The sequence below is a fragment of the Bradyrhizobium sp. USDA 326 genome (assembly GCF_049739485.1).
Taxonomy (GTDB): Bacteria; Pseudomonadota; Alphaproteobacteria; order Rhizobiales; family Xanthobacteraceae; genus Bradyrhizobium.
Genome location: NZ_JBMGQA010000001.1, coordinates 1,990,223 through 2,216,140 on the forward strand (window position 1 = coordinate 1,990,223; position 225,918 = coordinate 2,216,140).

Genomic DNA, 225,918 nt, shown 5'->3' on the forward strand with positions numbered 1-225,918 from the left:
ATGGCGTTTCAAACGAGGCCTGTCCTGCACTTGATCGTCGTTGCCGGCCGAAGCTGTTCCGGCGGAACGATACTGAAGGAATTTTCTGGTCGTCGATAAGCGCGCGCCTTGCACAAGGGAGGCTGCTATGGGCGTAATTTTTCATCAGGAAGTTGATTGCCGCGTACGACATGATCGTTCGACGAGCGGGCACCGTAGCCTCCGTCTTGCTTACGCGATGCTCTGCGCGGTGTGCATATTCCAGCTCGCGAGTGAAGCTCGGGCGCAATGCGCCGCACGAGATGTCCTGCAGAACCATTTGACACTCAAGAAAGCTCCTTCGGCCGGCGTGCCGCAGGTGCCGGTCAGATCCGCTGCCGACGTCCCAACCTGGAAAACGATTGCGCTGGGAACTTTTGTAGATTCGTTCGCTCTCCGTAACGCGCTGGACAAGAAAGGCTGTGGTGTCGGAGGGCTGGCTGCTGAAATTCTCGCTCGACCGGCCTTTGTCGTCGGTTCTACGAAAACAGACGTCGAGCTCGTCGCTGTATCCGCGGTCGAGATCGGCTTCAGCGCCGAAGTTGTCAATCTGGCTGCGATCTATGCGCGTGCCCAGCTATTCGGTTTTGAACTTGCGGCTGCAGAGGTCGGTCCACAACTGAGGCTTCAGTATCTAGACCAGCCCATGGGTGAATTTCTCATCATCGGAATGGAGCCGATCAAGACGTGGAGCGGCGAGCCAGTCATTCTGAATGTAGCCAATGGCGGGGCCGGACTTATCCTCATTGGTCAGGATGGCCGACCTGACGCAGAAATTGCGGCAATCTCCCGCATCGTATTCGTACGACCCAACAGATCCGTGCCCGCTGACGAGCTTGCGAAGGCGGCAGCACTCCCGCCGCCCTGAACACGATAGGCCGGCAGCGAGAACGGCGGCCCCGGCGTCGTCGTGGGGACGGTCGTGCAGCGCGCGCACGACTTCGGCGTCTCCAAGACGCTCAAGCCGATGACCGATCCGAAGGAGTTCAATAACCGCAGCAGGCTTTGCCTTGCCCGCACCGCGCTCAAAAATGCCTTCCTATCCCGGTTCACTGTGTTGATAGACGTCGGGTTTCCAAGGCAGTGCGGAAGTCGGCCGCAAGCCGCGAAGCTCAATCGTTCATCTCCGCTTCTGCATATCGGCGAAGGGCATCGACGTCATTCACAACAATCGAGCGATAGGTGTGCGTGAGCCAGCCAGCGTCCTTGAACTGCTTCAATGCGGCATTCACCTGCTTGCGTGATGCATTGGCCATGATGCCCAGCTCGCTTTGAGTCAAGGGAAGAGGGGCTTCACCAATTCTAATCGTCCGCTGCAAGACGGAGGCGATGCGACGATCCGCCTGGGGCTTCTGCAAGTCATGCACGACCTCCAGCAAAGTTTCGACGCTCATCATCAAGATTTGCGCGATGTGGTGCGAGACCGTGGGGTCTTTCGCCGCCATTCGGTCCAGTGCATCGAGCGGCACGTGCAACAGCGTCGTATCAAGGGCAGCTCTCACCTCTCCTCGTCGTGGCTTCCTTGTTAGAAAACAAGCCTCTCCCGTCCAGTGGCCAGGTATACCGAGCAGCATCAAGCGCGGCGCGTGATCGAGGGGCGCCAGACTAACGCTAATGGTGCCAGCCACGAGCCCGTAAATTCCACCGGGCGGATCGCCGACGTGAAACAGCGCCTCTCCCTTTTTCAATTGAATCAATACCGAATGATCCAGCACGTCTGCCCTGAACTTGCTTGGGACCCGGGCGAGCCAGCCCGACGAGCTTGCGATTTTTTCGGACTCAACCTTAGATATTTTTTGCATAAGCGCTCACCCTTTGTCCGATTTCGGACAATCTTGCATTTTGGGATCGTTAAACTCAAGCGCGCCTGCAGCTCGGAAGAGAAGGGTTCGAGTGATGACAACTGATTTGACTCGTCGCGACTTTGTACTCGGGACGGCGGCCATATCCGTCGGCGCTAACACGAATGCCGCCGCGGCCACTTCGCTTGCACCGAGCGACGCGCGAGTTATTGCCAAGGAAGCGACGATCTACGGCGTACCGATGCTGGAAAACTATCGCATCATGAGGTCGTACTTCGTCGATCGCGACGATCCCGAGTTCAAGGCGCCGTGGAATGCAATCAACAACGTAGCGCGCGTCTTTACCCCGGACGACAAGGCGATCCAGACACCCAATTCCGACACCCCGTACTCTCAGCTCGGCGCAGACCTGCGTGCCGAACCGCTGGTGCTGACAGTGCCCGCCGTTGAGAAGAGGCGCTATTATTCATTGCAGTTCATCGATCTTTACACGTTCAACTTCGCCTATGTAGGAAGCCGCGCCACGGGCAACGATCCCGGAAGTTTCCTGCTGGCCGGCCCACGATGGCATGGCGAGAGGCCGAAAGGCATCAAGGCGATCATCCGTTCCGAGACCGAGCTCAATCTGGTGCTTTACCGGACACAGCTGTTCGACCCAGCCGACCTCGATGGCGTCAAACGAGTTCAGGCTGGCTACAAGGTCCAGACGCTATCCAGCTTTCTCGGGCAAGCGGCTCCGCCCCCGATGTCCGCAACCCATTTTCCAGCACCACTCGTGCAAGACGAGCAAAAGAGCTCGCCCGAGTTCTTCGTCCTGTTGAACTTCCTCCTGCAGTTCTGTCCGACGCACCCGTCCGAGAAATCTCTAATGTCTCGCTTCGCGAGGCTGAACATCGGGGCCGGAAAGAACTTCGATCCAGGCAGCCTGTCGCCCGAAATGCGCAAAGCCGTGACGGACGGAATGGCGGACGCCTGGAAGGCGTTTGCCGAGTTCAAGGCGAAGGAGGTTGAGACCGGCAAGCGCACCGCGGCGGACGGATTCGGGACGCGGGCCATGCTGAAGAACGACTACATGGCCCGGATGGCATCCGCCGTGCTGGGCATCTACGGCAATACCAGGGACGAGGCGATGTACCCGGCTTATTTCCGGGATGCAGACGGCGGCGTGCTCAATGGTGCAAACCGCTACGTGCTTCGCTTCGAGTCAGGACAATTGCCGCCAGCCAATGCCTTCTGGTCCCTCACGATGTACGAGCTGCCGTCGAGCCTGCTCTACGCCAACAAGATCAACCGCTATCTGATCAACTCGACGATGCTCGACAGCCTCAAGCGCGATCCCGATGGCGGTTACACACTCCACATTCAGAATGAAGCGCCCCGACCGGACCGCGAGTCGAATTGGCTGCCCTGCCCGAAGGGACCGTTCTGGACGACGCTTCGCATCTATTGGCCCAAGGCAGAGGCCTTGGACGGCCAATGGAAGCAGCCCCCGTTGCAGCGCGTCGTCTGAGCGCAAGGAGATTGGCATGAGGATCGGCCGTGTTTCTGTTCTTGCAGTAATGATCACCTCAGCGTCGTTCGGTATGGCGCAAAGCGGATTCCCCGCAGAACATAAGCCCGCTCTGGTAACACCCGAGAACTTTGCCCGTGCGGAATCGGATCTGTATTTCGGGGGCGTCGTGAAGAACGGTGGTTTTGGAAAATTCGACCATACCCGTTCGCCTGCGCCGCTGGACAAGCAGACTGTCATCCGTCTCAACCGAGACACGCTCTATTCGGCCGCCGTGTTCGACCTCGATGCCGGGCCCGTCACGATAACGCTGCCGAACGCTGGCACGCGATTCATGTCGCTACAGGTCATCGACGAAGACCAGTACACCTTTGGTGTGTTCTACAAGCCAGGCAGGATCACGCTTGCGCGAAAGGATGTAGGCACACGCTACGCTTTGGCCGCCGTTCGAACGCTCGTCGATCCGGCCGATCCTCAGGACCTCAAGGAGGTGCACGCGCTGCAGGACGCGATCAAGGTGTCCCAAAAGCAGGCCGGGAAGTTCGAGATTCCCGACTGGGACCAAGCAAGCCAGAAGAAGGTGCGTGATGCATTGCTGGCGCTGGGAACCACACTTCCCGATACGAGCCGGATGTATGGACGCAAGGCGGAGGTCGATCCCCTCCGCTTCGTGATCGGCGCTGCCCTTGGCTGGGGGGCAAATCCTCCAAAGGAGGCGCTCTACCTCAATGTCGTCCCGGCCCGTAACGATGGCACGACCGTCTACAGGCTGAACGTGAAGGACGTGCCGGTGGACGGGTTCTGGTCGATAAGCCTGTACAACACGGAAGGCTATTTCGAGCCCAACCAGTACAACGCCTATTCGCTCAACAACATCACGGCACGAAAGAACGAAGACAATTCGGTATCCGTGCAATTCGGCGGTTGCGACGGAAAGAATCCCAATTGCCTGCCCATCATGAAGGGCTGGAACTATATGGTCCGGCTTTACCGACCGCGGTTGAACGGAAAATGGAAATTTCCGGAAGCCCAGCCCAACAAGTAGAGTCGGCAACGACAACCGTTTCTTGATGGAAGAGGGCATGAAGCGCAATCGACGGCTCGCGCGCATATTCTTGTCGATATTTGGCCTGGGTGCGGCTTTGCTGGCGCGACCGGAGCCCTCATTCGCAGACGAGAGCGGCGTCAGCTTCTGGATTCCCGGCTTTTTCGGCAGTCTCGCCGCGACACCGAGTGTGCCCGGATGGTCTTGGGCGACAATCTACTACCATACGAACGTCAGTTCGGGGGCAGGCGCCGCGTTTCCCCGCGGCGGTCGAGTCGATGTGGGCATCGCCGGGACAGGTGATCTCGGACTGTTTGGCCCGACCTATGTCTTTGCAACTCCGGTCCTCGGCGGCCAGCTGTCCGCAACTCTGCTCGGCGTTGCCGGGCGAAGTGAGGCTTCCGCTGCGCTTTCTTTGACGGGCCCGTCCGGCAACACGCTCGCTCTGAGCCGGACCCAGGAGCTCACATCCTACGCTGATCTGATCCCGCAGATCGCGCTCAAATGGAATATGGGCGTGCACAATCTCATGGTTTACGGAACAGGAGCCATCCCCGTCGGCGACTACGATCCGAACCGGCTTGCCAACCTCGGCCTCGGCCATGGCGCGATCGATTTCGGGGCGGGGTACACCTACTTCAATCCGCAAAACGGGAATGAATTCTCAGCGCTCGCAGGAGCGACCTACAACTTCAAGAACACGTCCACCCAGTATCAGAATGGAATCGACTACCATTTCGACTGGGGCGCGTCTCACTTCTTCACCAAGCAATTGCAGGTTGGCGTCGCCGGCTATTATCTGCAGCAGCTTACCGACGATTTCGGCGCGCCGCTTTCATTGGGCGGCTTCCGATCTCGTGTGGCAGGTATCGGCCCGCAGATCGGCTTCCTGTTTCCGGTCGGCAACATGCAAGGCTACATCAATCTGAAGGGTTACAAGGAGTTTGCGGCGCAGAACCGACCCGAGGGCTGGAATACCTGGCTCTCGCTTCTGATTTCAGCTGCAGCGCCCGAGCCTGCGTCGGCAAGGCCCATTGCGCGGAAGTAGTGAACGAGCTGCCAGGATCCTGAAGCTCAATCAGTGGTCTGGCCGCATCGTCCTCTCATGGAGACCCGATGGCATCTTCGAAGAACGGCAACATTCAGGTCGGATTCAAGGCCTCCATCATTTCGCTGTTCGTGGTTGTCGTTCTCGCCATCGGTCTGACGCTTGTATATCTGAGCTTTGCGCGGATCACCGCCGCCACGGACTCTGCCGCCAGCAAATTCATCGGCAAAGTTTCCGAATTGTCCGCGGATCGCATTGGTTCGCAGTTGAGGCTAGTACGCGAGAATCTTGCCACGCTGAGGGCTTTGCCGTCGGTCGCTTCAGCCGATTTTGAGGACAACCCTCAGCTCAACGCGTTGCTCGCAGCCATGCTCAAGAGCAACAGCCAGCTCTTCAATCTCTATATCGGTTACAACGACGGGTCCTTCATAGAGATGGACGCGATCAACACCCTCGGGGTAGAGGCACGCGCGCGGCTGGAAGCACCCGCCGCGGCCGCCTTTCGACTTGTTGTGATCTCCAGGTCGGATCCAGCCAGCACTAGATCGCGGCGGCGATTTCTGACCGAGGGGCTCGCGACCGTGCGGGAAATGCCGGGGCCTCCTGACTACGACCCGCGCGAGCGGCCTTGGTACAAGGACGCAGAGCGTCGCGACGGTAGTATGCTAACCGGGCCTTATGTTTTCTATGCAACCGGGAAACAGGGCTACACCGTTCGGCTGCCACTGGAGCAGGGAAGAGGCGGGGTGATCGCGGGCGATCTGCTGCTCGACGTCGCGCAAGAGCTGTTGAAGCGCGAACAATTGACGCCGTCGGCTGCCGCCTTCCTGTTCGATGACGAGGATCGTATCCTGGCCCATCCGCAAATGTCGGAACTGCTGAGACGCGAGGCTTCTGAGACCATTCCTCGCCTCCGCGAAACGGATATGGCCGGCGTGCTCCGGGCGATCAGGGCTTGGCGCGCCGATTCCAATTCGCAGCAGTTCTTTAGCGATCCCGCGGGCCGGCGCTATGCAGCAGCATTCCAGCCAATTCCGAATGCAGGCCCGGCAAGTCTTCATGTTGCCGTGCTGGCGCCGGTCGACGAGTTCTTTGCGAGCATCCTATCCGAACGCAGGCGGCTGTTCATGACTGCGGGCGCGTTCGTGGCGGTGATGGTTCCCATCGTGTTCTTCATAGGCTCGATGCTTTCCAAGTCGCTGCGGGACCTGGCCGCCGAAACCGATCGGATCCAGAAATTCGAGCCGTCTATTGCGCCGCGGGTGCGCTCGATGATCCGCGAGATCGACGAACTCGGCCGTTCTGTTTCGACGATGCGTACCATGACTGAGGCATTCTCACGCTTCGTGCCGCGGCGGCTGGTTGAACGGCTGATCGAGACGGGGACGCCACTCCAACTCGGTGGCACGCGAAGGGAAGTCACCCTGCTGTTTTCCGACGTCGTGAGCTTTACCGAAATTGCGGAAAGGGCCGATCCGACTCAGGTCATGCAGTATACGTCGCGCTATTTCGCCGCCGTGTCACACGAGATCATGAGCCACGTCGGCACCGTCGACAAGTTCATCGGCGACGCCATAATGGCCATGTGGAACGCACCGGGCGATGATCCCAACCACGCTGTGAATGCATGCGCCGCCGCGCTCGCCTTTCAGCGCGCAAACGCGCGGCTGAATGCGGAGTTTGAGCGGGAGGGATGGCCCGTCTATCGAACTCGAATCGGATTGCATACAGGTGATGCCGTCGTGGGGAATGTAGGCTCCCAGGATCGCATGAACTACACGGGACTTGGATCGACCGTTAATTTGGCATCGCGCCTCGAGAGGCTTAACAGGAGCTACGGAACTTCGATCCTGGTCAGCTCGACGGTGAAGCGGCGCGCAGAATCCCAGTTTTGCTTCCGCAGCGTCGATCGGATCAAACCGAAGGGCTTTGCCGAGGAAGTTATAATCTACGAATTGAGATGCGAACGGAGTGTAGCTGACGCGGGGGGGCTGGAATTTTGCCGCAGGTGGGAACTGGTCTATACAGACCTATCGCACGGCGCGGCATGCGCGGAAGTTGAATTGTGCGCTTTCCTTGCGAAATATCCGGGGGATGGAGTCGCTCGCTATCATTACGGAAAGTAGTGGCGAGGGGTCGGCCATTGCCGGCTGCGCGCCTTGGATGCGGCGCCGATTCGGGAGTCCGCGCCCGGCAGATCTGAGCCCTATCATGGTTTCCTCGAACATGGGTTCGGGGTGGCTGCTCGGGCACAAATTCACCGCATAATTTCGGACTGAGGCACCATGGCACGATCGACATTCAGGGCCGCTTGACCTTCGCTCAAATATGTAACATACAAAGTTACATGAAACGCGACTCCCGACTGTCCGGCGTGCTCCACGTCCTGCTGCACATGGCGCAGCAGCCTGGGCCGTTCACCTCCGAGACCCTGGCGAAGGCGATGGACACCAACCCGGTGGTGATCCGGCGCATCATGGCGGGGCTGCGCGAGCTCGGTTACGTCCGCTCCGAGAAGGGGCATGGCGGCGGCTGGACGCTTGCTTGCGACCTCTCGAAGGTGACGCTGCGCGATGTCTACGCCGCGCTCGGAAGCCCATCGCTTCTGGCCATGGGCAACCGGACCGAGGCGCCGGGCTGCCTCGTCGAGCAGGCGGTCAACGCCGCGCTCGATCAGGCCTTTCACGATGCGGAGGCGCTGCTGCTGTCGCGCCTCGGCGAGGTGACACTGGCGATGCTCGGCGCGGACCTGCGCAAGCGGCTAGGGTCGCGAAAGATCCACGACATGAGCGCGCATCGCGCGTGAATGGCTCCATTCGCAGGACAACATTCATGACCGACATTCAAGCCGCATTCTCCGATCCGCAGTTCGTGGCGAGATACACGGAGGGACCGCGGCGCTTCGTCCCGGGCTATGATGCCATGCAGACCATGGCGGCGATCCTGCTGGCCGAACGCGCCCCCGGCGATGCGCGGGTGCTCGTCCTCGGCGCCGGCGGCGGCCTGGAGCTGAAGGCCTTTGCGCAAGCGCACCCCGCCTGGAGCTTCGACGGCGTCGATCCCTCGGAGGCGATGCTCGCGCTCGCCAGCCAGACGCTGGGGTCGCTCGCCTCGCGCGCACACCTTCATCAGGGCTATATCGACGATGCCCCGGCAGGACCGTTCGATGGCGCCACCTGCCTGTTGACCCTGCACTTCGTCGACGTCGCGGAACGGCGTCGCATCGCCGCCGAAGTCCGCCGCCGCCTCAAGCCGCGCGCGCCCTTCGTAGTCGCCCATCTGAGCGCTCCTGACGGCGAGGAGGAACGCCCGCGCTGGCTGTCGCGGTACTCCGCCTTCCTGGCGGCATCCGGCGTCGAGCCGGAGCAGGCGGTGGCCGCACGGGATGCCGTCACCAACCATCTCCAGATTCTCGCGCCCGCGCAGGACGAAGCGGTTTTGCGCGAGGCCGGATTCTCGGATCCAACCCTGTTCTACACCGGCTTCGCCTTCCGCGGCTGGGTGGCCTACGCCTGAAGTGCCACGGCCTGTTCCACACCGCCACCTGTGCGAGTCGGCACGGGGCACACGCGCACCAAAGCGCGATCCGATAAGGATGAATCGTCAGCGTGCGTCAGGTCATGTTTGAGCACGATCTTCGGAAAACCGCGGCACAGTTTTCCGGATCATGTAAGCCCCGGGGAGGCCAATCGCGAACTCACGGTGCCACCATCTAGCGCTGGACGACCGCAGCCAGTTTCTTCACCGGTGGCGGCTTCCACGTGCCGTTGACGATCGAGGGGCTCTTCTCATTCGGCCAGTACAAGCGCATCATCAGCTGGAATTTGCCGGATGGAGCCGGGAGCCAGTTGGATTCCTTGTCTGCGCCCGGCGAGTCCTTCTGGATATAGATGTCGATGGAGCCGTCCGGGTTCGATTTCAGATTCTGCCGGGCGCTGATCGAATAGCGGTTGATCGGGTTGGCCACGAAGAAGTAGCTGCTGTCATACATCGTGAGCGACCAGAAGCCGCGCGCAGGCGGCAATTGCCCATTTGCAAAACGCAGGACGTATTTGGCGGCGCCGTCATAGGCTTTGCCTTCGCCATCTTTCTGCGAGCTGGGATAGACGGCATCCTGCGGCCGGTTCGCGCCGAGACCGACGGCCGTCACGAAGGCCCGCATGAAATAGTCGGTCCCGTAGATCCCGGTTTTGGTCGTGTAACCCCACCCGTTGATATCCTTTATCTCCTTGTTGACCTTGAACTGAAGCATGATGCGATCGAAGGCGATTTGCGGAACACGTTTGGCAAAGTCCGCATTGCGCAATCTGCTCGGATCGAACTCCTGTCCGGCGACGAGGCCAATCCGTGCAAACCTGGCGAGCGCAGGGGCATCCGCCGCGGCCGGCGGGTTCGCCTTCATGAGCCGCGCCAGGAGTGTGAAGTAGGCGATGGTATCCAGGCCATTCACTTGATCGCGCACGGCGGTCTTCATGTCGATGGATCGATCGACCTCGCCGGCCGGCGGCGTATAGGGCTTGCCGTAGCTGCTTAATGGGACCAGCTTGCACTGATCCTGCACAGCGTGGACCGCAGCATAGTCTTCCGGCGTTCCCGTGCAGTAGATTCGTCCGAGTATCCACACGAGGCTGGTCGGCGACTTGTACTCCTTGACGCCCGAGGGGAGCGCACCCTTCCAGCCCGGCCCGGTGATCGCGTAGGTTTGCGCACCGGTCCCCGTGGTTCGCTTTCCGGGCGCCTGAAATACGTCGGTCCAGCCGTCCAGCATGGGAAACAGGAAATAGCGGTCCTTCATGTCGGGGATGCTGAGGACCCACGGCTCCTTCTCGACGTCGATGAATGCCGTCGTGTAGAGCGTGTCCGCATTGGGCGCAGTCACGTCGCGGAACGAAGCGTCGGGATATCGGCGTAACTTGATGAATTGGCCCATCGGCGCGTGATTGCCCACCGGAGTCGTGACATTCGTAATGATTCTTCGCGTATATTCCATGGTCACCAACGGATAGCCGTAGATGTAGGCATCCTGGGCGACGGCAAAATCTTCCACTCCGTCACCGAAATCGCGCAAGATGTCGCCGAACTCTGCGCGGGCCAATGTGCCGAATGATGCCCCTGCAAAGAGACTGAGACCGCCAATGGTCGCCTGTCGACGGGATATCCGCATGGCCTTCCCTCCTCTGCGCACAACCTTCACGCTAGGGACCACAAAGCGCGCGTTGCTTGATCTAGATCAAGCCCCCGGCGATGCCGCTCGCAGGACGGAGAACGCCTCAGATGGTGAGGAGAAGACGCCTGAGGCGTCGCGGCTCCGTCACCGATCAACCGGTACGCCGGGGCCGAGATGATACCGACTGGAGAAGAACACCAACGGCGTGGTGTCGCGATAGTCGCAGCTCGAGACTTCGGCGATGATCAACGTGTGGTCGCTGACATCGACGGTCCGCGTCACCTCGCAGGCGAACCAGGCTATGCAGCCGGATAGGCGCGGCAGGCCGTCGACGATCTCGCAATGCGGCGCCGCGCCGGTGTTCGGCTGGCTCGCAAAATGCCGCGACAGATCCCGGCCATGATCCGGCAGGATATTGACGCAGTAACGTTCCGTCGCCGAGATCGCCCGAAGCATACGGCCGGGCATGACGGAGACCAGCACGGTCGGCGGCGACAGGCTGACGGTCACGAAGCTGTTCGCGGTCATGCCGCAGACGCGGCCGTGCTCGTCCAATGCGGTCAGCACCGCGACCCCGGTTGCAAAGCGCGACGCGGCTTCGCGAAACGACGCCGGGTTGGCGCGCGGCATCTCAGTCTCCGCTCGCATCGATCCTCACGCAATCGCCCTGACCGGCTCGGCCGGCACGGACATGCGCTCGATCCAGGCGTGGATGCGCTGCGGCGTGGAAATGCGGTCCCACTGCCGGTCCGGATAGTTGAAATTCTCGGTGAACTCGTTCGCCAGCGCCGGATTCTGGCTCATCGCGCCGATCAGCATGCCCAGCGCTTCGCTCGGCGGCTGCAGCATCACATTGGTCCAGCGCGAGGCCGCCAGCACGCGGTCCTGCCGCTTCAGATCGATCTTCTCGCACAGGCGCGCATCGAGCGCGTCGGCGTTGACGATCTCCTCGCCGAGGACGAAGGCTGCATAGGAGGCGACATTGGCACCCTGGCCCATCATGGGATCGACGATGGCATGCACGTCGCCGACCGCGATCGCGCATTTGCCGTCGTCGAATTCGACCACCGTGTTGCGCACCGTGGGGACCACGCCGCCCTGCAACAGATCCTGCGGCTGCGCGAGATCGAAGCGGGCGGTATCGATGCGATCGTAGGTCGTCGGGTGATGCTTCTCCAGCTTGCCCAACAGCACCTTCAGGAAGTGCCTCGGGTTGTCGTCATAGCTGAGCGTGGCCAGTTCCTCCATGTCGCCACCGGGGACGTTCTCCATCAGCAGCGCATTGGCGATGCCGCCGAAGGTGACGGTGGGGATCACGATCATCTCGCCATGGCCGGGCGACACCGAGAGCGTGACGTTCATGGGGTCGGGCTGCCGCACGCCGGTGTAGAGCCCGACGCACAATCGCCGCTGCGGCTGCGAATAGGGCGTGTGCTCCGGACGGTAGGTGAAGAGCTGGCCCAGCGGCCCCTTGCCGGTCGAGACCACCAGCAGGTCGAAGCGCGCGACCAGCGGACGGATGTCGCGCTCCTCGATGCGGCGGTACTCGATGCTGCCGCCGCGCTTCGTGAATTCCTGCATCAGGGCAGGAAGATAGATCCGGTAATCGACGGCGCGGCTCGCTTTCGAGAAATCGCCGCGAAAGCGCAGCGGCTTCGGAAAATTGAAGACGTGGTCGTGGTAGTAATAATGGTCCTTGGGATCGGTCCAGTGATTGACGCCGAGATAGTCCTCGCGCGCGATCGTCACATGGTGATGCGCGACGGTGTTGACGAGCCGGCTCTCGCGATAGTCTTCCGGCGTCCGGTCGGTGATGACAGTGGCGTCCACGCCGTGCTTTTGCAGGTAGAGCGCGAGATGCAGGCCGGCGATTCCGGCGCCGACAATTCCGACATGGCGTGCCACGTGACTCCCTCCCTGGTTGCTTGTTGAAGCCTAGCGGCCCGAGCTGTTGCGCACTACGGAATATATGGGATATGATTTATTCCAGATCGGAATGAATTATGGACCGGATCGATTGCCTTCGCGCTTTCGTTCGCACCCTCGAAGGCGGCAGCTTCTCGGCGGCGGCCAAGGAGCTCGGCATCGGCCAGCCCGCGATCAGCAAGCGCATCGCGATGCTGGAGAGCGAGTTCGGCACGCAGCTGTTCTCTCGCACGACGCGCACGCTGAAACCGACGGCCGAGGCGCACCGCATCTACGATCTCGCGCGCCAGATCCTCGACAATTTCGAGATGGCGCGGTCGAGCGTCGAGCAGGCGGCGCCCCGCCCGACAGGCACGCTGCGGATCGGCGTGCCCTCGTCGTTCGGACGGCGCTACATGATGCCCGTCATCGCCGAGTATGTGCGTCATTATCCTGACGTTCGGGTCGACATCCGCTTCAGCGAGCGGTTCGTCAATCTCGTCGAAGAAGGCATTGAGCTCGCCCTGCGCATCGGAAACCTGGAGCCGAGCACGCTGGTCGCCCGCCGGCTCGGCACCGTGCAGCGCTATCTGGTTGCGACGCCGACCTATCTGCACGGCCGCCCGATGCCGCGGACGCCCGACGATCTCGGCTCGCACCAGTGCATCGTCTATTCCAGGATGTCGCCGGCACATCAATGGGCCTTCGAATCCGAGCATGGCCGTCACGTCGTGTCCATCAACGGACCCATTCACGTCGACGATGCCGATGCGATGCAGGAGGCGACGATGCAGCATCTCGGCATCGCCATCCTGCCCGACTGGAATGCGGCAGAGGGCCTTCGCAGCGGTGAGCTCGAACATGTGCTGCCGGACTACACCATCGCCGCGCTGCCCCTGCATGCGGTCTATCCGGAGACGCAGTGGATGTCGCTGCGCGCGCGCAGCTTCCTGGACCTTCTGGTCGCGCGCGCCGATCATTTTTCAAGTGTCTCGGCGCATAACCCTAAGCCGGTGCGAGCAGTTGACGCCGCTCCTGCCTATGTGCGGGAGCATCACCCACGTTAACCCTGTCGGCAAATGATTCGTCTTGGGGTCGGCAGCCGTCGACAAGCTGCCTCATTGGCGCGGAGAATTTTCAGCGGCACGAACCTCTGTCAGAGGCGCATTATGCTGAGAATGGCGTTGTTGGGCCTCCTCATCCTGTTGAGTGCAGGGGTGCTGTCGGCAATGGAGCTGACAGCGCCACCGCGTCGCGCAGCCGCGATCGTGCAGCCGCCTGCCGAGCAAGACGCGGGCATTTCTGCTGCACACTATGCCTTGGCGAAGGCTGATCGCCTCGACCTTGCCGCGGTGAGCAGCGCGATGCCGGCACAGACTGCTCCGGTCGAAAGCCGCGCTGCTCCGCCGGAAGTGCCCCATGTCGGCTCGCCCCACCCGGAGCGGGTCGTCCGTCATCGCCACACTCCGAAGAAGATCGTGACCGCGGAACGTCCCAAGCCCAAGCCGAAGCCGAAGCCAATTGCAGTCAAGCGAACTGCCGACGCCCAGCGCTCGGGGCCGGTAAACGATTCCGCGTTCTGTCGCCTCAAAGCGTTTGGCGGCTTGCGCAAGGCGTTGAACTTGACCGGCTGCGACATCTGAGGACGTTTCTCCGCAGGGCAGAGCGACATCGAACGATCCGAGGTCGTGGTCCGCCGTACGACGGAAACACCAGCAGGCCCGAACGGTGCGCTACGCACGCCTCGCTGCCACCTTTCCGCCCGTCGACGTCTCGCAAACCCATTCGATCATTCATATGTTACCTTCATGAAAAAGATCGGATTCCTCTCCTTCGGGCACTGGACACCCTCGCCGCAATCGCAGACCCGCTCTGCGGCCGACACCTTGCTGCAGTCGATCGAGCTTGCGGTCGCGGCCGAGCAGCTGGGGGCCGACGGCGCCTATTTCCGCGTCCACCACTTCGCGCGGCAGCTCGCCTCGCCCTTCCCGCTGCTTGCGGCCGTCGGCGCCAGGACCAGCGGGATCGAGATCGGCACGGCCGTGATCGACATGCGCTATGAGAACCCGCTCTACATGGTGGAGGACGCAGGCAGCGCCGATCTCATCGCCGGCGGCCGGCTGCAGCTCGGCATAAGCCGCGGCTCGCCGGAGCAGGTGATCGACGGCTGGCGCTATTTCGGCTATCAGCCGGCCGAGGGCCAGAGCGATGCCGACATGGGCCGGCGCCATGCGGAGGTCTTTCTCGACCTGCTCCGCGGCGAAGGTTTTGCCGAGCCCAATCCGCAGCCGATGTTTCCCAATCCGCCGGGGCTGCTGCGCCTGGAGCCGCATGCGCAAGGCCTGCGCGAACGCATCTGGTGGGGCGCCGGCTCGAACGCCACCGCCGTGTGGGCGGCGAAGCTCGGCATGAACCTGCAGAGCTCGACGCTGAAGAACGACGAGACCGGCGAAGCCTTCCATGTGCAGCAGGCCGCTCAGATCCGAAGCTTTCGCGCGGCATGGAAGGAGGCCCGCCACGCCCGCGAGCCGCGCGTGTCCGTCAGCCGCAGTATCTTCGCACTGATGAACGATCGCGACCGCGCCTATTTCGGCGGAGAGCGCGGCGGCGAAGACCAGATCGGCTTCATCGACCCGCACACCCGCGCGATCTTCGGCCGGAGTTATGCGGCGGAGCCGGATGTGCTGATCGAGCAGCTGCGGCAGGACGAGGCGATCGCGGAGGCGGATACGCTGCTGCTGACGATTCCGAACCAGCTCGGGGTCGATTACTGCGCACATGCGATCGAGGCGATCTTGAAGCACGTCGCGCCGGCGCTCGGCTGGCGGTGACATGAGCTGGTGCGGCACGACCAGAAGTCGCGATTGACTTCGTGCACCACCCCCGCCAATGATCCCTTGGGGACTGTTGGACTGAATCAGGGGGTTGGGATGGGCTTGCGTCCGGGGATCTTCGTTGCGGCTTTCTTGCTTGCGGGGTGTGCATCAGGGCCGATGGGCAGCGCGGCTCTGACAGATAACGTCAATGCAAATACCGCACGGCTGGTGGTCTATCGCTCATCCGCCCTGGGTTTCGCAGTCCAGCCAAGCTATGCGGTCGATGGACGCGTCATTGGCGGCAGCCAGGCTGCGGGGTTCGTCGCCTGCGAGCTGCCTCCGGGCCGCCACGAGGTTGCAGTCAACAATCTTCCGCTGAGCAGCAACCTGTTCGGGCAAGGAAGCGAGAAGGTGAGCCTCGATCTGCGTGCCGGCAGCACCACCTACCTCTCCGCCCAACCGCAGATGGGAATCGTCACGCCCGGCGCAATCACGTTGATCCAGGTCACGGAAAGCCAGGGCCGTGCCGACGTGGCCAGCTTGCATCAGAGCAACAGCTCATGTGGCAAGGCTTGATCTGAGGCGCGCTTTGCGGTTTCCCGAGGAGCCCGCCCAAGCGGGCGTCTCGAATGGCCGCACGAGACTGCTCTCAAATTTGGTTTGCTATCCGCGCCAGCCTTCACCCCGTCTTCGTGCCGGTGATGATGGCCAGCGCCTCGACGAGGCAGTCGAGATCGGCCTCATCGGTAAAGAGCGACGGAGTCACGCGGATGCACTGGCCTTTGGCGACGCCGGCCCGGCGCACCGTCAGGATCTTGTAGCCGTCCCTGAGCTTCACCACCGTCGCGTCGTTGTCGGGCTTGCTGGTCTTGCCGGCAAGACGGAAGGACGTGATCGCGCCATATGAGCCGGCTTCATCGGGCGTCAGAATCTCGATGTCCTTGAATCCGCGGACGCGGCTGACCCAGTAGTCGCGCAAATGACGCAGGCGGGCCTGCTTTGCCGCCGCGCCGATCTGCTGATGCAGCGCCACGGCCGTGGGCACCGTCAGCACCGTGGCGAAATTGACCGTGCCGGTATGCACCCGCGAGCGGATGTCGCTTTCCGGAAAATCCTCGTCGCCCATGTCGCGATCGATGGCTGCGAGGCGGTCCTTCCTGATGTAGAGGAAGCCGACGCCGAGCGGCGCGCCGATCCATTTGTGCAGATTGAATCCGACGAAATCGGCCTCGAGCTCGCCCACCCGGAAGTCGATCTGTCCCCAGGAATGGGCGGCGTCGACGATGGTGTCGATGCCCTTGGCCTTCGCCATTCGGGCGATCTCGGCGACCGGCATGACGAAGCCGGTGCGGTGGCTGACATGGGTCAGGAGGAGAAGTCTCGTCTTCGGGTTCGCCTCGATGGCTCGGACATAGGCGTCGAGCACCGCCTGGCGGGTGGCCGGCTCCGGCACGTCGAACTTGACCACGTCGACGCCGCGGCGCGCCTTCAGCGCGTTCATCGCATACTGCATCGAATCATAGTCCAGGTCGGCATAGAGCACGCCATCGCCGGGCTTCAGCCTGTTGTAGCCGCCGATGAGAAGCTGAAGCGCCTCGGTCGCGCCGCGGGTCAGCGCGATCTCCTCAGGCAGCGCGCCGACCGCTTCCGCCACCCTGGCGCGTACGGCCTCGAAATCGGTCCCCGCGCGCAGCCGCGCGTAACAGGTGTTCTGATAGTTGACCATGTCGGACTGGCGGATGAACTCGCGCCTCACGGGCTCGGCCATGATGCCCCAATAGCCGTTCTCGAAATTGACGACGTCGGGCGTGACGGCATAGAGCCCCTTCACGGCCGCCCAATAGGGCTTGTCCGTGGCGATCGCGGCCACCGAACCGGTCGGCTGCGCCGGAACGCTCTCGGCCGCCATCGCCGGGACCGCAAGCGGCGCCACGGCTGCCGCCGCGAGGCCTTTGAGCATCGAACGGCGGTCAGCCGAAATCGTCTTGATCAGTTGCATGTCAGCTCTCCCCAGAGCGTCTTCGAGCGAAGTGGCGTCCGGCTCCGCGTCAGGAAAACGCGTCAAGCAATCATCCGGAGCTCCGTTCCGATGTCGTCGGAACGGAAGAGGCTCCTGAGCGCCGGGAAAAGAGCAACGGACCATGCAGCTGAGATGACCGGAGCATGACAATGCGATGATCGAGCAAGGACACGCAATTGTCGGCGAAGAGATCGACAGCAGCATCGCCGCGGCCAGTAGGCCACGGCGCAACGCCGTCATCGTCAGACCGCAAGACCCAATGCGCCGCCCTCGGGGTGCGGCGCCTGCGAGCCCGCAGGCGCATGATTGACGATGAGCCCCGTCGGCACGGCCTCGTACCTCGACAGCGCCGCAGTCACCCGGCGCATCGCGGCCGAACCGAGCTCGCCGGCGCGCGCCACCAGGACGATCATATCCGCATGCGCGGCCAGGGCGATGGCGTCGGGCTGCAAGGCGAGATTGCCGGCGTGGACGACGATCAGGTCGAACTCCGAACGAATATCGTCCTCCGGCCTCGCATCGGGTTTTCGGCCGGCACTCAGGAGCTCCTCGATCGACTGAAGGCCCGCCGTGGTCGAACCGTCGTGCCATTCGGTCACCGGCGGCTGGTGACTTGCGAATTCCGGCTGGAGCCGGATCAGCACGCTCATCATGCCCCGATTCACAGCGGCGCGATTGAGTGAGCGCGCAACCGTGTTGCCGCCTGCGCTCTTGCCGACCGACAACACCAGCGCGACCTTGCAGCCGCGCACCGGCACACGATCGATGCGTTCGAGCAGCGGCCGCAGATGGGCGGCGAGATCGAGCTCGGCCGAATTGGCAACCGGTTTTTGCCAGACGGTGCTGGTCCCGGCTCCGAACGCCAGCTCGGGGATGCGGGCCCAGACGGCAAGGCTGGGCATCGGCTCGGGCCCGGCGGCGGGCGGCGGCTGGGCTGGCCGGCCGGGCGTCTCCTTCGCGTCCACGGATGCAGGCGCCTGAACGGACATCGGCTTGTCGGCGGACGCGCTCGTCGTCACCGCAACGGCGCCGGTCGACGTCAACAGCGAGCCGATCGCCAGCGCCGCGAGCAGCAAGGCGAGCGGCGGACGCGTCGAGCGCAGCGGCGGAATGGCGATCGAGGCGACCTTGGTCTGGGACGCCTGCAACTGACGCTGCTCGTTGGTGGTCTTGAACCGCGACAGGAACTGCTCGTAGATGTTCCTGTTGGCATCGGCGTCGCGCTGCAGCTCCTGCAGCTTCACCAGTGCCTGGCCATCGACCAGTATCTTCGTCTCGACCGCCTTGAGCTGCTTTTCCAGCGCGTTCTGCTGCTCGCGCTGGGCCTCATATTCCGATTTCGCCGTGTCGATGTTCTTCTTCCGCTCGATCTCGATCTGCCGGTTGATATCGGCGAGCTGGCTGTAGGAGATCGCGAGGTCGGGATGCCGATCGCCATACACCGCCTTCTTCTGCGCGATCTGGTCGTTCAAGGCCGAGCGCTGCGCGCGCAGCATGCTCAGCAGGTCCTGCTTCACCGGCCCTTCGACATTGGCCTTGAGGTCGCGTTGCACCTGCTCGTAGCGCGCCTTGGCCTCCTCGGTGCGCGCGCGGGCGGCGGAGACCTGCTGGGACAAATCGGTCACCCGCAATTGCTGCGTGGTGGATTCCTTGCCGGCATTGACGATGTTGTGTTCGAGCCGAAAGGCGGCGACGGCATCTTCCGACGCGCGCAGGCGCTCGTTCAGCGTCTTCAGCCGGTCCTTGAGCCAGTCGGCGGCCTCGTCGGTTGCCTCGGTGCGAACGCGGCCTTGGCTGGCAACGAATGCCTCGGCGATCGCATTGGCGTAGTAAGCGGCCCGTTCGGGCCGGTTCGAGGTGAAGGAGATCGCAATGACGTAGGTGAGCCCGCGCCGGGTGATCTCGAGGCGCTTGCGGAATCTTTCGAGCAGGCGCGTCATGTCGGTATAGCCGCCCGCGATGTCCTCGTCGTCCGCGATCTTGAGCTGCTCGATCAGGGGACGGAGAAAACCATCGGATTTTGCAATCTCGATCTGGCTCTGAAGCGCCGCGGCATCCTGGCCGATGCCCGGCAGCACCTCCTGATCCGAGGTCACGCGCAGCTCGCGGGGATCGAGCACGACCAGGGCGGTCGCGGCGTAGCGGACCGGAAGAATCATCAGGACGACGATGCCGAGGGCGAACAGCGCCAGGGCCAGCGTGAGAATGCGCCGGCCGTTCTCGCGCAGAAAGGAGAGTGTACCGGAGACGGTCAGCGATCCCTTGATCAGGGCGGGCCCGATGCCGTCAGGCTTCACCTTCGCAGCCCGCGGCGCTTCCCACGAAGCCGCTTGCTCCGTCGGGGCGATGCTTCGCGGAGATGCGCGGCTACCGAACGCCATGGGGTGGGACTCGAAATCAACTGACAGTCATAGCTCAGAGGCTTGCTACACCGTAAATATCCATGGTTAACCGACGGTTACGGCGCGGGGAACGCGCCACGGCCGGCGATATGGCCATGCCGGCCAACAGTGCCGCCCTCCCGTGTCAGGCGGTTGGATCGCGTGAGAACCGCGCAACCGGTGGAGCCGGAACCCATCACCCGGATTGCATTTTGCGATGCGATCGGACCTCTCCCTACGGAGAGGTGACGACACTCAGCTGATGTTCAGAAGGATCCGTCCCGATGTGCCGCTGCGCATCAAATCCAGCGCGTCGTTGATGTCATCGAGCGCGAACTCGTGGGTCACGATGCCGCGGTAGCTCACCTTGCCGGCATCGCTGAGGCGAACCAGCCGCGGGATATCGCGCGCGGGCTGGCATTGCCCGCCTTCCGAGCCCTTCAGCACCTTCTCGAAGTGCAAGGGCAGCGTATAGATCTCGGCCTTCTCGCGGGGCACGCCGACGAGGATGCAGCGACCTTTCTTGGCCGTGATCTCGTAGGCGAGCTCGATCAGGTTCTTGACGCCGGTGGTCTCGACCACCTTGTCCGGTCCGTCGGCCCCCGTGATGGACCGAACCGCGGCGGCCACATCCTTCACCGCCTCGGAGTTGATGGTGTGGGTGGCGCCGAAATCCATCGCCATCGCCAGCTTGTTGTCGAGGCGGTCGATGGCAATGACCGGCCAGGCGCCGACCATCGCGGCAAATTGCACGATGTTCAATCCGACTCCGCCGACGCCGAACACGACGACGGCTTCGCCGATGGCGATCTGCGCATCGTTGTTGACGACGCCGAGCGCGGTCGTGACCGCGCAGCCGAGCAGCGGCGCGCTGGTGCGATCGATCGAGGCGGGAACGGGCGTGACGCGGTTCTCCGACACCACGGCATATTCGTTGAAGGTGGTGACCCACCCCGCATTTAGGCGCTTGCCGCGCCAGGAATAGACCGGAGTGCTGGACTGGATGCCCTTGCCCGGCCGCCAGTGCATGACGACCGTGTCGCCCTGCTTGCAGGAGACGACGCCGGGTCCGGTTTCGACGATGGTTGCGAGCGCCTCGTGCCCCAGAAGGTGCGGCAGGAACTTGTCGATGCCTTTGACGGCGTCGATCTCGTTGATCTGCGCGCCGCAGATGCTCGAAGTGTGCACATGCGCAAGCACTTGGCCGTGCTCAAGCGTATCCGGCAGGGTGAATTCGTCGACAACCAGCGGCTTGCCGGATTCGACGAGGATTGCCGCCTTGGCAGTCTTGATCTCCATCAGCAGCGCCCGGTCACTCGAAATAGATGAATTCGTAATCGCCGGTGTAGCCGAGCTTGCCGTACAGCCAGATCCATTCCGACGTGTGCAGGATGGACTCCGCCGTCAGCGCCCAGCATTCGAGGTTGTGCATTTCGGCGACGTTCCGGTAGCCCTCGACCATGATGTACTTGTTCTTGCCGACCCGCTCGATCTCCTTGACCGCCGCCTCAAGCTCATACAGCCTGAGATTGTGCAGGGTGCCGAGCGAGATGACGAGATCGAAACTGTCGTCGCCATAGGGATAGACGTCCTGGGCGCGATAGTTGAAGAGGTAGGGTTTCACCTGCTCGTGCGCATGTGCGAGACCGTGCCTGGAGATATCGAAGCCGACGACCTTCAAGCCGGGCAGGATCTTCTGCATCTCGTAGAGCAGAAAGCCCTTGCCGCAGCCGACGTCGAGCACGCTCGACCCATCCTTCAGACCATAGGTCTCGATCAGCGCCTTGGCCACCGGCGCCCAGCGCCCCTCGATGAAGCGGTAGCCGCCATAGCCGAAGCGGCGGTCGCCATCCCAGTAATCGGCCTCGTATTCCCGCGCTTTCAGCGAGCAGGCGATCTTGTCGTCGTTCATCCGGGCCATGTAGTCGCGCCTGGTTGCCGTATGCAGCGGCGTCACAATATTCAGTAATCGTCCCATCGAGCCCTCGGATTCCATCACGCGCGGAGATTGTCTTGTACTGGCCTGGGGAGCCTTGCGCCGTGAACTGCGACTCGCCCTAGCATTTGGCCCGAGCGCCATCATTGTTTCAGATCAATGAACAGCGAATCGTGCCGCGGCGTCACCGATCCGCCCGCCGAACACCGGAGACGCTGCGACACATCGGGGCGACCGGCACCAGGTTTCCGGTGCGGCCGTCGGAGAACATGACATAGATGCGCATGCAACCAGAATACGAAAATCGCGTTCATGCTGAAGAGAAGGATTGCCGATCTCGTACGCAAGATCGTTTGTCATTGCCGCAAGGGAATCCACCATGCCGACCAAACCGACCATCGCCCGCATCTGGCGCGGCCGTACCCGCCGCGACCTCGCTGATGCCTACCAGGCCTATCTGCAAGCCGAGGGGATTCCGCCGCTGCTGAAAACCGCGCTGGGTGTGCAGCAGTTGCGCGAGGACCGTGATGAGGAGACCTGGTTCACCACCATCTCCTATTGGCCGGACATCGAGGCCATGACGGCTTTCACCAAGGCCGAGCCGACCAAGGTCCATCATCTCGCGCGCGATGCGGAATTCCTGATCGAGCTGCCGGAGCGCATCGAAATCCACCGCATTCTGATCGATGAACAGGGCCTGCGGTGAAAGGCTCAACGCCATATTGTTCCGCCTGCACTCTCGAGAGAGTTCATTTGCTGCGGCCCTCTGACGCTCGCCCTGCGCCGGGGGAACGGAATGAGCAACCCGCCGTTGCTCCAGCACCCCTCGACAACATGGAGCCGGACATGACATTGCGCAAAGTTTTCGCCGTCCTCTCGGCCGTTGGAGCGATGCTCTCGACGGCTGCTTCGCCGGTGCTCGCGGCACCTCTGCCGATCGCGAACCCCGGTCCTGACGCAGGCGTGCAGCAGGTCCAGTACCGGCATTGGCACGGACATCGGCATGGTTATTACGGGCACCATCGCGGGCATTACGGTAACGGCGCAGCCGTACTTGGCGGCCTCGCGGCGGGCGCGATCATCGGCGGCGCAATCGCCAGCAGCCAGGCTCAAGCCAACGCCGCATCCTATTGCGCGCAGCGCTATCGATCCTACGATCCCGGCTCAGGGACCTATCTGGGCCGCGATGGTCTGCGCCATCCTTGCCCGTGACGCGCACGTGAAGCTGCGGCAGCCTCATCGCCCGGCGAGAGGCTGCCCGAGCTCGAGGCAATTTTCGACCGGCGGCCAGCGCATCTTGATTCCGTGCTCCGCCGGGCTATACGTTCCCGCCATGATGTTCACGTCCACATTCTTCCCGCTGATCTGAACGGCTGAAAGTCGTTCCGGCGCATCTGCGCCGATCAGATCAAAACGGCTGCGCTTGATGCGGTAGCCGAGCGGAGAATGTGCAATGCCCAAGACCGAACAGGTTGGCCTGACGCCCCATCAGGTCCAGAACTTCATCAGCGACGGTTTCGTCAAGATCGAGAATGCCTTCAGCACCCAGCTTGCAAAGCAATGCAGGGACGAGCTGTGGGCGGATATTGGCCTGTCGCCGGACCACCCCGAAAACTGGACTCAGCCCGTTGTCCGGGTGGGGTCCAAGGCTTCGTTCCCATTCATCCAAGCCGCGAATGCGCCGCCCCTGCACAGAGCCTACGATCAACTCGTCGGCGAAGGGCGCTGGCTTGCGCCCAGGGGCCTCGGGACCTTTCCGATCCGCTTCCCCTCAGCGGAATCCCCTGGTGATGATGGCTGGCACGTGGACATGAGCTTCGGCGCCGCCGATCCGGATTTCATGGAGTGGCGTGCCAATGTGAAGAGCAGCGGACGCGCTTTGCTGATGCTCTTCCTGTTCTCGGACGTCGGCCCGGACGATGCACCCACGAGGATCCGGAAAGGCTCGCATGCTGCCATCGCGCGGGAGCTGCTGCCCCATGGCGAGGCAGGCGCGACGCTCCGGCAGCTGTCCGCCGCGAACTATGCCTCGACGGCGGATTGCGAAGTAGAACTGGCGACCGGCGCGGCAGGCAGCGTCTATCTGTGCCATCCGTTCCTGGTTCATGCCGCGCAACCGCATCGCGGGAAACGGCCGCGCTTCATGGCACAGCCTCCGCTGCTGCCGAAGGGCGAGTTCGATCCTGCGTTGCCACCTTCGCCGGTTCAGATCGCGATCCGGCAGGCTTGCGGGCTGGCGTTGTAGTCGCAGCACGCCGCCGGCCGGCACACAGGTGACGCCCGCAGGCGCGACTTCGACCACTTCCGGCGGCTTGTGGCACGATGGCGGCTGGGCCGGGTCAGCGTACGACTGTCGTCACCGCCCCTGATATTCGGCCCAGCAGTCTGCCGTCTCATAGACTCGGATCGCCGATAGCTGCCGAAGGCTCGGCTTCAGCCGGTCCCAGATCCAGACCGCGATGTTCTCGGCGGTTGGATTCTCGAGTCCTTCGACCTCGTTCAGGCATTGGTGGTCCAGCGCGCCCATGATGTCGGCGAAGCTTTTTTCGATATCGAAGAAGTCGGCGACGAAGCCGGTGTGCGGGTCCACCGGACCATCCAGTTGGACCTCGACCCGATAGGAATGGCCATGCAGCCGGCTGCACCGGTGAGTCTCGGGCACGTTTGGCAGCCGATGCGCCGCCTCGAACTTGAACGCCTGCGATATCCTCATCCAGCTCCTCACACGGCGTGGCCATCCGGTCTCGGCCGGTCTGGCGACCAGATGCTGCTTGGTCCTGACCTTTCGGCGAAGAATGGCGCGCCCGGAACGATTCGAACGTCCGACCCTCAGATTCGTAGTCTGATGCTCTATCCAGCTGAGCTACGGGCGCATTTTCGCAAACAGCGATAGCGGGCATGACCCGCGACGCAGCTCCCGGAGGACCGGGAGGGGTGCGAAAGAGCGCTCTGACTAACCGCTCTTGTCGGCGTTGGCAAGGTCCGGGATAGGGAGATTTTTGCAAGGCGATGATGATCTCTAGCCGGTCATTCCGGGGCTCGCGGAGCGAGAACCCGGAATCTCGCGCCCAAAACCTCGGGATTCCGGGTTCGGCGCTTTGCGCCGCCCCGGAATGACATGCGGCTCGGCCTCTGGCCGACTATGCCCTCTGCCGCTCGTTGCGGATGGAGAGCAGTTCCACGGGGCGATCCGGAATGACGATCCGGAAGGTGGCGCCGATGGTGCCTTCGACCAGGTGGATGTCGCCGCCATGGGCACGGACCAGCTCGGCAGCGATGGCGAGGCCAAGGCCGCTGCCGCCGGGGCGGCCGGAGGTCTGGAAGGCCTCGAACAGGTGCTCCCGGGTCTTCTGGGGAACGCCGGGGCCGGTGTCGGAGACCTCGATGATGGCGACGGAGCCTTCGCGCTTCCCGGTGATCCGGATCTGCTGCACGCGGCCCTCACCCGACGCGTGGCTTTCAAGCGCCTGGGCGGCGTTGCGGACGAGGTTGAGCAAGACGCGGAACAACTGGTCGGGATCCGCATCGACCGCAAGCCCGCGCTCGATCGCGGCGACCCAGGCGATCGAGGCTTCGTTGGCGAGCCCTGCGGTCTCGCGCACCTCCAGCACGACCGGCTCGATCAGGATCATGCGGCGATCGGGCGCGGCCTCCTGGGCGCGGCCGTAGGACAATGTCGACTGGCAGAAGGCGATGGCTCGCTCGAGCGAACGCACGAGCTTGGGCGCAAAGCGCTGCACCCGCGGATCCGGCACGCTGGCGAGCTGGTCCGACAAGAGCTGGGCCGAGGCAAGCAGATTGCGCAGATCGTGATTGATTTTGGAGACAGCGAGGCCGAGGGCGGCGAGCCGGCTCTTCTGATGCAGCATCGACATCAGGTCGCGCTGCATGTCCGACAATTCGCGCTCGGCCACTCCGATCTCATCGCTGCGCTGGCTCGGCACGATGATCCCGGCCGAACTCTCGGGATTCTCATGGAAGCCGACCAGGCTCGCGGTCAGCCGCCGCATTGGCCGCACGAAGAGATAATGGAGGGCGAGATAGACGAGGCCCGCGGTCAGCACCGCGATGATCAGCGCGACCACCACGAGGTTGCGGGAGAAGCGGTACATCTGCTGCCGCAGCGGCAGCTCGTCGGTGACGATCTCGATGAACTGGGCATTGCCGACCCCGGGACCGACGATGCGGATGGGCTGGTTGCCGGTCTCCAGCATCATCCGGAACGAGCCGGTGATCGCCTCCCATGCCGTCATGTCGCGCAGGTCGATGTCATGCTCGATGGCGGACGGGATGTTGTCGCTGGCGAGCAGCCGGCGCTGCTGGCCCATCTTGATGGCGACGGCCCGGGCATTGATGCTTTTCAGGATCTGGCGCGACAGCGAATCGGGGACCATGCCGAGCGGCGCCGCATCCAGCACCAGCGCCGCCGTGTTGGCCGCCGCCACGCGGTCGTTCAGCCGGTTGACCCAGAAGTTGGCGATGGCGGGCACGTAGAGCAGCACGGCTGCGATCATCACCAGGGGAATGGTCAGCAGCAGCAGCTTGCCGGACAGCCCGAGCCCGCGCGTCCCGCGGGGGCGCATCGCCGGCTGGTCCGGCTGATCCAGATCCTGGATCGGCTGGCGATCTGTGGCTGCCACGAAATTCGCCCCTTTTGGCCTTGGCTGATGGAGGATGCGGCCCGCCCGGAGTCCGGTCAAATTACGGATCGCTAATCTGCCAAAGTGGGATGTATGCGCTGATATCGCGAGTCGCCACCTCGAGGGTTAAAAACCCCGCACAAACAGCGATATTCACCGGAATCGCGCGCTTGTGCGGCGTTGACGAAAAGAAGGCGCTCGCTTATAAGCCGCGCGAATTGTCCGCGATGACCCGGTGCGACGCCGGGAGCGGCTCTCTTGGGGCCGGAAAAGGGCCCGTTTTGGGCCGCATCTTCCGGACTTTACCATCAATTCTACAGGCAAATTGCCCGGTCAGCGGAGAAAAACCCGTGAAGCGGACTTATCAACCCAGCAAACTGGTGCGCAAGCGCCGTCACGGCTTCCGCGCCCGCCTCGCCACTGCCGGCGGCCGCAAGGTCCTCGCCGCCCGCCGTGCCCGCGGCCGCAAGCGTCTGAGCGCCTGAGCCGGACCCCCTTTTTGGGATTTCATCATGGATCGGCTGAGGCAGCGGGCGGATTTCCTCGCCGTTGCCAATGGCGCGCGGGTGAATAGTCCCGCGTTCGTCCTGCAAAGCCGTCGCCGCGATGATTTCGGCCCGATCCGGATCGGCTTCACCGTCACCAAAAAGAACGGCAACGCCCCCGAGCGCAATCGCATCCGGCGCCGGCTTCGCGAATTGGTGAAGCGGCTCGATCCGGTGTCGATGCAGCCTCATCATGATTATGTGCTGGTCGGACGAAGGGACGCGCTCTCGCGCGACTTCGCCACCATGCTCGACGATCTGCGCATAGCGTTCACGAAGCCCGCGCGGCATACGGCCAAAGCGCGTGGCCAGAGGCCCGGCCCCGCTCCCGCTGCCAGCCGCAAACCGGATTGATGACGAGACATTCGAGATGACCGACAATCGCAATACCATCCTCGCCGTCATTCTGTCCGGCCTGGTGCTGATCGCCTGGCAGTATTTCTACAACATGCCGCAGATGGAGAAGCAGCGCGCCCAGCAGCAGGCGCAGACCGAGCTCCAGAAGACCACGCCGCAGCCGGCCGCCTCCGCGACACCCGGTGCTGCGCCGCAGCCGGGCAGCGCGACCCAGCCGGCAACGCCGGGCGCGAGCCAGCAGGGCCAGCCGGTCGTCGCCCGCGATGCCGCGCTCGCAGCCAGCCCGCGCGTGAAGATCGAGACGCCGCGGATTGCCGGCAGCATCTCGCTGAAGGGCGGCCGCGTCGATGACATCGCGCTGGTGCAATTCCGCGAAACGGTCGATCCGAAGTCGCCGCCGATCATCCTCTATTCGCCCTCGGGCACAGCGGAGCCCTACTACGCCGAATTCGGCTGGGTGGCGGCGACGGGCGTGACGGCGAAGATGCCCGATGCCCAGACCGTCTGGCAGCAGGACGGCAGCGGCAGCCTGACCCCGTCGACGCCGGTGGTGCTGAAATGGGACAATGGCGAGGGCCTCGCCTTCCGCCGCACCATTGCTGTCGACGATCATTATCTCTTCACCATCAAGGACGAGGTGAGCAATGTCGGCAATGCGCCGGTCACGCTCTATCCGTTCGCGCTGATCTCGCGCCACGGCGCGCCGCAGGTCTCGGGCTACTACATCCTGCACGAAGGCCTGATCGGCTATCTCGGCGACCAGGGTTTGCAGGAATACGCCTACAAGAAGATCGACGAAGCCAAGGCGGTGAACTTCAAGGTCACCAATGGCTGGCTCGGCATCACCGACAAGTACTGGGCCTCGGCGCTGCTGCCGGACACCAATGCCCAGCTCCAGGCGCGCTTCTCGTCGAACCCGGTCGGCAACGTCCACACCTACCAGACCGACTACCTGCTCGATCCCGTCACCGTCCCCATCGGCGGCACCGGGACGGCGAATGCGCGGCTGTTCGCCGGCGCCAAGGAAGCCGGCGTCGTCGGCGTGTTCCCGTTCGCCGGGCTCGGCGGCTACAACAAGGAGCTCGGCCTCAATCATTTCGATCTGCTGATCGACTGGGGCTGGTTCTACTTCATCACCAAGCCGATGTTCCTCGGGCTGGACTTCTTCTTCCGTTTCTTCGGCAATTTCGGCATCTCGATCCTGCTCGTGACCGTGATCGTGAAGCTCTTGTTCTTCCCGCTGGCGAACAAGTCCTACGCCTCGATGGCGAAGATGAAGTCAATCCAGCCGCAGCTTCTGGCGCTGAAGGAGCGCTATCCCGACGACAAGGTGAAGCAGCAGCAGGAGATGATGGAGATCTACCGCAAGGAGAAGATCAATCCGGTCGCCGGCTGTCTTCCCGTGCTGATCCAGATCCCGGTGTTCTTCTCGCTCTACAAGGTGCTGTTCGTCACCATCGAGATGCGGCACGCGCCGTTCTACGGCTGGATCAAGGACCTCTCGGCGCCGGATCCGACCAATTTGTTCAACCTGTTCGGGCTGCTCCCGTTCGATCCGACCACGATCCCGGTGTTCGGCCACTACCTCGCGCTGGGCATCTGGCCGATCATCATGGGCATCACGATGTGGTTCCAGATGAAGCTGAACCCGACGCCGCCGGATCCGACCCAGCAGCTCATCTTCAACTGGATGCCGCTGATCTTCACCTTCATGCTGGCGGGCTTCCCGGCGGGCCTCGTGATCTACTGGGCCTGGAACAATCTGCTCTCGGTGATCCAGCAGAGCTACATCATGCGCCGCAACGGCGTGAAGGTGGAGCTGTTCGACAATCTCAAGGCGACGTTCGCGAGGAAGGCGACGTAATCGTCATTGCGAGGAGCGAAGCGACGAAGCAATCCAGACTGTTTCCGCTGGAGAAAGTCTGGATTCCTTCGCTTCGCTTGCAATGACGCGGGGAAGCAGCGAGGCTTCGCATGACCGACGACAAAGATGCGAAGCTGATCGAGGCCGGGCGAAAGCTGTTTGCCCGCGACTGGCAGTTCATCTGGGCCTCGCCCTCGATCGCCACGCTGCCGCCGATGGCAGGGCTGGAGATCGCCTTTGCCGGCCGCTCCAATGTCGGCAAGTCCAGCCTGATCAACGCGCTGACGGGGCGCAACGGCCTGGCGCGCACCTCGCATACGCCGGGCCGCACTCAGGAGCTGATCTTCTTCGAGGTGCCCGGGAAAAGCGACCTGCGCCTCGTCGACATGCCCGGCTACGGCTATGCCAAGGCGCCGAAGAGCCAGGTCGCGTCCTGGACCGAGCTGATCCACAAATTCCTGCTCGGCCGCGCCTCGCTGGCACGCGTCTACGTACTGATCGACGCGCGGCACGGCCTCAAGGACGTCGACCTCGAAGTGCTCAAGACGCTCGACCGTTCCGCCGTCAGCTACCAGATCGTGCTGACCAAGGCTGACCAGGTGAAGGCCGCCGAGCTGCAAGCGCGCATCGCCGAGACCGAGGCCGCGCTGGCCAAGCACCCGGCCGCATTCCCGACCGTGCTCGCGACCTCGTCACGCAGCTCGACCGGCATGGAGAGCTTGCGCGCCGCGATGGCGAAGCTCTTGGAAGAGCGGAGCAAGTAGTGCTGGCCCATCGCCTCTTGATTGGGCTTGCCGGATTGATGGGCGCCGCCGGCGTCGCGCTGGCCGCCGCCTCGGCCCATGGCGCGGATGCGAGCCGGCTTGCCACGGCGAGCGCCATGCTGTTGTTTCACGCAAGCGCCATACTCGCGACCACAGCCCTGCTTGCGCGCGGCCTTCTGCACGGCGGAATTGGCCTCATCGCCGCGTTCGGCTTCGTGACCGGCGCCGCGCTGTTCGCGGGCGACCTCACTTTGCGCCAATATGCCGGGCACGCGCTGTTTCCGATGGCGGCGCCGACCGGCGGAACGGTGATGATCGCGGGCTGGCTGGCGGTGACGCTGGCGGCGGTGATGGCGAAACGCTGACCTCGTAGCCCAGATGGAGCGAAGCGCAATCCGGGGCCGGTGCCTGCGGTAAGAATCCCGGATTTCGCTTCGCTCCATCCGGGCTACATATCAGCCACACTTTGCGCCACGCCCGCCAATCGGATAGAACGCGCACCGACCGACCCGCCAGCGAGACCGTGACATGACCGACATCTCTCCGCTCGACCAGGCCCGCATCCTGTCCGAGGCGCTGCCGCACATGCAGCAGTATGACGAGGAAACCATTGTCATCAAATATGGCGGCCATGCCATGGGCGACGAGGAGACCGCGAAGAACTTTGCCCGTGACATCGTGCTGCTGGAGCAGACCGCGATCAATCCCGTCGTGGTGCATGGCGGCGGACCGCAGATCGCGACCATGCTCAAGCGGCTCGGCATTCAATCGGAGTTCGCGGCCGGCCTGCGCATTACCGATGCTGCGACGATCGAGATCGTCGAGATGGTGCTTGCCGGCTCCGTCAACAAGCAGATCGTCGGCTACATCAACGAGGCCGGCGGCAAGGCCGTCGGGCTGTCGGGCAAGGACGGCAACATGGTGAAGGCGTCGAAGACGACGCGCACCATTATCGATCCCGGCTCGAACATCGAGAAGGCGATCGATCTCGGCTTCGTCGGCGACCCCGAGAAGGTCGACCTCACGCTGCTCAACCAGCTGATCGGCTACGAGCTGATCCCGGTGCTTGCGCCGCTGGCGACCTCCAAGGAAGGCCAGACGCTGAACGTCAACGCCGACACCTTTGCCGGTGCCGTCGCGGGCGCGCTGAAGGCCAAGCGCCTTCTGCTGCTCACCGACGTGCCCGGCGTGCTGGACAAGTCGAAGAAGCTGATCCCGCAGCTCTCGGTCAAGGATGCGCGAAAACTGATCGCCGACGGCACCATTTCGGGCGGCATGATCCCGAAGGTCGAGACCTGCATCTACGCGTTGGAGCAGGGCGTGCAGGGCGTCGTCATCATCGACGGCAAGATGCCACACGCGGTGCTGCTCGAGCTCTTCACCAACCAGGGCACGGGTACGCTGATCCACAAGTGAGAGACGAGCGGCGCAGAAAAGAGGGCGTCATGCCCGGGCAAAAGCGCGAAGCGCGTCTTCGCTCAGAAGTCCCGGGCATCCACGTTCTTTCTTTGCGGAAACAAGACGTGGATGGCCGGGTCAAGCCCGGCCATGACGAATGGAGAGAGCGACGAGCCAGCCGCTCGCCTCTCGCGCGCTTCCTCATGACGCTGCCGGCAGCAATCGTCTCGTTCCTGCTCTCCTCCGCACCGGCCTTTGCCGACCTCAAGATCTGCAACCGCATGTCCTATGTCGTGGAGGCCGCGATCGGCATCGACGACAAGGCGGCGACCGCGACGCGCGGCTGGTTCAGGATCGATCCCGCCACCTGCCGCGTGGTGGTGCAGGGCACGCTGACGGCCGACCGCATCCTGCTCAATGCCCGCGCGCTCGGCGTCTACGGCGCTTCCCCGCTCCCGCAAAGCGGCAATGACATGCTGTGCGTGGCGCAGGACAATTTCGTCATCGCCGCAGCGCGGCAATGCCGCAGCGGCCAGACGCAAGTCCCCTTCACGCAAGTGACTCCGACGCAAGGGGCGGACGGCAACCTCGTTGCCTATCTTGCCGAGGACTCCGAATATGACGACGAGCAGGCGCGCCTTGCCGGCATCCAGCGGCTGCTGGTGATCGCAGGCTACGACGCAGCGCCGATCGATGGCGTCGACGGGCCGAAGACACAAGCCGCGCTGGCCGCGTTCCTGAAGAGCCGCGGATTGCCGTCGGACATCGTGGCCTCGCCGAACCTGTTCAAGGCCATGATCGACGCCGTGCAGACACCCTCTTCGACCGGCCTGACCTGGTGCAACGACACGCCGCACAAGGTGATGGCCGCGATCGCGACCGACGATGGCAAGTCCGTGACGAGCCGCGGCTGGTATCGCATTGATCCCAAGACCTGCCTGCACCCCGATGTGACCGGCCAGCCGAAGCAGATCTTCAGCTTCGCGGAAGCGGTCGATGCCGACAATCGAATCGTCAAGCTGAAGGACCGGCCGCTGAACTGGGGCGGCGACAGGCAGCTCTGCACGCGCGAGACCAAGTTCGAGACGAGCGAGCAGACCGATTGCGGCGCGCGCGGATTTGCGCCGACGGGCTTTGGCGCCGTGGACATGTCGAGCGGCGGCAAGACGCTGCGCTTTGCGGTGCCGTGAGTGAGAGAGTTTTGATGAACCCACCCCGCGCCTTCGCCCATGTCGAAACCTGGGTGTTCGATCTCGACAACACGCTCTATCCGCATCACGTCAATCTGTGGCAGCAGGTCGATGCGCGGATCGGGGAGTTCGTCTGCAACTGGCTGAACGTCGGCCCGGAGGAAGCGCGGGCGATCCAGAAGGACTATTACCGGCGCTTCGGCACTACGATGCGCGGCATGATGACCCTGCACGGCGTCTCCGCCGACGACTATCTCGCCTATGTCCATGAGATCGACCACTCGCCGCTGGAACCGAACCCGGAGCTCGGCGCAGCCATCGCTAAGCTGCCGGGCCGGAAGCTGATCCTCACCAACGGCTCGGTCGATCATGTCGATGCCGTGCTGGCGCGGCTCGGCTTCGCCTCGCATTTCGACGGCGTGTTCGACATCATCGCCGCCGAATTCGAGCCCAAGCCGGCGCCGCAGACCTACCAGAAATTCCTTAGCCAGCATGCCGTCGATCCAACGCGCGCCGCCATGTTCGAGGACCTCGCCCGCAACCTCACCGTCCCGCATCAGCTCGGCATGACCACGGTACTGGTGGTGCCGGATGGGACCAAACAGGTGGTGCGCGAGGATTGGGAACTGGAGGGCCGCGATGCGGCCCATGTCGACCATGTCACGGATGACCTGGCCGGGTTCTTGGCCGGACTGTCACCACAATAGAGGTTGTCGTCCTGGGAGCGCGAAGCGAGCCCGGGACGAGGGTGGAGTATGCCTTGACTCCGCCCCTTCAAATCTCGAAAAAGCGCTCCAATTCTCGCGAAACCACGCGCTCCCTAGAGGAAATCCCGATGTCGCTTGCAGCCCTCGAATCCACCATCAACAGCGCCTTCGAGGCGCGCGACGGCATCTCGACCACGACCAGGGGCGAGGTGCGCGAGGCCGTGGACCAGTCGCTGGAGATCCTCGACAAGGGCGAGGCGCGCGTTGCCGAGCGCGGGAGCGACGGCAAGTGGAAGGTCAATCAATGGCTGAAGAAGGCTGTGCTGCTGTCCTTCCGCCTCAACGACATGGGCGTCATTCCCGGCGGCCCCGGCAAGGCGACCTGGTGGGACAAGGTGCCCTCGAAGTTCGAGGGCTGGGGCGAGAACCGTTTTCGCGATGCCGGTTTTCGCGCGGTGCCGGGCGCCATCGTCCGCCGTTCGGCCTTCATTGCCAAGAACGTCGTCTTGATGCCGTCCTTCGTCAATCTCGGCGCTTACGTCGATGAGAGCACCATGGTCGATACTTGGGCCACCGTCGGCTCCTGCGCGCAGATCGGCAAGCGCGTGCACATCTCGGGCGGCGCCGGCATCGGCGGCGTGCTCGAGCCGCTACAGGCCGAGCCCGTCGTCATCGAGGACGATTGCTTCATCGGCGCGCGTTCGGAGGTCGCCGAAGGCGTGATCGTGCGCAAGGGCGCGGTGCTGGCGATGGGCGTGTTCCTGGGCGCCTCGACCAAGATCGTCGACCGCGAGACCGGCGAGGTCTTCATGGGCGAAGTGCCGGAATATTCAGTGGTGGTGCCCGGCGCGCTGCCCGGCAAGCCGATGAAGAACGGCCAGATCGGCCCGAGCACCGCTTGCGCCGTGATCGTCAAGCGCGTCGACGAGCGCACGCGCTCCAAGACCAGCATCAACGAGCTGCTGCGGGATTGATCCGACGCGCATGACCGATGCTCTATCCATTGCCCGCGATCTCATCCGCTGTCCCTCGGTAACCCCGGCCGATGCCGGCGCACTGGGGGTGCTCGAAAAGACCCTCAACGCAGCCGGTTTCACCTGCCACCGCGTCACCTTCAGCGAGCCCGGCACCGCCGACGTCGACAATCTCTATGCGCGGATCGGCACCGAGGGGCCGCACATCACCTTTGCCGGCCACACCGACGTGGTGCCGCCGGGCGACGAGAGCGCCTGGAGCGTCGGCGCGTTCTCCGGAGAGGTGAAGGACGGTGTCCTGCATGGCCGCGGCGCGGTCGACATGAAAGGCGGCATCGCCTGCTCGGTCGCCGCGGTGCTGGAGCATCTCGCCGCCAATGGCGGCAAGCCACGCAGCGACGGCAAGGGGTCGATCTCGTTCCTGATCACGGGCGACGAGGAGGACGTCTCCATCAACGGCACGATCAAGCTCTTGAAATGGGTCGCCGAGCGTGGCGAAAAATTCGATCATTGCGTGCTGGGCGAGCCTTCCAATGTCGAGACGCTCGGCGACACCATCAAGGTCGGCCGGCGTGGCTCGCAATCGGGCACGCTCGTCGTCGACGGCGTGCAGGGCCATGTCGCCTATCCGCACCGCGCGTCCAATCCGGTGCCTGATATCTCCAGGCTGATCGTGGCCATCTCCGACGAGCCGCTCGACCATGGCAGCGCGCAGTTCCAGGCCTCCAATCTCGAATTCGTCTCGGTCGATGTCGGCAACAAGGCCTTCAACGTTATCCCCGGCGAGGCCCGCGCCAAGTTCAACATCCGCTACAACGACAACCACACGCAAGGCTCCCTACGCGAGCTGGTCGAGACGCGCCTCGCCAAGGTCTGCGGCAACCGCATCAAGGCCCGCATCGTCTGGGAGCCCTCGAACTCCAACGTGTTCGTGACCAAGCCCGGCCCGTTCACCGACCTCGCGGTCGCCGCGATCGAAGAGGTGACGGGCCGCAAGCCGGAGCTGTCGACGTCAGGCGGCACATCGGACGCGCGCTTCATCTCCAGCTACTGCCCCGTGATCGAGTTCGGCCTCGTGGGCCAGACCATGCACCAGATCGACGAACGCGTGCCGGTGGCCGATCTGGAGAAGCTGACGAAAGTGTATCGCGGGATTTTGGCAAGGTATTTTGGGTAGGGTCTAGCTCTCGCCAAACGCTCCGCCGTCATCGGACCCTAGAACGTTAGCCGATCAGGTTGCAAATAGCCGGCGGCGGCGAAGTAGTTTTTGGATTCAGTGGGCGTGTAGGTGTCGACGATGCGCCCGATCGCGTCCCAAAGGCCGCCGACGGTACGTTCGGCGGCCTTTCGCAAGTGCGCCTTGAGCTTGGCGAAGGCGTTCTCGATGGGATTGAGGTCGGGGCTGTACGGCGGGAGATAGAGGAGCGTGGCGCCGGCCGCCTCGATCATCTCGCGTATGCGTGGCCCTTTGTGGCTGGACAGATTGTCCATGATGACGATGGCGTGCTCGGGCAGCTCGGGGACGAGCACTTTTTCGACATAGGTCTCAAAGGCGTCGCGGTTGATGGGACCGTCGAGCACCCAGGGAGCGATGATGCCGTGCGTGGTGAGAGCAGCTACGCAGGTTGTCGTTTTCCAATGGCCGTGCGGAATGGCGGCGCGCAGGCGTTCGCCGCGCCGGCAGCGGCCATGTGTCCGCGCCATGTTGGTCGATGCCCAGGTCTCGTCAATGAAGACGAGGCGATCCCGGTCGAGCTTGTCCTGACGCTCGCGCCAAGCCTCGCGCCCCTTCAAGACATCCGGACGGTCCTGCTCTGCGGCATGGGCAGTCTTTTTTTGCGCGTGATCTTGTGACGCGCGAAGAAGCGGCGGATCGTGCCATAGCCGAAGGATAGGCCTTGTTTGCTCAAGCTATGCCGCAATTCCTCGATGGTAATATCGGGCGAAGCCTCGAGCAGAGCCATGATCGTCGCCTGATGGGCATCAATGCGGTGAGACTTGCGATCGCCCCCTTGAGCCCTCGGCAGGGCATCGCCTTGCTTGCGCTCACGCGTTCGCCAGCGGCTTACGCTCGCCGGACTGACGCCAAATCGCTCGGCAGCCTGCCGGCCTGAAACGCCCCCTTCAATACAGCCGAGAACGCGTTCACGAAGATCCATCGACAACGGTTTCGCCATGCCCGCCGGCCTCCAGTCCCCGGCAGACAGTTTGAATCATTAAACCGCTGATTTGGGAATCCCAAACGATTCAGTCAGGTAGGCTACCGCTCTAGTAATCCACCTTCATCAGGTACAGTCCCTCCGGCGGGGCGACGACGCCGCAGGCGGCCCGGTTGCGGGCTGCGAGGGCCGCGGAGAGATCGTCGGCAGTCCAGCGCCCCTCGCCGACCCAGACCAGCGAACCCACCATCGAGCGCACCTGGCTATGCAGGAAGGAGCGCGCCGAGGTGATGACCGTGATCTCGCGGCCGTCGCGCAGCACGTCGAGCTGATCGAGCGTCTTCTCGGGCGATTTGGCCTGGCACTCGGTATCGCGAAAAGTGGTGAAATCGTGCTTGCCGAGCAGGCGTTGCGCCGCCGCGTGCATCGCATCGGCATCGAGTCGGCGCGGTACGCGCCAGGCGTGGCCGATGTCGAGCGCGAGGTTGGCGCGGGTGTTGACGATGCGATATCGGTAGTGGCGCTTGACCGCCGAGAACCGCGCCTCGAAGCTGTCGGGCACGATCTCGGCTTCCAGCACCGCGATCGGATGCGGACGCAGATGCGCGTTGAGCCCGTCGCGAAAACGTCCCGGCGGAAACTGCTTCTCGACGTCGACATGCGCGACCTGTCCGCGCGCATGCACGCCGGCATCGGTGCGGCCGGCGCCGTGCACGCGCAAATCCGCCCCCGTCATCGCCTTCACCGCAGCCTGCAGCGCGCCCTGGACCGACGGCAGCGTCTCCTGCACCTGCCAGCCAAAGAACGGCGCGCCGTCATATTCGATGGTGAGCTTGTAGCGGGGCATCGATCCGATTTGATCCGGTGTCATTGCCGGGCCTGACCCGGCAATCCATCGCCTGGAAAGAGTCTTGTTGGAAGATGGATACTCGGGTCAAGCCCGCGCATGACGGTTGGTTAGCTGAATTTCGCTCCGGCCTTCAGCGGCACGCCGCGCAGAAAGTCCGCGGCCTGCATCCGTGCCTTGCCCTCGCGCTGGAGTTCGATGATGCGGATGGCGCCCTCGCCGCAAGCGATGGTGAGCTGGTCGTCGAGCACTTCGCCAGCCGCGCCGGAGCCCTTCGCCAGTTCGCAGCGCAGGATCTTGACGCGTGCATTCTCGAACTCGGCCCAGGCGCCGGGAAACGGCGACAGGCCGTGGATGTGGCGCAGCACGGCTCGCGCGGGCATGGTCCAGTCGATCCGCGCCTCGGCCTTCTCGATCTTGGCGGCATAGGTGGCGCCGTCCTCGCTCTGCTTCTTGAGCTGGAGCCCGCCGCGCTCGAGCGCGGCCATCGCGCGCACCATCAGATCGGCACCCAACCGGGAGAGGCGATCGTGCAGATCGAGCGCGGTCATGCTGTCGGAGATCGCGATGCGCTCGGCCATTGCGACGTCGCCGGTATCTAAGCCGACGTCCATCTTCATCACCATCACGCCACTCTCGGCATCGCCGGCCATGATGGCGCGGTTGATCGGTGCCGCACCGCGCCAGCGCGGCAGCAGCGAAGCGTGCAGATTGTAGCAGCCGAGCTTTGGCGCATCGAGGATCGCCTGCGGCAGAATCATGCCGTAGGCGACGACGACTGCGGCGTCGGCATCGAAGGCGCGGAACTCCGCCAATGTCTCCTCGGTCTTCAGCGTCTTCGGCGTCAGCACGGGAATGCCGAGTTTTCGCGCGGCTTCCTCGACCGGCGTCGGCTGCAATTGCAGGCCGCGCCGCCCGCCGGGCTTCGGGGCGCGGGTGTAGACCGCCACGATCTCGTGGCCGTGCGCGACGAGCTCGAGCAGCGTCGGCACGGAGAAATCGGGCGTGCCCATGACGATGAGGCGAAGGGGCATCAACAGACTCGTTGTGTTCCCTCCCCCTTGCGGGGGAGGGCTAGGGAGAGGGGTGCCACACGACGCGCTCGTTCGGGATGAGCGCGGGTGCTTTGCTTGCGCTCCGCAAATCAGGAGCACCTTTTGCTGGGCTACCCCTCTCCCCCACCCTCCCCCGCAAGGGGGGAGGGAGCGCATAGGAGCGCGTGGTAGCACCAATCGCTTGCAACTCACTCCGCCGCGCGCCTGGCGGCTTTCTCGAACTTCTTCATCACGCGATCGCGCTTGAGCTTCGACAAATAGTCGACGAACAAGACGCCGTTGAGATGGTCGATCTCGTGCTGGATGCACGTGGCGAAGAGGCCTTCGGCGTTCTCCTCGTGCACCTTGCCGTCGAGATCGGTGAAGCGCACGCGCACCTTCGCCGGGCGCTCGACCTCCTCGTAATATTCGGGGATCGAGAGGCAGCCTTCCTCGTAGACCGAGAGTTCCTCGGAGGAAGCGAGGATTTCAGGATTGATGAAGACGCGCGGCTCGCGCTTGGTCTCGCCGTTCTCGTCGCGCTTGGCGAGGTCCATGGTGATCAGCCGCAAGGGCTGCGCGACCTGGATCGCCGCGAGGCCAATGCCGGGCGCGTCGTACATGGTCTCGAACATGTCGTCGGCAAGCTTGCGGATCTCCGACGTGACCTTCTCGATCGGCTTGGAGACCAGGCGCAGCTGCTTGTCCGGCAGGATGATGATTTCTCGTAGGGCCATGGGCGCGATTTAAGCCGCGCGCCGGATGCGGTCAATGCGGCCAGGAACCCCGTTAACCCTCCGCTAACCATAAAACTTCAGGATTCGTTAACCATAATATCAGGGAGCAACTGACGATAAACGTTCCCTCTTCGTTCGCCACTCCCTGCGAATCGGGCTACAAGGGCGGTATGAACGAGATGATTTTCATGCTGGGCGACTGGCCGGTACGCACCATTGACGCGCTGATCGGCTTCGGCACCCTCGTCCTTATCCTGCTGGTTGTAATTGCGGTGGTGATCGCGCGCTCCGGGCGGCGCGGCGCGGAACTCGCGATGGCGCACGCGATCCGGGCCGACGAGCTCGAGGAGCGGCTCAGCGAGGTGTTGCGGGCGCAGAGCGAGTCGTCGGGCCGGGTCGATGCCATGACCCAGGCTCTGGCCGGCCGTCAGGCCGAGATGGCGCGAGCGGTGAACGAGCGGCTGGATTCGGTCACCCACCGCGTCGGCCAGTCCATGGAACACTCCACCCGCAACACCATGGAGAGCCTGCGCGCCCTGCACGAGCGGCTCGGCATCATCGACAGCGCGCACAAGAACCTCACCGATCTCACCACCCAGGTGACCACCTTGCGCGACGTGCTCGCGAACAAGCAGTCGCGCGGCGCCTTCGGCCAGGCGCGGATGGAGGCGATCGTCCAGGACGGGCTGCCGAAGGGTGCCTACGAGTTCCAGTTCACCCTCTCCACCGGCAAGCGGCCCGACTGTGTCGTGTTCCTGCCCGACCAGCGGCCGCTTTGCATCGACGCGAAGTTTCCGCTGGAAGCGATGACGGCGCTGCACGACGCCCGCACCGACGAGGAGCGGCGAATCGCCACGCAACGACTGCGCGGCGACGTGATGAAGCATGTCAGCGACATCGCCGAAAAATATCTCGTCGCCGGCGAGACGCAGGAGATGGCGCTGATGTTCGTGCCGTCGGAATCCGTCTACGCCGAGATCCATGACGGTTTCGACGACGTGATCCAGAAGGCCTATCGCGCACGCGTCGTGCTGGTGTCGCCCTCGCTGCTGATGCTCGCGATCCAGGTGATGCAGCAGATCATGAAGGACGCGCGCATGCGCGACGCCGCCGATCAGATCCGCACCGAAGTGATCAAGCTCGGCGACGACCTCGGCCGCCTGCGCGACCGCGTGCTGAAGCTGCAGAAGCATTTTGCCGACGTGAGCGAGGACGTCCGCCAGGTGCTGATCTCCGCCGACAAGATCGAAAAGCGCGCGGGACGAATCGAGGAGCTCGATTTCAGCAAGAGCGACACGTCGGAGGCTCCGCGGCTGGTTGCGACAGCCGCACCGGAGCTGTTCCCGCGGAAGCTCCAGGCGGGGGAGTGATTCCAGGTCGTCATGGCCGGGCTCGTCCCGGCCATCCACGGCTTTTCGGCGGCATTAAGAACGTGGATGCCCGGGACAAGCCCGGACATGACGGACTTTGTGGCAGAGGCAGCGCCGCCAGAATCTGCTAACACCCCGCCATGACCGCACCCGACGCGACCTCCTCCGCCGATGCCCCCGCGCCTGCGCCCTCCTGGCGCGAGAGCCTTGCCGTGTATCTGCAGCCGCGTGTGCTGATCGTGCTCTTCCTCGGCTTCTCCTCGGGGCTCCCGCTCGCACTGTCGGGATCGACGCTGCTGGTGTGGATGGCGGAGGCGGGGGTCGATCTCGGAACCATCGGGTTGTTTGCGCTGGTGGGAACGCCGTACACGCTCAAATTCCTGTGGGCGCCGCTGGTCGACGCGCTGCACGTGCCGTTCTTCACCCGCGCCTTCGGCCGCCGGCGTGGGTGGCTGGTGTTTTCGCAGCTGCTGCTGATCGGCGCGATCCTGCTGTTGGCGCTGACCGATCCAGCGCGCTCGCCGCTGTTCGTCGCGCTTGGTGCGCTCCTGGTCGCGACGATGTCCTCGACGCAGGACATCGTCGTCGATGCATTCCGCGTCGAGAGCCTGCCCGAAAGCGAGCAGGCCGCCGGCATGGCCGCCTATGTCGCGGCCTATCGCATCGGCATGCTGATATCGACCGCGGGCGCCTTGTTCATCGTCACCGGCTTCGAGGCGATCGTCCCTCGTGGCGCCGCCTGGATGTGGGGCTATGTGGTGATGGCCGCTCTGGTGCTGATTGGCACAGTGACGGCGCTGGCCGCCACCGAGCCCGCTCAATCCAAGCGCGCCGAGGCTGCCACGCAGAACGAGGACGCGCTCATGCGGGTGTTCCATGCCGCGATGGGCGCGTTCTCGGAATTCCTGAGCCGCAAGGAAGCGTGGGCGGCGCTTGCCTTCGTCGTGCTGTTCAAGTTCACCGACGCGTTCTCCGGCAATATGACCGTGCCGTTCGTGATCGACATCGGCTTCACGCGGAACGACTACGCGGTGATCGTGAAGGGCGTCGGCATCGCAGCGACCTTGGCCGGCGGGTTTGCCGGCGGATTCGTGGCACGGCGCTATTCGCTCGCAACGAGCCTGTGGATCGGCGGCATCGTACAAGCGGTCTCCAACCTGTCGTTCTCGTGGCTGGCACTGGTCGGCGTCAATGAATGGGCGCTGACCCTCGCGATCACCTCCGACAATTTCTGCAACGCCATCGGCACCGTGATCTTCGTCGCCTATCTCTCCGCGCTGTGCCAGAACCCGTTGCACACCGCGACCCAATATGCGCTGCTGACGGCGCTCGCCGCCGTGGGACGCACCTATTTGTCGTCGGGCGCGGGCTATCTGGCGAAAGCGACGGGCTGGCCGATGTTCTTCGCGATCTCCGTCCTTGTCGCCATCCCCAGCCTGATGCTGCTGGCGTATTTGCAGAGGCGCGGGCATTTCGAGACGCTGGAGCCGGCGCGGGTGTGAGCTGACGCTCTCGCGGGCGAAGCGAAGCAATCCAGACTGTCACCGCAGGGGCTGTCTGGATTGCTTCGTCGCGAGGGCTCCTCGCAATGACGGCGGAGAGAGCCGCGCAGACGCCCTTACTGCTTCTTGATCAGGCTCCACTTCGTGATCACGGCCTCGCTCATCTGGCCGGCATCGCTGGCACAGGCGATCTCGTCGACCTTGACCGAGATCTCCTTGCCGACGAACGATTTCAGCTGCGTGGCCTGCGCGTCGGTGGAGGTGACGAGCTGGAAGGTTTCGGGACCGGTCTCGAGATTGCACAGCCCGTTCGGCGGAGGCAGCCGGCGCGGCTCGGAGGTGATCTGGTAGGTTGCGACGCGCTTGCCGTTCTTGACGTCGCGAACCTTCATCGCGTTCAGTTCGCCCGAGAGCACGTCACCGGTGTTGATCGGCTTGCCGGGCTTGGACGGCGGCGGCGTCTCGTCGCCCTGCTGCGCGGAGATGGCCGGGCTCACCAGCAGCATCATCATCGCGACCAAAGCCCATCGCGTGGCGAAAAGTTTCGTCATGTCGTCCGTTCCGTAAAGTCTGGATGGCTAGAACAGCGTACGCTGCCGCATCGCAGCCGATAGCGTACCTTCATCGAGATAATCAAGCTCGCCGCCGACGGGAACTCCGTGGGCGAGCCGCGTCACCTTCACATTGGCGTCCTGAAGCAGGTCGGTGATGTAATGCGCGGTGGTCTGGCCGTCGACCGTCGCGTTCAGCGCCAGGATGATCTCGTGCACCTGCGAATCATGTGCGCGCGCCACCAGCGAATCGATGGTGAGATCCTGCGGACCGACGCCGTCGAGCGGCGACAACGTCGCGCCCAGCACGTGATAGCGCCCCTGGGTGGCATTGGCCCGCTCCAGCGCCCAGAGGTCGGCGACGTCGGCGACGACGACGATGATGGAGGGATCGCGCTTCGGATCGGTGCAGACAGTGCAGGGATTTTGCGTGTCGATGTTGCCGCAGGTCTTGCAGACCTGGACCTTGTCCAGCGCGACCTGAAGGGCCGAAGACAGCGGCATCATCAGCGCTTCGCGCTTCTTGATCAGATGCAGCGCAGCGCGCCGCGCCGAGCGCGGACCGAGGCCCGGCAGCCGCGCGAGAAGCTGGACCAGCCGCTCGATCTCGGGACCCGCAACAGCGCCCATATTACTGGCCGAACAACCCCGGCGGCAGGCCGAGCCCGCCGGTGAGGGCCTGCATCTTCTCCTGCATGGCGGTCTCTGCCTTGCGACGGGCATCACTGAGCGCGGTGACGAGCAGGTCTTCCAGCACCTCGCGCTCTTCCGCCTTCATCAACGAGGGATCGATCTTGATGCCCTTGACGTCCATCTTCGCGGTCATGCGCACGGCGACGAGGCCGCCGCCGGAGATGCCTTCGACCTCGACGTTGGCGAGCTGCTCCTGCATCTCCTGCATCTTGGATTGCAGCTGCGCCGCCTGCTTCATCATGCCGAGAAAATCAGCCATGGGTTCGTGTCCTTGAAAGAGGCTCAGAAATCGTCGTCGCCGTCGGAACCGTCGGGCGGATCGTCACTGCCATAGTCGGCGTTAATATTGGTTTCCGGCGTCTCGGGGGCAAGCCTGCGGACCTCGACGACCTTGGCACCGGGAAAACGCGACAGCACCTCCTGCACGCGCGGATCGGCTTCCGCGGTACGGGCATGCTCCTGCTTGGCCGCCTGGTTCACCGAGCGCAGCGTCGGCTGGCCCTGCTCGTTGGACACGATCACGGTCCAGCGCCGGCCGGTCCACAGCTCGAATTTCTTCGCAAGCTCCGAGATCATGGTCTTGGAGGCGTTGGGCTCGAGCGCGACTTCCAGCCGGCCCTCTTCGAAACGGACGAGGCGCATGTCGCCTTCGAGCGCGCTCTTGGTCATGATGTCGCGCTTCTGCCCGGCCAGCGCGACGAGCTGGGTGAAGCTGGTGATGCGCAGCTGCGGTGCCGCGGCTTGCGGATCCGGTGCGGGGGCCGCCATCTGCGGCCGGGCCGCACCGCCGCCGAACGAAGAGGGCGAGGAGGTCGGCAAGCGAAGAGGCGCCGCGGACGCAATTGGTGCGGAAGGCGCGCTGCGCGCCGCACTGCCGCCGCTTACGACCGGAGAGCCGCCGCCGTTCTGCTCCAGCATCCTGATCGCTTCATCGGGCGTCGGCAGATCGGCGACATAGGCAATGCGTACCAGGACCATTTCCGCCGCGGCGGCGGGGCGCGTTGCGGCCTGCACCTCGGTGATGCCCTTGAGCAGCATCTGCCACATCCGCGACAGCACGCGCATCGAGATTTTCGACGCGAAGTCCCGCGCGCGAACCCGCTCGGTCTCCCCATAGGCGACGTTGTCGGCGGTCGCCGGCACGATCTTCACGCGGGTGACGAAATTGACGAACTCGGCGAGGTCCGAGAGCACGACGATGGGATCGGCGCCGACGTCGTACTGCTCGCGGAACTCCCTGAAGGCGGCAGCGATGTCGCCGCGCGCCAGCGAATCGAAGAGATCGATGACGCGGGTGCGGTCGGCGAGGCCCAGCATCTGCCGGACGGCATCGGCTTTCACCTCCCCCGCTGCGTGCGCGATGGCCTGGTCGAGCAGCGACAGCGAATCGCGCACCGAGCCCTCCGCTGCGCGCGCGATGATGCCGAGCGCCTCGGGCTCGAGCTCGACGTTCTCCTTGGCCGCGATATTGGCGAGGTGCTTCATCAGCACATCCGCCTCGACCCGGCGCAGGTCGAAGCGCTGGCAGCGCGACAGCACGGTGACCGGAACCTTGCGGATCTCGGTCGTCGCGAACACGAACTTGGCGTGCTCCGGCGGCTCCTCCAGCGTCTTCAGGAAGGCGTTGAAGGCTGCCGTCGACAGCATGTGGACTTCGTCGATGATGTAGACCTTGTAGCGGGCGCTGGCGGGGGCATAACGCACGCTGTCATTGATCTGTCGGACGTCGTCGACGCCGGTATGCGACGCCGCGTCCATCTCCAGCACATCCATGTGCCGGCTTTCCATGATCGCCTGGCAGTGCACGCCCAAAGTCGGCATGTGGATGGTCGGGCCCTTTACCGAACCATCAGGCATCTCGTAGTTGAGCGCGCGGGCAAGGATGCGCGCAGTGGTGGTCTTGCCGACACCGCGGACGCCGGTGAGAATCCAGGCCTGCGGAATGCGCCCGGTCTCGAACGCATTGGAGACGGTGCGGACCACCGCCTCCTGGCCGATCAGGTCGTCAAAAGAGGAAGGGCGGTATTTGCGCGCCAGCACCCGGTAAGGCGCGTTGCCGGCGCTGTCGGGATTGGGAGAGGCGCCAGCGTCGGTCATCGGTCGATCCGCAATGGAATGTCTCTTGGCCGGCTCTTGCGGAAAGGAGCGCGCTGGCGGGACGACCGCCGGCGCAATTCGCTCGAAAAAACAGGTAGGAGACTGACGAGCGACCCGATCCGGACCTCGTTAGGGCTGCTTCCTTCCGGACCTGACCCGGTTGGCGAGTGGCTCGTCCACCGCCAATCTCCCGGTCCCTATTTGGGGCCAAAGAGGGCGGAAAGCAAGCGGGTATCGGTTCGAACGGCTCGAGTTTGCCCAGCATCAGGGCAATTCCCGGCCTGCCCAGCCGATAGGCTGTGCTTTCGCCGCACGGACCACCTTGCTAAGAACGCCTGCCGGAACTCCATCCAACCAGAAAAGCGATTGATCCCAATGGTTACACGTCGTGATGTTGCATCGATTGTCGGATTGGGCGCGGTGACAGCGGCCGCGCTGGCTTCGCCGACCGTGGCCCAGACAGCCGATCCGAACGAATCGACCTTCGCCCGCATCCGCCGGACCAAAAAGATGCGGATTGGCGCGGTCGGCGGCGGCGCGCCCTATTACATGAAGGACCTCGCCTCCGGCCAGTGGAAGGGTTTCTACATCGACATCGCGAAGGGCCTCGCCGACGACATGGAGGCCGAGCTCGAGATCACCGAGACCACTTGGGGCAATTCGGTGCTGGATCTCCAGGCCAACAAGATCGACGTCTTCTTCGGCCTCAACCCGACCCCAAAGCGCGCGCTGGTGGTCGATTTCTCCGTGCCGGTCTTCAACAATGCCTTCGCCATCCTCTGCAAGAAGGATTTCAAGCCGAAGAGCTGGGCCGAGCTGAACTCGCCCGACATCAAGATCGCGGTCGACCAGGGCTCCTCGCATGACCAGGTCGTCAGCCGCCTGACGCCGAAGGCGCAGATCACGCGGCTCAAGACCGCGGACGATGCCACCGCCGCGCTGCAGACCGGCCGCGTCGATGCGCAATGCCTGATCACCATGCTGTCGCTGACCGTGCTGAAGAAGAACCCGTCGCTCGGCCAGCTGGTGCTGCCGACGCCGATCTTCGCCACCACGTCGAATGCCGGCTTCCGCCGCGAGACCGACAAGACCTGGCGCGACTACGTCAACACCTGGATCGACTTCAACAAGGGCCTCGGCTTCATCCGCAATGCGATCATCACCAACATGGAGCTGGTGGGCGTGACGGAAGCGGACATTCCGCCGGGCGTGTCGCTGTAGGTTTCCGCCGTCGTTCCGGGGCGCCCGAAGGGCGAACCCGGAATCTCGAGGTTCCGGGTTCGATGCTTCGCATCACCCCGGAGCGACGGTGCAAAATGGCACCCACGACGAGTAATCGCACGCATGTATCAGTGGGACTTCGGCATCCTCTGGAGCTATCGCTGGCTCTTTCTCAACGGGCTCGGCGTCACCGTCGGCTTCACGATCGTCATCGTGGTGTGCGGGTTGCTGTTCGGGCTGCTGGGCGCCTTCGGCAGCCTGTCGCGCTTCAAGGCGTTGCGCCTTCTCGTCCTCACTTTCATCGAGGCGTTCCGTTGCACGCCGATCCTGGTGCAGCTGATCTGGTTCTATTACGCGCTTCCGATCCTCGCCGGCGTCGAGATGACGCCGATTACCGCCTCGGCGCTGGCGCTGTCGCTCTATGGCGGCTCGTTCTATTCGGAGATCATCCGCGGCGGCATCGTCTCGATCGACAGCGGCCAGTCCGAGGCCGGTGCCGCGCTCGGCATGACGCCGATCCAAACCATGCGGCGCATCGTGCTGCCGCAGGCGATCAAGCGCATGATTCCGGCGCTGATGAACCAGTCGATCATCCAGTTCAAGAACACCTCGCTGGTCTCGGTGCTGGCGGTCCCCGATCTCGTCTATCAGAGCCAGGTCGCGGCCCATGACAGCTACCGGCCGCTGGAAACCTACACCGCGGTTGCGGTCGCCTATGCGGCGATCCTGATTCCGCTCACCATCCTCGTCCGCCGCGGCGAGAAGCGACTGGCGGTCGGCGAATGAGCGAGACGCCGAAAATCGAGATCCGGTCCTTACGCAAGAGCTTCGGCAGCAACGAGGTCCTCAAGAACATCAATCTCGACGTCGCCAAGGGCGGTGTGGTCGCACTGATCGGCCCGTCGGGCTCCGGCAAGTCGACGCTGCTCCGCTGCATCAATCTGCTGGTGGTGCCCGACGGCGGCAGCGTCCGCGTCGGCGACACCCGCTTTGCGTTCGGCGACGGCGCCAAGCTGCCGGACGTGAAGACACTCGCAAGATTCCGCACCACCACCGGCATGGTGTTCCAGCATTTCAACCTGTTCCCACATATGACGACGCTGCAGAACGTGATGGAAGGCCCAGTCACGGTGCGGCGCATGGCCAAGGCCGACGCCGAGACGCTCGCGCGGGCACAGCTCGCCAAGGTGGGCCTTGCGGAGAAAGCCAACCAATATCCGGCGACGCTCTCAGGCGGGCAGAAGCAGCGCGTCGCAATCGCTCGGGCGCTCGCGATGGAGCCTGATGTCATGCTGTTCGACGAGGCCACCTCCGCGCTCGATCCCGAGCTCGTCGGCGAAGTCCTGAATGTGATGCAGCGGTTGGCCTCGGAAGGCATGACCATGGTGATCGTGACTCACGAGATCGCCTTCGCCCGCGAGGTCGCCGACCGCCTCATCTTCATGCGCGACGGTGTCGTCGTCGAGGAAGGTCCGGCGCGGCAGGTGATCGACAATCCCAGGGAAGCGGCAACGCGCGCCTTCCTCGGCCATTTCCACCGCACCGGCGCTTTGCCGCCGGCCACAACGGCACCGTGATGTCTGAAATCAATCGCGTCTATCTAGTCACCGGTGCCGCCAGCGGCATTGGCCGCGCCACCGTAAAGCTGCTCGCGGCGCCCGGCATCGGGCTCGTGCTGCATACGCGCTCCAATTCAGAAGGCCTCGAGGCAACCGCAGCGGAAGCCGCGGCGCAAGGCGCTCTCGTCGCAAAATGCCTCGGCGACCTCGCCGAGGAGACCGCGGCCGCCGACGCCATCGCTGCTGCGCAGACCGCCTTCGGGCAGCTCGACGGATTGGTTCTGGTCGGCGGTCACGCCCGCCGCGGCAGCGCCATCGGCACGCCGCCGGACCAGTTCCGTCAGGCGATGGACGAATCGGCGCTCGCGTTCACGCGGATGGTCGACGCCGCGCTGCCGCTGCTGCGCGCGGGGCGCGATGCGCGCATCGTCGCGGTGTCGTCCTTTGTCGCACACGCGATCCGCCCCGAATTCGCGCCCTTCGCGGCGACGGCCGCAAGCCGCTCCGCGCTGGAAGCCCTGGTGCGGCTGACCGCGGTCGAACTCGCCAGCGACGGCATCACCGTCAACGCAGTTTCGCCCGGCCTCATCGTCAAGGACAAGCCGAGCGAGAGCCGCCTTTCACCCGAGCAGATCGCAGCAACCGAGGCGCTGATCCCGATGCGCCGGCGCGGGCGGCCGGAGGAAGTCGCCGAAATCATCGCGTTCCTCGCATCCCCCAAAGCATCCTACGTCACCGGCCAGATCTGGCACGTCAATGGAGGCCTGACATGACCGAAGCGACCATCGAACGCCTCAGGCTGTTCCTGATCGAAAGTCCAATCAAGATGACGCGCCTGCAGGGCGTCGGCAACGTCAAGGGCACCGTGAAGCGCGTGCTGATCGAGCTCACGTCGAGTGACGGCGTGATCGGCTGGGGCGAGGCCGCGCCGTGGGAGGTCTTTACGGGCACGCCGGAAGCAGCGTTTTCGGCGCTCGATATTTACTTGAGGCCGATCGTGCTCGGCAAGCCGGTGCGCCGCATCCGCGCGGTAATGGCCGAGCTCGACCGCGCGCTGGTCGGACATGCCGAGGCCAAGGTCGCAATCGAGATGGCGTTGCTCGACATCGTCGGCAAATCGTCGGGACTTTCGGTCTCCGACCTCCTCGGCGGCCGCGTGCGCGACACCATTCCCCTCTCTTTCTCGATCGCCGATCCGGATTTCGCCGCCGATCTCGAGCGCATGCGGAAGATGGTTCCCGACGGCAATATCATCTACAAGGTCAAGACCGGCGTGAAGCCGCATCGCGAGGACCTCGATCATCTCGCGGCGATCCGGAAGGAATTCGGCGACAAGGTCGATTTGCGCGTCGATTACAATCAGGCGCTCGCGCCGTTCGGCGCTATCAAGATCCTGCGCGATGTCGAGGAATTCGCGCCGACCTTCATCGAGCAGCCCGTGCCGCGCAAATTTATCGACGCGATGGCGCAGCTCACCGCGGCGCTGGAAACGCCTGTGCTCGCGGATGAGAGCTGCTTCGATCGCCGCGACATGATGGAGGTGGCGCGGCGCGAGGCGGCGGACGCCGTATCGATCAAGCTGATGAAGGCCGGCGGCCTGTTCGAGGCGCAGGCGATCATGGCGATCGCCGACATCGCCGGCCTGCCCGGCTATGGCGGCACGCTGTGGGAGGGCGGCATCGGGCTTGCCGCGGGCACGCAGCTGATCGCGGCGACATCAGGCATATCGCTCGGCTGCGAGTTCTACATGCCACACCACGTGCTGACCGAGGACGTGCTGGAAGAGCGCATCGCCAACCGCGCCGGTCACGTCGTCGTGCCTGACGGCCCGGGCCTCGGCATCCGCGTCAGCGAAGCCTCGGTCCGCGCCAATGCAAGGGTGCTGGCGGAGGCGTAAAGGCAGCGTCAACACCGCCACAAACTCGGCCGTCGTCACGGGCAAGCCTCAGCGCAGACCCGGGACGACGAGCGTGTATGCAGTTGCCGTCCTTCCCCTATCGGAATCGCTGTCGTATGGTCGCTCCAAACAAGCCCGAACTCATCGGGCCGTCCGGAAACGCATATGCCCGAACCCGCCTGGTCGCTGCACTCCCGCCTGAAAGAGGACACCATCGACATCGGCGATCTGCCGCTGTCGAAGGTGCTCGTCATCAAGGATGCGCACTATCCCTGGCTGCTGCTGGTGCCCCGGCGGCCTGACGCGGTCGAGATCATCGATCTCGACGAGGTGCAGCAGGCGCAGCTGATGACGGAGATCTCCCGCGTCTCGCGTGCGCTGAAGGAGATCACCAGATGCGACAAGCTCAATATCGCCGCGCTGGGCAACCTCGTACCGCAGCTGCACGTCCACATCATCGCACGCCGGACCAGTGACGCGGCCTGGCCACGTCCGGTGTGGGGCGTGATGCAGCCGCTGGCGCACGACGCCACCGAAGTGCAGAATTTCATCAGCGCGCTCCGCCGCAAGATCTGGTTGGGTTGAAAGAACAAGAAATGTCAGCATTCGACGCGTTTCCGCTGGGGCAGCCGGCCTTCGTCACCAACATTCTCGACCGCGCCGCGCATCTGCGCCGCGACGACGAAAAGCTGTTCGCGATGGAGCAGAAGCCGTCATCGCGCGCCTATGTGGTCTATCGCGATTCGCTGCTGGTGAAGCGCGAGGGCGAGAAGGTGCGCGCGCTGCTCGGGGTCGAGGAGGCGCTGAAGTGCGGCGCCAATCCCGGTACGATCTTTCTGGGCCTGCGCGATGGTGCGGCCGTGTTCGGGATGGGCCTATCGCAGGCCGCTGCCGAGAAGCTGGTCGGCCGCGAGGACTACACCATCACCGAGCTGCGCGGCATGGCGATGCAGGGTGCGCTTCCGCCACAGGAGTTGTCGGCGATCGCGATGGCGAAGTCGATGGTGAGCTGGCATCAGCGCCACGGTTACTGCGCCAATTGCGGCACGCGTACCGCGATGAAGGAAGGCGGCTGGAAGCGCGATTGCCCGGCCTGCAAGGCCGAGCACTTTCCGCGCACCGACCCGGTCGTGATCATGCTGGTCGCCTCGGGCGACAAATGCCTGCTCGGCCGCCAGAAGCAGTTTCCGCCCGGCATGTATTCCTGCCTCGCCGGCTTCGTCGAGGCGGCCGAGACCATCGAGGACGCGGTGCGCCGGGAGATCCTCGAGGAGTCCGGCATTCGCTGCACCGACGTGCAGTATTATATGACCCAGCCCTGGCCCTATCCGTCATCGCTGATGATCGGCTGCAGCGCACGGGCGCTGAACGAGGACATCGTCGTTGATCGCATGGAGTTGGAAGACGCGCGCTGGTTCACGCGCGAGGAGGCAGCCCTGATGCTGACGCGGACGCATCCCGACGGGCTCGCCGGCCCGCATCCCTTCGCGATCGCTCATCATCTGCTCGGCCGCTGGGTGCACGACAAGAGCAGCACCTGAGCTGAGACCATCGATGGCCGGGATCGCGCCGCGCATCCTCTTCCATGGCGCCGTCACGCTCCGGCTTGCCGAGGCGAGGGAGCACGCGAGGCGCTGCGGCCGCCGCAGCATCGAAATGCGCCCGCCATCGCAGCGGCCTTCCGTCCCCCAACGCATTGAAGTTGAAGAACTTCTGCTCAACCGGCCCTAGAGCAGTTCCATTGCGCCGCGAAGATTATAGGCTTGCTGTGGAAAGATTTTCTCTATATCAGGGAAATCAGCCCCTTAAATGAAACAAAGTTCTTCAAATGACTGATGTTGCTGCCCAGGTTCCCGAGACCAGCCGCCGGCTCGATGCCATCGACCGCAAGATCCTGATGGTCCTTCAGGAGGATGCCTCACTCTCCGTCGCCGAGATCGGCGACCGCGTCGGCTTGTCCTCGACCCCCTGCTGGAAGCGCATCCAGCGCCTGGAGGCCGATGGTGTCATCATCAAGCGCGTGGCGCTTGTCGACCAGAACAAGATCGGACTTGGCATTTCCGTGTTCGTGTCGGTCGAGAGCGCCGATCACTCGGACGCCTGGCTGAAGCGGTTCGCCGAAGCCGTCAGCGCCATGCCCGAGGTGATGGAGTTCTATCGCATGGCCGGCGACGTCGATTACATGCTGCGCGTCGTGGTCGCGGATATGCAGGCCTATGACGTGTTCTACAAGAAGCTGATCAGCGCGGTGCCGCTGAAGAACGTCACCTCGCGCTTTGCGATGGAGAAGATCAAGTCGGTCACCGCGCTGCCGATTCCCGCGGTGGTGGCGGCCTGACGCCGAATTCTCATTTTGACGCGTTTTCTTCACGCGAGCCGGTATCCACTTCGCTCGAAAACGCTTCAAGCCGGCTGAAACACCGGCAGGGTGACGCTGACGCGCGTGCCTCCGCCCGGCGCCGCGCCGATCTCGATCGTCCCGCCATGGGCCTCAACCAGGCTGCGGACGACGGCGAGACCAAGGCCGGCACCGCCGGTCGCGCGATTGCGCGACTTCTCCAGCCGGTGGAACGGCTCCAGCACGGTCTGACGCTGATCGGGCGGAATCCCCGAGCCCTCGTCGCCGATCGACACGACGACGGCACCGTCCTTCAGGGCCGTGCGCACATGCGCTGCATGGCCATAGGCGAGCGCGTTGTCGATGATGTTGGCGAAGACCCGCCGCAGGGCGAGGCGGTCGCCGAGGACAACAACGTTGCGCACACGCTCGTCCGTGACCAGATCGACCGCTGCGCCCTGAACGTGCCGGTCGTGCACCTCGACGGCGACAAGCGCGGCGAGCTCGACCATCTCCTGCGACAGTCCGCCGACACCCGCCCGCGTCGACAGCAGCGCGTCGTCGAGCAGCCGGATCATGTCGTCGATATCGGCTACCGCCCGCTGCCGCTCGGCGTCGTCGGGAATGTGCTCGACGCGCAGCCGCAGCCGCGTCGCGAAGGTCCTGACGTCATGAGCGATGCCGCCAACCAGCGTCATGCGCGCACGCAGCATCTCGGCAAGCCGGCCCTGCAGGCGGTTGAACGCGGCGACGACGGCGCGAATCTCCGGCGCGCTGCGCTTTGCATCCGGCAGCGGCGGCGGATCGGCCGACAGGTCGACACGATCGACGGCGGCGGCGAGCTGCGCCAACGGCCGCGTCTCGCGTTGCATCACCAGAAGCGCCAGCAGCGCCACGATCGAGCCGAACAGGCCAGCACCGAAGCCGACCGGCAGGCCGAAGGGGGTCACCGGCAGGCGGGTATAGGCGTCGATGACCAGCAGATCGCCGCTGCGCAGGCCAATGCGGAACTCGATCGCATTGGCCATCAGCCGCGCGAGGCGGGGAAAGAATCGACTGCCGCGATGATTGGGCGGCGACACGATCTCGACCGGGCGGCCCGCAAGGCCGGCCGCATAGGTCTCGCGCAATTGTCGCTGCTGCTCCGGCGTCTCGCCGTCGACCGGCGCCCCCGATGGCACGATCCGCGCCATGAATTGCGGCGACGACACTGCGTCGAGGACGGCCTGCCGTGCGTCGCCGATCGTGCCCTCGAGCAACGTTGCAAGCGCATCGAGGCGCGCAGGCGATGGCCGCGTGAGCTCGTTCTCCTGCAGCGTCGTGCGGTAGAAGATCCCCACGAGTACGGTAACCACCACGATGAAGCCGACCAGTCCGATCAGCGCCAGCCGCGCGGCGAGCGTCACGCGCAGCATCACGACACCTGCTTGACGGTCGCGGTGAACAGATAGCCGCCGTTGCGCACCGTCGTGATCAGGTTCGAGCCGGGACTTGCACTGTCGAGCTTGCGGCGCAGCCGCGAGATCAGCATGTCGACGGTGCGGTCGAACGGCTCGGCCGAACGTCCGCGGGTCCAGTCGAGGATCTGGTCGCGCGTGAGCACCCTTCGCGGCCGCTGCACGAAGCAACCGAGCAGGTCGAACTCGGCGCTGGTCAATTGCAGCGCCGGCGCCTCGGCCTCGGTCGTCTCGACACTGCGCGCATCGAGATCGATCACGAAGCGGTCGAACGCGAAGCGTCGAACCAGCGGCTTGGCCGGCGCCCCGCTGGCACGACGCAGGATGGCGCGAACGCGCGCCAGCAGCTCGCGCGGCCCGAACGGCTTGGTGAGATAATCGTCCGCGCCCATCTCGAGACCGACCACGCGATCGATCTCGTCGCTCTTGGCGGTCAGCATCAGGATGGGCAGGGAGTCGTCGGCCCGCAAGCGACGACAGATCGAGAGCCCGTCCTCGCCCGGCAGCATCAAGTCGAGGATGACGAGGTCGGGCCGCAGGCGCTGGAGCATCGAATCCATCGCCTTGCCGTCGGCGACACAAGCGACCTGGAACCCCTCGCGCCGCATGAAGTCGGCAACGAGGCGGCTGATCTCGGGATCGTCCTCCACCATGAGGATCGTGGCCGAATGTGCGTTCATCGCCCGCATTTTGGACGACCGCGCGTTCCGCGCAAGGGCAGCGGCGCCGTTGTTACACAGTGTTACATGGCGCCGACAAAGGCCTAACAATCGTTTCGTCCCGGCAATGCGGCGCAGACGCCGCAGCTCCAGTCTCCTCCGCATGGCTCCCGCTGACGGCAGCCCCCAGAAGGAGACGACGAACCATGACCAAGCTTTTCCTCACCTCCCTCTTCATCGGCACCCTGTCGGTCGCCGCGGCGGCCGACGCCAATGCCTGGACGCGATCGGCGACGGCGACCGGGCCGCGCGGCACCTCCCACGTCACCGCGACGGGAAGCTGCGCCAACGGAAGCTGCACGCGCAGCGTGACCCGCACCGGTCCTGCCGGCAACACCTACACCCGCACCGGCACGATCTCGCGCTGACGCCGCGCTGCCGTCGCCGCGTCAGCCCCGCGCGGCGACGGCCAACCTCGTCGAATCAGAAAGGATCAGCACAGTGCCATCGATTTTCCGTTTCCTGCCGCAAGCTGCAGCCATCGTCGCCCTCGGCGCTTCGACGTCCGCATTCGCCCAGAGCCAGCTGCAAACGCAGATCACGCCGAAGATGCGCAGCGAAGCACGAGCGACCATGCAGGCCTGCCGCGCCGACTATCGCCGCCTTTGCAGCGACGTCGCGCCGGGTGGCGGACGCATTCTCGCCTGCCTGCAATCCCACGCCGGCCAGCTCACCTCGACCTGCGCACAAACGCTGCCTCGCACGCAAGCAGCGGGGGACAGCGCCGCCACCGGCGCCGCACCGAAATAGGAGGATGCCGTGGGCTACGCCTCACTTCTGCTCGATCCGACGCTCAGGCGCGTGATCCTGGCGACGGCGATCTGCCTGATGCTGCTCGAATATGGCATCGCGCGGCTTGCCCATCGCGACACCCACGACTGGCGCGAGAGCGTTGCCTCGTTCGGCGTGGCCCTCGGACAGAACCTGCTGCGCGCGCTCGAGGCAGGCATTCTGGCGGTGCCGTTCGCATTCCTGTACGAGCACCGCCTGTTCGACTTCGCGCAGACCGGTCCGCTTGCACTCGCAGGATTATTCCTGGGCAGCGAGTTCCTGTACTACTGGCAGCATCGCGCCTCGCATCGCATTCGCTGGATGTGGGCGACGCATGCAGTGCATCACTCGACGACGCGACTGAATCTGACTGCGGCGATCCGGCTCGGCTGGACCGGCAACATATCAGGCAATTTCCTGTTCTTCCTGCCGCTCGCGCTGGTCGGCTTCCATCCCCTTGCGATCGTCGCGATGCTCGGGATCAATCTGCTTTACCAGTTCTTCATCCACAGCGACTTCGCGCCGAATCTCGGCGCGCTCGAATGGGTGCTCAACACGCCGAGCCATCATCGCTTGCATCATGCCTGCAACGAGCCGTGCCTCGACAAGAACTACGGCGGCATCCTGATCGTGTTCGACCGCGTGTTCGGGACCTTTGCCGAACGGCCCTCGGACCAGCCGCTTCGCTTCGGCCTCGTTGGCGGCACACGGTCCTTCAACCCGATCCGGATTGCGCTCGGCGAATGGATCGCGATGCTGGGCGACGCCTGGAAGGCACGGGGCGCGGGCGCGAAACTCCGCGCCCTGTTCGGCCCGCCCGGAGGCTGAGCGCGCGCCGGCGCTCAAATCTTCTGATTGTACTCGCCGACTTCAGGATGCGTGCGCAACACGCTGTTCACCATCTCGAACATGTCGTGCATGCGCTGTTCGGAGATCGGGCTCTCGACCACGACGACGAGTTCGGGCTTGTTGGAAGAGGCGCGCACCAGGCCCCAGCTGCCGTCCTCGACCGTGACGCGGACGCCGTTGACGGTAACGAGATCGCGGATCGCCTGCCCCCCGATCCTGGCGCCCTTCGCCTGCAAGCCTTCGAAGTGCTTTACCACTTTGTCGATGACGCCGTATTTGACCTCGTCGGCGCAGTGCGGCGACATGGTCGGCGACGACCAGGTCTTCGGCAGCGCGTTCTTCAGGTCGGCCATCGACTTGCCGGGCGCGCGGTCGAGCATGTCGCAGATCGCGATTGCCGAGACCAGGCCATCGTCATAGCCGCGGCCATAGGGCTTGTTGAAGAAGAAGTGGCCGGACTTCTCGAAGCCGGCGAGCGCGCCGGTCTCGTTGGTGCGGCGCTTCATGTAGGAATGGCCGGTCTTCCAATAGGCGGTCTTCGCGCCCTGCTTCTGCAGCACCGGATCGGTGACGAACAGGCCGGTCGACTTCACGTCGACGACGAACTGCGCGTCCTTGTGGATTGCCGACATGTCGCGCGCCAGCATCACGCCGACTTTGTCGGCAAAGATCTCCTCGCCGGTGTTGTCGACGACACCGCAGCGGTCGCCGTCGCCGTCGAAGCCGAGGCCGACATCGGCCTTGTGATGCAGCACTGCGTCGCGGATCGCGTGCAGCATCTCCATGTCCTCGGGGTTCGGGTTGTATTTCGGGAAGGTGTGGTCGAGTTCGGTGTCGAGCGGGATCACCTCGCAGCCGATCGCCTCCAGCACCTGCGGGGCGAACGCGCCGGCGGTGCCATTGCCGCAGGCAGCGACCACCTTCAGCTTGCGCGTCAGCTTCGGACGGGAGGTGAGATCGGCGATGTAGCGCGCCGGATAATTCTCGTGGAATTGATAGGAGCCGCCCGCCTTGTTCTTGAACTCGGCATTGAGAACGATTTCCTTCAACCGCGTCATCTCGTCGGGACCGAAGGTGAGCGGACGGTTGGCGCCCATCTTCACGCCGGTCCAGCCATTGTCGTTGTGCGAGGCGGTCACCATGGCGACGCAGGGCACGTCGAGATCGAACTGTGCGAAATAGGCCATCGGCGTCACCGCGAGGCCGATATCGTGCACCTTGCAGCCCGCCGCCATCAGGCCGGAGATCAGCGCGTATTTGATCGAGGCCGAATAGCCGCGGAAATCGTGGCCGGTGACGATCTCCTGCCTGACGCCGAGCTCGGCGATCAGCGCACCCAGCCCCATGCCTAGCGCCTGCACACCCATCAGGTTGATTTCCTTCTGGAACAACCAGCGCGCGTCGTATTCGCGAAAGCCCGTCGGCTTCACCATCGGCTCGGATTCAAAGGCGTAGGTGTTTGACAACAGTACGGATTTCGGCTTCGGGAACATTGAGACGGTCTCGTGAAAAAGGGGGCGGGATTTGCTGCAGCCTTAGCGAATGCCCGGCCGCAGCGGAAGGCGGGATTGAAGGCTTATGGCCGATAATTGCGGCAGATTGGTAACGAAGAGACGTTACCGCGAGGGCGGCCAGAGCAAAGATATCGTTGCCTTGAAATGGACGGGCGCGCGATCGCGCGGGCTGGCCTTACTGCTCCAGCACCATGCGGCCGTTGGCGTATTCGAATCGCTTCAGGCGGGACAGGAAGGAGAGGCCGAGAAGGTTCTCGGAGAGCGCCGCGTCCGGCAGCACCATGGCATCGACGTCGCGCACGACGAGGCCGCCGACGTCGAGCATGGCGATACGGGTGCGCGCGGCCTTGATGGTGCCGTTGGCCGTGGAGACGGTGGCAGTGTACTCGCCGCGCGAGGGACGCAAGCCGAAGCGAGCGGCCGAGGTCTCGTTCAGCGCAACGACAGAGGCGCCGGTGTCGATCATGAAGCCGATGCGCTGGCCGTCGATCCGGCCCTCGGTCTGGAAATGACCGCGGCCGTCGCGCGAAATGCTGAGGCTGCGGCCGCCGGCCGGGGCGGTGGAGGCAACGGCCACCGTCGTGCGGGGGATCGAGGTGGCGGAGGCGGAGCTCATCTGGTCCGCCATCTGGGCCATGAAGGTGCCGAGGCCGATCATCACGGCCGCGAAGATCATAATGTTACGCATCACACCACTTCCGAGCCGGAAAGCTCGATTTCATCACGCAGCGTGCCCGGCGGCGAGCGAAGCCGCGGTCAGAGCGCTGCTATTTTGACGAAAAGCATGAGCGGACGGTTAATGCGCGATCGAACTTTCACGTCCCGCGCGGCTTCGCCCGCCGCGTCGGCACTGCGTTCGCCGGATCGTCCGGCCAAGGGTGGCGCGGGTATCGGCCCCTCAGGTCGGAGCGTACGGCGGCGTAGCTGCCGCGCCAAAAGCCGGGGAGATCGCGCGTCACCTGCACCGGGCGCTGCGCTGGTGACAGCAATTCAAGCACCAGCGGCACCTTGCCGGCGGCGATCGATGGATGGGTGTTGAGGCCGAACAATTCCTGGAGCCGCACCGCGATGGTCGGCCCCTGCTCGGCCTCGTAATCGATCGCGAGCGCGCTTCCGGTCGGCGCTTCGAAATGGGTCGGCGCCTCGCGATCGAGCCGCGCGCGCATGTCCCAGGGCAGCAGCGCCATCAGCGCGTCCGAGAGGTCCCCCGCTGAGATGTCCCTGAGCGCGATCTTGTCGTAGAGCGCCGGCACCAGCCAGTCCTCGCGGCGCGCGATCAACCCATCGTCGGAGAGGTCGGGCCAGCTCTCGCCCTCGGCCTTGCGCAGGAACATCACGCGGTCGCGCCATTGCTTCGCGGCCTTCGACCAGGGCAGCCGGTCGAGACCTGCGGCGATCAGCCCATCGGCAAGGATCCGCGCTGTCTCCTCCGAAGGCGACACGGCGAGCGTCGCCTCGGACAGCGTGATCGCATGCAGTGCGCGCTTCCGTCGCGCGCGCAGCGCCATCGCGCCGCGATCAAAGGAGATCTCGTCGGAGGTCTCGATATGCTCGGCGAAATGCCGCTCGATCTCATCCTCGGTGATTTGCGCCGCGAGCAGGATGCGTCCGCTCGCCGCCGTACCCGTCATCTCGCCGATCGCGATGTAGGGCGCGCGCGCGAGCGAGGAGGTCTGCTCGACGGACGCGCCACGGCCGTTGGCCAGCACGAAGCTGCCATTGCCGCGGTTGCGCGCGACACGGTCCGGAAAGGCATAGGCGAGCATCAGGCCGGTCGAGAGCTCCTCGTGCTGCCCGGTCTTCTCCGATGCCGCAACCTGCGAGGCCCAGCGGCGCGCCAGATCGCGCGCGCTCGCGGCACGCAGCGAGCGGTCGCGACGAAACTGGTCGCGCCGGTGATCGAGATCGACGCTGTCGCCCCCTAACCCGCGCTCGGTGATAATCGCAGCGATCTCGGCGGCAGCCTCGCCGCTTCCCGCGCGATGCGAATCCACGATCATGCGTGCCAGCCGCGGCGGCAGCGCCAGCGCGCGCAGGCTCTTGCCCTCGGCTGTGATACGGCCGTCGCCGTCGAGCGCGTTGAGCTCGGTGAGAAGGCTTTTGGCTTCCTTCCAGGCCGGCTGCGGCGGCGGGTCGAGGAACGACAATGCGCCGGGATCAGTGACGCCCCATTGCGCGAGGTCGAGCACCAGCGAGGACAGATCGGCGCTGAGGATTTCCGGCTGGGTGTAGGGCGCAAGCGAGGCCGTCTGCGGCTCGTCCCAGAGCCGGTAGCAGACACCGGGCTCGGTGCGGCCGGCGCGGCCGCGGCGCTGGTCCACCGCCGCACGCGAGGCGCGCACGGTCTCGAGCCGCGTCAGGCCGATGTCGGGCTCGTAGCGTGGCACGCGGGCGAGCCCGGAATCGACGACGATGCGCACGCCCTCGATCGTGAGCGAGGTCTCGGCGATCGAAGTCGCCAGCACCACCTTACGCGAGCCCCTGGGCGCCGGTGCGATGGCGCGGTCCTGCACGGCCGCATCGAGCGCCCCGAACAGCGGCACGATCTCGATGGAGGCGTCGTGCACGCGCTCGCCGAGAAAGTTCTGGGTGCGGCGGATCTCGGCGGCGCCCGGCAGGAACGCCAGCACCGAGCCGCTGTCGGCGCGCAGCGCAGACGCAATCGCATCCGCCATCTGCCGCTCGATCTGCGCATCGGCCTTGCGGCCGAGATAGCGCGTCTCGACCGGAAAGGCGCGGCCCTCGCTTTCGACGACGGGCGCCTCGCCGAGCAATTTGGCAACGCGCGCGCCGTCGAGCGTGGCCGACATCACGAGGATGCGGAGATCCTCGCGCAGGCCGGTTTGCGCATCGCGCGCCAGTGCGAGGCCGAGATCGGCGTCGAGCGAGCGTTCGTGGAATTCGTCGAACAGGATCGCGGCAACGCCCGACAGTTCGGGATCGTCGAGGATCTGGCGAGTGAAGATGCCCTCGGTCACCACCTCGATGCGCGTCGCGCGCGATATTTTCGAGCCGAAGCGGACACGATAACCGACGGTCTCCCCCGCGCGCTCGCCGAGCGATTTGGCCATGCGATCGGCACTGGCGCGCGCGGCGATGCGGCGCGGCTCCAACACGATGATCTTCTTATCCTTCGCCCAGGGCGCATCCAGCAGCGCCAGCGGCACCCGCGTGGTCTTGCCGGCGCCGGGCGGCGCCACCAGCACGGCGGCATTGTTGGCCTCCAGCGTGCGCGACAAATCGTCGAGCACGGCATCGATCGGGAGGGGCGTGTCGAAGCTGCGGGCCAAGGTGTATCCACTCGTCATGCCCGGCCTTTGTGCCGGACATCCACGTTCTTTCAGGCGAGAGTGAACAAGACGTGGATGGCCGGGACCCGACTCCGCGAAGGCTTCGCCGGGCTTACAGGTATTGGGCCGGCGAAGCTTAGGCGAAGACGGCAAGCCCCGCCATGACGGCTTCTTTCAACAAGAAAGCAGCTGTCAGCCCTGCACAGGGGGCCGGCCGACGCTCTCGTAGGTGAAGCCGGCGGCTTCCATGTCTTCGGGGCGATAAATGTTGCGGAGATCGATGAGAACGGGCTGCGCCATGGTCGCCTTCAACCGATCGAAATCGAGCGCGCGAAACTGCACCCATTCGGTGACGATGACGAGCGCGTCCGCGCCTTCCGCGCAGGAATAGGCGTCCTCGCAATAGGTGATGTTGGGCAGCTCACTCTTTGCCTGCTCCATGCCGACGGGATCGAACGCCTTGACGTTCGCACCCAAGTCGATCAGGCCCGTGACCAGCGGGATCGACGGTGCGTCGCGCATGTCGTCGGTGTCGGGCTTGAAGGTGAGGCCGAGCACCGCGATGGTCTTTCCCCGCAGCGAGCCGCCGAGCGCCTGGCTCACTTTCCGCGCCATCGCGCGCTTGCGGTTCTCGTTGACCGCCAGCACGGATTCGACGATGCGCAGGGATACGTCGTAGTCCTGCGCGATCTTGATCAGGGCCTTGGTATCCTTCGGGAAGCACGAGCCGCCGAAGCCGGGACCTGCATGCAGGAATTTTGTGCCGATGCGGTTGTCCAGGCCAATGCCGCGCGCGACCTCCTGGACGTTGGCGCCGGCCTTTTCCGAGAGATCGGCGATCTCGTTGATGAAGGTGATCTTGGTCGCCAGGAACGCGTTGGCGGCGTATTTGATCATCTCGGCGGTGCGGCGCGCGGTGAACATCAGCGGCGCCTGGTTCAGCGACAGCGGGCGGTAGATATCGCCCATCACCTTGCGGCCGCGCTCGTCCGAGGTGCCGACCACGATGCGGTCGGGGAACTTGAAGTCGCGGATCGCCGCGCCCTCGCGCAGGAACTCGGGGTTCGAGGCGACCACGACGTCGGCCGCAGGGTTCGTCTCGCGGATGATGCGCTCGACCTCGTCGCCGGTGCCGACCGGCACGGTCGACTTGGTCACCACGACGGTGAAGCCGGTGAGCGCTCGCGCGATCTCCCGGGCGGCGGCGTAGACGTAGGACAGGTCGGCGTGGCCATCGCCGCGGCGCGAGGGCGTGCCGACCGCGATGAACACGGCATCAGCATCCGCGACCGGCTTGGTGAGATCGGTGGTGAAGTCCAGCCGCTTGGCCTTGACGTTGGTCGCGACCAGTTCGTCGAGGCCGGGCTCGTAGATCGGAATCTCGCCGCGATGAAGCGCCGCGATCTTCTTCTCGTCCTTGTCGACGCAGGTGACGTCATGGCCGAAATCCGCAAAACAGGCCCCGGACACCAGTCCCACATAGCCCGTGCCGATCATCGCGATGCGCATGAAAAATCCTGTCCCAGCTTGGTTAACGGAAGCCCAATTCGCGGCGGTTTAGCATTTTCCCGAGGTCATGGAACAGTCCGGATGCAAAAACCGGCCCGCGATTTGAACCGGTAAAGAAGTCGGAAACCACTGGGCCCCAAACTGCCCCGCACCCATACATGGACGGGCGGAACCCGCCTCGAAAAGGGACATCATGGCACGATCAGGCACAATCGCGGCGGCCGGGCTTTCCAGGGCCCCTTCTGCAGCGCGTGTCGACTGGGTCGACTACGCCAAGGGTATCTGCATCGTCATGGTGGTGATGATGCATTCGGTGCTGGGGGTCGAGCTCGCCGCCGGGCAGACCGGTTTCATGCATGTTGTCGTGGCCTTCGCAAAGCCGTTTCGGATGCCGGACTTCTTCCTGATTTCGGGCCTGTTCCTGTCTCTGGTAATCGATCGGGACTGGCGAACCTATCTCGACCGCAAGGTGGTGCATTTCGCTTATTTCTATGTCGTCTGGGTGACAATCCAGTTCGGCTTCAAGGCGCCCGCCTTCGCGGCGGAGACCAGCTGGCGCGACGTCGGCCTCTTGTACCTCGAATCCTTCATCGAGCCGTTCGGCACGCTGTGGTTCATCTATCTGCTGCCGATCTTCTTCGTCGTCACAAAACTGACACGCAAACTCCCGCCGCTCGCGATCTGGTTTCTCGCGGCGGCGCTGGAGACTGCACGGATCACGACGGGCTGGACCGTCATCGACGAGTTCTGCGCACGCTTCGTCTATTTCTATTCGGGCTACCTGTTCGCGCCTTACGTGTTCGCCCTTTCGGATCGCGCGCGGAAGCATCCCGCGCTTGCGCTCGCAGCGCTCGCGGCCTGGGCACTGATCAATGCCGGCTTGGTCGCGCACGGCGCCAGCGAATGGAAGATCGTCTCGCTCGTGCTCGGCTTCGTCGGCGCCTGCGCCATCATCACGACGGGCACGCTGCTCGCGCGCGCGCGGTGGCTCAATTTCCTCCGCTTCTGCGGCGAGCATTCGATCGTGATCTACCTCGCCTTCTTCCTGCCGATGGCGGCGACGCGGACGCTGCTGCTGCGCACGGGCGTCATTCCCGACATCGGCACTGTGTCGCTGATCGTCACCATCGCCGGCGTGCTCGGCGCGCTGGCGATCTGGCAGGTGGCGCTGCGGCTCAATGCGCGCTTCCTGTTCGAGCGGCCCGATGCGTTCTGGATCGCGCCGAGGAAGTCGGGACCGGTGTTGCAGGCGGCGGAGTAGCGACACTCTCGGTGTCGTCGCCCGGCTCGACCGGGCGACCCAGTACGCCGAGATCATTGATTGAGCCGAGAAGCCGCGGCGTACTGGATTCCCCGCTTTCGCGGGGAATGACAGCGGGGGATAGTCGCGCTACCAAGCCAAAAATCCGCCTCCCAAGGCTGTCAAAGTCCGCAAAAATTCATACATTGCGGCCCATGCCCAAAACCTCTTCGAAGACCACCGCCAAAGCTGACACCAAGGCCGCGCCGAAGGCGGCCGCTGACATTAAGCCTGTTGCCAAAGCCGCGACAGCTGCTGCCAAACCGGTGGCGGCGAAGGCCGCCGGCAAGGGCGACCATGTGTTCCTGGTCGACGGTTCCTCTTACATCTTCCGCGCCTATCACGCGCTGCCGCCATTGAACCGCAAATCCGACGGGCTTCAGGTCAATGCCGTGCTCGGCTTTTGCAACATGCTGTGGAAGCTGTTGCGCGAGATGCCCGAGGACAACCGGCCGACGCATCTGGCCATCATCTTCGACAAGTCGGAGATCACCTTCCGCAACAAGATCTATCCGGACTACAAGGCGCACCGGCCGCCGGCTCCCGATGATCTGATCCCGCAATTCGCGCTGATCCGCGAGGCCGTACGTGCCTTCGACCTGCCGTGCCTGGAACAGACCGGCTTCGAGGCCGACGATCTCATCGCGACCTATGTGCGACAGGCCTGCGAGCGCGGCGCCAGCGCCACCATCGTGTCCTCCGACAAGGATCTGATGCAGCTCGTGACCGATTGCGTCACCATGTACGACACCATGAAGGATCGCCGCATCGGCATATCAGAGGTGATCGAGAAATTCGGCGTGCCCCCGAACAAGGTGGTCGAGGTGCAGGCTTTGGCCGGCGATTCCACCGACAACGTTCCCGGCGTGCCCGGCATCGGCATCAAGACCGCTGCGCAACTGATCACCGAATATGGCGATCTCGACCAATTGTTGTTCCGCGCCGGCGAGATCAAGCAGCCCAAGCGACGCGAGGCGCTGCTGGAGAATGCCGAGAAGGCGCGCATCTCGCGGCAGCTCGTGCTGCTTGACGACAAGGTCGATCTGGAGGTGCCGCTGGACGACCTCGCCGTCCACGAGCCGGACGCGCGCAAGCTGATCGCCTTCCTGAAGGCGATGGAGTTCACCACGCTGACGCGGCGTGTCGCCGAATATGCGCAGATCGATCCCGCCAATGTCGATGCCGACCCGGGCTATGCCAGCGGCGCCAGTGTGTTCACGACGCTGCCGCCCTCGGACGTCGTGCCCACGCCGGGAACCGGCACGCCGGCGCAAGCCGCGCTGGGCAAACCCAACAAGTCGGCAGGCAAGGAAGACAAGGCTGCGAGCCCGAAGGGTGCGCCGATCTCGCTCGCCGCCGCGCGCGAAGAGGCACTGCGCAAGCTTCCGGTCGATCGCAGCAAATACCAGACCATCAAGACCCTCAAGGAGCTCAACGCGTTCATCGCGCGCATCCATGATGCGGGCCATGTCGCGATCGAGACGAGAGCGAACTCGATCGATCCGATGCAGGCCGATCTCTGCGGCATCGCGCTGGCGCTGGCGCCGAACGAAGCCTGCTACGTGCCCCTGGCGCACAAACAGTCCGGCGGCGGCGCCGGCCTGTTCGATGCCGGGCTCGCGCCGGACCAGGTCAAGCATGAGGACGCGCTGCAAGCGCTGCGGCCGGTGCTGGAATCATCAGGCATCCTCAAGATCGGCTTCGACGTCAAGTTCACCACCGTGATGCTGGCGCAGCACGGCATCACCCTGCGCAACATCGACGATGCGCTCCTGATCTCCTACGTGCTCGACGCCGGCCGCGGCTCGCAGGCGCTGGAATCGCTGTCCGAGCGCTGGTTCGGTCATGCCATGCTGAAGGAAAGCGAGCTGCTCGGCAGCGGCAAGGGCAAGATCACATTCGACCAGGTGCCGGTCGACAAGGCCGCGCCGCTGGCGGCCGAAGGCGCCGACGTCGCCTTGCGCGTCTGGCGCGTGCTGAAGCCGCGCCTCGTCGCCGAGCACATGAGCGCCGTCTACGAGACCCTGGAGCGACCGCTGGTCTCGGTGCTCGCACGCATGGAGCGGCGCGGCATCTCGATCGACCGTCAGGTGCTGTCACGGCTCTCCGGCGACTTTGCCCAGACCGCGGCGCGCGTCGAGGCCGAGATCCAGGAGATCGCCGGCGAGCCGGTCAATGTCGGCAGCCCCAAGCAGATCGGTGACATCCTGTTCGGCAAGATGGGATTGCCCGGCGGCACCAAGACGAAGACCGGAGCGTGGTCGACCACGGCGCAGGTGCTGGACGACCTCGCCGAGCAGGGCCACGACTTCCCGAAGAAGATTCTGGAGTGGCGCCAGGTCTCCAAGCTGAAATCGACCTATACCGACGCGCTGCCAACCTATGTCAATCCGCAGACCCATCGCGTGCACACGACCTACGCGCTGGCCGCAACGACGACGGGGCGGCTGTCGTCCAACGAGCCGAACCTTCAGAACATTCCGGTGCGCACCGAGGATGGCCGCAAGATCCGCCGCGCCTTCATCGCCGCGCCCGGACACAAGCTGGTTTCCGCGGACTATTCGCAGATCGAGCTGCGGCTGCTCGCCGAGATCGCCGACATTCCCGTGCTGAAGCAGGCGTTCCGCGATGGGCTCGACATTCACGCCATGACGGCGTCGGAGATGTTCGGCGTCCCGATCAAGGGCATGCCGAGCGAGATCCGCCGCCGCGCCAAGGCGATCAATTTCGGCATCATCTACGGCATCTCGGCGTTCGGCCTCGCCAACCAGCTCGGCATCGCCCGCGAGGAAGCCTCGGCCTATATCAAGAAGTATTTCGAGCGCTTCCCCGGCATCCGCGCCTATATGGACGAGACGCGCGACTTCTGCCGGAGCCACGGCTACGTCACCACGCTGTTCGGCCGCAAGTGCCACTACCCCGACATCAGGGCCTCCAACGCCTCGGTGCGCGCCTTCAACGAGCGCGCGGCGATCAACGCGCGGCTCCAGGGCACCGCCGCCGACATCATCCGCCGCGCCATGACGCGCGTGGAGGATGCGCTGGCCGCAAAGAAGCTTTCGGCGCAGATGCTGCTCCAGGTGCATGACGAGTTGATCTTCGAGGTGCCGGACGCCGAGGTCGAGGCGACGCTTCCCGTCGTGCAGCACGTGATGCAGGACGCGCCGTTTCCGGCCGTGCTGCTCTCGGTGCCGCTCCATGTCGATGCGCGCGCGGCGAACAATTGGGACGAGGCGCATTAGCGTTCTCTTCACCTCTCGCGCCTGCGCTCGCTGATGCCACACTCTCGGTGTCATCCCCGCGTTCGCGGGGACGACGTTGGGGTGATATGCGGGCGCCTAATTGTCCTCCGAGCAATTGCGCGATGGCTCCACGATCTCGCGCATATTAGAACCTGTGCATCTCCCGCACCGGTTCATCCATGCCCCATACCTCCGCCCTGCTCGGCTTTGCCCTAGTCAGCCTTGGTCTCGTGCTCACGCCGGGGCCGAACATGATCTATCTGATCTCGCGTTCGATCACGCAGGGGCCCGCGGCCGGCATCGTCTCGCTCGGCGGCGTGGCGCTCGGCTTCGTGTTCTACATGCTGTGCGCGGCGTTCGGCATCACGGCGCTGCTGCTCGCCATTCCTTTCGCCTATGACGCTCTGCGCTTTGCCGGCGCCGGCTATTTGCTGTGGCTCGCCTGGCAGGCGGTGAAGCCGGGCGGGCGTTCGCCATTCCAGGTGAGGAAGCTCGCCATCGACAGCCCGCGCAAATTGTTCGCGATGGGCTTCGTCACCAACCTGCTCAACCCGAAGATCGCGATGCTGTATCTGGCGCTGCTGCCGCAGTTCATCGATCCTGCCGCGGGCAGCGTGCTGGCGCAGTCGTTGGTGCTGGGCGCGATCCAGATCGCGATCAGCGTCAGCGTCAACGCGATGATCGCGCTCGCGGCCGGCTCGATCGCGCTGGTCCTGGCGAACCGGCCGAGCTGGATGCTGGTTCAGCGCTGGCTGATGGGCACCGTGCTGGCGGGACTCGCGGTGCGAATGGCGGTGGAAGCGAAGAGGGTGTAGCGGAGGCCGCGACCGCACCCGGTGTCCCGGACGTGCTGCAGCGCTCTTGCGCTGCTGCGCAGAGCCGGGATCCAGAAGGCCAAGAATGAGATCGCAGAGGCATGGGCCCCGGCTCCGCGACGCACCGCTACGCGCTGCGTCGCGTCCGGGGCACGAGGCGCGAGAGCTCTTTGCCGGGTCAATCCAGCTTCGCTTCCATCCCGCGCTTCACCGCTGGGCGCGCCATCAGCGCCTCGTACCAGCGCTTGACGTTGGGGAAGTCGGCCAGATCAACCTTGTGGCGAGGGTGGCGCCAGGCCCAGCCCAGGATGGCAAAATCGGCAATCGAGAGCTCGCCGGCGACAAAGTCGCGTCCCTCGAGCCGCCGGTCCAGCACGCCGTAGAGCCGGCGCGTCTCCGCCATGAAGCGCTTCAGGCCGTAAGCGCGATCCTGCTCATTCTCCAGCGCGATGAAATGATGCACCTGACCCGGCATCGGCCCGAATCCGCCCATCTGCCACATCAGCCATTCATAGACCGGGACCCGCTCGCTCAGCGATCTCGGCAGGAATTTGCCGGTCTTTTCGCCGAGATAGAGCAGGATCGCACCGGATTCGAAGATGCTGACGGGTTTGCCGTCGGGGCCCTCGGGATCGACGATCGCGGGGATCTTGTTGTTCGGAGAGAGCTTGAGGAACTCGGGCGCCATCTGCTCGCCCTTGGTGATGTTCACCGGGATCACCTTGTAGGGCAGCCCCATCTCCTCCAGCGCGACCGAGATCTTGCGGCCGTTCGGCGTGTTCCAGGTGTACAACTCGATGGTCATTCCGTTTCCTTCCCAAAAGGCTTGCCCCCTCAACTACTCCAGATGGTTGCACCCTCACAACCGGCGGCCCGGGATGGCCGATCCCTGTTGACGGGAGACGCCCCCTCTGGAATGTCGCGGCCGTGCCGGATAAATTCCGCCTCCACCCAAAACGCTGTTCGAGGGTCCGTCGTGTCGAAATCTGCCTCCCGCGCCCGCCTGTTCGAAATCATCCGGCGGCGCTCATTCGGCCGCGGCGAGGTGACGCTCGCGTCGGGCCGCAAGAGCGATTTCTACTTCAACCTCAAGCCGACCATGCTCGACCCTGAAGGCGCGACGCTGCTCGCCGAGCTGACCTATGAGGCGCTCAAGGACGATCAGCTCGATTTCATCGGCGGGCTTGAGATGGGTGCCGTCCCGCTCGCCGGCGCGCTGGCGCAGATCTCCTGGATCAAAGGCCATCCGATCGCGGCCTTCTTCGTGCGCAAGAAGCCGAAAGAGCACGGCGCCAAGCTCGCGATCGAAGGCCTGCCCAAGGGCGAGACGCTGGCGGGCAAGCGCGTCGTCATCGTCGAGGACGTCACCACCACGGGCGGCTCTGCGATGAAGGCGGTGGAATCGGTGCGCGAGACCGGCGCCAATGTGGTGCTGGTGCTAACCATGGTCGACCGCGAGGAAGGCGCCACCGACACCTTTGGTGCGGCCGGCCTGCCGTTCCGCTCGCTGTACAAGGCGTCGGAGTTCTTGAAGGCGTAAGAGGACGAGACCTTCTCCGTCGACATGCCTGGGCGTGCCCCGGGAGCAACGCCGTCCGTGAAAGCTGCGCCCGGCCATAAAGAGATCACCGCCTCGTCTTGAAACCGCCGCCACGCAACCGCTCATTTACCATCGCGCATTAGGGTGAACCGTGCGCTGGAGACCTCAAACGGTCCCGGCCGGTTCCGTAGCGTCGGGTGGAGTGAGCCGTGCGTACAGATTTGTTCCATACGCAGCGTCGCGCAATGTTCGCAGCCGTCACGGTTGCGGTTCCCATGCTCGCGGCCCCGACCCCGGTTTCGGCCGAAGGCCTGTTCGATTTCCTGTTCGGCGGAATGCAGCGGCCGCAGCCACAGCAGCCGAACGCCTCCTCCGATCCCTTCACAGGCCAGCAGAATCCGCAATATGTACCGCCGACACGCGCGGCCGGCGGCTCGGGCCCGGCTTTCTGCGTGCGCAGCTGCGATGGCAAATATTTTCCGCTGATGCGAGGCGCCGTCTCACCAGCGCATATGTGTCAGGCCTTCTGCCCCGCCACCGCCACAAAGGTCTATTTTGGGTCCAGCATCGACGGCGCCTATTCGCAGAGCGGCGAGCGCTACGCCGACAGCGAAAACGCGTTCGCCTATCGCAAGGCACTGCGCGCCGACTGCACCTGCAACGGCCGTGAACCGGTCGGGCTCGCCCCGGTCGATCTCGCGCTGGACTCCTCGCTGAAGGCCGGCGACGTGATTGCCACCACCGACGGCCTCGTCGCCTATACCGGCATCCGCGTCGGCAACGATCAGGCTGCGGACTTCACACCGGTTGCCTCCTATCCCGGCCTCACCGCCCAGGTCCGCGCGCGCCTCGGCGAGATGAAGGTGGCGCCGGTGCGGGCAGAGGCGGTGTCGGCAGATGCGCCGGCCCCGGCCGAGATCGTGCGCGAGACGCTGCCTGATGTGACGGTGCCGAAAACGGCCGCGAAGCCGGCGAAGCGCGCGGGGTTGGATTAGCTACTTCCGTCATTCCGGGGCATCGCGCAGCGATGAACTCCGGTGCGCGAGTGCGCACCTGAGAATCTCGAGATTCCGGGTTCGATGCTAACGCTTCGCCCCGGAATGACGGCGAACGAGCCGTCACCTCCCGATGATCACCCCGATCACGTTCGGGGCCGCGAGATATTTCTCCTCGATCGCCGCGCGCGCGGCGGCACGGTTCTCCGGCGTCAGGAGACCGCGCTTCTCGGCCAGGATCATCCAGCAGAAACCCCACCAATCCGTCAGCATGCCCGTTTCGTCGACAAGGTCGTAACCCTGCTCGGCCGCGAAGATGCGCGCATGGGCCTCGTCCAGCGTGTCGAGAAACAGATGGTCCTCGGTCGAGAACAGATCGTCGCTGACGTCGTCGATGGTGTAGCCCCAGATCGACTGGCACACGGCGTTGAACTCGCGGTCGAACTGATCGTCATCGACGGCGTAGCGCCGGGCCGCCTGATGCAGCCGCGATAGCGAGCGCGCGAAATCGGCGATCCGGGTAAGGGCAAATTGGTCGAAGGCAACGGTGGACATGTAGTCCTCGCAAAGTCGGACAGACACTAGATATTGTATCGGCAGGGCCGCCGAATCACAATGATATATCAAAGACTTGCTAAATTGTTCTTAATTTGTTCCGAGATGCAGCCGGCGCCTTAGTAACAGCGCGAGGCCGCGATGGCGTGGACCCGGCGGTCGCCGAGGAGATGGGCGACGAAGCCGTTCTTCGGAAAGATCTTGGCGAAGGCAGCGTCGCGGATGCTGAGGCCGCCGGCATAGGCGCCGAAGGCGGGCATCACCGCACGCATCCCGTCACTAGCGAAGCAGCGGCGCTCCATCGAGCGACCGCGCGCGGAGACGCGCGCCTTCGGATGCAGATGGCCGGCGACCTCGCCGCTTGCACCGGTCGGCTCGTGGCGGAAGGTGATCGGGCCGATCATGACTTCGTCCGCGACGGTGCCGCCGAGATCGCGCGGCAGCATGGGATCGTGATTGCCTGAGATCCAGATCCAGTCGCGGCCGCTCTGGAGTTCCGCGACGGCATTCCGATCGTCCGGCAACAAGCGCTCATGCGCGGTGCGGTCGTGAAAGCTGTCGCCAAGCGCGATGACGGTTCGCGGATTATGGCGGGAGATGACAGCAGCGAGCCGGCCGAGCGTCGCGATGGTATCGTAAGGCGGCAGCAGCACGCCGCGCGTTGCGAAACTCGAGCCTTTCTCCAGATGGAGGTCGGAGACCACGAGCAGGCGCTCCTCGTCCCAGAACAGCGCGCCGGAGAGATCGGTGAGGAACGAGATGCCCGCGACATCCAGCCCGCCCGTTGACGTAATCGATAGTGCAACATGCTCCGTCATGGCCGGGCTTGTCCCGGCCATCCACGTTCTTGCTGCGGCGACGAAGACGTGGATGCCCGGGACAAGCCCGGCCATGACGGTGTGGATGGATTAGCGCGCCCCACTGGCAAAATTCTCTACGACATCGCCTCTTTGACGAGCTCGTCGGCGGCCTCCGCCAAAAGCTCGTCTGCAGCTTCGCCATAGACTGACTCGCGGCCGATTTCCAGCATCACGGGGACGGCCAGCGGGGAGACGTGGTCGAGTTCCCGGTGCGTGATGCGGCCGTGGATTCGGGCGAGCATGTCGCTGAGGCGGCGCAGGTCGAGCAGGCCGGTGGCGGCATCGGCACGCGCAGCGCGCAAGAGCACGTGGTCGGCCTGGTGCTTGCGCAGGACGTCGTAGACGAGGTCGGTCGAGAACAGCACCTGACGGCGGCTCTTCTCTTCGCCAGTGTGGCGGCGTGCGATCAGGCCGGAGATGATCGCGCAGTTGCGGAAGGTGCGCTTCATCAGCGCGGATTCGGCGAGCCAGGCTTCGAGATCATCGCCGAGCATGTCAGGATCGAACAGGACGTTGAGGTCGATCCTGCCGTCGCGGATCATGAAGGAGAGATCGCCGAGCGCCCAGATCGCCACCGCATATTCGTTGGCGACGAAACCGAGCGGCCGCGCGCGGGCGCGCTCGAGGCGCCGCGTCAGCAGCATGCCGAGGGTCTGATGCGCGAGGCGGCCCTCGAAAGGGTAGCAGACGAGATAATGCTTGTTGGCACGCGGAAAGCTTTCCACCAGCAGCTCCCGCACCGCCGGCACGCGCGAGACGTCCTTCTGCAGCGACAGCCAGTCGCGCACCTGCTCCGGCAAGCCGCCCCATGCGCGGCCATCATCGAGCAGGCGGCGCACGCGCTCGGCGAGATAGGTCGAGAGCGGGAATTTGCCGCCCATATAGGACGGCACCTTCGGGTCCTTGTCATGCGCGCGCGAGACATAGACCTGGTCCTCGACCAGGGCCTCGTAGCGCACCACCTCGCCTGAGAACACGAAGGTGTCGCGGGGCGAGAGGCCCTCGATGAAGGCCTCCTCGATCTCGCCAAGCAGCCTGCCGCCGCGCGCAATCACCCCGGTCGAGCCGCCTGCTTTCCCTTGACCGCCGCCGCGCGAGCGCACCAGCCGCACCTTCAGCATGTCGTCCTCGACGATGGTGCCGACATTCATCCGATAGCTCTGCCGCACTTTTGGATTGGCGACGCGCCAGCGGCCCTCCTTGTCCTGCTTGATGCGGGCGAAGCGCTCATAGGTCTTCAGTGCGTAGCCCCCGGAGGCGACGAAATCGACGACGTCGTCGAAATCCTGCCGCGACAGGTCGGCGTAGGGCGCGGCGGTGCGGACCTCGCGGTAGAGATCATCGGAGAGGAACGGCTCGCCGCAGGCACAGCCGAGCACATGCTGGGCGAGGACGTCGAGCGCCCCTTGGCGCAGCGGCGGCGTGTCCTGCGCGTTCTCCGCAATGGCATCGATGGCGACGCGGCACTCCAGCACTTCGAAGCGGTTGGCCGGCACCAGCACCGCGCGCGAGGCTTCGTCGAGGCGGTGATTGGCACGACCGATGCGCTGCATCAGGCGCGAGGAGCCCTTGGGCGCGCCGATATTGACGACGAGATCGACATCGCCCCAGTCGACGCCGAGGTCGAGCGAGGAGGTGCAGACCACGCCACGCAGCCTGCCGGCCGACATGGCATCCTCGACCTTGCGGCGCTGGGCGACGTCGAGCGAGCCGTGATGCAGCGCGATGGCAAGGCCGTCGTCGTTCATGCTCCAGAGATTCTGGAACAGCATCTCGGCCTGGCTGCGGGTGTTGACGAAGACCAGCGTGGTCTTGTTCGCCTTGATCAGCTCGTAGATCTCGGGGAGCGCGTGGCGCGCGCTGTGGCCGGCCCAGGGCAGCCGCTCGCGCGTATCGAGCATCTCGACCACGGGCGGCGCGGCACCGCCGGCGACGACGATATCGGCAGCGGCCTCCTTGCCGTCGGGCTGCGGCACCAGGAAGCGCGCGAGCTGATCCGGCTCGGCCACAGTCGCCGATAGGCCGATGGCGCGCATCTGCGGCGCGAGGCGCCAGAGCCGCGCGAGCCCGAGCGAGAGCAGATCGCCGCGCTTGGACGTCACCAGCGCATGCAGCTCGTCGAGCACGATGCGCTTCAAGGAGGAAAACAGGAACGGTGCGTCGTCGGAGGAGAGCAGCAGTGCGAGCTGCTCGGGCGTCGTCAGCAACACGTCCGGCGGATAGCGCCGCTGCCGCTGCCGCCGCGACACCGGCGTGTCGCCGGTGCGGGTCTCGACCTTGATCGGCAGCGCCATCTCCGCGACCGGCCGCTCCAGATTGCGCGCGATGTCGACGGCAAGCGCCTTGAGCGGCGAGATGTAGAGGGTGTGCAGGCCGCCGGCGCGCTGCACGCTGCGGCCGGTGGAGACGAGGTTCTTCGCGCCCGCGCCACGTTCGACCGACTGCGCCGACAGCTCCACCAGCGTCGGCAGAAACCCGGCGAGCGTCTTGCCGGCGCCGGTCGGCGCAATCAGGAGCGCCGAGCGGTCCTCGCGCGCCTTCTCCAGCAGCGCCAACTGATGCGCGCGCGGCGACCAGCCGCGGGCTGCGAACCACGCCTGGAAGAGATCCGGCAGCAGCGCGGCCGGCTCGACCGATATTTGGAGGATCCGAGGCGGCACAGCATGACAGGTAAGCCGCAGGAGCGGATTCGTCGAGGGGTGGCCCTCCCCGCCTGCGGCGAGAAGGGCAAGAGATCTCACACGCCGGTCGGCACCTGGTCCAGAAATCCGGTCACGCGGCTGATGCGCCCGTCCTTCAGCACGGCAAAATCGGTGCCCTTGATCGGGCTGTCGGCGCCGTCAGGACCAAGTCCCCACGAAAAGCGGACGTGATCGCCGTAGCCGTCGGGCTCGCCGATCAGCCTGAACTTGAAATCGGGAAAGCGCTGCTGCACGCCCGCGATCAGCGCCTCGATGCCGTCCCGGCCGTCGCCCTTCATCAAGGGATCGACATAGCTCGCATCGCTCGTCCAGCTTTCGCTGAGTAGCTCGTGACGTCGTCCGGCCGCGCGCTCGTTCCAGAGCTCGATGTAGCGGTGGGCGATGGTGGTGGGGTCGATCATGGTGCTCTCCTTCGATGGTGCCGTGTTGTCCGGCTGACCGCGACTATCGAAGGTTCACGCGCGTTGATCGATTACCCCGGAGGTCATCAACGCGCGTGGGGTTTTCGCAAAAATTACTTCGCCGCCGTCACCATGATCTCGACAGTGTATTGCGGGGCGGCCAGCTTGGCTTCGACGGTGGCGCGCGCCCGGGGTGTTGCCGGGCGACACCCAGGCGTCCCACACCGCGTTCATCTCGCCGAAAGTCTTCATGTCGGTGATGTAGATCGTTGCCGACAGCAGCTTCGACTTGTCGGTGCCGGCCTTGGCGAGGTGGCCGTCGATGGTCGCCAGGATGTCCTGGGTCTGCTTCGTCACGCTTTCGCCGGCCGCCTTGTTCGCGACGACGCCGGCGAGATAGACGGTGTTGCCGTGCACGACGACCTGGCTCATGCGCGGACCGGTTTCAAAACGCTGAATGCTCATTGGGGATCTCCTGGTGGAATGGCGGCCCTGTCTAGCCCAGCACCTCGCGCTCTGCCACCCCGGGCACGCATGCGTTGCCGGGCACGCATGCGTTGCCTGCGGCGGATGCGTCACCGCCGATGCATGCGTCGCTTTACGGAAACTGGCTGAAGAATGTCCAGATCGTCTCGGCACCATCGATGTCGGCGTTCTGCGGCCCCAGCAGGCCGACGGCGACCTTCGGGAAGCGGGCATCCGGAGCAAATCCGGGCACGCGATGGCCGCCCTGGTTGACGCGATACAGCACCACGTCGTGTCCCCGGGGGCAGCGTGAGGAGATCCGCGTGACCGTGGAATGGTCTGCGGGCGCCCTGTCCGGCAAATCAGTCGTCTCGGCGTCATCGGTCTCGCAGCCATTGAGCCTGCGCCAGAAGGCCAGTGTCTCGTCGGTGGACCAGAACCCGTCCGCGGCAAAGTAGCTCGATCCGCGTCCGCCGGCGTAGGGGACCAGCAGGTCCGCGGTGCCGTTCATGAGCAGCATCGGGAGCGGCCGTGACGGATGGCATGTGACGGCAGCCTCGTCGGTGAGATTCATGATCACACTCGCAGCTGCCGCGAACAAATCGGCGCGCGCGCAGACCATCGTCATCGCCATGGCGCCGCCATTGGAGATGCCCGCGATGAAGACGCGCTTTGCATCGGCCGTGCCGTCGGCCACCAGCTTCTCGACGAGCTTTGCGATGAAGGCGACGTCATCGGTACCTGCCGGTGGTCCACGCAGTGCGGGCCCGGCCTTCGTTCGCGCGTCCGCCCATGCATTGTTGAGCCCGTCCGGAAAGACCACGGCCAGGCCCTCGCGCTTTGCAACCTGCGGCCAGGCCGTCCGCGTGATCATGTCGGCACCGCGCTGGGTCTTGCCATGCAGCACGATCACGAGCGGTGCAGGTCTCTTGGCCGGCAGTTGCGCGGTGTAGGACCGCTTCACGCCGTCGACGTCGATCGTAACGGCGGATGCAGCTGAAGCTGCCGCCAATGACGCGGCCAGCGCCGCGATGCGCATCCATCGCAGCATGATCTAGCCCACCGCTTTGGCGGCGGCACGGCCCGCATTGCGGCCCGAGAACAGGCAGCCGCCAAGAAAAGTGCCCTCCAGCGAGCGGTAGCCGTGCATGCCACCGCCGCCGAAGCCGGCGGCTTCGCCGACTGCGTAGAGGCCGGGAATGACGCGGCCCTCCTCCCCGAACACGCGGGAGTCGAGATCGGTCTCGAAGCCGCCCAGCGTCTTGCGGGTGAGAATGTTGAGCTTCACCGCGATCAGCGGCCCATGCGCGGGATCCAGGATGCGGTGCGGGGAGGCGGTGCGGATCAACTTGTCGCCGATATAGCGGCGCGCATTGTGGATGTTCATGACCTGCGCGTCCTTGACGTAGGGATTGGCGATCTCGCGGTCGCGCGCCTCGATCTGCATCCTGATGTGCTCGACCTTGAGGAGATCGCTGCCGGCGAGCTCGTTCATGGCCGTAACGAGCTCATCGAGCTTGTCGCGGACGATGAAGTCGACACCATGGCTCTTGAACGCCTCCACCGGCGCCGGCGCGCCCTTGTTGGTGGCACGGCGCAAGGTCATGCGCCAGCTCTTGCCGGTCAAATCGGGGTTCTGCTCCGAGCCCGACAGCGCAAACTCCTTTTTGATGATGCTCTGGGTCAGGATGAACCAAGAATAATCATAGCCCGTGGACATGATGTATTTGAGCTGGCCAAGCGTGTCGGACCCCGGGAACAGCGGCGCCGGCAGCCGTGTGCCCGTGGCGTCGAACCACATTGAGGAGGGGCCGGGCAGGATGCGGATACCGTGGCGCGGCCAGATCGGTGACCAGTTCTGGATGCCCTCGACGTAGTGCCACATCCGGTCGCGATTGATCAGCCGCGCACCGGTCGTTTCCGTGATGCCGATCATGCGGCCGTCGACATGCTCGGGAACGCCGGAGATCATGAATTTCGGCGGCTCGCCAAGCCGCTTTGGCCAGTTCTGCCGCACCAGCTCGTGATTTCCGCCGATGCCGCCGGAGGCGACGATCACGGCCTGCGCCTTCAACGCAAACTCGCCGACGATGTTGCGGGAGGAGCTCTTGCCGCGCTCGATCGTGTCGGGCGCGAGGATGGCGCCGCTGACGCCGTCCACGGTGCCATTGGTGATCGAGAGGGCATCGACGCGATGGCGGAACCTGAAGCTCAGCCGACCGCTTTCGGCGGCCTCGCGCGCGCGGCGCTCGAAGGGCTCGACGAGGCCGGGGCCGGTGCCCCAGGTGACATGGAAGCGCGGCACCGAATTGCCGTGGCCCATCGCGTCGTAGCCGCCGCGTTCGGCCCAGCCGACCACGGGGAAGATGCGATGGCCCATGGCGCGCAGCCAGTCGCGCTTCTCGCCGGCCGCGAACGCCACATAGGCCTCGGCCCATTGGCGCGGCCAGAAATCCTCGTCGCGGTCGAAGCCGGCGGTGCCGAGCCAGTCCTGCATGGCCAGGTCGAAGGAGTCCTTGATGCCGAGCCGGCGCTGCTCCGGCGAACCGACCAGGAACAGTCCGCCGAACGACCAGAATGCTTGTCCGCCGAGCGATTGCTCGCCTTCCTGGTCCACGACGATCACGCGCTTGCCCGCGTCGGCGATCTCGGTGGCGGCAACGAGGCCCGACAGTCCCGCGCCGACGACGATGACGTCTGTTTCCTCCGCCATGCCTTCCCCCCTCCATGAATTCCCCTGTAATTGCCCGGATTGAAGCCAGCGGTTGTAACTGAGATCAAGGGTGTGACGCGTAAGACCTCATTAACTTGTTCCACTTTGGGTGAGAGACCGGTGCGAGTGCAGCGCGGACGCAACACTGGATTTGAATTTGTTTTGATCGAGCCGGCCTGCCTAGACAAAACCTTGGTTACGACAGACGCTAGCTGTGCATCACCACCTGACACGCAGATTCGAATTCGCTGGGGCGGGGGACAATGAAGTTTCTGACGGGATTGCTTGCGGTGGTTCTCCTGATTGCGGGCATGGGGGCTTCTCACGCGGTGGTTCGGATCGCGGATGACCGCGGTGGCCGGATTGGAACCTACGTCGACAGGTACCAGGACCTCAGACAATCGGGCGAGACCGTCATCATCGACGGCCTCTGCGCCTCCGCCTGTACCATCGTGCTCGGCGCAATCCCGCACGACCGGATCTGCGTGACCTCGCATGCGACACTCGGCTTCCACGCCGCCTGGGATTTCGGCTCCAACGGCCGCGCCATCACCAATCCTGAAGCGACCCAGATGCTCTATGCGATGTATCCCTCGCAGGTGAAGCGCTGGATCGGCCAGCGGGGCGGGCTTACCCCACGCATGCTCTTCCTGAAGGGCAAGCAGCTCGAAGCCATGTACAAGCCCTGCTATCTGGACGCTCAGGCCTCGACGGCCAAGCCGTCGCGCCGATCGCTCCCAAAAGCGGATCAACTCGAATCCGCTCGGGGCCAGCTGCTTCACTGATATTCGCAGCCTGAGGGATCCTTTTGCGCCGCCCGGCTGCGTCTTGCCCGCAGACGGCACAAAGCCTATCTGAAAGCCAGGGAACCGGGACCTTCGTCCCGATCGTTGTCATGGCTCAACCACTGCATCCAGCACATCGGCTATCGGACAATTCGCCCACTGCCGGCCGGATGCCGTCCGTGCTGCTGTGGGTTGGCGCGGCAATCGGCGGCCCCGTCGTGATCGGCGCACTGGCGCTGTGGTTCCACTATGGCAGCCAGGTGTTCTTCGAAATGATCAGGACCGGCTTTGCCGCCTGCTTCTGACCTGCGACAGGAAGTTTTCCGCCTATGAGCTCCGCCATCCGCCCGCTGGTGATTGCGACCGCCTTCGCCGCAAGCCTTATTATCGGGCTCCTGATCATGTTCTGGGCCATGGGCGGGCTCAGCAAGGTGGCGCAGCCGGCCGCGATCGGCGGACCGTTCCAGCTGACCAACCAGAACGGCAAGGCCGTCACCGACAAGAGCCTCAAGGGCAAGCCGACCCTGATCTTCTTCGGCTACACCCATTGCCCCGACGTCTGCCCGACCTCGCTGTTCGAGATCTCGGAGGTGCTGCGCGCAATGGGCAAGGATGCCGACAAGGTCAATGCCGTATTCATCTCGGTCGACCCCGAGCGCGATACGCCGGCGACGATGAAGGATTATCTGTCGAGCTTCGATCCGCACCTGGAGGGCCTGTCCGGCGATCCCGCCGAAACCGCCAAGGTCATCACCTCCTACCGGGTCTACGCCAAGAAAGTCCCGACCAAGGACGGCGACTACACCATGGACCACACCGCGCTGATCTACCTGATGGACCGCGACGGCCGCTTCGTCTCGCCGTTCAACCTGAAGCGCGCGCCGGCAGAGGCGGCAGCGGATTTGAAGAAGTATCTCTAATTTGGCGGGCCGATCGCGCCTCAGTCTCGGTTTGACCTTCTTGCGGGAGAGGTCGGCGCGGAGCGCCGGGTGAGGGCTCTCTCCTCTGGGGGAGTCTTCGTCGTTGAGACACCCTCTCCCCAGCCCTCCCCCGCAAGCGGGGGAGGGAGCACACCCGCAATCGGCGCTCGCGTTCCCGGCGGGATGGTCTATAACGCCCTCCGATCCCAATGAAATTCGTTCATTTCCGGCCGATGGCTCCATCGCAACAGGCGAAATCGTCCAAATCTGCCCGCGGCTTGCTGACTGGGTTGGCCGTCGGTGCTTGCCTGCTCGCGGGGCTGACCGGCGCCGGGGCCCAAGCTCCCGCCACACGGCCCCCGGCATCACCCCAGGCCACACCGCAGGTCACCCCCCAGGCCGCTCCGCAGGCCGTGCCCGGCTTCTGGGACCCGCGCCGGCGACCGGAGCGGCCGGACCTGTCGCGCCTGACCGTGATCCGCTTCCTGACCGAGACCGACTATCCGCCGTTCAACTTCACCGGCGCGGACGGCAATCCGGCCGGTTTCAACGTCGATCTTGCCCGCGCCCTGTGCGAGGAGATCAAGGTCACCTGCACTGTGCAAATGCGCCGCTTCGAGACGCTGGTCGACGCGCTCACCTCCAACCGGGGCGATGCCATCATCGCTTCGATGGCGGTGAGCCCGCAGCTTCGCGCCCGCGTCGACTTCACCGATCCCTATTACCGGGTGCCGGCGCGCTTCGTCTCGCGCAAGGACGCGGTGATGCCGGAGATCCGGCCCGAATACCTTGAGGGCAAGAAGGTCGGCGTCATCGCCGGCTCCGCACATGAAGCGTATCTCAAGGCGCTGTTCACCGACGCCGAGCTGCACGCCTACCCCAGTGACGATGCGATGCGCGCCGCTTTACGCAGGGGCGAGGTCGATTTCATCTTCGGCGACGCCATCTCGCTGGCGTTCTGGATCAACGGCACGGATTCCGGCGATTGCTGCGCCTTTTCCGGCGGCCCCTTCGTCGAGAGCCGCTTCTTCGGGGAAGGCATCGGCATTGCCGTGCGCAAGGGCAACGACGTGCTGCGCCAGGCCCTGAACTGGGCGATGTTCCGCGTCTGGGAAAAAGGCCGCTACACCGATCTGTGGCTGCGGTATTTCTCTGTGAGCCCGTTTTAGTTTCGTCGCTGCTCCCTCCGCCATCATTGCGAGGAGCCCTTGCGACGAAGCAATCCAGACTGTTTCCGCGGAAACATTCTGGATTGCTTCGCGGAGCCTGTCATCGGGCCGCGCTTTGCGCGGACCCGGTGGCTCGCAATGACGGCGCGAGAGGCAACACCGCCCACAAAATTGCATTTGGCCCGGAAATCGCTATTTTCCGCGGCCCGGAGGCCCCTGATGTCCGTTATCGATCTTGCCGCGAACCCGAGCGACCTGCGTGCGCTCGCCGAACAATCCAACGCCTGGCCGTTCGAACAGGCGAAGGCCATTGTCGCGCGGCTGAAGAAAAGCCCGAAGGACGAGGTGCTGTTCGAGACCGGCTACGGCCCGTCAGGCCTGCCGCATATCGGCACGTTCGGCGAGGTCGCGCGCACCTCGATGGTGCGCCATGCCTTCCGCGTGCTGACCGAGGACAAGATCAAGACGCGCCTGCTGGCCTTCTCCGACGACATGGACGGCCTGCGCAAGGTGCCCGACAACGTGCAGAACAGAGCGCCGCTGGAAGCCAATCTCGGCAAGCCGCTGACACGCGTGCCCGATCCCTTTGGTACGCATGACAGCTTCGGCGCGCACAACAATGCGCGGCTGCGCGCCTTCCTCGACCATTTCGGCTTCGACTACGAGTTCGCGAGCTCGACCGACTACTACACGTCGGGCCGCTTCGACGCGACGCTACTGAGGATGCTCGCCGCCTACGACAAGGTGATGGAGATCATCCTGCCGACGCTGGGTCCCGATCGTCGCGCCACCTATTCGCCGTTCCTCCCCATCAGCAAGACCACGGGCGTCGTGCTGCAGGTGCCGATGATCCGCCGCGACGTCGCCGCGGGCACGGTCACCTATGTCGATCCCGATACCAATCAAGAAGTCGAAACGACCGTCACCGGCGGCAACGTCAAGTGCCAGTGGAAGGCCGACTGGGCGATGCGCTGGGTCGCGCTCGGCGTCGACTACGAAATGGCCGGCAAGGATCTGATCGATTCGGTCAAGCTCTCCGGCGCGATCGCAAGGGCGCTCGGCGGCACGCCGCCCGAAGGCTTCAACTACGAGCTCTTCCTCGACGAAAAGGGCCAGAAGATCTCGAAGTCGAAGGGTAACGGCCTCACCATCGACGAATGGCTGCGCTACGCCTCGCCGGAATCGCTGTCGCTGTTCATGTATCGCGAGCCGAAGGCCGCCAAGCGACTCTATTTCGACGTCATCCCGCGCAATGTCGACGACTACCAGCAGTTCCTCGACGGCTTTGCCAGGCAGGACGGCAAGCAGCAGCTCGGCAATCCGGTCTGGCACATCCACAACGGCAAGCCGCCGAAGGGCGACATGCCTGTCACCTTCCAGCTGCTCTTGACGCTGGTGTCGTCCTCGAACGCGGAGAATGCCGAGACGCTGTGGGGCTTCATCGGCCGCTATCGCCCCGGCGTGACGGCGCAGACGCATCCGAAGCTGGACGCGATGGTTGGCTACGCCATCAACTATTATCGCGATTTCGTCGCGCCGACGAAGCAGTTCCGGGTGCCGACAGACGGCGAGCGCGCCGCGCTCCAGGATCTGCGCGATGCGCTGTCGCAGTTGGCGCCGGACGCTTCGGCCGAGGACATCCAGAACGTCGTCTACGAAGTCGGCCGCCGCGAGCCGTTCCTTGACCAGGTCAAGAAGGGCAAGGACGGCCGCCCCGGCGTGACGCTGGACTGGTTCAACATGCTCTACCAGGTCCTGCTCGGCCAGGAGAAAGGCCCGCGCTTCGGCTCCTTCGTCGCGGTCTATGGCGTGCAGAACGCGGTCAACATGATCGACGGCGCGCTGGCGAGAAGCGCGTAGTTTCGGGCCGCTTCTACAGCGGATCGCCCGCCTTGTCGTGAACTTGTAGACACCGTCCGGCCCGAGCACGGCGTGCATGTCGACGTCGGGCTGGCGATCGGCGCAGCCGTCCGCCGCGCGCATCAAGGTCAGCAGCAGCGTAGTCGGGATGGAGCGTAGCGCAATCCGGGGTCTTCACAAGCTACGCCACCGGTCCCCGGATTGCGCTGCGCTCCATCCTACGGGTCTCAGCACATAGACGCAAACAATCTCCCGGATCATCAGCACAGCATCAGTGGTCCTGACGTGCAACAGGTGCGCAACCTAGGCGAGAGGGCTTGTGAGTCGCAATGGCGCTCGCTGCGAGAATGGTGTCATGGTCCGCTCGCGCGATCACTGGCTTGCCCACACGATCCGCATGATCCAGCCGACGTCACCAATCGCCATCGTTCGCTCGGCGAGCGACGCATCGAGCAGTTGAAGCTCCAGCGCCTTTGCAGTGCGGCGCTTCAGCGTCGCGACCGTCACCTCACCCGCTTTGCTCCTCACCACCACGCGATCGCCTTTGCGGATCGGCGCGCCGGGCGAGACCAGAACGATGTCGCCGTCGCGATAGACGGGTGCATGCGCATCGCCGGAAATCGCCAGCGCAAAGGTGTGGCCGTCCTCGGTTGCGGGAAGCGCGATCTCGGTCCAGCCCCTGCCGGATGGAAGGCCGGCCTCGTCGAAGGCGCCGCTCATCCCGGCCTGTGCAAAGCCGAGCAGCGGCACCGAGCGCCCGTCGCCCGTACCGTCATGGTCAATCAACTTCGCAAAGCTGTCGATCGAGGCGCCGGCCGCGGCCAGCGCCTTTGCGATCGATTCGGTCGACGGCCAGCGCTCGCGGCCGTCGGCGGTGACGCGCTTGGACCTGTTGAAGGTCGTGGGGTCGAGCCCGGCACGCTTGGCAAGCCCCGACGGCGACAGTCCGGCACGCGCCGCCAGCCGATCCAGCGCGGCCCAGATCTGGTCGTGGGTCAGCATCCTCTGCGCTTTGGCTTGTCTGACCATGGAAGGTCCAGCCCGTCGCAACTCAGGAAAACTATCCTCAAATCAACCGGTTTTCCGTTTTTCGCGCAAGAGGCGGCAATGGCGCGTTTTAAGCGAAGTGGTACCGGTCGCGAAATCGCGTCAAAACAGGATCTGGAGCCCCGTTCCAATTTCATCGGAACGGGGAAGACTCTAAGTCTTGAGTTCGGAAGGGACGGCCTTTACGGTCGCGCCCGGGGTTTTGCGGACCCGCGAGAGACGAAAAAACCCAAAAGACTCAAAGAACAAACAAGGCTGCGGAAGCGGTGGTCAAGATCTACAAAATCTGTCCGGCCTCGGCCTGGCGCGAGGCGGAACGACAGGGTGCCTACCGGGGCAGCGCGGATGACGCGCGCGACGGCTTCATCCATTTCTCGACCGCGGCCCAGGTTCCCGAGACCTTACGCAAGCACTATTTCGGACAGCGTGCGCTGTTCCTGGTCGAGGTCGACGGCGACGTGCTTGGCAGCGAGCTGCGCTGGGAGCGCTCGCGCAACGACGAGCTGTTTCCGCATCTCTATGGCGACCTCGATCTCGGCGCGGTGATCGCGGTGATCAACCTCAACATGCGTTCCGACGGCGGTCACGATGTTCCGGAGCTGTTGCCGTGATCCGCGCGTTCGACGCCTTTTCGCTGCCGGTGCTGCGCTGGCTCGACCCCGAAGATGCGCATCGCCTCGCGATCCAGGGCCTGCGCTTCCTGCCACCGGCCAAGCCGCGTGCCGATGATCCAAAGCTCGCGGTGCGCGCCTTCGGGCTGAACTTTCCCAATCCGATCGGCATGGCCGCGGGCTTCGACAAGAGCGCCGAGGTTCCGGACGCGCTGCTGCGACTCGGTTTCGGCTTCGTCGAGATCGGCTCGGTAACGCCGAAGCCGCAAGACGGCAATCCGCGACCGCGGCTGTTCCGGCTCGAGCGAGACGAGGCGATCATCAACCGCATGGGCTTCAACAATGACGGTGCGGAGGTTGCATTGCGCCGGCTTGCAGCGCGCGCGCAGCACGGCGGCATCGTCGGCGTCAACGTCGGCGCCAACAAGGATTCGCCGGACCGCGTCGCCGACTACGTCAAGCTGATCGAAACCTTTGCGCCGGTGGCGAGCTATTTCACCGTCAACGTCTCCTCGCCGAACACGCCGGGCCTGCGCAATCTGCAGGAAGGCGCGCTGCTCGACGATCTCCTCGCACACGTGATCGACGCCCGCGAGCGGGTGCGCCGGAAAGCGGGCGACACACCGGTGCTGCTCAAGATCGCGCCGGATTTGAGTCTTGCCCAGCTCGACGATATCGTGCAGGTCGCGCGTTCGCGCCGGGTCGACGGCATGATCGTGTCGAACACCACGATCGCGCGGCCGAGCACGTTGCGCGAGCAGGTGCGGGCGAGGGAGCAAGGCGGCCTGTCCGGCCGGCCGCTGTTCCGTCTGTCGACGCGCATGGTCGCGGAAACCTATGTGCGCGTCGAGGGTGCATTCCCGCTGATCGGCGTCGGCGGCGTGGACTCGGGCGGCGCCGCGCTGACGAAAATCCGCGCCGGCGCCAGCCTGATCCAGCTCTATTCGTCGCTGGTTTACAAGGGTCTCGGCCTCGTCGACGAGATCAAGCGCGATCTGACCTCGACGCTGCTCCGCACGGGGCGGGATTCGCTGTCCGATATCGTCGGTGCGGATGCGGCGACGCTCACGGCGGAAGACTGGCCCGGGATGTAGCACCGTCTCGTGCCCCGGGCGTAGCGCAGCGCGCGGCGTCTTCGCGGCGTGATGCGCTGCTGAACCGGGCCCTATGCCGCCGCATTATGGGTCCCTGTGTCTGGGAAGTCTGGCATGATGATGGTGGGCGGGAAGCCGTTGGGTCCTTGGCGCTTGACGCCGTGAGCCGGCTCGGTCTCCCGCCCGTTCCATCTATCAACCTGAACAGTTGCACGAGGCTGCGTCAACAGACCTCGCATCACAGGGACAGGCACCGTGATCATATCCTCTCGTTGCGTCGGGATCGACATCTCCAAACATCACCTTGATATTTTCGATGAGGCCATCGGCGTAGCGGAACGCATCGCCAACGCGCCACAGGCCATCACACAGCTGGTGGCGCGTTGGCGATGTGATGCGCTGATCGTCTTCGAGGCTACGGGGGTCTATGACCTCGAGCTTCGGGAGGCCCTGCATCGGGCCGGCATCCGCTTTGCCCGGATCAATCCGGCCCGTGCCCGCGACTTTGCCCGCGCCAGCGGCCAGCTCGCCAAGACCGATCCGATCGATGCGCGGATGCTGGCGGCCTTTGCCCGCGCCATGAAGCCCGCCACCGAGCAGGCCGCGACGCCTGCTCGCAACACTTTGGCAAGGCTTGCAAAACGGCGGGACCAACTGGTTGCCATGAGGGCCCAGGAAAAGAACCGCCGCAGCGAAGCCGAGGACCGCGCCATGGTGGAACGCATCGCTCGCCTCATCGAGGTCCTCAATGATGAGATCGCCGAAATCGACACTGAGATTCATGCGCTCGTCAAAGCCGAACCGGAGCTTGCCAATGATGCACAGTTGATGCGCTCGGTGCCCGGCGTGGGACCCGTCGCTTGCATGCAACTCCTCACCCAGATGCCCGAACTTGGGCGTCTCGGGCCAAAGGAGGTGGCCGCTCTTGCCGGCCTGGCTCCCTTCAATGTCGATAGCGGGGCTTATCGTGGCAAGCGCAAGATCGGCGGCGGACGAAAGCGCGTCCGCGACGCCCTCTACATGGCTGCTCTCAACGCCGTTCGTCGCGCCGATCACTTCAAAATCTTCTATGACCGGCTCCGTCTGGCCGGCAAACCAGCAAAGCTCGCCCTCATTGCTGTCGCAAGGAAGCTGCTGACCATCCTCAACGCAATGCTGCGCGACCGAAAACCCTATAAAATCGCACCATCAACATAACAGTTGCCGGCTCGCGCTTCGCGCGTCCGGGACACGAGAGCTACGACTTCACGAACGTCGCCCGATACAGCGCCGGATAGCGCGCACCCTGCAAGCCGCCGCGGGCGACGTAGAACGCGATCAGCGCGCTCCACAGTCCGGCATTGCCGAACGATTGCAGCGCCAGCCAGGCACCGAAAAAGATCGCGAGCGAAGCCAGCATCAGATTGCGCATCTCGCGCGCCCAGGTCGCGCCGACATAGATGCCGTCGAAGCCGAAGGCGAACACGCCGGGAATCGGCGCAAGCACGATGAACGGCAGGAAGTCGCGCGCGGCGCGGCGAACGTCCTCACTGGCCGTCATGACATTGATCAGGTTGGGGCCGAACAGCGCGAACAGCACCGCGACGACCAGCGCGAAGCCGAGGCCCCAGAACAGCACCAGCTTGGTCGAATCCGCGAATCCCTTGGCGTCGCGCGCGCCAAAGCTGCGGCCGCAGAGCTGCTGGGCCGCGTTGGCGAGGCCGTCGAGGAAGAAGGCGCTGACCAGGAGGAAATTGTTGAGCACGGAGTTCGCCGCCAGCGTGACATCGCCGGCGCGCGCCCCCTTGGCGGTGAAGAACAGGAATACTGCGATCAGCGCCGCGGTGCGGATCATGATGTCGGAGTTCACCGCCAGCAGACGCATCAGTTTTGCGCGATTGAACAGCGTTGCGCGGGGCACCCTGAAGCCACCGTCCGCATAGCGGCGGCAGACGATCACGCCCAGGGCGAAACCGATCGTCTCCGAGAGCAGCGCGGCGATAGCCGCGCCGGCAATACCGGTGTCGTAGACGAGCACCAACAGGATCGTCGCCGCCATGTTGATGACGTTGATCACGACCTGGAGCGCAAGGGCGGGATTGGCGCGGGCCTGGCCGACCAGCCAGCCGAGCACGACGTAATTGGCGAAGGCGAATGGCGATGACCAGATCCGGATCATGAAATAGGTTTTCGCCGCGCGCGTCACGCCTTCGCTGCCGCCCATCAGGTCGAACAGCACCGAGGTCAGCGGCAGTTGCAGCGCGATCAGGCCGGTGCCGATCAGACCGGCAACGATGAAGCCGCGCACCAGGATCGCGGTCTGCTCGCGCGTCTCGCCGGCGCCCAGCGCCTGCGCGGTGAATGCGAGCGTGCTCATGCGCAGGAAGCCGAACAGCCAGAACAGGCAGTCGAAGATGACGGAGGCCATCGCGACGCCGCCGAGCAGCGCGGCATCGTCGAGCCGTCCGATCGCGGTGGTCGAGACGACGCCGATCAGCGGCGTGGTCAGGTTCGCGATCATCGCCGGTCCCGCGATGGAGAACACCTGGCGGGAGCTGACCCTGGGATGAACCGGCGCGTGCATGTCAGAACACGAGCACCATGCCGTCCTCGGCAGTGAGATGCGGCACTTCGCCCAGACGCGACAGCATGTCGTCGCTCATATGGGTGAGGACGAGCCGCTTGGCGCCGATCGCGGGCAGGTGCTGTTCCAAGGTCTTCAAGCTGAGATGGTTCTTGACCATCCTCTCGTACATGTAGGCTTCGGCGATGAAAAGGTCCGCGCCATGCGCCAGCGGAATGAGCGTCTCCGTCCATTCGGTATCGGCGCTGTAGGCGAGCGTGCGGCCCTCGGCCTCGACGCGGTAAGCCAGGAAAGGCCCGCCGGATTCGCCGTGCACGACCGGATAGGGCGTCACCGTCACCGCGCCGAAGCTTTGGCCTTGCTCGGGGGCGAGTTCGATCACGTTCAGCTCGAACCGCTGTTGGGTGCTTGAGGAATGCTCGAACAGCGCTTCCATCACCTGGGCAAGCCGCGCGGCGATGCCTTGCGGACCCGCGATCGTCAACGGCCGCTTCCGCCGCGAGAATTGCGCGTCGAGCAGGACAAACGGTAGCCCGCCAAAATGGTCGCCGTGGAAATGCGTGATCAGGATCAGATCGATCTCGTTGCAATCGATCTCGAGCCGCTTCAGCGCCGGCAGTGCCGACGCGCCGCAATCGATCAGGAAGTTGGCCTCGCGTCCGCAGACGTGGAAGCAGGTGTTGAGCCTGCCACCGGAGCCGAAAGCATCGCCGCAGCCGACAAAGCGCAATTGCATGGGCAGCGAGCCTTCAAGATCTTACCGGCCGCGCGGCGCGCCGAAGACGCGCGAGAGCAGCCAGATCGGGATCACGATGACGGCGCCGAGCAGGAAGTAGCGCCACAGCCAGTTCACGGCATCGAAGCCGAGATCCCAAAGACGCTGGAACAAGAGACGAATGCTGGCGATGATGTTCCAGGGGTCGAAGCCGATCGCCGCCAGCACGACTCCGACCAGGATCGAGAGCAGAACCAGTCGGAACGCGACCGCCAGCGGGGAGCCGCCGAGAAAGCGGTGCAGGCCGTCGCTGCGGCCGGCCGGCAAATCTCTGACGTCTTGGACCATCGCAAACTCCTCGGGGGATTCGACCCCATTATAGGGCACGGCGGGGCACATGGGGAACCCTGACCAGACCAACAATCAGCTTACCGCATTTTAATCCGTAGCCCGCGCGCGCCGAAGACTGGCCGCAACCTCTCCCGCTTGCTTGCGGGAGAGATCGGCGCGCAGCGCCGGGTGAGGGCTTTCTCCTCTGGGGGATTGTCCCATCGCGGAGACACCCTCTCCCCGACAGCGGGAGAGGGAGCGCACTGACGCCAAGACGAGATCGATGCCTCACACCTCAATCTCTGCCGCTTCCTCCTTCAACATCCTTTCCAGCGTTTCCAACCGATCGGCCTCGCGCGGCGGCTTGTCCCAGCGCAAGCGGCTGATGCGGGGAAAGCGCATGGCAACGCCGGACTTGTGTCGCGGCGAACGTTGCAGACCCTCGAACGCGACCTCCAGCACGAGTCCCTTGTCGCGCTCGTGCACGACATGCCGCACGGGGCCGAACTTTTCCGTGGTATTGCGGCGGACGAAGCGGTCGATCTGGAGCAGTTCCTCGTCCGTGAAGCCGAAATAGGCCTTGCCGACCGGCACCAGTTCGTCGCCGCCCTCGCCCCCGGTCCAGACGCCGAACGTATAATCGGAATAATAGGACGAGCGCTTGCCGTGGCCGCGCTGCGCATACATCAGCACGGCGTCGATGATGTGCGGATCGCGCTTCCACTTCCACCATTGGCCCTTCGGCCGCCCGGGGAAATAAGGCGCATCGCGCCGCTTCAGCATCACGCCCTCCACGGCGTCCGCATCCTCACCGGCACCTGCGCTCGCCGGATCGGCGCGCGCGGCGGTCAGCGCGTCCCAGCTTGTGAAGGGGACGGTGGACGACAGGTCGATGCGGGGATCGTCAAGCTTCTTGACGAATCTCTCCAGCCGTTCACGTCGCTCGGCAAAAGGCAGCTCGCGCAGATCATTCTCGTCGTCGCCAAGCAGATCGTAGGCGCGAAGGTGGATCGGAAACTCCTTGATCAGCTTCGGCGAGACGACCTTGCGGTTGAGGCGCTGCTGCAGAACATTAAAACTCTGCACGCGACCCTCGCGCAGTATCAGCAGTTCGCCGTCGATCGCGCCGGGCAGGCGTAGCGACGGCACGAGATCCGGAAAGCTGCCGGTGATGTCCTCGCCGGTGCGCGAATAGAGCCGCGCCGTGATGTGGCCGCGATCGTCGCGCCCGGCCACCGCCTGAACGCGGATGCCGTCCCATTTCCACTCGGCGATGTAGTCGGCGGGGTCGAGCGCGGCGAAATCCGCATCCTCGATCGCATGCGCCAGCATCACGGGCCGGAACGGCGCGGGATCGCGATTGACCGGCTTTTCGGCGTGTCCCTCCAGCCATGCGAACAGCTCGAGATAGGGCGGCGAGAGGCCCGGCCAGATCAGCTCGACTTCATGCGGGTCCTTGTCGCCGAGCGCTGCGGCCGCGGTCTTGGCGAGGCGCGCGGAAATGCCGATCCGAAGCGCGCCGGTGACGAGCTTGAGCAGCGCCCAGCGGCCGGTCTCATCCAGCTCGTCAAGCCAGCGCTCGAGCTGCTTCGGCAACTCGGTCTTACCGAGCGTGCGCAGCGTGGTGACGACTTCGGTGAGGGATGGCGGTGGCGGGTTATTATGGGCGGCCAGCGCGGCCTTCGGCCACATCAGCGCCACCGTCTCCGAGAGATCGCCGATATAATCATAGGAGAGCCCGAACAGCACCGGGTCGGTGCGCGCCGCGATGAGCTCGCGGACCAGCGCGGGCTTGGCATGCTTGAAGCTGAGCGCGCCGGTCAGCGCGGCCAGCGCATAGCCGCGGTCGGGATCGCCGACCTCGCGGAAATAGCCGGTGATCAGCCGAAGCTTGTTGTTGCGGCCGGGCTCGTAAGCCAGGCGGTCGAGCAGTTCGGCGAAGCGGTTCATGCTTCGGCCTCGTCCGGAATCGGCGTCTCGCTCTCCTCCTCGTCGCCATAGCCGACGAGATCGAGCGGCCGCGCTTTCAGGCCTTTGCTCTGGCACCAATGCACCAGCGCATCTTCCTGACCGTGAGTGACCCAGATCTCGCCCGCGCCGGTCGCGCCGATGGTAGAGGTAAGGCCGTCCCAATCGGCGTGGTCGGAGATCACCAGCGGCAATTCCACGCCGCGCTGCCGCGCCCGGGCGCGCACGCGCATCCACCCCGACGCGAAGGCGACGACGGGATCGGGAAAGCGCCGCGTCCAGAGATCGGAAGTCGCCGAGGGCGGCGCCAATGTGATGGTGCCGGCAAGCGCCGCCTTCTTGACGCCCTTCACCGGCCTCAGCTCGCCGAGCGCGATCCCGCGGCTCTGGTAGTAGTGCGTGATCGTCTCCATGGCGCCATGCAGGTAGATCGGCGCGTCATAGCCGGCCTGCCGCAGCAGCGCGATCACGCGCTGCGCCTTGCCGAGCGAATAGGCGCCGACCAGATGGGCGCGCTCCGGAAACAGTGCGACGGAGGCCAGCAGCTTCTTCACCTCGTCGGCGGCATCGCCATGCCGGAAAACCGGCAGGCCAAAAGTGGCCTCGGTGATGAAGACGTCGCAGGGCACCAGCTCGAACGGCGCGCAGGTCGGGTCGGGCGCGTCCTTGTAGTCGCCGGAAGCGACGATGCAGATGTCCTTGCACGTCACCGCGATCTGCGCCGAGCCGAGCACATGACCGGCCGGGTGAAATTTGACGCGGACGTCGCCGAGCCGGATCTCCTCGCCATAGTGGATGACTTGGGTCGATCCGGCAAAGTTCTCGCCGTAGCGCAGCCGCATCATGTCGAGCGTTTCCTGCGTCGCCAGCACCACGCCATGGCCGGCCCGGGCATGATCGGAATGGCCGTGGGTGATCACGGCGCGCTCGACCGGGCGGACTGGATCGATATGAAAGCCGCCGGGCTTGCAGCATAGGCCGGCAGCAACTGGCAGCAGAATGTCTTGCGGACGCATGGGCTTCATATAGGGAGCGGACGCTTCAAATTAACCCGTCATGCGCCGGCTTGCCGTCCCCGCTGGGCTTCGCCGGGCGGGGGGTGTAAAAGCCCGCCGAAGCCAATTTGCGGAGGCGGGACCCGCGCATCCATCCTCCAAAGCAGCGATTGTTTAAGGATTGCCGGGTCAAGCCCGGCAATGACGAGTTGTTCCAAATGCCTCTGCGCCTGTTCCAGTCCTCCGGCGATCTCATGGCCGACCGCCGCTTCGAGTTCGCGCGCGACCTCCAGCTCAAGGGCGACCTGCCGGCCGCCGCGGACCTCCTGGAGCAGGCGATCGAGCTTGCGCCGAACTTCACCTCCGCCTGGTTCACGCTCGGCGAGATCCGTCAGCAACTCGGCGAGCGCGACAAGGCGATCACGGCCTTTCGAGAATCGCGTCGATGCGATCCCGCGGACCGGCACGGCGCCGGCCTGCATCTGGTGCGGCTCGGCGACGCACAGATGGCCGAGATGCCCAAGGCCTACGTGCAGACCCTGTTCGACCAGTACGCGCCTCGCTTCGAGCACACGCTGATCAACGATCTCGGCTATCGCGGCCCGGCGCTGATCTTCAAGGCAGTGCTCGCCGCGCGTGGCGCGGCGAAGAAGCCGGCCTACTTCAAGCGGGCCATCGACCTCGGCTGCGGCACCGGGCTTGCGGCTGTCGCGTTCGCCAAGCAGGTCGATCATTTCGTCGGCATCGATTTGTCGCCTCGCATGATCAAGGAGGCGCGCGCCACGAACCTCTACGCGGAGCTCGAGGTCGCCGACATGATCGAAGGCCTGCGCAGCAAGGCGGATGCGAGCGCGAACCTCGTCGTCGCTGCGGATGCGTTCGTTTACCTTGGCGATCTTGCGCCGGTGCTGAATGAATCGAACCGCGTGCTCGCGCCTGGCGGCGTGCTCGCCTGCACGCTGGAGACGCACGATGGCAGCGGCATCGCGCTCGGTGAAGGCCTGCGCTATGCCCATTCTGCGGAATATGTCCGCGGCGCGATCGCCAGGGCGGAGCTCAAGCTGCAGACACTAGAGCCAGCCTCGCCGCGCAACGAGAACAACGAGCCGGTGCGCGGCCTCGTCGTCGTCGCCGAGAAAATTTGAGTCTAGGCGCTAGCACTGTTCAATTTGAGCGCCATTGCGTCGCAAAGCTGCGACTTCCCACTTGCGAGATGCGCTGTGATGCCAGCACAATGCCCTCGCTAGGGAGAAACAACAATGACGAAGAATCCATCGCGGCGCGATTTCAGCGCCGCCGCGCTCGCCACCATCGCTGCATCCACCTTGCCTGCGCCTTATGTCTGGGCTGCGGAAAAGAAATACGATGCGGGCGCCAGCGACACCGAGATCAAGATCGGGCAGACCGTGCCGCATTCCGGCCCCGGCTCGCTCTACGGCGTGCTCGGGCGCATCGGCGAAGCCTATTTCCAGATGCTGAACGATAAGGGCGGCATCAATGGACGCAAGGTCAAATTCCTCACCATGGATGACGCCTACAGCGCGCCGAAATGCGTCGAGGCGACGCGGCGCCTGGTCGAGCAGGAGGAAGTGCTGGCGCTCTATGGCTCGCTCGGCACCGCGCCGCAGACCGCCGTGCACAAATACCTGAACTCCAAGGGCGTGCCGCAGCTCTTGCTCAACACCGGCGCATCGAAGTGGAACAACCCGAAGGAGTTCAAATGGACGATGGCGGGGCTGCCGCTCTATCCGACCGAGGCGCGCATCCTGGCCCGGCACGTCGTCAGCGTGAAGCCGAACGCGAAGATCGGCATCCTCTACCAGAACGACGATTTCGGCCGCGACTTCCTGGGTCCCTTCAAGAAGGTGCTGGCGGATGCCGGCGGCACCGCGCAGGTGATCATGGAGCAGACCTACGATCTCACGGAGCCGACCGTCGATTCCCAGCTCATCAATCTCTCGAAGTCGGGCGCCGACGTCTTCTACAACATCTCGACGGGCAAGGCCTCGTCGCAGTCGATTCGCAAGGTGGCCGAGCTCGGTTGGAAGCCGCTGCAATTGCTGTCGGCGGGCTCGACTGGCCGCTCCATCCTCAATGCCGCGGGCCTCGAGAACGCCACCGGCATCGTCGCCATCCGCTACAACAAGGAGGTCGGCCTGCCCAAATGGGAGAAGGACCCCGACGTGATGGCGTTCGAGGAACTGCGCAAGAAGTACACGCCGGCGATCGATCCCGACAACACCATCGCCTTTGCCGGTTACGGCCAGGCCGTGACCATGGGCGAGATCCTGCGCCGCTGCGGCGGCGAACTCACTCGCGCCAACGTGCTGAAGCAGGCCTCGACGCTCGCGGGCTTCCATTCGCCCTATTTCCTCGACGGCGTCACCTACAGCTACGCGCCCGAAGACTACACGCCGATGAAGACGCTGTTCATCTCCACCTTCACCGGCAAGGATTGGGACATTTCCGACAAGCCGATGTCGGAGTAGGTGGCGGGACGAACTCCGCCTTGGCCTCCCCTCTCCTGCTCCGTCAGGAGAGACAGGAGGACGCCGGCGCTTCGCGCTAAGCCGCGATCGGCAGCCGATACGCCTGCGCAGCATTCACGCCGAAAGCCTTGTCCCGCACATGCGGGCCAAGGCTCGCCAGGCAGGCCTCCAGCGCATTCTTGATCTCGCCGTAACTTCCCGCAAGCAGGCACACTGGCCAGTCCGAGCCGAAGATCAGCCTGTCCTCGCCAAAACATTCTGCGGCGTGCGCGACGAACGGAAACAGCCGTTCCGCATCCCAGTCATTCCAGACCGCCTCGGTCGCCAAGCCTGAGATCTTGCACCAGACATTTCCGCAGGCAGCTAACGCTGCGATGCGGTCGGCCCATTCGGTGCTCCCGCCGCCGGCGATCGGCGGCTTCGCGGCATGATCGAGCACGAAGCGCGCTTGCGGAAAGGCCTGCGCAGTCGCGATCGCAGCCGGCAGCTCGCGGGTGCGAACGAGGAGATCGTAGCCGAGATTGCGGGCGAAAACGGCCGTGAGACCACGCTGGACATCCTCGCGGAGCAGCCAATCCGGATCAGCCTCGTCGTGGACCTGGTGGCGGATGCCAACCAGCTTGCCGCCGCCGGGCAAAGCGCGCAGGCGATCAAGCGTTTCGTCGAGAGCGCCGTCCGTCAGATCAGCCCAGCCGACCACGCCGACGACGAAGGGATTCTCGTGCGCGATGTGCAGGAACTGCTCGGTCTCCTCCAGCGCAGAGCGGCACTGCACGAGGATGCTTGCGTCGATGCCGTTGCCCTTCATGAGCGGCGCGAGATCGGCGGGACCGAAGGCGCGGCGGATCGGCGCGAGTTCGTCCGCCTCCATCCAGGGATAGTCGCCATGCGCCGGGTCCCAGAAGTGCTGATGGGCGTCGATGATCATGCCCTTACACTCCGCCCGGCAGCGGCGCCCGGACATCGACGAGCTTTCGCGCACGGAGTTCCTGCCAGAACGCGGCCGGCACCGCTTTCTCCGACATCGCGATGTTGTCGGCCACTTCCACGGCATTGCGCGCGCCCATCACGGCGACCGTCACTGCCGGATGCGCCATGCAGAACTGGAGCGCGGCGGCTTTCAGCTCGGTGCCGTGCCTGCGGCAGAGCGCGTCGAGCTCGAGCGCACGCGCGACGAGCGCCGGATCGGCGTCCTGATAGTTGAACTTCGCGGAGGTCCGCGGATCGGCCAGAATGCCGCTATTGTAGATGCCGCCGAGCAGAATGCCGATATCCTTCGCCTGACAGGCCGGAAACAGGACGTCCAGCGCGCCCTGGTCGAGGAGCGTGTACCGCCCGGCGAGCAGGAAGCAGTCGACCGGCACGGCGTCGGCGAAGCGAACCAGCATCTCCGACTGGTTCATGCCGGCGCCGATCGCCTTGACCGTGCCTTCGCTGCGCAAGCGCTGGAGCGCACGGAAGGCGCCGGTGACGGCGTCGTCATAATGGTCGTCGGGATCATGCACGAGCAGGACGTCGACGCGATCGAGGCCAAGGCGCGCCAGGCTCTCCTCGACCGATCGCATCACGCCGTCATAACTGAAATCGAACACCGGGCGCTCGCGCGGCGTGCCCTTGTAGTGCTCGTCTTCCGTGGCATTGCCATCCGGTGCGCGCAGCAGACGGCCGACCTTGGTCGAGATGGCGTAGGAGTCGCGCGGCTGTTGCCGCAGGAATGCACCCAGCCGCCGCTCGGCAAGGCCAAAGCCATAGAGCGGCGCGGTATCGAAGAAGCGGACGCCGAGAGACCAGGCCCTTTCAATCGTTGCTTGCGCATCGGCATCGCTGACGGGGGAGAACAATCCGCCGAGCGGGGCGGAACCGAGGCCGATTGAGGTGACGTCGAGAGCGCCGAGCCGCGACATTTTCATACCCATTGCCTTCCAGCAGCCCTCTTCCAACAGCCCAAATCATCTCTCCCGCTTGCGCAAACCGCAAGCGGGAGAGACATATGGAAGCGCCAGGCTGGGGTGCTCCTACTTCAACATCTGTGCGACGTTGTCCTTGGTGACGAGATCGAGGCCGGTGTAGACGATCTCCGGCACCTTCTCGCCCTTCTTGATCGCGAGCAGCGTGTCCATAGCCTTCTCGCCCATCTCGAACGGACGCTGGCCGACCAGCGCATTGGCATAGCCATCGCGCAGCAGCTCGAGCTGCATCTTCAGCGTATCGGCTACGACCAGCGTGAACTTGCCGGAATCGATGTCCTTTTTGTTCCTGGACGCGAAGGCCTTGAAGCCTTCCGGAGCGAACATCGGCCAGCCGCCGATCGGAACGATGGCGGCAAGGTCAGGCGTTGCGGTGCGCATGTCCGTCATCTGCTGGACCGCCAGCGCGGGATCGTCGTTGCAGAAGGTCGGGGAACCCGCGACCTCGGTCCATTTCGAGCCCTTCAGTGCCTCGCGCACGCCATCGACGCGCTCGGCGAGGTTCTTGGCGCCGGGACCGCCCGAGACCATGGCGTACTTGCCGCCATCGGGCCGCATCTTCAAGAGTTGCTTGCCGAGGGCCAAGCCGAACTCTTTGTTGTTGGTGCCGATATAGGCGACGCGCTTGGAGCCTGGGGCATCGGCATCGAAGGTGATGACGGGGACGCCGGCCGCGGTTGCCGCCTCGATCGACTTGGTCATGGCTGCGACATCGGCAACCGAGATCGCGAGGCCGTCGACCTTCTGGGTGATGAAGTCCTGGATGATCTGGGCTTGCGTCGCCGGCTCATGCTCCACCGGCCCCTTGTAGATGCACTCGATGTTGCCGAGCTCCTTGGCGCGCTTGAGGCAGCCATCGCGTGCGAAGTCGAAGAACGGATTGTTCATCGCCTTGGGCACGATGACGAAGCGGTAGTTCGCGGCGAACGCCGGCGTCGCCATCATCGCAACCGCGATGCCGGCAAGAAGAAATTTCCTCATTGTCTCCTCCACCCTTGTTTGGTGCCCATCCTCTCGAAAGCGCCCGGGAAGCGGACAGGCGGCATTTTCGTTGCCTTCCCGAGACGACGTCGCGTCAGGTCATCCGCGAGCGGATGCGATCGACCAGCACAGCCAGAATGATGATCACGCCCACCAGCGTCTGCTGCCAGTAGGAGCTGACCTGCGCCAGCACGAGCCCGTTGCGGATCACCTCCAGCAGCACGCAGCCGACGATGGCCCCAAGTGGGCCGCCAATGCCGCCGGCGAGATTGGCGCCGCCGATCACGGCCGCCGCGATCACGTTGAGCTCGTAGGATGTCGCCATGTTGGCCGGCGCTGACCCGAGCCAACCGGAGATGATGATGCCCTGGAGCCCCGCGGCGAGCGCGCAGATCACATAGACCTCGATCTTCACCCGCACCACCGGAATGCCGGTGAGCTCGGCCGCCTTCTCGTTGCCGCCGAGCGCGAAGACGTGGCGGCCAAAGGAGGTGTGGTGCAGAACCACGGCCATCGCCAATGCGAGGATCACGAGATAGATGAAGGGTACGGGGACGCCAAGCACGTCACCCGAGGTGAGCGCATAGAAATAATCGGCGTCCGGTCCGCCCGGGAAACTGCCACGGCCGTTGGAGACGACGTAGCCGAGCCCGCGCACGATCGAGAGCATGCCGAGCGTGGTCACGAAGGGCGACAGGCCGAGCACGGCGATGCAGAAGCCGTTGACGAGACCGGCGACCAGCGCGACGCCAAGGCCTGCGAGGATCGACACCAGCAGGATCAGCCCCGGCACATTGGCGAACACGGTCTTGCCGTCGGCCGCCATGTGCACGAACAGCGCGCCCGCGGGCGAGCCGGGCGTCGACAGCTCGGTCATCACCATCGAAGTGATCATGGCGGAGAAGCACATCATCGAGCCGACCGAGAGGTCGATGCCACCGGTGATGATCACGAAGGTGACCCCAAGCGTCGCAATGGCGATGAAGGAGAAGTTCTTCGCCACGTTCTGCATGTTGCCTTCTGTGAAGAAATAGGGACTGGCGAAATGCATGATCACCAGCAGCACCGCCAGCGCGAGCAGGACGTAGCCGGTCTGGGAGGCGAAGATGCCGCGCTGCCACCATCTGATCTTGCCGACATTGGAGAACGTGATCGGGGATTCCATGGGCATGGTCATCACGCCGCCTCCTTCGCACCGGTGATGAGCGCGGTGATTTCCTCTGGCGATGTCTGGTGGATCGGCTTGTCGGCCCGCTTCTCGCCGCGGCGCATGACGATGACGCGGTCGCACACCGCGAACACGTCGGGCATGCGATGCGAGATCAGCATCACGGCGACGCCCTGCTCCTTCAGCCGGTGAATCAGGCCGAGCACCTGCTCGACCTGGCGCACAGAGATCGCGGCGGTCGGCTCGTCCATCATCACGAGCCTGGCGTTGGACAGCCGCGTCCGCGCGATCGCGACGGCCTGGCGCTGGCCGCCCGACATCTGCTTGACGAGATCGTCGGGGCGCGTCTCCGAGCGCAGCTCGCCGAACAGCTCGAGCGCGCGCGCCGCCATCGCCTTGTGGTCGAGCAAGGCGATGGGTCCGAATCTGCGCTTCAGCTCGCGGCCGAGAAAAACGTTGGCTGCCGCCGTCAGATTGTCCGATAGCGCGAGGTCCTGATAGACCACCTCGATGCCGACAGCGCGGGCATCGACGGGACGATTGAAACGCACTGCGCTGCCGGCGAAGCGCATCTCGCCTTGCGTGGGACGAAAATTGCCGGCAATGATCTTGACCAGGGTCGACTTGCCCGCGCCGTTGTCGCCCATCAGGCCGACCACTTCGCCGGGGAAGACCTGCATCTCGACATCGTGCAGCGCGCGGATCGCGCCGAACTCCTTGCCGATGCCGGTCAGCTCGAGGACCGGTTTTGCGTCGGTGTTTGCCATCAGCGGTCCTCCTCAGACGTAGCGGTTGACGAGGGATTCCAGGTATTCCTGCCGGCCCGAGCGCGGCTGCGGGTCGAAGCCGGGACTCATGGCACGGTCGGCGAGCTCGGCGAGCGAGCGCTGGCCGCCGAGAATGGCGCGGCCCTCGGAGCCGGCCCACCCTTCGTAACGCCTGGCAAGCGGCTCCGTGAGGACGGCGGCATCGATCATGTCGGCGGCGGCGAGGAAGGCACGCGCGCAAGCATCCATCGAGCCGACATGGGCATGGATCAAATCGTCGGGATCGATGGACTGACGGCGGATCTTGGCATCGAAATTGAGCCCACCCGAGGTGAATCCGCCTCGGCTCAGGACCTCGTGAAACACTAGCGCGAGCTCGCCCACGTTCATTGCGAACTGGTCGGTGTCCCAGCCGAGCAGATCATCGCCGCGGTTGATGTCGAGCGAGCCGAAGACACCGAGCGCCTCGGCGAGCGCGACCTCGTGATGGAAGGAGTGGCCGGCGAGGATGGCGTGGTTCTGCTCGATGTTGAGCTTGACGTCTTTCAGGAGATCGTAGCGTTCGAGGAAGCCGTAGCAGGTGGCGACGTCGAAGTCGTATTGATGCTTGGTCGGCTCCTTCGGCTTGGGCTCGATCAGGATCGGACCCTTGAAGCCTATTCTGTGCTTGTGCTCGACCACGAGCGAGACGAAGCGGCCGAGCTGATCGAGCTCACGCTTGAGATCGGTGTTGAGCAGCGTCTCGTAGCCCTCGCGCCCGCCCCACAGCACGTAGTTCTCGCCGCCCAGCCGGTGCGTCACCTCCAGCGCGGCGCGGACCTGGCCCGCGGCATAGGTGAAGATATCAGGATCCGGATTGGTCGCGGCGCCCGCCATGTAGCGACGGTGTGAGAACAGGTTTGCGGTACCCCAGAGCAGGCGCACTTTTGCGGAAGCCATTTTCTGCTCGAACAGATCGGCGATCACGTTGAGGTTGGCGACGGATTCCGCGAGCGTGGCGCTTTCGGGCGCCGCATCCACGTCGTGGAAGGTGAAGAACGGCACGTCGAGCAGGCGGAACAGCTCGAAGGCAACGTCAGCCTTGGCGCGCGCCATTGCCATCGCGTCGGTGCCGTGGTGCCAGGGCCGCAGGAACGTCTCGCCGCCGAAGGGATCGCCGCCCGGCCAGCATAGGGAATGCCAATAGCAGACTGCAAAGCGCAAATGATCCTCGAGCCTGCGGCCATGCACGAGACGATCCTTGTCGTACCAGCGGAAGGCGGGCGCGCTTGCGGCATCCTTGCCGGCAAAGGCGACGGGTGCGCTTGCATCGAAGAACTTGGCTGACGCGTTCACTTAACGGACTCCTTCAGTGCTGGATAGAGCGCGCGCCATCGCCGATAGGTCTCGTCATAGGCCGAAGCGACGGATGCACGGGGCATGAAGGTCGCGAGCCGCCGCGAACGGGTGCAGACCTCCGCGGGAACTTCGCCGGTCGCGGCAAGCCGGGCGAGCCGCGCGGCGCCGAGCGCGGCTCCGACCTCGCCTTCCTCGACGCGGTGAACGGGAATGCCGAGCACGTCGGCGCAGATCTGCGCCCACAACGGTGAGCGCGAGCCGCCGCCGACGAGATCGACCTCGGCAATCGGCCCACTCGCCGCGCTCAGCACCGCCAGATTGTCGCGCGCGGCAAAGGCGACGCCTTCGAGCACGGCCTGGACGATCTGGCTCCGGCCGGTCGCACCGCGCAAGCCGACAAAAGCGCCGCTGGCAGCGGCATCGTTGTGCGGCGTGCGCTCGCCATCGAGATAGGGCAGGAACTTGATCGGGCTTGGCCCGTCGACGCGCTCGCCGAGCGGCGCCAGCAGCGCTGCAGCCGGCGTCTCCATCACGCCGGACAGCCAGGCCAGCGACGCTGCCGCCGACAGCATGACGCCCATCTGGTGCCACAGGCCGGGCAGCGCGTGACAGAAGGCATGCACGACTGATGCCGGCGCCGGGGCGAAGCGATCGGTGGCGCGGAATAGCACACCCGACGTTCCCAGCGACAGGAAGGCGTCGCCCGGTGCGATGGCGCCGAGCCCGATCGCGCTGGCTGCATTGTCGCCGGCACCGCCCGCGACCACGACATCCTTCTGCATGCCCCAGCGGCGCGCGTAGTCCGGCGCGAGCACTGCGCTCACCTCGCTGCCCTCGACCAGGCGTGGCATGTGGTGCAGATCGAGCCCGGTGGCATGCAGCAGCAGGGCCGACCAGCGGCGCAGACCGACATCCAGCCACAGCGTGCCTGATGCGTCCGACATATCCTCGACCATCTCGCCGGTGAGCCGATAGCGAACATAGGCTTTCGGCAACAGCACCTTTGCCACGCGGTCGAAGATTTCGGGTTCATGCCGCGCGACCCATAACAATTTCGGGGCGGTGAAGCCGGGCATGGCCAGATTGCCCGTTATCGTGTGCAGCGAGGGACAGCGCCGCTCCAGCGCGACGCATTCGGCCTGCGAGCGGCCGTCGTTCCAGAGAATGGCCGGACGCAGCGGCCGGCCATTCTCGCCGAGCAGCGTCGCGCCATGCATCTGACCAGACAGCCCGATGCCACGAACCTGCGCAACCTCGCGCGGCTGGCGCGCGGCGAGATCGTCTATTGCGCCGATGGCCGCAGCGACCCAGGCATCGGGATCCTGCTCGGACCACAGCGGCGCCGGGTGCGACAGCGCAAGCTCGCGCGCCGCGGTGGCGACGACCGCGCCGGCTTCGCTCACGAGCACCGCCTTCACACCGGATGTGCCGATGTCGATCCCGAGATACACGCAATCCTCCCTTTATCCTGCTGCGGTGCGCGATCTTGCGTCGCTTTCACCGCAACGGGCCCATTCGAAATCCACCTGCCGCTAAGGCAGATTGTCCCGCATCACGATATCGATCCTGATCTTCTCCTGTTCGCTCAAGATCGGCTCGCCGCGCGCGAGCGCCAGCAGCACGCGCACGGCCGCGCGCGCTTCATGTCCGGGGTTCTGCGAGATCGCCGCATCCATCACGCCCTGCAGCAGCAATCGGCGCGTCAGCGCCGTGACATCGTGTCCGACGAACACCACCTGCTTGTCGCGGCCGACTTCGCTCAACGCCTTGTCGTTCAGTGCCTTGTCGTTAAGCGCCTTGTCGTTAAGCGCCTTGGCGACGCCTTGCGTGCCGGCACCGACGTTATAAAGGCCGACAATGTCGGCATGGCTGCCGAACAGCCGTCCCAGCAGCTGCTCCGAGCGGTCGTCCTCGTCGCGCCCTTCCAGCACGGGCAACACGCTGAGACCGGGGAATTCTGTCGCCATTACCTGGTTGAAGCCGAAGATGCGCTCGGCATGATCGCGCAGGCCCTGCGAGCCCGCCACGATCGCGACCTTGCCGGACCTTTGGCCGACCAACCGCCCGACCAGCGCGCCGGCGGTGCGCCCCGCCGCAATATTGTCGATGCCGACATAATGGTGTCGGCGCGAGGACGGTACGTCCGAGACCAGCGTCACGACCTTGGTGCCGGCATCGACGAGGTCATTGATGGCCGCGCGCACGCCGGGATGATCCAGCGCCACCACGGCAACGCCGTCATAGTCGCCCGACAGCGCCTCTAGCGACGCCGCGAGCGCGGAGGGGTCGAACACGTCGGTTGTGACCATCTCGACGCCGAGACGGCGTGCCGCCAGCCAGGCCGACATCTCGCCGAGATAGGCCTCGATCTGCTGCATGAACGGGTTTGGCCCCGACGGCATCACGAAGGCGAAACGGCGGGCGCGGCCGCGGGCGAGCTCGGCGGCGGCCACATGCGGCTGAAACGAATTGCGTTCGATCGCCGCCTTGACGCGCCGCACCGTGTCCGGCCGCACGCCCGGGCGATTGTGCAGGACCCGGTCCACCGTCGCGAGGCTGACGCCTGCCTCGCGGGCAATGTCCTTCAGCGTCAACGCGGTCGCGGTGAGGGTCTCGGCCATGGCTGAAGGCTAGCAGAGGTGTTTTGAGGTACGCAACTCATTTTGAGGGAACATCGGTCATTTCTGGCATCCCATGGCCTCTCTAGGAACAGCACTTCCATCGGGCCGTTGCCGCCCCGTGCGGAACGACATCACCCATGATCCCGGCAAGGGGCTGAGCCCGACGCTCGAGCGCAATATTCATGCGTTGGTCGAGCGCCGTCGCCGCGAGCAGCAGGCGGCAAGAGGCCAGGACAAGGTCGCCGACTCGATCACGGCCTTCACCGGCAGCATGACGTTCGTCTACCTGCACCTTGCCGTGTTCGGGTTCTGGATCATTGCCAATCTGCATTGGCTGCCGGGTATCCCGGCCTGGGACGAGAGCTTCGTGGTGCTGGCGATGGTCGCGTCGGTGGAGGCGATCTTCCTCTCCACCTTCGTGCTGATCTCGCAGAACCGCATGACCGCAGCCGCTGACAAGCGGGCCGATCTCGATCTTCAGATCAGCCTGCTTGCCGAGCATGAGCTGACCAAGGTTGCCCGCCTCCTGACGCAGATCGCCGAGCGGCTCGACGTTCAGCCGGACTCCGCGCGCGATCTGGAGGAGGCCGCCCGGGACATCGCGCCCGAACGCGTGCTCGACAAGATCGAGGAGACGCGCTCCTGAACTATCGGCGCACCGGCGCCGACAGGTCGAGCGTCAGGAACAGGCTGTTGGGATCCTCGACATAGCCCTCGAACGGGCCGCAGGACACGAAGTCGTGGGCCTGATAGAGCGCGTGCGCCGGCTTGAAATAGTCCCACGAGCCGGTCTCGAGGCTGAGACGCGTCATCCCGCGCGCGCGGGCCTCCGTGATGATGTGGCGCAGCATCCGGCCGCCAAAGCCGCGCCGCCGCGCGGTCTGAAGCGTGTGCATCGACTTCACCTCGCCGTGTCGCGGCGAAAGCGTCTTCAATGCGCCGGTGGCGACCAGCGTCTCGCCGTCCCAGCCGGTCCAGAACGCCACCTCGGGCGCGCGAAGGCCCGCCAGATCGAGCGCATGCGCGCTCCCCGGCGCGGTCTGCGCCCGCGCAGACGTGACGTGATAATCGAGCAGCGCTACGACGCGCGGATCGAAAGTGTCGCCGGTCCGGATCTGCATGGTCGGTCTCATTTCAATGGCTCGGATCGCATCGGCGACATCACATCTTCCCATAAGAGGTGCCGCGCCGGGTGATGATGACGTAGCGCGCGTCCTGCCTGGTTTCGTTCTCGAAGGTCACCGCGCGCATCACATCGAAGTCGAGACAGTCGCCGTCGCGCAGGCGCACCGTCTTGGCGTCGATATGCACGCAGACCGCGCCCTCCAGCATCAGGAGCTGCTGGGTGAAGGCGTTGCGGCCCCAGGGGCTGTAAGAGACCCGCGCGCCGGCCGGCAGGTCGACGACGATGATCTCGATGCCGCTCGCCGCATCCGGCGGCGAGGCGTGACGCCGGCGGTAGCCGCTATCGGGGTCGCGCCAATGTGGCTGGTCGGCAAGCCGCACCAGGCGCTCCGGCGGCTTCTCGGTGAGCGCGACGACGTCGCTGAGCGTGACGTCGAGCGCCGCACAGAGCTTGTTGAGCAGCGCCGCCGTCGCACTGCTCTGCGCCCGCTCCACTCGCCCGATCATGGCCCGGCTGACGCCCGACCGTGCCGCCAATTCGTTCAACGTCACGCCCGCTTGCGTCCTCAGTGTCTTCAAGCGACGACCGATCGCACGGTCGAGTTTCTGCTGGTCCATGGTGTCATCACAATATTGCCGGCGCAGGGACCGCATCCACCGGCCAAGACGAGCTTAGGGCGAGCGCGGCGTGCGTGCCGGGTGCAAGAGGCTAACATATTGGAATCTTTGCGGAGCCTGCAGCGCAGATTAGAATGCGCCAACCGCAGTGAACGGGGAGGCAATGACATGGGCGAACCGACGCAGCGGACGATCGGGGCAAACGGCATCAACATCAAGATCGCCGAGCAGGGCGAGGGCCCAATGGTGCTGCTTTGCCACGGTTTTCCGGAAGGCTGGTACTCCTGGCGCCACCAACTCGAGGCACTGGCAGCGGCGGGCTACCACGCGGTCGCACCCGACATGCGCGGCTATGGCAAGAGCGACCGGCCCGAAGCGATCGACCAGTACACGATCCTCCATATGGTCGGCGATCTCGTCGGCGTGCTCGACGCCCTCGAGGCGAAGGACGCCGTCATCGTCGGCCATGACTGGGGCGCGACAATCGCCTGGCACACGGCGCGCTTGAGGCCCGATCGCTTCCGCGCCGCCGCGATCCTCAGCGTGCCCTACCGTCCGCGCAGTCCAGTGCGGCCGACCAGCGTGATGCCGCAGACGGCGGATGCGCAGTTCTATCAACTGTACTTCCAGGAGCCCGGTATCGCCGAAGCGGAGTTCGAACGGGATACGCGCGCAACGCTCGGTGCCATGCTCTTTGGCGGTTCTGGCGAAGGGGCGGCGGCGATCCGTGCCAATGCCGAGCGTCAAGGTCGGACCACCGGCGTCGGCATGGTCTCGCGGAAGGACGGCATGTTGCCGAAAGTGCAGGTACCGCGGCCCTCATGGCTGAGCGCTGCCGACCTCGACTATTATGGCGCCGAGTTTGCCTGCAGCGGGTTTCGCGGGCCGCTCAATTACTACCGCAACATCGATCGCAACTGGGAGCTGATGGGCGCTTTCGAGGGCGTGAAGGTGATCGTGCCCTCGCTCTTCATCGCCGGCGACCATGACATGGTCCTTGCCTTCCCCGGCGCCGCCGAGCATCTCGCCATGATGAGGCAATGGGTGCCCCAGCTACGCGAGATCAAGATGCTGCCGGGCTGCGGACACTGGACGCAGCAGGAGCGGCCGGCGGAGGTGAACGCGGCGATCGTGGAATTCCTGCGAAGTCTGCCGAACTGAAGCTTGGAGCGGGCGAAGGGAATCGAACCCTCGTATGCAGCTTGGGAAGCTGCCGTTCTACCATTGAACTACGCCCGCTTATGCGCGCTTCACGCCCCTCCTGATTAGCCGAGACGGCGGCTCCCGCCAAGCGGTTTGGCGCGCCCGGCCCGACGGATGTTAACATCCTGACAAGATTCCAGGTGCGCCGGATTGTGGCAGTGTTATGATCGTATCTCCGGGAAGAAACGTGCACTGAGTGGGGCGTGTGCATGGTGGGGCGCGCGTACGCGATATTCGACACGACACTGGGGCGCTGCGGCATCATCTGGAGCAGCACCGGCGTGGTCGCCGTGCAACTGCCGGAGGCGCGGGAGATCGATACCCGCCGCCGGATCTTCCAGGCCTATCCCGACGCGCGCGAGCAGCGGCCGTGCGAAAATGCCGAGCTTGCGATCGAGGGCATCGCGGCGCTGCTGCAAGGCAGTGACCCGGATTTTTCCGACGTCAGCCTGGACGCCGGCGGGGTGCCCGGCTTCAACCGGCGCGTCTACGAGTTCGCCTGCACCATTCCGCGCGGGGAAACGCGCACCTATCACGAGGTCGCCAAGGCGCTGGGTGCCTCAGGCGCGGCGTATTCGGTGGCGCAGGCGATCGCGAAAAATCCCTTTATGCTGATCGTGCCCTGCCACCGGGTGCTGGAGGCCGGCAATTACACCGACGGGCTCTCGCGCCATGGCGGCGTGACCTCCAAGCGGCGGCTGCTGGCGCTTGAAGGCGCCCGCCCCATCGCCAGCAAGACACTGTTCGAGGTGCTGCTGCCCGTTGCTCCGCCGCGCGCGCCTGGCTAAGGCGCGATCCTGATCGCACCTTAGCTTTTTGGGACATGATCTTTTCGGACAACCGCTACACACTTGTCCGGATCATGCCTAGATAGGCGGCATGGACGCGACCACGCTGCTGACGACGCCATCGATGACGGTCTCCGAGTTTCGCTGCGATGCGGGACCGGACGACGCGCCGTTTCCCGAATGCCGCACCGGCCACTCCATCGCCTATGTCCGCGCGGGCAGCTTCGGCTGCCATTGCCGCGCCGGTTTCTTCGAACTGGTGGCGGGCTCGATGCTGGTCGGCGCCCCCGGTGAGGAATACACCTGCACGCATGAGCACGTCTCCGGCGACGTCTGCCTGTCGTTCTTTCTCAGCGAGGGCCTCGTCGAGACTCTCGGCGGGCGGCGTGAGGTCTGGCAGGTGGGCGCGACGCCGCCGCTGCCCGAGCTGATGGTGCTGGGCGAGCTCGCCCAGACGGCAGCAGATGGCAACAGCGACCTCGGCCTCGATGAAGTCGGCCAGATCCTGGCCGGCCGCTTTGTGGATGTCGTCTCCGGCAAGGAGCGCAGGCCGGCGACGCCTACCGCGCGCGACCGCCGGCGCGCGGTGGAGGCCGCGCTGTGGATCGACGACAACTCGCATGCCGAGCTCGACCTCGAGCAGGCCGCACGGCAGGCGGGCCTCAGTCCGTTCCATTTCCTGCGGCTTTTCTCGAGCGTGCTCGGCGTCACCCCGCATCAATATCTGGTGCGCTCGCGGCTGCGGCACGCGGCTCGGCTGCTCGCTGACGACGCCATGGCGGTTACCGACGTCGCCTATGACGTCGGCTTCGGCGATCTCTCCAACTTCGTCCGAACCTTCCACCGCGCCGCCGGCGTATCCCCGACGAAATTCCGCCAGGCCTCGAAAGGGATGCGCAAGATTCTCCAAGAGCAGCTTGCCCTCAACTGACTAGAATCGTCTCCGGCGCGTGCCATTCGCGGCACGCTTCTGCAATGGAGATGAACATGTACGATCACATCGGATTGCGCGTTGCCGATCTCGACGCCGCCACGCGCTTCTACACCGCAGTGCTGGCGCCGCTCGGCTATGTCCTGTGCTCGAGCGGCGATGGCTATGCCGGCTTCGGGCCGAAGGGCGAGCCGGCGCTGTGGCTGCACCTGAACATGGGTCGCAAGGCCGACGGTGCCCACATCGCCTTCCGGGCCAAGGATCATGACGCGGTCAAGGCGTTCCATACCGAAGGGCTGAAGAACGGCGGCCGCGACAACGGCGGCGCCGGGCCGCGCAAGGACTACGGACCGACTTACTACGCCGCGTTCCTGATCGACCTTGACGGCAACAATGTCGAGGCGGTTTGCGTGTGAGTTCTCTCATTCGTCATTGCGAGGAGCTCTCGCGACGAAGCAATCCAGACTGTCCCCGCGGAAACATTCCTGGATTGCTTCGCGGAGCCTGTCATCGGGCGGCGCTTCGCGCCGACCCGGTGGCTCGCAATGACGATGCTTGGGGCACCACTTATCACAATCAAGGACATCTTCATGGCCTCCATCCGCAACGACATTCCCCTCCCCGCCTCCGCCCGCGACGTCTGGGACGCGGTGCGCGACTTCGGCGCGCTGCATGAACGGCTGGCGCCCGGCTTCGTCACCGCTTGCACGCTCGACGGCGATGCGCGCATTGTCACCTTCGCCAACGGCTCGGTGGCGCGCGGGGTGCTGGTCGATTGCGACGATGCGCGGCGGCGTCTCGTCTATGCCATCAGCAACGAGCGACTGAAGCACTACAGCGCCTCGGTGCAGGTGATCGCCGAGAGCGATGCGCGCTGCCGGCTGGTCTGGATCATCGACGTGCTGCCAAACGAGCTCGCGGCCTACATTCAGGGGCAAACGAAGGAAGCCGTCGGCGCCATCCACAGGGCGTTCCCGCCTGCGGCTACGTGATCTTTTTCACAGAGGCGTGCCTTGCGGCGGCGCATTCCGATGGGTGAACCTACCCGATCGTCCAGACCAGTGGCGGACGTCCGCCAACGGCGGAGCGCATCTGCACGCCGATGTGCCGGCCGCAGCCCGCGGCGAGCCCCTCGAACAATCCCGCCAGCACCCTGGCACAGGCGGGGTGATAGTCGGCGACGTCGTCCATCAGCTTCCAGCTCTGCTGGCGTATTTCAACCGTGCCTTCGGATTGCGTCATCTCGGCCGCGTCATCCTGCGCCGCGAACAACGCGCTCAGAAACGATGCGAATTCGCGCGCCCCGCCGCGGCGCATCGCCAGCGCCGAGGCAACCTCGTCGAAATATTGCATGCCGATCAACTTGCCGGTGAGATGCAGCAGATAGCCGGCGTCTTCCGGACCGAACAGCTGCACCATCACGGGTGCGGCGGTGCGGACATACTCCATGGCGTAGTTGCGATAGGCCTTTTCCAGACGCGGCTTCGGCCAGCTCGCGACCGGCAGCGCCGGCGCGGTCTTGGCGTCGAACATAGGGGCTTCCAAATGCCGCGCGAACACCAGGCGCTGGTCGAGCTCGAGCGGATGCTCGTATTGATGGTAATAGCCCTCAAGCCCGTCCTGGCCATCGACGCTCTGCTTGGTGCAGACGAAGCCGAGCCTGGGGTCACCGAGCGCAGCGCCGTTGTTGGCGTGCCAGCCGCGCAGCATCGCGCGGGAGATCTCGCCCGGCACGCCGCAGATCGCGGTGCCCTTCCAGATCCAGCGCGGCGGCGGGTAGCGGATCCAGGCCTTGGCGTCGCTCTCATACATGTACTCGACGTGCACGCCGCCGATCCAGTTGGAGAGATAGTGATATTGCGCCGCCGCGACCGCGGGCGGCAGATCTCTAAGCCCGAGCTTCTCGAGCCCGGGCAGGAAACGCTCCTGCTGCTGGCGACGGAACACGCGGAAGACGAATTCCGCGGCATCCGCCGTCCCGCGCCGCGTCACCACCGTGAGGATGAGGCCGGTGAAATAGGCGTGGTAGAGATCGGCGACTGCGCGCCAGCGTTTCCATTGCGCTTCCTGCGCAGAGTCTGATGCCGCGGTCATGTTTCCTCCCGATCCTTGTTGCGATCGAGTGTGTCACCGCACTTGGTGACAGGCAACCTGACGCTCGCGCAGGGCGCCCTGCACGCCGCCCCGACAATTCCGCATCACGAATTTTGCGCAGGCCTTGCAGCGCGCTCGCGCTCGACGCGCTCCGTGACGTCGCGCGCCACCGCAACCGATCCCTGCACGACACCGCCGGCATCACGCACCAGCGCGAATGTCATCTCGACGTAGAGCTTGCGCCCGCTCTTGTGGAGCGCGCGGGTCAGTGTCGGCTTGCCCGCAAGCTTCATCGCCCCGCTCCCCAGCGCGGCCTCGAAGCCTTTCCAGTGCGCGGCGCGGAGATGCTCGGGAATGATCAGGTCGAGGTTCTGGCCCAGCGCTTCCGCGACGGAGAAGCCGAACAGGGCGGCGGACGCGCGATTCCAGCGCATGATCGTGCCGGATCGATCCGAATAGATCAGCGCGTCCGCAACGTCTTCGATGATGCTTGCGTCGAGATCGGATGGATTGCTCATCTCGTCACCTCGCATGTAGCCCTGATTTGCGTCGCGTCCTCACACCTACGCGGTGCCATCGCTGACTTGATCGAGTGATCCCGTAGTCCGAGTCGGGCCGTTATCAAACTGAGCGGCCGCGGCGTACTGTCCTGCTCCAGTCAAGCCGAGGCATGACAGTAGAGTGTGTGGTCACACCCGAAAATGCTTCGATAGTTTGAGGCCCTGCGCCTGGTAGTTCGAACCGATGCGCTGGCCGTACATCGCGTCGGGCCGGGCCAGCATCTTCTCGTAGACGAGGCGGCCGACGATCTGGCCGTGCTCGAGAATGAAGGGCACCTCACGCGAGCGCACCTCGAGCACGGCGCGTGCGCCCTGCCCGCCGGCGCCGGCATAGCCGAAGCCGGGGTCGAAGAAACCGGCATAGTGCACGCGGAACTCGCCGACCAGGGGATCGAACGGCACCATCTCCGCGGCGTAGTCGGGCGGCACCTGCACGGCTTCCTTGGACGCGAGGATGTAGAACTCGCCGGGATCGAGGATGAGGCTGCCGTCGGGGCGCGCCGAGATCGGCTCCCAGAAGTCTTCGACCGCATAGCCGGAGCGGCGATCGACGTCGACGACACCGGTGTGGCGCTTGGCGCGATAACCCACGAAACCGCTCGCCTTCTCGCCCGACAGATCCACCGACACAGCGACGCCGCCCGAGAGGTCGGCATCGTCGACATCGACGAGGCGCTCGGCGGCATGCAAGCCGTCGAGCTCGTCCGCGTTGAGGATGGCGTCACCGGTGCGGAAACGCACCTGCGACAGGCGCGAGCCCTCGCGCACCAGCACCGGAAAGGTCTTCGGGCTGATCTCGGCATAGAGCGGGCCATGATAGCCGGCGCCGATCATGTCGAAGCGGCGGGTGCCATCGGCGATCACGCGGGTGAAGACGTCGAGCCGGCCGGTCGAGCTCTTCGGATTTGCGGCCGCGACGATTTCCGGCGGCAGCGCCAGGCTTTCCAGCAGCGGCACGATATAGACGCAGTTGGTCTCCAGCACCGCGCCGTCGGCGAGGCTGAACTCGTGCAGCTTCAATTCGTCAATGCGTTCGGCGACCGTGGCGCCGGGACCTGGCAGGAAGCTGGCGCGGACGCGATAGGCGATATCGCCCAGACGTAAATCGAGGCTCGCCGGCTGGATCTGGCTCTCGACGAAGTCGTATTCGGGCAGGATGAGCCCCGCTTCCGCCATCGCCGCGATCATGCGGTCGGGCAGGATACCATTGGCGTCGGCGGCGACCGTGAACGTCAACCGGGGGTCCTCATCAGGGCTCGCTTGCATCCCAACATGCGGGAAATATCAGCCTCTTACGGCTAGCCGATGGACGTCTTGACGGAAAGGGCATTGCGGAATATGAGCATCACTTATCCCGTGGTGATTTGAGCCGGCCGGCTTGCAGCCACGTTAAATAAATCGCTAAACAGGCCGGGGACCTCTGTGATCCCGGCCAGTGGAGATATCCAGGCCGGTTTTTTTGTGACCGTTTGCGTGTCGAATGGTCATGTCGGAGGGTCCTATGTCGAAGTCGCCTGCCAACTACCGCCCCGAAACCCGCCTGGTCCATTCCGGGACCCTGCGCTCGCAATATGGCGAGACGTCGGAGGCGCTGTTCCTCACCCAAGGCTACGTCTACAACAGCGCCGAGGAGTGCGAGGCGCGGTTCAAGGGCGAGGATCCCGGCTTCATCTATTCGCGCTACTCCAACCCCACCATCGCGATGTTCGAGCGCCGCATGATCGAGCTCGAAGGCGCCGAAGCCGCCCGCTCGGCGGCAACGGGCATGGCCGCGGTGACGACCGCGATCCTCGCACCGCTCAAGGCCGGCGACCACGTCGTGGCTTCGCGCGCCCTGTTCGGCTCGTGCCTCTACGTCATCCAGGACCTGTTGCCGCGCTACGGCATCGAGACCACGCTGGTCGACGGGCTCGATCTCGACCAGTGGCAGCGCGCTTTGAGGCCCAACACGAAGACGTTCTTCCTGGAGAGCCCGACCAATCCGACCCTCGACGTGCTCGACATTCCCGGCATCGCCGAGATCGCGCACAAGGATGGCGCACGGCTCGTGGTCGACAATGTGTTCGCAACCCCGATCTGGCAGAGCCCGCTGGCGCTGGGTGCGGACGTCGTCGTCTATTCCGCGACCAAGCATATCGACGGCCAGGGCCGGTGCCTGGGCGGCATCATCCTGGCCTCGGAGGCCTTCATCGCCGAACACATTCACAATTTCATGCGCCAGACCGGCCCCTCGATCTCGCCGTTCAATGCCTGGGTGCTGCTCAAGGGCCTGGAGACGCTGGGCGTGCGCGTGCGCGCGCAGACCGATACCGCGGCGCGCATCGCCGACGTGCTGGCGAGCCATCCGAAGATCTCGCGGCTGGTCTATCCCGGCCGCGCCGATCATCCGCAGGCGGCGCTGGTGACAAAGCAGATGCGCGGCGGCTCGACGCTGGTCGGCTTCGAAGTCAAGGGCGGCAAGGCGGCGGCGTTCCGCGTGCTCAACGAATTGAAGCTTGCGAAGATCTCGAACAATCTCGGCGACGCCAAGAGCCTCGTCACCCATCCGGCGACGACGACGCATCAGCGTCTCAAGCCGGAGGATCGTGCCACGCTCGGCATCAGCGAGGGATTCATTCGCTTCTCCGCGGGACTCGAGCATGCGGATGATCTGATCGAGGATCTGACCGCGGCGCTGGAGAAGGCGTGATGGGCGAATGGCGAATAGTGAGTGGCGAATAGATCAAACCCTATTCGCTACTCGCCATTCCCTACTCGCCTCTACATCGGCCGGTACGTCCGCACATCCGCGGGGACGTTCACCCCGAGCCTGATCTGGCCGACGGAACGGATGATATCGTCACCCAACAGCTGGGCGAAGCAGGCATAGCCCCAATCGTTCATGTGCAGGCCGTCGGCGATGACGAAGCCCTCGACCGGAATGGCCTGCTTCTCGTGCCAGTCGCGCATCACCTCGAAGCGCGGGAAGATTCCAACATGACGGAGCTCGGCGACCTTGCTGAGCAGCGTCACCATCTTGCCGGCGCTCTCGGCGCGCTGGTTGACCGCCGGCGAATATTGCGGATCGACCAGCACGATGTCGGCGCCGCCCGCGGCCTGGATGCGGCTGATGCCATCCTCCACCATCTTGGCGGTTTCCCCGGGATCGAGATTGCGCAGCACGGCGTTGGTGCCGACCTGCCAGATCACGAGGTCCGGATGCACGTCGATCACCTGCGTCTGCAGGCGCTTCATCATCTCGGGGGCGTCCTCGCCGCCGACGCCGGCATTGATGACGCTGATGTTGGCGGCCGGATAGTGCCGGCGCAGCTGCGCGGCGAGACGGTTGGGGTAATTGAACTCCGGCGAGCTCGCGCCGAACCCTTGAGTCGACGACGAGCCGAACGCGACGATGACGACGGGCTGGCCCGCGGCGAGCTTGCCAGCAACGTGCGGCAGCGAGCCCATCGCCTTCGAACCGCCCTTCGGCGGCAGGCAGGGCACACGGTTGAAGATGTCGCCGGCGGATTTGGCGGCCTGCTTCACCTTGTCGATGGCTCGCGCCGCGATGCCGCGCTGCTCGGGCGAGGTCGCAGCGACGCTGGTCTGGGAGGGCGAAGCGGAAGCGGGATCAGCCGACTGCGCGGGGGCGGTTGTCGCTTGTGCGGCTGGCGTCTGGGCATACGATTGCGAGGCCGGCGTCAGCAACAACAGCGCTACGGCTGCAGGCGCGGCCAGCCATGTCGCCAGGCAAAAAGGGGGAAGAGAACTCATTAACGCTAGACCTCAATTTTGCTGCTGGGCCGGCTCGAGACGGGCTGCGTCGAACACGAACCGCGCCAACGCCCGGCCAAGGCAATCATGGACCTGTTTCGCCAGCTCGGGCCCGCGGGACGGGCTGAACAGGTCGAACTGACCTTGATCATTCCATTGCCGCATGATCGCGAAACGATCGAACAGCGGAATACCGTGCTCCTGCGCCACCACCCGCATATTATCGAGAAAAGGCTGCGCCGAGATCATGGTTTCGGTGCGTGGACTGTACTGCAGATTCATCAAGACGACGTCAGCTCCCGCATTCTGCAACGCAGCAACCCCTTCGGTGACGGCACTTCGAAACTCGTCGGGATCGATGGCTCGGATAGCATCCACCGTCCCGGTCTGCCAGATCACCAACGTAGGCGTTTTTGCTTCCATCAGCTTAACGAAAGTGGAGGCGGCCTCCTCCGCCGTTCTCTTGCTCTGTATTTCTACGGAGACATGCACCTCCTCCGACGGCGGCAGCTTCTCCTTGAGGATCGCCTCCATGCGCGCCGGATATGAGCTGTTCTCCGAAGATGGAATGGTCGTCGAGCGGCTGCCGATAACCAGGATCTCGAGCGGCCTGCCGGCCTTGACGGCAGCGGCGACCTTGGGCAGCGGGCTTTCGCTGGTCAGCAGATAGGCCGGCAATTCGCAGGAAGCGGGCGCAGGGGAAGCCGTGGGCGCAGCATCGTCCGCACGCGCCACGGGCGCGGTGAGGCCGCCGTATAGCAGGATCAGGCTCAGGAGAACCTTCGCCTTCATCAGCCCCCTCCCGCCAGATCGGCGTTGCCGACGGCGTTTTTGGTTTTCGCACCGCTCTTGTCAGCCACGCGCTTGTACCACGAAATGACCCAGGCCACCCCCCACATGATCAGGACTCCGGAGAGACTAATCAAGGCATGCATGGCTGCGCCGCCGGAAACTTCGGCCAGGATGAAGTGGCCGGCGAAAGCAAGGAAGACGCCGAGACAGAATATCTCGAGGGAATGTTGGCCGCACAGGATCAGCGGCCGCAGCCAGGGCGACTTCAAGCCCGGCCAGTCCCGCGGCAGGAAGCGCACCGTGAGCGCGGCCAGCGCCAGGAAATGCGTGAAGCGCAGCACGTCTAGATCGGTCTTGTTGATCGGATACATCCATTGCTCGATCAGCTTCGGCGTGAACTGGGAGAGCTGCGGCACATACCAGGTCAGCGTCACGTAGAACGACGCGGCGAGATAGGCGATCGCCATCCACATCGTGACGCGCGACGACAGAATACGCGACATGCGGCGCGCACCCCCGAGCGCACACCATGCACCGAACACGAACAGCAATTGCCAGGCAAAGGGATTGAAGGCCCAGAAGCCATTTGGATAGGCCGATAGATAGAGATCGTACTCCCAGGTAACCGCGTAGAGTACGACCGAAAGGCCGAGAGTGACGTCGGGTCGCCATTTCATCGACCAAAGGATCAAGGGCAGCGCCAGCATCAGCACGATGTAGAGCGGCAGCACGTCCATGTTGACGGGACGGAAGCGCAAGAGCAGCGCCTGCACGATGGTGACGTCGGGCTGCTTGAGGAAGTCCATGATGCCCATCTCTTCGGTGTAGAGCGGGTTCTCGAATCTGGTCGCCACGTAGGAGATTTCGGCAAGGAAGATCGTGAACAGGAAGACGTGGGCGACGTAGATCTGCCAGACCCGGCGCAGGATGCGCGCGGTGGCGATGACGACGCCGCTCTCCAGCATCGCCCGGCCGTAGACGAAGGCGGCGGTGTAGCCGGAGATGAAGATGAAGATCTCCGTCGCGTCGCTGAAGCCGTAATTGCGGATCGTGAACCAGGTCAACAGACTTGCCGGCAGATGGTCGATGAAGATCAGCCACAGCGCGAGCCCGCGGAACAGATCGAGCCGGAGCTCGCGCTCGCCGATGGCGGGCAGCGTGATGGCCGGCGCGGCGGCACGCGGCTTGGTCCCTGCGGGTTTGGCTTCCGCAGCCCCCGCGATCGTCGATCCCGTCACTTGGTCGGCAATGGTCATCGGGGGCCTAAAAACGCTCCGCAAATAACGACATTGAAGGAATGTAACGATCCCGCCGTCGTCTCGCAAAGCGGCCGGATCATATAAGGGAATCTCCCTTTGAGGGTGTCCTTCCCTTCGAATTCTGGCGGGACGATGTCGCCAAAGCCGTCTCCAGCGTTTGGTTCCGGGACGGATTTGGCTATTATGGCAGCCATGTACCGCGCCGTGACCCGCCAGATTGAAGTGACCGTCGAGCCGAACTTTGTTCCGGAGCAGTCGTCGGCCGACCGCTCGCGCTATTTCTGGTCCTACACCATCGTCATCACCAATTCCGGCGAGGAAACCGTGCAGCTCAAGACGCGGCACTGGATCATTACCGATGCCTCCGGCCGCCAGCAGGAGGTGAAGGGCGAGGGCGTGGTCGGCGAGCAGCCGATCCTGGCCCCCGGCGAGCGTTTCGAATACACCTCCGGCGTGCCGCTCTCGACCGCCTCGGGCTTCATGACCGGCAGCTACCAGATGGTCAGCGAAACCGGCGAGCGCTTCGAGATCGACGTACCGACGTTCTCGCTCGACAGTCCCGACAACAAGCGGGTGTTGAATTAAGGGGCGCAGCAGGGTGTGGCACGCTCTCTCCCCACCGTCCTTGCGAGCGCAGCGAAGCAATCCAGAACCCCTCCGCGGCGGCAGTCTGGATTGCTTCGCTGCGCTCGCAATGACGGAAGAAATACCTACGCGTCTTCCACGCCCGCCTCGTGCGGCGTGAACTGGTACACCGATGAGCAGAACTCGCAGGTGACGACGACCTTGTCGTCCTTGACCATTGCGGCACGATCGTCCGGCGAAAAGCTCTTGAGCATCGAGGCGACCGCATTGCGCGAGCAGGAGCACTGCGCCTTGAGGACCTGCGGATTGAACACGCGCACGCCGCGCTCGTGGAAGAGACGGTAGAGCAGCCGCTCGCCCGAGAGTTCTGGATCGATCAGCTCGACGTCTTCGACGGTCTCGATCAGCGAACGCGCCTCGACCCAGGCGTCGTCTTCGGCGACACTGTGCACTTCGACACCTTCAGGCGCATCGCCGGGATGCAGATCGGCCTGCCGGGCGCGCTCCGGCGCCTTCGGCAGAAACTGCATCAGCATGCCGCCGGCCCGCCAGCGATGCTTGCCGCCGTCGCTCGAGCGCCACTCCTCGCCGACCGCAAGGCGCACGCGCGTCGGGATCTGTTCGGAGCGGAGGAAATATTCGTGCGCGGCGTCTTCCAGGCTGCCGCCGTCGAGCGCAACCAGACCCTGGTAGCGGCTCATGTCGGGGCCCTGGTCGATGGTCATGGCGAGATGGCCGCGGCCGAGCAGCGCGCCCGGGTCTTTGGCTTCGCCGAGGCGCGCGGCGTCAAAGCGCGCATAGGCGCGCAGGCGATCGGGCGCCATGTAGTCGACGACCAGGAACGAGACCGGACCGTCGGTCTGGGCCTGGAGAATGAAACGCCCCTCGAATTTCAGCGCGGTGCCGAGCAACGTCGTCAGCACGATGGCTTCACCCAGCAGCTTGCCGACGGGTGCGGGATAATCGTGCTTGGTCAGGATATCGTCGAGTGCCGGGCCGAGCCGCACCAGCCGCCCGCGCACATCGAGCGCGTCGACCTCGTAGGGCAACACGGCGTCATCGATCGGAACCGCCGATGGTGCGCGAACCGGGCCTTCTGGCCCGGTTTTCATGTCAGGGGATTGGGAAACCATGGGCCGTTATCTGGGGTCGGAGGGCTGAGAATGGAAGGGGGCGGCTACCACCACGTATTCCGCCATCGTTCCGGACAAGCGAGCAGGACGAGCGCTGATCCTGGACGATCGCGGCGCGCGGGGCGACAGCAACGCCACCACACGCCCCCGCTATTTCACCGCGTCAAAGCACCAGGCCAAAATGCCCTTCTGCGCGTGCAGGCGGTTTTCGGCCTCGTCGAACACGACCGATTGCGGACCGTCGATCACCTCGTCGGTGACCTCCTCGCCGCGATGGGCTGGCAGGCAGTGCATGAACAGCGCATCGGGCTTGGCCAGCGACATGAGCTTGGCATTGACCTGGTAGGGCTTGAGCACGTTGTGGCGGTGCTCGCCCTCCTTGTCGCCCATCGACACCCAGGTGTCGGTGACGACGCAGTCGGCGCCGCGCACAGCGGCTTCCGGATCGGTGCCGAGCACGATCGGCGCACCTGACGTCTTGATCCAGTCGCGCATTGCCTTCTTCGGCGCGAGTTCAGGAGGTGTTGCGACGTTGAGCTGGAACTTGAAGCGCTCGGCGGCATGCGCCCAGGACGCCAGCACGTTGTTGTCATCGCCGGTCCAGGCCACCGTCTTGCCCTCGATCGGGCCGCGATGCTCCTCATAGGTCATGAGGTCGGCCATCACCTGGCAGGGATGCGACCGCCGGGTCAGGCCGTTGATGACAGGCACGGTCGCATAGGCCGCAAGCTCCAGCAGCGCCTCGTGATTGAGGATGCGGATCATGATCGCGTCGACATAGCGCGACAGCACCCGCGCGGTGTCGGCGATGGTCTCGCCGCGACCGAGCTGCATCTCGGCGCCCGTGAGCATGATGGGCTCGCCGCCAAGCTGGCGCATGGCGACATCGAACGACACCCGCGTCCGCGTCGAGGGCCGCTCGAAGATCATCGCCAGCGTCTTGCCTTCAAGCGGCCTGACCGGCTGGTGCGCCTTCTGCTTCGCCTTCATGGCCGATGAGGCGGCGAGCATGCTCTTGAGCTCCGACAGCGGCAGCTCGTTGATGTCCAAAAAGTGCTTTGGAGTCGTGTTGGGCGTCTTGCTCATCAGCTTGCCGCCCGCTTGGTCTGGCTGGAAGAGATTGCGGTGCAGGCGCGTTCGAGCCGCCCGACGCTGTCTTCGATCTCCGCCTCGGTAACGATCAAGGGTGGCAGGAAGCGCACGACATTGTCGCCGGCTCCGACGGTGAGCAATTTTTCGGCGCGCAGCGCCGCGACGAGATCGCCCGAGGGTACCACGGCCTTGATGCCGATCAGGAGGCCCTCGCCGCGCACCTCGCTGACGACTTCGGGATGGCGGTCGATCACGGAGGCGAGCTTCTGCTTCAGCAGCAGCGACATTTTCTGCACGTGACCGAAGAAGCCGGGTTTGAGCATGACGTCGAGAACGGCGTTCGCGGCCGAGATCGCGAGCGGATTGCCGCCGAAGGTCGAACCGTGCGAGCCCGGCCCCATGCCGCGCGCAGCGTCGGCGGTGGCGAGCACCGCGCCGATCGGGAAACCGCCACCGAGCGCCTTCGCCAGCGACATCACGTCGGGCACGACGCCGGTGCGCTTGTAGGCAAAGAGTTCACCGGTCCGGCCCATGCCAGTCTGCACCTCATCGAAGGCGAGCAATAGGCCGTGCTCATCGCAGAGCTCGCGCAGCGCCTTCAGGAAGGCGGGAGGCGCAGAACGAACGCCACCCTCGCCTTGGATCGGCTCGATGAGAATGCCGGCGGTATGCGGGCCGATCGCCTTCTTGACGGCTTCGAGGTCGCCATGCGGCACCTGGTCGAAGCCGTCCATCGGCGGGCCGAAGCCCTCGAGGTATTTTGCAGAACCGGTGGCGGCCAGCGTCGCCAGCGTGCGGCCATGGAAGGCGCCCTCGAAGGTGATCATGCGATAGCGTTCGGGACGCCCCTTGGAGAAGTGGTGGTGGCGCACCAGCTTGATCACACCTTCCAGCGCCTCGGCGCCGGAATTGCAGAAAAACACGAAGTCGGCAAAGCTTTCGTTGCACAAACGCGCCGCGAGCTTCTCGCCGTCCGGGCTCTGGAACAGGTTCGACATGTGCCAGAGCTTCGTCGCCTGCTCCTGCAACGCCTTGACCAACGTGGGATGGGCATGACCGAGCGCATTCACCGCCACGCCCGAGGTGAAATCGAGATAGCGATCCCCATTGGTCGCGATCAGCCAGCAGCCTTCGCCGCGCTCGAAACCGAGGTCGGCCCTGGCGAAAACGGGGAGCAAATGCGGCGCGGCGCTGTTAGTCATGACGTCACTTGAATGTTGCGGACGGTGTGATGCGTGCATTGCGCAACGCACCATTGACCGGCCCGGAAAACGAAACGTGCCGCCTTTTAAGGGCGGCACGTGGGGCTATCTTATGCTTGGCAAGACGGGTGTCAATGCCGCCTGGAAAGCCTCGCGAAATGCTAAATCCGTAGTCTTGCGGTGCCGATTTTGCGGGATTTTCACCACGGAACATGTGGACGCGAGTCGGCGGACTCTTGCGCGGGAGTCACGCCATATTGTAGCGTTTGGACTGTCAGATACGACATCTCGTGCAGCAGTTCTGATCCCAAGAGTCCTCATGTACCGGCGTAAACGTTCGGGCGTCTTGAGCGCGCCCGGCGAGCCTTAAGGGATTCTGACGGCACGGGTTTTTCAAGGCTTAGGCAATCGCTGCGAAGGCCCCAGGATGGCAGGCGCGCAGCGAGGGAAAGGGTGCAATGACGGTTTTGACCTGGTCCGATGATCGCGTCGAGCAGCTGAAAAAGCTTTGGGAGGCCGGACTTTCGGCCAGCCAGATCGCGGCGGAGCTCGGCAATGTGACCCGCAATGCCGTGATCGGCAAGGTGCACCGGCTCGGCTTGTCCGGCCGCGCCAAGAGCCCTTCATCGGCAGCGCCCCGGCCGCGCAAGGCCCGGCCTGCGCAGCACATGATGCGGGTGACCCGCCCCGTCGCCCGCGGCAACACCGCACTGGCGCAGGCCTTCGAGGTCGAGGTGGAGGCCGAACCCGTCACCTACGACAACGTGGTGCCGATGAGCCAGCGGCTGTCGCTGCTGGAATTGAACGAGGCGACGTGCCACTGGCCGGTCGGCGATCCCTCCAGCCCGGATTTCTTCTTCTGCGGCGGCAAGGCGCTCTCGGGCCTGCCCTACTGCGCCCAGCATTCGCGCGTGGCGTATCAGCCTGCAGCGGATCGGCGGCGCGCACCGGCGAAGCCGGGCACGCGGTGAGTTTGCGGATTTAGCTGACTGCAGCCGTCACACGCTGACGGCTCGGCTTACTCGGTGTCGTCCCCGCGGAGGCGGGGGATCAATAACCACAGGGCGCAGTGATTGCGCGAGATGGTCACTCCGAGTCTTCGCCAAACAAAGCCCTGTGATTATGGATCCCGGGCTCACGCTACGCGCGCCCCGGGGTGACGACCAAGATTGTTGCCGCGGCTCGCTAGTTCAGAGCTTTACGTCTGCTCCGCCTTCGCGAACCGATCGTCCAGCGCATAGCCGGCGCCACGGACGGTGCGGATCGGATCCTGCTCACGGCCGAGATTGAGCAGCTTGCGCAGGCGGCCGATGTGGACGTCGACAGTGCGCTCGTCGATGTAGATGTCGCGGCCCCAGACGCTGTCGAGCAGCTGCTCGCGCGAGAACACGCGGCCGGGATGCTCCAGGAAGAACTCCAGCAGGCGATATTCGGTCGGGCCGAGATCGATCGGCCGGCCCGAGCGCGCCACGCGGCGCTTGTCGCGATCGAGCTCGATGTCGCCGTAGGCGAGCACGGTGGCGAGCCGCTCGGGGCTGGCGCGCCTGAGCAGACCCTTCACGCGCGCGAGCAGCTCCGGCACCGAGAACGGCTTGACGATGTAATCGTCGGCACCGGTCGCAAGTCCCCGCACCCGCTCGCTCTCCTCGCCGCGCGCGGTGAGCATGATGATCGGCAGCTGCTTGGTTTCGGGACGGGTGCGCAGCCGCCGGCATAGCTCGATGCCCGACAGGCCCGGCAGCATCCAGTCGAGCACGATCAGATCGGGAATGTGCTCCTTGAGGCGGGTGTCGGCGTCATCGCCGCGCATCACCGTCTCGACGTCATAGCCGTCGCCTTCGAGGTTGTAGCGGAGAAGCTCGGTGAGAGCTTCCTCGTCCTCAACCACCATGATGCGTGCGCCCATGTTGTCGTCGCTCCTTAGGTATTCGGCACCGTCGTGGCGAAGGTCGTCATGTCGCCCTTCGGCCGCTTGTCGGTGATCGCCTGGCCTTCGATCATGTAGAACACGGTCTCGGCGATGTTGGTGGCGTGGTCACCGATCCGCTCGATGTTCTTGGCACAGAACATCAAATGGATGCAGAACGAGATGTTGCGCGGATCCTCCATCATGTAGGTCAGGAGTTCGCGGAACAGCGAGGTGCAGATGGCGTCGACTTCCTCGTCGCCTTTCCACACCGCCATCGCCGCCGGCAGATCGTGCGCGGCATAGGCGTCCAGCACCGACTTGACCTGCTGCTGCACGAGGTCGGTCATGTGCTCCAGGCCGCGGAACAGTTTCAGCGGATGGAAATCCGTCTCCAGCGCTGCGACGCGCTTGCCCATGTTCTTGGCGAGATCGCCGATGCGCTCGAGATCGGTCGCGACGCGCATGGCGCCGACGATCTCGCGCAGATCAACGGCCATCGGCTGGCGGCGGGCGATGGTGAGCACGGCGCGCTCCTCGATGCGCTTCTGCAGCATGTCGAGCTCGGCGTCGGTGGTGACGACGCGCTGACCGAGCGTGACGTCGCGGCGGATCAGCGCGTCGACGGAATCGACGATCATGCGCTCGGCGATCCCGCCCATCTCGGCGACCAGGCGGGTGAGCTCCTGCAGGTCGGTGTCGAAAGCCTTTGCGGTATGTTCAGAACCCATGTTCCGTCTCCTCAGCCGAACCGGCCGGTGATGTAATCCTGCGTGCGCCGGTCGCTCGGCGACGTGAAGATCTTGCTGGTGTCGTCGAACTCGATCAACTCGCCGAGATACATGAAGGCGGTCTTGTCGGAGACGCGGGCCGCCTGCTGCATGTTGTGGGTGACGATCGCGATCGTGTAGTTCTCCGACAATTCCTGGATCAGTTCCTCGACCTTGGCGGTCGAGATCGGATCGAGTGCCGAGCAGGGCTCGTCGAACAGGATCACCTCGGGCCGCACCGCGACGGTGCGGGCGATGCAGAGGCGCTGCTGCTGTCCGCCGGAGAGCGACAGGCCGGAGGCGTTGAGCTTGTCCTTGACCTCGTTCCACAGCGCGCCGCCGCGCAGCGCCTTTTCGACGCGATCATCCATCTCGGACTTCGAGATCTTCTCGTAGAGGCGGATGCCGAAGGCGATGTTCTCGTAGATCGTCATCGGGAACGGGGTCGGCTTCTGGAACACCATGCCGACCCGGGCGCGCAGCAGATTGAGGTCGAGCTTGGGGTCGAGCATGTTGGTGTGGTCGAGCAACAGCTGGCCGGTGGCGCGCTGGCCCGGGTAGAGGTCGTACATCCGGTTGAAGATACGCAGCAGGGTCGACTTGCCGCAGCCGGACGGGCCGATGAAGGCCGTGACGCGATTGGTGCCGAGCGCCAGATTGATGTTCTTCAGCGCATGGTGCTCACCATAGTAGAAGTTGAGGTTGCGCGCGGTGACCTTGGCAGGCGCCTCGGCCAGCGGCTGCGAGCCGGGATGAACGGTCGGCGCGCTTACGGAAACAGACATTTCACTCATTTTGCGGTCCTCTCGGCACCAAGGATGCGGGCGCCAATGTTCAGGGCAAGCACAGTCAGGGTGATCAGCAGCGCCCCGCTCCAGGCGAGTTGCTTCCAGTAGGCGTAGGGGCTCTGCACGAAGTTGTTGATGGTCACCGGCAGGTTGGCCATGGTCTTGTCCAGGCCGAGGCTGAAGAACTGGTTGGACAGCGCGGTGAACAGCAGCGGCGCGGTCTCGCCGGCGACGCGGGCAGTGGCGAGCAGCACACCGGTGATGAGGCCGGAGCGCGCCGCACGGTAGGCGATACGCTTGATCACCAGCGAGCGCGGCAGGCCGAGTGCGCTGGCGGCTTCACGCAGCGGGTTCGGCACCAGCAGCAGCATGTCCTCCGTGGTGCGCACCACGACCGGGATCACGATCACGGCGAGCGCCAGCGCGCCGGCGATGGCCGAGAAGCCTCGCATCGGCACCACGACCGCGCCGTAGATGAAGAGGCCGATGATGATCGAGGGCGCCGACAAGAGGATGTCGTTGATGAAGCGGATCACCGAGGTCAGCTTGTCGTTGCGGCCGTACTCGGCGAGATAGGTGCCGGCGAACAGGCCGAGCGGCGCGCCAATGCCGACGCCGATCACGGTCATGATCAGCGAGCCGACGATGGCGTTGCGCAGGCCGCCCTCGGTCGATCCGGGCGGCGGCGTGTCTGCGGTGAAGACCTGAAGGTTGAGCCCGGCCAGACCGTTGTAGAGCAGCGTGATCAGGATCAGCGCGAGCCAGGTGACGCCGAAGGCGGCGGCGGCGATGCAGAGCCCGCGGATGACGATGTCCCAGCGGCGGCGGCGTAAATAGATCGGGTTCATGGCTTCACTTCCCCGCCTTTGTTTCCAGGCGCATCAGCATCAGCCGCGCGGCTGCGAGCACGAAGAACGTCAGCACGAACAGGAGCAGGCCGAGCAGAATCAGGCCGGACTGGTGCAGACCGTCGCTCTCGGCGAACTCGGATGCGATCGCCGCCGAGATCGTGGTGCCCGGGGCGAAAATCGATGAAGAGATGCGGAACGAATTGCCGATGATGAAGGTCACCGCCATGGTCTCGCCGAGCGCGCGGCCCAGCGCCAGCATGACGCCGCCGATGATGCCGACGCGGGTGTAGGGGATCACCACGCTGCGCACGACCTCCCACGTGGTGCAGCCGACACCGTAGGCGGCTTCCTTCAGCACCGGCGGCACCGTCTTGAACACGTCGACCGAGATCGAGGTGATGAAGGGCAGCACCATGATGGCGAGGATCAGCGCGGCATTGAACAGGCTGAGATAGGACGGGGGACCTGCGAAGATTGCGCCGAGCACGGGCACGCCCTCGAACACCCGGATCATGAAGGGCTGGAAGGTGTTGGCCAGGAACGGGGCCAGCACGAAGAAGCCCCACATGCCGTAGATGATCGAGGGAATGCCGGCGAGCAGCTCGACCGCCATGCCGATCGGGCGGCGCAGCCATTGCGGACAGAGCTCGGTGAGGAAGATCGCAATCCCGAGTCCCACGGGAATGGCGATCAGCATCGCGATGAACGAAGTGACGAGCGTGCCGTACATCGGCCCGAGCGCGCCGAGCACGGGCGGATCGGCGGAAGGAGCCCAGCGCTGCGTCCACAGGAACGACAGGCCGTATTCCTTGATCGCCGGGAACGCGCCGACGATCAGCGAAATGATGATGCCGCCGAGGATCAGCAGCACCGAGATCGCGGAAAGCCGCGTGATCCAGTAGAAAGTGACGTCGCCGAGCTTGAACGCGCTCAAGGCCTTGGCGCGATCATACGGTCCGGCGTCGTCGATTGCATCGCTCTGAACGGCCATCTCTGCCACGCCGATCCCCTGTACCCGTTTATGTATACGCTTGTTTTGGTTCTGTGCCCCGGATGCGCTGGCCTATCCGGGGCCTGGTTCTTGTGGGTCCCGGCTCATCGGTGCAGCATTTCATGCTGCACCGCGTCCGGGACATGAGAGGAGAGCGCTCAGCTCTTGATCTCGGCAGCCCAGGTCTTCTCGATCTGCTGGACGACGCTGTCGGGCATCGGGATGTAATCGAGCTCCTCTGCCATCTTGCCGCCGTTCTTGAAGGCCCAGCGGAAGAACTTGATGGCTTCCTGCGAGGCCGCCTTGTCGGTGGCAGACTTGTGCATGAGGATGAAAGTCGCCGCGGTGATCGGCCAGGACTTGTCACCGGGCTGATCGGTCAGGATGACGTAGTAGCCCGGAGCCTTGGCCCAGTCGGCGTTGGAGGCGGCCGCCTGGAACGCCTCCACGGTCGGCTGCACCGTCTTGCCCGCCTTGTTGACGAGGCCGGCGTAGGTCAGCTTGTTCTGCTTGGCATAGGCGTACTCGACATAGCCGATCGAGTTCTTGGTCTGGCCGATGTTGCCCGACACACCCTCGTTGCCCTTGGCGCCGACGCCGACCGGCCACTCGACCGCGGTACCCTCACCGACCTTGCTCTTCCAGTCCGCGCTGACCTTGGAGAGGTAGTTGGTGAAGTTGAAGGTGGTGCCGGAACCGTCCGAGCGGCGGACCACGGTGATGGCTTCCGACGGCAGCTTCACGTTCGGATTGAGCTTCTTGATCGCGGCATCGTCCCACTTGGTGATCTTGCCGAGATAGATGGCGGCCAGGGTCTCGCCATCGAACACCAGCTCGCCGGGCTTCACGCCCTCGAGGTTGACGACGGGAACGATCGCGCCCATCACCATCGGCCACTGAGCGAGGCCGTCCTTCTCGAGCTGCTCGGCCTTGAGCGGCGCGTCGGTGGCGCCGAAGGTCACGGTCTTGGCCTGGATCTGCTTGATGCCGCCGCCGGAGCCGATCGACTGGTAGTTCAGACCGTTGCCGGTCTCCTTCTTGTAGGCGTCAGCCCACTTGGAATAGATCGGGAACGGGAACGTCGCGCCGGCGCCGGTGATATCGGCGGCGAAGGCCGCCGTCGTCGTTGCGGCGACCAAGCCCGCAGCAACCATAGTTTTGATGAAATTCATGCTGGTCTCCATACAGGGGGAACGAAGCGCCATCCGCGCCCGATCGCGCTCCCCGCGCCGCTCGTTTAGGGGCGGTCGGCTGTGCTTTTACGAAGGTTTCGTGACGGCTGGATGACACCGACAAGCAACTGAAATTGCTTGAATTTCAGGTCACGCCGAAGTCTTCGCCTGGGGAAAACAGGCGGTGAAAGTGGCGCCCTGTTTGGGCACGCTTTCGATCAGAAGGCGGCCGCGATGGCGGTTAAGAATATGTTTCACCAGCGATAATCCGAGGCCGGTGCCGCCTTGCGAGCGGCTGTCGCCCACGTCCACCCGGTAGAAGCGCTCGGTCAGCCGCGGCAGGTGCTCCGGAGCGATGCCGGGGCCGAAATCGCGGACCAAGACCCGGATTTCCTGAGTTCCATCAGCGGCGATGCCTGATGTCAGCGACACAATGACGCGTCCGCCGGAGGCGCCGTATTTGAGCGCGTTCTCGATCAGGTTCTCGAACAAGCGCAGCAGTTCCTCGCGGTCGCCCGCGATCATCACCGGCGGCTCCGGCAGATCGATCTCCACCTCGACCTGGCGCTCGCGCGCCAGCGGCTCGAGCCCGTCGGCGACCTGGCGGATGATCGGTATGAGGTCGACCAGGGTGTCGGGCCGGACATGGGCCGACAGCTCGACCCGCGACAGCGACAGCAAATCGTCGATCAGGCGCGCCATGCGCGTAGCCTGGTTGTGCATGATACCGAGGAAGCGTTCGCGCGCCCTGGGATCGTCCTTGGCCTGGCCCTGCAGCGTGTCGATGAAGCCCGACAGCGCGGCCAGTGGCGTACGCAGCTCGTGGCTGGCATTGGCGACGAAGTCGGCGCGCATCTCCTCGACCCGGCGCAGCGGCGTCTGGTCGTGGAAGGTCATCAGCATGCATTTGTCGGCGCCGCCGAAGCTGGTCGGCACCGGCACCGGCGTGATCATCAGCTCCATCCAGCGATCGACCGGAACATGGTCGAGATAGGTCGCGCGCCGCGGCTCGGTGGTGGCGATCGCCTCGCGCAGCGCCGTGATGATCTCCGGCGAGCGCAGCGCGAACTGGGCGAGCTCGTTCCTGCGCAGCGCCGGCGCGAGCTGGGCGGCCGCGGCGTTGAGGTGGATGACGCGGCCGGCGCGGTCGAGCAGCACCGCCGGATCCGGCATGCCGGCGACCACCGCAGCCACCGCCGCGCTCTCGACCGGGTTGATGCGCCTGACGTCGTCGCGCGAAGCGGCGCGATCATGCAGCCGCCAGGGGATCAGGGCAGCCGCGGCGATGCAGAGGAACACGATCGCGGCGTGCAGCGCCGACAGTTCGCCAAGGGAGGCCACGACGGACAGCGCCAGCGCCGCGGCAATCAGGATGACGGTCGAGTGCCGGAGCCGGTCGGACCAGGGCTGGGCGGGGGGAGAAGATGGAGCGTCGATCGCCATCGGGACGGGCTTCTCCTGGGGATTGTCCTAAGGACTCTGGCACCGGTCAGGCGCCGCCGTCGCTGCGCTCTCTCACGTAGGCGGCTTCACGCACCGGGCCGGGATCCAGCTTGAGCGCCGCCTGTTGCAAGCGCTTCGATCGCGCGCCGATGATAACTTCGCGAAGCGTCAGCAAGATTACAGATAAGACGAAAGGAGACAGATAATAGAGGACGCGGAACAGCAGCATGCCACCCAGAAGCTCCTCCCGATCCATCTGCCAGAGACCGACCAGCATGGCGGCGTCGAACACGCCGAGCCCCCCCGGGGAATGGCTGGCGAAGCCGAGCAGGGTGGCCGAGACGAAGATCACCGCAACCACGACGAAGCCGACATGGGGCTCGTCCGGCACCAGGACATACATCGCCAGCGCGCAGAAGCCGAGATCGACGATGCCGATCGCGATCTGAAGCAGCGTCAGCGGGCCGCCCGGCAGCACCACGGTCCAGGGGCCGCGGCCGACCACCCGCGGCTGGGTCCAGACCCAGACCACGTAGCCGACCAGCGCCACGATGATCATCAGCGCCAGCGTCCGGTTCAGCCAGGGCGGAAGCTGGTCGATCGAGGCGGCGGCCTCCGGGTGATAGGCGATGCCGAGGCCGAGCACGGCGGCATTGCCCAGCCAGAAAGTCAGGCCGGCGAGAAAGCAGATTTTTGCGACGTCGATCGCGTTCAGCCCATAGGCCGAATAGATGCGGTAGCGCACCGCACCGCCGGTGAAGACGCTGGCGCCGACATTGTGGCCGATGGAATAGCTGGTGAAGGCCGCGAGCGCGTTGATGCGATAAGGCACATGGGCATGGCCGATCGCGCGCGTGGCGAAGAGGTCGTAGAAGGTCAGGGTGAAATAACCCGCAGCGACGAACAGCGCCGCCATCGCAATCTGACTCGGCTCGGTGCTCTTGATCGCCTCGAGGACCTCGTTGAAATCGATGCCTCGCAGCATGTGGTAGAGCACATAGCAAGCGATACCGATGACCGCGATGCTGATCACAACTCCAAGCTTATGCAGGACTTGCTTCTGGCGCAGAAACGACATCGCCCTGCGTATGGCTTCCAGCATCTAGACCTCGAACAACACTTCGGCGGCCAGGGTGGCCGGTGGACAGGCGGACGGCGCACAGGCAATCAACGAATCCTCGCCGCCGGCTCCGGCATCGCGGATGCCCCCTGCCCCTCCACTAGCGCGTTTTCGGGCAGAGTGGAATTCGCCAATTCGAACAAAAACACGTGCGTTCAATATTTTAGGCAGGGTTGCGGCTCCTGATGCACGATTTGGCGCTTTCGGCGGCAAGGGCTCGACGCGAATCTCCATGGCAATCCTGCGCAGACGCCATGAAGTTTTGATGATTTCGGCCGCACAATGTTCCGTCACGCCTTAAGCCGACGTCAATCTATGGGGCAGGCCTGCCTGTTGAAAGAGGGCGATCGAAGCGGCCAGTTGACGGGGTGCTGACGCGCCGAAAGGCCGCGGCGGACGCGCGCACCCCGTACCTTCGGTGAGGGGGCACGGCAACATCACAGAGCGGCTGGAGGTGCGGTGCGCGAGACCACGCGATCGCGCAACCACGCACCGATGGTGCAGCCGACGAGGTAGCAGGCGAACATGATCAGGCCGAGATCGAGCCAGTAGCCGAAGCGGCCGGGGACCACATGGGCGAGCGAGACCGCCACCAGCGCAGCGGCGAGCGCGGCGAGCCAGCGCGCCATCACCTTCGAGGTGCCGTTGCCGCGCTGGACCACCGAGATCCAGCCCATGCAGAAGCCCAGCAGCAGCGAGCCGATCAGCCAGCCCAGATGGAACGAGACGAGATAGGGCATCGTCACCTCACCAGAAATTCGATGCGGCGGTTCTGCGCCTTGCCTTCGTCGGTGTCGTTGCCGGCGACGGGCTGCGTGCTGCCATGACCGACCGCGGTGAAGCGGCTGGCGGGCAGGCCGGCCTTGACGAGGTAGTCGATCACCGTCTGCGCGCGCTTTTCCGAGAGAGCCTGATTGAAGTTGTCCTCGCCGTCGGCGTCGGTATGCCCGGCGACCTCGATATTGGTGGTGGGGCAGCGCAGCGCCGTCTCGATGAGACGATCGAGGATGCCGGCGGAGTCAGGATCGATGTCGGCCCGCTTGGCCGTGAAGCGGATCTTGCCCTTGGTCAGGAGCTCCGAGAACAATTGCTGGCACACGGTGCCATCGACGGGGCCCGCCGCGGGCTTTACCGTGATCTCCGGCTTGTACTGCCAGCTTTTCGGGAAGTCCTTGCCGAGGCCTGCGCGGATGTCATTGGCGGCACCCTCGTACAGCGCATCGCCCGACAGCTTCACCTCGCGGTCGGAGACGACGAGCGTACCGGTCGACAGCCGCGACAGCGCGCCAAGCGCTGCGACCACGACCGGACTGAAGGAGCCGGGTGCTCCGATGCTGGCCTTGAGATTGTCAACGACCTTCTCGGTGAAGAACTTTCGCGAGGCACTGGTGGCGATCGCCGCATGGACATTGTTGTCGGGAACATAGCCGGTCAGCGTCACCGTCGCGGCCACCGGATCCTTGTAAGCCTGGAAGATGTAGGGCGGCGCCTTGATCTCGTTGGCGGCAATAGAAAAACCCTCAGGCAGGTTCTTGAGCGCGGCCGCGATCGCCTCCCGGCCGCCGAGCTCGCGCGCCATGCCCGACAGATTGACCTTGGTGTCCGTTATCGTGATCTTGCCGTCCTTGAGCTTGCCGATCTGATCCAGCAACAGCATCGCAGCAGCCTCGAACCGCGGCGGCGCGCCGCGCGCCAGCCCCATCTGGTCGGCCACCTCGACACCCCCGACCTCCTTGCGGGCGGCCTCGGTCAGCCGGCCCTTCATCGAGGGCAGGGGCGCCGAGCCTGACAGCGTCACCCGCACGACGTCGCGCTCGGCGGTCCAGACGAAGGGCTTGGCCTCAGGAACAAGGCGGGTCCGGTCGTCGACCAGCCGCACTCCGGGGACGGTCTCGACCGCCACCACGGCGTCGCGGCGCCCGGCCTCGGAGAAGGCGTCCGCAGCCAGGCTGACGTCGCGGCCGTCGACCACGATCCGTGTCTTGTCCAGAACGGTATCCTTCAGCGCAGCCGAGCTGCGCGCCGACAGATCGGCCTCGACCGGTAAGGTGTTATTCCAGGCCGCAAATCCCCACATGACGGCCAGGGGGATCAGCCCTAGCCACCATTTGCTGGCCCACCTGAAAAGCTTCTGCATTCGACGACCCGAACTCTGGAAACGGAGACAAAACAAACCCTTGGCAGGCTGTCAAACCGGAAATGCTGCCGTTCCAAAGGCCCCGCCTGGACAATCGGAATAACTTTTTCTTCAAGGGTTCTTCCGTAAGTTGAGCGCGGAATGCCAGAGTCCCCCAGCCGTTCATGAAACAACTGCGTAACAACGTCATCCGCGCCGGGCTGGGAGCACTCTATTTCAGCGGAGCGCACCACCTGTTGCGCCCACTTTTGTCGGGCGTCGGCGCCATTTTCATGCTGCACCACGTGCGGCCCGCCCGTGAGGGCGCGTTCCAGCCGAACCGGCATCTCGAAGTCACACCCGAATTCCTGCGCGCAACGCTGCGCCATTTGCGCTCGCGCGACATCGACATCGTCAGCATGGACGAGCTGCATGAGCGGCTGGTGCAGGGCCGCTTCGACCGGCGCTTCGCCGCCTTCACCCTCGACGACGGCTATCGCGACAATCTCGACTATGCTCTGCCGGTGCTGCGCGAATTTGACGCGCCCTTGGCGGTCTATGTCGCGAGCGACTTTGCCGAGGGCACCGGACGATTGTGGTGGACGGCGCTGGAGGCCGTGATCGCCAAGGCCGAGCAGGTCGATGTCAGAATCGGCAATTCCGCGCTGCGGCTCGATGCGACGACGCCTGCCGCCAAGCAGGCGGCGTTCGACCGCCTGCACGAATGGCTGCGTGCGCTGCCGGGCGAGCACGACCTCAAGCGCGAGATCGAAGCGCTCTGCACGACATACGACGTCGACATGGACGCGCTGTGCCGCAGCCTGTGCCTGTCCTGGGCCGAGGTGAAGACATTTGCCGCCGACCCGCTGGTCACGATCGGCGCGCATAGCGTCAGCCATTGCAACCTCGCCAAGCAGGCGGAAGACATCGCCGCGCAGGAGATGGCCGCCAGCCGCGCGCGGATCGAGCAGGTGCTGGAGCACCCCGTGTTGCACCTCGCCTATCCCTATGGCGATCGCGACGCCGCGGGGATGCGCGAATTCGCCCTTGCCGCATCCGCCGGCTTCAAGACCGCGGTGACGACACGGCCCGGCATGTTGTTCGCGGAGAATGCCGGTCACATGACCGCGCTGCCCCGCGTTTCGCTCAATGGCAACTATCAGGACGCGCGCATCCTGCCGGTGCTGACCTCGGGCGCAGCGACCGCGATGTGGAACGGCTTTCGCCGGATCGCGGCGGCGTAGGCGCTCCTATCCCTACCGTCATCCCCCCGTTCGCGGGGACGACACCGAATTGGTTGGGCCGCTATCGCGCCTCGCTCCCGCGTCATCCAAGCGGGCCTTCCTTGACTCCCCTCCTTGCCCCGCTCACAACCAGCGCCAACCAAGGGAGGCACCATGTTCAACGATCTGTTCTCGCTCAAAGGCCGTATCGCGCTGGTGACCGGCGGCTCGCGCGGCATCGGCAAGATGATCGCCGCGGGATTTCTCAGCGCCGGGGCGGCAAAGGTCTACATCACCGCGCGCAAGGCCGGGCCGTGCGAAGCCACCGCGAAAGAGCTCACTGCGCGATATGACGGCGAATGCATCGCGCTTCCGATCGACATGTCCACGGTCGCCGGCTGCGAGCTGCTGGCGAGCGAATTCAGGAAGCGCGAATCCAGGCTCGACATCCTCGTCAACAATGCGGGCGCGGCCTGGGGCGCGGAGTTCGACGAATTTCCGGAGAGCGGCTGGGACAAGGTGATGAATCTGAATTTGAAGTCGCCGTTCTTCCTGATCAAGGCTCTGGCGCCCACGCTGCGCGCGTCGGCAAGCGCGGAACGGCCGGCGAAGGTGATCAACATCGCCTCGATCGACGGCATCTTCGTCAATCCGGGCGAGACCTATTCCTATGCCGCGAGCAAGGCCGGGCTGATCCATCTGACGCGGCGCATGGCGGTGAAGCTCATCCCCGACCACATCGTGGTCACAGCGATCGCGCCGGGCCCGTTCAAGTCCGACATGAACCGCGCCGCCCGCGACCACGCCGACGAGGTGGCGACGCGCGTCCCCGTGGGCCGCATCGGCACCGACGAGGACATGGCGGGCGCCGCGATCTATCTCGCCTCGCGCGCGGGAGATTACGTGGTGGGGGCGACCATCGCGGTCGACGGCGGCATCGTCTATGCGAATGCGGGAATCAAGGGCAGCGGGTGGGACAGCGATTGATCCGGCGAGACTCCGAACCAAAATGTCGAAAACAACCCCATGCACAGTAGAAAGGCTCTTGATCGGCAAGGGATTTTCGAGCGACACAGGCGACGACGATTGCAGCCGCGATTCGGTTGACACGTCGAGCAAAACAGGTGTCGAGCTGGGGCGTGTACTCATCCTCATCGATGCAGGCACAGCGACGTCCGCTTTCCGCTCGAAAACGCATTGGCGTCCCCAGATGCGCGTGTCCGCTAAGGGCCCACAAGCAGAAGGGACGACTTCGGTTCACTATTCAGCGGTTGAAGGGAGAAGCCCACCGTCCGTCGGGAAATGGGTCCGGCACGGGACCCCATCGACTTGGTTGTCGTTCGCGGTGGATCCGAGAGCTCCTGGATTCTTGCTTAGCGGTGCGTTGCGATGGAGGCGGACAGACAGGGCGCGCGGCTCACGACTTCGAAGGTGTTTCGAAGCATGAGGTGCCGAGCGCAATGCATGCGGACCGCGCACCTTTCGCTCTGCTTTTTCGACTAAACCTCGAAGATCTTCCAACTCTGCGAGCTCAGAACTGAGCTTGCTAAGTCGTTGGGCATAAAGCATTGACCGAGAGCTTCGCATAAATGTTCTCCCCAGCACAAATTGGTAATATCGGCTTTCAATAAGATCAGGCTCACTGGTTCAGCGAGGGATGACGCTTTCGAACGCCTGCAACGACGCGATTCTAATTTCTGATGGCATCAGAAACCTTGCACGGCTTAAGACCGCGAAACCAGCCTTTGATCTCCTCGGACCTCATAGGATCTTTAACAGCGCCCACTGAATGGCGAGACGACACGGTATTAGGGCATCCGACACACACCGTCAGCTCAAAGGCGCACCAATTCTCTGCGGGAGATTTGGATAAATGCCTGAAGCACCTAACCCAAGGTGGCTCGGATATGCCCATACGTTCCTCAATCCTTACCGGTCTGCGCCGGAGTTCTACGGTTTTTCCTGCGAACGATCGCTGTTGCAGGCTACTTGCAAGCCATGGCATGCGCGGCAGTCAGGACAAGATTCCCGCACCTTCTCGATGGCACGGCGACCTAGATCGATCGGGTTCTCTCGGCCGTCAGCCGCCGCGGCCAAAATCCTCTGGGCGAGGCACGCCATCAAGGAAGGCGTCCGTGTTGCTTCGGGCATAGTCTTTGCAGCGTCCGCCAGAACGCCCCGCAATACGGCGCGAGGATAACTTTGCGACCAATCGCTCTTCGTCAGCACCATCGGCTCCTCCACAGGCAGACTACTTAAAACGAGAGTTTTCTGTTGAGCTTCTCACGGATTCATACGGTAGGCGTGTGCGATGTAGAACGATCCTCAACGGCCAAATTCTGCAGACATTGCTCAGATTTTGATTCACACTGGCTGATCTAGATCACAATCATCACTTGATTGGGATTTGCTACTCGGCACATGACATGACGAGGGGCCCGTTTGATTTGGATCATGGACCTTCCGGAATACCCGCTCAGCCAGTCGCCGGTGGTTCGCACCCGCGCTTCGGATGAAGGACGAATGCGCTGTTTGCGGTGTCTGGAGCAACTGGATCTAAGGGCGCCAAACTGGCCGACTTTACGGTTGTCGGACAACGTGACGAGGTAGGCTGCGGGCCAATACCAGTAGTCAGGCATCCAGCCTTGCAAGTTCGTCGCGGTCGAGCAGTTCGACCCGTCGCTGGGTCGCCCCGCCTAAACGCAAGAGATTCTGGTCTCGCAATATGGAAAGGGCGCGAGAGACGGTTTCCAGCGTCAGCCCGAGATAGTCGCCGATGTCGCGGCGGTTCATCGGCAAGATCATCATGTTGGGGTGATCCTGCCGCTGGTCCATTTCAAGCAGGAATGCCGCCACCTTCTCCAGCGATGTCTTCCGGCCCAGCAGCAGCATGCGGTTCTCGGCGTGCTGGAGGTTTTGCGTGACGAAACCGATGAGGTTCATTGCACCCTTCTCTCGGCTTGTCATCGCGTCTAGCACGTTGCGTCGCCGCGTGATCCGCACTGTCGTTTCAATGATCGCTGCCGCATTGAAGCGATGCGTTGCCCCGTTTTCAAAACCAAACATGTCCCCGGGTAGATGAAACGAGTTGATATGACGACGACCATCGGGAAGCATTTTGCAAGTACGCACCGCGCCGGAGGTGATCTGGTAGACGTACTCCGCGTCCTCGCCTTCGCCGAAAATCTCCATGCCCCGACGGTATTTGAACTCGCTGCAGAAAGCGCGCTCGCCCGTCAGTGCTGCAAGATGTCCGTCGCTGGGACAGCTTGCCGGGTTGATCCGCACCAGCATTCGGGTTCTCCCTTTTTTCTCGCCAGAGTACGGAACTCGGAGTGGCCGGATTTGAAGTAGCGCAACTTTGGCGGGCCCAGGTATTTGCATGTAGGTCGCACGGCCAACACGGCCCTCCGGGGCAAAAATGAGCCAGGCCTTGGGGAAACTGACGGCTCACGGGTAGGGCTGGTAGTTGGAGGACTACGCAGTATGCACATACGCCTGCAACGAAACCGCATATTGATCAGGGCAATTCACGTGGGCAGCTCGCCTAGCAGAGGCCTCGCGTCGCTCTGAACTAAGGTCGCCACGGGCCAAAACGAGACATCACACTGATGGCGAGCTCCAGCAAAGGTGCTTCGAGCCAAGGCGCGCAGATATTCGAGCTTGGCTTGTAGCTCCAGGAGCTCGTTATTCAATTCACGCCTCCGTTCACCCGCAGGACATTTCGCGATCAAGCGCGCAGTCCGAACGAGTGAGATGTCGAGAAGGAGTATGGCGCGCCGAACATCTCCTTCCAAGTCGGGTCGAGGGCGCGTGCCTGGAAACTGCACTACGTTGTACATAGCTAATCTCTGACACTAGGTTACCAAGTATTTCGCCGTCCTGATCAACTCGACCCGCTGTTCAGGTTCGGGAAGTTTGGCCAATTCAGCTGCAAGACGGTCGAGTATTCTGCTGCGCATTTCCGGGTGCCTTTCCCTGCTTAATCGTTCTCTGAGCTGGCTGACGTTTGGAGTAGCCAGGAGAGTATCGTCCACCGCGCAACCCACGTCGCTTCTCCCTTTCGGATCACCAAGAATGCTAAGCAAGTTCGGGCCACAGCGAACAGCCCTCCAAAATCGCTCCGCTAAGTGTGCTAAGTTAAGCAGCGCGAAGCGCTCACCGTTAAAGTTGCGAAAAAATGGACCGTCGAAAAAAATTCGACGGTCAGTGTTTCGTTCGGTGCAGCTTGGGGAAGCCATGGGCGGTGGCCAAAGCCGTCAGCGGACGAAATGAAAATATTATAGTTAGGTCATCGAAAGCTGTTAGGTTTAGCCAAGTCCGTAGGAACACTGCTATTCACTGCTGAGAACGCAGGCGCGCTCTTGCAGAACTCGCAAGGCCCCAGAGCCGGATGTTGTATGAGCACCCCGCTCCATCCCGTAAGCATCTCTTACCTGCTATGCCGGCGCAACGATTTCTCATGGCCCAATTCTGCAATCATTGCTCAATTTCGGCATCGAAGCACTTCTTGATCCAGATCAGTGCCAAATGCGTTTCCTGATCAGAAAATCACCAATTGATCCGGCTTCGCGATTGTCAAATGGATGAAATCGATTACCCGCTTAACCGCTCTCCGGTCGTCCGTACACGCAACCCCGAAGAGATGAGGGATGCGCTGCGCACGGTCTATGGGGCAACCGGTTTTTCTGTCGCGAATTCAATCGATTTCGAGGGAGTGGCAAATTACCTGGTATTGCCCCATACCGGGCTCGGCTTTTGTGGATATGCTGCCAAAACGATCGTCGATTTTCCCGAAGGCGATTTTGCAAGACTCCAAGTCGGTCTCAAGGGGAAAGCGGGCGTCATTTTAGACACCGCGACGACGGTGCCCGTGGACGAGCAGCACCTCGGTATCACCCCGCCGGGGCAGCCGAGTACCATCATATTCGAAGCCGGGTTTGAGCAGTTAATCCTTCGTATCAAAACGGCTGCGCTCGATAGGGCGTTAGCAACACTCCTCGGTGCGCCACCTCGTGGGACGCTGTTGTTCAACCCCACCGCGCCGCCGAAGCAGCCTGCGGCCCATCTGTTGCGTCAGCTGACCATGTTCTTGGCCGACCAGCTGAATTCAACGGCAGCGCAGCTCCCTAAACCGGCGCTGATCGAGCTCGAGCAAGCGCTCATCATGACGTTCCTCTCGGCTCAGAGACACAACTACACGGAACTGTTGGAGAGTCCCGCCACCGAGCCAGCGCCTCTCGCAGTCCGCTTGGCCGAGGAATATATCGAAGCAAATTGGGCTCGTGCTGTTCTCGTCGAGGAGTTGGCAGCAAAAACGAACACCAGCATCCGCAGTCTTTATGCAGCTTTCAAGAAGAATCGCGGATATTCGCCGATGCAATTTGCAAAGTCCGTGCGGCTCCGACGCGCCAGGCAAATGCTCCTGGAAGGAAATCCGAGAACATCAGTGTCTCAGATCGCCTTCAAATGCGGCTTTGCGAATCTGGGCCATTTCGCCAACGACTTCCGGAAAATGTTCGGAGAACTTCCATCGGAGGTCTTCGCGCGGGGACGGCGTTTGAAATAGCAGCTTGTCAGCTAAGGGTCCGCAAGCTGACGTTCTCGCAGCTCTCGGATATGCCCGCTCCATTTTCCGAAACCGGACGTCACGCGTCTAGGAGTGCGCGTCCTAGACTCCTCCACGTCACGCGCCGCTCGGCTCGGACAAGCGAACGAGGTGAGCGCAGATCCTGGACCCCCAGCCACGGGTCAGCGTGTGACAGGAGGTCCCACTCCGAGCCCTCGGCGAACTCCTTCCTGTGGGTATGGTCCTCGATCTGCGCAAAGGCCTGGCAATGCGATGCGTTGCCAGGCCTTTGCTTGTCCGGGACGACACTGAGAGTGTAGAGCAGCGTCGCAGCCGTTACGACTCGATCTTCACATACTCGAAATCGCCGGGCTTGTTGTCGATGCCGACCTTCGGCGGCGAGATCCAGGAGGCGAACTGGCCGATCTCGGTGACGGGCTGCATCAGGGAGGTGATGAAGTCGCCGTCGCTGGCGGACGGCAGCCACTCGTCCTTGCGCTTGGCCCAGGTGGCGTCGTCGATCAGGATGCCGTCGGGCGTTGCGTGCACGTTCTTGAACTCGCCGATGTGGCGGTGGAAGGCGACGTTGGGCAGAGTCAGCTTGAAATCGTAGCCCGCGGTCGAGATCACCTTGTTCCAGCGCAGCATTCCCTTGACGCAGTCCTGGCTGTAGTCGTCGCGCAGGCGCATGTTGAGCGCGGTCAGCGCCGGCTCGTCGACCAACTTGACCTCGCCGTTGATCAGCTTGAGCACCGGATAGGTGGAGTTCTTGAGCTGGTGATCGTCCTCGATCTGGGTCTCGTGGTAACGGCCCTTGATGCCGGCGTTGAAGGCGTTGGCCGCGTTGGTCGAGACTTCGGAGCCGAACAGGTCGAGCGACAGCGTATAGTGCAGGTTCAGCTTCTTCTGGATGGTCGGCAGGTCGATCACCCCCAACGCGCGGACCTTGGCAATGTCGGTCGGGTCGGTGATGCCGGCCGCCTTCATCGCATCGCAGGTGCGCTGCACGACGCGGGTGATGCCGGTCTCGCCGACGAACATGTGATGCGCTTCCTCCGTCAGCATGAAGCGGCAGGTGCGCGACAAGGGATCGAAGCCCGACTGCGCCAGCGAATGCAGCTGCATCTTGCCGTCGCGGTCGGTGAAGTAGGTGAACATGAAGAACGACAGCCAGTCCGGAGTCGCCTCGTTGAAGGCGCCCAGCATGCGCGGCGCGTCGGCGTCGCCGGAGCGGCGGCGCAAGAGATCGTCGGCTTCCTCGCGGCCGTCGCGGCCGAAATATTTCTGGAGCAGATAGACCATCGCCCAGAGATGACGGCCTTCCTCGACATTGACCTGGAACAGGTTGCGCATGTCGTAGAGCGAGGGCGCGGTCTTGCCGAGATGGCGCTGCTGCTCGACCGAGGCCGGCTCGGTGTCGCCCTGGATCACGATCAGGCGGCGCAGCATGGCGCGATGCTCGCCCGGGACTTCCTGCCAGGCCGGCTCGCCATAGTGCTCACCAAACGGCACGACGCGGTTTTCCTCCTGCGGCGCAAGCAGAATGCCCCAGCGATATTCGGGCATGCGGACATAATCGAACTTGGCCCAGCCGCGCGGATCGACCGAATAGGCCGTGCGCAAATAGACCAGCGATTCCTGGAAACCTTCCGGCCCCATGTCGCTCCACCAGTCCATGTAGCCGGGGTGCCAGCCCTCCAGCGCTTTGAGCACCTGGCGGTCTTCGGCGAGGTTCACGTTGTTCGGGATCTTGGTCGAGTAGTCGACGTTCATGATGTTCATGTTCATGGCCGTGCTCCTTGTTTCCTGTCCCGGACGCTGCGCAGCGCGAAGCGGTGCGCTGCTGAGCCGAGACCCAACTGTCTCGTCCTTCTGGGTCCCGGTTCTGCGCAGCGTCACTTCGTGCCGCAGCTCGCCCGGGACACGCACCTCGTCACACCCGCGTCATATCGAATTTCGGTTTCTGGCCGCTGCCGTAGCGACGCAGCGCGCCTTCCTCGCCGACGGCGTTCGGACGCTGGAAGATCCAGTTCTGCCAGGCGGTGAGGCGGGCGAATATCTTCGATTCCATCGTCTCGGGGCCGACGAAGCGCAGGCTCGCTTCCATGCCGGTGAGGCTGTCGGGCGAGAAGCTGGCGCGCTCCTCGAGGAACACGCGGACCTCGTCGTCCCAGTCGATGTCGTCGAGCGCGAAGGTGACGAGGCCGAGCTCTTCGGCCTGCTCCGCGTCGAGCGCAGTGCCGAGCGTGGCTTCCGCGCGCTCGACGTCGGACGGATCGGCCTGGAAGCGCGATTGCAGCCGTGTCAGGCCATGGCTCATCGGATATGGGCCGAAATTCATGGCGGACAGCTCGATCGAGGGCGGCGGGCGGTTGTCGCCCTGACGCGCGCCGATCAGCATGTAGGAGCGGTCGGCGGCAAACACGAGCTCGGCGAGCGTGCCGGCAAAGCAGGAGCCGGGCTCGACCAGCGTCACCAGCGTGCGCGAGGTGACGTCGATGCGTTTGAGCACGCGCTTCCAGTAATGCCTGATCTCGTTGACCAGCCAGTGCGCCTTGTTGGCTTCGAGGAAGGCATCGCAGGCGAGCACATGGGCGCGCTCGCCATGGCTCTTGAACACCAGCATGGCGATCTCGAGTTCGTTAATACGCAGATGCAGGATGGCGTCATCGAGCTCGCGCGCAACCTGGAGCGGCCAGAACGAGGCGCCTTGCGCCATCATGCCGTCGATGTCGGCCGGCGGCGCGGCCTCCGGGGCCTTGATCGAGATGGTGGCGATCCGCGCCGCGCGATCGATGTCGACGGTGACGAAGCCATAGCGGATGCTGTTTTGGTCGATCACGCGCTTGAGCGGCGTCAGCGCGATCCCCTTGCCGCTGCCGTTGCGCTTCGAGGCCGCGGCGAATTCCTTGGCGCGCTCGGCGATCCTGGCTTCGAGCTTGGAGTTCGGCGCGATCTCGTCGACGAGGCGCCACTGCACCGCGCGCTTGCCCTTCACACCCTCCTCGATGGTGCAGAAGAAGTCAGCGTGGTCGCGGCGCACCTTGCGCTTGTCGACCACACGCGTGAGACCACCGGTGCCGGGCAACACGGCGAGCAGCGGCACTTCGGGCAGCGCAACGGCGGACGAGCCGTCGTCGGCGAGGATGATGTGATCGGTCGCAAGCGCGAGCTCGTAGCCGCCGCCGGCGGCAGAGCCGTTCACCACGGCGATGAAGCGCTGGCCGGAATTCTCGGACGAATCTTCCATGCCGTTGCGGGTCTCGTTGGTGAATTTGCAGAAGTTCACCTTGTGCGCGTGGGTCGAGCCGGCAAGCATGCGGATGTTGGCCCCGGCGCAGAACACGCGGTTCTTGGCCGAGCGCATCACCACAACCTTCACCTCGGGATGCTCGAAGCGCAGGCGCTGGAGCGCGTCAGCGAGCTCGATATCGACACCGAGGTCGTAGGAGTTGAGCTTGAGCAGGTAGCCCTCGAAGAGGCCGCCATTCTCGTCGACGTCCATGGTCAGCGTCGCGACGTCGCCTTCGACCGCGAGCTTCCAATGCCTGTAGCGGGACGGTTCGGTCTGGAAATCGATGAATGTCGCGCCGCCTGCGAGGCGCCGATCTTCCCCGGCCATGAATCATCCCTGAGCTTGAATTGTGCGTTCTGGCTTGTGCGTTAGATGCACAATAGTGCATCTTTTCGGACGCGTCTAGTCCTCAACTGCCATAGCATGCACTTTGTTTCATGAGGAGTCGTTTTGCTGCCATTACGCGGCGCGGCCTCGCAGGCCCTGATCGTCGCGCAGGGCCGCTCGTGCGAATTGCTCGATCGCCTCCAGCGTCGCCGCCGGCACCTCGCGATGCGGAGAATGCCCCGCGCCTGAGATGATCTTCACGTCGACCGGGCAGTAGCACTCCTCCTGCGCGATCTCGACCTGACGGAGCGTTCCGTATTGGTCGTCCGCACCCTGCACGACCAGAACGGGGACGCGGATGTAGGCGAGGTAGTCGGAGATGTCCCAATCGCGGAATTTGGGATCGAGCCAGGCGCCGTTCCAGCCATAGAAGGCATTGTCGACGTCCCTGTGCCAGCGTGCCAGTTTTGCCTTGAGGTCCGTGGTCTCAAGCGTCGTCTTGATCGCGGCGATGGATTTGATCGAGATGTCCTCGACGATGAAATGCGGCGCGATCAGCACGAGTCCGTTCAGGCGATGATCCTGATGCGCCCCGGCATAGATCGTCGCGATCGAGGCGCCGTCAGAATGGCCGAGCAGGAGGCCCCGTTTGAAGCCGATCGCATCGAGCAGCTTCGGCAGCACGTCCAGCGCCTCGCGCTGCATGTAGTCGAGCGGCCGCGGCAGCGCGACCGGACTGGACTGGCCGTAACCCGCGCGTGAATAGGCGAAAATGCCGGCGCCGGTGGCTTGCTGTAGCTTCTCCGGGAAGTCGCCCCAGAGGCCGACCGAGCCGAGACCTTCGTGCAGCATGATAATGGTGGGGGCGTCGGCGGCCTCAGGCGCGAGCCATTTGTATTCGAGGCTGGCGCCATCGATGCTGAGGAAGCCTGTGGGGGTGAGGTTGGTCATGCTGTCGCTCTGCTTCGCTGGATGAGCTCGAGATATTTGCGCGCACTCGGTCGTTCCCTCCCCCTTGTGGGGAGGGCTAGGAGGGGGGTGCCACACGGGGACTGGCGGTGTGACGAAGAACATTTGGCGCAACTGCGGAAACCTTTTGCTGGGCTACCCCCTCCCCTGCCCTCCCCCACAAGGGGGGAGGGAGCGCGGCGGAGGTCTCGGTGACGGCAGTGCGCGGCATCAGCAAACTCAATGCGTCCCCTCCCGCAATTTGAACCGCTGGATCTTCCCCGTCGCGGTCTTGGGCAGGGACTCCACCACGTCGATCCAGCGCGGATATTTCCACGGGCCGATCTTCTGCTTGACGTGCTCCTTGAGCGTCTCCTGCAAGTCCGTCGTCTTCGCGCCCGGACGCAGCACGACGAAAGCCTTCGGCTTCAACAGGCCCTCCGGATCGGCCTCGGGCACGACAGCGGCTTCCAGCACCGCCGGATGGGTGATCAGCGCGCTCTCGACCTCGAAGGGTGAGACCCAGATGCCGGAGACTTTGAACATGTCGTCGGCGCGGCCGCAGAAGGTGTAGCGGCCCTCCGAGTCGCGGACGTATTTGTCGCCGGTGCGGGTCCATGGTCCCTCGAAGGTGCGGCGGCTCTTGTGACGCTGATTCCAGTAGCCTTCGCCGGCGGAGGGCGCGTCGACCAGGAGCTCGCCGACCTCGCCGTCCGCGACGTCCTGGCCGGCCTCGTTGACGAGCCGCACCGCATAGCCGGGCACCGGCTTGCCGGAGGAGCCGTATTTGATGTCGCCGGGCGCGTTCGACAGAAAGATGTGCAACAGCTCGGTCGAGCCGACGCCATCGAGAATGTCGACACCGAAGCGCTTCTTCCAGCTGTGGCCGACGGATTCCGGCAGCGCCTCGCCGGCGGAGGTGCAGATGCGCAAGGCCTTGCCGCCGCGCTCGCTCTTCATCGTCTCGTCGTTGAGCATGGCCGCGAACAGGGTCGGCACGCCGTAGAAGATCGACGGGTTGTAGCGGTTCATCAGGTCGAACATGCGGGCCGGCGTCGGACGCTCGCTATTGAGGATCACGCTGGCGCCGACCGACATCGGGAAGGTCAGCGCATTGCCGAGGCCGTAGGCGAAGAACAATTTTGCCGCTGACAGGCAGACATCGCTCTCGCGGATGCCGAGCACCTGCGTGGCATAGGTGTCCGCCGTCGCCTGCAAATTCGAGTGCAGATGGCGCACGCCCTTGGGCATGCCGGTCGAGCCCGACGAGTAGAGCCAGAACGCCGGCTCATCCGGGTGGGTCGCCGCGGTGGTGAACTGATCGCTCTCGCCGGCAATCTCTTCGGCCAGTTGCTTGTGGCCGTTCTGCTTGGCGCCGGAGACCACGACATGCTCGAGATCGGGCATGCGGCCGACGACGTCCCTGATGACGGGATAGAGCGCTTCGGACACGAACAGCACCCGTGCGCGGCAGTCGGCGAGAATGTAGGCGTATTGGTCGGCGGTCAAAAGCGTGTTGAGCGGCACCGGCACGATTCCGGCGCGGATCGCGCCCAGGAACACGATCGGGAAATCGATCGTATCCAGCATGATCATCGCCACGCGCTCCTCGCGGCGGACGCCAAGCCGGCGCAACATGTTGGCGGCGCGCCGGGTTTCGCGCGCGAGCTCGCCATAGCTGAGCCGCGAGACCGTGTCGTCGAAGGCGAGCTTGCTGCCGCGGCCTTCCTCGACGTTACGGTCGAGCAGCCAGGTCACCGCGTTGTAGGACCCCTCGCTCACGGACATCTCCCCCGAATTTAGAATTATAATTCATAGAAAGACACCACGCCGACTTGCTGTCAATGCCATCAGGCATTATGTTTCATTAAAACGCGCCGCAGGACTCTTGTAAACAGGACCCCTGTAAAGAAGGCTCATGACCGAAAGTCCCGACGCCGAATCCCGCTTCCTCGAACAGCTCGGCCAGCGTGTGCGCACCATGCGCGCATTGCGGGGCATGTCGCGCAAGGTGCTCGCCAAGGTATCGGGGATCTCGGAGCGCTACATCGCGCAGCTCGAAAGCGGCAAGGGCAACGTCTCGATCGTGCTGCTACGCCGCGTCTCCGACGCGATGGGCGCGCATCTCGAAGATTTGCTGCCCAGCGCCGATCCAACGCCGGACTGGCAGATGTTTCGCGACCTCCTGCGCAAGGCAACGCCCGCGCAGATCGCGCAGGCCAAGGATCTGCTCGCCGGCGGCAGCGCCTCCGCGCCGCGCCGCGCGCCATTCTGCGGCATCGCGCTGATCGGCCTGCGCGGCGCCGGCAAGTCGACACTTGGGCGGATGCTGGCGAAGAAGATCGGCTGGAGCTTCGTCGAGCTCAACAAGGAGGTCGAGCAGCAGAACGGGCTTTCGGTCGCCGAGATCATCGCGCTGTACGGCCAGGAAGGCTTCCGCCGCATGGAGCAGGCGGCGCTGCAACAGCTGCTTGCGCGCAACGAGCTGATGGTGCTGGCGACCGGCGGCGGCATCGTCTCCGAGCCGCTGACCTTCGACCAGGTGCTGTCCTCGTTCTACACGATCTGGCTGAAGGCCGAACCCGAGGAGCACATGGCTCGCGTCCGCCGCCAGGGCGATCTGCGCCCGATGGCGGACGATCGCTCCGCAATGGCGGAGCTGCGCAACATCCTGCTCAGCCGCGAGCCGCTGTATTCGCGCGCGACGGCGGTGGTGGATACGGCAGGACTGAGCGTCGATGCCGCTGCCGCGCGATTGATCGACGCGGTGCGGCCCGTGCTGCAGAACGAGGCCCGCAGCTTCGGCCTGCGCAGCGTCGCGCTTTGAGCTCCGTCCTCGCATGACCAGTATCGACGCGACCATCTCCCTGTTCGATCGGATCGGCGGGAGCGCCACGATCGACGCCCTCGTCGACCGCTTCTACGAGCGCATGGACATGCTGCCGGAAGCGAAAGGCATCCGCGCGATGCATGCGGACGACCTCGGTCTGATCCGGGACGTCTTGAAGCGCTACCTCACCGAATGGACGGGCGGCCCGAAGCTCTATTCCCCAGAGAAGGGCCATCCGCGATTGCGGCAGCGGCACATCGGCTTTGCGATCGGTGATGCCGAGCGCGATGCGTGGATGCTCTGCATGCGCGGAGCGCTGGAGGAGACGGTGATTGATATCGCCGCGCGCCAGGATCTCGACCGCGCAATGTCGGGCCTCGCCGACTGGATGCGCAACCGGCCTTGATACGGCAGCGCCTCCACGCAAGTCGAGGACGCGCCCATGCTCTCGCGCAATGCATTGCTTGAATTGAGTTCCGGACATATCGCCTGCTAAGCTCTCGAGATGACCGACACCCTCCCCGATACCATCCGCCGTCTCTACACCGATCCCGGTGAGTACATCGACAGCGATCATCCCGCCGTGCAGCAATTCGCGAAAGACGCGGTGCGCGCGGATGCGAGCGCGCGTGAGAAGGCCAGCGTGCTCTACAAGGCGGTGCGCGACGGCATTCGCTACAACCCCTATGTCAGCATGCGCGTCGCCGAGACCTTTCGGGCCTCGAGCGTGCTCGCCGCCGGGCAAGGCTATTGCGTCGGCAAGGCTGCGCTCTATGCGGCCGCCTGCCGCGTCCACGGCATTCCCGCCCGGGTCGGCTTTGCCGACGTGAGGAACCATCTCACCACCGAGAAGCTGCGCGCGAGCATGGGCACCGACATCTTCACCTGGCACGGCTTCACGGAAGTGTTCGTCGACGGAGCCTGGCGCAAGGCGACGCCGACGTTCAACGACACGCTCTGCGCCAAGGTCGGCGTGAGCCCGCTCGATTTCGACGGCCACACCGATGCGCTGCTGCACCCCTTCGACGGCGAAGGCCGAGCCTATATGCAATATGTCAATGACCGCGGCAGCTATCACGACGTTCCGGCGAAGTTCCTGATGCGCGAGATGGCACGTGACTACGCCAACATGCAGGGCGAGGATCTGTCCGGCCGCGACATGGAACGTGAGGCGGAAGCGCGGCAGAGCACGGTGCCGTAGCGATACACCTGGACGGGCGCCATCGCGACGCTATGCTGCGCGCGAACGAGCGAGACGCGCGATGGACGCACCTGCCGATGTCATCCGCCGATCTGCCTCCCCACGCCTTGCGCGGCTGGTCTCCAGCATCTCGTTCTACCGCGAGCGCGGCCTCGGCCTGGCCGCCTTCCGCCACGCCGCGCCGCTTGCGCTTCCTCTGCTGGTGAACCTGGGGACGCCCTTCCGTATTGCGCTCGGGCACCAGCCGGATGCTGCCGACGCTCGACTGAGTTTCGCGGCGGGTCTCTTTCCTGGGCCGGTCCTGATCGAGTCCGACGGCCGCGCCGAATGCGTTCAGGTCGATTTCACGCCGCTCGGGGCGTATCGCTTCTTCGGAGGAGCCGTGCCCGATCTGACCGCCCGCATGATCGGCCTTGACGACATTCTGGGACGCGATGGTGAGAACCTCCGCGCCAGGGTGGCCGAGGCGGTCGGCTGGCAGCGACGATTCGAGATCGTGGAAGACTTCGTGCTTCGCCGCGCAGTCCACGAGCCTTCGCCAGCGGTCGCTTTCGCCCTGGAGACGCTCTGGGGACGCGCAGGCGCGGTCAGGATCGCCGACATCGCCTCCGACATCGGCTGGAGCCGCAAGCATCTCACGCGTCGCTTCCACAACGAGATCGGCGTTCCGCCAAAGACGCTGGCACAGATGCTGCGCTTTCATCGGGCCTGTGCGCTTGCCCGGACGGACGGCACAGGCGGCTGGGCCGCAATTGCAGCAGACGCCGGCTATGCGGACCAGGCGCATCTTGCTCGCGATTTCCGGATATTCAGCGGCGAGACGCCGACCGGATGGGCCGCGCGGCTCGATGTCGTCGATCCACGCCTGATGCGGGACGGCGGGGGCTAGCGCCAGGACGGCGCCACGACGGCGCCACGACAGCGCGAGGCAACGATCAGGTCCCATTTGTTCAAGCCGGCCGCCATGATCCGAACTAGGGTCGGCGTCGCAATAGGCTTGCCAGGACTTGCGCCGAACTTGCACGAACTCGGAGGGTTTCATGAACCAGCGGAACGGCTACGAAGCGCCGCGCCTCTACCACACGATGCGCTGCAAGGATGCGGAGGCGATGATCGACTGGCTGAAGAACGTTCTCGGCTTCGCCGAACGCGTGGTGTACCGCAAGGAGGGCACGGTCATTCACGCCGAGCTGGCGTTCGGATCGTCGATCCTCATGCTGGGCGCGCATCGCGACGACGCCTACGCCAAGCGGGTTGGTGACATCAGCGGCCGGCGGACGGATGCCGTCTATCTGGCCGTAGATGATCCAGACGCGCTCTATGAGAAGGTGAAAGCCGCTGGCGCAAAGATCGAAATGGAGCCTTACACAACCGATTATGGCAGCCGCGATTTCGCCGCGCGCGATCCGGAGGGCGGCCTCTGGAGCTTTGGCACCTATTGGCCCAAAGTCGGCGAACAGCCGCTCGCCGGATAGCCGGACGATCACGTCAGACGCGGCTCGATGGCCGCGGCTCGGGCCCAGCCGGTCCGGTGCCGAGGATGCGGGCTGCCAGACGGGCTTACTCGCTAGACCGACCAGTAGTGCGGATGCGGGTAGGACCGCGAACGGTCGCCCCAGTCGAACGCATCGCCATCGAACTCGCACGGGCCGCTACTGAGTTCGTCCAACGTCAACTCGATCTGGAACGCCTCGCGCCTTGGGTCGTATTTCAGCGCGCTCCACTGGAGGGGATAGTGATGATGGGTGCCAAGCAGTCCACCGGTCTTGATCACGGCATAGGCGACCATTCCACTCATCTTGTCGAGCATCAGCCGTTCGATCGTGCCGAGCTTCGTACCGTCGCGTCCATAGACGGCGACACGCTCCACGCGATCACTGGGAACCATGGTATGATTCATGGCGTCCTCCCTGTTCTCTCATGCCTTGAATCCATTATAGCACCGGCTTCGAGACAACGGGAATGCAGCTACAGAAATTGCGACCGCAGTGACGCCGCCCCCTCCCGCAGCACCGGCAGGAGACGATCGATCGATTCCTGCGCCGGCAGGCGATCGACATGGGCGCCCATGTTGACGGCGGCGACAATGACGCCGTCATAGCGGCGCACCGGAACCGAGAGCGAGGGCCGCCATTGCCGAAATCGCTGCGCGATGCCGTCGCCGGACTGAAAGACGACCCGTTCTTCCGCGACAAGCTCGGAGCTGAATTCGTCGACTACTACACCCACATCAAGAACACCGAGATCGATCGCCTCCTATCCGAGGTCACCGACTGGGAGCATCGCGAGTATTTCGATGTGCTTTGAGCAAGTCCGGCTCGATCCGGCACCGATGGCTTACTTCGGCCAGCTCGAACCGGTGCATTGCTTCACGCTCCCGTGAGGCGACTTCATCCGGACTGTTCCGACGACATCGGGCCGGCACCGAACGAAGCCATTTTCCTCATCCCGCGAAAACCGCCGGAAAGACACACAGCCTAAAACTGCACCCCATGATCAACAGCGGAGTTCGGTCATGTGGGATCAACTTTTCAGCCTGATCTATCGCCTGTCCTGTCGGACCACCCTGATCGAGATCGGGACGCATCGCCTCACGCGTTAGCCGCTGGTGCGTGCACATCAGGTAAGACGGATTGACCAAATGATGACGGCGCTGGAGCGGGCTTCAAATACCGAGATATTTGTGCTGCAGATCCGGCGCGGCCATGAGTTCGTCGGAAGTGCCGCTCCAAACCGTCTTGCCGCGCTCGATGATGTAGTGGCGGTCGCAGATCCGGGCGAGATGGTCGACGTTCTTGTCGACGACCAGGATCGACTGTCCACGGTTCTTGAGCAGCGACAGGCAGCTCCAAATTTCTTCGCGGATCAGTGGCGCAAGGCCCTCGGTTGCTTCGTCCAGGATGAGAAGCTTCGGATTGGTCATCAATGCGCGGCCGATTGCGAGCATCTGCTGCTCGCCGCCGGAGAGCTGGTTGCCCATGTTGGAGGCGCGCTCGGCAAGGCGGGGAAACATCACGTAGATCGCAGCCAGCGTCCACGGATTGCTGCTACCGAAGCGGTCCGCGGCGGCCGCGACCAGGTTTTCGCGCACCGTGAGGTTCGGGAAGATCTGACGCCCCTCGGGAACAAGGCCTACGCCGAGCTTTGCAATCCTGTAGGACGGAAGCTGTCGCACCTCGGCGCCAGCGAAACGGATCGCGCCCGCGCGTGCCGGCGTCAGACCCATGATCGAGCGGATGGTGGTGGTCTTGCCCATGCCGTTGCGGCCCATCAGCGAGACCATCTCACCCGGCTTGATCGACAGCGACAGGCCGAACAGCACCTGGGACAGGCCGTAGCAGGTCTCGATGCCGTCGACGTCGAGCAATGTGTCAGCCATGATGCGTCACCACATGCTGATCACCGAGATAGGCGCGCTTGACGTCCTCGTTCTGGCGGATCGCGGCCGGATCGCCGGAGGCGATGACGCGGCCATAGACCAGCACCGAAATGCGGTCGGCCAGTGCGAACACCGCCGGCATGTCGTGCTCGACCAGCACGATCGACACTTCCTTGCGCAGCTCCTGGAGCAGCTTCACCATGCGCTGGGATTCGGTGACGCCGAGGCCGGCCATCGGCTCATCCAGCAGCAGCAATTTCGGCTTGCTCGCGAGCGCAACTGCCAGCTCGAGCTCGCGCCGCTCGCCATGGCTGAGCCTGTTCACCACGACGTCGGCGCGATGGGCGAGACCGACGCGATCCAGCGCCGCATGGGCGGCATCGCGCAGGCCCTTCTCCTTGCGCGCGTTGGCGAAGAAGCGGAACGACGTTCCGGCATGCGCCTGGGCCGCCAGCGCGACATTGTCGGCGGCCGTGAAATCGAGCAGCAGCGAGGTGATCTGGAACGAACGGGCGAGCCCGAGCGCACAGCGGCGATAGGCCGGCAGATAGGTGATGTCGCGGCCGCCGAGCAAAACGCTGCCCGAATGCGGGGAAAGATGCCCGGTGAGCTGGCTGATCAGCGTGGTCTTGCCGGCGCCGTTCGGGCCGATGATGGCGTGCAGCTCGCCTGCCGCGACGTCGAGCGAGACGTGATCCGTCGCGATGATGCCGCCGAAGCGACGCACCAGGTTGTCGACCCGGAGCAAGGGTTCAGCCACGGCCAGCCCTCCCCAGCGCGCCCATGATGCCGCCGCGGCCGAACAGGACGATCAGCAGCAGCAGCGGGCCCATGATCAGCGCCCAATATTCGGTGATCTGCGACAGGAGCTCTTCGAGCAACAGGAACACCACGGCGCCCATGACGGGGCCGAACAGCGTTCCCATGCCGCCCAGGATCACCATCACCATGAGGTCGCCGGAACGCGTCCAGTACATCACGGCCGGGCTGATGAAATCGGTGTTGTTGGCGAGCAGCGCCCCGGCCAGGCCGCACATGGTGCCTGATATGACGAAGCAGACCAGCTGGTAGCGCTTGGCCGGGAAGCCGATCGCCTGCATGCGCTGCTCGTTGGAGCGCAGGCCCTGCAAGACGAGGCCGAAGCGCGAATTGACGATGCGCCAGATCAGGAAGATGATGCCGAACAGGCAGGCAAGACAGAGATAGTAGAACTGCACGCGATTGCCGAGATCGATCAGGCCGGAGAAGTCGCTGCGCTTGTAGATGGTGAGGCCGTCGTCGCCGCCGTAACGCGCCAGCCCCGAGGCGACGTAATAGGCCATCTGGGCGAAGGCAAGCGTGATCATGATGAAGTAGACGCCGCGCGTGCGAAGCGAGAGCGCGCCGATCACGAGGGCATAAATCGCCGACGCCGCGAGCGCGACCGGGAACTGGATGAAGCCGCTTCCGACGCCTTCCTGCGCGAGCATGCCTACGGCGTAGCCGCCGATGCCGAGATAGGCGGCGTGACCAAAGCTCATCATGCCGCCAAAACCCATGATCAGGTTGAGGCTCGCAGCCGCCAGCGCCAGGATGATGATGCGGGTGAACAGCGTCAGGATGAAGATGTTGCCGGAGAGCTGCGAATAGAGCGGCAGCAGCACGAGGCCCGCCAGCAAAAGGACCGTGACGGCCTTGCTCACTGTGAAAGCCTTCATCGACGATTGGCCGGAAACAGCCCCTCCGGCCGCACCACCAGCACGATCGCCATCAGGAGATAGATCAGCATGGACGACAGCGCCGGCGCGGCGGTGGACGCTGCGGCGCCGCTCAGAACCTGCCGCAACAGGTTCGGCAGGAAGGCGCGGCCGAGCGTGTCGATCATGCCGACGAAGATCGCGGCGAGAAACGCGCCGCGGATCGAGCCGATGCCGCCGATCACGATGATGACGAAGGCGAGGATCAGGATGTTCTCGCCCATGCCGATTTGCACGGTGAGGATCGGCGCCTGCATCAGGCCGGCCAGGCCCGCGAGCGCGGCTCCCAAACCGAACACCAGCGTGTAGAGCAGCTTGATGTTGATGCCGAGCGCACCGATCATCTCGCGATTGGAGGCGCCGGCCCGGATCAGCATGCCGATGCGGGTGCGCATCACGCCGAGATAGAGCAGGAGCGCGACCAGCAGCGCCACCACGATGATGGCGAGACGATAGGCGGGATAGTGAATGCCGGGCAGGATCGGCACCGGCACGGTGAGCCAGGCCGGCAGCGGCAGCGCAAGGCCGGCCGGCCCCCAGATCAGCCGCACGGCTTCGTTGAAGAACAGGATCAGGCCGAAGGTCGCGAGCACATGGTCGAGATGGTCGCGGCCATAGAGATGCCGCAGCGCCGTCACCTCCAGCACGATACCGAGCACCAGCGTGGCCCCGAGCGCCATCAGTGCGCCGAGCAGGAAGCTGCCGGTCCAGGCCGCAAAGGTCGCGGCGAAATAGGCGCCCATCATGTAGAGCGAGCCGTGCGCGAGGTTGACGAGATCCATGATCCCGAACACCAGCGTCAGGCCGGCGGCGAGCAGGAACAACAGCAAGCCAAACTGCAATCCGTTCAAGAACTGTTCGACGACGAGCAGCATCAAGACTCTTTCAGGCGCAGGTAGCGTCGCGCCGATGTTCGAACAATGTCGCCATCAGTGAAAGAGCTCCCCCGCCTCTCCAAGGCCGAAAAATGGGTAATGGCAGTATCGTTCCGAGGCAAGAGCGATTCGACACCAAACATGCACTTTGTTGCATGCCGATGCATGCGATCGAAATCGACCTTGCAAGAAGATTGCCGCGCAGGCTGGGGCAACCTGCCGCACCCAAACGAGCACCCTCTCGCCGGCGGGCGGAAGAGAGGGTGCAAGACGGAATGCAGGAGAAGTCTAGTGGGACGTCATCTGCCGGGGCAGATCATCGGGTTCGGCGAGCCCGTTGTTGGCCGTCGTGGCCTCGAGCGCTGCCATCCGGAACAGATAGGCGAGCGTCGCCAACCCGGCGTCTTCCGCCATCTGCGCCAGTTCGAGCGCCATATCGGACATGTAGCCGAGATTTTCGTCGTTCGTTTGCGCCATGATCTGGCTGTCCCGCATCATGTTCGACATCTCAGGCGCTCTTTCGTTGCGCGGCAGCGAAGCCGCAGAGGTTGGCACGGGCGACGGCGTTCAGACGCGGGCCGTCTTGCTGCACGACGAAGGCCATGCCGATACGATCATGCAGGGCCTCGAGAGTCTCGCGGCGAATATCGATGGTCGCTGCCATGGTCCATGCGTCCTCCACCAGGGCCGGCAGGCCGAGCGGCGTGACGACGAACCCGGCCTCGTGGAAGCGCGGCAACCACCACGTCTCCATGATCGCGCTGACCTGCGCGATTCCCTGATCGAGGCAGAACTCCTGCACCGCCGCCATCAGTTGCAAGTTGAGCGTGCCGTCGCGGCGATCGCGCACGACGAAGTAGCGCGACCATTCCCAGACCAGCGGATCCGCCGGACAGCCGCGGACCGCCGCCAGATGCGGGAACACCTCGCTCATCATCGAAGGCTTGGTGGTCGGGTAGAGCCGGTGACCGCCGACGACGCGGCGCCCTTCCAGCGCCAGCAGATAGACGGTGTCCTCGTCATCATAGGAATCGATCTCGCGGCCATCCGGCCTGCGCAGCGTCTCCCAGCGTCGCTCCTCGACGAAAATGTCGTGACGCAGCCGGAAATGCTGCTCGATGACGTCCTCATAGAGGTGGCGATTCGCCGAGGAAATTGCGTGAATCATGAAAACCCCCATTGATCTTCAATGGAGGCAGACTCCGCGAAAAGACGCAGATTCGATATTGGGAAATTTCCCAGTGAGGCGCCTAGGGAGCGATGATCTTATTGCGAATCGCCAGCGCCACCGCATGCGTACGGTTGACGGCGCCGAGCTTGCGCGCGGCAGTTGCAAGATGCTCTTCGGCGGTGCGCTGCGTGATGTGCAGAATCTCGCCGATTTCCCAGGCCGATTTCCCCTGCGAAGCCCAGGCGATCGCCTCGCGTTCGCGCGGAGTGAGGCGCGTCGACGGGTGCGGCACCGGCTCGAGCAGACGACGAATGTGATCGAAGCCGTACATGGCCATCAAGTGCAGCGCCGGCTTGCTGCGGGGATTGAGGTCGAGATGGACGCCGCCAAGCGACACCGCGGCCTCATAGCCGGTCAGCCCGTGGATCGGCACGATGAATCCGCGCGACATGCGAAACTCGCTGGCGCGGTTCATCACCTCGGCCGCATGCGGCTCGAGTTCCGCATCATAGGGGGCTTCCGACCACTCGAACGGATTGACCGACTGCCGGCAGAGCCGCACCACGGGATCGAAGCGGTCGTAATTGTTCTCGGTGTAGAGGCTGAACCAGCCCGCCGGCCAGCGCTTGGCCAGCACCATCTGTGCAAACCGCTGGTCGGGGTTCGGCAATCCCGTCACGATGATGGTTTCGAAGCCGAAGCGGCCAAACGCCGCTTCGAGCGCGTTCATGGCGGCTGGTACCTCGCGGTAGGTCTGCAGACCTTCAATGAAGTCGAGCGCCTCCCGGCCATATTCTACGGCGGACATCGGTGCGTTTCCTGACCCTCGCCGCTTCCGTATAGCACGTATCTGCGAACTGCCTCAAATCGCTTGGCCGTAGTTTCCCGGTGCTCGTCTGCTCCGAAGATTTAAACTACTTGTGGCAGAATTTGCGCCACGATACGCCTGAAGCGTCCGAAGCGGGAAACCAATGATGGAAGACGAGGACATCGCCCTCAACACCGTGCTCGGCCTGGAATTGAACCGCGTGTTTTTTGCCGTCCGCGAAACGGTGAACAAGCAGAAGATCATCGAGCTCGCGCGTGAGGTGCTGCAAAGAGAGCGCGCGGAGGCGGCCGAGAGCGTATTGCCGGAGGGACCGGCGAGCTAGCCATCGCAGTTGCAACAAACGACGCCGATGCAACAGATCGCGCGGCGACGCGGCCCTTCCATTTGAACGCGCAGATCCAATCGAAACACTCAAACCGGGAAGTTCTTCGTCTTCTCCTGCTGGAGAAGATTGAAGTACCTAGCCGCACCCTCGTGCCCGGGCTCGGCGCAGCGTCTCCTCTGCGACGCTGCGCTGCAGCGCCGGAACACGAGAGCGACCGTCCCCGCCCTCCACGTCAACACACGCTTGACGCCGTATGACATCACCGCTCGCGTGGGATGACCGCTGGATGAGGGGCTCGACCAGCGAACGCCATTCGTAGCGATGTGCGCGGAGAGAACTCCTCACCCGCCGCGCCGCCTGAAGCGGATGCCTTTAGGTTGAATCGATTGGCGCAGCTCCTTCACTTCACCCCGCAAGCGGGAGAGGGAGTGCACCTCCGTCATTGCAGCGATCGAGCCTCATCTCACCACGCTTGAGCGGCCACCTTCTCCCACAAGGCAACGGGAGAAGGGGCAGCTTGCTCGTGGGTGCGATCAGCTCACTTCATCTTGCACTTGTCGTGGAAACGATCCTGATTGTTCTCGACGATAGTGGCGACGGTCTTCAGCGCGAGCTGGCCGTCGGCATCCTTGACCACGTCCTGGAGATAGAAGCTCTGCACCGGGATGTGGTTGTTGCCGAACTTGAACGCGCCGCGCACCGACTTGAAGTTGGCCTTCTCCATCTCGGCCTTCATCGCATCCTTCTTGCTGGTGTCGCCCTTCACCGCGACCACCGCGCTGTTGATGAGCTGGGCGGCGTCATAGGATTGCGCGCCGTAATAGGTCGGGCGCAGGCCGGGGTACTTCTTGCGGTAGTCGGCGACGAAGCGCTTGTTCTGCTCGTTTGGCAGGTCGTTGACCCATTCCTGTGCGCCGGGAACGCCGAGCGCGTTCTCCTTCTGGAGCGGCAGCGACAGCTCGTCGATGGTGAAGGCGGTGTAGAGCGGCATCGTGCTCTTCAGGCCGGCCTGGGCATACTGGTTGAGGAACTGCACGCCGGCGGCGCCCGGGTAGAACACGAAGATCGACTCGGCGCCGGAGGCGCGCGCCTTGGAGAGCTCGGCGGAGAAGTCGAGCTGGCTCGGCCAGACCGTGTATTCCTCGCCCTTGACCTCGCCCTTGAACGTGCTCTTGAGGCCCGCGAGCATATCCTTGCCGGCCGCGTAGTTCGGCCCGATCAGGAACACGCTCTTAACCCCCTTCTGGTTCATGTAGAGGCCCATGGCCTGCGGCGTCTGGTCGTTCTGCCAGGAGGTCGAGAACACGTAAGGGCTGCACAGTTCGCCCGCGAGCTGCGACGGGCCGGCATTGGCCGAGATCAGGAAGGTCTGCGAATCCACCGCGGTCTTCAGCGAGGCGAGCAGCACGTTCGACCAGATATAGCCGACGATGAAGTCGACCTTGTCGGACTGCACCAGCTTCTCGGTCTTCTGCTTGCCAACATCGGGCTTCTGCCCGTCATCCTCGTAAATCACCTCGACCGGCTTGCCGTCCATCTTGCGTCCGAGATGATCGAGCGCGAGCTCGAAGGAATTGCGCATGTCGTTGCCGATCACGGCGGTCGGGCCGCTGAAGGTCGAGACGAAACCGATCTTGATGGTGTCGCCGGCGAATGCCTGATTTGCCAGCACCAACGCCGCTGCGCCCGCCAGCCAAAATGCCGTCCTCATAACCACTCCCTCCTTATTATTGGTCCCGGAAACGGGGTGATCGCCGCTCCAAGCCTGTCTCTATTGAACGCAAAATCTGTCGAGCCGCCAATGGCTCAACACCCGTCCTGCACCATATTTCGCCTCAATCGGCGGTGGCAAGAAATATAATTCTACTCGCTTCGACCGAGGCGGCCCAGGGCGGTCCGGGGGCTGCGGTGCTTTTTCGCGCCCGATCGATACATTGGGCCTATGCGGTCATTGATGACGGCTATTGGACCGCGGCGCCCAATCCGCACTTAAATGAAGGTGAGCAGCAGCGAGATTCGAAGGTGCATCATGGCCGCAAATCCCCATCGAGTCGTCATCGTCGGCGCCGGCTTCGGCGGGCTGGAGGCGACCTACCGGCTTGCGGGCGCGCCGGTCGAGATCACCCTGATCGACCGTCGCAATCATCATCTGTTCCAGCCGCTGCTCTACCAGGTCGCGACTGCCTCGCTCGCGACCAGCGAGATCGCCTGGCCAATTCGCCATCTCATGCGCGACCGCCGCGAGGTGACGACGCTGTTTGCCACCGTGAGCGGCGTCGACACGGCGCGTCGCTGCGTGCTGATCGACGACGGCAGCGAGGTGCCCTACGACACGCTGGTGCTCGCCACCGGCGCGCGGCACGCCTATTTCGGCCACGACGAATGGGAGCAGTTCGCGCCCGGCCTGAAGACCCTGGAGGATGCGACCACGCTGCGCCGGCACATTCTCGTGGCGTTCGAACGCGCAGAGCGCGAGACCGATGCCGCCAGGCGCGCGGCGCGGCTGACCTTCGTCATCGTCGGGGCGGGCCCGACCGGCGTCGAGCTCGCCGGCACCATCGCCGAGATGGCGCATCACACCCTGCCCGGCGATTTCCGCAACATCGACACGCACAAGGCGCGCGTGGTGCTGATCGAGGCGGGCCCGCGCGTGCTCGCAGGATTTCCCGACGACCTCTCGGCCTATGCCCAGGCCTCGCTGGAAAAGATCGGCGTCGAGGTCGTGCTCAGCCAGGCCGTCACCGAGATCAATCGCGAGGGCGTGGTGTTCGGCGGCAAGCTGCTCGAGGCCAAGACGCGGATCTGGGCCGCCGGCGTGCGCGCCTCGCCCGCGGCCGAATGGCTGGGCGCACCCAGCGATCGCGCCGGGCGCGTGCAGGTCGAGGCCGACCTCACGATTCCAGGCCATCCCGAGATCTTTGCGATCGGCGACACCGTCAGCATCAATGCCTGGGAGGGCAAGCCAGTGCCGGGCATCGCGCCCGCCGCCAAGCAGCAGGGCCGCTACGTCGCCGACACGATAAGGGCGCGCCTGCGCGGCGCCGCGACGGGCCCGTTCCGCTACAAGCATGCCGGCAGCCTCGCGCAGATCGGCAAGCGGCTTGCCGTGATCGATTTCGGCCGCATCAAACTGCGCGGCGCCATCGCATGGTGGATCTGGGGCATCGCCCACATCTACTTCCTGATCGGCCTGCGCCACCGCCTCAGCGTCGCGCTCAGTTGGCTCTGGATCTACGCGCGAGATCAGCGCGCCGCGCGGCTGATCACGCAGGGAAGCAGCAAGGTGGTGTAACGATGCTCTCCTGTCCCGGACGCGGCGCGGCATGAAATGACGCGACGCTGAGCCGGGACCCAGCTCTAGTGACGTCCGCGAAGAATGGGCCCCGACCCAGCAGCGCATCACTTGCGTGCTGCGCTGCGTCCGGGGCACGAGAGGAGTATGCGCGCCAACAGCATTAGCCGGCGCACCCGATCCATTCGCCCGACGTATCGTCATTCAGCCGCGCCACTGCATCGGCACGGCGCGTCAATACGGCGCGCTGGTTGATGTAGCCCTTGTCGGTGATCTCGCCGCCATCCACCGATGGCGGCTCGGCGAGAAGCAGCGCGCGCGTGGCGTGGCCGGAGGAGTTGGGGCCCTGCTGTTTCAGCCTCGCCAGCCCCTGCGCGATCGCAGCCCTGATCTTTGCATGCGCCAGCACGTCGTCCACAGCCGCGGTCTCGGGCAGCCCGGCATGAGCGCGGCAGGCCGCGATATTCGGAAACACCAGGAAGCGCACCTCGTCGCCGCCATGGCCCGCAACGACGACGTCCTGCGCGAGCGGCGCCAGCGCGGCCACGCCGGCGACGCGCAACGTGCCGACACTGACCCAGGTGCCGGAATTGAGCTTGAAGTCTTCCGCGACCCGGCCATCGAAGAACAGCCCCCGCTCGGGCCGCCCGGCGTCAGCAAGCTTCACGGCGTCACCGATCAGATAAAATCCCTCGTCGTCGAACGCCTGCCTGGTCAGCTCCGGCGCCTTCCAGTAGCCGGGCGTGACGTTGGGGCCGCGCACCCTCACCTCCAGCTTGTCGCCGGAGGTGACCAGTTTCAGCTCGGTGCCGGGAATGGGCACACCGATGTTGCCGGAGCGTTCGGCGAGGAAGTGACAATCGGTGGCGAGCGGTGAGGTTTCGGTCGAGCCCCAGGCCGAGACCATCGGCAACGCACGGCCGACGGTCTCGATGGAAAGCTGCTCCAGGGCATCCCAGAGATTCTGCGGCAGCGCGGCGCCGGCATAGAAGGCGAATTTCACCTCGCCGAAGAAGCGGCGGCGCAGTTCCTCGTCGCTCCGCAGAGCCGCGATCAGCATGTCGAAGCCGCGCGGCACGTTGAAATAGACCGTCGGCATCACGCTTTTCAGATTGGCGAGCGACGTCGTGAACAGTCCGGGTGCAGGCTTGCCGCCGTCGATATAGAGCGAGCCGCCATTGCGCAGCACGAGGTTGAAATTGTGGTTGGCGCCGAAGGTGTGACTCCAGGGCAGCCAGTCGAGGATGACGAGATTGCCGCGGCTCTCTTCGAGGAAAGTCCAGGTCTGCGCCTTCGCTTGCTGGCTGGAGGTCAGCATGCGCTGGGTGTTGATGACCGCCTTGGGCGTGCCGGTGGAGCCCGAGGTGAACAGGAATTTAGCGATCGTATCAGGCGTGAGCGCCGCAAAGGCTCTTGCGACGTCGGGCGTCTCGGGTGTCGCCGCAACGGTGCGGAAGGCGAGCACGCCATCGTCATCGGCATTGCCGCTGATGACCTGGGCCTGGTGCAGCGGCTCGATAGCTGCCAGCGCTGCCGCGAATGGCCTGGTCGCGGAAACGTAGATCGCGCCCGGCACGAGCAGCGCAATCATGCTCTTGAGCTTGTCGAAGTCTCTCGACATCAGCGAATAGGCCGGCGAGATCGCCGCGGACGGCACGCCCACATGCTGGGCGGCAAGCGCGAGCAGCGCGTGATCGATGCTGTTGTCGGAAAGGATCGCGAGCGGGCGCTCTGCGCAGAGACCCTGCCCCAGGATCCAGGATGCGGCGGCGCGCACCTTCCGCAGCGCCTGGGCATAGGTGACGGTGGTCCAGGGCGCTTCGACATTGCCGCGTTCGGCCAGGAAGATCGCATCCGGCGTTTGCCGCGCCCATTGCTCCAGCCAGTCGCCGACGCAACGCGCGCCGTCGCGCAACGGATCGGGCGATCGCAGCACGATGCTGCCATCGGCGCGTTGCTCTGCGACGGTCCTTGGCGTTGCGAACAGGCCTGCAACGTCACCATCTGGGGCGACTGTCATGTGTTTCCTCCTCCGCCCGGGAAATCGGATAGCCGCAGCCTCGTTTCGGGCTGCTTCGGCCATAATGTTGGGCACGACAATTGTTGTCGTCAACAACAATCTTCCTCTCGGCCCCACGAGGCGTTAAGATTGCGCGACAGGAGACATACGTGACCGCCAGTGCAGTCCGGGCCGAGACCCGCCCCTCCCTACGCAAGCGCGCCGGCAATGGCGCAGCAACTCGCGATGTCGCCGACGACGTCGGCCTCGACGCACTGGTCGGCCACGCCGGCTATGCGGTGCGGCGCTTCCAGATCTGGATCTTTCAGGACTTCATCAAGACACTCGGCGAGGTCGACATCCGGCCGACCCAATATTCGGTGCTGACGGTGATCGGCGCCAATCCGGGCCTGTCGCAGATGGCGGTGGCAAAGCGCCTCGGCATCGAGCGCGCCCGGCTGGTGCATCTGCTCGACAGCCTCGAACGACGCAAGCTGGTGAAGCGCATCAAGTCCAAGGAAGACCGGCGCTCCCATGCCTTGCACCTCACGGCGCAGGGCGAGACCGCACTGGCGAAGTTCAAGCGGCTCGCGGCCGAGCACGAGCGGCACGTCGAGGCGAAGATCGGCAAGGAGAATCGGGCGCACCTGCTCCGGATCCTCGCCGGCTTCACCTGATCCCGACTGCTCATTATTTGAGCAGATGCCCGTCGGAGGACGGCGGCACGACCGCCCGCGCGCTTGCCGAAACATCCTCCAACCTGCTGATCTTACGATGATATCCGGGGCCATCGACCTGCCCGGACAATGTACACAATGGCACATCGCTTGCTTTACTCCGGGCGAAGGACAAATTGCCGGAGTTGAGTTGCCATGGGGGCCGAGCAGCCTGAAACGATCGCCGCGATTGTGGCCGCGCATCGCGCGGGCACACTGACGCCGGCGCAGACGGTCGCACGGACCTACCAGCGCATCCGCGACCACGATGATCCCGCCGTGTTCATCAGCCTGCGCGACGAGAAGGACGCGATCGCTGAGGCCGAGAAGCTAGCCGTCCGCGCGGATGCCGCCGGTCTGCCGCTCTATGGCGTGCCGGTCGCAGTGAAGGACAATATCGAGGCGCTGGGCTTTCCGACCACGGCCGCGTGCCCGGCCTTCTCGTACACGCCGGCGCACGACGCGGCCGCCGTGGAGCGCCTGCGCGCCGCCGGCGCCATCATCATCGGCAAGACCAATCTCGACCAGTTCGCAACCGGGCTCGTCGGCGTCCGTTCGCCCTACGGCATTCCCAGGAATTCGATCCGCGAGGATCTCATTCCCGGCGGCTCGAGCTCGGGCTCCGCGGTCGCCGTCGGCGCCGGGCTCGTGCCGCTGTCGCTCGGCACCGACACCGCCGGCTCGGGCCGCGTGCCGGCAATGCTCAACAACATCGTCGGGCTGAAGCCGAGCCTCGGCATGATCTCCAATGCGGGCCTGGTGCCGGCCTGCCGCACGCTCGACTGCATCTCGGTGTTCGCACTGACGGTGGACGACGCCGCCCTTGCGCTATCGGTGATGGCGGGACCCGACCGGGCCGATCCATTCTCGCGCGACCGGCCGCTGGGTGCGCTCACGCCGATGCCGGCAAGCTTGCGCCTGGGCGTGCCGCGCGACGGGCAGCTGATCTTCTTCGGCGACAAGAAGGCGGAAGCCGCTTACGGCGATGCACTGAAGCGATGGACTGCGCTTGGCGCGTCACTGGTCGAGTTCGACCTCGAGCCGTTCTATGAGACGGCGCGCCTGCTCTATGAGGGTCCCTGGGTCGCCGAGCGCTACCTCGTGATCAAGGACCTGCTCGCCTCCGCGCCCGACACGATCCACCCCGTGACGCGCGAGATCACCGCCGCCGGCGCGCGGCTGACCGCGGCGGAGACCTTCTCGGCGCTCTATCGCCTGCAGGGGCTGCGCAAGGTCGCCGAGCGGACGTTTACGGATATCGACGCGCTGGTGCTGCCGACCGCGCCGACGGCCTATACGACCGAACAGGTGCTCGCCAATCCGATCGAGCTCAACAGCCGGCTCGGCACCTACACCAATTTCGTCAACTTGCTCGACCTCTGCGGCCTCGCCGTGCCTGCTGCGATGCGCAGCGACGGCATTCCTTTCGGCATCACGCTGCTCGCGCCCGCAGGACGCGATGTGCTGCTCGCCAGCATCGGCCGCGTCTTCCATGCTGATACCAAGCTGACCCTCGGCGCGAAGGGTGTGGCGCAGGCCCCGCTCGCGCCACTGCCCGCAAGCAATGGCGATGAAATCCCGATTGCGGTGGTCGGAGCGCACCTCTCCGGCATGGCGCTGAACGGGGAATTGACCACGCTGAATGGAAAGCTGATCGAGGCGACGAAGACCGCGCCCGACTACAAGCTCTATGCGCTCAAGACGACGCCGCCGAAGCCCGGCCTGCTGCGCGTCGAGACCGGCACGGGCGCGGCCATAGAGCTGGAAATCTGGTCATTGTCGGCAGCTGCGTTCGGCGAGTTCGTCAACGCCATTCCGGCACCGATGGCGATCGGCACGGTGCGCCTTGCCGATGGCCGCAGCGTGAAGGGGTTTCTCGTCGAGCCCGAGGCGCTGGGCGAAGCGCGCGATATCACCGCCTATGGCGGCTGGCGGAAGTTTATGGCGGAAGCTGCGACGGCGTAGGTCGTGTAAACGGCGCGAACCTCATAAAGACTGTCGTCCCGGACAAGCGCAGCGAAGCGGAGCGCCGATCCGGGACCCATACCCACAGAAAGCGGTTTTGCGAATACTCGGAGTGGGAACTCTGCCTCGAACTACTCCCTGTGGTTATGGGTCCCCGCGTTCGCGGGGACGACAGTGAGAGTGTGGCAACGAACGTGCTTACACCGACACCGCGTAAATCTCATACTCCCCGCGCACCAATTCGATATGCGCGCGCATCGCGGCGGCGGCGCCCTGCTTGTCGCCGCGCATGATGGCGACGACGACGCGGTCGTGCTCGGCTTGCGACTTGGCGAGGCGGCCGAGATTGCGGAACTGGGCGCGGCGGAACGGCTGCACGCGGACGCGGGTGGCGAGCGTGATCTCGGCGATATAGCCGTTCTGCGAACCGGCATAGATCGCGTTGTGGAAGCGCTCGTTGACCTCGTGGAAACGCTCGGGATTGCCGGTGTAGCTCAGCACCCGCAGCTCCTCGTGGATGGCCTCCAGGCCATGACGCTCGGCCGCCGACATGCGTTCGGCGGCAAGGCCGGCGCACAAGGCCTCGAGCTCCGCCATCGCCTCGAACATGCCTTTCAGCCGCTCGATAGACGGCTGCGCCACCACGGCACCGCGATGCGGCCGCGCCTCGACGAGGCCGCTCGCCACCAGCTGGCGCAACGCTTCGCGCACCGGCGTGCGCGAGACGTTGAAGCGTCGCGCGATGTCGGTCTCGTCCAGCGGCGCGCCCGGCGCCAGGGTTCCGCGCACGATCTCGTCGGCAAGCTGAAGCCGCAGCTCCTCGGCGCGCGTGATCTTCTGCAGCGACGGCAGCGCCCGGTCGACGCGGGGCACCACCGGCTCGGCCGGCAGTGTCCCAGGCGGAAGATCGTCAAGCGTCATACGGTCTCTTTCGGCTCGTCGATGATGCTGACATGAGCGGCGACGACGCGCCAGCCCTCCGGGAAACGAATCCAGGTCTGCATCTGCCGGCCGACCTTGCCGGGCGCCGTGTCGCGATAGAACAAGGTGGAGGCCACGGCCGTGTCGCGGCCGTAGCTGCTGATGACGGTCTTGGCGGTGCGGCGGTTCAGCCCGACCGGCGAGCGGGCGGCGCGGAAGCCGGAGATCGCCTCATAGCCATAAAGGTTCTCGCCGATGCCGTAGCGCAGGGTGCGAGGATCGTTGCGAAAGAGCTCGCCGAGCACGGCGACATCGTTGTTGACGAGGGCCTGTTCATAGCGCTCGAACGCGGCTTTGACTTCCGCAATCACCTCGGGGAGATCGATCTCCATCTTAGATTCCTCTGGGCGCGGGCGCGGCGACGACACCCATTTTCTCCAATGCGTGCGCAACGCGCAACGCGATGTCCTCGCGCCAGGGCGCACAAATGATCTGCACGCCGATCGGCAGCGGCTCGAGCGGCACCGGCACTGCAACGACCGGCAGGCCGATGAAGGAGATCGGCTGGGTGTGGATGCCGATATTGGCGCGGACCGGCAACTCGACGCCGTCGAGGTTGAAATTCATCTGGCCGAGCTTTGGCGCGGTGCAGGGCGTCGCCGGCGCCAGCAGCACGTCGACCGATTTGAAGATCTCGACAAGCTGCGCGCGATACCAGCGGCGGAATTTCTGCGCGCGATCGACCAGCGGCGCCGGCACCATGGCGCCCGCGATCAGCCGGTCGCGCACGGCCGGATCAAAGTCGTTCGGACGCTTGCGCAGGCGATCGAGATGCAGCGAAGCGCCTTCGGTGGTGGTGATGACATAGGCCGCGGCCCGGGCGCGCGAGGCTTCAGGCACGTCGACGACTTTCGTCGTACCAAGCGCCTTGGCAACGCGGCTGACGGCTTCGACCGCTTCCGGAAACACGTTCTTCTGGAAGTGACCGCCGGCAATGGCGATGCGCAGATCCGAAACCGGATTGGCAAGCAGCGGCAGCGTCGGTTCTAGCCCACGCGTGGTGCAGGCGGCATCGTCGGCATCCGGCCCCTGCATCACGTCATAGGCGAGCGCGAGATCGGTGACGGAGCGCGCGAACGGGCCGAGATGATCGAGGCTCGCCACGAACGGGAAGGAGCGCGCCCGCGACAGCCGGCCATAGGTCGGCTTCAGGCCAAAGATGCCGCAGAACGAGGACGGTACGCGGATCGAGCCGTTGGTGTCCGAGCCGAGCGCGATCGGCACCAGCGCGCCGCCGACCGCGCTGCCGGAACCGCCGGAAGAGCCGCCGGTCATCCGCGTGGTGTCATGCGGATTGCGCGAGGGGCCGTCGTGGACGTTCTCGCCGGTGAAGTCGTAGGCGTATTCGCCCATGTTGAGCGCGCCGACGAGGACCGCGCCGGCCGCTTCCATCCGCTCGATCAGCGTCGCATCGCGCTTGGCGGGCGCGAGGTCGCGGTTGATCTTCGAACCCGCGCGGGTCGAAAGGCCTGCGACATCGAACAGGTTCTTCACCGCGAAGGGCACGCCGGCGAGCGGGCCGACTTTCTTTCCCGCCGCGATATCGGCGTCGATCGCGCGTGCTTTCGCACGGGCCCGCTCGGCGGTGACGTCGGTGAAGGCGTTGAGGACGGAGTCGTGCTGCTTGATGCGCGCGAGCGCGGCTTCGGTGGCGTCGAGCGCGGACATCTTGCCGCCTGCAACCGCACTCGCGATCTCGGAGGCCGTCATCTCTGGCTTGGTGGTCATGGCGATATCAGGCCGTGAAGATCGGCGCCGGCTCGGTCTCGTCCGGCAGCGCGAATTCGTCGACGAGGCGGGCGAGGCGCAGCGACACTTCGAGGTTGGCACGCACCGCCGGCCTCCAGGCCTCCTCGACCGGCAGCGCCAGCGCTCTCGATACGGCGTCGATATAGTCGTCCAGGGATTCGGCCATCACGCTCTCAACTATCAGTGCACTCTCAGTGTACCTGCAACGGCGGATGCGGGATCGCCGTCAGCAGCTCCTTGGTGAAGTCGTCCTTGGGATCGCTCAAGACCTGCTCGGAAGAGCCTTCCTCGACGATTCGACCCGTCCGCATCACAATGACACGATCGCACAACAAGCGCACCACATTCAAATCATGCGAGACGAACAGGTAGCTCATACCTAGCCGCTGTTTCAGGTCCTGCAGCAGGTTGAGCACCACGGCCTGCACCGAGACGTCCAGCGCCGCCGTCGGCTCGTCCAGGATGACTAGCTTCGGATGCAGGGCAATGGCCCGGGCGATACCGACGCGGGCTTTCTGGCCGCCCGACAATTGATGCGGGAAGCGGTCGAGCAGATTGTGCGGCAGGCCGACCATGGCGGCGAGCTCCTCGCAGCGGGCACGGAGCGCGTCGCGCCCCTTGATATCACCCAATTGCATGATCGGATCGGCGATAGCGCGCGCGGCGGTGAAGCGGGGGTTGAGGCTGTCGGTGGGGTCCTGGAACACCATCTGGATGCGGCTGCGCTGCGGTAGGCGGGCGAAAGCGGATGGCGCGATGCCCGAGATGTCCTCGCCGTCGAACTGGATCAGTCCGGAGGTCTGGTCGAGCAGGCGCATCACCATCATCGACGTCGTCGATTTGCCGCAGCCGGATTCGCCGACGAGGCCGACGCTCTCGCCATGGCCGAGCGAGAAGCTGATGCCGTCGACGGCGCGGAACACGTCCGGCTCGACCGGAGGCTTCCGGCCGAACAGTTTTCCGAGCACGGCGGTCGCGCCCTGGCGGGGGTATTCCTTGACGAGCTTGTCGACGAGCAGGAGGGGCTTTGGATTCTCGTCACCCCCGGGCTTGACCCGGCGGTCCATCGAACGAGATGGGTCTTGCGAAGCGTGATGGGTGGCCGGGCCTTCGCCGCGCCGAAGGGGCTTCGGCCCCGCAGGCGGGTCAAGCCCGGCCATGACGACGGGGGCTTGCGAAGCGCCCTCCTCCTCCGGCAGCAGATCCGGCAGGCTCACACCCAGCCGCGGCGTCGCGCGCATCAGCTTCTTGGTGTAGGGGTGCTGCGGGTTCGCGAAGATATCCGCCGCCTTGGCGGTCTCGACGACGCGACCCTTCTCCATCACGACGACGCGGTCGCAATAGGCAGCCGCAAGGCCGAGGTCGTGCGTGATCAGGATGGTCGACATCGCGCGTCGCCTGGTCAGCTCGACGATCAGGTCCATCACGGCCTTCTGCGTGGTGACGTCGAGGCCGGTGGTTGGCTCGTCCGCGATCAGGAGCTGCGGATTGCAGGCGAGCGCGAGCGCGATGACGACGCGCTGGCACATGCCGCCCGAGAGCTCGAAGGGATAGGCGTGGTAGCGCTCGCGCGGGCGTGCGATCTTGACCTGCTCCAGCGCCTCGATTGCCTTCTCGCCGTGATCGGCCACCTGGGCCTGCTGCACATGGGTGCGCAGCACGTCCTCGATCTGGTCGCCGACTTTGCGGATCGGGTTGAGCGCCGCACGCGGATTCTGGAAGATCATCGAGACTTCGCGGCCGCGCAAGTCGCGCATCTGGTCCTCGGTCGCGGCCTTCACGTCGATGCCGGAGAACATCACCGAACCCTCGGCGATCCGCCCGGCGCGGTCGAGGATGCGCATCACGGCATAGGAGGTCACCGACTTGCCGGAGCCGGACTCGCCGACGATGGCGAGCGTCTCGCCCTTGGCGACGGAGATGTTGACGTGCTGCACCGCTTTCACGATGCCGCGGCGGGTGGTGAATTCGACGGTGAGGTCCTGGACGTCGAGCAGAGGCTGCGCGGTCATGGGCGCCTCCCCATCAAAAGGGTTGAAAACGACCCCATGCACAGTAGAACGACGTTGGAATTACTGAGGAATTTTTGACGGACATTTGCGTGTGAGGCGGGCACCGGCCTCTCGCCCCTCCCCCTTTGCGGGGGAGGGAATGAGAGAGCGGTGCTCTCTTCACATGTGATCCTCGCGACACCAATCACCATCACGTCCTCCGCTGGGGGTCGACGATGTCGCGCAGTCCGTCGCCGAGGAGGTTGAAGCAGAACACCGCGATCATCAGGGCAAGGCCGGGGAATAGCGCGATCCACCATTCGCCCGAGACCATGAAGCCCGCGCCTTCGGCGACCATGATGCCCCATTCGGCGGTGGGAGGCCGGACGCCGAGGCCGATGAAGGAGAGACCCGCGGCGTTGAGGATGGCGTAGCCCATGGTCAGCGACATCTGCACGATCATGATCGGCATGATGTTCGGGAGAATGTGCGCCAGGAGGATGCGGAATTCGCCGTTGCCGGAGAGGCGCGCGGCCTGCACGAAGCCGGCATTGCGACGGACATTGGCTTCGGCGCGCGCGACGCGGGCATAGAGCGGAAAGTTCACGATCGCGGTGGCGAGGATGATGTTCTGCACGGTATTGCCGAGCGCGGCGACGATGCCCATGGCGAGCACGAACAGCGGAAAGGCCATGATGGTGTCGGCGATGCGGCCGACGACGCGATCGGTCCAGCCGCCGAAATAGCCGGCGGCAATGCCGGCAAGGCCGCCCATCAGGAACACCAGCGCGACCGAGGCGATCGCGATGAAGACGTCGAGGCGCGTGGCGACGATGACGCGGCTGAAGATGTCGCGCCCGAGCTGGTCGGTGCCGAACCAGTGCGCCGCCGACGGCGGCTTCAGGGCCGCCGCGGTGTCGGAGGCGAGCGGATCGTACGGCACCACAGAGGGCCCGAAGATCGCGGCGGCGAGGATCAGGATCAGCAGCGCGAAGGCAAAGCCCGTGACCTTGTTCTCGCCGAGGACATAGCGGGTCTGTTCGAGGATCGCTGATAGTCCCGACGTGCGGGCGGGACCGACGGGTTCAACAGCAGGCGCAACGGAGCTCATGGTTTCACTCCTGGTGCTTCATGAATTTGGATAGCGAGCTGGGAGTTGGCTTCACCTCTCCCGCTTGCGGGAGAGGTCGGCGCAACGCGCCGGGAGAGGGCTCTCGCCTCTTGGGGGTTCTCGCCCGCGGAGACACCCTCTCCCCAGCCCTCCCCCGCAAGCGGGGGAGGGAGCGCACCGGTCGCGTGTCTCGCATCGAATGCGATCATGGCTAGCCCTCCAGCCGCACGCGCGGATCGATCACGCCGTACAAAATGTCGATGATCAGATTGAGCAGCACGTACATCACCGCCATGGTCAGCACAAAACCCTGCACCGGCGCGAAGTCCGACGAGATCAGCGCTTCCACGGCGTAGGAGCCGATGCCCGGCCAGGCGAACACTTTCTCGACCAGCACGTTGGCGCCCAGCAGGAACGAGAACACCATGCTGAGCGTGGTGATGACCGGCAGCATCGCGTTGCGGAAGGCGTAGGTGACGATCACGGTTGCGGGCGACAGGCCGCTGGCGCGCGCGGTGCGGACGAACTCGCTGGCGAGCACCGCCAGCATCGAGGCGCGCGTCATGCGCGCGATCGGCGCCAGCGAAAAGATCGCGAGCGTCGTCGCGGGAAGAATGAGCTGGCTCAGCGCCGAGCGGAATGCCTCGACGTCGCGCGCCAGCAGGGTGTCGATCAGGTAGAAGCCGGTCACCGTCGGCGGGGCGCTGTAGAACACGTCGAGACGGCCGAGTGGCGCGGGCGACCAGCCTAGGCGGAAGTAGAACACATAGACCAGCACGAGGCCGGTGAAGAACACCGGCAGCGACACGCCGGCCGTTGTCGTGACGCGGCAGAGATGGTCGATCCATGATCCTGGCCGGGTTGCCGCCAGCACGCCGAGCGGAATGGCGATGACGATCGAGACCAAGAGGCCGAGCAGTGTCAGCTCGGCGGAGGCCGGCAGGCGGTTGCGGATCTCCGCCGCGACCGGTTGTCCCGTGGTGAGCGAGTTGCCGAAATCGCCATGCGCGAGATCGTTGGTGTAGCGGAAGAACTGTTCGATGAGCGGTCTGTCGAGGCCGAGTTTCTTGCGGATCTGCTCGACGGCTTCCTTTGTCGCAGCGGGACCGGCGAAATAGGCGGCGGGATCGCCAGGAAGCGCGCGCGTCAGCAGAAAGGTGACGATGACGACGCCGATCAGCGAGGGAATCGCGAACATCAGGCGCTTGCCGATCATGGTCAGCATGGGGCGCTCCTGCGACTGATGCGCGCGCAGCCAGCGGCGCGCACCGCTGCGTTCCCTCCCCCCTTGCGGGGGAGGGCTAGGGAGAGGGGTGGCCCCGGGAGAAGCCTGAGTTCGTGGCTACCCCTCTCCCCAACCCTGCCCCGCAAGGGGGGAGGGAGTCTGAAGAGCGTGCTCACCTCACTCGGGAGGATAGCCAGCACTGTTGGCCCCATGCCTCTCTCACCCCTTCGCCATCGCGCGATAATCCAGGCGGCGGTGGAACCAGTATTGGTAGCCGCTGATGTTCTTCTGCATCGCGACGTTGACGAAGGGCTGGTACAGCGGGATGCGCGGGATGTCGCTGTAGGCGAGATCGACGAAGCCCTTTACGTCGGCATCATAGGTGGCCTTGTCGCCGGTGGCCGCGGCGGTGCGCGCGCCGTCGATGAGCTTGTCCATCTCCGCCGACTTGTAGCTCATGGTGTTGAAGACAGAATTGTTGCCGTGATAGCACCAGTAGAAGAAGTATTCGGGATAATCGAGCCAGCCCGAGAACACGTTGGTGAAGAGCGGCATCTCCTTCTTGTTCAACTCGGTGCGCCAGTTGGCGCCCGGCACCTTGTTAATGGTGGTCTTGATGCCGAGCTGGGCGAGCGATTCCTGCACCAGCACGCAGAGCGGCTCGTTGACGCCGGCGAAGTTGAGATCGAACGAGATCGTGGTCTCGAAGCCGTTGGGGTAGCCCGCTTCGGCCAATAGCGCCTTCGCCTTCGCCATGTCGGTGTTGAACTTGTGCGGCTGCGGCCAGGCGACCTCGGTGGCCTTGTCCGCGGGCGCGCCGAACATCGGGTTGCCGAGCCCGAACAGCACGGCGTCCATGATCTTCTGATACGGCATCGCATAGGCCATCGCCTGCCGCACCTTCGGATTGTCGAAGGGCGGCTTGGTCACGTTCATGCCGATATACTGGATGCCGTTGGAGAACGGCAGCGACACCACGTTGAGCTTGCCGTTCGCCTTCATCTCCTGGAAATCCTTGAACGGCAGCTCGTAGGAAATGTCGGCGTCGCCGCGCTCGAGCAGCGCACGGCGGTTGCCGGCCTGCGGCACCATGCGCCAGATCACGCGCTTGATCTTCGGCAGGGGACCGCCGACCCAGTCGTCGTTGCGCTCCATCACCACCTCGGTGCCGGCGGTCCATTTCACCACCTTGTAGGCGCCGGAGCCCGCGGTCTGCTGCTTGGTGTATTCGAGACCCCAGGGATCCTTCTCGCTGGCGTTCTTCTTCACCAGCTCGGAATTGACGATGCAGGGCACGATGACGGCAAGATCGGGGATCGTGAGCTTGTCCTTCTTCAGGAAGTCGACGCGCACGGTGTGATCGTCGATCACGACAAACTGCTCCGGCTTGGTCAGCGAGCCCGCGCTCATCTGGAAGGTCGGGAAACCGCCGACGCTGACGGCGCGGTCGAGCGACCACTTCACGTCCTTGGCGGTAACAGGCGCGCCGTCGTGGAATTTGGCGTTCTTCTTCAGCTTGAAGGTGACCGACATGTCGTCGATCTTGAAGTCCTCGGCGAGTTCGCCCTTAAACTTGTCGCGGTCGTAATAGGGCACGCCGCCGGGGCCGCTCTTCATCTCGTGGCTGATCAGGCGGTCGTAGCAATTCCAGGACACCTCATAGCCGGGCACGTTGGTGCCGATGCCGTGGATGTCGAGATTGTTGGGGCCGCCCTCCGAGATGATCAGCAGCGTCTCCGAGCGGGCATCGGCCTTGGCCGAGGAGATCACGGACGGCATGGCCGGAAGCGCCGCTCCGGCGGCCAACCCGGAAACGGATTTGAGGAAATCGCGGCGCTTCATGAAATCGCTCCAACACAAAAGTTTCTGGTTGGAACTGAATTCGCAAAGTTCGTGCCAGAGCTTAACGGGATACTAAATTTGCCATAAGTAGCTGATATCACAGGAGATTACTGCGTTTCACTTGAATTGTATGGCAGATCGAATTGCATACAAAGGGAGGCAATTGCATAAAAATTACGCTGCAAGATCTCGGAGCCCATCGAGGAGGCGGACAAATCCTTGGCGACCGGGCCTCAGCAACACCCTCCCCCGTCATTCCGGGGCGATGCGCAGCATCGAGCCCGGACTCCATCGGGCGGCAACACGCGCGGGACAAGAGATTCCGGGCTCGCCGCTCCGCGGCGCCCCGGAATGACCGGGGAGGCGTGGCGCGCTCAGCCGGGCCAGATCAGCTCCTGCAGCTCAATGAGGTCATTCGCCTTTTCCTGCCAGCCTTCGATGCAGATGTGCGCGTTGAGATCGCTGGCGCGGTGCAGCAGCATCAGGGCCATCAGGCGCCGCTTGAGCGCATCGTCCGGCTTCGCATAGCCAAAACCTTCGAGCAGGCTGCGCACCCGGCCGGGCCGACCCGCCGCCATGAAGGCGCTGGGGCCGAGCAGGTCGTAGTCGCGCCATCCGGCGAGGACATCGCCGAAGTCGAACAGGCCGGCAAGCGACCATTGGCCGTCATGGCAGGCGAGCAGGAAGTTCTCGGGAATGTACTCCCCGATCAGGATCACCGGCGGCGCATCCATCGGGATGAGCTTGCCCGCATCGCGCAGGAGATCGTCGAGCCCGGCCAGGAATTTTGGCGCAAGGCCGAGGCGGGTGTGCCGCGCTCTGCAGCCCTGCATCTGCCTGCGCATGAACGCGTCCCAGCGCGGCTCGATCTGCGCGAGCGCGCCGAGCGGGGCGCGCTGCACGGAAGCGATGGTCTCGCCGATCTGGCGCAGCACGCGCTCCTTCTGGTCTTCTGGCAAATGCGGCCAGACCTCCGAGCCGAGCGTGCCGGCAAGGCGCGTGATAATCAGATAGGGCCAGCCGTCGCGCTCGCCCTCCGCCACGATCTCGGGGATCGGCAAATGCAAGCGGCCGGCAAGCTGCGACAGCGAGCCGCGCTCGGAGACGAATTGCGCGCGCAAGAGCGGCGGGAAGATTTTCAGGATCAGCGTTTCACCCAGGCCGACCACGAGGTTGGTGCCAGTCGCAAACACATGCGGGGCGCCGGCATCGAGACCGTGGCTGCGCGCGATGTCGAGCGCGATGGGGAGCCATTGTGAGGGAGCTGAGCGAAAGGCGCGAAAGCTTGCGGCGTCGGCCAGGTGGGGAAGTTGTTGCGACGGCATGAGTGTCATTGGCGCTTGCGTATCGAAAACAGGGTTAGCGTTGGTTGGCTCGATGCCAGCCGAGGAGACGGTGCACCTCTCCCGCTCGCGGGAGAGGTCGGCACGTAGTGCCGGGTGAGGGTTTTCTCCTCTTGGGGATTGTCCCATTGCGGAAGCACCCTCTCCCCAGCCCTCCCCCGCAAGCGGGGGAGGGAGCGCACCGTGCTCGCGGCGACAGCCAGGCTCATTCGCAACCCGCTACCTATCCGGACTTGCGCGCTCGAACTGGCGCAGCAGCTTGTTGCCGCGCTCGACGGCGGAATCGAGTGCGGCTTGCGCGCTCTTCTGGCCGGCAAAGGCCTGCTCCAGCTCGTCCTCGATGGCGCCGCGGATCAGGCTGAAGGAGCCGAGCCGGATGCCCTTGGAGTTCTCCGTCGGCGGATGCAGCGTGATCTCCTCGAACGAGATCGCCGAACCCGGATTGCGCTCGTAGAACCCCTGCGACCGCGTCAGCTCGAAGGCGGCGCGGGTCACAGGCAGATAGCCGGTGTTCTGGTGCCAGGCAGCCTGCACCGCCGGTTGCGACAGATAGGCGAAGAATCGCGCGACGCCCTTGTATTCCTCGCGGGGACGGTCGCGCAGCACCCAGAGCGTGGCGCCGCCAATGATCGAGTTCTGCGGTGCGTCCTTCACATCGGGCCAGTACGGCATCATGCCGTAGCCGATCTCGAACTTCGAATTCGCCTTGATGTCGGCGCGCGTCGCCGAGGAGCCGATGAAGATGCCGCATTCGCCGTTCTGGAAGCGCGGCTCGGCTGATTGCCCACGGCCGCTATAGTCGAACAGCTTGGTCTTCTGCCAATCTGCAAGTTGGGCGATGTGCTTGACGAGAAGCGGATTGTTGATGGTCAATCCGGCATCAAGCCCGGCAAAGCCGTTCGCCCGCGTCGCCAGCGACAAATTGTGGAAGGCGGAGAAATTCTCGACATGGATCCAGGACGGCCAGGACGTGGTGAAGCCGCAAGGAGCACCACGGTCGCGCAGGCGCTTCGCGGCCGCCCCCAATTCCGGCCAGGTCTTCGGCGGCGCCTCCGGATCGAGGCCCGCCTCGCGGAACATGGTCTTGTTGTAATACAGGATCGGGGTCGAGGAATTGAACGGGAAGGACAACAGATTGCCGGACGCGTCGGTGTAGTAGCCGGAGACCGCGGGCAGGTAATCGTCCAGCGAGAACGGCTCGCCCTGGTCCCGCATCAGGCTGAACACCGGATAGATCGCGCCCTTGGCCGCGGTCATCGTCGCGGTGGCGACCTCGTTGACCTGGACGATCGCGGGCTGGCTGCGCGAACGGAAGGCGAAAATCGCCGCCGTCACCGTTTCGGTGTAATTGCCCTTATAGGCAGGCACGATCCGGTAGTCGGACTGCGAGGCATTGAAGTCGGAGGCGAGCTTGTCGAGCTGCCGGCCGAGCTCGCCGGACATGGCGTGCCACAGCGCAATGTCGGTGGCGGCACCGGCGGGAGCGGCCAATGAGAGAGCCGCAAAGGCGGCGACGAACTGCAAAAGGCGCAGTGCTGGCATCACGATGGCTCTTCCCTTGCCGCGCGCCGGAAGGCGCTGCCTTGCTTAAGGCGCGGCATTGGCGGTTTCAACCGGGAATGAGCGCCGGCCGCGTCGCACAATTCGGCCCTGCGGAACCGGCGGGATGGCCTTCCCCTTACCATCTGCTAGGTTGCATTGAACCTTTTCCTTCCGCCATAGACTCCACCACCGAGGGGTTGAGTGTGCCAGTGCTGAACCGTGCCGAATCTTCGCGGACCGGGGTGATCTTCGTCGCGCTTCTGCTTGCCGTCTGGACGACGGGCGCCGTTGCGCGCGAATTTCGCGCCGCCGACACTCAGGCCGAGAACTACCCGACCGTCCAGGCGCTGCGTTACATGGGCGCCCTGATCGCCGAACGCAGCGGCGGCCGGCACGAGATCAAGGTTTTCCACTCCCGTCAGCTCGGCGAGGAAAAGGAGACTATCGAGCAGACCCGGGCCGGCGCGATCGACCTCAACCGGACCAACGTGGCGCTGATCGGCAATTTCGTCCCGGCGATGAACGTGCTCGCAATGCCGTTCCTGTTCCGGTCCATCGAGCACATGCAGAGGGTGCTGGACGGGCCGATCGGCAGCGAGATCCTGAACAGTTTCGAGCCCTACGGCTTCGTCGGGCTCTGCTTCTACGATTCGGGCGCGCGGTCGATCTACAATGGCGTCCGCCCGGTCCGAAGCTTCGCGGATCTGCAGGGATTGCGGATCCGGGTGCAGCAGTCGGAGTTGATGAACCAGATGATGCGCGCGCTCGGCGCCGAACCGGTCGAACTGCCCTACGGGCAGGTGCTCACCGGGCTTGCCAACCACCTGATCGACGGCGCCGAGAACAACTGGCCATCTTTCGTGACGACGGACCATTACAAGCATGCCGGCCATTACACGCTCACCGAACACACGATGAGCCCGGAGGTGCTGGTGATTTCGCTGAAGGCCTGGCAGAGCCTGTCGCCGGACGACCGGATCATCTTCAAGGAGGCCGCGCAGCGCTCCAGCCGGTTCATGCGCGAGAAGTGGCGGGACCTCGAGGAGCAGTCGCAGCGCAAGGCGCAGGACGCGGGCGTGACCATCATCAAGGGCATCGACCGCAAGCCGTTCGAGGAGGCGATGGCCGCAATCTACGCCAAGGCCGGACGCGATCCCGCGGCGGCCGCGCTGATCGAACGCATTCGCAAGGTGGAGTGAGGCCTGTTGGCTGCGCTTGGACATCGCGAGCACGTGGACAGGCCGCCCGGCCCGATCGGGCAGCTGCGCGCGCGACTGGTCGGCGTGCTGCGGGCGGTGCCGATCCGCTGGCGCATCCTGTCGATCGCCGCGCTGAACTCCGCCGTGGTCGTGGTGCTGGTGGCGATGATCTGGAACGGCGCGCAGGTGCTGGGCTCGGCCTGGGGCGACGTGCGCCAGGTACGCGAGTCCGACCGGATCCTGGCGCTGCTCGAAAGCGAGACCGGACGCCTCCACAACCTGATCCACCGCTATATCAACCAACCGAGCCCGGACCTGTTCGCCGAGATCCTCCTGCTGCGCGAGGCGGTGCTGGGCACGTTGACTAACCGCGCCGCCAAGGACCCGATGCTGTCGGGCTCGGTCGAGGAGCTGGAGCGCACCACCGATCGCTTTCTCAACGGTTTCGGCGAGCTGCGCAGCGTGCAGGCGACGATCGCCAAGACCTATGAGGAGCAGGTGCAAGGCCCGGCCCGGGACATGGCCGGCCTCTATTCCATCATCGAAGGCGCCACCGGCCATCGTGACGCGCTGATCTGGCCCTCGCTCGGCAAGTCCCGCGAGGCCTTCACCGCGATGCTGGTGGCGGCCAATTCCTACTACCTGTCGCAGTCGTCGGGCGCCGCCGACGACGCGCGGCGCAGCACCGAGACGATCGAGAAGACCATTCCGGTCATGATCGATCTCGCCGATAACGATCTCCAGAAGATGGCCCTGCGGCGGCTTGCCGCCCGCACCATGGCGCTGCGGGAGGGCTTTGCCAAGCTCTCCGAGCAGCTTGCGAGCCGCACCGAGCTGCTCCGCAACACCATCGACGCCAGCCAGGCCGAGGCGATCGGCGCCATCGACGACCTCTCGACCAAGATGCGCCAGCGCGAGCAGAAGGCGCAGGAGACCTTCGACCGCACGCTGGCCGACATTTCCCGCCGGGTGCTGTCGATCGCGGTCATCTTCCTCGGCATCATCCTCACTGTCGGCGTTCTGATCGCGCTGTCGATCCGCCTGCCGCTACAGCAGATCATGGCGGCGATGCGCGCGATCACGCTCGGCGACCTCGACCGCGAGGTGCAGGGCACCAAGGCACGCGACGAGGTCGGCGCCATGGCGCGCGCAGTGGAAGTGTTCCGCGAGAACGCGATCGCCAAGCGCAAGGCCGAGGACGAGCTGCGCGCGTCCAAGGAGAAGGCCGAGAGTGCGCTGCTCGAGCTCAATGCCGCGCAGCAGAATTTGATCGATGCCGAACGGCTGGCAGCGCTCGGCGGCCTGGTGGCCGGCGTCGCGCACGAGGTCAACAATCCGATCGGCATCAGCCTGACGGTGGCCTCCAGCTTGGCCCGGCGCAGCGAGATCTTCGAGGCCCAGCTCAAGGGCGACGGCGGCTTGCGCCGCTCGCAGCTGGAGGAATTCGTGCAGTCCTCGCGCGACGCCTCGCAGCAGCTCGTCGCCAACCTCCAGCGCGCCGGCGAGCTCATCCAGTCGTTCAAGCAGGTTGCGGTCGACCGCTCGCATGCCGAGCGGCGGCAATTCTCGCTCAGCGAAGCCACCGACCAGATCATCGCCAGCCTGCGCCCGGTGCTGAAGCGCTCGCCGATCACGCTTCAGGTCGACGTGCCCGAGGGGCTGCTGCTTGACGGCTATCCCGGCTCCTACGGCCAGATCCTGACCAACCTGTTCCTCAACGCCGCCAACCACGCCTTCGCCGACGGGCGCGCCGGCACGATCGCGATCTCGGCGCGGCCGCGCGGGACCGACGACATCGAGATCAGCTTCGCCGATGACGGGGCCGGCATGACCCCTGACGTGCAGCGCCAGGCCTTTGACCCTTTCTTTACCACCCGGCGCAATGAAGGCGGCACGGGACTTGGCCTCCATATCGTCTATAACCTCGTCACCCAGCAGCTCGGCGGCCGCATGGTGCTGGAATCCAAGCTGGGACAAGGCACCACTTTTCGCATTATCATACCCCGGGTCGCCAAAGGCGGCGCGCAAAGCACAGACAGTGACGGATCTTCTCAATGGCCGAACAGGACGATGTCCTCCACCTGATCGACGACACCGGTACCGCGTCGGAGGATAGCAACGCCCGGAAATGGAAGATCGCCGTCATCGACGACGATCCGGCCGTGCATGACGGCACCCGTTTCGCGCTGTCCGACTACAGCCTCAACGGCCAGAGCCTGGAGATCCTGTCGGCCTATTCCGCGGCGGAAGGGCGCAAGCTGATGGCCGAGCACCGCGACGTCGCCGCCGTGCTGCTCGACGTCATCATGGAGACCGACGTCGCCGGCCTCGAACTGGTCGAGTTCATCCGCAACGAGATCAGGAACGAGACCGTGCGCATCATCCTGCGCACCGGCCAGCCCGGCCAGGCGCCGGAGCGGCGCGTGATCGTGCAGTACGACATCAACGACTACAAGGCCAAGACCGAGCTCACCGCCGACAAGCTGTTCACCTCGCTGACCGCGGCGCTGCGCTCCTATCAGCAGCTCGAGCGCATGGTGCAGACGCGGCGCGGGCTGGAGATCATCATCGACGCGGCCTCGACCCTGTACGACTTCAAGTCGATGCAGCGGCTCGCCGAGGGCGTGCTGACCCAGCTTGCCTCGCTGCTCAACGTCGATTGCGCCGGCATCCTGGTCCTGCGCGACAATGGCGGCATCGACCCCGAGCTCTCGGTGCTCGCCGGCAGCGGCTGCTACAGCCGCTTCATCGGCACCACCACGTCGAAGGCGCTCGATCCCGAGCTGCGCGAGATGGTGGAGGCCGCGTTCCAGCGCCGCAAGAACGAATTCGCCGACCATCGCAGCGTGATCTATTTGCGCACCGGTTCGGGGCGCGAAGTGGTGGTGCTACTGCAGGCCGAGCGCGAATTGTCGGAGACCGACCGTTCGCTGGTCGAGATCTTCTCCTCCAGGCTCTCGATCGCGTTCGACAACGTGATCCTCTACCAGCAGCTCCAGGACGCCAACACCCAGCTCGAAGACCGCGTCGCCCAGCGCACCCGCGCGCTGATGCAGGCCAACCGCCGGCTCTCGGCGCAATGGCTGCGGCTGCAGCGCGCCAACGGCTTCAAGAACGAGATCCTGGGCACCGTCGCGCACGACCTGAAGAATCCGCTCGGCGTCATCCTCGGCCGCACCGAGATGCTGAAGGAGCTGATCTCGACCGGCGCCTCGGAGAGCGGCGTGGTCGCCCAGGTCGACCACATTCGCGACGCCACCAAGCGCCTGACCACGATGGTCGATCACCTGATCTCGGATGCGATGGCCGATGCCTTCGACATCACCATCCGCCGCGAGCCGGTGGACATCGCGGCGCTGGCCAAGGAGGTTGCCGAAGCCAACCAGCCGCTCGCCGTCAACAAGCAGCAGACGATCAGCGTCGCCGCGCCGCCCAACATCGTCACCATGTGCGACACCGACCGCATCCGCGAGGCGATCGACAATCTCATCAGCAACGCCATCAAATACTCTCCGATCGGCGGCAGGATCGACGTGGCTGTCAGCCATGAGGGCCGCGACACCACCGTCCGCGTCAGCGACGAGGGCGCCGGCTTGTCGCCGGAGGATCTGGGCCGCCTGTTCGGGCGGTTCCAGCGGCTGTCGGCAAAACCGACTGCCGGCGAGAGCTCGACGGGGCTTGGGCTCTCCATCGTCAAGCGTATCATCGACATGCATGGCGGCGAGGTAACCGCCGACAGCGACGGCCCCGGCAAGGGATCGACCTTCACCATCACCCTCCCCGTGACTGAAATGCCGTGATGCAAAGCCCATGACCCAAAGCCAGCACATCATGATCGTCGACGATGAGGCCCCGGCCCGGGAGATGGTCGGCGACTACCTCAAGATGCACGGCTTCACCGTGACGCTGTGCGACGGCGGCAAGAGCTTGCGCGCCGCGATCCAGGGCAGCATGCCCGATCTCGTCGTGCTCGATCTCAACATGCCCGAGGAAGACGGGCTCTCGATCATTCGCGACCTCAAGAGCCGCATCAACGTTCCGGTGATCATGCTCACGGCGACCGCGAGCCCGATCGATCGCGTCGTCGGACTCGAGCTCGGCGCCGACGATTACGTGGCAAAGCCCTGCGAGCTGCGCGAACTGATGGCGCGCATCCGCTCGGTGCTGCGGCGGAGCGTGCCGGCCAAGGCAGCAGTGCCGGATGCTTCGGCGGCGAAATCCGACAAGGACCAGCTGGTGCGCTTCGGCACCAAATGGCTCGATCTCGAAGCCCAGGCCTTGCGCGACGACGAGGGCAACGAGCATCCGCTGACCGCCTCCGAGTTCGGGCTCTTGAAGGTGTTCGCAGCGAATCCGAAGCGCGTGCTGTCGCGCGAGCGCCTGCTGGAATTGGCCAATGCGCGCGACGCCGAGGCCTTCGACCGCGCCGTCGATCTCCGCATCATGCGCATCCGCCGCAAGATCGAGCCCGACCCGGCAAAGCCTGCCGTGATCCGCACCATCCGCGGCGGCGGCTATCTGTTTTCTCCGGCGGGCGACAAGGCTTAGGCAGCGGGCGGCAAACTCCCTGTCGTCCTGGGATGCGCGCAGCTCCGAATCTTCGCCAAACCACATCCGTAGTTAGTGTCTCGCTTCGCGCCCCGGGACGATAGCCCTGGGTGTCGCGCGATCGAACGCAATGGCCCGAAATCCGTTCCCGGCACCTGCGCTCAGCCCCAAATTCCACCCCCCGTATTTTCCGTGCATTGAAATTCCACGTCTTTTTGCCGCGAATGTTTCGTCGCGGCCGCTGCGACGAAACAATTTGGCGGCGCACGAAACCATTTTCCCCTCTTCGTGCAGACGTCCCGAAACGTTGGCTCATTAACACTTCGGCTCAAGGAAACGCCGCTCGGTCGCGGCGCTACGGGGAGCCAAGTCCATGCCGAACGTCATCGCCATCAACGCCCAAGCCAGCCAGAGCATCATTGCCGCTCAGGCGACCTCGGACGACATGCTCCTCGAGAGCATTGCCGACGGCAACCGGACGGCCATGCACATCCTTTATTGCCGGCACAATGTGCGGGTTTACCGCTTCATCCTGCGCATCGTGCGCGATGCCACCACGGCGGAAGATCTGGTCAGCCAGGTGTTCCTGGACGTGTGGCGGACCGCCGGCCAATTCCAGGGCCGCTCGCAGGTTTCGACCTGGCTGCTCTCGATCGCGCGCTTCAAGGCGCTGACCGCGATGCGCCAGCGCCGCTTCGAGGACATCGACCAGGAGGACGTGCGCCAGATTCCTGATGGTGCTGACACGCCCGAGACCTCGCTCGACCGCAGCGACACCAGCGCCATCCTGCGTGCCTGCGTGCAGAAGCTGTCGCCGGCGCATCGGGAGATCATCAACCTCGTCTACTATCACGAGAAATCGGTGGAGGAGGTCGGACAGATCATCGGCATCCCCCAGAGCACGGTGAAGACGCGGATGTTCTATGCCCGCAAGCAGCTGGCCGATTTGCTTAAGGGCGCCGGCGTCGACCGCTTCGCCGCCTGAGCCCAATCAATTCAATGGGATAGGACCACAGATCATCCCCTCCCCCCGGACACGGAAGTGTTACCGCCGACGAAACAATTGAAACAAAGCACAACATCAGGCGGAAAAACTTCCTCATTAAAAGTCCCACATACGGTTTCGTTAAACCTCCCAAGACCCCCATCGACCCGGAAGGATGCCCCCCCCGGGTCGTTTTTTTTGGGGCCGAGCGGTTGCCGCAGCCCCACCCCCTCCCCGCTGAAGTCAGGAGGCACTGCTCTCTCATTCCCTCCCCCCTTGCGGGGGAGGGGCAGGGAGAGGGGTGCCACACGGGGACTCCTTCGACTTGCAATTTCCGCGCGACACGATCGCGTAGACCGTTTCCTGGGCCACCCCTCTTGTCCAGCGGATGGATGGGTAACAAAACAGACCGGATGGATAGGTAACAGTCGTTCATGGTTCGGACTGCTGCGGCGCTGCGCTAGCGCAGCGCCGCAGCGTCGATGTTTTCTGGTCGATGATGCCGATCGGCACGTTGAAGAAGCGCACCGCCATTGCGGCCGACACAGTTGCCTCACAACCCGATGCCCCCGTCACGAAGCCGTGACGCCGCGTAACGACTCCCACGCCCGACCCGAACTGCCCTCGTGACCTCCTCCACGAGTGCGCAATGCTCGACCTTCTCTTCGCTCTCCTTGCCGGCATCCTCACCATCGCTGCGCCCTGCACGCTGCCGATGCTGCCGATCCTGCTCGGCGCCTCGATCGGGCGCGCGGGGCATCTGCGGCCGGCGATGATCGCGCTCGGCTTCGTCGTCTCGTTCTCCGCAGTCGCGCTGCTGCTCGGCGCGATCACGCAGGCGCTCGATTTCGACCCGAACGTGCTGCGCGAAGCCGCATCGATCCTGCTGCTCGGATTCGGCCTGTTGATGCTGTGGCCGGCGCCCTTCGAGTGGCTGTCGGCACGACTCAATGGCTGGCTCGATCTCGGCAGTTCGAGCAGCGCACAGCGCGACGGCGCGCTTGGCGGGCTCGTGCTCGGCACCACGCTGGGCCTGGTCTGGACGCCCTGCGCCGGCCCGGTGCTCGGCTCGATCCTGACGCTGGTCGCGACCTCGAGGAACCTTGCCTGGACCGGCACGCTGCTGGTCGCCTACGCCGTCGGCGCGGCGATCCCGATGCTGGCGATCGCCTATGGCGGACAGGCCGCAACCACGCGCGTGCGCAGCCTCGCGCGCATCTCGCCGCGGCTGCAGCAGGGCTTTGGCGTCGTCGTGATCGGCTTCGCGGTCGCGGCGTATTTCCAATACGACACGCTGATCGTGGCGTGGCTCACCAGCTTCTATCCCACCGGCCAGATCGGCCTCTAATCATCGAAGATTTCACCCGGAGGACGCTTCCATGACTCTCAAACTGCTCGCCGTTTCCGCCGCACTGGTCGGCTTCGCCGTCACCGGCGCGGTCATCCCCGGCATCTGCGACGAAGTTTCCCGCGCAAGCCCCGTCCGCGTCGCTGCCGCGAGCCACGAGACCGCGCCCGACTTCACCGGCATCAACAACTGGTTCAACTCAAAACCGCTCAACATCGCCGGCCTCCGCGGCAAGGTCGTGCTGGTCGACTTCTGGACCTATGGCTGCGTCAACTGCGTCAACACGCTGCCGCACGTCACCAGCCTCTATGCCAAGTACAAGGACAGGGGCCTCGTCGTGGTCGGCGTGCACACGCCGGAATTCCCGTTCGAGCGGTCGGCCGCGAACGTGCAGGCCGCGCTGAAGCGCCACGGCATCACCTATCCGGTGGCGCAGGACAATGATTCCAAGACCTGGAACGCCTATCGCAACCAATATTGGCCGGCGCAGTACATCATCGACCAGAGCGGCAAGATCGTGTTCCAGCACGCCGGCGAGGGCAGCTATGAACACATCGACCGCACCGTGGCAAGGCTGCTGAACGTCGACAGCTGAGCCCGCACGGGCGCCAAGTGACGGCGTTGTTGCTTGACTCCACGGACCCATCCGTGGAGTTTCGCGCGCAACGGAACCAGCCGCCCGCAATGGACGACGCGACCAGCACCGACATTCGCCTTCGTGAAGGCTCCTCGATCGCGCAGCGGCTGGTGATGTCCGGCTTTGCCGCCGCCGTCGCGCTGTGCTTTACGCCGGGCTTGTTCACACAGGACATTCTGGAGATCGTCATCTCGATGGTCGCGCTGCTGGTCGGCGCAGGATTCGTCATCGGCATCATGCTGGCGCCGGCCGTGGTGTGGATCATCACGCCGAACGAGATCCTGATCGGGCGGCAAAGTCCGTTCGGAAAGCTGCGTACGCGCATCGTGGCCAAAGACGACATCACGGGGTTGCAGGTCCCCGGCAGCAAGAGAGTGAAGGCCCGCTTTCAACTCGTCTTCACGCTGGCCTCCGGAGAACGCCTGACGTCTCCGCCGATCGCCGACGTCACCCATGTTCGCGACACCGTGGCCCGGATCGCCGCGCAGTTCGAGGTTCCCAATGTCGAGGAGCCCGTCAATCCGCTCGATGCCAGCAATCCCGAGATGCATCTCGGCGAGCCGATCGAGCCGTTTCCGGCGCGTGAAATCTACATCGTTGCACTGATCGCGGTCGCCGTGAGCGCCGTTCCCTATGCCTACAAGCTCTGGCGCGGCCTGCCGCCGGGCCCGATCGACATCGCGCTGTTGCCCGCCGGCGCGATCGCCGCGTTCGTCGTCTACAGATACGCCAACCTCGTCACCGGTGTCTTCTGGATCATCCGCCAGAGCGATATTCGCGTCGAGCGCCTGTGGGGCGACGGCAGCTTGCGCGCCGACCATATCGAGGGGCGTGAGGTGAAATCGATCACCGTCGAGCGCCGCGGCCGGTCCGAGGACGAGCACTGCATCGTCGTGATCCGGTTGCACTCGGGGCGACGGTTTCGCAGCCCCCGCATCGGGTCGAGAGCCGAGGCGCGCGCCGTGGCCACCGAGATCGTCCGGCGGCTCGGGATTGCAGCGGAAAATAGCAAGATCTGATATCGGTGCAGGCGATCGGGACCCTCGAGGCCTCCACATCGTCATGGCCGGGCCTGCCGGCCATCCACGTCTCTGCACTTGGCACCAAAAACGTGGATGCCAGGGCATGACGGCCGCTTTCGATCCCACGAGCGAGTGCATCAAGCCCAGCCACGACAAATTACTGCTTTTCGCGCCATCCCCTGTTCGTGGCATTGCTCCGGCCCGTCAAAAAACCAAAGCATTCCCGTGACATATCAGGGCGGCGCGCCATCAACTTGCCATGAACTTGCCCCTCAGGTTTGATGGTTCCTGATTGATTTGCGCTGTGGCAGCGGGGAGAGCTTTACATGACGGATTTTCGTCGCCTGACCGGGATGTTTATGGCTGCGATCGGCCTGGTTCTGTCCACGCCGCAAGCCTTCGCCCAGCAGCCGGACCGCGGGGACGAGCCGGGCCTGATCGCCGATGACGCCTACCAGCTCGATCCGGAATGGCAGAAGCAGGTGGTCTACTTCCGCACCACCGAGCCGCCGGGAACGATCATCGTCTCGACCGCAGAACGGCACCTCTATCTGGTGCAGCCCGGCGGGCGCGCGATCCGCTATGGCATCGGCGTCGGCCGCGACGGCTTTCAGTGGCAGGGGCTGGTGACCATCACCAACAAGAAGGAATGGCCGGACTGGACGCCGCCGCCGGAAATGATCCAGCGCCAGCCCTATCTGCCGCGCTTCATGGCCGGCGGCCCCGGCAATCCGTTGGGCGCCCGCGCCATGTATCTGGGGACTACGGTCTACCGTATCCACGGCACCAACCGTCCTGACACGATCGGCACCAAGGTGTCCTCTGGCTGCTTCCGTCTCGTCAACAACGACGTCGCCGATCTCTATGATCGCGTCCCGGTCGGGACCAAGGTCGTCATTCGGCAGAAGCCCGAACTCTAAGGGCTTTGGTTCGAGCATGATCGTCAGGATCATGCTCTGCCCCTCCTCCAGATTCCTTTTCCCGATACTTTCGAGAGAGCAACATGATGCGCACTTTTCGTGGCGGCCTGCTGATCGGGCTCGCCATCGCCGTGCTGGTCGCCGTCCTGGCCATCATCTATGAATTCTACGACACCCGCACGTTGAAGCGCACGGTTCGCCGCGGCGAAGTACTGTGCGGCGTCAACAGGGGCCTGCCGGGCTTCTCGATCCCCGACGACAAGGGCAACTGGACCGGCTTCGACGTCGATTTCTGCCGCGCGGTCGCCGCGGCGATCTTCGACGATCCGGGCAAGGCGAAATTCGTTCCGCTCGACGCCAATGAGCGTTTCAAGGAGCTGCAGAGCCGCAAGGTCGACATCCTCTCGCGCAACACGACCTGGAGCATGGCGCGCGAGCTCGACTACGACCTGTATTTTCCGGCCGTGGCCTATTACGACGGCGTCGGCTTCATGGTTCCGCGCACGCGCAACAAGGAGACCTCGCTGGACCTGACCGGCAGCAAGGTCTGCGTGCAGAGCGGAACCACGACCACGCTCAACGTCGCCGATTACTTCCGCGTCAACAACATGAAGTACGAAGAGGTGAAGTTCGACAAGCTCGACGACGTCGTGAAGGCCTACGACACCGGCAAGTGCGACACGCTCTCGGCCGACGTCTCCCAGCTCTATGCGCTGCGGCTGAACCTGTCGAAACCCGGCGACCACATGATCCTGCCGGACATGATCTCCAAGGAGCCGCTCGCCCCGGTCGTGCGCCAGCGCGACGACGACTGGATGATGATCGTGAAGTGGACGCTGTATGCGATGATCAACGCCGAAGAGCTGGGTGTGACCTCGGAGAACATCGACGAAGCCCTGAAGTCGAAGAAGCCGGAAGTGATGCGCCTCGTCGGCACCGAGGGCCGCTACGGCGAGCAGCTCGGCCTCACCAAGGACTGGGCCGCGCGCATCATCCGCCACGTCGGCAATTACGGCGAGATGTACGAGCGCAATATCGGCGAGAAGTCGAAGCTGAAGATCCCGCGCGGCATGAACCAGCTGTGGAACGCGGGTGGCGTGCAGTACGCGCCGCCGATGCGGTAAGGGGGCGGTCGCGCCGCCCTCGCAGCGATGGTGCTGATGGAGGGCACGCTGCGTTCCCTCGGCCCTTGCGGGGGAGGGAACGCAGGCTGCCTTGTCGCACGAGTAACCCTCAATACCCGCGCGCCCTCGCCAGCTGTTCGGTGTGGTAGTTCGCGTCGCCGAACAGCTCCTCGCAGACCCGGGCGCGCTTCATGAAGAAGCCGATGTCGAACTGGTCGGTCATGCCCATGCCGCCGTGCATCTGCACGCCTTCCTGCACCGCGCGCGTGGCGGTGGTGCCGGCCCGGGCCTTGGCAACGGCGACGCTCGACGCGGCCTTGGCGACGTCGGCATCCAGGGCCTGCAGCGCCTTCATCACTGCGGCGCGGGTGATCTCGATGTCGACATAGAGCTCGGCGGCGCGGTGCTGCAGCGCCTGGAATTCACCGATCAGCTTGCCGAATTGTTTGCGGCTCTTCAGATATTCGACGGTGCGACCAAAGACCTCCTCGCTGAGGCCGACCATTTCGGCGGCGACCGCGCCGCGGCCGATATCGAGCACGCCATCGAGCAGGCCGGCCGCCTGATCGACCTCGCCGAGCACGCTGTCGGCATTGACCTCGACATTGGCGAACTCGATGCGCGCTGCATTGTGCGCGTCGACCATGATGGTGCGCTCGATCGCCACGCCCTTCGCCCCAGCGTTCACCAGGAACAGCGTCAGGCCCTCGCGCTCACCGGCAGAACCCGCGGTGCGCGCCGCGACGATCAGGAGATCGGCGACGTGACCATCGACCACGAGCGCCTTGGAACCGCTGAGCTTGAAGCCGTTGCCGGCGCGCACGGCCTGCAAGCTGGTGTGGAGCGGACGGTGCTTGGCGGCCTCATCGATTGCGAGCGTTGCGAGCAGCGAACCGCTCGCGATCTTCGGCAGATATTCCGATCTCTGCGCGGAATTGCCGCCGCGGTTCAGCGCCGAGGCCGCGACCACGCTGGTAGCGAGGAAGGGCGAGGGCATCAGGGTGCGGCCGATCTCCTCCATGACGACGCCGGCTTCGACATGGCCGAGGCCGCTGCCGCCGAACTCCTCCGGCACCAGAAGGCCGGCAAAACCCATCTCGGCAAAGGAATGCCATAGCTCCTTGGAGAAGCCGGTGGGGTCCTTGCTGTCGCGCAAGTGACGCAGGTGCGACACCGGCGCCTTGTCGCTGATCAGCCCGCGCGCGCTGTCGCGGAGCATGGATTGTTCTTCGGTGAGGACGAGGGCCATGGCTTAAGTCTCTGGTATCGCGTGAAATGCATATTGTTGCTGTCATTCCGGGGCACGCTTCGCGCGCCCCGGAACGACGGTGGCTCACGCCCCCGGCAGATCCAGGATGCGCTTGGCGACGATGCCGAGCATGACCTCGGACGTGCCGCCCTCGATCGAGTTGGCCTTGGTGCGCAGCCAGGCGCGCGGGCGCGCGCCCTGCCTGGAGCGCTCGCTCTCCCATTCCAGCGCGTCGACGCCGCCGGCCGACATCAGGATCTCGTGACGGCGCTTGTTGAGCTCGGTGCCGTAATATTTCATCGCCGAGGAGAACGCCGGATGCGCCTGCCCGGCCTTGGCGAGATCGACCGCACGCTCGGCGCAGGCCGCGAGCGCGGCCTCGTCGACGTCGAACGTCGCGATCTTGCCGCGCAGCATGGCATCGTCCAGCCTGCCTTGCCCATCGGTGCCGACGGAGTCCGCCGCGATCTGGCCGAGCGGCCGGCCGACACCCCGCTCGCCCATGCCTGAGATCATCGCGCGCTCGTGCTGGAGCAGATATTTTGCGACGTCCCAGCCGCGGTTGATGGTGCCGACCACGTGCGACTTCGGCACCCGGACATTGTCGAAGAAGGTCTCGCAGAACGGCGAGTAGCCGGAGATCAGCAGGATCGGCTTGGTCGAGACGCCCTTCGAGGTCATGTCGAACAGGATGAAGCTGATGCCGTCATGCTTCTTCGCGGCGGGATCGGTGCGGACCAGGCAGAAGATCCAGTCGGCGTAATTGGCGTAGGAGGTCCAGATCTTCTGGCCGTTGATGATGAAGTCGTCGCCGTCGCTCTCGGCGCGGGTCTGGAGCGAGGCGAGATCGGAGCCGGCGTTCGGTTCGGAATAGCCCTGGCACCATCGGATCTCACCCGCCGCGATCTTCGGCAGATGCTCCTTCTTCTGGGCGTCGTTGCCGTACTTCAAGAGCGCCGGCCCGAGCATCCAGATGCCGAAGCTCGACAGCGGCGGCCGCGCGCCGATCCGCGCCATCTCGGCGCGCAGCACCTTGTGCTCGGCCGCGCTCAAGCCGCCGCCGCCATATTCCTTCGGCCAGTCCGGCACGGTCCAGCCCTTGTCGCGCATGCGCTCGAACCAGATGCGCTGCGGCTCGGACGAGAATTTTGCGTTACGCCCGCCCCAGAACACGTCGGCATCCGACGTCGCGGGCTTGCGCATTTCCGGCGGGCAATTGGCTTCCAGCCAGGCGCGCGTCTCGTTGCGGAAAATCTCGAGATCGGCGGTCTCAGTGTCGCTCATGGTCGTTTCCATTAATCAAAATCGACTTGTTGGGCACGACTCTGGGCCAAGCCCCCGCGGAATTCAACCACTTCCGCAACTCGCAGTCGGCTATAGTCGCCCTGCGGCGAGGCTTGAAAACAAAGAGGAAACGACAATGCGCCTGAAACTTCTTTCGCCTGGCGAAATGAACGAGAGCCAGCGGCAGACCTATGACGAATCGATTGCGGGAAAGCGCGGCAAGCCGCCTGCGCCGATGATGGCCTGGCTGGGCAGCCCGGAGATGGCACGTCACGCGACGCGGCTCGGCGAGGTCATGCGGTTCGACACGATCTTCCCGGCAAAGCTCTCGGAGATCGCGATCCTGGTGACGGCGCGGCACTGGACCGCGCATTACGAATGGTACGCGCACAAGCGCCTCGCGCTCGCCGGCGGCATGAAGCCCGAGATCATCGAGGCGATCCGCGACCGCCGCACGCCCGACTTCGACGATCCCAAGGGCAGGATGATCTACGACGTCGCGAAGTCGCTGCATGAAGGCCACGGCGTCGAGAGGGGGCTCTATGATGACGCGGTAAAGCTGCTCGGCGAACGCGGCGTCGTGGAGGTGATCGGACTGTGCGGCTACTACACGCTGGTGTCGATGACGCTCAACACGTTCGAGTTCGGCCTGCCGGAAGGCGAGGTGTCGGAGCTGGCCTAGCTTCCTATCTGGAAACGATGGGTTTCGAGATGAGCAATGGCGCTGTCCCGAGCCCCGCCCTATGTGCAGCTCAGCAACGGAGCATTCCCATGTCGCAGAACCAAGCGATTGCCGCCGGCACCAGGATCGGCCACGTCCATCTCAAGGTCGCCGATCTCGATCGCGCGCTCGGCTTCTATTGCGGCGTGCTCGGCTTCGAGCTGATGCAGCGCATGGGCTCGGGCGCGGCCTTCATCTCGGCCGGCGGCTACCACCACCACATCGGGCTCAACACCTGGGAGAGCAAGGGCGGCTCGCCGCCGCCGCCTGATGCGACCGGGCTGTTTCACACCGCGATCCTCTATCCAACGCGCGCCGCGCTGGCGGACGCGCTGCATCGGGTGCTCACGGCCGGCATTGCGCTGGATGGCGCCAGCGATCACGGCGTCAGCGAGGCGCTGTATTTGCGCGATCCCGACCAGAACGGCGTAGAGCTGTACTGGGACAAGCCGAGGGAGCAATGGCCGTTCGGGCCGGACGGGAAGCTGGCGATGTTCACCAAGCGGCTGGATGTGGAGGCGTTGTTGAAGCAGCGCGAGGCGTGAGCTCCGCTCCCTCCCCGTCATTGCGAGCGCAGCGAAGCAATCCAGAATCTTTCCGCGGAGGCAGTCCGGATTGCTTCGCTGCGCTGGCAATGACGGAGTATGTTGGAGCGCCATCGCGCGTCTATGTCATCTTCGCCCGTGGCTTCCCCCGCACCATGATCAGCGCCGCCGCCACCACCTCCAGCGCGATGCAGAGATAGAACGGCAGCGCATAGCCGCCGGACCAATCGTGTAAGGCCCCGACGACGCCCGGTCCGAACGCGTAGGTCACCTGGTTGATCGCGGTATTGAGGCTGATCAACACGCCGAAAGCGGCGGAATCAAACTCCTGCTGCACGATCAGCGACGGCAAGGTGATGAGATTGCCGACCGAGAAGCCGAACACCGCGCAGGCCGCGATCAGCACATAGTCATCGTGCAGATTGATGACGACGAGAAGCGCGGCGGCCTGGCTGAGGAACGACAGCGCGGACGCAAGGCGCTGATCGAGGCGGTCGATCACCATCGAGAACAGCACGCGGCCGACCACGGCCATCGCCGTCAACACAGCGACGGCGACCGCAGCGCGCTCGCGACCGATGACGGGATCGAGGAACGAGATCAGATGCACGATGAAGCCGACCTGGGCGAACAGTACCAGGGCGAAGGCGATCGTCACCGTGAGGAAGCCGACGTCACGCAGGGCCCATGCGCGGATCTGCGTCGAGGATTGCGGTTTGACCCTCGCCGTTGCGTGCCGGTCGTGAAGGTCGGGCGGGCGGCCGACGAGAAGCAGGATGACCGGCAACAGCAGCACCAGCATGGCGCCGGCAGCGGCATACATCGCGCCGGCAAAGCCGATGTGGCCGATCAGCATCACCAGCAGCGGCACGCCGACGATGCCGCCGAAGCTTGCGCCGTTCAGCGCCAGGCTGATCGCCATGCCGCGCTTGCGGTCGAACCACAGGCTGATCGTGTTGGTGATCATGGCGAGACTGGTGCCGGCCCAGCCAAAGGCGAGCACGGCATCGGCGAGATAGAGCTGCCAGGGCTCGCGCACCGTGCCGATCGCGACCGCGGCGGCCGCCATCGCCAGCGTGCCCGCAATCAGGCAGAGGCGCGGGCCGTATTTCCGCACGGCTTCGCCGACGAAGACGACGAGCAGCGCGCCGAACAGATAGAAGAACGTCGTCCCTGCGGAGATCAGCGTGGTCGGCCAGCCCCGCGCGCGCTGGAGCTCGGCGACGTAGACGCTCTGGCCATAGAAGCCGAGCCCCCAGCCGAAGGTCGCGAGCAGGAAGCAGACCGCGACGATGCGCCAGCCTTCGTAGCGGAGAGAGGATTCGCCGATGGGGGTTGCGTGGCGGGGACTGTCGAGCATTAGCGCTTCTCCTTCGTGTCCCCCGCGGGCGCCCTGCGTCACGCCCGTCTGTTGATGACGAGCATCATGTAACAACCGGCCTTTCGAAATTCACTTCGACGGCGGTCGAAGCATCAACGCTGCTGACAGCCTACCGCCAATCTAAACCGCATCCGGGAACTCGCCCATGGCCGCCTCCAGACGCGCCTTGCGGCGGCGGGCCCATGAGACCAGCGAGAGGACGACGAGGCCGAAAACAACAGGCGGGAACACCACCAGGTTCACCGCCGACCAGCCGTAATTGGCGAGCAACTGGCCCGAGGAGAACGAGCCGATCGCCATCATGCCGAACACCAGGAAATCGTTGAAGGCCTGCACCTTGTTGCGCTCCTGCGGCCGGTGCGTCTCCAGCACCAGCGCGGAGGCACCGATGAAGGAGAAATTCCAGCCGACGCCCAGCACAATCAGGGTGGCCCAGAAATGCATGGCGGTGAGGCCGGAGAGGCCTATACCGGCGGCGCCGGCTTCCAGCAGCAGGCCGGCGGCCACGATTCTGGGTGCACCGAAGCGGGCGATCAGCGCGCCCGTGAAGAAGCTCGGCCCGTACATGGCGACGATGTGCCATTGAATGCCGAAATTGGAATCGGAGACGGACAGGCCGCACAGCTTCATGGCGAGCGGCGCCGAGGTCATCACCAGATTCATCATGGGATAGGAGATCACGCCGCACAGCGCCGCCGCGATGAAGCGCGGCTGGGTCACGATGGTGAGCAGCGGCCGCACGCCGTGCAGATCGGCCGGCGCGGGCTTCGGCATGTCGACGCCGGCGACGATGCCCATGGCGACCAGCGCCACCGCGGCCTGCACCAGAAAGCTGAAGGCGAACAGATAGGGCTGCCAGACATCCATGGTCCATTGCACGAGCTGTGGACCGAGCACGCCGGCGAACACGCCGCCCGCCATCACCCAGGACACTGCCTTCGGGCGATAGTCCGCGCTGGCGCCGTCGGCGGCGGCGAAGCGATAGGACTGCGCCACGGCGCCGTAGAGGCCGCCCAGGAAGGTCGCGACACAGAACAGTGCGAAGGAGCCGTGCAGGATCGCGACCGAGCCGAGCAGGCCGGTGAGCGTGCCGAGGCCGGTGCCGATGATGAAAGCCACGCGGCGACCGAAGCGGCGCGAGATCGCGCCGGTGGGCAGCGTACCGGCAGCGAGGCCCACCACATACATCGAGATCGGCACGGTCGCGAACGACATGTCGGGCGCGAGGGTGGCGCCGACGATCGCGCCGGTGGCGAAGATGACGGCCGAGTTGGCGCCGGTCAGCGCCTGCGCGGCGGCGAGGCGGATAACATTGGCACGCGCGCGGGCATCGTCGGCGATCTCATTGACAGCAGTTACGTCCAGCATCGGCACTTCCGCCCCAAGGGGCTTTTTGGGCTTTCAAGGGGCCTCGTTGATTCCTGGCACTATGGAGCGGCGCGGAATGGCAGACAACCGGCGCAAACGGGCGCAGGCCATGCCTCTGACGCAATCGGACCGATGATAGCGGGCCGCGCCCTTGACGGCTTGCGCTCGATCAAATCCTATCCGCCGCGAATTTTTGGAGTTTCGTTCATGTCCGTCGACGACAGGCCCACGATCAGTGCTCCCGACGACGATCCCTGGCTGTGGCTCGAGGAGATCGAGGGCACGCAGGCGCTCGATTTCGTGGAGCGGCAGAACAGCCTGACGCTCGCCGCGTTCGGTGGAGCGGCCTTCGCGCGCGACCGCGATATCCTCGCGGCGATCTACGACCGGCCGGACAACATTCCCTATGTCAGCCGGCGCGGCAACGAGCTCCACAACCTCTGGAAGGACGCCAGCAACCCGCGCGGCCTGTGGCGGCGCACGACGCTGGCGGAATTTCGCAAAGCCGATCCGGCATGGGAGACCATGCTGGATATCGACCAGCTCGCGAGAAGCGAAGGCGAGGACTGGCTGCTCGGCCGGATCGCCACGATGCCGGGAAGCTCGCGGGCGATCATGAGCCTGTCGCGCGGCGGCAGCGACGCCGTCACCCTGCGGGAATTCGACCTCGTCACCAAGAGCTTCGTGGCGGACGGCTTCACGCTGCCGGAGGCCAAGGGCAGCGTCGACTGGCTCGATGCCGACACGCTGCTGCTGTCGAGCGCCCATGGCGAGGGCATGGCGACGAGCTCGGGATATGCGCGGACGGTTCGTCTGTGGCGGCGAGGCCAGCCTGTCGATCAGGCGCAGGTGATCATCGAGACCGCAGCCGATCACATGACGATCTATGGCAGTGCCGACCACACCGGTGCAGCGCCGCGGGTCTGGATCGTCGACCAGATCGACTTCTTCAACCACGCGATCCGGCTGCGCGATGCGGCGGGCACGACGACGAAGCTCGATTTGCCGACCGGCATCTGGATGCAGGCGCATGGCGACTGGTTCGCGATGAAGCTGCGCAAGGACTGGACGGTCGCAGGCCAGACCTATGTCACCGATACCGTGCTCGGCATCTCGCTTTCGGCATTCCTGGAGGGCCGCCGCGATTTCGCCGTGCTGTTCGAGCCGGCACCGCGGCGCGCGCTGCAGGGTTTGTTCTGGGCCGCCGGCAAGCTGGTCCTGTCGATCCTCGACGAGCTCAGACCGCGCTTCGAGATCTGCACGCCATCCGCGACGGGCTGGAGCCGCGAGACGCTTGGCGGCCTGCCGGGGATCGGCGTCGTCGACGTCTGGCCGCTCGATCGCCATGCCTCCGAAAGCAATGGCGACCTGCTCGCCAATGTGCAGGACCCGCTCACGCCGCCGTCGCTGCTCTTGATCGCGCGCGGCGTTGCCAGTCCGTCCGTGCTGAAGCGGGCGCCGAAGACGTTCACTGCCGAAGGCCTCGTGGTGACGCAGCACGAGGCGGTCTCGATCGACGGCGAGCGTATTCCCTACGTGCAGACCGGGCCCGCCGGCGAGACCGGCGATGCGCCGGTCTACATGAGCGCCTATGGCGGCTTCGGACTTGCCGTGAAGCCGTACTACAACGCCTCGCTCGGCAAGCTGTGGCTGGAGCGCGGCGGCACGACGGTGCAGGCAAACTTGCGCGGCGGTGGCGAGTTCGGCACGCGCTGGCACGATGCCGGACGGTTGGCCGGCAAGAAGCTTTCGCATGACGATTTCGCCGCGGTGGCCGCCGATCTGGTCCGGCGCGGCGTGACGCAGCCGAAGCGCATCGCGGCGCAGGGCGGATCGAACGGCGGCATCCTCATCACCAACATGCTGGTGCGTTACCCCGAGCGCTTCGGCGCGCTGTTCTGCACCATCCCGCTGATCGACATGCGCCGCTACACGAAGCTGCTCGCGGGCGCGAGCTGGATCGCGGAATATGGCGACCCCGACAAGCCCGAAGAATGGGAGTGGCTGAAGACTTACTCGGCCTATCACAACGTGAAGGCCGGCCAGGCCTATCCGCCGATCCTGATCGCGACCACGCGGCGCGACGACCGCGTTCATCCCGGCCATGCCCGCAAGATGGCCGCAAAGCTCCAGGCGATGGGCTTTGAAGCCTGGTTCTACGAGCCGGCCGCCGGCGGCCATGGCTACGGCAAGGACAACAAGGAGCGCGCTGGCTTCGAGGTGCTCGGCTTCAGGTTTCTGAAGGAGAGGATCGGGTGGAAGGATGAAGGCTAGAGTTGGGTGCGCCGATGTTTCTGATCGTCATGGCCGGGCTTGACCCGGCCATCCACGCCTTGCCTTGGTGCCCGAAGAACGTGGAAGCCCGGGACAAGCCCGGGCGTGACGACCTCCTAGCCCCTCGCGAACACCAGCGTGAGATTATTCGCGGGCATCTCGATGGTATCGACGAGGCGAAGACCCGCTCCACGTGCGAGACTCTCGACGTCGACGATGTCGCGCACGCCCCATTCGGGATTGCCTTCGCGCAAGGAGGTGTCGAACACCGCATTGCTGAGCGCGGTGTGCTTGCCGTCACGCTTGAAGGGGCCGTAGAGGAACAGCTTGCCGTCGGCGCGCAGATAGCGGCCGGCGCCGGCGAACAGGCCTTTGGCCACGGCCCAGGGCGCGATGTGAATGACATTGGCGCAGAACACGGCCGCAAGACTCGTCGGCCCCTGCCCGCCCTTCATCTCCGGACACCAGTCGGGATCGGTGAGATCGATCCGCAGGGGTGAGCGGATGTTCGGCAGGCCCGCATGCACGCGCCAGGCTTCGATGCTCTTGAGATGGCGCTGGTTGAGGTCGCTCGGCCACCAGATCAGATCGGGCGTGTGGCGGGCGAAATGAACCACGTGCTGGCCAGTTCCACTGCCGAGTTCCACCACGTTGCCGGTGCAGCCCGCGAGATGCTTTTCTAGCGCCGCCCAGATCGGTTCGTGATTGCGATGGAAGGCCGGCGCATCGAGCCGGCCATCCGGCTCGACCCGCCCGCCATCCCTGCCAAATTCGACGACATATTCAGCCAAGTGACGTCCCCAAAATGTTAAACAGAAAACGCTGGAGTGAGGGCCAAAACGCCCCCGAGAATAATTTGCTAATCGCAGTCGATCTGATGAACGAACTATCTCATCGGTTGCAATGCGGAGGATATTAACTCCATTTTGCCGCCTGCATAGTCTTGATTGTCAGGCGATGTCCTTTGTGCTTTTGAAGCCATTCCGCAAACGAGATCATCGAGATAACGCTCCGGGACGATGCCTTGACCGCCTTTCCTTGCAAGCCCGTCCTGCTGGTTGCTCTGGCCCTGCTCGTCGGCGCGGCTGTTGCCCCGGCGGGGGCGCAGTCCACCGTGACCGAGGGCCAGAAGCTCGCCTTCGACCGCGCCAAGGGCAATTGCCTGACCTGCCACGTCATCAAGGGCGGCGACCTGCCGGGAACGATCGGTCCGGAGCTGAAGGACATCAAATCAAGATACCCTGATCGCAGCGAGCTGGTCGCGATCATCTTCGACGAAACCAAGCGCAACCCGCAGACCATGATGCCGCCGTTCGGTCGAAACCGGATTTTGACCGAACAGGAGATCAACGCGATCGTTGATTTCCTGCAGACCCTGTAACGGCCGGCTGCCCAGGAGACTTGAGATGACCGCGACCACCGGCTTCGATCCGACACGGCGCCTGATCCTTCAGGGTGCAGCCAGTGTCGCGCTGCTCGGCCTCGGCAATCTGCCGTTCGGCGCCGCTCCCGCGCGCGCCGCGGCCAACGACAAATATCCGGAAGAGGCGTTCAAGCAGAAGAACGAGGTGGACGCGATCAAGGCGCTCTATGGCAAGACCGCGGAGCCGTCCGACAAGGTCAAGCTCGACGCGCCGGAGATCGCCGAGAACGGCGGCGTGGTGCCGATCTCGGTGACGACGTCACTCGACAAGGTGACCTCGATCTCGTTTTTCGTGGCCGAGAACCCGAACGCGCTCGCGGCAAGCTACAAGATTCCCGACGGCACGATCCCTGCCGTCGCCAACCGGCTGAAGATGGCCAAGACCACCAGATTGACCGCGATCGTGGAAGCCGACGGCAAGCTCTACAGCGCGACCAAAGAGGTCAAGGTCACCGTCGGCGGTTGCGGCGGTTAAGCGAGGCAGTTCGACATGGCATCCAGCATTCGCGTGCGCGCGACATCCAACGGCGACATCACCGAGGTGCAGACGCTGATCCAGCACCCCATGGACACCGGCCTGGTCAAGGATTCCAAGGGCGAGCCGATTCCGGCGCACTTCATCCAGGAGCTGAAGTTCGAATGTAACGGCAAGGACGTCTTCGTCGCCAATTGGGGCACTGCGGTCTCCAAGGACCCCTACGTCAAGTTCAGCTTCAAGGGCGCCAAGAAGGGCGACGAGCTCAAGATCTCCTGGACCGACAACAAGGGTGCGTCGGATACGACCACCGCGAAGATCGCGTGATGAAACAGCGCGCCGCGATTCTGCTCGGCTCAGCCTTCGTCGCACTCGCGGCACTTGTTCTCGTCGCAACGCGTGTCGTCGCAGCCGACAAGGTCGATCCCGTCGCCGATGCGAAGGCGTTCCAGAACTTCTTCTTCCATAAGTTTCCGAACGTGAAGCACGAGGATTTCGTCAACGGTCCTTATTCCATGAACGAGGACATGAAGCGGCAGTGGCAGGAAAAGGAGGAATTCCCGCCCTACGAGTTCGCGCTCGATGCCGGCAAGGAGATGTTTGCGACCCCGTTCAAGAACGGCAAGACCTACGCCGACTGCTTCCCGAACGGCGGCATCGGCATCCGCCAGAACTATCCCTATTTCGACGAGAAGGAAGGCAAGGTCGTCACGCTGGAGCTTGCGCTCAACCGCTGCCGCGAGGCCAATGGCGAAGCGCCCTATTCCTACGTCAAGGACGAGATGGCCTCGCTCACCGCCTACATGGCCTACACCTCGCGCGGCAAGCCGATGGAGATCAAGATTCCCGACGATCCGCGTGCGCTGGCGGCGTACGAGAACGGCAAGCGCTATTTCTACACGCGGCGCGGCCAGCTGAATTTCTCCTGCGCCAGCTGCCATGTGCAGAGCCCGGGTGAGCGCATCCGCGCCGAGACCCTGGCACCGGCGCTCGGCATCCTCAACGCGATGCCGATCTACCGCTCCGAATGGAGCGGCATGGGCACCACCAGCCGCCGCTTCGTCACCTGCAACAGCCAGACCCGCGCGGTTCCGCTGGAGCCGCAATCGGACGAATATCGCGACGTCGAGTATTTCCTGTCCTACGTCGCCAACGGCCTGCCGATCTCGGGCCCCGGAGCACGGCCATGAAGCGGTCACTTGCTCTCGCCATGCTGCTTGTCGCGAGCCTTGCGCCATCCGCGCGCGCGGCGAACGAGGCGGACTACAAGGCGGCCTATGTCGCAGCCGAAGCCGCCTCCAAGGAGGCGGCTGGCATGCGCAATCAGTGGACTGTGACCGCATCTGCGCTGGCGGCAGCGAGGAAGGCTGCCGACGGCGGCGATTTCGACCGTGCGGTGGCCGCAGCCAGGGAGGCCGAAGCCCTGGCGAAGGCGTCGATCTTCCAGGCCACGTCCGAAAAAGAAGCCTGGAAGGCGATGGAAATCCGCTAGACTGCGCCTGAGTGGAATAGTCCGACGATCACGAGAGGCGCGGAGAATTCTTGGATGGCGATCCGCCGCCGCGATTTCCTGAAGAGTGCAGGCCTTGCCGCCGCGACGCTCGGCCTGCCGCGGCTGGCCCGCGGCACCGAGACCGCCAGCATCTACGACGTCGAGCGGTTCGGCAATGCGCGGATCCTGCACATCACCGACACGCATGCGCAGCTCAATCCGGTCTATTTCCGGGAGCCCAGCGTCAATATCGGCATCGGTGAGATGGCGGGACGGCCGCCGCATCTGGTCGGCCGCGCCTTCCTGGAGCGGTTCGGCATTCGGCCCGACAGCGCCGATGCCTATGCCTTCACCTGCTTCGAGTTCGAGAAGTCCGCAGGCCGCTTTGGCAAGCTCGGCGGCTTCGCCCACCTGAAGACGCTGGTCGATCGCTTGCGCGGCGATGTCGGCGAGAAGCGTTCGCTGCTCGTCGACGGCGGCGATCTCTGGCAGGGCACCGGGCTCGCCAACGTCATGCAGGGCCGCGACATGGTCGAAGTCGCCAATCTGCTCGGCATCGAGGCGATGACCGGGCATTGGGAATTCACCTATGGCGAGCAGGCGCTGCGCGACAATCTCGAGCGCTTCAAGGGCGAATTCCTGGCGCAGAACGTGTTCCTGACCGAGGAAGCGGCGTTCAACGACGCGCCCGCCTTCGACAAGGCCGCGGGACGCGTGTTCAAGCCATCCATGATCAAGGAGCTCGGCGGGCACCGCGTCGCGATCATCGGCCAGGCCTTCCCTTACGTTCCGATCGCGCATCCCAAACGGTTCACACCGGATTGGAGCTTCGGCATCCGCGAGGAGGAATTGCAGAAGCATGTCGACACCTTGCGCGGCACCGACAAGGTCGACGCCGTCGTCCTGCTGTCGCACAACGGCATGGATGTCGACCTCAAGCTCGCAAGCCGGGTCACCGGCATCGACGTCATCCTCGGCGGCCACACCCATGATGCCGTGCCGCAGCCGATTGCCGTGAAGAATGCGGGCGGCACGACGCTCGTCACCAATGCCGGCTCCAACGGGAAATTCCTGGCCGTGCTCGATCTTGCAGTCGACAGGGGCAAGGTCAGCGACATCCACTATCATCTGCTGCCGGTCTATTCCGAGCTGCTGAAGCCCGACCCTGCCATGGCCGAACTGATCGGCCGGCTGCGCGCGCCGCATGTGAGCGACTGGTCGGAGAAGATCGCAACGCCGGATCGCCTGCTCTACCGCCGAGACAATTTCTCCGGGCCCATCGACGAATTGATCTGCGCGGCGCTGCGTACCGAGCTCGACGCCGAGATCGCGTTGTCGCCGGGCTTCCGCTGGGGCGTCACCGCGCTGTCCGGTCAGGCGCTGACCATGGAGGATCTGCTCGCGGAAACCGCGATCACCTATCCCGAAACCTATGTGCAGGAGATGACGGGAGCCCAGATCAAGGACGTGCTGGAAGACGTCTGCGACAATCTCTTCAACGCCGACCCCTATTATCAGCAGGGCGGCGACATGGTGCGCGTCGGCGGGCTCAGCTACACCTGCACGCCGACAGCCGCGATCGGCAACCGCATCTCGGAGCTGAGGCTTGGCAGCGGCAAGGCGCTCGCTGCCAGCCACCGCTACAAGGTCGCGGGCTGGGCTTCGGTCAACGGCCAGCAAGGCGCGCCGGTGTGGGACGTCGTCGGCAAGTATCTGCGCTCGGGCCGGATGCTTCAGGAGCGGCTCGGCTCCGGCGTGACGCTGAAGGGAGTCGAAGGCAATCCAGGCATTGCGGACCAGGGATGATGCGAGCCCGGCGATCTCCCTGTCGTCCCGGTCAAGCGCGCCTCAAGCGCACGCCGATGCGGGACCCATAGCCAACAGGAGTGCTTTGGCGATGACCCGGAGTTACCGGTTACGCCCGCAACTCCTCCCTGTGGTTATGGATCCCCGCCTTGGCGGGGACGACACTGAGTTTGTGGGACCGGCTGCCCCCGCCCTGTCACCCGCCTCACAATAAAAATCTTCCAAATATTGCTATTCACACAGTGAATTGCTTCTCTTTCCGGCCCCCACCGTAGTAGAATTCTCGAAGTCAGTTCCAAGCCGGGTCCTGCCATGATCTTCCGCCAGCTTTTCGACAGCGTTTCGGGCACCTACAGTTATCTCCTCGCCAGCCGCCATGGCGGCGAGGCGCTGATCCTGGATCCCGTGCTGGAAAAGGTCGACCGCTACTGCCAATTGCTGCGCGAGCTCGACCTCAAGCTGGTGAAGGCCGTGGATACCCATCTGCATGCCGACCACGTCACCGGCCTCGGCGAACTGCGCGACCGCACGCATTGCATGACCGTGATGGGCGACCAGACCAAGGCCGATGTGGTGGCGATGCGGGTGGCCGACGGCGACAGGGTGACGATCGAGGGCTTGTCGCTCGACGTGATGTACACGCCGGGTCACACCGACGATTCCTATTCCTATCTGATGGGCGACCGCGTCTTCACCGGTGACACGCTTCTGATCCGCGGCACCGGCCGCACCGATTTCCAGAACGGCTCATCGCGCGCGCAATACGATTCGATCTTCAACCGCCTCTTGAAGCTGCCGGACGAGACGATGGTGTTCCCGGCGCATGACTACAAGGGCGATACCGTCTCCACCATCGGCGAGGAGAAGCGCTACAATCCGCGGCTCCAGGTGCGCTCGGTCGACGAATATATCGAGCTGATGGCGAACCTGAAGCTGCCCAATCCGAAGATGATGGACGTGGCGGTGCCCGCCAACATGCATGTCGGCCTGCATCAGGAGGAGCTCGAGAAAGAGGGCCGCGCGCTGAGCGCCGGGGAAGCGATCCGGATTCTCGGCCGCGCCCGACATGCTGCTTGTGGATCTGCGCGAGACCAATGAGCGGTTGAAGCACGGCATGATTGAGGGCGCGCTGCACACGCCCTATCCGTCCGTCGAGGAGAGCCTCAAGCCCGGCGGCATGCTGCGCGAGGTCGCCGCCGCCACCGGCCGCCGCGTGGTGTTCTTCTGTGCCTTCGGCGAACGCTCGGCGATGGCGGTTGCGGCCGCGAAGGAAGCCGGGCTTCTCAACACCGCCCATATCGCCGGCGGCATCGATGCCTGGAAGAAGGCGGGCGGGCCGGTCGTGCACTGAGGGCTTCGTCGCGGGCCTTGAGTGTCGCGGGCCTTGAGTTAAGTCAGGAACCGCACATATTTGGCGGGTAGATTCGGATGCAGCATCACCATCCGGGACCAGCCATGGCCAAGACCGGGAATACGACCGCCAAGCCGAGCCAGCCGCCCAAGACCGCTGACACGAAGCGGGCGGAAGACAAGGCAAAGATACCCCTGCCTCCTCTCGATGAGGACGACTACGAGGACGGCGACATCGCCACGCCGAAACGCGACCGCTACGGTCCGGACGACGAGCCGTTATGAGGTGTAACCCCAAGCTCCGCCGTCGTCCCCGCCTAGTGCGCAATTGCGCACCAGGCAGGGACGACAGCGTGGAGGCGCCTCAACGCCTCTCTCCCCGCCCGCGCTAGCTGCCATGCACCTGCGTTCATGGACAAATAACCGCTCTCCTCGATAGTTTGCGCCTCCATCGGGAGTGAAACGGAACTGCAATGGTCGACGTTCTCGCCGCACCGCAGCAAGCCAAGGCGGACAGTGCGCTGCGCACGTTGACCGGAATCTCGATCGCGCATTGGGTCAGCCATTTCCATCTGCTGGTCCTGCCGATGCTGTTCCCGTTCCTCAAGGAAAAGCTCGGCGTCGGCTATGTCGAGCTCGGCTTTGCGCTGACGACACTCGCCGTCGTCTCGGGTCTGACGCAGGCGCCGACGGGCTATCTTGTCGACCATTTCGGTGCGCGCAGGATCTTGCTGGCCGGGCTGACGCTAGGCGGCTGCGCGCTGATCCTGCTCGGGCTGCAGCTCAGCTACGCCTCGCTGATCGCCTGCGCCGTGCTGCTCGGCCTCGCCAACAGCGTCTACCATCCCGCCGATTACGCGATTCTGGCCGAGCACATGGACGAGGCGCGGATGGGCCGCGCCTTTTCGATCCACACCTTTGCCGGCTTTCTCGGCGGTGCGGTGGCGCCGGCCATCGTCGCAGCGCTCGTCACATTCTCCGGTGGAGCCGGGGCGCTGATCGCGTCCGGCGCCATTGGCGTCGCAGTGGCGCTGCTGCTGATCGTCATGAACATTCCGGACGGGGCCGGGCACAAGAAGAAGCCGGGCGGCGCGAGCGCGCCGAACCAGGCGGTGATCACGCCGGCGCTGATCACCCTGACCGCGCTGTTCATGCTGCTCAGCCTGTCGGTCGCCGGCATCAACAATTTCGGCGTGGTGGCGCTGATGAGCGGCTACGGCGCCTCTTACTCCGCCGCCAACATCGCGCTGACTGCGTTCTTGGGCGCCAGCGCCATCGGCGTGCTCGCGGGCGGCTTTCTCGCCGACCACACCGAGCGCCACGGCTATGTCGCGGCGGCCTGCTTTGCGGCGAATGCGGCAATCGTGCTGCTGATCGCGCTGGTGACGCTGCCGGGCTGGGCGCTGACCGCCACGATGGCGACCGCGGGCTTCCTCTCCGGCGTGATCGCGCCCTCGCGCGACATGCTGGTGCGCAATGCGGCGCCCGCCGGCGCTGCGGGGCGCGCCTTCGGCATCGTCTCGACCGGTTTCAATCTTGGCGGCATCGTCAGCCCGCTGCTGTTCGGCTGGATCATGGATCAGAGCGCGCCGCATTGGGTGTTCGGCGCGTCCGTGATCTTCATGCTCGCAACGGTGGTGCTGTCGCCGTTCACGGAACGGAAGCGGCAAGGTGCTGCAAATTGAGCAGTTGGTATAGCCCCGAATTCAACTGTCGTCCCGGCCTAGTCCGCAATTGCGCACGGGGCCCGTCCACCCATCACCACGGGGAGCGATTGTCGCGCGAAGCTGGTAAGTCCGAGTCTTCGTAACACCTCTCCCCCGTGGTTATGTCCCGGATCTGCGCGCGCCTTTGGCGCGCTTGTCCGGGACGACGAGAACAAACAACAACAACAACCGGGAAGAAACACCATGAGCAACCCTGATCTCGTGATCCGCGGCGGCACCGTCGCGGACGGCAGCGGCGGCGAGCTGTTCGAGGCTGATGTCGCCATCACCGACGGCAAGATCGGCGCGGTCGGGAAGGTCGCAGGCGCCGGCCGCGAAGAGATCGACGCGCGCGGCAAGCTGGTGACACCGGGCTTCGTCGACGTGCACACCCATTACGACGGGCAGGTCACCTGGAGCCAGGACATCACGCCGTCCTCGCAGAACGGCGTCACCACGGCGATCATGGGCAATTGCGGCGTCGGCTTTGCACCGTGCAAGCCTGATGACCACACTCGCCTGATTCAGCTCATGGAGGGCGTGGAGGATATTCCGGAGCCGGTGCTGAGCGCCGGCATTCCCTGGGCCTGGGAGAGCTTTCCGGATTACATGGACTGGCTCTCCAGGCGCGATTTCGACATCGATGTCGGCGCGCAACTGCCGCATGCGGCGCTGCGCGTCTACGTCATGGGCGAGCGCGGCGCGCGCCGCGATCCCTCGACCGCGGAGGACAATGCGGCGATGGCGAGGCTCGCGGGCGAGGCAGTGCGATCCGGTGCGCTCGGCTTCTCCACCTCGCGCACGCTCAATCATCGCACCTCGACCGGCGATTTCACACCGACGCTGAAAGCGGGCGAGGACGAGCTCACCGCGATTGCCGGCGCGATGCACCGGCAGGGCCGCAGCGTGCTGCAATTCGTGCTCGACCTCTCCACCATCCACGAAGACCTGCCGATGATGCTGCGGGTCGCGGACTCCACGAAATGCCCGATCTCGTTCTCGATCACGCAGAACGACAAGGCACCGCAGCGCTGGCGCCAGACGCTGGACGAGATCAATGCGGCGGCGCGGCGCGGCCTCTCCATCACCGCGCAGATCGCGGCGCGCCCCGTTGGTCTCCTGCTCGGGCTCGAGCTCTCGCGCAACCCTTTCCAGACCCATCCGAGCTACAGGGCGATCGCCCACCTGCCGCTGCAGGAACGCTTGGCGCGGCTGCGCCAGCCTGATGTGCGCAAGGCAATCCTGAGCGAGACGGCGACCGCGACCGACGATCCGCTGTTCTTCAGTCCCAACTACGACAAGATGTTCCTGCTCGGCAATCCCCCCGATTACGAGCAGCCGCCGGAGAACGCGCTGGGGGCGCAAGCGCGCAGGCAGGGCCGTCAGCCGGAAGAGCTCGCCTATGACGCCATGCTGTCGGACGAAGGCCGCGGCATGCTCTACGTGCCCTTCCTGAACTATTCCGACGGAAATCTCGATGCGACGCGCGAGATGCTGCTCGATCCGCAATCGGTGCCGGGCCTGTCCGACGGCGGCGCGCATTGCGGCATCATCTGCGACGCGAGCTTCCCGACCTATCTGCTGACGCACTGGACGCGTGACCGCAAGCGCGGCGAGAAGCTCACGATCCCGTTCGTGGTCGCGGCGCAGTCGCGCAAGACCGCGCTCTCGGTCGGCCTCACCGACCGGGGCCTGATTGCCCCCGGTTACAAGGCCGACGTCAACGTGATCGACTACGACCGCCTGCATCTGCATCCGCCGAAGGTGCATTACGATCTGCCGGTCGGCGGGCGAAGGTTGCTGCAGGATGTCGACGGCTACGAGGCGACCATCGTGTCGGGCGTGGTGACGCGGCGACACGGCGCGGCCACGGGAAAGCGGCCGGGCAAGCTGATTCGCGGCGCGCAGCGAATGAATTAGAGCGAAGGCATGAGGCGCAAACGTCGCGCCTCATTCTCAGCGTCGTCCCTGCGTTCGCAGGGACGACAGCGGAGTGTGAGGCGAGACGCCCCTTACGTCGGCGACACAGCGCGCTTCAACGGCGCGGCTTGCGGGGCGGCACCGCGCGTCAGCCTGGCCCTCTCCGTATTCGGCCAGAGCAGGAGCAGGCCGAGCAGGCCGGAGCCGACCATGATCACGGCGTTGATGGTGAAGCCGGTCAGGTAGCCATCGAGCGTGCTGCCGGCACGCTGGATCGTGGCCCCCATCACGGTCGGCGCGATGATGCCGGCGAGCGTGTAGAGCGCACCGTAAATTGCGAGAATCGCGCCACGCTGCGACGTCGGCGTGAATTCGCCGAGCATGGGCGGGCAGACGACATAGATCGCCCCGCACAGGCCCGAGCCGAACACAAGCAGCGCGATCTGGAGGCCCGCGCCCTGGACATGCGGCATCATCGCCAGGATGAGCCCGCCGACCACCAGCGGCACCGAGCCGAGAACACCGCGCGCCGCACGGGTGTTGTAGCCGCGCGCCATCATCACCTGCGAGATCCAGCCGGTGAGCATGACGATGGTGGCGCCGAACACCCAGGGCAGGATCGAGATGAAGCCGGCCTGGCTCTGCGAGAAGCCGAGCCCCTTGACGATGAACGGCGTGAACCAGGTCAGGCCAAGCGACAGCGCCCAATAGGCGCCGAAGGTTGCGGCGACGCAGCCGATGAAGGTGCGCGAGGTGAGAAGCTGCAAATAGGGGATCTTGGGCTCGGTCGCGGCCGAGACTTGCGTGTCCTCCAGCGGCCCTTCCTTGCCGAGCGTGAGCCAGGCCGCAACCCAGATCAGGCCGACGATTCCGAGCGCGCCGAAGGCATAGTGCCAGGAATGATTGACGATGATCCAGTTCAGCGCCGGCACCGCGAGGATGACGCCGAAGGCCGAACCTTGCGACAGGATCGCAGTCGGCAGCGTGCGCTTCTCGTCGGGGAACCATTTGTAGATGGCGTGCGCGGCGACCGAGAAGGCCGGGCCTTCGCCGGCGCCCAGCACGATGCGGCAGATCAGGAGCGTGGTGAAGGAAACGGTGCCGACCATCGGAAATTGCGCCAGCGCCCAGATGACAGCCAGAGCAAGCAGCACCCAGCGCGTCGGCACCTTGTTGACGATGAAGCCGACCACGATGGCGGAGATCGAGAACAGGAAGAAGAAGGAAGATCCGAGCAGGCCGAATTGCTCGGCGCTGAGCTTCATGTCGGTCATGATCGGCACGCCGGCGAGACCGACGACGATCTTGTCGGCGAAGTTCACCACCATGAAGAGAAAGAGGAGAAATGTAATGGTCCAGGCGCCCTTCGGCGTTGCCTTGGATTGCCCTACCGTCCTGCCCGCCGCTGCCGGCGTTCCCTGAGCGCTCATGAATCTCCCCGTATGTCTTTGTGGCACTTTTTTGATTTGGCCGTCTTGGAAGCTAACAACGGCTTCAAGACCAACGCAACCCGGCATTTCCGGAGCAAGTGTGCTACGCAGCAATTGTGTCAATTCCGTCCGGCGCCATTCATCGTGCTGAGCATCCGAAATCTGTCCAAGACGTTCTCCTCGGCCGGCGAGCCGGTCCATGTGCTGCGCGGCGTCGATCTCGACCTCAGGCACGGCGAGCGCGTCGCACTGACCGGCGAGTCCGGGAGCGGCAAGAGCACATTGCTGCATCTGATCGCGGGGCTCGATGCGGCCGACGGCGGCACGATCCGGCTGGAGGAGATCGAGGTCACCAAGCTGTCGGATGCGGGACGTGCCGGCTTGCGGCGGGATCGCATCGGGCTGGTCTTTCAGCAGTTCAACTTGATCCCGAGCCTCTCCGTCGCGGACAATCTCGCCTTCCAGGCGCGGATCGCCGGCCGGCATGATGCGGCCTGGATCAAGGAGCTTGTCGAGCGGCTCGGACTCGGCAGCCTGCTCAAACGTTATCCAGAGCAAATATCAGGCGGCCAGCAACAACGGGTCGCGATCGGACGGGCGCTGGCGACGAAGCCCTCGCTGCTGCTCGCGGACGAGCCGACCGGCAATCTGGACGAGACCACCGCCGAAGACGTGCTGGCGCTGGCGCGCGACCTCGTCGCGCGCACCGGCTGCGGCTTCCTGATGGTGACGCACAGCCTGCACCTGGCGGCGACCCTCGACCGTCACCTCACCCTGCATGCGGGGCGTATTGCATGATGCGTGCACTGTGGATCCTCGCCGTGCTGCTCAGCCATTGGCGGCGCCACAAGATGCAGTTCGCCACGCTGCTGATCGGGCTGATCGCGGCGACCGCGCTGTGGAGCGGCGTGCAGGCGATCAACCAGCAGGCCCGCAATGCCTACGACCGCGCCGCGGCGACGTTCGGCGGCGTGCGCACGGCGATGCTGGTGGCGCCTGATACGGCGACCTTCTCCCAGGAGTTGTTCGTAAAACTCCGCCGCGCCGGCTGGCCGGTCTCGCCGGTGCTGGAAGGGCGGGTCCAGATCAACGGACGCTCGGTGCGGCTGCTCGGCATCGAGCCGGTGACGCTGCCGGCCGATGTCGGCAACGCGCCGCGTCTGGGTGCCGCGGACCTGGGCAGCTTCGTGGCGCCGCCGGGCCAGACGCTGGTGGCGCGGGAGATGCTGGCCGACTTGCATGAGGCGGAAGGGGCGGCGCCGGCGATCAGCAATGGCGCAAAGCTGCCGCCGCTGCGCGTGCTGCCACAACTCGTGCCCGACGTGCTCGTGGTCGATATCGGCGTGGCACAGCGCCTCCTCAACAAGCCGGATCAGGTCTCGCGCCTTCTGATCGGCAGGCCGAAGGGCAAGCCGGCGCCGCTGGCGAGCGTCGTTGGCGAGCAGTTGCAACGGGTCGAGCCGGATGCGGAGACGGAGCTCGAGCGCCTCACCGACAGCTTTCATCTCAACCTCACCGCGTTCGGCCTGCTGTCGTTCTTCGTCGGCCTGTTCATCGTCAACTCGGCCGTCGGCCTCGCCTTCGAGCAGCGGCTGCCGATGCTGCGGACCTTGCGGGCCTGCGGTGCCTCGGCGCGGCTGGTCAACACGGTGCTGGTGATCGAGCTGGTGGCACTGGCGCTGATCGCCGGGCTGATCGGGCTTGCTTGCGGCTATTTCATCGCCGCCGCCCTGCTGCCCGACGTCGCCGCTTCGCTGCGCGGGCTCTATGGCGCACAGATCCCGGGGCAGCTCAGCCTGCGAGGCGAATGGTGGCTCGCCGGCATCGGCATCAGCGTCGCCGGCGCGCTGGTGGCGGCCGCAACGAGCCTGGTCAAGGCGATCAGGATGCCGGTGCTGGCAACCGCCCAGCCGCGGGCCTGGCAACAGCGGCAACGCCGCTGGCTGGTCCTGCAGAGCTGCGCGGCCTGCGCCGTGTTCGCGGTCGCGCTGCTGTTGCTGCACTACGGACAATCGCTGATCGCGGGCTTTGGCGTGCTCGCGGCCCTGATGCTAGGTGCGGCACTGATCCTGCCGGCCTTGCTCGACATCATCCTGCTCGCCGGCCAGCGCGTCGCGCGTGGCCCGCTTGCGCTGTGGTTCTGGGCGGACAGCCGGCAACAGCTTTCCGGATTGTCGCTCGCGCTGATGGCGCTGCTGCTCGCGCTCGCCGTCAATGTCGGCGTCTCGACCATGGTGGAGACCTTCAGCCGCACCTTCATCGGCTGGCTCGACGGGCGGCTTGCGGCCGACGTCTACATCAGCGCGTCCGACAATGCCCAGGGCACGGCGATCCGCAACTGGCTGAAGGAGCGCAGCGATGTTCAGGCAATCCTTCCGGGCGGACGTGCGGAAACGCAGATTCAAGGCCAGCCGGTGGAGCTGCTGGGCCTGCCTGATCACGCGCTCTATCGCGAGCGCTGGCCGCTGCTGCAAGCCGCGCCGCGCGCCTGGACCCGGCTGGTGCCGGGCAATGCCGCCTTCATCAGCGAGCAGTTGAGCCGCCGGCTGAATGTGCGCCTCGGCGACGTGATCGAAGTGCCGGCGCCGGGCGGCACCTGGGAGCTCGACATCGTCGGCATCTATGCCGACTACGGCAACCCCAAGGGGCAGCTGACCGTGAACGTCGCGGCGCTGCTGCGGCAGTTCCCGCAGACGCCGCAGACGCGGATCGGCCTGATCGTCGCAAGAGAAAATATCCCCGATCTGATCGTGGCCTTGCAGAAGCAGTTTGCGCTCGACGACCGCAGCGTCGCCGACCAGGCGACGGTGAAGGCGGAATCGATCCGCATCTTCAGGCGCACCTTCGCGGTCACCTCGGCGCTGAACGCCTTCACGCTCGGCGTCGCCGGCGTCGCGCTTCTCACGAGCCTGCTGACGCTGGCGAATTCCCGCCTGCCGCAGCTCGCGCCGCTGTGGGCGATCGGCATCACGCGGCCGCGCCTTGCCGCGATCGAGCTGACCAAGACGCTTTCGGTCGCACTGTTCACGTCCGTGCTGGCGGTGCCGCTCGGCCTCCTGGTGGCGTGGTGCCTGATTGCGATCGTCAATGTGAAGGCATTCGGCTGGCGGCTGCCGTTCCACGTGTTTCCGCTGCAATTGATTGAGCTCGTGGCGGTGGCGCTGCTTGCTTCGCTGCTTGCGGCGCTGCTGCCGGTGGCACGGCTGGCGCGGATGCAGCCGGCGACTCTCGTCAAGGTGTTTGCCAATGAGCGTTGACCGGATCTCGCGGCGCGCCTTCGCCGCCAGCATCGCCGCGCTGGTCTTCGCGCGGCGCGCCGGCGCGCAGGGCTATGCCGGGCTCGGCGAGACCGCCGACGGCTTTGCGAAGGTCACGCCGGGAAGGAGCTTCACCTTCCCCGCCGATCACGGACCGCATCCGGGGTTTCGCATCGAGTGGTGGTATCTCACGGCTAACCTCGTCGACGGCAGCGGCGCGGCTTGCGGCCTGCAATGGACGCTGTTCCGCCAGGCCGCGCAGCCGGGTCCGCAAGGCGACGGCTGGGCCGATCAGCAGGTGTGGATGGCGCATGCCGCGGTGACGCGCGCCGACACCCACCGCTTCAGCGAAACGTTTTCGCGCGGCGGCGTGGGGCAGGCCGGCGTGACGGCCAAGCCGTTCGATGCCTGGATCGACGACTGGGAGATGAAGGGCTCTGAACGCACCGATGATCGCACACTGGCACCGCTGACACTGAAGGCATCCGGCACCGATTTCGGCTATGCGCTGACACTGGAGGCGGACCGGCCGGTGGCGTTGCAGGGCAACGGCGGCTACAGCCGCAAGTCGGAACGCGGACAGGCATCCTACTATTACAGCCAGCCGTTCTATCGCGCGCGCGGCAATCTCACGATCGATGCCAGATCCGTCGATGTCACCGGCCAGGCCTGGATGGACAGGGAATGGAGCAGCCAGCCGCTCGATACCGACCAGACCGGCTGGGACTGGCTCTCACTGCATCTCGCATCCGGCGACAAGCTGATGCTGTACCGGCTGCGGCAGAAGGACGGCAAGGATTATCCGTTCGGCAACTGGATCAGCGCCACGGGCGAGACGCAGATGATTGCGGGAGGCGACATCCAGATGACGCCGAAGGCAACCGCAGACGTCGCGGGACGCAAGTTGCCGGTGGAGTGGCACATCGCAATCCCCTCGCGATCGTTCTCGATCATGTGCAAGCCGCTCAATCCAGCGGCCTGGATGGGGACCGGCTTCTCCTATTGGGAGGGACCGATCAGCTTTGCCGGGACGCATGATGGCGTTGGCTATCTCGAGTTGACGGGCTATTGAAGCGCGGTCTCATCGAGGAACCAACCATGTATCATCTCACCGCCCTGGTCACGCTGCTGGCGATCGCCTTTTATTTCTTCACTGCCATCAACGTATCGCGCTCGCGTACCAAGACCGGCGTCAAGGTGCCCGCGATGTCGGGCCATCCGGATTTCGAGCGCGCCTTCCGCATCCAGATGAACACATTGGAATGGATGCCGATCTTCCTCCCAGCGCTGTGGCTGTTCGCGATCTATATCAGCGACGCCATCGCAGCGGGGATCGGCGTGGTCTGGATCATCGGCCGCATCGTCTATTTCGTCGGCTATTCGAAGGCTGCGGCCAAGCGCGGTATGGGTTTCGCGATCCAGAGCATCGCCGCCGTGACGTTGTGGGCAGGAACGCTGGGAGCTGTGGTGTTGCGGATGGTGTGAGGATGGTTGCGAGCGGTCATTCCGGGGTGGCGCGCCAGCGCCGAACCCGGAATCTCGAGATTCTCAGGTGCGCAATTGCGCACCTGAGTTCGATGCTTGGCATCGCCCCGGAATGACGCTACGCGTCACTTCGTCAGCGGGCAGCCGCTTTCCTTGGCCGTGAAGAAGGCCTTGTCGCCGGGGACGGTGGCGAGCAGCTTGTAATAGTCCCACGGCTTCTTCGACTCCGACGGCTTCTTGACCTCGAACAGATACATGTCGTGGACCATGCGGCCGTTCTCGAGCACCTTGCCGCCTTGCGCGAAATCGTCGTTGACCGGCAGCTCCTTCAGCTTCTTGGCGACGGCATCCGAATCCTTGGTGCCGGCGGCCTTGACGGCCTTCAAGTAGCTCAGCGTCGCCGAATAGGTGCCCGCATGGATCATGCTCGGCATCCGGCCGGTGCGCTTGAGGAAGCGTTCGCCGAGATTGCGCGTCTTGTCGTTGAGATCCCAGTAATAGCCTTCGGTGAGCACCAGGCCTTGCGCTGCCTGGAGACCGAGCCCGTTGACTTCGGCGAGCGTCATCAAGAGCCCCGCGAGCTTCTGGCCGCCGGAGACGATGCCGAACTCGGACGCCTGCTTGATCGAGTTGGTGGTGTCGAGGCCGGCATTGGCGAGGCCCACGATCTTCGCCTTCGAGCTCTGCGCCTGGAGCAGGAAGGAGGAGAAGTCCGAGGAGTTGAGCGGCACGCGAACCGAGCCGACTACCTTGCCGCCATTGGCCGTGACGATCTCGCTGGTGTCCTTCTCCAGCGCATAGCCGAAGGCGTAATCCGCGGTGAGGAAGAACCAGGTGTCGCCGCCAGCCTTGGTCAGTGCGCCGCCGGTGCCGACGCCGAGCGCATGGGTGTCGTAGGCCCAGTGGAAGCCGTAGGGCTGGCAGGCGTCGCCGGTGAGGCGCGAGGTTGCGGCGCCGACGACGATGTCGATCTTCTTCTTTTCCTTGGAAAGCTCGTGGATCGCGAGCGCAACCGAGGAGGTCGTCAGCTCCGTGATCATGTCGACGTTCTCGACGTCGTACCAGCGCCGTGCGATCGAGCTGGCGAGATCCGGCTTGTTCTGGTGGTCGGCGGTGATGAGCTCGATCTTCTGGCCCAGTACCTCGCCGCCGAAATCCTCGATCGCCATCCTGGCCGCCTCGACCGACCATTTGCCGCCGTAGTCGGCATAGACGCCGGACTGATCGTTGAGGATGCCGATCTTGACGCCTTGCGCGGAGGCCGGCGCGGTGAGCAATACGGCAGAGGCGGCAGCGGCCAAAAGGACTGATTTCATATGTTAACTCCCAGCAGTCTTCTGTTGTGAAATCGCGCGGATACTAGTGAAGAACCCCGCGCGTGCCCATCCATTTCACGTTGGTCGTTAGTATGGGTGGGGTGCGCTAGACAACCGGTGTCGTTCCGGACAAGCGCGCGTAGATCCGGGACCCGTAACCACAGGAAGAGGTTTGACGAAGACTCGGAGTTGCCAGCGTCGCCCCGAACTCCTCCCTGTGGTTATAGGTCCCCGCGCCCCGTGCGCGATTGCGCACTAGGCGGGGACGACACCGAAGGTGCGGACACGCCGGCGGCCACAGTGATCAGGCCACCATCTCCGGCTTCTTGTCGCGCCGTCCCTCTGCGAGGTTCCGCACCACCACGTAGAAGATCGGCGTGAACAGAAGCCCGAACAGGGTGACGCCGATCATGCCGAAGAACACGGCAACGCCCACGGCCTGCCGCATCTCCGAGCCGGAGCCGCTGGAGATCACCAGCGGCAGCACGCCGAGGATGAAGGCGAACGACGTCATCAGGATCGGCCGCAGGCGCAGGCGGCAGGCCTCGATCACGGCCTCGAGCCGCGGCTTGCCCTCGTTCTCGATGTCGCGCGCGAACTCGACGATCAGGATCGCGTTCTTCGCCGCCAGCCCCACCAGCACGACAAAGCCGATCTGGGTGAGGATATTGACGTCCTGGCCCATGATGCGCACGCCGATGGTGGCAGCCAACAGGCACATCGGCACGATCAGGATCACCGCGAACGGAAGCGTCCAGCTGCCATATTGCGCTGCGAGCACGAGATAGACGAACAGCACGCAGATCGGGAACACGTAGAGGCCGGCATTGCCGCCGGTCACCTGTTGATAGGATAGGTCGGTCCATTCGAAGGTGAAGCCGCTCGGCAAGGTGTCGTTCGCGAGCTGCTTGATGGTGTTCAGCGCGGTGGTCGAGCTTGTCCCCGGCGCCGGCTCGCCCTGGAGCTCGGACGCGGCATAGAGATTATACCGTGCGACGCGGTCGGGGCCCGAGACGTCCTTGAACTCGACCACGCTGCCGAGCATCACCATGTCGCCGGAGGCGTTGCGCGTGCGCAGGCGCGCAAGGTCGCTCGGTTCCTTTCTGAACGGGAAATCGGCCTGCGCCGTGACGTGGTAGGTGCGGCCGAACAGGTTGAAGTCGTTGACATAGGTCGATCCGAAATAGGTTTGGATCGTGTCGTTGATGTTGGAGATGGGCACGCCCAGCTTCTGCGCCTTGGTGCGGTCGATGTCGACGAAGAGCTGCGGCGTGTTGGCCGTGAACGGCGAGAACACCGAGGTCAGCGTCGGCGCCTTGCGCGCAGCAGCAACAAGCTCGTCGGTCGCGGCCGCGAGCATTTCGGGCCCGCGACCCTGGCGGTCCTGGACGCGGATGGTGAAGCCGCCGCCGGTGCCGATGCCGGGCACGGCCGGCGGCGGAATCACGATGATGAACGCACCTTGAATCGCGGACAGCCGCTTGCGCAACTCGGCCGTGATCGCGTTGGCGGTCAATCCCTTCTTGATCCGCGCCTCGGGCTCGTCGAACACCGGGAATAGCGCCGCGGCATTACCCGCCTGCGTGCGCGTGGCGCCGGAGAAGCCGGCAAAGGCTGCGACGCGGACGATGCCCGGCGTATCCAATGAGATCCGCTCGATCTCGCGCACGACCTCGGTGGTGCGCGCCAGCGACGCCGCACCCGGCAACTGCACGGATATGATGACGTAGCCGCGATCCTGCGCCGGGATGAACCCCTGCGGCGTGGTCACGATCAGCCAGCCGGCGCTGCCGATCAGCACGACGTAGATCAGGAGCATCGCGACGGAGTGACGGATCACGAAATTGGCGAGACTGGCATAGCCATGCGCCAGATGGTCGAATATGCGGTTGAACACGCCGGTAAAGGCGTTCCAGCCGCGCGCGATGACATTCCAGGCGGCCGGCGGCCGCTTCTCTTCGTGCGGCGTGAGGATCTGCGAGGCCAGCGCGGGAGACAGCGTCAACGAGCAGAAGCACGAGATCGCGGTCGCAACGGCAATGGTGACGGCGAACTGCTGAAAGAACTGCCCGGAGATGCCGCCCAGGAATGCGGTCGGGACGAACACCGCACACAGCACCAGGGCGATCGAGACCAGCGCGCCGCCGACCTCTTCCATCGTCTTCAGCGCGGCATCGCGACGACTGAGGCCGTGCTCGAGATGGCGCTCGACGTTCTCGACCACGACGATGGCGTCATCGACCACAATGCCGACGGCGAGGACGAGTCCGAACAAGGTCAGATTGTTGATGGAGAATCCGAGCGCCGCCATCACCGCGAAGGTGCCGACCAGCGACACCGGGATCGCGATGATCGGAATGATCGCGGGCCGCCATCCCTGCAGGAACACCAGCACCACGACGACCACGAGCAGCATCGCTTCGTAGATGGTCTTGATCAGCTCATGAACCGACTGCGCGATGAACTCGGTTGGGTTGTAGCCGATGTTGTAGTCGAGGCCTTTCGGAAAGCTCTCCTTGAGCTTCGTCATGGTGTCGGAGATGTTCTTTGCCGTCGCGAGCGCGTTCGATCCGGGCCGCTGCGTCACCAGCATGGCAACGGCCGATTTGCGCAGCAGGAAACTGTTGGTGGAATAGGCCAGCGCCCCGAGCTCGATGCGGGCGACGTCGCGCAGGCGCACCGTGCGGCCGTCGGAGCCGGCCTTGATCAGGATGTCCTCGAACTGCTTCTGGTCCTTCAGCCGCCCTGTAAAGACGAGGTTCGGCTGGAAGGCGCGGTCGACGATCGGCGGCTCGGCGATCTGTCCGCCCGCGATCTGCACGTTCTGGGCGCGGATCGCCGCCAGCACCTCGGTCGAGGTCAGGCCGAGATTGGCGATTCGATCAGGGTCGAGCCACAGCCGCATCGAATAGTCGCGGGCACCGAAGATCTGGATGTCGCCGACGCCATCGATGCGCAAGAGCTGGTCGCGAACCTGGAGCAGCGCGTAGTTGGAGATGTAGAGCTGGTCGAACGTGTCGTCCGGCGACAGCATGAACACGACCATCAGGATGTCGGGCGAGTTCTTGCGCGTGGTGACGCCGTTGCGCTGGACCTCCTCGGGCAGTCGCGGCTGCGCGATGGCGACGCGGTTCTGCACCAGCACCTGGGCCTTGTCGAGATCGGTGCCGAGCTTGAAGGTGACGGTGATGGTGAGCTGGCCGTTCGAGGTGGCCTGGCTGTAGAGATACAGCATGTCCTCGACGCCGTTGATCTCCTGCTCGATCGGAGCTGCCACCGTGTCCGACACGGTCTGCGCGGAGGCGCCGGGATATTGCGTGGTGACGACGACGGTCGGCGGAACCACTTGCGGATATTCGGAGACGGGCAGCGTCGTGTAAGCGAGTGCGCCGACGATCAGAAGCACGATCGACAGCACCATCGCCAGAATGGGCTGGTTGATGGAGAGGCGGCCGAGGTTCATGACTTGCCACCGGCCGGCGCTTGAGCGGTCTGCGGGGCGACCTTGGCGCCGACACGGGCGCGCTGGATGCCGTTGACGATGACGCGGTCCTCTGCCTTCAACCCTTCGCGGATCACGCGCAGGCCCTCGTCGAGCGGCCCGAGCACTACCGGGCGCGCCTCGACGGTGTCGTCGGGCTTCACCACGAAAACGATCTTGCGGGACTGGTCGGTTGCAACAGCGGCGTCCGGAATCAACAGCGCCTCATAGGGTGCGCTGGCGATCAAGCGGACACGGCCGAACTGGCCGGGCAGGATTGACAAATCGGTGTTCTTGACCACCGCGCGGCTGCGCAGCGTTCCCGTGGAGACGTCGAGGCGATTGTCGAGGAAGTTGATGGTGCCTTCGTGAGACGGCTTGGTCTCGCCGGCGAGAGACACTTGCACCGGGTTTGCCGTGTCGCGCGAGCTCGGGCGACGGCCTTCGAACCACAGCTTGCTGTATTTGATGAACGTTGCCTCATCCATATCGAAATAGATGTAGATCGGGTCGAGCGCGACGATCGAGGTCAGCAGCGTCGAAGTGCCGGTATCGCTCCCCTGCACGAGATTGCCGGGGCTGACGAGGTGGCGGCTGACGCGGCCGGTCAGCGGCGCTGTGACGTGCGTGAACTCGATGTTGAGCTTGGCGGCTTTCAGCGCGCCTTCGGCCTGCATCTCGGCCGCATGCGCGGCCTGCAAGGCTTGGCGGCGCTGATCGACCACTTGCTCGGAGACGGCGCTGGTCTGCACTAGGCTCAGGCCGCGGTCGAGCTCGCGCTTGGCAAGTTCCACTTTGGCCCGTGCATCCGACAGCTGCCCCTCCGCCTGAGTGGCCACCGCCTCGAACGGGCGCGGGTCAATCACGTAGAGCAGATCGCCCTGGCGCACGACGGCGCCGTCCGTGAACTCGACCGAGTTGACGAAGCCGCCGACGCGCGGCCGCACCTGCACTTCCTCCACCGCCTCGAAGCGGCCGGTGAACTCGTCCCAATCGGTGACCGTGCGCTTGACCGGCGGGGCGACGGTCACTTGCGCCGGCGGCGGGGCAGCCGCCTGTGATGCCGGCTTGTCGCAGCCGGCCAGCGCGAATGCCACGGCGAGAAAGCCCGCGATCGCGTAGGGCCGAGGCTGAACGAAATCGTGCTTTTTTACAAATTGCTCGCTTCCGTCAGGTCCGCTCATCCCAGGTCCTCGCATCAAAGCCGCAGAAACAGCAGGGTACCGGCCTACCCGCGGGCGACACAAGATGTGTTGCGATGATGAACTCTTCAAGACCCGTGCCGCGCGCGAGGCTTGGAAGAGCGCCTTGGCGGATGGCGGGTTGACAAGGCCCTTTTCCCCGCCGATCCCCGTCAAGCAAGGGAGCAGAGAGGCCACCCCAGCGCCTTCGCGCATGACGGACGGCGACCACTCGGCTAGGCTGCCGGCACAAGAACAAGACGAATTGCCCGGGGAGGACAGGCGTGCACCAGGGACGTGTCGTTTTCGGCGCGATCGAGGAGGTCGTGTTCGGCTATCCTGCAGCCGGCGCCGTCGTCGCGCAGATGGACCGGCTGGGAACTCGCCGCGCGTTCCTGATGGTGTCGGGCACGCTCAACCGACAGACCGACGAGATCACGAAGATCAAGGAGGCGCTTGGCCCGCACTGCGCCGGGCTTTTCGACTCCATGCCGGCACATACGCCGCGTGAGGCGGTGATCGCGGCGACCCAAGCGGCCCGAGAGGCAGGCGCCGACCTCATCGTGACCGTGGGCGGCGGCTCGATCACCGACGGTGCCAAGGCGGTGCAGCTCTGCCTTGCCAACGGCATCGACGACGTCGAGGGCATCGAGCGCATCCGCGTCCATAAGGGCACCGCGCCCGAGATGACCGCGCCAAGCGTGCGGCAGATCAGCGTGCCGACCACGATCGCCGGGGGCGAGTTCAGCGCGATCGCGGGCGTCACCGACCGCAACACGCATGTGAAGCAGATGCTGCGGCATCCGCTCATTGTGCCGCGCGCGACCATCCTCGATCCCGCCATCGCCGTGCACACGCCGGAATGGCTATTCCTGTCCACCGGCATCCGCGCCGTCGATCATTGCGTCGAAGCGATCTGTTCGCGCGAGACGCATCCCTATGCCGACGCGCAAGCGGTGAAGGGCCTCGCCATGCTCGCCGATGCGTTGCCGCGGGTGAAGGCCGATCCTGCCGATCTCGATGCGCGGATGGACGCGCAGATCGGCACCTGGCTGTCGATGGGCGCACTTTCAGCCGGCGTGCCCATGGGCGCGAGCCACGGCATCGGCTACGTGCTGGGCGCGGCCTTCGACGTGCCGCACGGCTACACGTCCTGCATCATGCTTCCGGCCGTGATGCGCTGGAATGCGCGCGACAACGCCGAGCGGCAAATGATCGTTTCCGCCGCCATGGGCTATCCCGGCCACGACGCCGCCGATGTGCTCGATGCCTTCATCCGTTCGCTCGGCCTGCCGCGCAGCCTCACTGACGTGCGTGTGTCGCCGGACCATTTCGACGCCATCGCCGAACAGGCGATGCGTACGAACTGGATTCCGCGCAACCCACGCAAGATCGATGGCCCCGCAGACGTGCGCGAAATCCTGCTTCTTGCCGCCTGATCGAAAGCCGGAGGATCGATGTATACTGGTACGCATGCCCGCCTTCGCCCGCTCCAGCCCGCATTCATCATGGCGGCGACGGGCGAGGCGGTCACCTATCGCGAGCTCGAGGCACGCAGCAACCGGCTGGCGCATCTGTTCCGCAAGCACGGCTTGAGGCGGCTCGATCACTACTCGATCTTCATGGAGAACAATTCGCGCTATCTGGAGGCCTGCGGCGCGGGGGAACGCTCCGGGCTTTACTACACCTGCATCAACTCCTTCCTGACGCCGGGCGAGCTCGCCTATCTCCTCGTCAACAGCCAGTCGAAGATCCTGATCACCTCCGTGGCCAAGCTCGACATCGCGCGCGAGGCGATCCAGGCCTGTCCCGACGTCAAGCTCTGCATCGTCGCCGACGGCCCGGGTGAGAGCGAACGTATCGTGGGGCTTGCGGAGGTGACTGCCGAGCTGCCCAGGACGCCGATCGCCGACGAGTGGCTCGGTACCGCCATGCTCTATTCGTCCGGCACGACGGGGCGCCCGAAGGGCATCTTGCGGCCCCTGCCGGAGGAGCCGCCGAGGCACAATCTGCCGCTGTTCGATTTTCTGACGAAGCTTTGGCACTACCGGGAAGGCATGGTCTATCTGTCGCCCGCACCGCTCTATCACTCCGCTCCGCAGGCTGCCGTGAACCTGACGATCCGCATGGGCGGCACCGTGATCATCATGGAGAGTTTCGATCCAGAGCGTTACCTCCAGCTCGTGGAGCAATGGGGCATCACCCACACGCAACTGGTGCCGACGATGTTTTCGCGCATGCTGAAGTTGCCGGCGGAGGTGCGCAATCGCTACGACCTGTCGTCGCTGGAGATCGCGATCCATGCCGCCGCGCCCTGCCCGGCCCTGGTCAAGGACGACATGATCAAATGGTGGGGACCGATCATCCACGAATATTACGGCGCGACCGAAGGCCTCGGCTTCACCGCCTGCAACAGCGAGGAATGGCTCGCCCATCGCGGCACGGTCGGCAAGGTGCTGCTCGGCGATCTCCACATCCTGGATGAGAACATGCGGGAATGCCCGATCGGCACACCCGGCCAGGTCTGGTTCAAGACGGCAACGCCGTTCGAATATTTCAACGATCCGGAGAAGACCAGGGAAGCGCGCTCGCCCGACGGCAGCATGAGCACGGTCGGCGACGTCGGCTATGTCGACGCCGACCGATTTCTGTACCTGACTGACCGCGCGACCTTCATGATCATCTCCGGCGGGGTGAACATCTATCCGCAGGAATGCGAGAACCTCCTGATCACTCATCCGAAGGTTGCCGATGCCGCCGTTTTCGGTGTGCCCAATGCCGATCTCGGCGAAGAGGTGAAGGCCGTGGTGCAGCCGATGCCGGGCGTGGTGCCGGGGCCGGCTCTCGCCGAAGAGCTGATCGCGTTCTGCGCAAAATCGCTGTCGCGGCAGAAGGTGCCGCGCTCGGTCGATTTCGAGAAGGAGTTGCCGCGGCTGCCGACGGGGAAGCTGTACAAGCGGCTGCTGCGGGACCGGTACTGGGGGACCAAGGCGTCGCGGATCGTGTGAGGGCTGTGCTGGATATCGCGCACCGGCAAGCGCCACAAAATCCGCTGTCGTCCCGGGCAAGCGCAAGCGCTTGAGGCGCGCTTGTCCGAGACCACGGTGGCGCTTGTTGCGGCAGCCGAGACCGACACCCGCGCAGGAACCGTTCGCACCTGCACTCTCGCATTGTGAAAGTGTAAGCCCCGCAGCCTTCCGTCATCCGAATTGTCGAGGCGGCATGTGGCGTTAGCGGTTGCCTCCGTCGGCTTGCGTGCTATCGTCTGGCAAACGGGCCGCAAAAGGCCGAGGTCCAGGGAGGATGAGCATGCGGAGCGTGTGGGCGCTCGCCGCAATGGCGGCGCTATCTGTGCTGACGACCTCAACCGCCACGCTCGCCGGCGAGCCCAAGCAGGGCGGAACCCTGCGGATGTACCACCGTGACAGTCCGGCCAACGCGTCAATTCTCGAGGGCGCGACCTATTCGGTCAACGTGCCGTTCATGGGCGTGTTCAACAATCTCGTCATCTACGATCAGCACATCGCGCAGAACAGCCCGGATACCCTCAGGCCTGAGCTGGCCGAAAGCTGGTCCTGGAGCAGCGACAACAAGAAGCTGACGTTCAAGCTCCGCCAGGGCGTGAAATGGCACGACGGCAAGCCGTTCACATCGGCCGACGTCAAGTGCAGCTTCGACCTGCTGATGGGCAAATCGCAGCAGAAGCTGCGGCAGAATCCGCGCAAGGCCTGGTACAGCGAGGTCAACGAGGTCACGACGAATGGCGAGTTCGAGGTCACCTTCGATCTGAAGCGGCCGCAGCCCTCCCTGCTGGCGATGCTGGCCTCCGGCTACACGCCGGTCTATCCCTGTCACGTCTCACCGGCGGACATGCGCACCCATCCGATCGGGACCGGACCGTTCAAGTTCGTCGAGTTCAAGGCCAACGAATCGATCAAGCTCACGCGAAATCCGGACTACTGGAAGAAGGGCCTGCCCTATCTCGACGGCATCGAGTACACCATCATCACCAACCGCTCGACCGCGATCCTGGCGTTCGTTGCCGGCAAGTTCGACATGACCTTTCCGACGCATATCACGATCCCGCTCCTGAAGGACATCAAGTCGCAGGCGCCGAACGCGGTCTGCGCCGTCGAGCCGACCAACGTCTCGACCAACATCATCGTCAATTCGACCTCGCCGCCGTTCGACAATATCGACATCCGCCGGGCGATGGCGCTTGCACTCGACCGCAAGGCGTTCGTCGACATCCTGTTCGAAGGCCAGGCCGACATCGGCGGCACCATGCTGCCGCCACCTCAAGGCATCTGGGGCATGCCCAAGGACAAGCTGGAGACCATTCCAGGGTATGGCCGGGACATCAACGCCAACCGGGAGCAGGCGAAGAAGCTGATGCAGAAGGCGGGCTATGGCCCGGACAAGCATCTCGCGGTGAAGGTCTCGACACGGAATATCGCGGAGTACCGCGACCCCGCCGTGATCCTCATCGACCAGCTCAAGACCATCTATATCGACGGCGAGCTCGACGTCGTGGAAACCGCCAACTGGTTCCCGAAGGTCGCGCGCAAGGACTACATGCTCGGCCTCAATCTGACCGGCAATTCCGTCGACGATCCGGACCAGTCGTTCTACGAGAACTATTCCTGCGGTTCGGAACGGAACTATACCAACTACTGCAACAAGGAGATCGAGAAGCTGTTCGACGTGCAGTCGCAGGAGACCGACGCCAGCAAGCGCAAGCCATTGGTGTGGGATATCGACAAGAAGCTGCAGGAAGATGTCGCCCGCCCGATCATCTTCCATGCACGGGCCGGCACCTGCTGGCAGCCCTATGTCAAGGGCGTCACGATCATGTCGAACAGTTCCTACAACGGCTTCCGCTATGAGGATGTGTGGCTCGACAAGTAGCAGGCCAGGCTGACGACTAGCGGCTCGCGGAGGGCGATGCATGTTTGCCTATCTGGTGCGGCGCCTGTTCCTGATGCTCGTGACCCTGTTCGGGATCTCGATCGTCATCTTCTTCCTGCTGCGCATCGTCCCCGGCAACATCGTCGATATCCTGTTCGCCGCCGCCGGCTACGTCGATCCGGCCGACAAGGCTGATCTCGAGAAGCAGCTCGGCATCGACCAGCCATTGATTGCGCAATATCTGCAGTGGATCGGTGGCTTGCTGCGCGGCGATCTCGGCTACTCCTATGTCTCGGAGAAGCCTGCGCTGCAGGAGATCCTGCCGCGGATACCGATCACGGCGCGGCTCGCCGGCCTCGCGCTTTTGTTCTCGGCATCGATCGGCATTCCGCTCGGCGTCATCAGCGCGGTGAAGCAGGGCACAAAGCTCGACTACGCGCTCCGCGTCGTCAGCCTCAGCGGATTGTCGCTGCCCTCGTTCTGGCTCGGACTTCTGATCCTCACTGCATCGGTGGCGATGTTCGGCCAGATGCCGATCTTCAATCCGAATCCGAAGACCTGGCTCGAGGCATTCGCAACCTACGCCGTGCCGGCCGCCGCCGTCGGTTTCCGCAGCGCCGCACTGACCATGCGCATCACCCGCTCCTCGATGCTGGAGGTGCTGCGGCAGGACTATATCCGCACCGCCCGCGCCAAGGGCGCCTCCGACGCCGCGGTGAACTATCATCACGCGCTGAAGAACGCGATCCTGCCCGTGATCACCGTGATCGGCATCGAGGCGGCGTTCCTGATCGGCGGCCTGATCGTCACCGAGACCGTGTTCAACATTCCCGGCGTCGCGCGTTTCCTGGTCGAGGCGATCCGCTGGCGCGACTATCCGATCGTGCAGAACCTCGTGATGTTCATCGCGGTCGTGGTGGTGTTCGCGAATTTCACCGTCGACATGCTCTACGCGGTATTCGACCCGCGCATCAGGTACACGGACTAGTCGCATGAGGTGGAAACAACCAGACGCGACAGCGGTGCTCCACCTCTCCCCGATGGGGAGAGGTGCATCTCCCTGCGGAGGCCCACATGGCCGCGATCGACTTCGACGTTGAACTGAGGCGGGCCGGCGCATATGCGACCGGTGGCTGGCGGCGCGTCCTGTACATGGCGCAACGGCATGTGCTGGGCGCGGCCGGGCTCGTCATCATGACGGTGTTCGTGCTGACGGCAGCCTTCGCCGACTTCATTGCGCGCTATGATCCGCTGACGGTCGATTCCGCCCGCGCGCTCGCCCGCCCGAGCCTGGCACACTGGATGGGCACCGATTCTTTCGGCCGGGACGTGTTCAGCCGCATAATCCACGGGGCGCGGATCTCGCTTGCGGTCGGCCTTGGCTCGACCGCGCTCGGCGGCACCATCGGCGTGATCGTCGGTCTCACCTCCGGCTATCTCTCCGGCTGGGTCGATCTCGTATTCCAGCGCGTCTCCGACGTTCTCCAGGCGCTGCCGCTGCTGGTGCTGGCCCTGGTGATGACGGCGGCGCTCGGCCCCTCGCTGCCCAATGTGATCATCGCCATCGCCATTCCGCTGATCCCGACGGTCGCGCGCGTGCTCCGTGCCAATACGCTGGCGCTTCGCGAGCAGCCATTCGTGGAAGCCGCCAAATCGATCGGCATGAGCGAGATGCGGATCGCGCTGCGCCACGTGCTGCCGAACACGCTGGCGCCGCTGATCGTGCTGGCGACCGCGCAGCTCGGCTCGACCATCCTCACCGAAGCCTCGCTGTCCTTCCTCGGCCTCGGCATTCCCGAGCCTTATCCGTCATGGGGGCGCATGCTGTCGGAATCGGCCGCCGAATATGTCCGTACCGCGCCGTGGCTCGTGATCTTCCCGGGCATCGCGATCAGCCTCGCCGTGTTCGGCGCCAACCTGTTCGGCGACGCCCTGCGCGACATCCTGGATCCGAGGCAGCGCGGCTGATGGCGGACAAATCCGATCTCGTGCTCGACGTGAGGAACCTGAAGACGGTGTTCTTCACCAATTCCGGCCTGTTCAAGGCCGTCGACGACCTCTCGTTCAGCGTGAAGCGCGGCGAGACGCTGGCGATCGTCGGCGAATCCGGCTGCGGCAAGAGCGTCACCGCACTCTCCTTGATGCGGCTCGTGCCCGATCCGCCTGGCCGCATCGTCGGCGGCTCCGTCACGCTCGAAGGCACCGAGCTGCTGTCGCTGGATGAAGCGCGGATGCGCGCGGTCAGGGGCAACCGCATCTCCATGATCTTCCAGGAGCCGATGACCTCGCTCAATCCGGTGATGCGGATCGGCGACCAGATCGTCGAGGCGGTGCAGCTGCACCGGGACATCACGTCGAAGGAGGCGCAGAATATCGCGGTCGAGATGCTGAGGCTGGTGCGCATTCCAGAGCCGGCGCGGCGCGCGCGGGAATATCCGCATCAGCTGTCCGGCGGCATGCGCCAGCGTGCGATGATCGCGATGGCACTGGCGTGCCGGCCGGCACTGCTGATCGCGGACGAGCCGACCACCGCGCTCGACGTCACCATCCAGGCGCAGATCCTGGCGCTGATCCTCGATCTCCAGAAAGAGCTCGGCACCGGCCTCGTGCTGATCACGCACGATCTCGGCGTCGTCGCACAGACCGCGCAGCGCGTGATCGTGATGTATGCGGGGCGAAAGGTCGAGGAAGCCAGCGTCGAGGCGCTGTTCGCGTCACCAAAGCATCCCTATACGCGCGGGCTGATGGCCTCGATCCCGGCCGTCCCGGCATCCGGTGTTCCTGCGCAGGCGCGGCTGAACGAAATCCCCGGCACGGTGCCCTCGCTGGTGCGGCTGCCCAAGGGCTGCGCCTTCGCGCCGCGCTGCAAGCTCGCCATCAAACGCTGCGAGGCCGAATATCCGCCGCTGGCTGACTGGGGCGGCGGCCATCTCGCAGCCTGCTGGCGCGCGGAAGAAGTCGCGGAGGTGGCATGACCGAGGCGCTGCTCGAAGTCACCGACCTCAAAAAGCACTACCCGGTGCGCGCCGGCGTGTTGCGCCGGCAAGTCGGCACCGTGCATGCGGTCGACGGCGTCTCGTTCGCGCTAGGGACCGGCGAGACGCTCGGCCTCGTCGGCGAATCCGGCTGCGGCAAGTCCACGGTGGCGCG

Annotated in this window: 209 protein-coding genes, 2 tRNA genes, 1 other RNA gene, 3 pseudogenes and 1 riboswitch (1 of these 216 running past the window's edge); of the genes and pseudogenes, 109 read left to right on the forward strand and 106 right to left on the reverse strand. The window is 64.6% G+C overall.

What is annotated here, in order from left to right; all coding sequences use genetic code 11:
• Positions 1–127: 127 nt before the first annotated feature.
• A complete protein-coding gene (locus ABIG06_RS09535; protein WP_370135894.1) occupies positions 128–886 on the forward strand; it encodes a hypothetical protein in 759 nt (252 codons plus the stop codon).
• 244 nt (positions 887–1,130) lie between these two features.
• Here the strand turns inward: ABIG06_RS09535 and ABIG06_RS09540 are convergent, their stop codons facing one another.
• A complete protein-coding gene (locus ABIG06_RS09540; protein ID WP_370135897.1) occupies positions 1,131–1,820 on the reverse strand; it encodes a Crp/Fnr family transcriptional regulator in 690 nt (229 codons plus the stop codon).
• Positions 1,821–1,914: 94 nt separating this feature from the next.
• Between ABIG06_RS09540 and ABIG06_RS09545 the strand changes: the two genes are divergently transcribed.
• The 6 genes from ABIG06_RS09545 to ABIG06_RS09570 all read left to right on the forward strand — a co-directional run bounded on the left by ABIG06_RS09545 (position 1,915) and on the right by ABIG06_RS09570 (position 8,939).
• Entirely contained in the window at positions 1,915–3,330 is a 1,416-nt protein-coding gene (locus ABIG06_RS09545) for a DUF1254 domain-containing protein (RefSeq protein WP_370135900.1), read from the forward strand.
• Between the two features lie 16 nt (positions 3,331–3,346).
• Positions 3,347–4,375, forward strand: coding sequence for a DUF1254 domain-containing protein (locus ABIG06_RS09550; protein ID WP_424578266.1), 1,029 nt, complete (start codon positions 3,347–3,349; stop codon positions 4,373–4,375).
• A gap of 37 nt (positions 4,376–4,412) precedes the next feature.
• On the forward strand, positions 4,413–5,423 hold the full coding sequence (locus ABIG06_RS09555) for a SphA family protein (protein WP_370135903.1): 1,011 nt from the start codon (positions 4,413–4,415) through the stop codon (positions 5,421–5,423).
• Positions 5,424–5,491: 68 nt separating this feature from the next.
• The gene (locus tag ABIG06_RS09560; protein ID WP_370135905.1) at positions 5,492–7,549 is read left to right on the forward strand and encodes an adenylate/guanylate cyclase domain-containing protein; all 2,058 of its coding nucleotides are present in this window, start codon (positions 5,492–5,494) and stop codon (positions 7,547–7,549) included.
• 221 nt (positions 7,550–7,770) lie between these two features.
• Entirely contained in the window at positions 7,771–8,229 is a 459-nt protein-coding gene (locus ABIG06_RS09565; protein WP_124161619.1) for an Rrf2 family transcriptional regulator, read from the forward strand.
• Positions 8,230–8,255: 26 nt separating this feature from the next.
• On the forward strand, positions 8,256–8,939 hold the full coding sequence (locus tag ABIG06_RS09570) for a class I SAM-dependent methyltransferase (RefSeq protein ID WP_245454562.1): 684 nt from the start codon (positions 8,256–8,258) through the stop codon (positions 8,937–8,939).
• 196 nt (positions 8,940–9,135) lie between these two features.
• Here the strand turns inward: ABIG06_RS09570 and ABIG06_RS09575 are convergent, their stop codons facing one another.
• From ABIG06_RS09575 to styA, 3 genes are all read right to left on the reverse strand, one after another.
• On the reverse strand, positions 9,136–10,587 hold the full coding sequence (locus ABIG06_RS09575) for a DUF1254 domain-containing protein (protein WP_370135908.1): 1,452 nt from the start codon (positions 10,585–10,587) through the stop codon (positions 9,136–9,138).
• 147 nt (positions 10,588–10,734) lie between these two features.
• A complete protein-coding gene (gene styB, locus ABIG06_RS09580) occupies positions 10,735–11,220 on the reverse strand; it encodes a styrene monooxygenase NADH-dependent flavin reductase subunit StyB (RefSeq protein ID WP_370135910.1) in 486 nt (161 codons plus the stop codon).
• Positions 11,221–11,244: 24 nt separating this feature from the next.
• Positions 11,245–12,495: a styrene monooxygenase subunit StyA gene (gene styA / locus ABIG06_RS09585; protein ID WP_370135911.1), complete on the reverse strand. Its 1,251-nt coding sequence runs from the start codon at positions 12,493–12,495 to the stop codon at positions 11,245–11,247.
• A gap of 98 nt (positions 12,496–12,593) precedes the next feature.
• Here styA and ABIG06_RS09590 point away from each other — a divergent pair, with 98 nt between their 5' ends.
• The 4 genes from ABIG06_RS09590 to ABIG06_RS09605 all read left to right on the forward strand — a co-directional run bounded on the left by ABIG06_RS09590 (position 12,594) and on the right by ABIG06_RS09605 (position 15,887).
• Positions 12,594–13,562, forward strand: coding sequence for a LysR family transcriptional regulator (locus ABIG06_RS09590; RefSeq protein WP_370135914.1), 969 nt, complete (start codon positions 12,594–12,596; stop codon positions 13,560–13,562).
• Between the two features lie 102 nt (positions 13,563–13,664).
• Positions 13,665–14,138 (forward strand): hypothetical protein, encoded by a 474-nt coding sequence (locus ABIG06_RS09595; RefSeq protein ID WP_370135916.1) that lies wholly within the window; start codon positions 13,665–13,667, stop codon positions 14,136–14,138.
• Positions 14,139–14,303: 165 nt separating this feature from the next.
• Positions 14,304–15,326 carry an LLM class flavin-dependent oxidoreductase gene (locus ABIG06_RS09600; RefSeq protein ID WP_370135919.1) on the forward strand — a complete coding sequence of 341 codons (1,023 nt, stop codon included), beginning with the start codon at positions 14,304–14,306 and terminating at the stop codon, positions 15,324–15,326.
• Between the two features lie 99 nt (positions 15,327–15,425).
• Positions 15,426–15,887 (forward strand): DUF2846 domain-containing protein, encoded by a 462-nt coding sequence (locus ABIG06_RS09605; protein WP_370135921.1) that lies wholly within the window; start codon positions 15,426–15,428, stop codon positions 15,885–15,887.
• Positions 15,888–15,990: 103 nt separating this feature from the next.
• Here the strand turns inward: ABIG06_RS09605 and ABIG06_RS09610 are convergent, their stop codons facing one another.
• From ABIG06_RS09610 to ABIG06_RS09625, 4 genes are all read right to left on the reverse strand, one after another.
• Positions 15,991–17,310: an aminotransferase class V-fold PLP-dependent enzyme gene (locus ABIG06_RS09610; protein WP_424578267.1), complete on the reverse strand. Its 1,320-nt coding sequence runs from the start codon at positions 17,308–17,310 to the stop codon at positions 15,991–15,993.
• 263 nt (positions 17,311–17,573) lie between these two features.
• The gene (locus ABIG06_RS09615) at positions 17,574–19,712 is read right to left on the reverse strand and encodes a GumC family protein (RefSeq protein WP_424578268.1); all 2,139 of its coding nucleotides are present in this window, start codon (positions 19,710–19,712) and stop codon (positions 17,574–17,576) included.
• A 255-nt stretch (positions 19,713–19,967) separates the two neighbouring features.
• Positions 19,968–21,011: a zinc-binding dehydrogenase gene (locus ABIG06_RS09620; protein ID WP_370135926.1), complete on the reverse strand. Its 1,044-nt coding sequence runs from the start codon at positions 21,009–21,011 to the stop codon at positions 19,968–19,970.
• Positions 21,012–21,024: 13 nt separating this feature from the next.
• A complete protein-coding gene (locus tag ABIG06_RS09625; RefSeq protein ID WP_370135929.1) occupies positions 21,025–21,690 on the reverse strand; it encodes a class I SAM-dependent methyltransferase in 666 nt (221 codons plus the stop codon).
• A 337-nt stretch (positions 21,691–22,027) separates the two neighbouring features.
• Here ABIG06_RS09625 and ABIG06_RS09630 point away from each other — a divergent pair, with 337 nt between their 5' ends.
• Positions 22,028–22,354, forward strand: a complete 327-nt coding sequence (locus tag ABIG06_RS09630; RefSeq protein ID WP_124161632.1) for a hypothetical protein — start codon at positions 22,028–22,030, stop codon at positions 22,352–22,354.
• Between the two features lie 140 nt (positions 22,355–22,494).
• Positions 22,495–22,860: a BA14K family protein gene (locus ABIG06_RS09635; protein ID WP_124161633.1), complete on the forward strand. Its 366-nt coding sequence runs from the start codon at positions 22,495–22,497 to the stop codon at positions 22,858–22,860.
• Between the two features lie 24 nt (positions 22,861–22,884).
• On the opposite strand, the gene ABIG06_RS09640 is transcribed toward ABIG06_RS09635, so the two are convergent.
• Positions 22,885–23,109, reverse strand: coding sequence for a hypothetical protein (locus tag ABIG06_RS09640; RefSeq protein ID WP_370135932.1), 225 nt, complete (start codon positions 23,107–23,109; stop codon positions 22,885–22,887).
• Here ABIG06_RS09640 and ABIG06_RS09645 point away from each other — a divergent pair.
• Positions 23,102–23,893, forward strand: a complete 792-nt coding sequence (locus ABIG06_RS09645) for a phytanoyl-CoA dioxygenase family protein (protein ID WP_370135934.1) — start codon at positions 23,102–23,104, stop codon at positions 23,891–23,893. The genes ABIG06_RS09640 and ABIG06_RS09645 overlap by 8 nt on opposite strands.
• A 111-nt stretch (positions 23,894–24,004) precedes the next feature.
• On the opposite strand, the gene queD is transcribed toward ABIG06_RS09645, so the two are convergent.
• From queD to ABIG06_RS09660, 3 genes are all read right to left on the reverse strand, one after another.
• Complete coding sequence (gene queD, locus ABIG06_RS09650) at positions 24,005–24,361, reverse strand: 6-carboxytetrahydropterin synthase QueD (RefSeq protein ID WP_124161636.1); 357 nt, start codon at positions 24,359–24,361, stop codon at positions 24,005–24,007.
• 83 nt (positions 24,362–24,444) lie between these two features.
• Positions 24,445–24,521 (reverse strand) — tRNA-Arg (locus ABIG06_RS09655).
• 267 nt (positions 24,522–24,788) lie between these two features.
• A complete protein-coding gene (locus ABIG06_RS09660) occupies positions 24,789–26,288 on the reverse strand; it encodes an ATP-binding protein (protein ID WP_370135937.1) in 1,500 nt (499 codons plus the stop codon).
• A 350-nt stretch (positions 26,289–26,638) separates the two neighbouring features.
• Here ABIG06_RS09660 and rpmH point away from each other — a divergent pair, with 350 nt between their 5' ends.
• The 10 genes from rpmH to dapE all read left to right on the forward strand — a co-directional run bounded on the left by rpmH (position 26,639) and on the right by dapE (position 35,264).
• Complete coding sequence (gene rpmH, locus ABIG06_RS09665) at positions 26,639–26,773, forward strand: 50S ribosomal protein L34 (RefSeq protein WP_008542748.1); 135 nt, start codon at positions 26,639–26,641, stop codon at positions 26,771–26,773.
• A gap of 27 nt (positions 26,774–26,800) precedes the next feature.
• Positions 26,801–27,187, forward strand: a complete 387-nt coding sequence (gene rnpA, locus ABIG06_RS09670; RefSeq protein ID WP_061879588.1) for a ribonuclease P protein component — start codon at positions 26,801–26,803, stop codon at positions 27,185–27,187.
• Positions 27,188–27,203: 16 nt separating this feature from the next.
• Positions 27,204–29,054, forward strand: coding sequence for a membrane protein insertase YidC (gene yidC, locus ABIG06_RS09675; protein ID WP_370135940.1), 1,851 nt, complete (start codon positions 27,204–27,206; stop codon positions 29,052–29,054).
• A 110-nt stretch (positions 29,055–29,164) separates the two neighbouring features.
• Entirely contained in the window at positions 29,165–29,818 is a 654-nt protein-coding gene (gene yihA, locus ABIG06_RS09680; RefSeq protein ID WP_370135943.1) for a ribosome biogenesis GTP-binding protein YihA/YsxC, read from the forward strand.
• Positions 29,818–30,183: a DUF423 domain-containing protein gene (locus tag ABIG06_RS09685; protein ID WP_245454564.1), complete on the forward strand. Its 366-nt coding sequence runs from the start codon at positions 29,818–29,820 to the stop codon at positions 30,181–30,183. Before yihA ends, ABIG06_RS09685 begins: the two co-directional genes overlap by 1 nt.
• A gap of 163 nt (positions 30,184–30,346) precedes the next feature.
• Entirely contained in the window at positions 30,347–31,234 is an 888-nt protein-coding gene (gene argB / locus ABIG06_RS09690; RefSeq protein WP_124161640.1) for an acetylglutamate kinase, read from the forward strand.
• Positions 31,235–31,419: 185 nt separating this feature from the next.
• Positions 31,420–32,406, forward strand: a complete 987-nt coding sequence (locus tag ABIG06_RS09695; RefSeq protein ID WP_199751797.1) for a DUF1036 domain-containing protein — start codon at positions 31,420–31,422, stop codon at positions 32,404–32,406.
• Between the two features lie 14 nt (positions 32,407–32,420).
• Complete coding sequence (locus ABIG06_RS09700; protein WP_124161642.1) at positions 32,421–33,113, forward strand: pyrimidine 5'-nucleotidase; 693 nt, start codon at positions 32,421–32,423, stop codon at positions 33,111–33,113.
• Positions 33,114–33,241: 128 nt separating this feature from the next.
• Entirely contained in the window at positions 33,242–34,087 is an 846-nt protein-coding gene (dapD, locus tag ABIG06_RS09705; RefSeq protein ID WP_370135946.1) for a 2,3,4,5-tetrahydropyridine-2,6-dicarboxylate N-succinyltransferase, read from the forward strand.
• 10 nt (positions 34,088–34,097) lie between these two features.
• Positions 34,098–35,264, forward strand: coding sequence for a succinyl-diaminopimelate desuccinylase (dapE, locus tag ABIG06_RS09710; RefSeq protein ID WP_370135948.1), 1,167 nt, complete (start codon positions 34,098–34,100; stop codon positions 35,262–35,264).
• A 38-nt stretch (positions 35,265–35,302) separates the two neighbouring features.
• On the opposite strand, the gene ABIG06_RS09715 is transcribed toward dapE, so the two are convergent.
• The 4 genes from ABIG06_RS09715 to def all read right to left on the reverse strand — a co-directional run bounded on the left by ABIG06_RS09715 (position 35,303) and on the right by def (position 38,864).
• Positions 35,303–36,264, reverse strand: a protein-coding gene (locus ABIG06_RS09715; RefSeq protein WP_370135951.1) for an IS630 family transposase whose coding sequence is annotated in 2 segments (ribosomal slippage) — positions 35,303–35,928 and positions 35,928–36,264 — 963 coding nt in all. Because the reading frame shifts where the segments join, the coding sequence is not laid out codon by codon here.
• A gap of 91 nt (positions 36,265–36,355) precedes the next feature.
• Positions 36,356–37,093, reverse strand: a complete 738-nt coding sequence (gene truA / locus ABIG06_RS09720) for a tRNA pseudouridine(38-40) synthase TruA (RefSeq protein WP_370135953.1) — start codon at positions 37,091–37,093, stop codon at positions 36,356–36,358.
• Positions 37,094–37,203: 110 nt separating this feature from the next.
• Positions 37,204–38,127, reverse strand: a complete 924-nt coding sequence (fmt, locus tag ABIG06_RS09725) for a methionyl-tRNA formyltransferase (protein WP_370135956.1) — start codon at positions 38,125–38,127, stop codon at positions 37,204–37,206.
• A 209-nt stretch (positions 38,128–38,336) separates the two neighbouring features.
• Positions 38,337–38,864, reverse strand: a complete 528-nt coding sequence (gene def, locus ABIG06_RS09730; RefSeq protein WP_370135959.1) for a peptide deformylase — start codon at positions 38,862–38,864, stop codon at positions 38,337–38,339.
• A gap of 170 nt (positions 38,865–39,034) precedes the next feature.
• On the opposite strand from def, the gene ABIG06_RS09735 reads away from it, so the two are divergent.
• Together ABIG06_RS09735 and ABIG06_RS09740 are read left to right on the forward strand one after the other, a co-directional pair.
• Positions 39,035–40,234, forward strand: a complete 1,200-nt coding sequence (locus tag ABIG06_RS09735) for a DNA recombination protein RmuC (RefSeq protein ID WP_370135961.1) — start codon at positions 39,035–39,037, stop codon at positions 40,232–40,234.
• Positions 40,235–40,374: 140 nt separating this feature from the next.
• Entirely contained in the window at positions 40,375–41,736 is a 1,362-nt protein-coding gene (locus ABIG06_RS09740) for an AmpG family muropeptide MFS transporter (RefSeq protein ID WP_124161649.1), read from the forward strand.
• A 116-nt stretch (positions 41,737–41,852) separates the two neighbouring features.
• On the opposite strand, the gene ABIG06_RS09745 is transcribed toward ABIG06_RS09740, so the two are convergent.
• From ABIG06_RS09745 to ffs, 5 genes are all read right to left on the reverse strand, one after another.
• Positions 41,853–42,287 carry a hypothetical protein gene (locus ABIG06_RS09745; protein ID WP_370135964.1) on the reverse strand — a complete coding sequence of 145 codons (435 nt, stop codon included), beginning with the start codon at positions 42,285–42,287 and terminating at the stop codon, positions 41,853–41,855.
• A gap of 27 nt (positions 42,288–42,314) precedes the next feature.
• Entirely contained in the window at positions 42,315–42,917 is a 603-nt protein-coding gene (recR, locus tag ABIG06_RS09750) for a recombination mediator RecR (RefSeq protein WP_124161651.1), read from the reverse strand.
• Position 42,918: 1 nt separating this feature from the next.
• Positions 42,919–43,239, reverse strand: coding sequence for a YbaB/EbfC family nucleoid-associated protein (locus tag ABIG06_RS09755; RefSeq protein WP_028176358.1), 321 nt, complete (start codon positions 43,237–43,239; stop codon positions 42,919–42,921).
• Positions 43,240–43,262: 23 nt separating this feature from the next.
• On the reverse strand, positions 43,263–45,077 hold the full coding sequence (locus ABIG06_RS09760; RefSeq protein ID WP_370135966.1) for a DNA polymerase III subunit gamma/tau: 1,815 nt from the start codon (positions 45,075–45,077) through the stop codon (positions 43,263–43,265).
• Positions 45,078–45,171: 94 nt separating this feature from the next.
• Positions 45,172–45,268: signal recognition particle sRNA small type (gene ffs / locus ABIG06_RS09765), an RNA gene on the reverse strand.
• Positions 45,269–45,452: 184 nt separating this feature from the next.
• Here ffs and ABIG06_RS09770 point away from each other — a divergent pair.
• The 9 genes from ABIG06_RS09770 (at position 45,453) to ABIG06_RS09810 (ending at position 52,092) form a co-directional block, all read left to right on the forward strand.
• The gene (locus ABIG06_RS09770) at positions 45,453–46,298 is read left to right on the forward strand and encodes a transporter substrate-binding domain-containing protein (RefSeq protein ID WP_370135969.1); all 846 of its coding nucleotides are present in this window, start codon (positions 45,453–45,455) and stop codon (positions 46,296–46,298) included.
• Positions 46,299–46,421: 123 nt separating this feature from the next.
• On the forward strand, positions 46,422–47,084 hold the full coding sequence (locus ABIG06_RS09775) for an amino acid ABC transporter permease (protein ID WP_370135972.1): 663 nt from the start codon (positions 46,422–46,424) through the stop codon (positions 47,082–47,084).
• Positions 47,081–47,875 (forward strand): amino acid ABC transporter ATP-binding protein, encoded by a 795-nt coding sequence (locus ABIG06_RS09780; RefSeq protein ID WP_370135976.1) that lies wholly within the window; start codon positions 47,081–47,083, stop codon positions 47,873–47,875. The genes ABIG06_RS09775 and ABIG06_RS09780 overlap by 4 nt, the downstream gene beginning before the upstream one ends.
• Positions 47,875–48,630, forward strand: coding sequence for an SDR family NAD(P)-dependent oxidoreductase (locus ABIG06_RS09785; RefSeq protein ID WP_370135979.1), 756 nt, complete (start codon positions 47,875–47,877; stop codon positions 48,628–48,630). The genes ABIG06_RS09780 and ABIG06_RS09785 overlap by 1 nt, the downstream gene beginning before the upstream one ends.
• A complete protein-coding gene (locus ABIG06_RS09790) occupies positions 48,627–49,754 on the forward strand; it encodes a muconate cycloisomerase family protein (RefSeq protein WP_370135982.1) in 1,128 nt (375 codons plus the stop codon). Before ABIG06_RS09785 ends, ABIG06_RS09790 begins: the two co-directional genes overlap by 4 nt.
• Before the next feature lie 165 nt (positions 49,755–49,919).
• Complete coding sequence (locus ABIG06_RS09795; RefSeq protein ID WP_199751774.1) at positions 49,920–50,339, forward strand: HIT domain-containing protein; 420 nt, start codon at positions 49,920–49,922, stop codon at positions 50,337–50,339.
• Positions 50,340–50,350: 11 nt separating this feature from the next.
• Positions 50,351–51,295 (forward strand): NAD(+) diphosphatase, encoded by a 945-nt coding sequence (gene nudC, locus ABIG06_RS09800; RefSeq protein ID WP_370135984.1) that lies wholly within the window; start codon positions 50,351–50,353, stop codon positions 51,293–51,295.
• 13 nt (positions 51,296–51,308) lie between these two features.
• Entirely contained in the window at positions 51,309–51,485 is a 177-nt protein-coding gene (locus ABIG06_RS09805) for a hypothetical protein (protein ID WP_370135987.1), read from the forward strand.
• Positions 51,486–51,582: 97 nt separating this feature from the next.
• Positions 51,583–52,092: an Lrp/AsnC family transcriptional regulator gene (locus ABIG06_RS09810; protein WP_370135990.1), complete on the forward strand. Its 510-nt coding sequence runs from the start codon at positions 51,583–51,585 to the stop codon at positions 52,090–52,092.
• A 65-nt stretch (positions 52,093–52,157) separates the two neighbouring features.
• On the opposite strand, the gene ABIG06_RS09815 is transcribed toward ABIG06_RS09810, so the two are convergent.
• Together ABIG06_RS09815 and ABIG06_RS09820 are read right to left on the reverse strand one after the other, a co-directional pair.
• Positions 52,158–53,507 (reverse strand): sensor histidine kinase, encoded by a 1,350-nt coding sequence (locus ABIG06_RS09815; RefSeq protein WP_370135993.1) that lies wholly within the window; start codon positions 53,505–53,507, stop codon positions 52,158–52,160.
• A complete protein-coding gene (locus ABIG06_RS09820) occupies positions 53,507–54,229 on the reverse strand; it encodes a response regulator (RefSeq protein ID WP_370135996.1) in 723 nt (240 codons plus the stop codon). Before ABIG06_RS09820 ends, ABIG06_RS09815 begins: the two co-directional genes overlap by 1 nt.
• A gap of 185 nt (positions 54,230–54,414) precedes the next feature.
• Between ABIG06_RS09820 and ABIG06_RS09825 the strand changes: the two genes are divergently transcribed.
• From ABIG06_RS09825 to ABIG06_RS09835, 3 genes are all read left to right on the forward strand, one after another.
• Positions 54,415–54,636 (forward strand): hypothetical protein, encoded by a 222-nt coding sequence (locus tag ABIG06_RS09825; RefSeq protein ID WP_124161663.1) that lies wholly within the window; start codon positions 54,415–54,417, stop codon positions 54,634–54,636.
• A gap of 73 nt (positions 54,637–54,709) precedes the next feature.
• Positions 54,710–55,018, forward strand: a complete 309-nt coding sequence (locus ABIG06_RS09830; protein ID WP_370135999.1) for a cysteine rich repeat-containing protein — start codon at positions 54,710–54,712, stop codon at positions 55,016–55,018.
• A gap of 9 nt (positions 55,019–55,027) precedes the next feature.
• On the forward strand, positions 55,028–55,867 hold the full coding sequence (locus ABIG06_RS09835; RefSeq protein ID WP_370136002.1) for a sterol desaturase family protein: 840 nt from the start codon (positions 55,028–55,030) through the stop codon (positions 55,865–55,867).
• 14 nt (positions 55,868–55,881) lie between these two features.
• On the opposite strand, the gene ABIG06_RS09840 is transcribed toward ABIG06_RS09835, so the two are convergent.
• From ABIG06_RS09840 to ABIG06_RS09855, 4 genes are all read right to left on the reverse strand, one after another.
• Complete coding sequence (locus ABIG06_RS09840) at positions 55,882–57,381, reverse strand: phosphomannomutase/phosphoglucomutase (RefSeq protein ID WP_370136004.1); 1,500 nt, start codon at positions 57,379–57,381, stop codon at positions 55,882–55,884.
• 196 nt (positions 57,382–57,577) lie between these two features.
• Positions 57,578–58,090, reverse strand: coding sequence for a TIGR02281 family clan AA aspartic protease (locus ABIG06_RS09845; RefSeq protein ID WP_370136007.1), 513 nt, complete (start codon positions 58,088–58,090; stop codon positions 57,578–57,580).
• A gap of 127 nt (positions 58,091–58,217) precedes the next feature.
• The gene (gene hrpB, locus ABIG06_RS09850; protein ID WP_370136010.1) at positions 58,218–60,692 is read right to left on the reverse strand and encodes an ATP-dependent helicase HrpB; all 2,475 of its coding nucleotides are present in this window, start codon (positions 60,690–60,692) and stop codon (positions 58,218–58,220) included.
• Between the two features lie 192 nt (positions 60,693–60,884).
• Entirely contained in the window at positions 60,885–62,201 is a 1,317-nt protein-coding gene (locus tag ABIG06_RS09855; RefSeq protein ID WP_370136013.1) for a UDP-glucose dehydrogenase family protein, read from the reverse strand.
• 193 nt (positions 62,202–62,394) lie between these two features.
• Here ABIG06_RS09855 and ABIG06_RS09860 point away from each other — a divergent pair, with 193 nt between their 5' ends.
• The 3 genes from ABIG06_RS09860 (at position 62,395) to ABIG06_RS09870 (ending at position 67,558) form a co-directional block, all read left to right on the forward strand.
• Positions 62,395–63,462 carry an acyltransferase family protein gene (locus tag ABIG06_RS09860; RefSeq protein WP_370136015.1) on the forward strand — a complete coding sequence of 356 codons (1,068 nt, stop codon included), beginning with the start codon at positions 62,395–62,397 and terminating at the stop codon, positions 63,460–63,462.
• A 194-nt stretch (positions 63,463–63,656) separates the two neighbouring features.
• Positions 63,657–66,743 (forward strand): DNA polymerase I, encoded by a 3,087-nt coding sequence (gene polA, locus ABIG06_RS09865; RefSeq protein ID WP_370136018.1) that lies wholly within the window; start codon positions 63,657–63,659, stop codon positions 66,741–66,743.
• A gap of 179 nt (positions 66,744–66,922) precedes the next feature.
• On the forward strand, positions 66,923–67,558 hold the full coding sequence (locus ABIG06_RS09870) for a LysE family translocator (RefSeq protein WP_124161670.1): 636 nt from the start codon (positions 66,923–66,925) through the stop codon (positions 67,556–67,558).
• Between the two features lie 178 nt (positions 67,559–67,736).
• Here ABIG06_RS09870 and ABIG06_RS09875 read toward each other — a convergent pair whose 3' ends face one another.
• Entirely contained in the window at positions 67,737–68,363 is a 627-nt protein-coding gene (locus ABIG06_RS09875; protein ID WP_124161671.1) for a glutathione S-transferase family protein, read from the reverse strand.
• Positions 68,364–68,534: 171 nt separating this feature from the next.
• Here ABIG06_RS09875 and pyrE point away from each other — a divergent pair, with 171 nt between their 5' ends.
• On the forward strand, positions 68,535–69,098 hold the full coding sequence (gene pyrE, locus ABIG06_RS09880; protein WP_027575142.1) for an orotate phosphoribosyltransferase: 564 nt from the start codon (positions 68,535–68,537) through the stop codon (positions 69,096–69,098).
• 245 nt (positions 69,099–69,343) lie between these two features.
• The gene (locus ABIG06_RS09885; RefSeq protein WP_370140812.1) at positions 69,344–70,093 is read left to right on the forward strand and encodes a DUF2865 domain-containing protein; all 750 of its coding nucleotides are present in this window, start codon (positions 69,344–69,346) and stop codon (positions 70,091–70,093) included.
• A gap of 123 nt (positions 70,094–70,216) precedes the next feature.
• On the opposite strand, the gene ABIG06_RS09890 is transcribed toward ABIG06_RS09885, so the two are convergent.
• The 7 genes and pseudogenes from ABIG06_RS09890 to ABIG06_RS09920 form a co-directional block, all read right to left on the reverse strand.
• Entirely contained in the window at positions 70,217–70,648 is a 432-nt protein-coding gene (locus ABIG06_RS09890) for a hypothetical protein (RefSeq protein WP_124161672.1), read from the reverse strand.
• 119 nt (positions 70,649–70,767) lie between these two features.
• Positions 70,768–71,466 (reverse strand): ligase-associated DNA damage response endonuclease PdeM, encoded by a 699-nt coding sequence (gene pdeM / locus ABIG06_RS09895; RefSeq protein ID WP_370136023.1) that lies wholly within the window; start codon positions 71,464–71,466, stop codon positions 70,768–70,770.
• A 116-nt stretch (positions 71,467–71,582) separates the two neighbouring features.
• Positions 71,583–74,168, reverse strand: a complete 2,586-nt coding sequence (locus ABIG06_RS09900; RefSeq protein ID WP_370136025.1) for a ligase-associated DNA damage response DEXH box helicase — start codon at positions 74,166–74,168, stop codon at positions 71,583–71,585.
• Between the two features lie 77 nt (positions 74,169–74,245).
• Complete coding sequence (locus ABIG06_RS09905) at positions 74,246–74,611, reverse strand: nuclear transport factor 2 family protein (protein WP_370136028.1); 366 nt, start codon at positions 74,609–74,611, stop codon at positions 74,246–74,248.
• 113 nt (positions 74,612–74,724) lie between these two features.
• Positions 74,725–75,076: pseudogene (locus ABIG06_RS09910) on the reverse strand (RidA family protein).
• 133 nt (positions 75,077–75,209) lie between these two features.
• Complete coding sequence (locus ABIG06_RS09915) at positions 75,210–76,127, reverse strand: alpha/beta hydrolase family esterase (protein ID WP_124161677.1); 918 nt, start codon at positions 76,125–76,127, stop codon at positions 75,210–75,212.
• Between the two features lie 3 nt (positions 76,128–76,130).
• Positions 76,131–77,789, reverse strand: a complete 1,659-nt coding sequence (locus ABIG06_RS09920; protein ID WP_424578269.1) for an FAD-binding dehydrogenase — start codon at positions 77,787–77,789, stop codon at positions 76,131–76,133.
• 263 nt (positions 77,790–78,052) lie between these two features.
• On the opposite strand from ABIG06_RS09920, the gene ABIG06_RS09925 reads away from it, so the two are divergent.
• The 5 genes from ABIG06_RS09925 to ABIG06_RS09945 all read left to right on the forward strand — a co-directional run bounded on the left by ABIG06_RS09925 (position 78,053) and on the right by ABIG06_RS09945 (position 82,523).
• Entirely contained in the window at positions 78,053–78,574 is a 522-nt protein-coding gene (locus tag ABIG06_RS09925; RefSeq protein WP_124161679.1) for a hypothetical protein, read from the forward strand.
• A 110-nt stretch (positions 78,575–78,684) separates the two neighbouring features.
• Entirely contained in the window at positions 78,685–78,879 is a 195-nt protein-coding gene (locus ABIG06_RS09930; protein WP_124161680.1) for a hypothetical protein, read from the forward strand.
• Positions 78,880–78,903: 24 nt separating this feature from the next.
• Entirely contained in the window at positions 78,904–79,494 is a 591-nt protein-coding gene (locus ABIG06_RS09935; protein ID WP_370136032.1) for an SCO family protein, read from the forward strand.
• Between the two features lie 233 nt (positions 79,495–79,727).
• On the forward strand, positions 79,728–80,663 hold the full coding sequence (locus ABIG06_RS09940) for a transporter substrate-binding domain-containing protein (protein WP_124161735.1): 936 nt from the start codon (positions 79,728–79,730) through the stop codon (positions 80,661–80,663).
• Positions 80,664–80,882: 219 nt separating this feature from the next.
• Positions 80,883–82,523 carry a lysine--tRNA ligase gene (locus ABIG06_RS09945; RefSeq protein WP_370136035.1) on the forward strand — a complete coding sequence of 547 codons (1,641 nt, stop codon included), beginning with the start codon at positions 80,883–80,885 and terminating at the stop codon, positions 82,521–82,523.
• 372 nt (positions 82,524–82,895) lie between these two features.
• On the opposite strand, the gene ABIG06_RS09950 is transcribed toward ABIG06_RS09945, so the two are convergent.
• Complete coding sequence (locus tag ABIG06_RS09950; protein WP_370136037.1) at positions 82,896–83,552, reverse strand: S24 family peptidase; 657 nt, start codon at positions 83,550–83,552, stop codon at positions 82,896–82,898.
• A 284-nt stretch (positions 83,553–83,836) separates the two neighbouring features.
• On the opposite strand from ABIG06_RS09950, the gene ABIG06_RS09955 reads away from it, so the two are divergent.
• The 3 genes from ABIG06_RS09955 (at position 83,837) to ABIG06_RS09965 (ending at position 86,472) form a co-directional block, all read left to right on the forward strand.
• Positions 83,837–84,181 carry a DUF952 domain-containing protein gene (locus ABIG06_RS09955; RefSeq protein WP_124161684.1) on the forward strand — a complete coding sequence of 115 codons (345 nt, stop codon included), beginning with the start codon at positions 83,837–83,839 and terminating at the stop codon, positions 84,179–84,181.
• Complete coding sequence (locus ABIG06_RS09960; RefSeq protein ID WP_370136038.1) at positions 84,178–85,275, forward strand: quinone-dependent dihydroorotate dehydrogenase; 1,098 nt, start codon at positions 84,178–84,180, stop codon at positions 85,273–85,275. The genes ABIG06_RS09955 and ABIG06_RS09960 overlap by 4 nt, the downstream gene beginning before the upstream one ends.
• Before the next feature lie 255 nt (positions 85,276–85,530).
• Positions 85,531–86,472, forward strand: a complete 942-nt coding sequence (locus ABIG06_RS09965) for an IS110 family transposase (protein ID WP_370134307.1) — start codon at positions 85,531–85,533, stop codon at positions 86,470–86,472.
• Positions 86,473–86,512: 40 nt separating this feature from the next.
• Here the strand turns inward: ABIG06_RS09965 and ABIG06_RS09970 are convergent, their stop codons facing one another.
• The 5 genes from ABIG06_RS09970 to ABIG06_RS09990 form a co-directional block, all read right to left on the reverse strand.
• Positions 86,513–87,838, reverse strand: coding sequence for an MATE family efflux transporter (locus tag ABIG06_RS09970; RefSeq protein ID WP_370136040.1), 1,326 nt, complete (start codon positions 87,836–87,838; stop codon positions 86,513–86,515).
• A gap of 1 nt (position 87,839) precedes the next feature.
• Complete coding sequence (locus tag ABIG06_RS09975; protein WP_370136043.1) at positions 87,840–88,574, reverse strand: MBL fold metallo-hydrolase; 735 nt, start codon at positions 88,572–88,574, stop codon at positions 87,840–87,842.
• 21 nt (positions 88,575–88,595) lie between these two features.
• Complete coding sequence (locus ABIG06_RS09980; RefSeq protein WP_199751780.1) at positions 88,596–88,901, reverse strand: DUF6460 domain-containing protein; 306 nt, start codon at positions 88,899–88,901, stop codon at positions 88,596–88,598.
• 270 nt (positions 88,902–89,171) lie between these two features.
• Complete coding sequence (locus ABIG06_RS09985) at positions 89,172–90,833, reverse strand: cisplatin damage response ATP-dependent DNA ligase (protein ID WP_370136046.1); 1,662 nt, start codon at positions 90,831–90,833, stop codon at positions 89,172–89,174.
• The gene (locus ABIG06_RS09990) at positions 90,830–91,867 is read right to left on the reverse strand and encodes a ligase-associated DNA damage response exonuclease (RefSeq protein WP_124161690.1); all 1,038 of its coding nucleotides are present in this window, start codon (positions 91,865–91,867) and stop codon (positions 90,830–90,832) included. Before ABIG06_RS09990 ends, ABIG06_RS09985 begins: the two co-directional genes overlap by 4 nt.
• 197 nt (positions 91,868–92,064) lie before the next feature.
• Here ABIG06_RS09990 and ABIG06_RS09995 point away from each other — a divergent pair, with 197 nt between their 5' ends.
• Positions 92,065–92,991, forward strand: coding sequence for a class I SAM-dependent DNA methyltransferase (locus ABIG06_RS09995; protein ID WP_370136049.1), 927 nt, complete (start codon positions 92,065–92,067; stop codon positions 92,989–92,991).
• 114 nt (positions 92,992–93,105) lie between these two features.
• Positions 93,106–94,335, forward strand: coding sequence for an ABC transporter substrate-binding protein (locus ABIG06_RS10000; RefSeq protein ID WP_370136051.1), 1,230 nt, complete (start codon positions 93,106–93,108; stop codon positions 94,333–94,335).
• Between the two features lie 76 nt (positions 94,336–94,411).
• Here the strand turns inward: ABIG06_RS10000 and ABIG06_RS10005 are convergent, their stop codons facing one another.
• From ABIG06_RS10005 to ABIG06_RS10040, 8 genes are all read right to left on the reverse strand, one after another.
• Positions 94,412–95,263 carry an amidohydrolase family protein gene (locus ABIG06_RS10005; protein WP_124161693.1) on the reverse strand — a complete coding sequence of 284 codons (852 nt, stop codon included), beginning with the start codon at positions 95,261–95,263 and terminating at the stop codon, positions 94,412–94,414.
• 4 nt (positions 95,264–95,267) lie between these two features.
• Positions 95,268–96,245 (reverse strand): aldo/keto reductase, encoded by a 978-nt coding sequence (locus tag ABIG06_RS10010; RefSeq protein WP_124161736.1) that lies wholly within the window; start codon positions 96,243–96,245, stop codon positions 95,268–95,270.
• A gap of 105 nt (positions 96,246–96,350) precedes the next feature.
• On the reverse strand, positions 96,351–97,283 hold the full coding sequence (locus tag ABIG06_RS10015) for a sugar-binding protein (RefSeq protein WP_199751783.1): 933 nt from the start codon (positions 97,281–97,283) through the stop codon (positions 96,351–96,353).
• Between the two features lie 94 nt (positions 97,284–97,377).
• A complete protein-coding gene (locus ABIG06_RS10020; RefSeq protein WP_370136055.1) occupies positions 97,378–98,460 on the reverse strand; it encodes an ABC transporter permease in 1,083 nt (360 codons plus the stop codon).
• Positions 98,460–99,218 carry an ATP-binding cassette domain-containing protein gene (locus tag ABIG06_RS10025; protein ID WP_124161696.1) on the reverse strand — a complete coding sequence of 253 codons (759 nt, stop codon included), beginning with the start codon at positions 99,216–99,218 and terminating at the stop codon, positions 98,460–98,462. The genes ABIG06_RS10020 and ABIG06_RS10025 overlap by 1 nt, the downstream gene beginning before the upstream one ends.
• A 12-nt stretch (positions 99,219–99,230) precedes the next feature.
• Complete coding sequence (xylA, locus tag ABIG06_RS10030; protein ID WP_370136058.1) at positions 99,231–100,553, reverse strand: xylose isomerase; 1,323 nt, start codon at positions 100,551–100,553, stop codon at positions 99,231–99,233.
• Entirely contained in the window at positions 100,550–102,007 is a 1,458-nt protein-coding gene (gene xylB, locus ABIG06_RS10035) for a xylulokinase (RefSeq protein WP_370136060.1), read from the reverse strand. Before xylB ends, xylA begins: the two co-directional genes overlap by 4 nt.
• An 81-nt stretch (positions 102,008–102,088) precedes the next feature.
• Positions 102,089–103,177 carry a LacI family DNA-binding transcriptional regulator gene (locus ABIG06_RS10040; protein ID WP_124161699.1) on the reverse strand — a complete coding sequence of 363 codons (1,089 nt, stop codon included), beginning with the start codon at positions 103,175–103,177 and terminating at the stop codon, positions 102,089–102,091.
• A 118-nt stretch (positions 103,178–103,295) separates the two neighbouring features.
• Here ABIG06_RS10040 and ABIG06_RS10045 point away from each other — a divergent pair, with 118 nt between their 5' ends.
• On the forward strand, positions 103,296–103,823 hold the full coding sequence (locus ABIG06_RS10045; RefSeq protein WP_124161700.1) for a DUF1003 domain-containing protein: 528 nt from the start codon (positions 103,296–103,298) through the stop codon (positions 103,821–103,823).
• Between the two features lies 1 nt (position 103,824).
• On the opposite strand, the gene ABIG06_RS10050 is transcribed toward ABIG06_RS10045, so the two are convergent.
• Both ABIG06_RS10050 and ABIG06_RS10055 read right to left on the reverse strand, forming a co-directional pair.
• Positions 103,825–104,298: a GNAT family N-acetyltransferase gene (locus ABIG06_RS10050; protein ID WP_370136064.1), complete on the reverse strand. Its 474-nt coding sequence runs from the start codon at positions 104,296–104,298 to the stop codon at positions 103,825–103,827.
• Positions 104,299–104,338: 40 nt separating this feature from the next.
• The gene (locus ABIG06_RS10055; RefSeq protein WP_370136067.1) at positions 104,339–104,920 is read right to left on the reverse strand and encodes a helix-turn-helix domain-containing protein; all 582 of its coding nucleotides are present in this window, start codon (positions 104,918–104,920) and stop codon (positions 104,339–104,341) included.
• Positions 104,921–105,088: 168 nt separating this feature from the next.
• On the opposite strand from ABIG06_RS10055, the gene ABIG06_RS10060 reads away from it, so the two are divergent.
• Complete coding sequence (locus tag ABIG06_RS10060) at positions 105,089–106,081, forward strand: alpha/beta fold hydrolase (RefSeq protein ID WP_370136069.1); 993 nt, start codon at positions 105,089–105,091, stop codon at positions 106,079–106,081.
• A gap of 4 nt (positions 106,082–106,085) precedes the next feature.
• Here the strand turns inward: ABIG06_RS10060 and ABIG06_RS10065 are convergent.
• Positions 106,086–106,159: transfer RNA gene (locus tag ABIG06_RS10065), tRNA-Gly, on the reverse strand.
• A gap of 173 nt (positions 106,160–106,332) precedes the next feature.
• Between ABIG06_RS10065 and ABIG06_RS10070 the strand changes: the two genes are divergently transcribed.
• From ABIG06_RS10070 to ABIG06_RS10085, 4 genes are all read left to right on the forward strand, one after another.
• Positions 106,333–106,911 carry a methylated-DNA--[protein]-cysteine S-methyltransferase gene (locus tag ABIG06_RS10070; protein WP_370136072.1) on the forward strand — a complete coding sequence of 193 codons (579 nt, stop codon included), beginning with the start codon at positions 106,333–106,335 and terminating at the stop codon, positions 106,909–106,911.
• 91 nt (positions 106,912–107,002) lie between these two features.
• Positions 107,003–107,842 (forward strand): helix-turn-helix transcriptional regulator, encoded by an 840-nt coding sequence (locus ABIG06_RS10075; protein ID WP_424578270.1) that lies wholly within the window; start codon positions 107,003–107,005, stop codon positions 107,840–107,842.
• Positions 107,843–107,898: 56 nt separating this feature from the next.
• The gene (locus tag ABIG06_RS10080; protein ID WP_370136075.1) at positions 107,899–108,258 is read left to right on the forward strand and encodes a VOC family protein; all 360 of its coding nucleotides are present in this window, start codon (positions 107,899–107,901) and stop codon (positions 108,256–108,258) included.
• A 174-nt stretch (positions 108,259–108,432) separates the two neighbouring features.
• Complete coding sequence (locus ABIG06_RS10085; protein ID WP_370136078.1) at positions 108,433–108,834, forward strand: SRPBCC family protein; 402 nt, start codon at positions 108,433–108,435, stop codon at positions 108,832–108,834.
• A gap of 49 nt (positions 108,835–108,883) precedes the next feature.
• On the opposite strand, the gene ABIG06_RS10090 is transcribed toward ABIG06_RS10085, so the two are convergent.
• The 3 genes from ABIG06_RS10090 to ABIG06_RS10100 all read right to left on the reverse strand — a co-directional run bounded on the left by ABIG06_RS10090 (position 108,884) and on the right by ABIG06_RS10100 (position 111,762).
• Positions 108,884–109,936, reverse strand: coding sequence for a hypothetical protein (locus ABIG06_RS10090; protein ID WP_370136080.1), 1,053 nt, complete (start codon positions 109,934–109,936; stop codon positions 108,884–108,886).
• 104 nt (positions 109,937–110,040) lie between these two features.
• Positions 110,041–110,454, reverse strand: coding sequence for a PAS domain S-box protein (locus ABIG06_RS10095; RefSeq protein WP_124161709.1), 414 nt, complete (start codon positions 110,452–110,454; stop codon positions 110,041–110,043).
• A 171-nt stretch (positions 110,455–110,625) separates the two neighbouring features.
• Positions 110,626–111,762: a 2'-deoxycytidine 5'-triphosphate deaminase gene (locus ABIG06_RS10100; RefSeq protein ID WP_370136083.1), complete on the reverse strand. Its 1,137-nt coding sequence runs from the start codon at positions 111,760–111,762 to the stop codon at positions 110,626–110,628.
• An 80-nt stretch (positions 111,763–111,842) separates the two neighbouring features.
• A riboswitch (SAM riboswitch) is annotated at positions 111,843–111,922 on the forward strand.
• Positions 111,923–111,997: 75 nt separating this feature from the next.
• Here ABIG06_RS10100 and ABIG06_RS10105 point away from each other — a divergent pair.
• Positions 111,998–113,185, forward strand: a complete 1,188-nt coding sequence (locus ABIG06_RS10105) for an O-succinylhomoserine sulfhydrylase (protein WP_370136086.1) — start codon at positions 111,998–112,000, stop codon at positions 113,183–113,185.
• 71 nt (positions 113,186–113,256) lie between these two features.
• On the opposite strand, the gene ABIG06_RS10110 is transcribed toward ABIG06_RS10105, so the two are convergent.
• The 3 genes from ABIG06_RS10110 to ABIG06_RS10120 are packed head-to-tail and all read right to left on the reverse strand — an operon-like array spanning position 113,257 to position 116,297.
• Positions 113,257–114,249: an SGNH/GDSL hydrolase family protein gene (locus tag ABIG06_RS10110; RefSeq protein WP_370136089.1), complete on the reverse strand. Its 993-nt coding sequence runs from the start codon at positions 114,247–114,249 to the stop codon at positions 113,257–113,259.
• Positions 114,250–114,261: 12 nt separating this feature from the next.
• Complete coding sequence (locus ABIG06_RS10115) at positions 114,262–115,041, reverse strand: SGNH/GDSL hydrolase family protein (protein WP_124161713.1); 780 nt, start codon at positions 115,039–115,041, stop codon at positions 114,262–114,264.
• Complete coding sequence (locus ABIG06_RS10120; protein ID WP_124161714.1) at positions 115,041–116,297, reverse strand: OpgC domain-containing protein; 1,257 nt, start codon at positions 116,295–116,297, stop codon at positions 115,041–115,043. Before ABIG06_RS10120 ends, ABIG06_RS10115 begins: the two co-directional genes overlap by 1 nt.
• 195 nt (positions 116,298–116,492) lie before the next feature.
• Here ABIG06_RS10120 and apaG point away from each other — a divergent pair, with 195 nt between their 5' ends.
• Positions 116,493–116,885, forward strand: a complete 393-nt coding sequence (gene apaG, locus ABIG06_RS10125; RefSeq protein ID WP_199751803.1) for a Co2+/Mg2+ efflux protein ApaG — start codon at positions 116,493–116,495, stop codon at positions 116,883–116,885.
• Positions 116,886–117,010: 125 nt separating this feature from the next.
• On the opposite strand, the gene ABIG06_RS10130 is transcribed toward apaG, so the two are convergent.
• From ABIG06_RS10130 to ABIG06_RS10140, 3 genes are all read right to left on the reverse strand, one after another.
• The gene (locus ABIG06_RS10130; protein WP_124161715.1) at positions 117,011–118,018 is read right to left on the reverse strand and encodes an Hsp33 family molecular chaperone; all 1,008 of its coding nucleotides are present in this window, start codon (positions 118,016–118,018) and stop codon (positions 117,011–117,013) included.
• A gap of 150 nt (positions 118,019–118,168) precedes the next feature.
• Positions 118,169–119,104 (reverse strand): ornithine carbamoyltransferase, encoded by a 936-nt coding sequence (gene argF, locus ABIG06_RS10135; protein WP_124161716.1) that lies wholly within the window; start codon positions 119,102–119,104, stop codon positions 118,169–118,171.
• Positions 119,104–120,312, reverse strand: a complete 1,209-nt coding sequence (locus tag ABIG06_RS10140) for an aspartate aminotransferase family protein (RefSeq protein ID WP_370136093.1) — start codon at positions 120,310–120,312, stop codon at positions 119,104–119,106. The genes argF and ABIG06_RS10140 overlap by 1 nt, the downstream gene beginning before the upstream one ends.
• 458 nt (positions 120,313–120,770) lie before the next feature.
• Between ABIG06_RS10140 and ABIG06_RS10145 the strand changes: the two genes are divergently transcribed.
• Positions 120,771–121,283, forward strand: a complete 513-nt coding sequence (locus ABIG06_RS10145) for a GcrA family cell cycle regulator (protein ID WP_024337097.1) — start codon at positions 120,771–120,773, stop codon at positions 121,281–121,283.
• Positions 121,284–121,510: 227 nt separating this feature from the next.
• On the opposite strand, the gene phoB is transcribed toward ABIG06_RS10145, so the two are convergent.
• The 11 genes from phoB to ABIG06_RS10200 all read right to left on the reverse strand — a co-directional run bounded on the left by phoB (position 121,511) and on the right by ABIG06_RS10200 (position 131,490).
• On the reverse strand, positions 121,511–122,218 hold the full coding sequence (phoB, locus tag ABIG06_RS10150; RefSeq protein ID WP_008143479.1) for a phosphate regulon transcriptional regulator PhoB: 708 nt from the start codon (positions 122,216–122,218) through the stop codon (positions 121,511–121,513).
• A gap of 14 nt (positions 122,219–122,232) precedes the next feature.
• Entirely contained in the window at positions 122,233–122,949 is a 717-nt protein-coding gene (phoU, locus tag ABIG06_RS10155) for a phosphate signaling complex protein PhoU (protein ID WP_124161718.1), read from the reverse strand.
• A gap of 11 nt (positions 122,950–122,960) precedes the next feature.
• Positions 122,961–123,782: a phosphate ABC transporter ATP-binding protein PstB gene (gene pstB, locus ABIG06_RS10160; protein ID WP_370136097.1), complete on the reverse strand. Its 822-nt coding sequence runs from the start codon at positions 123,780–123,782 to the stop codon at positions 122,961–122,963.
• Entirely contained in the window at positions 123,779–124,624 is an 846-nt protein-coding gene (gene pstA, locus ABIG06_RS10165) for a phosphate ABC transporter permease PstA (protein ID WP_370136099.1), read from the reverse strand. The genes pstB and pstA overlap by 4 nt, the downstream gene beginning before the upstream one ends.
• 4 nt (positions 124,625–124,628) lie before the next feature.
• A complete protein-coding gene (pstC, locus tag ABIG06_RS10170; protein ID WP_370140813.1) occupies positions 124,629–125,618 on the reverse strand; it encodes a phosphate ABC transporter permease subunit PstC in 990 nt (329 codons plus the stop codon).
• 158 nt (positions 125,619–125,776) lie between these two features.
• Positions 125,777–126,790: a phosphate ABC transporter substrate-binding protein PstS gene (gene pstS, locus ABIG06_RS10175; protein WP_124161721.1), complete on the reverse strand. Its 1,014-nt coding sequence runs from the start codon at positions 126,788–126,790 to the stop codon at positions 125,777–125,779.
• A 150-nt stretch (positions 126,791–126,940) separates the two neighbouring features.
• Positions 126,941–128,233 carry an ATP-binding protein gene (locus ABIG06_RS10180; protein ID WP_370136102.1) on the reverse strand — a complete coding sequence of 431 codons (1,293 nt, stop codon included), beginning with the start codon at positions 128,231–128,233 and terminating at the stop codon, positions 126,941–126,943.
• A 46-nt stretch (positions 128,234–128,279) separates the two neighbouring features.
• Positions 128,280–129,335 (reverse strand): lysylphosphatidylglycerol synthase domain-containing protein, encoded by a 1,056-nt coding sequence (locus ABIG06_RS10185; RefSeq protein ID WP_370136105.1) that lies wholly within the window; start codon positions 129,333–129,335, stop codon positions 128,280–128,282.
• The gene (locus ABIG06_RS10190; RefSeq protein WP_370136108.1) at positions 129,336–129,587 is read right to left on the reverse strand and encodes a hypothetical protein; all 252 of its coding nucleotides are present in this window, start codon (positions 129,585–129,587) and stop codon (positions 129,336–129,338) included.
• Positions 129,588–129,790: 203 nt separating this feature from the next.
• On the reverse strand, positions 129,791–130,093 hold the full coding sequence (locus tag ABIG06_RS10195) for a hypothetical protein (protein ID WP_370136111.1): 303 nt from the start codon (positions 130,091–130,093) through the stop codon (positions 129,791–129,793).
• A 2-nt stretch (positions 130,094–130,095) separates the two neighbouring features.
• Positions 130,096–131,490 (reverse strand): OmpA family protein, encoded by a 1,395-nt coding sequence (locus ABIG06_RS10200; RefSeq protein ID WP_370136113.1) that lies wholly within the window; start codon positions 131,488–131,490, stop codon positions 130,096–130,098.
• A gap of 164 nt (positions 131,491–131,654) precedes the next feature.
• On the opposite strand from ABIG06_RS10200, the gene ABIG06_RS10205 reads away from it, so the two are divergent.
• Entirely contained in the window at positions 131,655–132,713 is a 1,059-nt protein-coding gene (locus ABIG06_RS10205; RefSeq protein ID WP_424578271.1) for a polysaccharide deacetylase family protein, read from the forward strand.
• Between the two features lie 153 nt (positions 132,714–132,866).
• On the forward strand, positions 132,867–133,679 hold the full coding sequence (locus ABIG06_RS10210) for an SDR family oxidoreductase (RefSeq protein WP_370136115.1): 813 nt from the start codon (positions 132,867–132,869) through the stop codon (positions 133,677–133,679).
• A 1,644-nt stretch (positions 133,680–135,323) separates the two neighbouring features.
• On the opposite strand, the gene ABIG06_RS10215 is transcribed toward ABIG06_RS10210, so the two are convergent.
• Entirely contained in the window at positions 135,324–135,986 is a 663-nt protein-coding gene (locus tag ABIG06_RS10215; RefSeq protein WP_370136117.1) for a helix-turn-helix domain-containing protein, read from the reverse strand.
• Positions 135,987–137,274: 1,288 nt separating this feature from the next.
• Here ABIG06_RS10215 and ABIG06_RS10220 point away from each other — a divergent pair.
• On the forward strand, positions 137,275–138,261 hold the full coding sequence (locus ABIG06_RS10220; protein WP_370136121.1) for an AraC family transcriptional regulator: 987 nt from the start codon (positions 137,275–137,277) through the stop codon (positions 138,259–138,261).
• Between the two features lie 336 nt (positions 138,262–138,597).
• On the opposite strand, the gene boxB is transcribed toward ABIG06_RS10220, so the two are convergent.
• The 4 genes from boxB to ABIG06_RS10240 all read right to left on the reverse strand — a co-directional run bounded on the left by boxB (position 138,598) and on the right by ABIG06_RS10240 (position 144,613).
• The gene (gene boxB, locus ABIG06_RS10225) at positions 138,598–140,049 is read right to left on the reverse strand and encodes a benzoyl-CoA 2,3-epoxidase subunit BoxB (RefSeq protein ID WP_370136123.1); all 1,452 of its coding nucleotides are present in this window, start codon (positions 140,047–140,049) and stop codon (positions 138,598–138,600) included.
• A gap of 145 nt (positions 140,050–140,194) precedes the next feature.
• Complete coding sequence (boxC, locus tag ABIG06_RS10230) at positions 140,195–141,883, reverse strand: 2,3-epoxybenzoyl-CoA dihydrolase (RefSeq protein ID WP_370136126.1); 1,689 nt, start codon at positions 141,881–141,883, stop codon at positions 140,195–140,197.
• A 132-nt stretch (positions 141,884–142,015) separates the two neighbouring features.
• Positions 142,016–142,834 (reverse strand): alpha/beta fold hydrolase, encoded by an 819-nt coding sequence (locus ABIG06_RS10235; protein ID WP_370136129.1) that lies wholly within the window; start codon positions 142,832–142,834, stop codon positions 142,016–142,018.
• A gap of 237 nt (positions 142,835–143,071) precedes the next feature.
• Positions 143,072–144,613: a benzoate-CoA ligase family protein gene (locus tag ABIG06_RS10240; protein WP_370136132.1), complete on the reverse strand. Its 1,542-nt coding sequence runs from the start codon at positions 144,611–144,613 to the stop codon at positions 143,072–143,074.
• Between the two features lie 136 nt (positions 144,614–144,749).
• Between ABIG06_RS10240 and ABIG06_RS10245 the strand changes: the two genes are divergently transcribed.
• The 5 genes from ABIG06_RS10245 (at position 144,750) to ABIG06_RS10265 (ending at position 148,337) form a co-directional block, all read left to right on the forward strand.
• Positions 144,750–145,658 (forward strand): helix-turn-helix transcriptional regulator, encoded by a 909-nt coding sequence (locus ABIG06_RS10245; protein ID WP_370136135.1) that lies wholly within the window; start codon positions 144,750–144,752, stop codon positions 145,656–145,658.
• 13 nt (positions 145,659–145,671) lie between these two features.
• On the forward strand, positions 145,672–146,067 hold the full coding sequence (locus tag ABIG06_RS10250; protein ID WP_124163870.1) for a group II truncated hemoglobin: 396 nt from the start codon (positions 145,672–145,674) through the stop codon (positions 146,065–146,067).
• Positions 146,068–146,166: 99 nt separating this feature from the next.
• Positions 146,167–146,862 (forward strand): transglutaminase-like domain-containing protein, encoded by a 696-nt coding sequence (locus ABIG06_RS10255; RefSeq protein WP_370136138.1) that lies wholly within the window; start codon positions 146,167–146,169, stop codon positions 146,860–146,862.
• Between the two features lie 61 nt (positions 146,863–146,923).
• Positions 146,924–147,751 (forward strand): helix-turn-helix domain-containing protein, encoded by an 828-nt coding sequence (locus ABIG06_RS10260; protein WP_370136139.1) that lies wholly within the window; start codon positions 146,924–146,926, stop codon positions 147,749–147,751.
• 151 nt (positions 147,752–147,902) lie between these two features.
• Entirely contained in the window at positions 147,903–148,337 is a 435-nt protein-coding gene (locus ABIG06_RS10265) for a VOC family protein (protein WP_370136141.1), read from the forward strand.
• 92 nt (positions 148,338–148,429) lie between these two features.
• Here ABIG06_RS10265 and ABIG06_RS10270 read toward each other — a convergent pair whose 3' ends face one another.
• Positions 148,430–148,762 (reverse strand): PRC-barrel domain-containing protein, encoded by a 333-nt coding sequence (locus ABIG06_RS10270; protein WP_370136144.1) that lies wholly within the window; start codon positions 148,760–148,762, stop codon positions 148,430–148,432.
• A gap of 221 nt (positions 148,763–148,983) precedes the next feature.
• Here ABIG06_RS10270 and ABIG06_RS10275 point away from each other — a divergent pair.
• Positions 148,984–149,169, forward strand: a pseudogene (locus tag ABIG06_RS10275) (glutamine synthetase); the annotation flags it as partial.
• Between the two features lie 358 nt (positions 149,170–149,527).
• Here the strand turns inward: ABIG06_RS10275 and ABIG06_RS10280 are convergent.
• The 7 genes from ABIG06_RS10280 to ABIG06_RS10310 form a co-directional block, all read right to left on the reverse strand.
• Entirely contained in the window at positions 149,528–150,241 is a 714-nt protein-coding gene (locus ABIG06_RS10280; protein ID WP_370136147.1) for an ABC transporter ATP-binding protein, read from the reverse strand.
• A complete protein-coding gene (locus tag ABIG06_RS10285; protein WP_370136150.1) occupies positions 150,234–151,001 on the reverse strand; it encodes an ABC transporter ATP-binding protein in 768 nt (255 codons plus the stop codon). Before ABIG06_RS10285 ends, ABIG06_RS10280 begins: the two co-directional genes overlap by 8 nt.
• Positions 150,994–151,938 carry a branched-chain amino acid ABC transporter permease gene (locus ABIG06_RS10290; protein ID WP_370136153.1) on the reverse strand — a complete coding sequence of 315 codons (945 nt, stop codon included), beginning with the start codon at positions 151,936–151,938 and terminating at the stop codon, positions 150,994–150,996. Before ABIG06_RS10290 ends, ABIG06_RS10285 begins: the two co-directional genes overlap by 8 nt.
• Positions 151,935–152,852, reverse strand: coding sequence for a branched-chain amino acid ABC transporter permease (locus tag ABIG06_RS10295; RefSeq protein WP_036042790.1), 918 nt, complete (start codon positions 152,850–152,852; stop codon positions 151,935–151,937). Before ABIG06_RS10295 ends, ABIG06_RS10290 begins: the two co-directional genes overlap by 4 nt.
• Before the next feature lie 288 nt (positions 152,853–153,140).
• A complete protein-coding gene (locus tag ABIG06_RS10300) occupies positions 153,141–153,359 on the reverse strand; it encodes a hypothetical protein (RefSeq protein WP_124163877.1) in 219 nt (72 codons plus the stop codon).
• 1 nt (position 153,360) lies between these two features.
• Positions 153,361–154,020 carry an acyl-homoserine-lactone synthase gene (locus ABIG06_RS10305; protein ID WP_370136156.1) on the reverse strand — a complete coding sequence of 220 codons (660 nt, stop codon included), beginning with the start codon at positions 154,018–154,020 and terminating at the stop codon, positions 153,361–153,363.
• Positions 154,021–154,102: 82 nt separating this feature from the next.
• Complete coding sequence (locus tag ABIG06_RS10310; RefSeq protein ID WP_124163879.1) at positions 154,103–154,831, reverse strand: helix-turn-helix transcriptional regulator; 729 nt, start codon at positions 154,829–154,831, stop codon at positions 154,103–154,105.
• A 163-nt stretch (positions 154,832–154,994) separates the two neighbouring features.
• On the opposite strand from ABIG06_RS10310, the gene ABIG06_RS10315 reads away from it, so the two are divergent.
• Entirely contained in the window at positions 154,995–155,174 is a 180-nt protein-coding gene (locus ABIG06_RS10315) for a hypothetical protein (RefSeq protein WP_370136158.1), read from the forward strand.
• A 541-nt stretch (positions 155,175–155,715) separates the two neighbouring features.
• Here the strand turns inward: ABIG06_RS10315 and ABIG06_RS10320 are convergent.
• Complete coding sequence (locus ABIG06_RS10320; RefSeq protein WP_124163881.1) at positions 155,716–156,888, reverse strand: ABC transporter substrate-binding protein; 1,173 nt, start codon at positions 156,886–156,888, stop codon at positions 155,716–155,718.
• Between the two features lie 318 nt (positions 156,889–157,206).
• Here ABIG06_RS10320 and ABIG06_RS10325 point away from each other — a divergent pair, with 318 nt between their 5' ends.
• A complete protein-coding gene (locus ABIG06_RS10325; RefSeq protein ID WP_370136161.1) occupies positions 157,207–158,469 on the forward strand; it encodes an NAD(P)/FAD-dependent oxidoreductase in 1,263 nt (420 codons plus the stop codon).
• Between the two features lie 163 nt (positions 158,470–158,632).
• Here the strand turns inward: ABIG06_RS10325 and ABIG06_RS10330 are convergent, their stop codons facing one another.
• On the reverse strand, positions 158,633–160,489 hold the full coding sequence (locus tag ABIG06_RS10330; protein WP_199752479.1) for a feruloyl-CoA synthase: 1,857 nt from the start codon (positions 160,487–160,489) through the stop codon (positions 158,633–158,635).
• Between the two features lie 149 nt (positions 160,490–160,638).
• Between ABIG06_RS10330 and ABIG06_RS10335 the strand changes: the two genes are divergently transcribed.
• Positions 160,639–161,145, forward strand: coding sequence for a MarR family winged helix-turn-helix transcriptional regulator (locus tag ABIG06_RS10335; RefSeq protein ID WP_124163884.1), 507 nt, complete (start codon positions 160,639–160,641; stop codon positions 161,143–161,145).
• A 195-nt stretch (positions 161,146–161,340) separates the two neighbouring features.
• The gene (gene atzF / locus ABIG06_RS10340) at positions 161,341–163,149 is read left to right on the forward strand and encodes an allophanate hydrolase (RefSeq protein WP_370136163.1); all 1,809 of its coding nucleotides are present in this window, start codon (positions 161,341–161,343) and stop codon (positions 163,147–163,149) included.
• Between the two features lie 198 nt (positions 163,150–163,347).
• On the opposite strand, the gene ABIG06_RS10345 is transcribed toward atzF, so the two are convergent.
• The 10 genes from ABIG06_RS10345 to ugpB form a co-directional block, all read right to left on the reverse strand.
• A complete protein-coding gene (locus ABIG06_RS10345) occupies positions 163,348–164,070 on the reverse strand; it encodes a GntR family transcriptional regulator (protein WP_370136165.1) in 723 nt (240 codons plus the stop codon).
• Complete coding sequence (gene hpxZ / locus ABIG06_RS10350; protein ID WP_124163887.1) at positions 164,067–164,462, reverse strand: oxalurate catabolism protein HpxZ; 396 nt, start codon at positions 164,460–164,462, stop codon at positions 164,067–164,069. Before hpxZ ends, ABIG06_RS10345 begins: the two co-directional genes overlap by 4 nt.
• Position 164,463: 1 nt before the next feature.
• A complete protein-coding gene (locus ABIG06_RS10355; protein WP_370136167.1) occupies positions 164,464–165,858 on the reverse strand; it encodes an AtzE family amidohydrolase in 1,395 nt (464 codons plus the stop codon).
• A gap of 7 nt (positions 165,859–165,865) precedes the next feature.
• Positions 165,866–166,045: a DUF4089 domain-containing protein gene (locus ABIG06_RS10360; RefSeq protein WP_199752483.1), complete on the reverse strand. Its 180-nt coding sequence runs from the start codon at positions 166,043–166,045 to the stop codon at positions 165,866–165,868.
• 25 nt (positions 166,046–166,070) lie between these two features.
• Positions 166,071–167,891, reverse strand: a complete 1,821-nt coding sequence (locus ABIG06_RS10365; RefSeq protein ID WP_370136170.1) for a dipeptide ABC transporter ATP-binding protein — start codon at positions 167,889–167,891, stop codon at positions 166,071–166,073.
• 190 nt (positions 167,892–168,081) lie between these two features.
• Entirely contained in the window at positions 168,082–168,981 is a 900-nt protein-coding gene (locus tag ABIG06_RS10370) for an ABC transporter permease (protein WP_370136172.1), read from the reverse strand.
• Positions 168,982–169,192: 211 nt separating this feature from the next.
• On the reverse strand, positions 169,193–170,206 hold the full coding sequence (locus ABIG06_RS10375; RefSeq protein ID WP_124160330.1) for an ABC transporter permease: 1,014 nt from the start codon (positions 170,204–170,206) through the stop codon (positions 169,193–169,195).
• Between the two features lie 219 nt (positions 170,207–170,425).
• On the reverse strand, positions 170,426–172,048 hold the full coding sequence (locus ABIG06_RS10380; RefSeq protein WP_370136175.1) for an ABC transporter substrate-binding protein: 1,623 nt from the start codon (positions 172,046–172,048) through the stop codon (positions 170,426–170,428).
• Positions 172,049–172,422: 374 nt separating this feature from the next.
• A complete protein-coding gene (locus ABIG06_RS10385; protein ID WP_370136178.1) occupies positions 172,423–173,382 on the reverse strand; it encodes an aminoglycoside phosphotransferase family protein in 960 nt (319 codons plus the stop codon).
• Positions 173,383–173,610: 228 nt separating this feature from the next.
• Positions 173,611–174,933 carry a sn-glycerol-3-phosphate ABC transporter substrate-binding protein UgpB gene (gene ugpB / locus ABIG06_RS10390; RefSeq protein ID WP_370136180.1) on the reverse strand — a complete coding sequence of 441 codons (1,323 nt, stop codon included), beginning with the start codon at positions 174,931–174,933 and terminating at the stop codon, positions 173,611–173,613.
• A 203-nt stretch (positions 174,934–175,136) separates the two neighbouring features.
• Between ugpB and ABIG06_RS10395 the strand changes: the two genes are divergently transcribed.
• The 10 genes from ABIG06_RS10395 (at position 175,137) to ABIG06_RS10440 (ending at position 186,716) form a co-directional block, all read left to right on the forward strand.
• Positions 175,137–176,132, forward strand: coding sequence for a TRAP transporter substrate-binding protein (locus ABIG06_RS10395; RefSeq protein WP_370136182.1), 996 nt, complete (start codon positions 175,137–175,139; stop codon positions 176,130–176,132).
• 54 nt (positions 176,133–176,186) lie between these two features.
• Positions 176,187–178,217 carry a sensor histidine kinase gene (locus tag ABIG06_RS10400; RefSeq protein WP_370140814.1) on the forward strand — a complete coding sequence of 677 codons (2,031 nt, stop codon included), beginning with the start codon at positions 176,187–176,189 and terminating at the stop codon, positions 178,215–178,217.
• Entirely contained in the window at positions 178,187–179,932 is a 1,746-nt protein-coding gene (locus tag ABIG06_RS10405) for an ATP-binding response regulator (RefSeq protein ID WP_124160325.1), read from the forward strand. The genes ABIG06_RS10400 and ABIG06_RS10405 overlap by 31 nt, the downstream gene beginning before the upstream one ends.
• Positions 179,933–179,942: 10 nt before the next feature.
• On the forward strand, positions 179,943–180,680 hold the full coding sequence (locus ABIG06_RS10410; RefSeq protein WP_370136184.1) for a response regulator: 738 nt from the start codon (positions 179,943–179,945) through the stop codon (positions 180,678–180,680).
• Between the two features lie 373 nt (positions 180,681–181,053).
• Positions 181,054–181,665: a sigma-70 family RNA polymerase sigma factor gene (locus tag ABIG06_RS10415; protein WP_124160323.1), complete on the forward strand. Its 612-nt coding sequence runs from the start codon at positions 181,054–181,056 to the stop codon at positions 181,663–181,665.
• Positions 181,666–182,314: 649 nt separating this feature from the next.
• Positions 182,315–183,013, forward strand: a complete 699-nt coding sequence (locus tag ABIG06_RS10420) for a cytochrome c biogenesis CcdA family protein (protein ID WP_370136187.1) — start codon at positions 182,315–182,317, stop codon at positions 183,011–183,013.
• Positions 183,014–183,044: 31 nt separating this feature from the next.
• Entirely contained in the window at positions 183,045–183,608 is a 564-nt protein-coding gene (locus ABIG06_RS10425; protein ID WP_370136189.1) for a thioredoxin family protein, read from the forward strand.
• Between the two features lie 89 nt (positions 183,609–183,697).
• Positions 183,698–184,669, forward strand: a complete 972-nt coding sequence (locus ABIG06_RS10430) for a hypothetical protein (protein ID WP_370136191.1) — start codon at positions 183,698–183,700, stop codon at positions 184,667–184,669.
• 329 nt (positions 184,670–184,998) lie between these two features.
• Positions 184,999–185,592 (forward strand): L,D-transpeptidase, encoded by a 594-nt coding sequence (locus tag ABIG06_RS10435; protein WP_124160319.1) that lies wholly within the window; start codon positions 184,999–185,001, stop codon positions 185,590–185,592.
• Between the two features lie 86 nt (positions 185,593–185,678).
• A complete protein-coding gene (locus tag ABIG06_RS10440) occupies positions 185,679–186,716 on the forward strand; it encodes an amino acid ABC transporter substrate-binding protein (protein ID WP_424578576.1) in 1,038 nt (345 codons plus the stop codon).
• Between the two features lie 109 nt (positions 186,717–186,825).
• On the opposite strand, the gene ABIG06_RS10445 is transcribed toward ABIG06_RS10440, so the two are convergent.
• Both ABIG06_RS10445 and ABIG06_RS10450 read right to left on the reverse strand, forming a co-directional pair.
• On the reverse strand, positions 186,826–187,965 hold the full coding sequence (locus ABIG06_RS10445; RefSeq protein WP_370136194.1) for an acyl-CoA dehydrogenase family protein: 1,140 nt from the start codon (positions 187,963–187,965) through the stop codon (positions 186,826–186,828).
• Between the two features lie 84 nt (positions 187,966–188,049).
• Positions 188,050–189,249 (reverse strand): acyl-CoA dehydrogenase family protein, encoded by a 1,200-nt coding sequence (locus ABIG06_RS10450; RefSeq protein WP_370136196.1) that lies wholly within the window; start codon positions 189,247–189,249, stop codon positions 188,050–188,052.
• Positions 189,250–189,385: 136 nt separating this feature from the next.
• On the opposite strand from ABIG06_RS10450, the gene ABIG06_RS10455 reads away from it, so the two are divergent.
• The gene (locus ABIG06_RS10455) at positions 189,386–189,931 is read left to right on the forward strand and encodes a carboxymuconolactone decarboxylase family protein (protein ID WP_370136197.1); all 546 of its coding nucleotides are present in this window, start codon (positions 189,386–189,388) and stop codon (positions 189,929–189,931) included.
• 89 nt (positions 189,932–190,020) lie between these two features.
• Positions 190,021–190,515, forward strand: a complete 495-nt coding sequence (locus ABIG06_RS10460) for a VOC family protein (RefSeq protein WP_370136200.1) — start codon at positions 190,021–190,023, stop codon at positions 190,513–190,515.
• Between the two features lie 121 nt (positions 190,516–190,636).
• Here the strand turns inward: ABIG06_RS10460 and ABIG06_RS10465 are convergent, their stop codons facing one another.
• Both ABIG06_RS10465 and ABIG06_RS10470 read right to left on the reverse strand, forming a co-directional pair.
• Positions 190,637–191,875, reverse strand: coding sequence for an MFS transporter (locus ABIG06_RS10465; protein WP_370136203.1), 1,239 nt, complete (start codon positions 191,873–191,875; stop codon positions 190,637–190,639).
• 141 nt (positions 191,876–192,016) lie between these two features.
• Positions 192,017–193,264: an MFS transporter gene (locus tag ABIG06_RS10470; RefSeq protein ID WP_370136205.1), complete on the reverse strand. Its 1,248-nt coding sequence runs from the start codon at positions 193,262–193,264 to the stop codon at positions 192,017–192,019.
• 207 nt (positions 193,265–193,471) lie between these two features.
• On the opposite strand from ABIG06_RS10470, the gene ABIG06_RS10475 reads away from it, so the two are divergent.
• Positions 193,472–195,538, forward strand: coding sequence for a prolyl oligopeptidase family serine peptidase (locus ABIG06_RS10475; RefSeq protein WP_370136207.1), 2,067 nt, complete (start codon positions 193,472–193,474; stop codon positions 195,536–195,538).
• Positions 195,539–195,654: 116 nt separating this feature from the next.
• On the opposite strand, the gene ABIG06_RS10480 is transcribed toward ABIG06_RS10475, so the two are convergent.
• Positions 195,655–196,329 carry a DUF938 domain-containing protein gene (locus ABIG06_RS10480; protein ID WP_370136209.1) on the reverse strand — a complete coding sequence of 225 codons (675 nt, stop codon included), beginning with the start codon at positions 196,327–196,329 and terminating at the stop codon, positions 195,655–195,657.
• Between the two features lie 233 nt (positions 196,330–196,562).
• Here ABIG06_RS10480 and soxX point away from each other — a divergent pair, with 233 nt between their 5' ends.
• The 10 genes and pseudogenes from soxX (at position 196,563) to ABIG06_RS10530 (ending at position 205,710) form a co-directional block, all read left to right on the forward strand.
• Entirely contained in the window at positions 196,563–196,919 is a 357-nt protein-coding gene (gene soxX, locus ABIG06_RS10485; protein WP_370136211.1) for a sulfur oxidation c-type cytochrome SoxX, read from the forward strand.
• A gap of 25 nt (positions 196,920–196,944) precedes the next feature.
• On the forward strand, positions 196,945–197,436 hold the full coding sequence (gene soxY, locus ABIG06_RS10490; RefSeq protein WP_370136214.1) for a thiosulfate oxidation carrier protein SoxY: 492 nt from the start codon (positions 196,945–196,947) through the stop codon (positions 197,434–197,436).
• 15 nt (positions 197,437–197,451) lie between these two features.
• Positions 197,452–197,763, forward strand: a complete 312-nt coding sequence (soxZ, locus tag ABIG06_RS10495) for a thiosulfate oxidation carrier complex protein SoxZ (RefSeq protein ID WP_124160308.1) — start codon at positions 197,452–197,454, stop codon at positions 197,761–197,763.
• Positions 197,763–198,626 carry a sulfur oxidation c-type cytochrome SoxA gene (soxA, locus tag ABIG06_RS10500; RefSeq protein WP_370136216.1) on the forward strand — a complete coding sequence of 288 codons (864 nt, stop codon included), beginning with the start codon at positions 197,763–197,765 and terminating at the stop codon, positions 198,624–198,626. The genes soxZ and soxA overlap by 1 nt, the downstream gene beginning before the upstream one ends.
• Positions 198,623–198,928 carry a hypothetical protein gene (locus ABIG06_RS10505; RefSeq protein ID WP_370136218.1) on the forward strand — a complete coding sequence of 102 codons (306 nt, stop codon included), beginning with the start codon at positions 198,623–198,625 and terminating at the stop codon, positions 198,926–198,928. Before soxA ends, ABIG06_RS10505 begins: the two co-directional genes overlap by 4 nt.
• 54 nt (positions 198,929–198,982) lie before the next feature.
• Entirely contained in the window at positions 198,983–200,734 is a 1,752-nt protein-coding gene (soxB, locus tag ABIG06_RS10510) for a thiosulfohydrolase SoxB (protein ID WP_370136220.1), read from the forward strand.
• Between the two features lie 312 nt (positions 200,735–201,046).
• Positions 201,047–202,085 (forward strand): annotated as a pseudogene (locus ABIG06_RS10515) (MBL fold metallo-hydrolase).
• Positions 202,086–202,189: 104 nt separating this feature from the next.
• The gene (locus ABIG06_RS10520) at positions 202,190–202,369 is read left to right on the forward strand and encodes a hypothetical protein (RefSeq protein ID WP_199751484.1); all 180 of its coding nucleotides are present in this window, start codon (positions 202,190–202,192) and stop codon (positions 202,367–202,369) included.
• A gap of 188 nt (positions 202,370–202,557) precedes the next feature.
• Positions 202,558–203,769 carry an MFS transporter gene (locus ABIG06_RS10525; protein ID WP_370136223.1) on the forward strand — a complete coding sequence of 404 codons (1,212 nt, stop codon included), beginning with the start codon at positions 202,558–202,560 and terminating at the stop codon, positions 203,767–203,769.
• Positions 203,770–203,994: 225 nt separating this feature from the next.
• Positions 203,995–205,710 (forward strand): N-acyl-D-amino-acid deacylase family protein, encoded by a 1,716-nt coding sequence (locus ABIG06_RS10530; RefSeq protein WP_370136225.1) that lies wholly within the window; start codon positions 203,995–203,997, stop codon positions 205,708–205,710.
• A 92-nt stretch (positions 205,711–205,802) separates the two neighbouring features.
• Here ABIG06_RS10530 and ABIG06_RS10535 read toward each other — a convergent pair whose 3' ends face one another.
• Positions 205,803–207,140, reverse strand: coding sequence for an MFS transporter (locus ABIG06_RS10535; RefSeq protein ID WP_370136227.1), 1,338 nt, complete (start codon positions 207,138–207,140; stop codon positions 205,803–205,805).
• 144 nt (positions 207,141–207,284) lie between these two features.
• Here ABIG06_RS10535 and ABIG06_RS10540 point away from each other — a divergent pair, with 144 nt between their 5' ends.
• Genes ABIG06_RS10540 through ABIG06_RS10555 form a run of 4 tightly spaced genes read left to right on the forward strand, consistent with a single transcriptional unit; the run spans position 207,285 to position 211,882 of the window.
• Positions 207,285–207,938 (forward strand): ABC transporter ATP-binding protein, encoded by a 654-nt coding sequence (locus ABIG06_RS10540; protein ID WP_370136230.1) that lies wholly within the window; start codon positions 207,285–207,287, stop codon positions 207,936–207,938.
• Positions 207,935–210,397 (forward strand): ABC transporter permease, encoded by a 2,463-nt coding sequence (locus tag ABIG06_RS10545; protein WP_370136233.1) that lies wholly within the window; start codon positions 207,935–207,937, stop codon positions 210,395–210,397. Before ABIG06_RS10540 ends, ABIG06_RS10545 begins: the two co-directional genes overlap by 4 nt.
• Positions 210,387–211,469, forward strand: a complete 1,083-nt coding sequence (locus tag ABIG06_RS10550; RefSeq protein ID WP_370136235.1) for a lipocalin-like domain-containing protein — start codon at positions 210,387–210,389, stop codon at positions 211,467–211,469. The genes ABIG06_RS10545 and ABIG06_RS10550 overlap by 11 nt, the downstream gene beginning before the upstream one ends.
• A gap of 26 nt (positions 211,470–211,495) precedes the next feature.
• Positions 211,496–211,882 carry an MAPEG family protein gene (locus tag ABIG06_RS10555; protein ID WP_370136237.1) on the forward strand — a complete coding sequence of 129 codons (387 nt, stop codon included), beginning with the start codon at positions 211,496–211,498 and terminating at the stop codon, positions 211,880–211,882.
• 125 nt (positions 211,883–212,007) lie between these two features.
• Here ABIG06_RS10555 and ABIG06_RS10560 read toward each other — a convergent pair whose 3' ends face one another.
• The 3 genes from ABIG06_RS10560 to ABIG06_RS10570 all read right to left on the reverse strand — a co-directional run bounded on the left by ABIG06_RS10560 (position 212,008) and on the right by ABIG06_RS10570 (position 217,863).
• The gene (locus tag ABIG06_RS10560; RefSeq protein WP_370136239.1) at positions 212,008–213,198 is read right to left on the reverse strand and encodes an ABC transporter substrate-binding protein; all 1,191 of its coding nucleotides are present in this window, start codon (positions 213,196–213,198) and stop codon (positions 212,008–212,010) included.
• Positions 213,199–213,502: 304 nt separating this feature from the next.
• Positions 213,503–216,661: an efflux RND transporter permease subunit gene (locus ABIG06_RS10565; protein WP_370136242.1), complete on the reverse strand. Its 3,159-nt coding sequence runs from the start codon at positions 216,659–216,661 to the stop codon at positions 213,503–213,505.
• On the reverse strand, positions 216,658–217,863 hold the full coding sequence (locus tag ABIG06_RS10570) for an efflux RND transporter periplasmic adaptor subunit (RefSeq protein WP_370136244.1): 1,206 nt from the start codon (positions 217,861–217,863) through the stop codon (positions 216,658–216,660). The genes ABIG06_RS10565 and ABIG06_RS10570 overlap by 4 nt, the downstream gene beginning before the upstream one ends.
• Positions 217,864–218,144: 281 nt before the next feature.
• Between ABIG06_RS10570 and ABIG06_RS10575 the strand changes: the two genes are divergently transcribed.
• The 7 genes from ABIG06_RS10575 to ABIG06_RS10605 form a co-directional block, all read left to right on the forward strand.
• The gene (locus ABIG06_RS10575) at positions 218,145–219,299 is read left to right on the forward strand and encodes an iron-containing alcohol dehydrogenase (RefSeq protein WP_370136247.1); all 1,155 of its coding nucleotides are present in this window, start codon (positions 218,145–218,147) and stop codon (positions 219,297–219,299) included.
• Positions 219,300–219,317: 18 nt separating this feature from the next.
• Positions 219,318–220,868 carry an AMP-binding protein gene (locus tag ABIG06_RS10580; RefSeq protein WP_370136250.1) on the forward strand — a complete coding sequence of 517 codons (1,551 nt, stop codon included), beginning with the start codon at positions 219,318–219,320 and terminating at the stop codon, positions 220,866–220,868.
• A gap of 301 nt (positions 220,869–221,169) precedes the next feature.
• The gene (locus ABIG06_RS10585) at positions 221,170–222,768 is read left to right on the forward strand and encodes an ABC transporter substrate-binding protein (RefSeq protein WP_370136251.1); all 1,599 of its coding nucleotides are present in this window, start codon (positions 221,170–221,172) and stop codon (positions 222,766–222,768) included.
• Positions 222,769–222,808: 40 nt separating this feature from the next.
• Positions 222,809–223,756 carry an ABC transporter permease gene (locus ABIG06_RS10590; RefSeq protein WP_370136253.1) on the forward strand — a complete coding sequence of 316 codons (948 nt, stop codon included), beginning with the start codon at positions 222,809–222,811 and terminating at the stop codon, positions 223,754–223,756.
• An 86-nt stretch (positions 223,757–223,842) separates the two neighbouring features.
• On the forward strand, positions 223,843–224,736 hold the full coding sequence (locus tag ABIG06_RS10595) for an ABC transporter permease (RefSeq protein WP_370136255.1): 894 nt from the start codon (positions 223,843–223,845) through the stop codon (positions 224,734–224,736).
• Positions 224,736–225,743, forward strand: coding sequence for an ABC transporter ATP-binding protein (locus ABIG06_RS10600; RefSeq protein WP_124160287.1), 1,008 nt, complete (start codon positions 224,736–224,738; stop codon positions 225,741–225,743). Before ABIG06_RS10595 ends, ABIG06_RS10600 begins: the two co-directional genes overlap by 1 nt.
• Positions 225,740–225,918: the beginning of an ABC transporter ATP-binding protein gene (locus ABIG06_RS10605; protein WP_370136258.1), read on the forward strand. It continues 808 nt past the right edge of the window; 179 of the gene's 987 nt are visible here — the first part of the coding sequence; the start codon lies at positions 225,740–225,742; the stop codon falls past the right edge of the window. The genes ABIG06_RS10600 and ABIG06_RS10605 overlap by 4 nt, the downstream gene beginning before the upstream one ends.

Excerpts from the sequence above, each read along its gene's own strand:
- ABIG06_RS09535 (WP_370135894.1), top strand. The coding sequence starts at position 128 with ATGGGCGTAATTTTTCATCAGGAAGTTGATTGCCGCGTACGACATGAT.
- ABIG06_RS09540 (WP_370135897.1), bottom strand. The coding sequence starts at position 1,820 with ATGCAAAAAATATCTAAGGTTGAGTCCGAAAAAATCGCAAGCTCGTCG.
- ABIG06_RS09545 (WP_370135900.1), top strand. The coding sequence starts at position 1,915 with ATGACAACTGATTTGACTCGTCGCGACTTTGTACTCGGGACGGCGGCC.
- ABIG06_RS09550 (WP_424578266.1), top strand. The coding sequence starts at position 3,347 with ATGAGGATCGGCCGTGTTTCTGTTCTTGCAGTAATGATCACCTCAGCG.
- ABIG06_RS09555 (WP_370135903.1), top strand. The coding sequence starts at position 4,413 with ATGAAGCGCAATCGACGGCTCGCGCGCATATTCTTGTCGATATTTGGC.
- ABIG06_RS09560 (WP_370135905.1), top strand. The coding sequence starts at position 5,492 with ATGGCATCTTCGAAGAACGGCAACATTCAGGTCGGATTCAAGGCCTCC.
- ABIG06_RS09565 (WP_124161619.1), top strand. The coding sequence starts at position 7,771 with ATGAAACGCGACTCCCGACTGTCCGGCGTGCTCCACGTCCTGCTGCAC.
- ABIG06_RS09570 (WP_245454562.1), top strand. The coding sequence starts at position 8,256 with ATGACCGACATTCAAGCCGCATTCTCCGATCCGCAGTTCGTGGCGAGA.
- ABIG06_RS09575 (WP_370135908.1), bottom strand. The coding sequence starts at position 10,587 with ATGCGGATATCCCGTCGACAGGCGACCATTGGCGGTCTCAGTCTCTTT.
- styB (WP_370135910.1), bottom strand. The coding sequence starts at position 11,220 with ATGCCGCGCGCCAACCCGGCGTCGTTTCGCGAAGCCGCGTCGCGCTTT.
- ABIG06_RS09590 (WP_370135914.1), top strand. The coding sequence starts at position 12,594 with ATGGACCGGATCGATTGCCTTCGCGCTTTCGTTCGCACCCTCGAAGGC.
- ABIG06_RS09595 (WP_370135916.1), top strand. The coding sequence starts at position 13,665 with ATGCTGAGAATGGCGTTGTTGGGCCTCCTCATCCTGTTGAGTGCAGGG.
- ABIG06_RS09600 (WP_370135919.1), top strand. The coding sequence starts at position 14,304 with ATGAAAAAGATCGGATTCCTCTCCTTCGGGCACTGGACACCCTCGCCG.
- ABIG06_RS09605 (WP_370135921.1), top strand. The coding sequence starts at position 15,426 with ATGGGCTTGCGTCCGGGGATCTTCGTTGCGGCTTTCTTGCTTGCGGGG.
- ABIG06_RS09610 (WP_424578267.1), bottom strand. The coding sequence starts at position 17,310 with ATGCAACTGATCAAGACGATTTCGGCTGACCGCCGTTCGATGCTCAAA.
- ABIG06_RS09615 (WP_424578268.1), bottom strand. The coding sequence starts at position 19,712 with ATGGCGTTCGGTAGCCGCGCATCTCCGCGAAGCATCGCCCCGACGGAG.
- ABIG06_RS09620 (WP_370135926.1), bottom strand. The coding sequence starts at position 21,011 with ATGGAGATCAAGACTGCCAAGGCGGCAATCCTCGTCGAATCCGGCAAG.
- ABIG06_RS09625 (WP_370135929.1), bottom strand. The coding sequence starts at position 21,690 with ATGGGACGATTACTGAATATTGTGACGCCGCTGCATACGGCAACCAGG.
- ABIG06_RS09630 (WP_124161632.1), top strand. The coding sequence starts at position 22,028 with ATGCCGACCAAACCGACCATCGCCCGCATCTGGCGCGGCCGTACCCGC.
- ABIG06_RS09635 (WP_124161633.1), top strand. The coding sequence starts at position 22,495 with ATGACATTGCGCAAAGTTTTCGCCGTCCTCTCGGCCGTTGGAGCGATG.
- ABIG06_RS09645 (WP_370135934.1), top strand. The coding sequence starts at position 23,102 with ATGCCCAAGACCGAACAGGTTGGCCTGACGCCCCATCAGGTCCAGAAC.
- queD (WP_124161636.1), bottom strand. The coding sequence starts at position 24,361 with ATGAGGATATCGCAGGCGTTCAAGTTCGAGGCGGCGCATCGGCTGCCA.
- rnpA (WP_061879588.1), top strand. The coding sequence starts at position 26,801 with ATGGATCGGCTGAGGCAGCGGGCGGATTTCCTCGCCGTTGCCAATGGC.
- yidC (WP_370135940.1), top strand. The coding sequence starts at position 27,204 with ATGACCGACAATCGCAATACCATCCTCGCCGTCATTCTGTCCGGCCTG.
- yihA (WP_370135943.1), top strand. The coding sequence starts at position 29,165 with ATGACCGACGACAAAGATGCGAAGCTGATCGAGGCCGGGCGAAAGCTG.
- argB (WP_124161640.1), top strand. The coding sequence starts at position 30,347 with ATGACCGACATCTCTCCGCTCGACCAGGCCCGCATCCTGTCCGAGGCG.
- ABIG06_RS09695 (WP_199751797.1), top strand. The coding sequence starts at position 31,420 with ATGACGCTGCCGGCAGCAATCGTCTCGTTCCTGCTCTCCTCCGCACCG.
- ABIG06_RS09700 (WP_124161642.1), top strand. The coding sequence starts at position 32,421 with ATGAACCCACCCCGCGCCTTCGCCCATGTCGAAACCTGGGTGTTCGAT.
- dapD (WP_370135946.1), top strand. The coding sequence starts at position 33,242 with ATGTCGCTTGCAGCCCTCGAATCCACCATCAACAGCGCCTTCGAGGCG.
- dapE (WP_370135948.1), top strand. The coding sequence starts at position 34,098 with ATGACCGATGCTCTATCCATTGCCCGCGATCTCATCCGCTGTCCCTCG.
- truA (WP_370135953.1), bottom strand. The coding sequence starts at position 37,093 with ATGCCCCGCTACAAGCTCACCATCGAATATGACGGCGCGCCGTTCTTT.
- fmt (WP_370135956.1), bottom strand. The coding sequence starts at position 38,127 with ATGCCCCTTCGCCTCATCGTCATGGGCACGCCCGATTTCTCCGTGCCG.
- def (WP_370135959.1), bottom strand. The coding sequence starts at position 38,864 with ATGGCCCTACGAGAAATCATCATCCTGCCGGACAAGCAGCTGCGCCTG.
- ABIG06_RS09735 (WP_370135961.1), top strand. The coding sequence starts at position 39,035 with ATGAACGAGATGATTTTCATGCTGGGCGACTGGCCGGTACGCACCATT.
- ABIG06_RS09740 (WP_124161649.1), top strand. The coding sequence starts at position 40,375 with ATGACCGCACCCGACGCGACCTCCTCCGCCGATGCCCCCGCGCCTGCG.
- ABIG06_RS09745 (WP_370135964.1), bottom strand. The coding sequence starts at position 42,287 with ATGACGAAACTTTTCGCCACGCGATGGGCTTTGGTCGCGATGATGATG.
- recR (WP_124161651.1), bottom strand. The coding sequence starts at position 42,917 with ATGGGCGCTGTTGCGGGTCCCGAGATCGAGCGGCTGGTCCAGCTTCTC.
- ABIG06_RS09755 (WP_028176358.1), bottom strand. The coding sequence starts at position 43,239 with ATGGCTGATTTTCTCGGCATGATGAAGCAGGCGGCGCAGCTGCAATCC.
- ABIG06_RS09760 (WP_370135966.1), bottom strand. The coding sequence starts at position 45,077 with ATGACCGACGCTGGCGCCTCTCCCAATCCCGACAGCGCCGGCAACGCG.
- ABIG06_RS09770 (WP_370135969.1), top strand. The coding sequence starts at position 45,453 with ATGGTTACACGTCGTGATGTTGCATCGATTGTCGGATTGGGCGCGGTG.
- ABIG06_RS09775 (WP_370135972.1), top strand. The coding sequence starts at position 46,422 with ATGTATCAGTGGGACTTCGGCATCCTCTGGAGCTATCGCTGGCTCTTT.
- ABIG06_RS09780 (WP_370135976.1), top strand. The coding sequence starts at position 47,081 with ATGAGCGAGACGCCGAAAATCGAGATCCGGTCCTTACGCAAGAGCTTC.
- ABIG06_RS09785 (WP_370135979.1), top strand. The coding sequence starts at position 47,875 with ATGTCTGAAATCAATCGCGTCTATCTAGTCACCGGTGCCGCCAGCGGC.
- ABIG06_RS09790 (WP_370135982.1), top strand. The coding sequence starts at position 48,627 with ATGACCGAAGCGACCATCGAACGCCTCAGGCTGTTCCTGATCGAAAGT.
- ABIG06_RS09795 (WP_199751774.1), top strand. The coding sequence starts at position 49,920 with ATGCCCGAACCCGCCTGGTCGCTGCACTCCCGCCTGAAAGAGGACACC.
- nudC (WP_370135984.1), top strand. The coding sequence starts at position 50,351 with ATGTCAGCATTCGACGCGTTTCCGCTGGGGCAGCCGGCCTTCGTCACC.
- ABIG06_RS09805 (WP_370135987.1), top strand. The coding sequence starts at position 51,309 with ATGGCCGGGATCGCGCCGCGCATCCTCTTCCATGGCGCCGTCACGCTC.
- ABIG06_RS09810 (WP_370135990.1), top strand. The coding sequence starts at position 51,583 with ATGACTGATGTTGCTGCCCAGGTTCCCGAGACCAGCCGCCGGCTCGAT.
- ABIG06_RS09815 (WP_370135993.1), bottom strand. The coding sequence starts at position 53,507 with ATGCTGCGCGTGACGCTCGCCGCGCGGCTGGCGCTGATCGGACTGGTC.
- ABIG06_RS09820 (WP_370135996.1), bottom strand. The coding sequence starts at position 54,229 with ATGAACGCACATTCGGCCACGATCCTCATGGTGGAGGACGATCCCGAG.
- ABIG06_RS09825 (WP_124161663.1), top strand. The coding sequence starts at position 54,415 with ATGACCAAGCTTTTCCTCACCTCCCTCTTCATCGGCACCCTGTCGGTC.
- ABIG06_RS09840 (WP_370136004.1), bottom strand. The coding sequence starts at position 57,381 with ATGTTCCCGAAGCCGAAATCCGTACTGTTGTCAAACACCTACGCCTTT.
- ABIG06_RS09845 (WP_370136007.1), bottom strand. The coding sequence starts at position 58,090 with ATGCGTAACATTATGATCTTCGCGGCCGTGATGATCGGCCTCGGCACC.
- ABIG06_RS09855 (WP_370136013.1), bottom strand. The coding sequence starts at position 62,201 with ATGCGCATCGCGATGATCGGCACGGGCTATGTGGGACTGGTGTCCGGG.
- ABIG06_RS09860 (WP_370136015.1), top strand. The coding sequence starts at position 62,395 with ATGGCACGATCAGGCACAATCGCGGCGGCCGGGCTTTCCAGGGCCCCT.
- polA (WP_370136018.1), top strand. The coding sequence starts at position 63,657 with ATGCCCAAAACCTCTTCGAAGACCACCGCCAAAGCTGACACCAAGGCC.
- ABIG06_RS09870 (WP_124161670.1), top strand. The coding sequence starts at position 66,923 with ATGCCCCATACCTCCGCCCTGCTCGGCTTTGCCCTAGTCAGCCTTGGT.
- ABIG06_RS09875 (WP_124161671.1), bottom strand. The coding sequence starts at position 68,363 with ATGACCATCGAGTTGTACACCTGGAACACGCCGAACGGCCGCAAGATC.
- ABIG06_RS09885 (WP_370140812.1), top strand. The coding sequence starts at position 69,344 with ATGTTCGCAGCCGTCACGGTTGCGGTTCCCATGCTCGCGGCCCCGACC.
- ABIG06_RS09890 (WP_124161672.1), bottom strand. The coding sequence starts at position 70,648 with ATGTCCACCGTTGCCTTCGACCAATTTGCCCTTACCCGGATCGCCGAT.
- pdeM (WP_370136023.1), bottom strand. The coding sequence starts at position 71,466 with ATGACGGAGCATGTTGCACTATCGATTACGTCAACGGGCGGGCTGGAT.
- ABIG06_RS09905 (WP_370136028.1), bottom strand. The coding sequence starts at position 74,611 with ATGATCGACCCCACCACCATCGCCCACCGCTACATCGAGCTCTGGAAC.
- ABIG06_RS09915 (WP_124161677.1), bottom strand. The coding sequence starts at position 76,127 with ATGCTGCGATGGATGCGCATCGCGGCGCTGGCCGCGTCATTGGCGGCA.
- ABIG06_RS09920 (WP_424578269.1), bottom strand. The coding sequence starts at position 77,789 with ATGGCGGAGGAAACAGACGTCATCGTCGTCGGCGCGGGACTGTCGGGC.
- ABIG06_RS09925 (WP_124161679.1), top strand. The coding sequence starts at position 78,053 with ATGAAGTTTCTGACGGGATTGCTTGCGGTGGTTCTCCTGATTGCGGGC.
- ABIG06_RS09930 (WP_124161680.1), top strand. The coding sequence starts at position 78,685 with ATGGCTCAACCACTGCATCCAGCACATCGGCTATCGGACAATTCGCCC.
- ABIG06_RS09935 (WP_370136032.1), top strand. The coding sequence starts at position 78,904 with ATGAGCTCCGCCATCCGCCCGCTGGTGATTGCGACCGCCTTCGCCGCA.
- ABIG06_RS09940 (WP_124161735.1), top strand. The coding sequence starts at position 79,728 with ATGGCTCCATCGCAACAGGCGAAATCGTCCAAATCTGCCCGCGGCTTG.
- ABIG06_RS09945 (WP_370136035.1), top strand. The coding sequence starts at position 80,883 with ATGTCCGTTATCGATCTTGCCGCGAACCCGAGCGACCTGCGTGCGCTC.
- ABIG06_RS09950 (WP_370136037.1), bottom strand. The coding sequence starts at position 83,552 with ATGGTCAGACAAGCCAAAGCGCAGAGGATGCTGACCCACGACCAGATC.
- ABIG06_RS09970 (WP_370136040.1), bottom strand. The coding sequence starts at position 87,838 with ATGCACGCGCCGGTTCATCCCAGGGTCAGCTCCCGCCAGGTGTTCTCC.
- ABIG06_RS09975 (WP_370136043.1), bottom strand. The coding sequence starts at position 88,574 with ATGCAATTGCGCTTTGTCGGCTGCGGCGATGCTTTCGGCTCCGGTGGC.
- ABIG06_RS09980 (WP_199751780.1), bottom strand. The coding sequence starts at position 88,901 with ATGGTCCAAGACGTCAGAGATTTGCCGGCCGGCCGCAGCGACGGCCTG.
- ABIG06_RS09985 (WP_370136046.1), bottom strand. The coding sequence starts at position 90,833 with ATGAACCGCTTCGCCGAACTGCTCGACCGCCTGGCTTACGAGCCCGGC.
- ABIG06_RS09990 (WP_124161690.1), bottom strand. The coding sequence starts at position 91,867 with ATGCGTCCGCAAGACATTCTGCTGCCAGTTGCTGCCGGCCTATGCTGC.
- ABIG06_RS09995 (WP_370136049.1), top strand. The coding sequence starts at position 92,065 with ATGCCTCTGCGCCTGTTCCAGTCCTCCGGCGATCTCATGGCCGACCGC.
- ABIG06_RS10000 (WP_370136051.1), top strand. The coding sequence starts at position 93,106 with ATGACGAAGAATCCATCGCGGCGCGATTTCAGCGCCGCCGCGCTCGCC.
- ABIG06_RS10005 (WP_124161693.1), bottom strand. The coding sequence starts at position 95,263 with ATGATCATCGACGCCCATCAGCACTTCTGGGACCCGGCGCATGGCGAC.
- ABIG06_RS10010 (WP_124161736.1), bottom strand. The coding sequence starts at position 96,245 with ATGAAAATGTCGCGGCTCGGCGCTCTCGACGTCACCTCAATCGGCCTC.
- ABIG06_RS10015 (WP_199751783.1), bottom strand. The coding sequence starts at position 97,283 with ATGAGGAAATTTCTTCTTGCCGGCATCGCGGTTGCGATGATGGCGACG.
- ABIG06_RS10020 (WP_370136055.1), bottom strand. The coding sequence starts at position 98,460 with ATGACCATGCCCATGGAATCCCCGATCACGTTCTCCAATGTCGGCAAG.
- ABIG06_RS10025 (WP_124161696.1), bottom strand. The coding sequence starts at position 99,218 with ATGGCAAACACCGACGCAAAACCGGTCCTCGAGCTGACCGGCATCGGC.
- ABIG06_RS10040 (WP_124161699.1), bottom strand. The coding sequence starts at position 103,177 with ATGGCCGAGACCCTCACCGCGACCGCGTTGACGCTGAAGGACATTGCC.
- ABIG06_RS10050 (WP_370136064.1), bottom strand. The coding sequence starts at position 104,298 with ATGCAGATCCGGACCGGCGACACTTTCGATCCGCGCGTCGTAGCGCTG.
- ABIG06_RS10055 (WP_370136067.1), bottom strand. The coding sequence starts at position 104,920 with ATGGACCAGCAGAAACTCGACCGTGCGATCGGTCGTCGCTTGAAGACA.
- ABIG06_RS10060 (WP_370136069.1), top strand. The coding sequence starts at position 105,089 with ATGGGCGAACCGACGCAGCGGACGATCGGGGCAAACGGCATCAACATC.
- ABIG06_RS10070 (WP_370136072.1), top strand. The coding sequence starts at position 106,333 with ATGGTGGGGCGCGCGTACGCGATATTCGACACGACACTGGGGCGCTGC.
- ABIG06_RS10075 (WP_424578270.1), top strand. The coding sequence starts at position 107,003 with ATGGACGCGACCACGCTGCTGACGACGCCATCGATGACGGTCTCCGAG.
- ABIG06_RS10080 (WP_370136075.1), top strand. The coding sequence starts at position 107,899 with ATGTACGATCACATCGGATTGCGCGTTGCCGATCTCGACGCCGCCACG.
- ABIG06_RS10085 (WP_370136078.1), top strand. The coding sequence starts at position 108,433 with ATGGCCTCCATCCGCAACGACATTCCCCTCCCCGCCTCCGCCCGCGAC.
- ABIG06_RS10090 (WP_370136080.1), bottom strand. The coding sequence starts at position 109,936 with ATGACCGCGGCATCAGACTCTGCGCAGGAAGCGCAATGGAAACGCTGG.
- ABIG06_RS10095 (WP_124161709.1), bottom strand. The coding sequence starts at position 110,454 with ATGAGCAATCCATCCGATCTCGACGCAAGCATCATCGAAGACGTTGCG.
- ABIG06_RS10100 (WP_370136083.1), bottom strand. The coding sequence starts at position 111,762 with ATGCAAGCGAGCCCTGATGAGGACCCCCGGTTGACGTTCACGGTCGCC.
- ABIG06_RS10105 (WP_370136086.1), top strand. The coding sequence starts at position 111,998 with ATGTCGAAGTCGCCTGCCAACTACCGCCCCGAAACCCGCCTGGTCCAT.
- ABIG06_RS10110 (WP_370136089.1), bottom strand. The coding sequence starts at position 114,249 with ATGAGTTCTCTTCCCCCTTTTTGCCTGGCGACATGGCTGGCCGCGCCT.
- ABIG06_RS10115 (WP_124161713.1), bottom strand. The coding sequence starts at position 115,041 with ATGAAGGCGAAGGTTCTCCTGAGCCTGATCCTGCTATACGGCGGCCTC.
- ABIG06_RS10120 (WP_124161714.1), bottom strand. The coding sequence starts at position 116,297 with ATGACCATTGCCGACCAAGTGACGGGATCGACGATCGCGGGGGCTGCG.
- apaG (WP_199751803.1), top strand. The coding sequence starts at position 116,493 with ATGTACCGCGCCGTGACCCGCCAGATTGAAGTGACCGTCGAGCCGAAC.
- ABIG06_RS10130 (WP_124161715.1), bottom strand. The coding sequence starts at position 118,018 with ATGGTTTCCCAATCCCCTGACATGAAAACCGGGCCAGAAGGCCCGGTT.
- argF (WP_124161716.1), bottom strand. The coding sequence starts at position 119,104 with ATGAGCAAGACGCCCAACACGACTCCAAAGCACTTTTTGGACATCAAC.
- ABIG06_RS10140 (WP_370136093.1), bottom strand. The coding sequence starts at position 120,312 with ATGACTAACAGCGCCGCGCCGCATTTGCTCCCCGTTTTCGCCAGGGCC.
- ABIG06_RS10145 (WP_024337097.1), top strand. The coding sequence starts at position 120,771 with ATGACGGTTTTGACCTGGTCCGATGATCGCGTCGAGCAGCTGAAAAAG.
- phoB (WP_008143479.1), bottom strand. The coding sequence starts at position 122,218 with ATGGGCGCACGCATCATGGTGGTTGAGGACGAGGAAGCTCTCACCGAG.
- phoU (WP_124161718.1), bottom strand. The coding sequence starts at position 122,949 with ATGGGTTCTGAACATACCGCAAAGGCTTTCGACACCGACCTGCAGGAG.
- pstB (WP_370136097.1), bottom strand. The coding sequence starts at position 123,782 with ATGAGTGAAATGTCTGTTTCCGTAAGCGCGCCGACCGTTCATCCCGGC.
- pstA (WP_370136099.1), bottom strand. The coding sequence starts at position 124,624 with ATGAACCCGATCTATTTACGCCGCCGCCGCTGGGACATCGTCATCCGC.
- pstC (WP_370140813.1), bottom strand. The coding sequence starts at position 125,618 with ATGGCCGTTCAGAGCGATGCAATCGACGACGCCGGACCGTATGATCGC.
- pstS (WP_124161721.1), bottom strand. The coding sequence starts at position 126,790 with ATGAATTTCATCAAAACTATGGTTGCTGCGGGCTTGGTCGCCGCAACG.
- ABIG06_RS10180 (WP_370136102.1), bottom strand. The coding sequence starts at position 128,233 with ATGGCGATCGACGCTCCATCTTCTCCCCCCGCCCAGCCCTGGTCCGAC.
- ABIG06_RS10185 (WP_370136105.1), bottom strand. The coding sequence starts at position 129,335 with ATGCTGGAAGCCATACGCAGGGCGATGTCGTTTCTGCGCCAGAAGCAA.
- ABIG06_RS10190 (WP_370136108.1), bottom strand. The coding sequence starts at position 129,587 with ATGGAGATTCGCGTCGAGCCCTTGCCGCCGAAAGCGCCAAATCGTGCA.
- ABIG06_RS10195 (WP_370136111.1), bottom strand. The coding sequence starts at position 130,093 with ATGCCCTATCTCGTCTCGTTCCATCTGGGCTGGCTGATCGGCTCGCTG.
- ABIG06_RS10200 (WP_370136113.1), bottom strand. The coding sequence starts at position 131,490 with ATGCAGAAGCTTTTCAGGTGGGCCAGCAAATGGTGGCTAGGGCTGATC.
- ABIG06_RS10205 (WP_424578271.1), top strand. The coding sequence starts at position 131,655 with ATGAAACAACTGCGTAACAACGTCATCCGCGCCGGGCTGGGAGCACTC.
- ABIG06_RS10210 (WP_370136115.1), top strand. The coding sequence starts at position 132,867 with ATGTTCAACGATCTGTTCTCGCTCAAAGGCCGTATCGCGCTGGTGACC.
- ABIG06_RS10215 (WP_370136117.1), bottom strand. The coding sequence starts at position 135,986 with ATGCTGGTGCGGATCAACCCGGCAAGCTGTCCCAGCGACGGACATCTT.
- ABIG06_RS10220 (WP_370136121.1), top strand. The coding sequence starts at position 137,275 with ATGGATGAAATCGATTACCCGCTTAACCGCTCTCCGGTCGTCCGTACA.
- boxB (WP_370136123.1), bottom strand. The coding sequence starts at position 140,049 with ATGAACATGAACATCATGAACGTCGACTACTCGACCAAGATCCCGAAC.
- boxC (WP_370136126.1), bottom strand. The coding sequence starts at position 141,883 with ATGGCCGGGGAAGATCGGCGCCTCGCAGGCGGCGCGACATTCATCGAT.
- ABIG06_RS10235 (WP_370136129.1), bottom strand. The coding sequence starts at position 142,834 with ATGACCAACCTCACCCCCACAGGCTTCCTCAGCATCGATGGCGCCAGC.
- ABIG06_RS10245 (WP_370136135.1), top strand. The coding sequence starts at position 144,750 with ATGACCGAAAGTCCCGACGCCGAATCCCGCTTCCTCGAACAGCTCGGC.
- ABIG06_RS10250 (WP_124163870.1), top strand. The coding sequence starts at position 145,672 with ATGACCAGTATCGACGCGACCATCTCCCTGTTCGATCGGATCGGCGGG.
- ABIG06_RS10255 (WP_370136138.1), top strand. The coding sequence starts at position 146,167 with ATGACCGACACCCTCCCCGATACCATCCGCCGTCTCTACACCGATCCC.
- ABIG06_RS10260 (WP_370136139.1), top strand. The coding sequence starts at position 146,924 with ATGGACGCACCTGCCGATGTCATCCGCCGATCTGCCTCCCCACGCCTT.
- ABIG06_RS10265 (WP_370136141.1), top strand. The coding sequence starts at position 147,903 with ATGAACCAGCGGAACGGCTACGAAGCGCCGCGCCTCTACCACACGATG.
- ABIG06_RS10270 (WP_370136144.1), bottom strand. The coding sequence starts at position 148,762 with ATGAATCATACCATGGTTCCCAGTGATCGCGTGGAGCGTGTCGCCGTC.
- ABIG06_RS10280 (WP_370136147.1), bottom strand. The coding sequence starts at position 150,241 with ATGGCTGACACATTGCTCGACGTCGACGGCATCGAGACCTGCTACGGC.
- ABIG06_RS10290 (WP_370136153.1), bottom strand. The coding sequence starts at position 151,938 with ATGAAGGCTTTCACAGTGAGCAAGGCCGTCACGGTCCTTTTGCTGGCG.
- ABIG06_RS10295 (WP_036042790.1), bottom strand. The coding sequence starts at position 152,852 with ATGCTGCTCGTCGTCGAACAGTTCTTGAACGGATTGCAGTTTGGCTTG.
- ABIG06_RS10300 (WP_124163877.1), bottom strand. The coding sequence starts at position 153,359 with ATGTCGAACATGATGCGGGACAGCCAGATCATGGCGCAAACGAACGAC.
- ABIG06_RS10305 (WP_370136156.1), bottom strand. The coding sequence starts at position 154,020 with ATGATTCACGCAATTTCCTCGGCGAATCGCCACCTCTATGAGGACGTC.
- ABIG06_RS10310 (WP_124163879.1), bottom strand. The coding sequence starts at position 154,831 with ATGTCCGCCGTAGAATATGGCCGGGAGGCGCTCGACTTCATTGAAGGT.
- ABIG06_RS10315 (WP_370136158.1), top strand. The coding sequence starts at position 154,995 with ATGATGGAAGACGAGGACATCGCCCTCAACACCGTGCTCGGCCTGGAA.
- ABIG06_RS10320 (WP_124163881.1), bottom strand. The coding sequence starts at position 156,888 with ATGAGGACGGCATTTTGGCTGGCGGGCGCAGCGGCGTTGGTGCTGGCA.
- ABIG06_RS10325 (WP_370136161.1), top strand. The coding sequence starts at position 157,207 with ATGGCCGCAAATCCCCATCGAGTCGTCATCGTCGGCGCCGGCTTCGGC.
- ABIG06_RS10330 (WP_199752479.1), bottom strand. The coding sequence starts at position 160,489 with ATGACAGTCGCCCCAGATGGTGACGTTGCAGGCCTGTTCGCAACGCCA.
- atzF (WP_370136163.1), top strand. The coding sequence starts at position 161,341 with ATGGGGGCCGAGCAGCCTGAAACGATCGCCGCGATTGTGGCCGCGCAT.
- ABIG06_RS10345 (WP_370136165.1), bottom strand. The coding sequence starts at position 164,070 with ATGACGCTTGACGATCTTCCGCCTGGGACACTGCCGGCCGAGCCGGTG.
- hpxZ (WP_124163887.1), bottom strand. The coding sequence starts at position 164,462 with ATGGAGATCGATCTCCCCGAGGTGATTGCGGAAGTCAAAGCCGCGTTC.
- ABIG06_RS10355 (WP_370136167.1), bottom strand. The coding sequence starts at position 165,858 with ATGACCACCAAGCCAGAGATGACGGCCTCCGAGATCGCGAGTGCGGTT.
- ABIG06_RS10360 (WP_199752483.1), bottom strand. The coding sequence starts at position 166,045 with ATGGCCGAATCCCTGGACGACTATATCGACGCCGTATCGAGAGCGCTG.
- ABIG06_RS10365 (WP_370136170.1), bottom strand. The coding sequence starts at position 167,891 with ATGACCGCGCAGCCTCTGCTCGACGTCCAGGACCTCACCGTCGAATTC.
- ABIG06_RS10370 (WP_370136172.1), bottom strand. The coding sequence starts at position 168,981 with ATGAGCTCCGTTGCGCCTGCTGTTGAACCCGTCGGTCCCGCCCGCACG.
- ABIG06_RS10375 (WP_124160330.1), bottom strand. The coding sequence starts at position 170,206 with ATGCTGACCATGATCGGCAAGCGCCTGATGTTCGCGATTCCCTCGCTG.
- ABIG06_RS10380 (WP_370136175.1), bottom strand. The coding sequence starts at position 172,048 with ATGAAGCGCCGCGATTTCCTCAAATCCGTTTCCGGGTTGGCCGCCGGA.
- ABIG06_RS10385 (WP_370136178.1), bottom strand. The coding sequence starts at position 173,382 with ATGACACTCATGCCGTCGCAACAACTTCCCCACCTGGCCGACGCCGCA.
- ugpB (WP_370136180.1), bottom strand. The coding sequence starts at position 174,933 with ATGCCAGCACTGCGCCTTTTGCAGTTCGTCGCCGCCTTTGCGGCTCTC.
- ABIG06_RS10405 (WP_124160325.1), top strand. The coding sequence starts at position 178,187 with ATGGCCGAACAGGACGATGTCCTCCACCTGATCGACGACACCGGTACC.
- ABIG06_RS10410 (WP_370136184.1), top strand. The coding sequence starts at position 179,943 with ATGACCCAAAGCCAGCACATCATGATCGTCGACGATGAGGCCCCGGCC.
- ABIG06_RS10415 (WP_124160323.1), top strand. The coding sequence starts at position 181,054 with ATGCCGAACGTCATCGCCATCAACGCCCAAGCCAGCCAGAGCATCATT.
- ABIG06_RS10420 (WP_370136187.1), top strand. The coding sequence starts at position 182,315 with ATGCTCGACCTTCTCTTCGCTCTCCTTGCCGGCATCCTCACCATCGCT.
- ABIG06_RS10425 (WP_370136189.1), top strand. The coding sequence starts at position 183,045 with ATGACTCTCAAACTGCTCGCCGTTTCCGCCGCACTGGTCGGCTTCGCC.
- ABIG06_RS10430 (WP_370136191.1), top strand. The coding sequence starts at position 183,698 with ATGGACGACGCGACCAGCACCGACATTCGCCTTCGTGAAGGCTCCTCG.
- ABIG06_RS10435 (WP_124160319.1), top strand. The coding sequence starts at position 184,999 with ATGACGGATTTTCGTCGCCTGACCGGGATGTTTATGGCTGCGATCGGC.
- ABIG06_RS10440 (WP_424578576.1), top strand. The coding sequence starts at position 185,679 with ATGCGCACTTTTCGTGGCGGCCTGCTGATCGGGCTCGCCATCGCCGTG.
- ABIG06_RS10445 (WP_370136194.1), bottom strand. The coding sequence starts at position 187,965 with ATGGCCCTCGTCCTCACCGAAGAACAATCCATGCTCCGCGACAGCGCG.
- ABIG06_RS10450 (WP_370136196.1), bottom strand. The coding sequence starts at position 189,249 with ATGAGCGACACTGAGACCGCCGATCTCGAGATTTTCCGCAACGAGACG.
- ABIG06_RS10455 (WP_370136197.1), top strand. The coding sequence starts at position 189,386 with ATGCGCCTGAAACTTCTTTCGCCTGGCGAAATGAACGAGAGCCAGCGG.
- ABIG06_RS10460 (WP_370136200.1), top strand. The coding sequence starts at position 190,021 with ATGTCGCAGAACCAAGCGATTGCCGCCGGCACCAGGATCGGCCACGTC.
- ABIG06_RS10465 (WP_370136203.1), bottom strand. The coding sequence starts at position 191,875 with ATGCTCGACAGTCCCCGCCACGCAACCCCCATCGGCGAATCCTCTCTC.
- ABIG06_RS10470 (WP_370136205.1), bottom strand. The coding sequence starts at position 193,264 with ATGCTGGACGTAACTGCTGTCAATGAGATCGCCGACGATGCCCGCGCG.
- ABIG06_RS10475 (WP_370136207.1), top strand. The coding sequence starts at position 193,472 with ATGTCCGTCGACGACAGGCCCACGATCAGTGCTCCCGACGACGATCCC.
- soxY (WP_370136214.1), top strand. The coding sequence starts at position 196,945 with ATGACCGCGACCACCGGCTTCGATCCGACACGGCGCCTGATCCTTCAG.
- soxZ (WP_124160308.1), top strand. The coding sequence starts at position 197,452 with ATGGCATCCAGCATTCGCGTGCGCGCGACATCCAACGGCGACATCACC.
- soxA (WP_370136216.1), top strand. The coding sequence starts at position 197,763 with ATGAAACAGCGCGCCGCGATTCTGCTCGGCTCAGCCTTCGTCGCACTC.
- ABIG06_RS10505 (WP_370136218.1), top strand. The coding sequence starts at position 198,623 with ATGAAGCGGTCACTTGCTCTCGCCATGCTGCTTGTCGCGAGCCTTGCG.
- soxB (WP_370136220.1), top strand. The coding sequence starts at position 198,983 with ATGGCGATCCGCCGCCGCGATTTCCTGAAGAGTGCAGGCCTTGCCGCC.
- ABIG06_RS10520 (WP_199751484.1), top strand. The coding sequence starts at position 202,190 with ATGGCCAAGACCGGGAATACGACCGCCAAGCCGAGCCAGCCGCCCAAG.
- ABIG06_RS10525 (WP_370136223.1), top strand. The coding sequence starts at position 202,558 with ATGGTCGACGTTCTCGCCGCACCGCAGCAAGCCAAGGCGGACAGTGCG.
- ABIG06_RS10530 (WP_370136225.1), top strand. The coding sequence starts at position 203,995 with ATGAGCAACCCTGATCTCGTGATCCGCGGCGGCACCGTCGCGGACGGC.
- ABIG06_RS10535 (WP_370136227.1), bottom strand. The coding sequence starts at position 207,140 with ATGAGCGCTCAGGGAACGCCGGCAGCGGCGGGCAGGACGGTAGGGCAA.
- ABIG06_RS10545 (WP_370136233.1), top strand. The coding sequence starts at position 207,935 with ATGATGCGTGCACTGTGGATCCTCGCCGTGCTGCTCAGCCATTGGCGG.
- ABIG06_RS10550 (WP_370136235.1), top strand. The coding sequence starts at position 210,387 with ATGAGCGTTGACCGGATCTCGCGGCGCGCCTTCGCCGCCAGCATCGCC.
- ABIG06_RS10555 (WP_370136237.1), top strand. The coding sequence starts at position 211,496 with ATGTATCATCTCACCGCCCTGGTCACGCTGCTGGCGATCGCCTTTTAT.
- ABIG06_RS10560 (WP_370136239.1), bottom strand. The coding sequence starts at position 213,198 with ATGAAATCAGTCCTTTTGGCCGCTGCCGCCTCTGCCGTATTGCTCACC.
- ABIG06_RS10565 (WP_370136242.1), bottom strand. The coding sequence starts at position 216,661 with ATGAACCTCGGCCGCCTCTCCATCAACCAGCCCATTCTGGCGATGGTG.
- ABIG06_RS10570 (WP_370136244.1), bottom strand. The coding sequence starts at position 217,863 with ATGAGCGGACCTGACGGAAGCGAGCAATTTGTAAAAAAGCACGATTTC.
- ABIG06_RS10580 (WP_370136250.1), top strand. The coding sequence starts at position 219,318 with ATGTATACTGGTACGCATGCCCGCCTTCGCCCGCTCCAGCCCGCATTC.
- ABIG06_RS10585 (WP_370136251.1), top strand. The coding sequence starts at position 221,170 with ATGCGGAGCGTGTGGGCGCTCGCCGCAATGGCGGCGCTATCTGTGCTG.
- ABIG06_RS10590 (WP_370136253.1), top strand. The coding sequence starts at position 222,809 with ATGTTTGCCTATCTGGTGCGGCGCCTGTTCCTGATGCTCGTGACCCTG.
- ABIG06_RS10595 (WP_370136255.1), top strand. The coding sequence starts at position 223,843 with ATGGCCGCGATCGACTTCGACGTTGAACTGAGGCGGGCCGGCGCATAT.
- ABIG06_RS10600 (WP_124160287.1), top strand. The coding sequence starts at position 224,736 with ATGGCGGACAAATCCGATCTCGTGCTCGACGTGAGGAACCTGAAGACG.